This is a genomic window from Rhodococcus sp. C-2 (assembly GCF_027854095.1).
GTDB classification, from domain to species: domain Bacteria; phylum Actinomycetota; class Actinomycetes; order Mycobacteriales; family Mycobacteriaceae; genus Rhodococcus_F; species Rhodococcus_F qingshengii.
Map to the genome: position 1 here is coordinate 170,670 of NZ_JAQGFI010000004.1, position 228,960 is coordinate 399,629.

Here is a 228,960-nt window from a genome sequence, read left to right on the forward strand (position 1 = left end):
CCTGCATCAGTTGCCGGTTGGTGTACTTGCCGCCCTTGCCGATGCCGACAGCGCTACCTTCAGCGTCCGCGTCTTCGGCCGTTGCGGTGATTTCGGTGTCGAGATCGAGTTCGTCGAGCGCGACAAGAGCCAAGAGCATCTTGATGGTGCTGGCCGGGCGGTAGCGACCGTGCGGATCTTTGGCGGCGAGGACCTCGCCGGTTTCGGCGTCCGCGAGTACCCATCCTGATGCCGCGATGTCGGCCGGGAGCGGGGGAGCGCCGTCAGGGAGCACAACACCGCACTCGCCGAGCTTGTCTCCACCGACGGGGCTTTCCGGAATCGGGACAGCAGTCGGGGCCGTGGATCCGGGCGCGGGTGCTTCGGAGAGATCGATCGCCGGTGCCGGGCTACTCGTGAACGGGCAGCTGTCGGTGTTGGGTGTTGTGAACGGCGCTTCGGTGGTGGTGGTGGTGGGCGGCGGCGGGGCCGGTTGGGCGCCGGCCACTCCCGAGGTCCCTACGACACCGGTAAACGCAATGCTCCCTGAGAGCACTGTTCCGGCTACTGCCACTGCACACTTTCGACGCCACATCATCGATATACGAGGGTATGCGAACCTGAGGGAACGTCCGAATCGCCACGCAAGCAGAGGGATCGAAAACAGGCGATTCGGTTTGTACATCGGTCATAGTGGACGGATGAACTTCGCAGGCACGCGTGGACGCCAGACGCTCGCGGCAATGACGCTCGTTGGAGCATTGACCGCTGTCGTCGGATGTTCCGGCGATTCGGAACCGTCGGCCGAGAGCCAAATCTCTGCGGTCGTCGGTCAGAGTTTCGAATTCATGGCCGAAAGGGACTGGGAGGCAGTGGACAGCACTCAATGCAGTTCGATGCGCAGCGAGAGTCCGCGAGTCGAAGAGTCGCCGTTCGACGACGCACTTGCCAGTCTGAGGCTGGACGGAGTGGAGAACATCGTCGTGAACGGGGATTCGGCGACAGCCAACACTCGCCATTACAGCACCGAGGATCCGTCCGAGATGATGCGCGAAGACATCACGTTGATCAAGGAGAACGGTGCCTGGGTTGTGTGCTGACGTCTTTATGTGGTGACAATCGGAGATCGCCGCCGATGAGTTCCACCACCACGCAGAGTCTGTAACAGTGGGGTAGTCGGCTACTCGAATGGCGCACACGCACTGACGACAGGGGATCGGTATGGGCAAGATCGTGGTGACAGAATTCGTGTCCTTGGACATGGTGATGGAAGCTCCCGGTGGCGAACCGGGTTATGCGCACACTGGATGGGTCTTTCCGTACCAGGAGGGCGATCAGATGAAGTTCAAACTCGACGAAACCCTCGCCGCGGACGTCCTTCTGCTCGGGCGGCGGACCTACGAGAGCTTCGCCGGTGCCTGGCCCGAGCGCGAGGACGACCAAGGCTTTGCGGACAAGATGAACGAGATGCCCAAGTACGTCGTCACGAGTTCGACCGAACCGCTCGAATGGAACAACTCGACGGCGCTCGACGGTCCCATCGAGGAATCTGTCCCGAAGCTCAAGGAGCAGATCGACGGCGAGATCCTGGTCGCGGGAAGTCGGACGCTCGTCCACGCGTTGTTGCTGGCCGGTCTGGTCGACGAGCTTCGTCTGATGGTCTTCCCGGTCATTCTCGGGTCCGGCGGGAGAGTGTTCCCCGAATCGGCCGACAAGATCGTCCTCGAGTTGAAGGACGATCGTCGGTACGAATCCGGAGTTCAAGTACTGACGTACCACCCCACGGTCACGTAGACCTCTCGAAAACATCTGTGGCCGAGACTCTTCGAGAGTCTCGGCCACAGATGTCTTGCCGGCTAACTGTTCTCGGGGAATCCGAGGTTGATTCCGCCGTGGCTGGGGTCGAGCCAGCGACTGGTGACGGCTTTACCTCGCGTGAAGAAATGAACACCTTCTGTCCCGTGAGCGTGGGTGTCACCGAAGAGGCTGTTCTTCCAGCCGCCGAAGCTGTAGTAGGCCATGGGAACCGGGATGGGGACGTTGATGCCGATCATTCCGACCTCCACCTCGTTCTGGAAGCGTCGGGCAGCGCCGCCGTCGTTGGTGAAGATGGCGGTGCCGTTTCCGTACGGGTTGTTGTTGATCAGTTCGAGGGCTTGGTCGTAGGTATCGACACGCACGACGGACAGGACAGGTCCGAAGATTTCGTCGGTGTAGATCGACATGTCGGTGGTGACGTGGTCGATGAGGGTGGGCCCGAGCCAGAAGCCGTCCGGTCCACCATCGGCCTGAACTGTGCGTCCGTCGACCACGATCGTGGCACCGTCCTTCTCGCCGGCATCGACATAGGACGCGACTTTGTCGCGATGGGCCTTGGTGACGAGCGGACCCATGTCGGAGTTCTTGGTGCCGTCACCGGTGACGAGGGGAGTGGTGCGTTCGACGATCTTGGCAACCAGTTCGTCGGCGATGTCGCCGACTGCGACCAGGGCGGAGATCGCCATGCATCGTTCGCCCGCGGAGCCGAATCCCGCGTTGACCATTGCGTCGGCGGCGAGGTCGAGGTCGGCGTCCGGCAGAACGATGGCGTGGTTCTTGGCGCCGCCGAGTGCTTGCACGCGTTTGCCGTTGGCGGTGCCGGTGGCATAGACGTACTGGGCGATGGGGGTGGATCCGACAAACGAAATCGCTTTGACTGCTTTGTTTTCCAGAAGTTCGTCGACGGCGAGCTTGTCACCTTGGAGGACGTTGAAGACACCAGGAGGCAGACCGGCTTCGGCCCAGAGTTCGGCGAGCCAGATCGCGGCGGTGGGGTCCTTCTCCGAGGGCTTGAGAATCACGGTGTTCCCGGCGGCAATGGCGACCGGGAAGAACCACATCGGGACCATCGCGGGAAAGTTGAAGGGGGAGATGATGCCGACGGGGCCGAGGGGTTGGCGGATGGAGTAGACGTCGACCTTGGTCGATGCATTCTCGGTGTATCCGCCCTTGAGGAGATGCGGTATTCCGCAAGCGAATTCGACAACTTCCTGCCCGCGGCTGATTTCGCCGAGGGCGTCGGAGAGAACCTTGCCGTGCTCGGCTGTGATGATCTCGGCGAGTTCACCTTTGCGAGCATTGAGGAGTTCGCGGAAGCTGAACAGTACCTGTGTGCGCCGGGCCAGTGAGGTGTCACGCCAGGCGGGGAAGGCCGCCGCAGCCGCGTCGATGACAGCGCGGGCGTCCTCGAGGTTCGCCAGGGCCAGTCGGCCGGTGATCTGTCCGGTGGCGGGGTTGGTGACGGTGGCGGTGTCCTCGGACGTTCCGGCGAACGGCTTGCCGTCCAACCAGTGCGCGATGACACGAGTATCAGTGCTGGTCATGGTATTTCCTAGTGGTCTGGTGACTCAGGAGTTCGGGGAGGTGTACTTGGCGACGTAGTCGTTCATCGTCTCGCGCTGGTACCGGGAAACCTCGTGCGCGTTTTCGTTCTCGGCGAAGACGCTCGACACCATCACGGTGTTGTCGCGATCGTAGAAGCCGAGTTTATCGAGACCGCCGAAGAATTCGTCCCAGTTGACGTCTCCGTCACCGATTTTGAGATGCTGATGCACTCGAACGGCATTGCCTGGCGGGTTGGTGATGTAGCGCAGTCCGTGGGAACGGTGATGATCCATGGTGTCCGCCACGTGAACGAGTCGGACCATGTCGCCGGCGGCCTCCATGATGGCGGGAAGGTCCCCACCCATGTGGAATTGGTGGCACGCCACGATCACCATGCCGAGGTTCTTGGAGTTCACACCACGGATCGTGCGGATCGCGGCTAGTCCGTCTTCGACAAAATCGTCCGGGTGGGGGTCGATCAGGACGTCGATTCCCTCGCGTTCGATGATCGGAACCAGTTCCTCCATCGAACGATAGAACGCACGCTCGGACTCTTCGGCCTTTTCGGGGCGGCCGGAGAATTCGGTATTCATGACGTTGACACCGAGATCGACCGTGATCTGGATGGCCCGCTTCCAGTAACGCACGGCTGCTTCGCGAGCGTCCTCGTCCGGGCCGGACCACCGAAGGACCGGGAGCACCGACGCGATGCCGACTCCCGCACTCGCGCAGGCCTTCCGGAACTCGGTGACGAGCGCGTCGTCGGCTTTCGGGTGATTGAAGAACGGGATCATGTCGACGTGCGGTGTGAGCTGCAGGTACTCGTACCCGAGATCGGCAACAACCTGAGGTAGCTCGAGTAGTGAGTAATCGTGATGGAAAGGTGTGGGGTCGAGTGCGACCTTCATCGCTAAGCTCCGGCCACAGAGTCGCGCGCAACCATGTCCACGACGACGCGCTGACCCGTCTCCAGAGACTTCACACCGGCGGCGCAGACAGCGGCCGCGGCGTACCCGTCCCAAGCACCTGGTCCGTCGATGTAGTTGCCGGTGCCGGCGCCCGTCTTCACTGCCTTGATCCACCGGGCGAACTCGGTGTCGTAGGCCTGCCCGAAGCGTTCGCGGAATCCTGGGGTGATCTGCCCACCCCAGTTGCCGGGCTTGGTCTTTCGGATCAGTCCCACGTCGAGTCCGATCATCGCGCTTCCGAGTTCGCCGACAACTTCGGTGCGCACCTCGTAGGCAACTCCGGTGGTGACAAACACCTCGGCGTCGACGTGTCTGCCGGACTCGGTCTCGAATATCGCGATCTGTGGGTCTTGAATGCCCTCGGGAGCAAGCGAATTCGCGGCCGGTCGGATGATCTGCACTGAGGTGATCTCTTCGTCGAGCAGGAATCGTGTCACGTCGACCTCGTGGACGAGTGAGTCCTTGACGATCATCGCGCTGTCGAAGCCGTTCGGAACCGCAGGATTGCGGTGAGCGCAGTGCACAACGAGAGGGCGACCGAGATCGCCGCTGTCGATCAAATCCTTGAGCTGGGTGTATTCGTGGTCGAACCGGCGCATGAAACCAACCTGGATCAGTCTTTTTCCCAGCGCTGCTTCGGCTTTGACGATCGTGAGCGAACTGTCCGCGTCGGTGGTCAGCGGCTTTTCGCAGAGAACAGGCTTGCCCGCTTCGAGGCAGGCAAGAACCTGCTTCTCATGGGTCGGGCCCGGGGTTGCGAGAACAACGGCGTCGACGTCCTCGGCTGCGATGGCATCGAACGGATCGACGACGACGCGCGCCCCTGGCGTCAGTGCTGCGATTTCCTCGGCGCGGGCGAGAGAGTAGTCGTTGACGACGGTGACGCGGGCACCGCCGATTTTGTTGGTGATGCGGTCGACGTGATCGGCCCCCATGATGCCGACGCCGAGCACTGCGATCCGGAGATCCTGGTTGTCAGACATGCGGTGGTACTCCTCGATTGTGTTGCTCAGTTGAAACGGACGGCGGGGACGCCACAGGTGGACAGGTATTTCTGAGTGCGCGCTGCGATGGGCAGCGGTGTGTCGGGATGGCAGGGATACATGTCCTGCTCGACGATCGCGAACACGTCGATGCCGAGCTTCTCGATGGCCTCCAGAAGCGGCGGCATGTCGGGGATTCCGCGCGGCGGTTCGATCATGGCACCGAGTTTGACGGCCTCACCGAACGGCAGGTCCTCCGCCTCAACCTTGGCGACTATCGCCGGATCCACCTGTTTGAGGTGTAGGTACCCGATGCGCTCCGGATGTTTGTTGATAATTGCGAGATTGTCGCCGCCGCAGTAGCTGATGTGGCCGGTGTCGAGACACAGATTCACGAAACGCTCGTCGGTCCCTTCGAGGAACTTGTAGACGTTGTCTTCGATGTCGACGTGACTGTCGGCATGAGGATGGTACTGCGCCATGACGCCGTACTCCTCGAGCATTGCCTTCCCGAGAGCGTTCATGCCGTCGGTTTTCTTACGCCACTGCTCGGGCGTCAGATTGCGGTCTTCGAGTACCGCTCCGGTGGAAGGGTCGCGCCACATCTCAGGGATGACCACCACGTGCTTGCCGCCGACGGCTGCGGTCAACTTGGCGACGTCCTTGATCTGATTCCAGACGGCATCCCAGGAATCGTCCTGGTGCAGGTGTTCGAAAACGGTACCGGCCGAAAGCTTCAGGCCGCGGGCGCCGAGTTCGTCCGTCAACTTGGCTGGATCGGTCGGAAGGTATCCGAACGGGCCGAGTTCGATCCATTCGTATCCCGACGCGGATACCTCGTCGAGGAATCGTGTGTAAGGGGTCTGCTGTGGATCGTCCGGAAACCACACGCCCCAGGAGTCGGGGGCTGATCCGACGCGAATCGCGCTCATGTCTAGATTCCTTTCGCGGGCAAGCTTTATGGGGTGTGGTTGTGCGGAATTTTCATTCGGATGGACGGAGGTACGGTCGCTGGATCTTCTTCCAGGACTCGTAAGTTGTCCGTGCCTTCTTGGTGGACTCCAGTTCGGAGGTGGCCGATACCGGTACATCCCACCAGGATTCGCTGTCCGGGGCGCCGATCAGCGGATCGGTTTCGACGTGGATGACGGTGCTGGTGTCGCTTGCTTTGGCAACCTTGATCGCGTCGGCGAACTCGGCAGCGGTGTTGGCGCGGATGACGTCGACACCGAGGCTGGCAGCGTTCGCGGCCAGATCGACCGGGAGAACCCCTCCGTCGAGACGTCCGTCATTCGAGCGGTAGCGGTACTGCGTGCCGAAGCGCTGGGAACCCAGCGACTCGGACAGTGAACCGATGGAGGCAAATCCGTGATTCTGCACCAGGACGACGATGACCTTGAGGCGTTCCTGTACGGCGGTGACCAATTCGGTGGCCATCATCAGATAGGAACCGTCTCCGACCATCACGAACACGTCGCGATCGGGGCACGCCATGCGGACGCCTAGACCGCCGGCAACTTCGTATCCCATGCACGAGTACCCGTATTCGACGTGATACCCCTTGGAATCACGGGTTCGCCACAGCTTGTGGAGGTCACCCGGCATGGACCCGGCAGCGCACACCACGACGTCACGTGGATCGGACAGTGTGTTGACCAGGCCGATCACCTGATTCTGATTCAGTGACCCGTCGGCAGCGGGTTCGGCTGGGTTGTAGACGGATTCGACGATCGCATCCCAATCGCGAGCGAGGTCACCGATCCTGGACGCATATTCGTCGTCCACCCGGTAGTCGTTCAGTGCAAGTGCCAGCGCGTCGAGTGCCTCACGTGCGTCGGCGACAACGCTGACTCCGCCCTGCTTCACGGAGTCCAGTGATGCGACGTTGATGTTGACGAAGCGAACGTCGGGATTGGTGAACGCGGTGCGGGACGCGCTCGTGAAATCGCTGTACCGCGTACCGATTCCGATGACGACGTCAGCCTCGGTGGCCAGTGCGTTTGCAGCCGTAGTGCCGGTGGACCCCACCGCCCCGACGGATTGTGGATGGTCGTAGACCAATGAACCCTTGCCGGCCTGGCTCTGCCCCACGGGGATTCCGGTCTGCGCGCAGAACGCTGCCAGAGAGTCGGTGGCCTGGCTGTAGATCACGCCGCCGCCGGCGACGATCAGTGGCTTGCGAGCCGAGCGGATGATCGCGGCGGCGCGTTCGATCACCGATCGTTCGGGGAGCGGGCGGGCCACGTGCCACACCCGTTCGGCGAAGAAGGACTCGGGCCAGTCGAAAGCCTCGGCCTGCACGTCCTGCGGGATGGCGATGGTGACCGCGCCGGTCTCGACGGGATCAGTGAGAACGCGCATCCCGGCGAGCAGAGCGCTCGGCAACTGCTCCGGGCGCCATACCCGATCGAAGTATCGTGAGACGGGTTTGAAAGCGTCGTTGACTGTGACGTCGCCGCTCGACGGGAGTTCGAGTTCCTGTAAGACGGGGGCACTGGCGCGGGTCGCGAAAGTGTCTGCGGGAAGGAGTAATACAGGTAGACGATTGATGGTGGCCAGTGCCGCGCCGGTGACCATATTGGTGGCACCGGGGCCGACGCTGGACGAGACCGCCCACGTCTGCAGGCGGTCCTTCATGCGGGCGTGCGCGACAGCCGAGTGCACCATCGCCTGTTCATTGCGGCCGAGCACGTAGGGGAGTGTCGGCTCACGGCCGGCGTCGAGATCCTGGATCTCGGCCTGCAAGAGTGCCTGCCCCAGTCCGGCGACGTTGCCGTGCCCGAAGATTCCGAAGCAGCCGGCGAACAGCTTGGTGCGCTGGCCGTCGCGTTCGGTGTACTGGTTGGCGAGGAAGCGGACGACAGCTTGAGAAACGGTCAGGTATACGGTCGGCTCGTCGCGAGGTGGACGATTGCCGGTTGCGTTGTTGGTGGGTGCCACAGCTTTCACTTCCGTCAGTTGTGGGACTGCAACGGCAGTCGAGGGTCGATGTCCTGGTGATCCCAGCTTCCACGTAGCCAGGTGTGTTGCGGATCGTCACAGATGTTCCACGCCCGGATCTCGCCCGAACCTGCCATGACATTGAGGTAGTACATGTGGTGGCCCGGCGCTGCGATGGACGGGCCGTGATAGCCGTGCGGCACGAGGACGACGTCGCCCGAGCGGACTTCCTCGAGCACCTCGATAGGTCTCTCGGCGGTTCCGTACACGCGGTGGTAGCCGAAACCTTCGGTCCCGGTGGGGCTTCTGTCGATCTCGAAGTAGTAGATCTCTTCCAGGGCCGATTCGACGTCGCTGTTCTCGTCGTGTTTGTGGCTGGGATACGACGACCAGTTCCCGCCGGGGGTGATGACCTCACACGCGATGATGGAGTCGGCCTCGAAGGTGTCTGCAGTGGCGAAGTTGTGAACCTGTCGGCTGCAGTTCCCGGCGCCGCGGAGCTCGACCGCAACTCCTGAAGCCGGACCGTAGCGATGGGGGAGCTTGGCGCCGGCGCGCGCTCCGCACAGGGCGAAGCGGCCTCCGCCCGTGCTGCTGACCGAGTAGTCGGCGTCGCGACCGACGTACGCGAAATCGCTCGGACCGTCGAAAACCGATGCGCGGCCGGTCAGGGGAATCTCCGTCCCCTCGGCAACAACCACGGCCGAACCCGCCAGTGGAACGACGATGATCTCGTTCTCGCCGGACTGCAGGTGGACGTCAGCGCCAGGGGCGAGTTCGAGTGTCCACAAGCTGGATTCGGTCCACCCGGCGGACTCCGGCGTGACCACTGTCGTGAAATCACCGTCGGCGGACGATCCGGCGGGGACGTAGTACTTGCTGAACATCTTGCTCCTGCCAGGTCGGTTCTAGTGGACGAGCTTGACTGCGGTGTCGACGGCCGCGGTGACGTCGCCGTCGGGTGGGTAGAGCAGCGCGCGTCCGACGATCAGTCCGCGCACGGACGGCAGCTGAAGTGCAGCGTCCCACTTTGCGTACGTTTCTTCCGGCGCGATCTGCGGATCTCCCCCCAGGAGGAGCGTCGGGAGGGTGGTCGCATCCATGACGCGTTCCATCTCGTCGACGACCGGCAGTTTCATCCACGTGTACGCCGAGGTGGAGCCGAGACCTTGGGAGATGTGGATGGATTTGATGACGGCGTCGGGGCTGAGATCGTTGACGACCTTGCCGTTCACGCGGCTGGAGAGGAACGGCTCGAGCATCGCGATCAGTCCGGCCGCGGCCAGTTCGTCCACGGCTTCGGCACATGCCGTCATGGTGGGCAGTGTGCCCGCGTCGTCGAGTGCGATGCGTAGCAGCATCTTTCCGCCGTTCATTCCAAACTTCGCGGTGCCCGCCGCGGTATATCCGGTCATGCGGTCGTCGAGTTCGAAGCTCGCGCCTGCCAGGCCGCCGCGGTTCATCGACGAGAAGACGACCTTGTCGTCGAGGGCGCCGAGGAGGAGCAGATCGTCGAGAATGTCCGCGGTGCCGAGAACGCCGTCGACTCCGGGATTGTCGAGCGCAGTTCGTAATCTGTCGAGCAGATCTGTACGACTGTTCATCGCTGTCGGCTTGCCACCGACAGACAGTGCCCCACGGGCCGGGTGATCGGCAGCGACGATCATCAGTCGACCATTGCCTCGAACAGTGGCGCGAGGAGTTCGCGCTGCCCAGGCCTTTTCGATGATCTGCGGATCGCTCGCACGCAGTTCCGTCACTTCGGCGTAGGTGGTGGCGAGGGGGCGGGCGGCGAGCTTGTCAGACATTGACTGCCTCCGTGGCTGTGGCTTCGGCGAGATCGTGGACTTCTTCGGCGGTCGGCATCGCAGTGGAGCATTCGAGCCGAGATGCGACTATCGCGCCGGCCGCGTTGGCGTACCGCAGTACCTTCTCCAGCGGCCACCCGGCCAACAGTCCGTGGCACAGTGATCCGCCGAAGCTGTCGCCTGCTCCCAGCCCGTTGACCACGTCGACGGCGTTGGGCGGCACGGTGATCGACTGCTTTCGCGTTTTGCCGAGTACGCCCTTCGGGCCCTGCTTCACGATGGCCAGTTCGACGCCGAGGTCGAGAAGCGCGTCGGCGGCCTTGTTCGGATTGGTCTCACCGACCGCGATCTCGCACTCTTCGCGGTTTCCGACGGCTACTGTCACGTGCGCCAGAGCGCGCTGCACCTGATTGGTTGCTTCTTGGGGCGTCGACCAGAACATCGGGCGGTAGTCCAGATCGAGGACCGTCAGCGGGCGTCGTTCGCGGGCTTCCCAGGCCGCGAAGTGTGCACTGCGACTCGGTTCTTCGGACAGCCCCGTCACAGTCGACCAGTAGAGGGACGCTGTTCGAACGGCGTCGAGGTCGATGTCTTCCGGGGTGATCCGAAGATCGGGCGCGTGCGGCTTGCGGTAGAAGTACAGCGGAAAGTCGTCAGGAGGGAAGATCTCGCAGAACGTCACCGGTGTCGGGTACTCGGAATTGGTGACGACAAACCTGTTGTCGACGCCCAGACGTGCCAACTCGCGTGTGACGAACTTCCCGAAAGGATCGCTGCCTACGCCGGAGATCAGTGCTGCTCGCCGGCCGAGGCGTGCAGCCGCCACCGAGACATTGGCTGCGCTGCCGCCGAGGAACTTGCCGAACGTCTCGACGTCCTCGAGTCCGACACCGGTCTGAAGTGGGTAGATGTCCACCCCCGATCGGCCGATGGCAAGCACGTCGAAGGGTGCGTCAGGGATGTGTGACCCGCTCTGGTGAGTGTTGATGCTTGTCAAAACTGACTCCCGAGAGTTCGTGGTGGGTTGCCCACGCAGGGCACCGATGTATGACTGAAACTGTGCGCCGCGACACAGCGATTGTCAATAGTTTGTCTGGACATTATGACTTGCGGTCAAGTGAATGTTAGTGTTCGCATACACTGCCGAGAGAAGTAGCGTCGATACGGCGCCTTCCCAAGACAGATCGGAGTTGGCCGTGGTCGCAGCACTCGCCGTCGAGTTGGACCGCTCGAGCCCGGTGCCGCTGTATTTTCAGCTGGCACAGGCAATCGAGGGCGCTATTCTCGGTGGCGAACTTGCCCCAGGTGATCGCTTCGAGAATGAACTGGCGTTGGCCAAACGGCTCAATCTCTCACGTCCGACCACTCGACGCGCGATCCAGGAGCTGGTGGACAAGGGACTACTTGTTCGTAAGCGGGGAGTCGGAACTCAGGTGGTGCAAAGTCCGGTGCACCGCCCGGTCGAGCTCACCAGCCTGTTCGACGACCTTGCGAGGGCCGGCCAGGCGCCGACGACCAAGCTGCTCGAGTTCACGGTGGGAGTTCCCGCCGAGGACGTTGCCGCGGAACTCAACCTCGAACCTGACGCCGAAGTGGCCACCATCAGGCGTCTGCGAAGCACCAACGGCGAACCGCTTGCCGTGATGACCAACTACATTCCGGTGGACATCGCACCCGATCCCGAGGAGTTGGAGACGCAGGGGCTGTACCAAACCTTGCGAACTCGCGGCGTTCACATCCGTGTGGCGCGGCAGCGAATCGGCGCTCGGGCGGCGACTCGCGAAGAAGCAGGATTGCTCGACGAGAAAGTGGGTGCTGCCCTCTTGACCATGAGCCGCACTGCATTTGACGATTCAGGTAGCGCCGTCGAGTACGGCAGCCACTGCTACCGAGCGTCGCGTTACTACTTCGACACCACCGTGGTCGACCGCTAGATCTCGATCCCGGTGACACGAGTACCCGCCTGACCGAGTCAGTGGGGGTGATTTGTGATCCCAGCATTTCTGCGATCCTTCGATCATTTGACCCGAACGGAGCCTCATGACAGGCATTTCAGTAGCAGTTGCCGGATTCGGATGGATGGGCCGCGTCCACACGCAGGCGTATCTGCGTCTGCGGCAGCACTATCCGCAGCTTCCCGTGATCCGCCTGGCCGCCGTCGCCGACGAGGTGCCTGGCAGAGGGGAGGAAGCAGCGGACCAGTTCGGTTTCGAAGCTTTCACCCAGGATTGGCGCGATATCGCAGCCGATCCGGCCATCGACGCGGTGAGCATCACGGCCCCGAACTTCTTGCACCGTGAAATCGGCGTCGCAATGGCAGAGGCCGGCAAACACATCTGGATCGAGAAGCCCGTCGGCTTGTCCACGGAAGACGCCAAAGCTGTTGCCGTAGCAGTCTCGAAGGCCGGTGTGCAGTCGACCGTCGGCTTCAACTACCGAAACGCGCCGGCTGTGGCCCTGGCAAAGAGCCTGATCGACTCAGGGGAGTTGGGCACGATCACGCACTCGCGTTTTCGTTTCCTCAGCGACTATGCGGCCCACCCTGAAGGTGCTTTGAGTTGGCGATACGAGCGTGAGCGCGGCGGCGCGGGCGTCCTGGGCGACTTGGCTTCGCACGGCATCGATCTGATTCGTCATCTTCTCGGTGACGTCGACGCTCTCGTTGCGGATACTGCGATCTTCATCCCGGAGCGTGCGCGTCCGTCCGCCGCTACCAGTGGACATGCGCGGGCCAGCGGTGGGGAGATGGGGGCTGTTGAGAACGAAGACTTCGTCAGCGCACTGCTGCGCCTCGGCTCGGGTGGCCGGTGCACCCTCGAAGCATGCCGCGTCGCCGTGGGAGAGCAGAACAATTACGGATTCGAGATTCACGGCACGAAGGGTGCCGTGTTCTGGGACTACCGCCGGATGGGTGAACTGGGCACCAGCCTCGGCTCGAAGTATCAGGACCAATCCGTCACGACGGTTCTGGTCGGCCCCGAGTCCGGTGAGTTCGGCCGCTTCCAGCCTGGCGCGGCCAACGCGATGGGCTACGACGACCTGAAAGTGATCGAGGCTCGCAATTTCATCGCCTCGATCGTGGACGGAGCGCCGCAGGGCGCGACCATCGCTGATGCAGTCGCGTCCGCACAGGCCCTGGACGCGATGGTCGCCTCGGTGACCTCCGGCAGCTGGATTTCTCTCGGCTGATCCACAGCTCCTCCGAAAGGCTCTGGTGCAGTGACATTTCCCCGCGGACTGGCGCTGCTCGTGGCAGCAGCGCTGTTCATGGAGATGCTGGACGCGACGATTCTCGCAACGGCACTGCCGTCGATCGCCCAATCTTTCGGAGTTGATGCCGTCGACGTCAATGTCGCCGTTTCTTCGTACCTCCTGGTGTTGGCCGTCCTGATCCCGGCGAGCGGATGGATGGCCGACAGGTTCGGAACGCGACGTGTCTTCATCTCTGCCATAGCTGTTTTCGCGGTGGCATCGGTGGGATGTGCACTGAGCACCTCCCTCCCGATGCTGGTGGGAATGCGTGCTTTACAAGGGGTAGGCGGCGCCATGATGGTGCCGGTAGGGCGGCTCGCAGTATTGCGGGTGACGTCGAAGGCGGAACTCGTACGGGCTATCGCCTACTTGACGTGGCCGGCGCTCACAGCGCCGGTTCTTGCGCCCGCTGTGGGTGGAGCCATCGTGTCGATCGCTTCGTGGCGCTGGATCTTTCTGATCAACGTTCCGATCGGGATCGTCGGGTTTCTGCTGGCATTGCGCATGGTGCCCGACATTCGGGAGGCGCAGAAACGGAGCCTCGACTGGCTGGGATTGGTGGTGATCGGAGCAAGCGTCGCAGTGCTTGTCGTGGCGCTCGACAGCGTGCACAGTGCCGGAACCGACTGGCTACGAGTGGGCCTCGGGATCGTTGCGGCTCTGATCTTGTTGAGCTTGGCCGTCATTCACCTCGTCCGGTCGGATCATCCGCTCATCGCGCTCGGCGTCCTCCGACTTCGATCGTTTCGGCTCGTCGCGTCGAGCGGCTCGCTGTACCGGCTCGTGATCATGGGCGTGCCGTTTGTGCTGCCGTTGTTGTTCCAAGTGGGATTCGAAATGTCGGCGTTCAAGGCCGGTCTGCTGGTGATGGCTCTGTTCGCGGGGAATATCGCGATCAAACCGCTCACCACTCCGCTCATGCGCAGGTTCGGGATCAGACTAGTTCTGGTGGGAAACGGAGTTCTGTCGGTGGTGTGCTTCGGTGCGCTGGTACTGATCTCGTCGACGACACCGGACGTCGTAATCGCTGTCGCACTGTTTGTCAGTGGCGCGTTGCGATCCATCGGGTTCACCGCGTACAACAGCTTGGCGTTCGCCGACGTCGACTCGGGTGAGCTGACCGATGCCAATACTCTGCATGCAACGCTGCAAGAGTTGGCGTCCGGTCTGGGTATTGCACTGTCCGCTTTGGTGATCACGCTCTGTACACCGTTGGCGGAGTCGGAGGATCTGAGCGGCGGAGTGCCGTTTTCTCTGACGCTGGGTGTTCTCGGGGCCATGCTGGTGCCGACGGTGATCGAGAGTTGGCGGCTCCCACGCGATACGGGTGCTGTGGTGTTGGTGCGCTGATGAAGCGTCTTCCGCCACCTTCATCATAACGCGGGACCCGGGGCTTGCGGCAAGGCCCCGGTGATGGTGCACACTCGTCTGCTGCGAGCAAGCAAAAGCCTTGCCCGAAGGAGGGGATCGCATGAGTGACGTCATCATTGTCGGTGCTGGACCAACTGGATTGATGCTGGCAGGTGAGCTCCGGCTGCAGGGCGTCGATGTCGTCGTCGTGGACAAGGACGAGGAGCCGACTCAGTTCGTCCGTGCCCTCGGCATCCATGTGCGCAGCATCGAAATCATGGAGCAGCGCGGGTTGCTGGACAAGTTCCTCGCGCACGGCCGCAAGTATTCGCTCGGTGGATTCTTCGCGGGGATCAGCAAACCGGCACCGGCGCACCTCGATACTGCGCACGGGTACGTACTGGGCATTCCTCAGCCCGAGATCGACAGGATTCTTGCCGAACATGCCACCGAAGTCGGTGCGGACATTCAGCGAGGGAAGCGCGTCGTCGCGATCCGTCAAGATACCGATAGCGTCACAGCGGAATTATCCGACGGCACAACACTTCACGCGCGTTATCTCGTGGGCTGCGACGGCGGCCGCAGCACTGTTCGGAAGCTGATCGACGTCGGGTTTCCCGGCGAGCCGTCGAGCGCCGACACGTTGATCGGCGAAATGGACGTGACCATGCCGGCTGATGAACTGGCCGCCGTTGTCGCCGAAATCCGGGAAACGCACAAACGATTCGGAGTCGGTCCCGCCGGTAACGGCGCTTTTCGTGTCGTGGTCCCTGCGGCCGAAGTTGCCGACGGTCGCGCAACACCGACCACCCTCGACGACATCAAACAACAGCTACTGGCCATTGCGGGTACCGACTTCGGTGTGCACTCGCCGCGGTGGCTCTCGCGCTTCGGCGACGCCACCCGTCTAGCGGAGCACTACCGGCGCGACCGGGTGTTCCTCGCCGGCGATGCCGCACACATCCACCCACCGATGGGCGGTCAAGGTCTCAATCTCGGTGTGCAAGATGCCTTCAACCTCGGCTGGAAGCTCGCCGCCGAGATCAACGGCTGGGCACCGGACGTCCTGCTCGACACGTACGAATCGGAACGGCGTCCGGTGGCTGCCGACGTTCTCGACAACACGCGCGCGCAGGCGGAGCTGATCTCCACCGCTGCCGGTCCACAAGCCGTGCGGCGCTTGATCTCCGAGCTGATGGAATTCGAAGACGTCAAGCGCTATCTGACCGAGAAGATCACTGCGATCTCGATTCGCTACGATTTCGGCGAAGGCGACGACCTACTCGGTCGGCGGCTGCGGAACATCGCGTTGACCCGCGGCAACCTGTACGACCTGATGCGATCCGGCCGCGGACTTCTTCTCGACCAGGGTAGCCAACTGGCGGTAGATGGTTGGAGCGATCGAGTCGACCACGTAGTCGACACCAGCACCGAATTGGACTCACCGGCTGTCCTGCTTCGACCGGACGGTCACGTGGCATGGGTGGGGGATTCGCAGGCGGAGTTGGATACTCAGCTGTCCACGTGGTTCGGCCGGCCGGCGACGGGCCCCGTGTGACTCTTCGGATTCGGCAACCGAGCACCGTGGCGACTCGGACGCACTACCGTTGACGACTATGAGGCGAAGGTCAGCACAGGTTGCGGCTGCGGCAGCGGGCTCTGTGGGAGCGCTGATGCTGACAAGCTGCACGACCAATGTCGATGTGCCGAAAACCTTTGCCGCCACGATAACGGTGACCGGTCAGGCAGAGCAGGCCGAGACGGTCTCTGGAGAGTGCGTGATCGACATGATTCGTGTTGCTCCGAACGACCAGATTCAGATTTTCGGGGGCAGCGGCGCTGCATCCACAAGGTCGGCACTCGAGGTCGAGGCAATCGATCAACTTCCCGACGGAATGAGCACCTGCTCCTACACCGCACATTTTGATGCCGTCCCCGCAAACCAGAGAAACTCTGAGGTGAGCTTGGGCCACTTCTCTCCGGAGTCCTTCAGCTCAGATGAGTTGGAGAACGGTGTCACCTATCAACTTCGCCGGCCCTGACTGAACCAGTTCTTCCTCGTGTTGTATCCGGTCCGACTTTCACTGAGCTCGCTTGGTGGTCCCGTCGCCTCCGCGCTGTCGAGCCTTACCGGGGTTGATGTGGAGCCGAACACCCTCGTAGGCGACTGTGTACGGCACATCGTCGTCGTTGTCCGGGTCGCCGGAGTCCGCAGGATCCGGAAGTTCCGCGATCTGTTCGATGACAGTCTGTGCTCGCGCCGCACCGGGATCGAACATCTCCTGAAACGGCCCGACGAACGATCCGCCGAGTCCGCGGCGCTTCGCCCGAACGGCGGCCCACCCGAACACGGCCAACGGGCCGATCATGGCGAACAGCACTAACAAGTCCCACCCCATGCCACGAGCATACCGACTGACCGGCATTGGGCGGTCCAAGTCTCGTCAGCGCTGTCGTCCCTCAGGCCATTCGTCTCTCGGACTGTGCCTTCAGCAACTCGGCCAGATGGTCAGGCGAGATCCGCTCGCGAACCGCCTCCATCACTAGTTCGGCCTGCGTCTGAGGCGCGAGGCCGTCGATCGGTTGGTCTCGGTCCAGATTGGTCGGGAAGGCGTAGCCCTCAGCGGAAGCGGCGACGGCACAGCGAACGGACTCGTCGGAACCTGCTTCGCTGAGGGCGAGCAGTGCCGGATAGATCGCGTTGACGAGCGCGTCCCGGTCAATGGTTCCGAGGGCGCGACCGAAGGCTGACGACACCTGAAGAAGATTTGCCATGCGCAGGACGTCGGCGGATTTGTTGTGGCCGGCGGCGTGGAACAGTGCAGGGTTGAAGAAGACGGCATCTCCCTTCTCCAAAGGTAATTGGACGTAATTGGCCTCGAAGAACTCCTTGAACTCGGGACGCTCGAACGCGAGGTATCCGGATTCGAATTGTTGGGAGTACGGCAGATATTTCGTCGGGCCCGTCTCGACCGGCATGTCCACATGGGCGACTGCACCTTGCAAGGTGAGGGCGGGGGTCAAGCGATGAACGTGCGCCCGGAACTTCGCAGCTACGTCGCTCGACATGAAGCCGAGGTGGTAGTCGCGATGTGGATTCTGTGCGGCGCCACCGGGATTGACGACGTTGACGTCCGACGTCACCTGATACATGGGGCCGAGCCAGGCTTCCGAAGCCAAAGCGACAATGCTGTTTGCGTAGTAGTCGACGTAAGCCTTGGGATCTTCGAGCGCCAACTTCAGTTGTGCTCCCCAGATCCGGTCATTGGCTCCGGGTTTGGCGAAGTGATCCCCGGACGTCGCGCCGGATTCGTGTTGGCGCGCAATGAGTTCGCGGAAGACCGCACTGGCGCGATCCAATACCTCCGCGTCGAACGCGCCTTGGAAGACCGTGATGCCTGGACCGGTGAGTAACGCGCGGGCGATCTCGTCCTGAATCTCGGCCCGGATTTCAGGATTCGACAATTTGTCGACCAGAGCATCCGAGCGGTAGAGAAGAACGCCGTCGGCCACCGAATGGGCGTACGGGTAATCGACGGGGTCTGTCTCGTGTGCGACCAGAGCGGCGAAGTCTTCGATGTTGCAATCTTCTCGGTGCAATCTACCCGCGAACGGCACGGTGTGGTCGGTCAGTGCTGGAGTCATTCGGGGGCCTTCCTGCGGAGTTCACGATGTGCTGTGACTCAAAGACTGCCAAGGAAAAGCCATCGAAACTACCCCTGAAATCCATCAAAAAGACCTCAGGAAGCGCTCCCCGTGGACTCGACCGGTGACGGAAGATCTGCGCGCTACGACGGGATCACGTTCCTGGGTGAGAGTTAGAGAGTGAAGGCGTTCCGGAAAGCAGTGAGTGCGGTGTCACTGTCTCCGGATGCCCAGCCCTCCAATCCGATCGTGCCGGTGTAACCCTGCTCGGCGAGAACGCGTGCGATGGCTGGGTAGTTGATCTCGCCGGTTCCGGGTTCGCATCGGCCGGGTACGTCGGCCACCTGAATCTCGCCGATGTTGTCACCACAACGCCGCACGAGTTCGATGAGGTTTCCTTCGCCGATCTGTGCGTGGTAGAGGTCGAGCATCATCTTGAGGTTGGGGTGTGAGACGGATTCCACCAGTGCCAGAGTGTCTTTGGCTCTGGCCATCGGTACGCCAGGGTGATCGACGATCGTATTGAGATTCTCGAGGCAGAAGACGACTCCGGCGTCTTCACCCAGTCGCGCGATCTTCTCGAGAGCGCGTTGGGCCGTCAGCCACATCGCTCCCGTAGTTCGATACTGCGGGCGCGCGGCCTGTCCGTCGATCAGCTCGCCGGTATGGAAGTTCAGCCGAGGAACGCCGAGTTTCGCTGCCGGCGTGAGGCATAGCGCCGCTGTACGTACGAGTTCGGCGCTGCCCGCTTCGTCGAACAAATCGCCGTGAAGATAGCCGGTCATCGAGGAGAACCGAGCCCCGGTGGCGACCAGAGCATCGAGGTCCTTGTCTTGCCAACTCCAGATCTCGGCTGCGAACCCCGCCTCCGAGATCCGCCGAATGCGTTCGACGACAGGGAGTTCGGTGAACGTCATCTCGGCAGAGACTGCCAAATCGAAGGGGCTCACTGCGGCACCGACAGCAGCGATACGGGCAGTCCGGTTTCCACGGATTCTTTTGCAGCCAGTGCGATTTCCAGGGCGTTGCGAGCATCGAGACCGTCGACCGACGGCGCGCTGCCGGAGCGGATGCAGTCTGCGAAGTGCGCTAGCTGGGCAACATAGGCGTCGTGAAACAGTTCGATGTTCACCCGAGGTGTGTCGGCCCGAACGCCCGGTGAGCTGTAATGACGCATCGCGGTCCGCGTGACCTCGCCTGCACTCACCATTCCACCGGAACCGAAAACCTCGCCGCGAACGTCGTAACCGTAGGTGGCCTGGAAGTTGGCCTCGGCCGACGCGAAGGCGCCGTTGTCGAACCGCAACTGAACCATCGACGTATCGAGGTACCCCTGCTCCTTGTACTGCGGATGGACGAGAGCATCGGCCTGCGCGAACACCTCGACGACGCGTGCCCCCGGGTTGAGCCAGAGCAGGGCGTCGAAGTCGTGAATCAGTGTCTCGTTGAAGATCGTCCACGGCTTGACTCGAGAGGCGACGTCGGCGGTGATTCCCGGATCGCGAGTCAGAGAGCGAAGTAGCTGCGGTGTCCCGATCCCACCGGAGGTGATCACGTCGTGTGCCGCGGCGAAGTCGGCGGCGAAGCGCCGGTTGAAACCGACCTGCAGCGCAACATTGTTCGCGGCGCATGCGCCGATTGCGCGATCGGCGTCCTCGAGTGTCAAAGCCATCGGCTTTTCGCAGAAGACATGCTTGCCGGCCTCCGCTGCTGCTACCACGAGATCGGTGTGAGTTGATGCGGGCGTACTGATGAGCACCGCTTCGACGGTCGGATCGGTAATCAGCTCAAGGGCGTCGGTGTACGCGCGGGCGTCGGGACTGACACGTTCGATCAACGACGCCGCAGCGCCGGGCGCAGGATCGGCGACGGCGACGAGACGGGTGCCGGGGATACGCAGCGCGACGGACTCGCCGTGGAAACGGCCGATCCATCCAGCGCCGATCAGACCGACTGCAACAGAGGCAGACATGGGGGCTCCGTTCGGAGTGAGGATGAGGAACTAGATCGTTCTAGTCGTGTCAGTAAAGCGCTGGTTGCCTCGTGCGTCAACGTTTCGGCGTGTATTCGCTGGAACGATCTAGTCTGTGGAGGTGAACAGTCGACGCCCCACCTTGCAAGACGTAGCAGACCTGGCCGGTGTGTCACGCGCACTGGTGTCCATCGTCATTCGTGATGTCCCGGGTGCCAGCGATGCGACGCGGGTACGGGTCAAGGCGGCCGCGGACGAACTCGGCTATCGACCCGACAACGCGGCGCGACTGCTGCGCCAGCATCGCAGCCGCCTGATCGGTGTCAGTTATGTTGCCGCGCAAACCTTTCACGCGGAGCTGCTCGACGAGATCTACGACGCAGCCGAACGCTTGCGCTACGACGTCGTTCTCAGCGCCGTCTCGGACCGCAGGCCTGGCTCGCGCGCCGTGCGCACCCTGCTCGACGACCGATGCGAGGCGATCTTGCTGTTGGGTTCGCAGGCGCCGGAATCGGAGATCGTCGACCTGGCGGCCAAGGTTCCCGTCGTCGTGCTCGCCCGGAAGATGCCCTCAGCACAGGTGGACGTTGTCCGCACGGACGACGAGGCGGGCGCCGTGATGGCCGTGAATCATCTCGTCGGACTCGGGCACCGCTCGATTGTCCATGTCGACGGCGGACGCGGTCCGGGCGCCCAGGAGAGGCGTCAGGGCTACCGGAAGGCCATGCGGGCGGCCGGACTGGAATCGCGGATACTTCCCGGCGGCCTCACGGAGGAGTTCGGCGCGGACGCCGCGCGGTCGATGGTCGAACAAGGGATTCCCGGTGCGGTCTTCGCTTTCAATGATCGTTGCGCGCTAGGAGTCCTGGACGTCTTCTTGCGTGCGGGAGTCTCGGTGCCCGGCGACGTCTCCGTGATCGGATTCGACAACAGTGCATTGGCAGGTTTGGCGCACATCGATCTGACCAGTGTCGGGCAGGACACGGCGTTTCTGGGTGGCGCCGCGGTGGAGCGAATCTCCGAACGTCTCGACGCCGGAAGTGGACTCTTGGGCAAGGACATAGTCGCGCAACCACAACTAGTGGTTCGAGGTTCAACTGGACCTGCAGCGCGTTGACCTGGCCTTTCCACTCCCTTCAGTTTGTCTGTTCTTTGATAAGCAGTCCTAATGTCAGAACAAACTATTGACATTCGACTGTGACGGGTATTACATCTTTCACATACAACCGAGCACCATCCGTTCGCGGGCCGTTGGTTGATGTCGAGAGGGAGTTCACATGTCGTTTCTCACGGGGCGCAAGAGCGTTGCCGTACTGGCCGGAGCCTCAGTCGTGGTCTTGGGTCTGGCCGGCTGTTCCAGCACCGGCGGTAAGCCGGATTCATCCGGATCCGGAATGGGCGCGGGTACGGCGGACACGCCCCGCGCCACCATTGCGATGATCACCCACGAAGTTCCCGGTGACACGTTCTGGGATCTGGTGCGCAAGGGAGCCGAAACCGCAGCGGCGAAGGACAACATCGAACTTCGGTACTCCGCCGATCCCGAGGCACCGAATCAGGCCAACTTGGTTCAGAGCGCGATCGACAGCAAGGTCGACGGGATTGCCGTTACCCTCGCGAAGCCCGACGCCATGGTTGCCGCGGTCCAAAGTGCCACCGCCGCGGGCATTCCGGTGGTCGCCCTCAACTCGGGCCTCGAAACCTGGAAGGACATGGGCGTCAAGGAGTACTTCGGTCAGGACGAGTCGATTGCCGGTGAAGCTGCGGGCGAGCGACTCAACACCGAAGGAGCCACCAAGGTGCTGTGCGTCATTCAAGAGCAGGGCAACGTGAGCCTCGAATCACGTTGTGCCGGTGTGAAGAAGTCGTTCAAGGGAACGACGGAGATTCTCAACGTCAACGGCAAGGACATGCCGTCGGTGGAGTCGACCATCACCGCGAAACTTCAACAGGACCCGGCAATCGATCGAGTTCTCGCGCTCGGTGCGCCGTTCGCATTGACGTCCGTGACGTCGGTCGGCAATGCGGGCAGCAAGGCGAAGGTCGTCACCTTCGACACCAACGCGGCGCTCGTCGACGCCATCAAATCCGGTGACGTGCAGTGGGCAGTGGACCAGCAACCCTTCCTGCAGGGCTACCTCGCCATCGATTCGCTGTGGCTTTACCTCAACAACGGCAACGTGATCGGTGGTGGCTTGCCCACCCTGACCGGACCCGCGTTCATCGACAACACCAACATCGACTCGGTCGCCGAGTACGCCAAGAACGGAACTCGCTGATCCGGGCGCACGGAGGGCTGAGAGTCCGCCCTCCGTGCGCCTGTCCAGCACGGAAGGGAAATCATGTCCACTCAGGCAGATCTCGACCTTGCCGCCCATAAAGTCGTGACCGATGAACGGGTGAAGGAGCAAAAGCGCATTCAGCGTCTGCTGCTCCGCCCGGAGATGGGTTCACTTGTCGGCGCCATCGCCATCTTCATCTTCTTCTGTATCGTCGCGGCACCGTTCCGTACGCCGGAAGCGCTTGCGACAGTGCTCTACTCCAGCTCCACGATCGGCATCATGGCTTGCGCGGTCGCCCTGCTCATGATCGGCGGCGAGTTCGACCTCTCCGCCGGCGTCGCAGTCACCACGTCCTCGCTCGCCGCGTCGATGATCGCCTACAACCTGCACCTCAACCTGTGGGTGGGCGCGATTCTGGCGCTGGTCGTCTCGCTCGCCGTCGGATTCTTCAACGGCTACCTCGTCATGAAGACGAAGATTCCCAGCTTTCTCATCACCTTGAGTTCTTTCCTGATGTTGACCGGTATCAACCTGGCCGTCACCAAGCTCGTGAGTGGTCAGGTGGCCACACCCAGCGTCTCCGACATGGCTGGATTCGATTCCGCCAAAAAGGTATTCGCGTCGTCGTTCTCGGTCTTCGGGGTGTCCGTCAAGATCACGGTCGTGTGGTGGCTGCTGTTCACCGCGATTGCAACATTTGTTTTGTTCAAGACCAAGATCGGCAACTGGATCTTCGCGGTCGGCGGCAATCAGGACAGTGCCCGCGCGATCGGTGTGCCCGTGACCGCAGTCAAGATCGGCTTGTTCATGACCGTCGGCTTTGCTGCCTGGTTCGTGGGCATGCATCTGCTGTTCTCGTTCAACACCGTTCAGTCCGGTCAGGGTGTCGGTAACGAGTTCCTGTACATCATCGCCGCAGTCATCGGCGGTTGCCTGCTCACCGGTGGTTACGGAACCGCGATCGGCGCTGCGATCGGTGCATTCATCTTCGGTATGACCAACCAGGGCATCGTCTACGCAGGCTGGAACCCGGACTGGTTCAAGTTCTTCCTCGGCGCCATGCTGCTCTTCGCGGTCATCGCCAACAACGCATTCCGCAACTACGCTGCGAAAAGGTGACACATGAGTACCACAGCTGAAGTTCCCGCTCTCTCGAACTCGGGCGGCAACGTGCCACTGATCGAGCTCAAGGACGTCGGTAAGCAATACGGAAACATCATCGCGCTCAAGGGAATCAACCTGCGCGTCGGTGCGGGTGAAGTAACAGGCGTGCTCGGTGACAACGGCGCAGGCAAGTCCACGCTGATCAAGATCATCGCCGGTCTGCACCAACAGAGCGAAGGTGAACTACTCGTCGACGGCGAACCGACAACGTTCCACTCGCCGAAAGAAGCGCTCGGCAAAGGCATCGCGACGGTCTATCAGGACCTCGCCGTCGTTGCGTTGATGCCGGTGTGGCGCAACTTCTTCCTCGGGCAGGAACTGCGCAAGGGCGGTCTGATCAAGTCGCTCGACGCCAACGCCATGCGCGCGACGACTCTTTCGGAACTGTCGAAGATGGGCATCGAACTACCTGACGTCGACGCACCGATCGGTAGTCTCTCGGGCGGTCAGCGTCAGTGTGTTGCCATCGCCCGCGCCATCTTCTTCGGCGCGCGCGTGCTGATTCTCGACGAGCCGACAGCAGCGCTCGGCGTCAAGCAGTCGGGAATGGTGTTGCGCTACATCACCGCTGCCAAGGAACAGGGATTCGGCGTCATCTTCATCACGCACAATCCGCACCACGCGTACATGGTCGGCGATCACTTCGTGCTCCTCAACCGAGGCAGGCAGAAGCTCGACGCCAAGTACGACGACATCTCACTCGAAGAACTGACCAAGGAGATGGCGGGCGGTGACGAGCTCGAGACGCTGACCCACGAGCTTCGCCGCTAGATCAAAACCTCGCGACTACAGCCTCGGTTCGAATCGAACCGAGGCTGTAGTCGTTTTCGTCAGAGGATGGTCGTCGGCCGAACCCCGAGGCCGGAATGCATGTACGCCTCGTCGATCATCGTCATGTTGGCTACCGCGTCGCCCGGCCCGATCGGCAGCGCCGAGACCCCGGACAGATGATCGGCGAACGCTTCGAGTTGATAGGTGTACGACGACTTCGTGCCCAGATGCTCGACGCTCGTGCGCCCACCGGCCGTGACGGAGACACGGTCGTCGATGTCCGGCTGCAGGAAGTTGTGTACCAGGACGTCTCCTTCAGTGCCGAATACTCGGAAGGTGAAGTGATACCGCTCGTCCAACATCGTGGTCACCACGGATGCCGTGGCGCCGCTGGGGTATTCGAGTTCGATGTCGAACCACGAATCAACCCTCGGAGCATATTCCTCGTGGCGGGTCTCGGTCACCACTGGCGCACCACCACAGACGTCACTCAGCGTCCGGGAAGCATGTAACCCGTAGCAGCCCAGGTCCATCAGTGACCCGCCTGCCAAGGCGAGCTCCCACCGCGGGTCATTCTCGGATGGTTTGGGCATCCGCAGTACGGTTTCCACCCGAGTGACCGCGCCGACGGCGCCGCTTCGAACCAGATCCAGCAGGCGCCGGTTCACCGGATGAAAGAGGTAGTGGAACCCCTCGAGCAGCGTCACGCCGCTCACGCGTGCTGCCTCGGCTACAGCACGCGCTTCCACCGCGTTGCTCGAAAACGGTTTCTCCGTCAGCACGTGCTTGCCGGCCTGAACGGCGGCGAGATTCCACGGTCCGTGCAGGCTGTTGGGCAGCGCGTTGTAGACGACATCCACCTCCGGATCCGAGATCAGCTCGGCGTACGAACCGACCACCCGTTCGATCTCATGCTGGGCCGCATAGGCTCTGGCCCGCTCGGGGTCGCGTGCGGCAACGGCCACCAGGCGGTGCCCGGTGGCCGTTGCAGGTTTGATCATCGCGTTCTCGGCGATGCGTGAGGCTCCCAGAATGCCTATCCGCAGCGGGGTAGGAGGTGTCACAGAACCGACCGCAGATACTCGACGCTCGCTCGCACATCGCGCACCGGTCCCTCGTCCGACGGCGCTTCGGCCAGAATGGTGTCCTGCTCGAGCACGTACCACCCGCCGAAACCGTGGCGCTGCAATATGGCTGTGACACCGGCGATGTCGACGTCGCCGCCACCGAGTGGACGGTACATTCCCGCCTTCACGCCGTCGGTGTAGGTGAGCTCACCTCTGCGAACGCGTGATGCGAGGGCATCGTCGACGTCCTTGAGATGCACGTGGGTGATGCGCTCGGGAGCTTGACGCGCCAGGTCGACCGGATCGGTGCCGCCGATCAACAGGTGGCCGGTGTCCAGGCACAGGGGGATGGCCGAGCCGTCGAGCACTCGCAGGACCTCGTCGCGCTGCTCGATCATCGTTCCGACGTGAGGGTGGACAACTGCCCTGATTCCGCGCTCGGCCGCGGCGTCGGTGAGGCGATCGAGATTGTGCAGCAGGGTTTTCCAACTCTGCTCGTCCAGTTCCGGGCGTGAATCGTAGCCGTCGGAACCCGTCGCGGCGGCCAGGACCAAAACCTCGGCACCCGAGGCGACGAAACCATCGAGGATGGGGGAGATGCCGGGAACCGGATCATGATCGCGATCATGCAGCAGTACCGGTGCGAACCCGCCGACTGCGCTCAGATCGTGATCCGCGAGCACCTTGGCCATTTCGGCGGGTGCAGTCGGCAGAAAGCCCTCCGGTCCGATTTCCGTTGCCGCCAGACCGACTTCGCGCATTTCCCGGAGGACTTGCGCAGGGTCGAGCTGGTAGCCCCAGCCCGGGACTTCGCACACGCCCCAGGAGATCGGTGCGCCGGCGATGCGAGGAGTGCTCATGTGTGTGCCTCATTCTTGTCGTGAAGGAACAGATCTTTGACTTCGGTGATCGTGACGGGCCGACCCTCGCGCAGAGAGTGCGTTGCAGCTTCGGAGATCCAGGCCGACTCGACCGCATCTGCGGGCGTGCACGGTGATTCCCGACGCCCGGCGACAACGCCGAGGAATGCTTCGAGTTCCGCACGGTAGGCGGACGTGAAGCGGTCCATGAAGAACGTGTACGGCTCCTTCGAGGGGAACGATGTTTCGGGGTCGAGGGAGCGGAGTGGCAAGCGGTCGTCCAGCCCGGCAACGACGGAGTCCGCCGAGCCGAGTACCTCGAGTCGGCAGTCGTAGCCGCGGCCGTTGTAGCGGGTATTCGACACGACCGCGATGGTTCCGCCTTCGAAAGTGAGAACCGTTGCGGCGGTGTCGACGTCACCGGCATCGGCGATCCCGCGATCACCCTGATTCGAGCCGGTGGCAAAAACAGTGGTGACTTCGCGGCCGCTGATCCACCGTACGATGTCGAAGTCGTGGATCGAGCAGTCGCGGAAGATGCCGCCTGAGTGTTCGATGTACGAGATCGGCGGGGGAGCGGGGTCGAGGGTGGTCGATCGGAGAGTGTGGATCCAACCGAGTTCTCCAGATCGAACCGCGTCGTACGCCGCCACAAATGACGGGTCGAATCGGCGCTGAAATCCGATCTGGACTGGTACCGACGTCTGCTCGGCAGTCGCGAGTACACGAACGGAGGATTCGATGGAGTCGGCTACCGGCTTTTCGCAGAACGTCGGGATGTCTAGGCGGACAGCGGCTTCGATCAATTCGGCATGTGAACTCGACGGCGCGGCGATCAGAACGCCGTCGATGCCTGACGCTAGAAGCGCGTCGGGATCGGCAGCGGACTCCACGTCGAGTTCGCTTGCCACGTCCGAGGTTCGACGTGCGTCGACATCGGTGACAACCAGTGCGTCGACGCCGTTTAGCGTCAGTAGATTTCGGGCGTGGTAGCTGCCGATTCGTCCGAGGCCGACGACTCCGATGCGAGCGCCCATCAGTCCAGCCCTCCGAAGACGTTCTGGTCCCAGTCGATGATCGAACCCGTCACGACTCCGCTGCGATCGGAGAGCAGGAAGACGACGAAGTCGGCGATTTCGTCGACCTGTCCGAGCTTGCCCATGGGGAGGGTGCTGCCCGAACGTTCCTGCCAGTCGTCACCAGCGTCGTGAAAAGCTCTCTGCGTGAGGTCTTCACCCTCGGTCTGTGTCCACCCGATGTCGAGACCGTTGATCCGGATACGATCCCAGCGATGCGCATGGGCGGCGTTGCGGGTCAGCCCCGCCAGCCCGGCCTTCGCTGCCACGTACGGCGCGAGATACGGCTGCCCGCCGAGTTCGGACGTGGAGATGATGTTGACGATGGACCCGGGGACCGCACGCTCGCGCATGTCTTTGACTGCTGCCTGCATCGTGAAGAACGGACCGCGAAGGTTCACCGCGATGTGCTGGTCGAAGAGTTCTTCGGTGGTGTCGAGCAGCGTTCCGCGTGAAGTGAGCCCGGCGGAATTGACCAGAGCATCCACGCGGCCGAAGTGAGAGATCGTCTCGGCCACGCTGTCGAGCGCGGAATCCGTTTGTGCCACATCGGCTTCGATGAAGTGAGTTCCCGGAAGTTCTGTCTCGAGAGCCTTTCCGACGTCCGGGCGTCGGCCGGTGAAAGCCACCTGAGCGCCCTCACGGACTGCGGCGCGTACGATTCCGGCGCCGACGCCTTGCGAGCCGCCACTGACCAGTAAGACGGTGTCGGCCAGGAGTGCGGGCCTGGTTACGCCCGGCGTAGAAGTCATGGGTTTAGTCTGGCTGTGACGAAGACCTCGAGCAACAGCAAAAAACCATCAAATATCCATCATCGTGAGGTAGTTGTGGCGCATCGATTCAAAGTACGGGAGATCGCTCAGCAGTCGGGCCTGAGTGAGGCCACCGTCGACCGGGTGCTCAACGACCGTCCTGGAGTTCGCGACGGCACACGATCGGAGGTTCGCCAGGCGATCACGGACCTGGAACGTCAACGCTCGCAACTGAAACTGGTCGGTCGCACGTTCATCGTCGACGTCGTGTTGCAAACTCCTGCAAGGTTTTCCGACGCCGTCCGTGACGCGCTCGAGGCCGAACTGCCCACCCTTGCACCCGCTGTTGTTCGTTCCAGGTTTCACTTTCGTGAAACCGGTTCGGTAGAAGCGATGACGTCGACGCTCGACAAGATTCGCCGGCGCGGCTCCCACGGAGTCATCGTCAAGGCTCCCGACACTCCGGAAGTCGTGTCGGCGATCGACCGGTTGGTGGCGGCAAGGATTCCGGTCGTCACGTTGGTGACCGACGTTGCCGGCAGCAGGCGAGCCGCCTACATCGGCATCGACAACCGAGCCGCCGGGGCCACCGCCGCGTACTTGATAGATCAGTGGCTGGGGGATCGGGAAGGCAACGTGCTGGTCAGCATGAGCAGCGGGTTCTTCCGCGGGGAGGAAGAACGGGAGATGGGATTTCGCTCCGCCATGCGAGTCTCAGCTCCGCATCGACGGTTGATCGACATTCCGAACAGTGACGGTCTGGATCAGACGAGTAGGAAACTGGTGCGAGCGGCACTCGAATCCGATCCGCAGATCCGTGCCGTGTATTCGATCGGTGGTGGCAACCTGGCCACGGTCGACGCGTTCGACGAACTGAACCGGGAGTGCAGTGTCTTCATCGCCCACGATCTCGACGGTGACAATCGAAAGTTGCTGGGGGAGAAGCGAATATCGGCGGTGCTCCACCACGATCTGCGTGCGGATGTTCGCACTGCCTGTCAGGTGGTCATGAAGGAACACGGCGCCATGGGCGCTCACTTCGGCTTTACGACGTCACCGGTTCAAGTCGTGACACCGCTCAACATGCCCCCGACATAGCTGTGCGCGGTCAAGGAGTCCGGAGACTCCCTAACCGCGCACAGGGCCGAAGGCCTGACTATCGAGCGAAGAGCAGTGCTCGCTTGACTTCCTGAATAGCCTTTGTCACCTGGATGCCGCGGGGGCACGCGTCGGTGCAGTTGAACGTGGTGCGGCAACGCCACACGCCGTCCTTGTCGTTCAGGATGTCGAGACGCTCGGAAGCGGCCTCGTCACGGCTGTCGAAGATGAACCGGTGTGCGTTCACGATGGCAGCGGGACCGAAGTAGCTGCCGTCGCTCCAGTACACGGGGCACGACGTGGTGCAGCATGCGCAGAGGATGCACTTGGTGGTGTCGTCGAAACGAGCACGGTCGTGCTGGCTCTGGATGCGCTCACGAGTGGGCTCGTTGCCACTGGTGATGAGGAACGGCTTCACGGCGCGGAATGCGTCGAAGAAGGGCTCCATGTCGACAACCAGGTCCTTCTCGACGGGCAGGCCCTTGATGGGCTCGACCGTGATGGTGACCGGCTTGCCGTCCTTGGGCAGCATGTCCTTCATCAGCAGCTTGCAGGCCAGACGGTTCACACCGTTGATCCGCATGGCGTCCGATCCACAGACACCGTGTGCGCAGCTGCGACGGAACGTGAGGGTGCCGTCGAGGTAACCCTTTACGTACAGCAGCAGGTTGAGCAGACGGTCGGTGGGCAGTGCCGGGACCTGGAAACTGTCCCAGTGCTGGCCCTCGCCCGATTCGGGATTCATCCGCGCGATCTTGAGAGTGACCATGACGGCCCCCTCGGGAACAGCGGGGAGTTTGGGTGCATCTACAGCAGGCGCAGACATCAGTACTTACGCTCCATCGGCTCGTAGCGGGTCTGGATCACCGGCTTGTAGTCCAGACGGATGTCGGAGAGCAGGCCGTCACCCTCCTTGTACGCCATCGTGTGCTTCATGTACTCGGCGTCGTTGCGATCCGGGAAGTCCTCGCGAGCGTGGCCGCCGCGCGATTCCTTGCGGTTGAGGGCGCCGACGACGGTGACCTCTGCCATTTCGAGGAGGAAGCCCAGCTCGATGGCCTCGAGCAGGTCGCTGTTGTAGCGCTTGCCCTTGTCCTGGACCGTGATGTGGTTGTAGCGCTCCTTGAGAGCACGCACATCCTTGAGAGCCTGGGTGAGGCGCTCTTCGGTGCGGAAGACGGAGGCGTTGTTGTCCATCGACTGCTGCAGCTCGGTGCGGATGTCCGCAACGCGCTCGTGGCCGTGATCGGACAGGATGACGCCGACCCAGTCTTCGACCATCGCGGCCGGGGTTTCCGGCATGTCGACGAACTCGGTGGAGTTCGCGTACTCGGCGGCAGCGATGCCGGCGCGACGGCCGAACACGTTGATGTCGAGGAGCGAGTTGGTACCGAGACGGTTTGCACCGTGTACGGAGACACAGGCGCATTCGCCGGCCGCGTACAGACCCTTGACGATCTCGTCGTTGTTGCGCAGCACCTCACCGTTGATCTTGGTGGGGATACCGCCCATGACGTAGTGGCACGTCGGGTAGACGGGCACGGGCTCCTTGACGGGGTCCACGCCGAGGTAGGTGCGCGAGAACTCCATGATGTCGGGGAGCTTCTCGTCGAGAACTTCCTCGGGGATGTGCGTCACGTCGATGTAGACGTAGTCCTTGTTCGGGCCGGCGCCGCGGCCTTCGAGAACCTCGAGGACCATCGAACGCGCCACGATGTCACGCGGAGCGAGGTCCTTGATGGTGGGTGCGTAACGCTCCATGAAGCGTTCACCGTCGGCATTACGGAGAATGCCACCTTCACCGCGGACGGCTTCCGAGATCAGGATGCCGAGACCGGCGAGTCCTGTCGGGTGGAACTGGTGGAACTCCATGTCCTCGAGGGGCAGGCCCTTGCGGAAGATGATGCCCATGCCGTCACCGGTGAGGGTGTGCGCGTTGGACGTCGTCTTGTACATGCGTCCCGAGCCGCCGGTCGCGAAGACGATCGACTTGGCGTGGAAGATGTGCAGCTCGCCGGTCGAGAGCTCGTAGCAGATGACACCGGTGGCAACCGGGCCGTCCTCGGTCTCGGTGATGGCGATGTCGAGCGCGTAGAACTCGTTGAAGAACTCGACGTCGTGCTTGACGCAGTTCTGGTAGAGCGTCTGCAGGATCATGTGACCGGTGCGGTCGGCGGCGTAACACGCACGGCGGACGGGTGCCTTGCCGTGGTCGCGTGTGTGGCCACCGAATCGACGCTGGTCGATCTTGCCTTCGGGCGTGCGGTTGAACGGCAGACCCATCTTCTCGAGGTCGAGCACCGCGTCGATGGCCTCCTTGGCCATGATCTCGACGGCGTCCTGGTCGGCGAGGTAGTCGCCGCCCTTGACGGTGTCGAAGGTGTGCCACTCCCAGTTGTCTTCCTCCACGTTCGCCAGTGCGGCACACATGCCGCCCTGGGCCGCGCCGGTGTGGCTGCGGGTGGGGTAGAGCTTGGTCAGTACGGCCGTGCGGGCACGGGGGCCAGCTTCGATTGCCGCACGCATGCCTGCGCCACCGGCGCCGACGATGACCACGTCATAACGATGTTCCTGCATGAAGTCTGTGCTCCCCTAGCTCGCCGAGATATTGGGGTCGAAGGTGAAGATGACGTACGTGCCCAGGCCCATGATCAGGATCATCGAGAGAACGAGGATCGTGGTCAGCCAGAAGCGCGTGGAGTCCTTGCGGGAGTAGTCCGCGATGACCGTGCGCAGACCGTTACCGCCGTGCAGCTGTGCCAGCCACAACATCGTCAGATCCCAGAACTGCCAGAACGGGCTGGACCAGCGACCTGCGACGAACGCGAAGTTCAAACGGTGAACGCCACCGTCGAGCATCAGCATGATGAACATGTGGCCCAGGACCAGAACGATCAGGGCGACGCCGGAGAAGCGCATGAAGAGCCATGCGTACAACTCGAAGTTGTTCCGAGCCTTCGCGCGCGGGGACCGCGGGTTGTCCAGGCTTGCGGGACGGTCGTATGAGGTGCCCAGGCTCTTGGCTTCGGGTCCGTGAGTAGTCGCCATGTCAGTGCTCCGCAAACATGTTGATGAGGATGCGTCCGGCGCCTGGGATCATCACCAGGAACCAGATCGTCAGAATGGTCCAGAGCATGACGCGCTGGTACTTCGGGCCCTTCGACCAGAAGTCCACCAACATCACGCGCACGCCGTTGAGGGCGTGGTAGAGGACTACGCCGACGAGGCCGATCTCCATGAGGCCGACGAGGGGGTTCTTGTACGTGTCGATGACGGCGTCGTACGTATCGGGATTGACCCGAACGAGTGCCGTATCGAGAACGTGTACGAATAGGAAGAAGAAAGTAGCGACGCCTGTGATCCGGTGTAGAACCCAGGACCACATTCCGGGGTCGCCCCGGTAAAGCGACCTCGTGCGCTCCTTCTGAGGAGCGGCTTCAGTCGTAGTACTCATCGAGTGCTGTGCCTCCAACGTCATTGGTGGACGCGTCGAGCCTGCAGAGAGCTTCGATGTACCTCAGCCCGGGCTCGACGGGATCCTGAACCGACTTGACTCAGACTCTAAACCTATGTGAAACCGGGAACTAATCAGATGCGGGATTCGTACGCGTACCAAACTCTTTGTAAGGTTTGCCTTTCCAATCTCGCCGAGACGGTTTCGGCGTGGTTTCTGCATCCATTCAGTCGGCGTGATTGGATAACGAACCATGGGTGACATCGACTGGAAGTTGTTGCGGCACAACGCGCAAGTGGTCATGCGGCAGGCTTATGCACCGTACTCGGGCTATGCAGTGGGTGCAGCTGCCCTGGTAGACGATGGTCGGATCGTCTCAGGATGCAATGTGGAAAATGTCTCATACGGTTTGAGCCTGTGTGCCGAATGTGGACTCGTCGGTAACTTGGCCGCCACCGGGGGCGGGCGGCTGATTGCCTTCACGTGCTGCGACGCGAAGGGCTCGATTCTGATGCCATGCGGCAGGTGCAGACAGCTTCTTCTCGAGCACGGCGGGGGTGAGATGCTTGTCGACACGAGCAGTGGGTTCAAGCCGCTGAGCGAGCTGTTGCCTGATGCTTTCGGGCCGGAACAAGCAGAGGGGCTCCGCCATGTTTGACGCAGTTTCCATCATCGGCGCCAAGCGTGACGGCCGCGAGCTGTCGGGAACCGAGATCGACTGGATAGTTCAGGCGTTCACTGAGGGGGTCGTCGGCGACGAGCAGATGTCGGCGCTCGCGATGGCGATCTACTTCCGCGGAATGTCGCGAGCAGAGACCGGTCGATGGACCGAGGCGATGATCGAATCCGGCGGGAGGATGGACTTTTCGGACTTGCCGCTGCCCACCGTCGACAAGCATTCGACCGGTGGAGTGGGGGACAAGATCACCCTTCCGCTTGCACCCCTCGTCGCTGCCTGTGGTCTTGCAGTCCCGCAGTTGTCGGGCCGCGGACTCGGCCACACCGGTGGAACTCTCGACAAGCTCGAGGCCATTCCAGGTTGGCGAGCCGAGCTCACGGCGACGGAGATGGTCGACATTCTCTCGGATCCGAAAATCGGCGCGGTGATCTGCGCTGCCGGAGCGAATCTGGCCCCCGCGGACAAGAAGCTCTACGCGCTGCGCGACGTGACCGGAACGGTGGAATCCATTCCGCTGATCGCAAGTTCGATCATGAGCAAGAAGATTGCCGAGGGAACCGGCGCCCTGGTGCTCGACGTCAAGGTCGGTTCCGGAGCGTTCATGAAGGACCTCGGCGACGCGCGAGAGTTGGCACGCACGATGGTCGAGCTTGGCAACGACGCCGGCGTGCGTACAAGCGCTCTCATCACCGGGATGGACACCCCGCTCGGATTGACGGCGGGCAACGCCCTCGAGGTACGTGAATCCGTCGAGGTGCTGGCAGGCGGCGGGCCGTCGGACGTCGTCGAGCTGACCCTGGTCCTGGCTCGGGAGATGCTGTCAGCGGCCGGGATCGACGGTATCGACCCCGCCGACAAACTGGCCGACGGCACGGCAATGGACCGGTGGCGCGCGATGATCGCCGCACAAGGTGGGGACCCACACGCGACGCTGCCGGTGGCCCGGCACAGCGACGTCGTCACCGCGGACCGAGACGGCGTACTGACCCGACTCGACGCCATGGCGGTGGGCATCGCGGCCTGGAAACTGGGAGCCGGACGCGAACGGCAGGGCGAAGCCGTTCAGGCCGGTGCCGGCATCGAGATGCATGCAAAGCCTGGCGACGTGGTCCGTGCCGGGCAGAAGCTGATGACATTGCACACCGACACTCCCGAGAGATTTGATGCAGCGCGACGAAGCCTCGGCGGTGGATGGTCGATCGGGACCGATTCCGACACCGTTTCGCGACCGTTGCTCATCGAGCGAATTGTGGGTGATTCGCGTTAGCGTTGGCGAATGAACGCACCGGAGTTGACCACGATCCGCAGCGCACCCAAAGTTCTTCTCCACGATCATCTCGACGGAGGACTCCGACCCGAGACCGTTCTCGAACTGGCCGAGCAATGTGGCTACGACGAGCTGCCGGCGAATACGGCATCCGAACTGGCGCAATGGTTCCGAACTGCCGCTGACAGTGGATCGCTCGAGCTCTACCTCGAAACGTTCGCGCACACAGTCGCCGTGATGCAGACCCCCGAAGGGCTCGCACGGGTGGCACGTGAGTGTGCCGAGGATCTGGCCGACGACAACGTCGTCTATGCCGAGATCCGTTTTGCGCCCGAGCAGCACCTGGAACAAGGCCTGAGTTTGGACGAGGTCGTCGAGCACGTTCTCGAAGGTTTCCGGGCCGGCGAATCCGCTGCCAGGGTCGCGGGACGGGAGATCCGCATCGGCTGTCTTCTCACGGCGATGAGGCATGCCGCGCGGTCGCGGGAGATCGCCGAACTCGCTGTGCGATTCCGGGACCGCGGGGTTGTCGGTTTCGACATCGCCGGCGCCGAGGCCGGAAACCCACCGAGCCGGCACCTCGACGCGTTCGAGTACATGCGTGACGCGAACGCCCACTTCACGATTCACGCGGGTGAGGCTTTCGGGTTGCCGTCGATCCACGAAGCCATCGCCTTCTGCGGAGCGGATCGGTTGGGCCACGGCGTGCGGATCGTGGACGACATCGACGTAGGCGTGCCAGGTGGGGCAGAACTGGGTCGGCTCGCGAACTACGTCCGTGACATGCGCATTCCCCTGGAACTGTGCCCGAGTTCGAACGTGCAGACCGGAGCCGTAGCCGCCCTGGCGGACCATCCGTTCGGACTGTTGGCGGACTTGCGCTTCCGAGTGACCGTCAACACCGACAACAGGCTGATGAGCGACACCACCATGAGCCGGGAAATGGCCGCGTTGGTCGAGACCTTCGGTTACGGATGGACCGATCTCGAACGCTTCACCATCAACGCGATGAAGTCGGCCTTCATCCCGTTCGACGAGCGCCTCGCGTTGATCGACGACGTCATCAAGCCGGGCTACGCCGTGCTCATCGGCTAGATGACGTGCGCCCGACTACTCAGATCGAAGCCGGGCCTCGAACTCGCGCTCGAGTTCGCGCCAGGCCTCGGATTCCTTGGTGAACGGCGCACTCGGAGCCATCCGCGACGGATCGGGGTTGAGGAGGTACGAGACGTACCAACCCAGCTCGTTCGACGCGGACAGAGCCTCCTCGGTGGAGTCGTCGTCGGCGAAATCCGCTGCATCGGTGAACAATTCGACTGCGAGTTCCAGCTGCTCGGCATCTACGACGTCCGGGCCCTGGGCGAGGTCATCGGCGATACCGGGCAGAACGTAGACGTTCTCGTCCGTGACCTCGATTTCGAGTGAACCGTCGACGGCCGCATTCTGAATTTCGCCGTACGTACTGACCTGCGAGAGATCGTGTTCGTGGTTGTCGGCGAGGTAGCGAGCGAGTGCGCGCTCGCTACGGAAGACGGTGATCAGTCCGTCCTTGCCGAGGAAGATCGCCTGATCTCCCATGTAGCAGCGCAGAGTGTAGAACGTCTCGGCCGAGGTGATGATGCGGATCGGGTCGACACCGACCTCACCCCAGAAGGTCTCGACTTCGTCTTCGTCCTCTTCGAGGTCGTCTTCGTCGAATTCCTCGTCCTCGCCCTCCTCGGCGACATCGTCGGCGTCGACGGTGTTCTCGGCGGCAGCGAGCAGTTCAGCTTCGGCGACCGCCACAGCAGCTGCATCGACCTTCGGGGAGGTGACCACCTTGTCGATGGCGTCGAGAACGGCGTCCCAGTCCTTGACGATCGCAGCGCCGACCTGGTCCCACAGCTCCAGGCCTTCGCGGCCTTCGAAGGTGCCGGCGCCGGTGGCAAGCGCGCCGAGTACCGGATGGCCGCTGAAGAAGCGGATGACCGCGTCGAGTTCGCACACCTCACCGATGTTGCGAGCCATGTTCAGTGTGTCTTCGAGTTCCGAGACCACCAGTGCCTCAGGGTCACCTGCGGCCAGTTCCGGCACGCCGACGAAGTCGAACGTGAAGTTCTCTTCCGGTTCCAACTCGGCTGCCGACAGTCCGGAGACGACGGCCCACGCCGGATGCTCGACCAGGTCGTTGTCGGAGTCCGTTCGGATGAAGGCCGCGAGTTCCGCGACGGAGGAGAACCCGTAGAGGTCTTCCTCATGGCCGAGAAACGCTTCCCACTCGTCGTCGCCCTCGCGCCAGCGAGGTGCCCACAAAGTGACGAGGTCTCCGTCGGTGAGTCCGATTTCGATAGGGACGATGTCTCCAGCCATGGGCGGAAGCCTATCCACCGCAGCGCGAAAGGCATAGCGGGGGTTCGTCACGTTTGTTTCAGGGCTACTCGGAGCTCACTGACCAGTCGCTCGCGTTCGTCGTTGGACTGTTGAACTGCCTGGTGAATCGTGGCCACCGTCAATGCGGCCACCGTCTGAGAATTCATCGCGGTGATTGCGTCGGTGATCCGTAGGTCGACCAGAGCGCCCAGCCCGTCGACAGTCGCCGTGACTATCCCACCCTCGCTCGAGACGACTACCCGAAGAGCGCCGACCCCGTCGACGGCGTCCTGCAAGAGTCCCGTCCGGTGTTTCGCCAGCTCCATGATTCGATCAATCTCGCTCATATCGAACGCATCCAGCTCGACGGAAGGTTCTGGCCCTCGGCGGCGTCGACATCGGCCAGTTCGTCTCGGGTCGGTAGACCGAGCCGATCGAGGATCGCTGCCGGGACTCCGGTCTCCTCGAGCTCCACACGATGGCGGGCGCCGGCTTCGATTGCTGCATGTGAGCACAGCGTGAGTATCTGCTGCGCCAACCGCTGCCCGCCGTACCGCAGTTCGTCCTGGCTGATCCGCAGGTCCACGGGCACGGCGTGCTCCGTGGCGCGGACCGCGATGGTTCCGGCGCGGTTGACGGCTACGGCTGTGATGATCGGCGGTGATTCGCGCTTGTTCTCGGGCATGATTCCCTGTCATTCCGTCGGACGGTAGAAGCCGTGAAAGCCCATGCCGCTGTTCGTGGTTCGGATGGCGCTGATCTCGACAGGATCGCCGGCTTCGACCATCTGACCGTTGCCGATCACCATGGCGACGTGTCCGTCCCAGACCGCGAGGTCGCCCGGCATCAGATTGTTCTGATCGACCTGGTTCCCGATTCCCTGTTCCTGAGCCAACCTCGGAATATCGACTCCGGCCTGGCCGTACGCCCATTGCGTCAGACCACTGCAGTCCAGACCGACTCCGGGTGTCGTGCCTCCCCAGGCGTACGGGACACCCTGTTGAGTGAGCGCGTTGCGTACGGCAGCAGCGGCCTCGGCGTTCGGTGCGGTGGCAATCGAGCCGTCGGGAAGTTCGACCTCAACGCCACCTGAACTGCTGGCGCCGGTTGCTCCGGAGCGCGGTGTCGCGAGGAGTGAATCGACAGAATCGCCGGAACCACCCGCCGAACCGGAGACTCCAGGTGCGGGATCGGGTATCGGGACGGACGGGACGAGTGCGGACATCTTGTCGGTCGACCCGGCCAGCTCACCGCGTACCCGCTCGATAACCGATACCGCGCGTCCGAGGTGCTCCAACGCGGCCGACAACAACATCAATTGGCCCGTCGGTGTCATCAGCGTCGGCCCGGCCTTGATCGCGAGTGTCAGAAACGACTGGAGAATCTCACCGAGTTCGGTCATTCCCGCGTACACGGACGTTGTCGCTTCGTCCACGACGCCGGCGATGTCGGTCCCACGATCGGCGAGGTTTCGCGTCGACGTCTGCGTCTGCTCGGTTTTGGTCACCGCAGCAGTGAGCGCCGTGGACGAACTCTGAGAGGACGCCAGTTCGCTCAGTGCCGCGCTTCCCAGTTGGTAGGCGATCTCGAGGGCGTCCGTGGCGATTCGGATGCCGACGTCGGGTCCACTTGCGCTGGGGACACCAGTCCCGACAGTGTCGACCAGGTCGATGATCGGTCGTGCGAGTGCGTCGACGTCGATCATGAGCGTGCGGCTTCGGTGAGAGCCCTTCGTACCGATTCCTCGGAGTCGAGATAGACGGCATGAGCGTCGAGGGCGGCCGACCGGACACTGGAAATTACAGTGGACAGTCGATCGATGTCGTCGATGTGCGCTTGTTGTGCCCGGCCCGCGACGCCGACGAAGTCGCCGCCGATCAGCCCGAGCACAGCGGACAGAGCCATGTGATCGCCACCCGCCGCGTCCTGTCGAGCTTGCGCGACGTTGTCGGCAACAGTGCCCAACCGCGTGGCGAACTCCGCGATGCTTTCAGTGTCCAGATCCAGATTTGTCAACTTGTCTTCCCCCCGTTGCGCTTACTCCTTCTTGGACGCCGCGCGGGGTGCTCCGGTTCCCGAGGAACTATTCTGATGGTCATGCAAACGCACGTAGTCGACCATCCGCTCGCGGCGGCCCTCTTGACGACAATGCGTGACGCACGCAGTGAGAACGCGACTTTTCGTTCCGCACTTCGCAGGCTCACGCACATGCTGGTCTACGAGGCCATGCGTGACGCGGAGGTCGAGGAGTTCCCGGTCGACACCCCGGTGGCAGCGACGACGGGCATCCGGCTCGCGAAGCCGCCGTTGTTGGTACCCGTGCTGCGGGCCGGTCTGGGCATGGTCGAACAGGCGAGTGCGCTGATTCCGTCGGCCGGCGTCGGCTTTGTCGGAATGGCACGTGACGAAGAGACTCATCAGCCGGTTCCGTACCTCGAATCCCTGCCGGCGGATCTGTCCGGGATCCCGGTGTTCGTGCTCGATCCGATGCTCGCCACCGGTGGTTCGATGGTGCACACCATCGACTTGCTGGTTGCGCGTGGCGCGACGGATGTCACGGCAGTGTGCGTCGTGGCCGCTCCGGCCGGCGTCGACGCGCTGGCAGCGTCCGGCCACCCGGTTCGTCTGGTCATCGCGAGCATCGACGACGGACTCGACGAGAACGCTTTCATCGTCCCCGGTCTCGGTGACGCCGGCGATCGGCAGTTCGGACCCCGCTAGAGCGAAAAGGCGAAGGTTCGGAGTTCGGCCAGCCGGGCCTTCGCCTGCTCTACTGCGTTCGCGAGGTCGGCGCGGTTCGCCACCGGGACGACAACTTCGAGATAGCACTTGAGCTTGGGCTCGGTTCCGGACGGTCGAACAACCACGCGGATCGACGGCCCGTCGAATATCACTGCGTCGGTGCGCATACCACCGCGAACCAGGGACAAGTCCTCGGTCGTGACCGGCTCACCCGCGAGTTGGCCAGGCGGATCGGCGCGTAGCCGTTTCATCATTTCCGCGATGTCACTCGAGTCCTCGACGCGGCGGGATACTTGGTCCCCACGATGCAGTCCGAATTCGACGGCATAGTCGCCCAGAACGTCCAGCAGGGTTCTGTTGCTGACCGCGAGGGTGGCAGCCAAGTCGGCCACCAGAACGGCAGCTGAAATTCCGTCCTTGTCCCGCACCACATCCGGATCGACGCAGTGCCCGATCGCTTCCTCGTAGGCGTAGACGAGTCCGTCGCCGGCACGCGTGAGCCACTTGAAACCGGTGAGTGTCTGCGCAAACCTGGCTCCGCGGGCTCTCGCCAACTTCGAGAGCAGGGTCGAGGAGACGATCGTCGTCGCCACCAACGAATCTTCGGGCGCCGTGCTCAGTACGTGGTCGGCCAGGAGCACCCCGGTTTCGTCGCCGCGCAACATGCGCCACTGATCACCGTCGCGAACTCCGACGGCGCAGCGGTCGGCATCCGGGTCGAGTGCGATCGCCAGATCCGCGTCGACACTTCGGGCAAGGGCGAGCAGGCGGTCTGCGGCGCCGGGCTCTTCGGGATTGGGGAACTCGACGGTCGGAAACGTGGGGTCGGGATCGAACTGCTCCGCCACGACGTGCAGGTCCTCGAATCCTGCTGCTCGCAGAGCCGCGGTCGCAGTCTCACCCCCGACGCCGTGCATTGCCGTGAGCGCAATCCGGATCGAGCGGGCGTCGCCGTGCGGGAGGGTCGCGATGCGGGCGATGTACTCCTCGACCAGAGAATCGTCGGCCGGAATCACCGATGCTCGCGCGACGTCGGCGGCACTACCGATGCGAGCGATCTCGCTCTCGATTTCACGATCGGCGGGGGAGACGAGTTGCGCTCCGCCCGAGAGATACACCTTGTAACCGTTGTCGGCGGCAGGATTGTGGGAGGCGGTGATCTGGATACCTGCCGCTGCCCCGAGCCTGCGCACCGCGAACGCCACCAGCGGTGTCGGCAGTGGGCGGGGGAGCAGGGTCACCTCGAACCCGGCCGCTGCCATGACCTCGGCGGCGGCGAGAGCAAATGCCTCTGAACCGAGCCGGGCGTCGCGGCCGACCACAACGCGGGACCCGCCCTGGCAGCGAGCTGTCAGCCAGGCCGCCAGACCGGCGGTGGTCCGGATGACGACCGCGAGGTTCATGCCGTTGGGTCCACCGCGCACCGGCCCGCGAAGCCCAGCAGTGCCGAACGTCAGTGGTGCGGAAAAGCGTTCGGTCAGTTCATGTTCGGAAAGGGCGGCTAATTCTGCGCGGGTAACCGGGTCCGGATCGGCGTCGATCCACTCGGTGACGTTCAGTGGTGTCACAGCTGCTCGACCAGTTGACGCAGCAGCACTCCCATCCGGGCCGCCGAGGCTTTGCCTGCCGCCAGCACTTCCTGATGGTCGAGCGGGGCGCCCGTGATTCCGGCGGCCAGATTGGTGACCATGGAGATGCCGAGAACGCGGGCGCCGAGCGCGCGAGCCGCGATGGTCTCGTGAACTGTCGACATGCCGACCAGATCGGCGCCGAGTGTACGAAGCATTCGAATCTCGGCTGGAGTCTCGTAGTGCGGACCGGGAAGCCCGGCGTAAACACCCTCGGCAAGGTCCGGGTCGATCGAGCGAGCCAGCGCACGCAGTTCCGGCGAGTAGGCGTCGACCAGGTCGACGAACTCTGCGCCGACGAGGGGAGAGCGGGCCGTCAGGTTCAGGTGGTCACTGATCAGCACCGGTTGACCGACTGTGTAGTTTTCAGCAATACCGCCGGCCGCATTGGTGAGGATGACCGTTTGGGCACCGGCAGCAATGGCTGTCCGGACCGGGTGGACGACGGTACCGAGATCGTGGCCCTCGTATGCGTGCGCGCGCCCGAGCAGCAGCAGGACTTCGGTGTTTCCGACGCGCACCGAACGAATGGTGCCCGCATGGCCGAGAGCGGACGGTGGGGCGAAGCCAGGAAGATCCGCCATCGAGACTTCGGCTGTCACGTCCGCACCGGCGTCGCCGAACACGTCTGCGGCATCGGTCCACCCCGACCCGAGCACGATGGCGACTGACGGTGACGAAGAGCCAGTCATGGCGGACAGAGCAGCGGCGGCGGCCTCGGCGATCGTTCCCATGTGAGCAACCCTACTGAGGAGTCGGGTCGGTTCGCCGGGTGAGTTGGCGGGCGTTACTCTCCCATCCATGCCTTATCTCGAACGCGACGGCGACGTATTCATCCTGTACCTCGGCAACGAGGGCGAAACGGACAACGAGAACCGCTTCGGCCCTGAGTGGATCGACGCTGTTCACAGCAAGTTGGACGAGGTCGAAGCGCACGAGGGGCCCGCAGCCCTGGTGACGACGGCGACGGGCAAGTTCTACACGAACGGCCTGGACACGACGTGGATCTTCGGCAATCTCGACGGTCTCCCCGGCTACCTGGACAAGGTCCACACCATCTACAGCCGTTTGCTGACCTTCCCGATGGCCACGGTCGCGGCCGTGCAGGGGCACGCGTTCGGCGCCGGCGCCATGCTCGCGTCCTCGCACGATTTCCAGATCATGCGCGCGGACCGCGGCTTCTACTGCCTGCCCGAGGTGGGACTGAACATGCCGTTCACTGTCGGGATGTCTGCACTGCTGAACAGTCGTCTGCCCAAGCAGACGGCAGTCGATGCCATGACGACGGGGCGTCGCTTCGGCGGCGCCGACGCACTCGCTGCCGGCATCGTGCAGGAAACGGTCGACGGCGACGGAGTGCTCGCCGCTGCTGTGGCCAAGGCGTCGGCACTGACGTCGACTCACGGCAAGAACTTGGCGGGAATCAAGGCAGGCATCCACCGCGATGCTCTTGCAGACCTCGCTCAGGTGACTGACAAGAGCAACTTCTCCTTCGGGTGAGACAATGATCGCGTGAACCAGAATGTCGACAGCGCAGTCAGGTCCGTAGAGGCCGATCTGATTGCGCTGTCGCATTCGATTCACAGCGACCCGGAACTCGCCTTCGAGGAGTTCCGCAGCGCTGCCAAAGTGTCGGACCTGCTGGCGCAGCACGGTTTCGCGGTCACTCACGGGATCGTCGATCTGCCGACGGCTTTCGATGCCACCTACGGCAGCGGAGAGTTGGTCATCGCGATCTGCGCCGAGTACGACGCGCTGCCCGAGATCGGTCATGCCTGTGGGCACAACATCATTGCCGCCGCAGCGGTCGGGGCCGGCATCGCGTTGGCTACCGTGGCCGACGAACTGGGGATCACCGTCCGAGTGATCGGTACTCCGGCGGAGGAAACCGGTGGCGGCAAGGTCCTGATGCTCGAGCGTGGTGCCTTCGACGGCGTCGGCGCGGCCATGATGGTTCATCCAGGGCCGATCGACATCATCGGTGCGACCTCGCTGGCCTTGGCGGACATCGCCGTGAGTTATCACGGTCGCGAGGCGCATGCGTCTGCTGCGCCGGAGTTCGGTCGTAACGCCGCCGACGCAGCGACTCTCGCTCAGGTGGCGGTCGGACTGTTGCGTCAGCACCTGCAGCCAGGTCAGCAGATTCACGGAATCGTCAGTGACGGCGGCACGGCTCCCAACATCGTTCCGGCTCGGTCCGAATTGCTCTACTACCTGCGTGCCGAAACGGCCGCGTCGTTGGCCAATCTGTCCGAGCGTGCCGACGCGTGCTTCGCCTCGGGTGCACTCGGCACCGGGTGCACCCACGAAATCCGCACGGTATCGCCTACTTACACCGAGTTGACCCCCGATCCGTGGCTGGCGGCGGCGTACCGTGAACAGATCGTCGATCTCGGGCGGGTGCCACTGGCAGCGGAATGGGAGCGCTCCCGTCCACTGGGTAGTACGGATATGGGTAATGTGACCAATGTGATTCCGGGAATTCACCCGGTCATAGGCTTGGATTCATCGGGGGCAGTGACACATCAGCCGGAGTTCGCGGCTGCGTGTATCACCACCTCCGCAGATCGAGCGGTAGTCGACGGTGCAATTGCGTTGGCCCGCACTGCTGTCCGGGTAGCGTCCGATCCAGAACAACGCGCCCGTCTGTTGGAAGGGGTAGATCGCCGGTGAACGCGGCAATCGACACGTGGATTCACGCGCACACCGACGACCTCGTCGCGTGGCGTCGACACATCCATGCCAACCCGGAGTTGGCTCGCCGCGAATACGCGACCACCGAATTCGTCGCCACCCGCCTCACTGCCGCTGGATTGTCGCCGAAGATCCTTCCCGGTGGCACCGGTCTCACGTGCGATATCGGACCGGAGGGTCCACGAATCGCACTGCGCGCCGACATGGACGCTTTGCCGATGCAGGAGGCGACCGGAGCGACGTACTCGTCCACGGTCCCCGGTGTGTCCCATGCGTGCGGCCACGACGCCCACACCACCATCTTGCTCGGCGCCGGACTGGCTCTGGCCGCGCTGCCCGAACTTCCCGTCGGGGTTCGGCTGATATTCCAGCCCGCCGAGGAAGTCATGCCTGGCGGAGCACTCGACGTCATCGCCGCGGGCGCGCTCGACGGTGTGTCCAGAATCTTTGCTCTGCACTGCGATCCGCGACTCGAGGCAGGCCAGGTGGGAATGCGCCTGGGTGCGATCACCTCTGCTGCCGACACGATCGAGGTCGTCCTCGACTCTCCGGGTGGGCACACGTCGCGGCCGCATTTGACCACGGATCTGATCTACGCGCTCGGCACCGTCGTGACCGGGCTGCCGGGAATGCTCAGCCGTCGTATCGATCCGCGTACCGGAACCGTCATGGTGTGGGGCGCGGTCAGCGCAGGTCAGGCGCCCAACGCGATTCCGCAGACCGGCATGATGACGGGCACGGTACGTACCGGCGATCACGACACCTGGGAGTTGCTCGAACCGCTCGTGGAAGAAATCGTCCACGGACTGCTCGCACCCACCGGAGTTCGCTACCAACTCAACTATCGTCGCGGAGTGCCTCCGGTCGTCAACGACGAGGTGTCCACTCGGATGTTCGAGGACGCCATCGCGACCGTCGGACAAGATGCTTTGGCGGACACCCCGCAATCCGGTGGTGGCGAAGACTTTTCGTGGTACCTCGAAACCGTGCCGGGTGCCATGGCGCGGCTCGGCGTGTGGTCGGGTGAGGGCGATCAGCTCGACATCCACCAACCCACTTTCGATCTCGACGAGCGAGCACTCGGCGTCGGTGTGAAGGTTCTGACGAGCCTGGTTCTGGGATAGTTCCGGTTCCCGTCGGGGGTACCGTTTTTCGTGTCGTTCGAGTGAAGGTACGGGCATGTCCATAGGTGTGGGAGTGCGAATCGGCACATTGGTGTCGACGGCTGTCGTTGCGTCGAACGATCCGGGTTCGGCCGATCCGGTGGTATTGGTTCGGGACACGATCCTCAATCAACGCAAGGACGGAACGACGGTGCTCGGTGGCACCGAGCAACTGGGTGCCGGCCGTGAGTTCGCCGAGAGCTGGTCGGGCTTTGTCGGTCGCGTCGGGGACCCGAGTGGCGTCGCGGGAACTGCCGATACTCGTTACCGCGCCGAGGATTTGGTGGCGACCTCGATTCGCTGTCTGTTGCAGGAATGCGAGCCGCTGCCCGATCGTGGTGGTCGAAGCGGGGGAGCGCCCGACATCGTCGCGACCTACCCGTCACGCTGGGACTCGTCGACAGCGGCCCTCATGCAGGATTCGCTGGTCTACGCGGGCCTCGAACGGGTCACACTCGTCTCGGATGCCGAGGCCGTGTCGGCGTGGTTCGAGTCGGAAATCGCGGCACTCGCCGGCACGCTCATCGGCATCTATCACGTGGACGACACCGGGGCAGCGGTCACCCTCGTGCGTTCTGGTGTCGCGGCCGGCCGTGCATTCGGCTTTGCCGGCGACGGGAGTTCGCCGAGTTCACGCCTCGCGACGGCTCTGGGTGCGTTCGGTTGGATGCCGGAGAACCTGGACGCCGTAGTCGTCACCGGTGACGGCGAACCGGCGACAGACAAAGCGGCCATGATGTCCATAGCGGCCGGGATTGCCGAAAAGCTCGGTGTCAGATGTGAACTCGGTCCCGGACCTGAGCAGTCGGCTGCGCTGGGAGCCGCAATTCTGGCTGCCGGATTCACCTCGACGTCGCACACTATCGTGCCGATCGGATTGCCGCCTTCACACGACGTGACCGAGGTATTCGACACCCTGGGACGCGAGAAGGTGGCGGCAGAAACCGCTGCCGGGGTGGCGACCGCCGAGCCGGAAACTGCAGTTGTCGCAGGCGAATCGGAGTCGCGCGGTTCCAAGCGTGTGCTCATCGGCGTGACGGTTGTGGTGGTGCTCGCAGCACTGGCAGTGCTCGCGTATTTCCTGCTGCTTTGAGCAGGACAGCTATCTAATCGGTAACACCGTTACCCGGACCGACATTGCGGCTGTTTCTCGTCCGCAACTCTCGTACGTACTCGGCCGGCGCTCCGGCAATCTCGGCAGCGTCGGCCATCACACCGATGTAGCGGGCCGACGGCAGCCCGCCTTCGTACGCATCCATGACGTAGAGCCACGCAAGTACCGCGTCGCCGGCGGTGTCGACCCGCACGCGGATCTTGCGGTGCAGACCCAGTTCGGCACCTTCCCAGCGGTCCAGACTCACTTCGTCCTCTTCCGGGACGTCGTAGAGCACCACGAAAACACTGGAATCGGGATCTTCGACCACGGTGGCGAGAGCACCCTCCCAGCCGAGGTCCTCGCCGCTGAAGGTCAGGCGCCAGCCTCGCAGCCACCCTGTCCCGGACATGGGGGAGTGTGGGCAGCGCAACAACATCTGCTCGGGATGCATGTTGGAACCGTAGGCGGCATAAATCGACACGGGCGCAAGCCTAAACCGTGGTCCGAGGGTGTGGCGAAGCGGACCACCGGACGCAAGTAATCTGGTACAAGCACTGCGCGACACGTGGTGCTCGAATAGCGTGACACTGGTCGACGGGAGACCCCTGCCGGCCACGCGAGGACTTGGAGGACACATGACCCGGATCGTGATCATCGGTGGCGGACCCGCCGGCTACGAGGCGGCACTGGTAGCCGCGCAGCACGGGGCCACGGTCACCCTGGTCGATTCGGACGGCGTCGGCGGTGCGTGTGTGCTGTTCGACTGTGTCCCGTCGAAGACGTTCATCGCGTCCACCGGAATCCGCACCGACATGCGTCGTGCATCCGACCTCGGCATCACTCTGGATCCGGAGCAGGCTTCGGTGTCACTGCCGAAGATCCACTCCCGAGTCAAGAGTCTCGCATTGTCCCAGTCCTCGGACATTCGCGCACGGTTGCAGACGGTAGGCGTCGAGGTTCTCTCCGGCACCGCCGAACTGACCGATCCACTCCTCGGCATGGCAGCACACCAGGTTCGCGCGACGCTCGGAAGCGGCGAGCAGAAGACCATCGACGCAGACGTCGTGTTGATCGCCACCGGCGCCAGCCCCCGCATCATCCCGGGAGCCGAGCCCGACGGTGAGCGAATCATGACGTGGCGCCAGCTCTACGACTTGGACGAGCTTCCCGAGCACCTGGTCGTGGTCGGTTCCGGTGTCACCGGTGCCGAGTTCGTCTCCGCGTACACCGAGATGGGCGTCAAGGTCACGCTCGTGTCCAGTCGCGACCGTGTTCTGCCCGGCGAGGATGCCGATGCGGCGCTCGTGCTCGAGGACGCCCTCGCCGAGCGCGGTGTCACCCTCGTCAAGCACGCCCGCGCGGACGCCGTCGAGCGCACCGAGAAGGGCATCGTCGTCAAGCTCTCCGACGGCCGCACGGTCGAAGGAAGCCACGCTCTGATGACCGTCGGTTCCGTCCCCAACACCAACGGTCTCGGCCTGGAGCGGGTCGGCATCGAGTTGGACAAGGGTGGATACCTGCGTGTCGACCGGGTCTCGCGCACCACGGTTTCCGGTATCTACGCTGCCGGTGACTGCACCGGACTGCTCCCGCTCGCGTCGGTGGCTGCGATGCAGGGACGTATCGCGATGTACCACGCACTGGGTGAAGGCGTCAGCCCGATCAAGTTGAAGACCGTCGCGTCGGCCGTCTTCACACGCCCCGAAATTGCAACGGTGGGTGTTTCGCAGGCAGCGATCGACAACGGAGAGGTGCCTGCGCGCACCGTCATGTTGCCGCTCAACACCAACCCGCGCGCCAAGATGTCCGGTTTGCGTCGCGGATTCGTGAAGATTTTCTGCCGCCCGGCTACCGGCGTGGTCATCGGCGGTGTTGTGGTCGCACCCACTGCTTCGGAACTGATCCTGCCGATCGCGATCGCCGTACAGAACAACCTGACGGTCAACGACCTGGCGCAGACGTTCTCGGTGTACCCGTCGCTGACCGGATCGATCACCGAGGCTGCTCGTCAGCTCATGCGTCACGACGACCTGGACTGACAACCGACCAGAGTCTTCTTACAATGTGGGAACTCTGTTTCATATACTGAAGTATTGGTGGGATAGTCGAGATACCGACCGAATCAAGGGTCGGTATCTCGGCGCTCTCCCGCCCCGTTGACCCAGGACGGCTCAGGGTGTTTTTCCTCTGACCTTCATTCTGCGTGCCTGGGAGCTTCATATGACACACGCCGCGCTGTCCGCTCGCATGGACGGACTCCGTAGTTCTGCAATTCGCGATCTGCTCACCCTGACTGCCCGGCCCGACGTCATCAGCTTGGCCGGCGGACTGCCCGATCCCGATTTCATTCCGCGGGAGCGAATCTCGAAGGCAGCCCACGACGCACTCGGTGACCCCTCGTCCGTTCAGTACGGCGAGACGTCAGGCCTGCGGCGCCTCCGTGAGGTGATCGCCGAGCGCGAATCATCCAAGATCGGGCGGACACTCGACGTGTCCGAAGTCGTGATCACCCACGGTTCTCAGCAAGGTTTGAGCTTGCTCGCGCAGGTCCTCCTCGACGCCGGTGACGTCGTGGTCGTGGAGGAACCGGCATATACCGGTGCGCTGCAGGTCTTTCGAACGGCGCAGGCCCGTCTCGTTCCCGTCCAACTCGACGAGGACGGAATGGACACCGACGCGCTCGAGACGAAACTCGACGCCGGTCTTCGGCCCAAAGTTGTTCACACCGTGAGCAATTTCCACAACCCGCGCGGCGCGGTGCTTTCGGCGCAGCGGCGAGCGCACTTGGCGGCACTGGCGGACCGATACGGGTTCTGGGTGCTCGAGGACGACCCGTACGGCGAACTGTACTTCGGCGAGAAACCGCCCGCACCGCTGGCGGCGTTGTCGGACAGGGTGATTCGGCTGTCCAGTGCTTCCAAAGTGTTGGCACCGGCGCTGCGCGTCGGCTGGCTGCACGGCGACCGAAAGGTCTGCGAGGCGGTCGAACTGATCAAGCAAGGCGCTGACCTGTGCGGGTCTTCGCTCACCCAGCAGATCGCCGCAGACCTCTTCTCCGACGTCGAATGGTTCGACGCGCATCTCGACGTGCTTCGAGCGGGGTACGGCGCGAGGGCGAAGACGTTGGTCACGGCCGCCGAGACGGAATTGAGTGGGCGTGCACGCTTTTCCGAGGTCCGCGGCGGGATGTTCTGTTGGATGGATTTCCTCGACGACGTCGACACCACCGAACTCCTGGGTGCCGCGCTCGCGCATGGCGTGGCATTTGTCCCAGGTTCGGCCTTCGCGGTCGAAGCGGACCTTGGTCGAAGCGCTCGACTGTGTTTCGCGACGTATCCCGAAGCGGTGCTGGTCGACGCCGTCGGCAGGCTCCGGGACAGTGTCACCGCAGGTACAGCCTGACTTTGTCGATAGTGTTGCGGAGCAGATCGATCTCCGTACCGGACGGTGGGGTGGTGACGGTGACGTGGTCGGCGACGGCCAGATCCCATCCCGTCGCCTCTCGCACCTGATCGACCGAGATGCCTTCGTGGACACTGGTCAGCTCCAACTCGCCGCCGGGGCCCTGGTGTGTCAGGACACCGAGGTTGGTGAACACCTTTGTCACTCCTGCACCTGCCGGCATGATGCCCTTTCCGCTGGCGTGGGCGCGGGCGGGGCTGGGTGAGGTGCAGAAGTCGAGCGCGGCCGGAAAGGAACTGAGGTCGTGGCGACGCATCACTACGAAGATCTCGGCCGCGTTCGCGATGATCTCGACGGCCCCGCCTGCTCCGGGCAGTCTGACCGTCGGGTTCTTCCAGTCACCGATGAAACTTGTGTTCAGGCTTCCCGTTCGATCGATTTGAGCGGCCCCGAGAAAACCGACGTCGACGTTGCCACCTTGCAGGACATAACCGAAGAGTGCGGCCATACTGAGCACGGATTCGGCGCCGGAGACCACGACGGAGTCGGCAATACCTTCGGCCATCGCCGACGGATGCGCGCCGCACACTCCGGATTCGTAGATCAGTTCTACGTCCGGATTCGACGTGTGGCGCGCGAGATCGACTGCGAGCGTGGGGAGCCCGACTCCGGCGAAGACCCGGCGCTTACCCGCCAACTCGCGTGCCGCGACGGCGACGATCGTTTCGGTGGAGGTGGTGTTACCGCTGACAATCGTGGTGGTCACAGTCTGCTCCCGTAGTCGACAGGTGTGGAGAGTTTTGATTCGACCTCGAGATCCGACCAGTAGTCGGCTCCGAGCTTGGCGAGATATTCGTCGTGATCGCCGAGTGTGTACACCCATTCGTCGAGCCAATTTCTCAGCAACGAAGGGTCTTTGGAAATCTCGGTCCAGCGTCGGTAGAAGCCGCAATCGCGGTCGTAGTATCCCTGTGCGTACGACGGGTGCGCGCCGCGCGGGCAGACGACAACCGCGTCGACGGCGTGCGAGGGAATCAGAGTTCGGCTCGGATCTGACCTGATGACCTCGTCGTCGACAAGCTCTTCCACAACGACGATCGCCTTCTTCGCGGCGTAAACGGCTTCTTGCTGCACCCCGGCGATGCCCCAGATCTGTGCGTTCCCGGACGTGTCCGCTCGCTGTGCGCCGATGATCGTCACATCCGGATTCAACGGCGGCACAACGTAGACGCTCCCGCCTCCGTACGGATCCTCGACGAGTCTCAGTTGTGGGTTGAGTGCGGGTAGATCACTACCGGCGTACGACCGCAGCGGGAAGAAGGGAAGTCTGGCCGCTCCCGCCTGATACCGGCACACCATGCCGTAATGGCTGTATTCCTCGACTTCGAGGGGGAGCGGGTCCTGGTTCTCGATGCGTCTGCGTAACTCGTACAGAGAACCTGCGGAGCCACTGGCGAAGAACGAGGCAACCAGCTTTCGGACGCAGCCGGCGGCGACGAGTTGATCGGAAACGATGTCCGGCGTCATCCGGCAGAGGGTGAGGTCCTTTCTGCCCTGCCGGATGATCTCGTGTGCCGCGGCAAAAGGAATGAGATGCGAAAATCCCTCCAGCGCAACGGTCATCCCGTCTTCGACGTATCGGCCGACGGCCTCTTTCATCGAGAGGGTCTTGTCCACGTCTGTACCTCTTCTTGTTCTTTCGCGCACTCGGTCGGTTTCGGAACTTGACATGTTCGGCCGGTGTGGCGCAACAATGTCGGGTGGAAATTCATCAGATCAACGCATTTCTCGCGGTGGCTGAGGAGCTACATTTCGGCCGTGCGGCGCAGCGGCTTCGGATTGCGCAACCGCCGCTGAGTCGAACGATCAGGCAATTCGAGAAACAGCTCGGTTCGCCGTTGTTCGATCGGAGCACTCGAACTGTGCGGCTCACTGCTGCCGGTGAAGCGCTGCTGCTTCCGGCGCGCGAGATTCTGGACGCGTGCCGGATGGCCGAGATCGCGGTGTCTGCGGCAGGCAAGGGAACGACAGGTCGCGTTCGCCTGGGTTTCGCGGGGACTTCTTCGCATCTGCTCGTCGGGCGGTGGGCGAAATTGGTGAGAAAGACCAATCCCGGTATCGAATTCGTGCTCGACAGTTCTGCTTTCGCGAACGAGGCGTTGTTGATGCTGCTCGATCGACGACTCGACATCGGGATGGTGCGGTGGACCGTACCGCCGCTCGGGATCACGTCGAGATTGATCGCCGAGGAGAACTTTCTGGTGGCCATGTCCAAAGACCACCCGTTGGCGTCGAGGGACTCGGTTCGGTTGATCGAATTGGAGTCCGAGAATTGGGTGACGCTTCCGGCGGAGCCAGGTTCGATTCTGCGGGAGTCTCTGCTCACTGCCTCGAAGAACGCAGGGTTCCTGGCTCGCATCGTGCAGACGGCACCGGATTCGATGTCGTTGATCGCGCTGGTGTCCGCGGAAATCGGATGCTCGTTGACCATTTCCTCGGTGGCCCAGAGCATCGTGAATCCTGATGTTGTCTTTGTTCCGGTCATGGACCCACCTCCTCCTCTTCAACTGCGTATCGCCTGGCGAGAGGGAGACGACAGACCTGCTCTTCTCGAAGTGTTGAAATTGTCCGAGCAGGCGCTGCCGTCCCTGGCCTAGACGGTTGCCCGACCGGTAGGAATCTCACCCGCTTCGGACTTCGGCGAGTTCGCAATATCGACAAGAGTGTTTTCGAGTTCGAGTTCGTCGTAGTCCGCTTGTTCGGCCGTCGAGAGTTCGCCCGCGTTGTAGCCGGTACGTCGGAGCAGGAGCAGGGTGCAGATCAGCGAGACAAGGGCGTACAGCCCGGATACGATCGCGACCCCGACGATATTGCCTGACGTGTTGAGCATCCACTGCGCCAGTACGGGAGTTCCGCCGCCGACGACAAGGGAACACAATTGGTACGCCGTCGACAGACCGGTGTAACGGATGTTGGCGGGGAAGGCCCGAGCGAGAACGCCGGCGATGGCGCCGTAGAACATCGAGTGCGGGATCGTGGCCAGACACATCGCGACGACTGCGATGGTGAAGTTCCCGGTTCGGATCGCGAAGAACATGGCGGGCATGAGGACGAACTCCGGTATCACCATCAGGCACATGGCTTTTCGCATGTCGATCTTGGAGACCAGGACGGCACCGAAAGGTTGGACGATGAACTGCACGACGAGCGCGATCGCGATGGCGGCCAGGAAGGTTCCTCGATCGTATCCGAGTTCTTTTGTAGCCCAGGACAATGCGAAGGTGTTCTTGAAATAGGTGACCTGGGCGAGGGGGAGTGCGCCGGCGCCGAGGAGAACCAGTACCCAGTGCTTGCGCAAGACTTCGGCGAGCGGGAGCTTGACGACCTTCTTGCGTGCGAGAACGGCCTTCATCTCGTCCGACTCTTCGAGTTTGAGGCGAATGATCATCCCGAGAATGACCAGCACCGCCGAGATGATGAACGGGATGCGCCATCCGTACAGGAGGAACGACGGCGTCGGCATCGAGGACAGAAGGAAGAACGCGATGGTGGCCAACAGATTTCCGGCGGGTGAGCCCTGTTGGGCGAACGCGGAGTAGAGGATGCTCTTGCCCTTCGGGGCATTCTCGCTGGCAATGAGCACTGCGCCGCCCCACTCGCCACCGACCGCGACTCCTTGGATGACGCGAAGGGTGACCAGACCGATCGGCGCCCAGATCCCGACCTGTGCGTAGGTGGGGAGGAGTCCGATGCCTACCGTGGCGACACCCATCATCATCAAGGTGATGACGAGAGTGTTCTTGCGTCCGATCCGGTCGCCGAGGTGACCGAAGATGATCCCGCCGATCGGCCTGGCGAGGAAGCCTGCCCAGAGTGTGATGAAGGCGAGGAGAGTGCCGACTCCGTTCGGGAGAGTGTCGGAGAAGAAGATGTCGCCGAATACCAGGGCAGCGGCAGTGCCGTAGATGTAGAAGTCGTACCACTCGATAGTGGTTCCGATGAACGAAGCGATACCGGCTCTTCGCGCCTTGGCGTTGATCTCCTCGGAACTGCGAGTGGGTGAACTCATGCGTGGCGACCTTTCTCTGCAACATTCGCGGCGCCGAAACGTGGCGTGCCTGAATGAGATTCGCAGAGTGGTGTAGGTCACGTCCAATACCAACTTGGTCGCCTATTGATACCTCAGGAGTATCAATAGACGACCATGATCAGCTCTTCCGGTATGGAAGGATCGGGTGATTACTCGGACCAGTTGTACGTCCGCTCGACGGCCTTGTTCCACTCCGCGTACAGCCGTGACCTTTCGGACTCGTCCATCGCCGGTTCCCAGGTTTGGCCGACGGCCCAGTTGTTGCGGATGTCTTCGGTGTCGGCCCAATAACCGATGGCGAGGCCCGCTGCGTATGCAGCACCGAGAGCTGTCGTTTCGTTGACCACCGGGCGGATGACGGGAACTCCGAGGATGTCCGACTGGAACTGCATCAGGGTTTCGTTGACCACCATGCCGCCGTCGACCTTCAGTGCGGACAGTTCGACTCCCGAATCCGCTCGCATGGCGTCGATGACCTCGCGGGTCTGGTATGCCGTCGCCTCGAGCGCTGCGCGGGCCAGGTGTCCCTTGTTGACGAAGCGCGTCAGACCGACGATGACACCCCGGGCATCCGGTCGCCACCGAGGTGCGAACAGCCCGGAGAACGCGGGCACGAAGTAGGCGCCGCCGTTGTCATCGACACTTGCGGCGAGCGGCTCGATGTCCTTGGCGTTCTGAATGATTCCGAGATTGTCCCGAAGCCACTGGACCAAGGAACCCGTCACGGCGACGGAACCTTCGAGTGCGTACACGGCAGGGGCTTCGCCGAGTTTGTAGCAGACGGTCGTCAGTAGTCCGTGCTTGCTGTGCACCGGCTTCGTGCCAGTATTGAGAAGCATGAAATTGCCGGTGCCGTAGGTGTTCTTGGCTTCACCCTCGGAGAGGCAGGCCTGGCCGAATGTGGCTGCCTGCTGGTCACCGAGGATTCCGGCGACCGGCACACCGGCGAGATTGCCGCGTGGACGTCCTGTGCCGTAGACCTCTGAGGAACTACGGATTTCCGGGAGCATCGACATCGGGATTCCGAAGTCTGCACAGATCGATTCGTCCCACTGGAGGGTCTCGAGATCCATCAGCATCGTGCGTGACGCATTGGTGACATCTGTCACGTGGACGCCCTCGGTCAGGTTCCACACGATCCACGTGTCGACAGTGCCGAAGCACAATTCGCCGGCCTCCGCTTTTGCTTTCGCACCGTCGACGTTGTCGAGAATCCAGCGGATCTTCGGCCCGGCGAAGTAGGTCGAGAGTGGTAGTCCGGTCTTGTCTCGATACTTGTCCGGACCCTCGTCGCCGCCCAGTTCGACACACAGTTGATCCGTGCGCGTGTCCTGCCACACGATCGCGTTGTAGATCGGCTTACCCGTCGAACGTTCCCAAACGACGGTTGTCTCACGCTGATTCGTGATTCCGACGGCAGCGATGTCGGCCCGCGTGAGATCGACCTTCGCGAGAGCGCCGGCCACCACCTCCCGAGTGTTGATCCACAGCGCCACCGGATCGTGCTCGACCCAACCTGCTCGCGGGAAAATCTGCTCGTGTTCTTTCTGCGCAACGCTCACCACGGCGCCGTCGTGATCGAAGATCATGCAGCGGCTCGACGTCGTGCCTTGGTCGATGGCGGCGATGTATTGATTCACTGTGCTCCTAGGTTCGGGCGTGTTCGCAGTAATCCGTGCGCTGTCGCAGTATGTGGATCAAGCTACTAGCCTGTAAACGGATTCGTCGTCGACTTACAGGAGACCGGGTTGAGTAAGCAGCAAGGTGCGCAGTTTCTCGGCCCGCAGCAGCGCGAAGCTGCTTGGGAACAACTTCAGACCGAGCAATTCGACGTCGTCGTGGTGGGCGGTGGTGTCGTCGGTGTCGGAGCGGCCCTCGATGCGGCCACCCGCGGGCTGAAGGTTGCGTTGGTCGAGGCCCGTGACTACGCATCCGGTACGTCCAGTCGCTCGTCGAAGATGTTCCACGGCGGTCTCCGCTATCTCGAGCAACTAGAATTCGGCCTCGTTCGTGAGGCGTTGCGTGAGCGCGAACTCTCGCTGACCACGCTCGCTCCGCACCTGGTCAAGCCGCTGAAGTTTCTGTTCCCCTTGGCTCACCGAGTGTGGGAACGCCCGTACATGGCCGCGGGAATCTTCCTCTACGACCGGATGGGCGGCGCCAAATCGGTCCCCTCCCAGAAGCACTTGACCCGGGCGGGCGCACTGCGCATGTCGCCGAGCCTCAAGCGCAGTTCACTGACCGGTGGCATCCAGTACTACGACACCGTCGTCGACGACGCTCGGCACACCATGACCGTTGCACGGACCGCCGCCCACTACGGCGCGGTTGTCCGAACGTCGACGCAGGTCGTGGGATTTCTGCGTGAAGCGGACCGGGTCTCGGGAGTTCGTGTTCGCGACTGCGAAGACGGCCGTACCGCGGAGGTCAAGGGTCACGTCGTCATCAATGCAACCGGTGTCTGGACGGACGAAATCCAGGCCCTCTCACGTCAGCGCGGACGGTTCCGGGTGCGAGCGTCGAAGGGCGTACACATCGTCGTCCCGCGCGATCGCATCGTCAGTGAAGCCGCCATCATCCTGCGTACCGAGAAATCGGTGCTGTTCGTCATTCCGTGGGGCAGTCACTGGATCATCGGCACCACGGACACCGACTGGAACTTGGATCTCGCTCACCCAGCGGCAACCAAAGCAGATATCGACTACATCCTCGGCCACGTGAACTCCGTCCTGGTCACGCCGCTGACGCACGCCGACATCGACGGTGTCTACGCAGGCCTGCGTCCGCTGCTTGCCGGTGAGAGCGACGAGACGTCGAAGCTCTCGCGCGAGCACGCCGTTGCCCGTGTGGCTCCAGGCCTGGTCGCCATCGCCGGTGGAAAGTACACGACGTATCGGGTCATGGCGGAAGACGCCGTCGATGTCGCAGCAGAAGACATTCCGGCGCGAGTGGCGTCGTCGATCACGGAGAAGGTGCCGCTCGTCGGCGCCGACGGATACTTCGCGTTGATCAATCAGACTGTGCAACTGGGCGAGCAGTACGGCTTGCATCCGTATCGCGTCAAGCACTTGCTCGACCGCTATGGTTCACTCATCACGGAGGTCCTCGAACTCGGCCGACAGACGCCGGAGTTGTTGCAGCCCATCACAGATGCCCCCGATTACCTTCAGGTCGAGGCTGTGTACGCCGCCGCGGCCGAGGGTGCATTGCACCTCGACGACATCCTGGCTCGCCGCATGCGCATCGCAATCGAGTACCCGCATCGTGGTGTCAACTGTGCGCAACAGGTTGCCGGATTGGTTGCCCCGATTCTCGGTTGGGATGCCGCCACCGTCGAGCGCGAGGTCGACACGTACCGAGCGCGCGTCGAAGCGGAGATCGAGTCGCAGACCCAGCCGGACGACGAGTCGGCCGACGCCTTGCGCGCCGCAGCGCCGGAGTCTCGGGCCGAGATCCTCGAACCCGTCGTCGTGGTGCCGGATCGGGTCTGAGTCGCCCGTCGTTTGTTCTCGGTCTGTCGCGGGTAGGCGGATGTCGAATCACCACCCGTGTCAGCACAGACCGGTCGAGCGTCGCCCAGGAGGATCCCAATGTTCGGTAGTCGGTCGAGATCTGCTGAGGAACACATAGCCACTGCTTACCTGGTCACTCACCTGTGCGGAGCGATGGTAGGGCTGCAACTCTCGCGGTCACTCTCGGACTCGTACGGCGCGTGGGCTGACGGTGAGCTGGACTCGTTGCCGGGTGAGCTCGAGTACGAGATCGAGCAGCTGCTGCAACTGATCGAGGACACCCAGGGCATATCTCTGCCGCGGTACTCCAAGATCGACGCGACGGTCAATCGGATCAGGCGCCTCGTCCATGTCGACGCCATCTGGCGCAACCGTCTCGTGAAGCTGGCAACTCTCGAGATCATGCGGACCGCTCTGTGCGGCAAGAGTGCGATGTGGGAGGTCCTGAGAGACATTCCGGCCGGGGAGACGGAGGAGCAGTACCGCGAGCTCAACGACCTGGTGTCCAAGCAGATCACCACCGTGACGGCTCTGCATCACCGCGCGGCCACGGAAGCTTTTCAGGGGACGGACGGGCGGGAATCGGCGAGCGGCGGCGACCCCATCCGCTCGAGTAAGTAAGGTTTGTACCGTTCGGTGAAGAATTCGATGAACGGTAGACCCCGAGGTGTATGGAGATGGCTGAGCGCGACCAAGCACTGACAGAACCCACGGCAGTGTTCGCGGCGTTGGCGGAGATCCTCTACTCCGCCGCAGACAGCGCCGAGGTGTACTCCGCGATCTGTTCGGCGGCTGTCGAGTTGATTCCCGGTTGCGATCACGCAAGCCTGATGCTGCGACGGGGAAACACCAACGTCACGGTAGCGGCAAGCGACGAGATCGCCGAGTATGCAGACGATCTCGAACGTGCGACTGGCGAGGGGCCGTGCATCGACGCCCTCGACACGGAGGCGCCGCAGCTCGAGTCAGATCTTCGCACTCCGAATCAGTGGCCCGAGTTCGCTCGGAAAGTAGTGGCAGAGACACCCATTCGTGGCTCGATGGGGTTCCGACTGATGGTCGATCGTCAGAAGTTCGGTGCCCTCAACCTCTTCTCCGACACTCCGGGAGCATTCACGGAAACTGTTGCCGACCACGCGATCATGTTGGCATCGTTTGCATCCGTGGCCGTCACCGCGCTGAACCGAGGAGAGGATGCCGACTCGCTGCGGCGAGGTCTGGCGAGCAGTCGCGAAATCGGTCAGGCCGTCGGTCTGCTGATGGCATTGCATCGGGTGTCCGACGACGAGGCCTTCGACATTCTGGTGCGAACCTCGCAGAACATGAACGTCAAGATCGCCGAGTTGGCGCGCAAGGTCATCGTCCAGCATCGTTCGACTCTGGACTGAGGGCTTCGTTCGCCCCGGGAGAGCCGAGGAGTTGAGATCGCTTGCGATCCACCGTCTCTCGAAGTGCCGTCACCACCGCTGCGACTTCCGGGCGGCGCAAGGATTCAGAACGAGCCACCAACCAGTACGAAAGTCTGACTTCGATGTGAGCGGGCAGCACGCGAATCAGATCGTCGTGTTGCTCAGCCATGAAGCAGGGGAGCAGGCCGATGCCGGCACCCGCGCGCGTTGCCTCGATGTGGACGAACACGTTGGTGGACGTGACGGCCTCGCGCATGGAAACCGTGAGCTTGCGGGCCAGATCGAGTTCGTCGACCTGCAGCATCGAGTCGATGAAATACACGAGCGAGTGTTCGGCCAGATCTTCGGCACTTTCGGGAACTGCATTCTGACGTAGATACTCTCGGGAGGCGTACAAACCCAGCGCGTAGTCGGCCAGATGGACGGCCTCGGCGCGGTGAACTTGAGGTTTGCCGACAACAACCTCGATGTCGAGCCCCGAGCGTATCTGCGACGCCTTTCTGGTCGCGACGACTATCTCCACGCTCACGCGAGGATGGCGTCTGCGAACCGCTGCGCCGGCGGGGGCCGCGATGTATGCGCTGAAGCCGTCGGTGGCCGAGACCCGCACGACGCCGTCGAGTTGCTGCTGACCGGTGGAGTCGAGTGCCAGTTCGTTCACCGCGGCCTCGATGCGCTCGGCCGCGCTGAGGGCTTGTCTGCCCAGGTCGGTCAACTCCCAGCCGCCGGACGAGCGGACCAGTACACGGCCGCCGAGGCTCTTCTCGAGCGAGGCGATGCGGCGCGAAATGGTGGTGTGGTTGAGGCCCAGGTCGTCGGCGGCGGTGTTGAAGCGGCCGGTGCGACCGACCGCGAGAAGCACCAGTAGGTCGTCCGGGCTCAGTCCGAGTGTCATATCTGCATTTTTGCACCTGTATGGTGCGAGATTTGTCATTGTCGTGCCAAGAATCTGCACCGATACTCATCGAGTCACAAAAAATGTGCGAGCGGTCACATTCCTGATCGTGAAGAGCAGGCGAATCGCGAACTGAAGACGAGGGAGTCCACGATGAGCGTCGACAACATGCCGAAACCCGAGAGCCAAGCCCCACCATCGGGGCTGAAGAAGGTGGTCGGCGCCTCGATGGCGGGCACCGTGGTCGAGTGGTACGAGTTCTTTCTGTACGGCACGGCGGCCACGCTGGTCTTCAGCAAAGTCTTCTTTCCTGGCGGCGGCAACGAGCTGGATGCGATCATCGCGGCTTTCATCACCTACGCCGTCGGATTCGCCGCCCGGCCACTCGGCGGAATCGTCTTCGGATATTTCGGAGACAAGTTCGGCCGGAAGCAGTTGTTGCAGTTCAGTTTGCTGCTGGTCGGTGCCGCGACCTTCCTGATGGGCTGCCTACCGACCTACGGTCAGATCGGCTACTGGGCGCCGGCACTGCTGGTCACGCTGCGCTTCATCCAAGGATTTGCTGTCGGCGGCGAATGGGGTGGGGCGGTACTCCTTGTCGCCGAGCACAGCCCGAATCGATCTCGCGGGTTCTGGTCGTCCTGGCCTCAGGCCGGCGTGCCGATGGGCAACCTGGTGGCCACTGTCGTGCTGTTGATCCTGACGTCGACGCTCTCGGACGAATCCTTCATGAGTTGGGGCTGGCGCGTTGCCTTCTGGCTCTCCGCGGTGATCGTTCTGGTCGGGTACTACGTTCGGACCAAGGTCACCGACGCTCCCATTTTCATTGCGGCGCAGAAGGAAGCAGAACTGGTCAAGGCAACCTCGTACAGCGTTTTCGAGGTGGTCAAGCGTTACCCGCGCGGAGTGTTGACCGCGATGGGCCTGCGTTTCGCCGAAAACGTCATGTACTACCTCGTGGTGACCTTCTCGATCACCTACCTCAAGGTCGTCGTTCATGCGGACACGGCGCACATCCTCTGGTGGATGCTGATGGCACATGCCGTGCACTTCGCAGTGATTCCGTTGGTGGGCAAACTGTCCGACACGATCGGTCGACGCCCGGTGTACATGATCGGCGCCGTCACCGCCGGAACATGGGGATTCTTCGCCTTTCCGATGATGAACAGCGGGCACAATGCAGTCATCTTGTCGGCAATCATCATCGGGCTTGTGTTCCACGCGTTCATGTACGCCGGCCAACCCGCGATCATGGCCGAGATGTTCCCGACCCGGATGCGCTATTCCGGTGTCTCCCTGGGATATCAGGTCACGTCGATCGTGGCAGGTTCACTGGCTCCGATCATCGCGACCGGACTGCTGAGCAAGTTCGACTCCTCGGTCCCCATCGCGATCTATCTCCTGCTGGCATCCCTGGTCACCATCGTCGCAGTCGTTTTCGCGCGGGAGACCAAGGGAATCTCGCTCGAGTCCGTCGATGCCGCCGACGCACGAGTGCTCGCCGACGAGCGGGCCGGTGTTTCCGCATGACGCTCTCCGGCAAAACGGCACTGGTCACCGGTGGTGCCAGCGGTATCGGCGAGGCGTGTGCTCGACTCCTTGCCGCCCGCGGCGCCCACGTCACCGTCGCTGATCTCGACGACGTCGCTGCGAAGGCGCTGGCCGACGAGATCGACGGCACTGCGTGGGCCGTCGATCTCCTCGACACCGACCAACTCGTGGATCTGGCACTCGAGACGGACGTACTTGTCAACAACGCCGGCATTCAACGGGTCAGTCCCATCGAGGATTTCGACGTCGAGGACTTCCGGAAGATTCAACGCCTCATGGTCGAAGCGCCGTTCCTCCTGGTCAGAGCGGCCCTGCCGTACATGTACCGCAAAGGATTCGGGCGCATCGTCAACATTTCCTCGGTCCACGGGCTCCGCGCTTCGGCATTCAAGAGTGCGTACGTCACGGCAAAGCACGGACTCGAAGGGCTGTCGAAAGTTGTTGCGCTCGAAGGTGCCCCACACGGTGTCACCAGTAACTGTGTCAATCCGGGCTACGTCCTGACACCACTCGTGCGATCCCAGATCTCCGACCAGGCAAAGGTTCACGGAATCAGTGAATCCGAGGTTGTCGAGAAGGTGATGCTCACCGAGAGCGCGATCAAACGGATGGTCGAGCCCGCAGAAGTGGCATCGCTGGTGGGGTGGCTGGCATCGCCCGAGGCGTCGATGGTGACGGGGGCTTCGTACACCATCGACGGCGGGTGGAGCGCCAGCTAGATCACTGGGGCTGCTGTGTTGTTCAAGCTGCCGGGTTCAGGCTTCGGGAATCTCGATTCCGAACTTCTCGCGGGTGATGACCTCGGGTTCGGGACCGCCGCGAACTCCGGTGTCGAGTGCGTCGATTGCGGAGAGTTCTTCGGCGGTGAGTTCGAAGTCGAACACGTCGAAGTTCTCCGCGATCCGAGAGGGAGTCACCGACTTGGGGATCACCTGGCGGCCCTGCTGGAGGTGCCAGCGCAGCATCACCTGTGCAGGCGACTTGCCGTGAGCGGTCGCAATGGCGCCGATGGTGGCGTCCTCGAGGGTCGAGCCGTGGGAGCCGTCGCGGTAGAACGTGATTCCGCCGATCGGTGACCATGCCTGAGACAGAATCCCGTGATCGGCGTCGGCCTCGAGCAAAGTCGACTGCCTGAAGTACGGATGAACCTCGATCTGGTTGACCGCCGGCACCACGGACGTTGCGTCCAGGAGTCGGGTGAGGTGATCCGGCATGAAGTTACTGACTCCGATAGCGCGGACCTTGCCGTCGGCCAGAAGCGTTTCCAATGCCCTGTACGCGTCGATCGTGCGCTCGAACTCGCTCGGCAACGCCTGATGGAGGATCAGGAGGTCGAGTTGTTCGACGCCGAGTTTGCCTGCGCTCTTGTCGAAGGCATGCAGAGTCTCGTCGTATCCGTAGTCGGTGATCCAGACCTTCGACTCGACGAAGATGTCCGCGCGATCGAGTCCGGATCGCCGGATCGCCTCACCGACGCCCTTCTCGTTGCCGTAGGCCGCGGCAGTGTCGATATGGCGATAACCCGTCGACAGCGCGGACTCGACGGCGGCGAGTGTTTCGTCCGGCGGCGTCTGGTACACGCCGAAGCCAAGCGCGGGGATGTCGACGCCGTTGTTCAGTTTCAGACTCGGGATGCTCATGTCGTCCACGGTAGCGGCGGCCGGGGGTTCGGCGGGAGTGACTGCTCAGCCGGGTAACGGCAGTACCTCCCTCGACCGGCAGTACTTCAGCTCGGTTGGCAGGTGCCGCCGATGGGTAAAGCCTGCGCTCGTTCGCCTACCCAGCGGCCGATGTCGCTGAGCATCGCAGTACCGTCGGCGAAAGTGCCCGAGTCCGGCTTGGCTGCGATGGCGACAGCGAGTTGTCCGGTGCCGCTGCTGATGATCCCGAATTGGCGGACCAGATAGCCGCCGTCGTCGTCCGGCCCCCACCCACCTTTGAATCGAGCGGCTGGGATCACTCCCAGGCCCCACTGTTGGTCGGGGCTGATGCTGCCCATGAGCCCGAAGACTTCGGTGGCGTCGCTCCGGCATGGCAGGGTGGCGGCGAATTGCGCTTGGACGGCAAGTGGCCATTGTGTTTGACCGAACGAGCTGAATTCTGGTCGTAGCGTGCGTGATTCCACGGTGGTGGACATATCGCCGGAGGCCACGAGGACTGACTCGACCTTCGCTGCGGCAGTGGTCGGATCGCCGAGGCCTCGCCACAGTTCTTCGGCTGATTCGTTGTCGGAGGTGGTGATCGCCTGCTTGACCGTTGTGAGTTCTGTGTTGTCGGGTTCGTGGAGGGCTGCGATGGACAGTGGGACTTTGATGGTGGACCAGGCGACTCCGTTCTGCCACTCGCCGGCAACGAGTGACTGACCTCCGCCGACGGGCACGAGTGCGATACCCACGGCGCCGCCGAGGGTGTTGCCCAGGGCCTCGAATCCGGCGAGCGGGCCGACACCGTTGCCCGGGGCGGCAGGAGTCTCTGTCGGCTCCGGTGGAACGACGACGATCTCGGTGATCGTCTCGACCTTCTCCGACGACTCGTCTCGCGTCGGAATCGTGCAGCCCGCGAGGGCTGCTGCAGAAGCAGTGGCGAGTGCAACCGCCAGGAGCCGTCGGCGCGTCCCGCTACGAGCCTCGACGCACTGCTGAATAGACATAGACCACCGCGTTGTTTCCGCCGGTACACGTGACGACTTTGTTGCCGGCGCAGTTCATCGAGTACCGAGTTCCCGTGACCGGACTGACCGCGCTGATGGAGACCGGGCCGCCGCGTCGACCCTGGCTCACGTACTGGTAGCGCACTTCTTCGGCGAACTCACAGGACGTCACGCTGGTGCCGACGGCGGACGTCGTGAATTCGTTGTTCGAGAACACCGATCCACAACGCGCTGCGCTGGCAGGGACCGACTCGTTGGGCGCGGGTGTGACGACGCCGTTCTGCGGCGCGGCCGCAGGTGAGGTGATCACCACGGTTTCCGTGCGTGCGGTGTTCTCGTCGGAATTGTCGTTCAAGACGAGAGGGAGAACCCATACGTAGACCACGACGGCGACGAGTGCGACTGTGACAACTCCCAGTAGGACCCACAGCCATGCATACGATTTCGGCGGGCGGGGAGGCATCGGCGAATATCCAGTGCCTTGAGCGTATGGGGGCCGGGGCGGGGTGTAAGCAGGCTGATGTCCCGAGTACGGAGCCTGACCGGGTGTGATGCCCGGCGGCGGAGGAGGGGGCGGAGGGAGAGGTGTCGTGTGGTTGGGGTCGTTGTTCCAGGGATACGGCGACTGTGGTGTTGTCATTGCGGGCTGCTCCTCTGCCTACTTGATAGAAGTGGGCCGAGTTAGTCGTCGATCACCGCACATCGAAATTACCGATTGTTAGGTTTCTGCGAATTGCCCGTCTTAGTTATATACGACCGGTCTGACTTCTTTTGCACTTGTGGCTCGTCAATGAGTGAGCACTATCTTCAAGCCGACTATGAGGGTGGCGACGGCAGCGAGGCCGAAGGCTGCCAGATGTGTGTTCGTACTGACTTTCTCGCCGTGCAGTCGGCTGATCACGTAACTGGTGGAACCGATCCGCAGGATCAAGACGATTTCCGCGATCAACTGCGCCGTCCGTGGCTCCAGGAAGTTGAACCACGCCGTCGCGAGAATGACGACAGGAACAACCGCAGAGGTGAGGATCGGGACGGAATCGCGAAGCGAGTCGATTCTCTCCGCGGTCGTCAGTCGGCGATCGTTGCGAATGCTCTCGCCGACTCCCTCGGCAAATGTGTGGGCGATGTATGTCGACAATGCCGTGCCGACCACAATCGCGGCGCCGAGCGATTCCTGAGATTTCGTCACCGGTATGAGTGCGGCGAGGACAAGAATGTTGCCGTAGATGTACGCGGTGGTCCTCGCCGCCACACGTTCTTGTCCCAGCGGCGCACCGTGAGACGTGATCGGACGGTTCAGCAGGGTTCGCAGGTCCCACTCCATGTTCAGAGCATGGCAGATCAGACCCTGGGGCTGTAGTGCATCGGGTTATCTCGCTGCTCGAGCGGGGGCAGGTTGCGCGCCGGTGTGTGGACCAGTGGTGCATCGGCGGGGATTCGGCCGTCAGCTCGATCCCATCCCGCGCGAGCACGTGGCTGATACCGGTATCGCCACGGCACCAGACGGAAGACGGCGTTGACGGTGCGGCCGACAGCGTTGTGAATTTTCTGATCGCGACTGGTCCACGAGTAGCCGAGTAGGTCTCGAACCGGTTGGTCGTACATTCCGACCGTCAGCCACACGAATCCGCGGGCGAGGGGGATTCGGGCGAGCCGCCACAACGGATCGGGTAGCCACGTCATGTACGGGGGCTTGCCGAGTCCCGACAGGTCGAGGACGTCGCGGGTCGCCTTGTTGTCTTCGAGTACGTTGCGGCACATGTGGTCCCAGTACTCCTGAAATGCTTCCCAGGTCTCGGGAACAGGGCGCATGCTCATCCCGTACAGGCGGTACCACTGAATGTGCTCGGTGAAGAGCTGACGTTTCTGGGCCTCGGTCAAGCCACCGGAGAAGTTCTCGGCAGTGACGATGGTGCCCATGAAGAACGTTGCGTGCGCCCAGTAGAAAGTGTCGGGATCAAGTGCGTGATACCGACGCCCCAACTTGTCGACGCCCTTGATTCGTGTGTGATAGCCGCGGACTTCTTCGGCTGTCTGCTGCGCGCGATCGCCGTCGAAGACCACGCCTGCAATGGGATACAGCGAGCGGTACAGCCGTTCCCACCGCTCGTCGAAGAATTGCGAATGCTCCTCGACTCCGGCGCCGAGGCCGGGGTGCATGTTCTGCATCGAACCGGCCCAGACGCCTTGCAGCATCCCGCGCCAGTCGCCGAAATACTTCCACGTCAGGGAATCCGGACCGAGGGGAACCGGGGTGCTGCTGTCGTCAAGTTGACTACGCATGTTGTCAGATTAGGATCGACAACAGTGGTAGTCAAGGATCGAATGCCGGGTGCATTGAAGATCAAGTGTCGGCGAAGTGGGGAAGTTGTGAGCATCGAAGAACGCAGGGCCACTCGAAAGGCGACGTTGTTCGACGTCGGAGTGACACTGCTCGGTGCGGTCGACGGTCCGGCCGTCAACGTGCGTGCGGTCTGCAAGGCTGCCGGTCTGACCGAGCGGTACTTCTACGAAAGCTTCACCGATCGCGATCAGTACGTTGTCGCGGTCCACACGTTTGTCGCCGAGCGCGCGCAGTCGGCGCTTGCGTCGGCAGTGGAGTCGGAGACGACATCCGAGGCCGTCGCCACCGCTGCGGTCGACGCTTTCGTCAAGCTCATGGTCGACGATCCGGCGATGGGGAGAGTGCTCCTGATCGCCCCGCTGTCGGAACCCGTCCTGAGCGGCCGCGGTATCGAATCGATGCCGGCGTTCGTCGACCTGGTGTACGACCAGTTGTCCGAGATCGCTGATCCCGTGGACAAGCAACTGGTGGCAGTCGGACTGGTCGGGGCGTTGTTCACACTGTTCATCGGTTATCTGGACGGCACGATCGTCGTGGACCGTGATCGATTTGTCCGCCACTGCGTCAGGCTGCTGATCAACGCTAACCAGGCGTGAAGGGCTGGCAGGCCGGGCAGAAGAAGATATTTCGCTCGGTGAGCTGATCCGGTCCGAGGGTGTCTTCTCTGATGCGAGTCCCGCAACGGCGGCATGGTTTTCCGCGTCTGCCGTACACCCATGTCTGCCTACCGGGGCGGGTGTCGCCGGTGGTGACCCGGATGCGACGTGACTTGTTGACGTTGATGGTGCGAAAAGACAGATCCACTATCGCGTCGAGATTCCCCGCGAGATGTGTCGGCGTTTTCGGGTGAATACCTCGTAGGAAGCAGATCTCGTTTCGGTACACGTTGCCCAGTCCGGCCATCACCCGCTGATCCAGGAGCGCGATTCCGATCGGTACGGAGTCGGCGGCCCGTAGATTTCGGGCGGCCACGGAACTGTCCCAATCGGTCCCGAGCAGATCCGGTCCGAGATGTCCGACGGCCTCCTGTTCCTGCCCGAGTTCGAGGATCTCGGTGATTCCCAGTGAAAAGCCAACTGCTACAGAGTCTTCGGTGGCCAAGATGATGCGCGCTTGATGGGCGGGTCGGCGCCAGCGCTCGCCGGGGCGATAAATCTGCCACTGACCTTCCATCTTCAGATGCGTGTGAATGGACGCTTCGCCCACTCGGATCAGGAGATGTTTTCCGCGGCTGGCGACGGAATCCACGCGGTGGCCCGAGAGATCAACCGTGGCGTAACGAGGAACGCGGACGTCGCAGGTGGTGAGTACCTTCTCGGCCAGGGCAGCGCGCAGTTCATTGGCGGCCCGCCACACGGTATCGCCCTCAGGCATGGTCGCCGCACCCACACTTCAGGATCTCAACTTCCACGATCTCAATCATCATGACCCCAATCCTCATGACCGCAACCGGAATCCGCGAGGGGTGGCCGCGAAGCCGGCTTCGACCAGGACCGGAGCAAAATCGTTGCCGTGGATGGTCTCTCCGTCGACCTTCTCCACTACCAACTTGTCGATGGCGCGAGAAGTCACCTTCTGAGCAAGTGACAGTGCTGCCAGGCGCAACGTTCCGCCGTCGTCGGTGAATGTCAGGATCGTGCGACCGCCGCGCTCGACGAACAGAACCAACTCACCCTCCACCAGAACTACCAGTGCGCCGGCTTTTCGTCCGGGTCGGTGTCCTGGTGACTCTTCGCCCCCCGACGCCGGCCACGGCAGCGCCGCGCCGTACGGGTTTGCCGGGTCGCACGCCGCGAGAGTGACTGCAGCCGAGGAGGTGTGGCGCCCCTCGATGGAATCACCGAACGTCCGCAAGCGGTCCACCACGGGAGGCGTCGAGAATTGAGCGCCGCCCAGGGTGTCCACGAAGTATCCGCGTCGAGCGCGCCCGTTGTCCTCGAACGTGCTCAGTACCTTGTAGATCAACGCGAAACCGCCCGGCACGTTCTCGCTCATCACCGAACCGCGGGTGACGACGCCGTATCGTTCGAGCAGCAGATCAGCCGTGGCGTGCGCCCGGATAGTGGGGTCAGGTTCGATACCTGGCAGCTGGAACCACCGACCGGAGGCGGTTGCCGGTCCCGTGCGCGCGGGCGTGGAAGCGCGGGCCATTCCGCGGTACGGACGGGCCCGCGGAACACGGCGAGGCGATCGGTGACTGGTTGTTGTTCTGGTGGTGTCGGAGAGAAGTGCGCGCAGCGGTGCAACGGTGTCGTTACCGATGTGTCCGAGCCACACCAACTCCCACAGTGCCGTCGTCACCGCACTGTCGACCGTGTCCGCAGCCGACTCCGTAGTTCGCAACGCGTCGACCAACTGGCGGAAGAAGTAGGCACCGCCGCCGGACAGCAGGTCGAGGATGCGCTTCTGCAATTCCGAGACGTCGGTGTCGGCGGGTGAATTGAGCGTGATCGGTGCCAGGTCGGCGGGGTGCAGCACTACCCACCCGTCCTTGCCCGAGATAGCTCCCGATCCGGACCACAGGACTTCACCCGTCGACGTGAGTTCGTCCAACATCGCGGGAGAGTAGTCGGCAACTCGGCTCGGCAGGATCAACGATTCGAGAGCGGACGCCGGAATCGGGACGCCGGCAAGTTGATCGACCACCGTTGCAACACCGTCGATTCCTCGCAGCGTGCCGCCCACGTGCTGCCAACTGGGAAGGAATCGCCCGAGGGTCGCGGTGCTGACCGGCTCGACCTCCTGCCGTGCCGCGGCGAGCGAGCGTCGCCGCAAGCGACGCAGGACCTCGGCGTCGCACCATTCGCTCCCGGTTGCAGACGGGCGGAATTCACCTTCCAGGACCCGCTTTTCGAGCGCGAGCCGACCGAGAACGTCACGCGCGACTGATACTCCGAGACCGAAGCGTGCAGCCGCGTCGGCGAGAGTGAAGGGACCGTGGGTGCGGGCGTACCGGCTCAGGAGGTCGTCGAGTGGTTGATCGACCGGCTCGATGAACGCGGCCGGAACGCCGATGGGTAGGGGAACGCCGAGTCCATCGCGAAGCCGCGCTGCATCTTCGACGACGGTCCACCAGCTCTCGCCCGCATACGAGACGTGGAGGGCGCGTTTGTCCGTAACCAACTTCTCGAGCCATGAGACCGGGTCCTCGAGACAGCGTTCGGTGACTTCTTCGGTGGTCAGCGGGCCGAGCATGCGGAGGAGATCGGCAACACCCTCGAGGTCCTTGGCCTTTCGGTCAGGGACGAGCCGTTGCAGTTCACGTTCGGCCTGCTCGATCACTCCGGCGTCGAGGAGCTCGCGCAGTTCGACGCGGCCGAGGAGTTCGGCCAACAGCGTGGAGTCCAAGGACAAAGCGGCGGCGCGTCGCTCGGCGAGGGGGCTGTCGCCCTCGTACATGAACGCACCCACGTAGTTGAACAGGAGCGCACTGGCGAACGGAGACGGAGAGGCCGTCTCCACCTCGACGATTCGAATCTGCCTTTTCTCGATCTTGCCGAACAATTCCTTCAGTGCAGGCAGGTCGTAAACGTCCTGCAAGCACTCGCGTACGGTCTCGAGCAGGATCGGGAAGGTCGGGAACTTGCGGGCGACGTCCAGCAGTTGCGCCGACCGCTGACGCTGCTGCCACAGCGGTGCACGTTTTCCGGGATTGCGGCGGGGGAGAAGCAGTGCGCGGGCGGCACATTCGCGGAATCGGGAAGCGAAGAGCGCGGAGCCGCCCACCTCTTGGGTGACCAGATCTTCGATGTCCTCGACGTCGAAGGTGAACAGTTCGGCGCCGGGAGGTTCGTTCTCGGTGTCGGGGAGACGGATGATGATGCCGTCGTCGGAGGCCGTCGGACTGGAATCGACGCCGTATCGTTCCTGCAGGCGCGCCCCGATGGCGAGGGCCCACGGTGCGTGAACCCGTTGGCCGTACGGGGAATGCAGCACCAGACGCCAGTCACCGAGTTCGTCGCGGAAGCGTTCGACCACCAGGGTTCGATCCGACGGCACCTGCCCGGTGGCATTTTTCTGCTCACCGACGAGTTGGATCAGATTGGTTGTGGCGTTGTGATCGAGCCCGCCCACGCGACAACGCTCGACGACGTCGGCTTCGTTACCCAGCGCGGTCTCTCGAACGAATTGTCCCAACGCCTGTCCGAGTTCGGCGGGGCGACCGAGTCCGTCGCCGTGCCAGAAGGGCAAACGACCCGGCATGCCGTAGGCGGGGCTGACCAGAACCCGATCGAAGGTGATCTCCTCGATCCGCCAACTGGTGGCGCCGAGCGCAAAGACGTCGCCGACCCGGGATTCGTAGACCATTTCCTCGTCGAGTTCGCCGACGCGGGACGCTTTCTCGCCAACCATGTAGACGGTGAAGAGGCCGCGGTCGGGGATTGCGCCGCCGGAAGTGACGGCCAAACGCTGCGAACCCGGGCGGCCCGTGAGCGTGTTGGACTCACGATCCCAGACAAGGCGAGGACGTAATTCGGCGAACTCGTCCGAGGGGTACCGCCCCGCCAGCAAGTCCAGAGTCGATTCGTACGCCGAACGGGGAAGCGTTGCAAAGGAACCGCTTCGGCGCACGGTCTCGAACCAGTCGTCGACGTCGATCGGTTCGAGAGCGGTGGCCGCAACAGTTTGCTGAGCGAGGATGTCGAGGGGATTGGCCGGAACGGCCATCGCTTCGATCTTGCCTTCGACCATGCGCTCGACCGTCACCGCGCAATGAATCAGGTCGGTGCGATGCTTGGGGAAGACGACGCCTCGCGATATCTCACCGACCTGGTGGCCGGCGCGGCCGACACGTTGCAGGCCGCTGGCAACCGAAGGCGGTGCCTCCACCTGGATGACCAAGTCGACGGCGCCCATGTCGATTCCGAGTTCGAGGCTGCTGGTGGCGACGACGCATCGCAATCGACCCGATTTGAGGTCGTCTTCGATGAGGGCTCGCTGGTCTTTGCTGACCGATCCGTGGTGGGCGCGAGCAAGGAGGGGTTCTGCGCCGTAGTTGACCTCGGTGGGAGCCCCGATCTGCGCGGGCGGGCGAGATGTTTTCTCGACGGCCAGACCGATGCGTTCTGCATGAATCTCGTTGAGCCTGGCTGTCAATCGTTCGGCGAGGCGGCGAGAGTTGGCGAACACGATGGACGATCGGTGGTCGAGAACGAGGTCGACGATCTGTTCCTCGACGTGGGGCCAGATCGAACCGGCTTGCGGGGTGGGAGATTCGGAACCGTCGTCCGGCGTCGCGATCCCCAATTCGGTCATGTCCTCGACGGGAACACGGACCGTGAGGTCGAAGGTCTTGGCGGCAGGCGGAGCCACGATTCGGATCGGTGCCGAACCGGCGAGGAACCGCCCGATCTCCTCGTGCGGACGGACAGTGGCCGACAATCCGATGCGTTGCGCCGGACGCTCGAGCAAGCCGTCCAGGCGTTCCAGTGAGAGCGCGAGGTGAGAGCCGCGCTTGGTGCCCGCCACCGCGTGAACCTCGTCGACGATCACGGTGTCGACACCGACCAGTGTTTCCCGGGCAGCGGAGGTGAGCATCAGGAACAACGACTCAGGCGTGGTGATCAGGATGTCCGGGGGTCGTTTGATCAACGAGCGCCGATCGGCCTGGGACGTATCACCGGAACGGACACCGACGGTGATCTCGGGCGGAGTGAGGCCTAGACGCTTCGCCGTCTGCGTGATGCCGACCAGCGGCGCGCGAAGGTTCCGCTCGACGTCCACACCCAGCGCTTTGAGCGGCGAAATGTAGAGGACTTTGGTGGCGCGTTCGCCTTCGTCCTTGGCGGCGAGTTGATCGAGGGCCCACAGGAACGCCGACAATGTCTTGCCGGAGCCGGTGGGCGCGACGACAAGTGTGTGAGAGCCACTCGCGATGGATTCCCAGGCGCCGAGCTGCGCAGCAGTCGGAGCGCTGAAAGCGCCGCCGAACCACTCGCGTGTGGTGGGCGAGAACCTACCGAGGACGTTGGTCACGACCACCATATTGCCCCTTCCCACCGACAGCGTGTTCGTGCCTGCAGCCGAAGCGCAGAGCATACTATTTGCCCTGTTATAGCGATTCTCTTGTTATCGAGAAGGCGAGTGCCTGATGGAAGCAGTCAAGATTGTCCTCGAGCTGGCGGTAGTGCTCGGGGCGATTGTCATGGGTACCAGATCGAGCGGTGTCGCTCTCGGTCTGTGGGGCGGCGCAGGTGTTGCCGTCCTCGTGTTCGTCTTCGGAGAGGACGTCGGCAGTCCGCCGGTCGACGCTCTCCTCATCGTCCTGTCCGTCGTCCTCGCGTCGTCGATGATGCAGGCGGCCGGTGGTATCGACTGGATGGTCACCATCGCGGCCAAGTTGATCGAATCTCGCCCGAAACAGATCACGCTGATCGCGCCGTTGGTGTCATTCCTGTTCTCGGTCGGTGCCGGCACGTCCAACATCCTCTACCCACTGCTCCCCGTCATCTACGACGTCTCGTACAAGAACGGTGTGCGGCCGTCACGACCGCTGTCGCTGTCAGTTGTCTCGACCGGTGTGGCGCTGGCGTGTAGTCCGGTGTCCGCGGCAATGGCGGCAATGGTCACGCTGACCGACGTGCCGCCTTACGATTTCGAACTCATCGACATCATCAAGATCACCTTCCCGGCTGCTGTTGTCGGCATCGTCCTTTCCTCCATCGCGGTCAACCGACTCGGCAAAGATCTCGACGACGACCCGGAGATACAGGCGAAGATGAAGTCGGGCGAATTGGCCGGACCTGGTGCAGCCTCCAAGACCGAACTCGTCTCGACGAAGACCGGACGAAACGCGGCACTGATCTTCCTCGCCGGCGTCCTGGCTATCGTGATCTTCGGCCTGTTCAAGGGGATTCGTCCCGAAGCTGCCGACGGTACTCCGATGGGGATGACACCGATCATCGAAATGCTGATGTTCGTCGTGGGTACGTTGATCCTGCTGGTGTGCCGCCCGAATGTCGCCGACGTGCCGTCGTCGACGGTGTTCCGTGCCGGTATGGTCTCGGCCATCGCGCTGTTCGGTCTGGCATGGCTGACGGACACGTTCATCAGCGCCCATTCCGAGCTGATCACGAGCACCGTCGGCGACTGGGTCAACGCCGCGCCGTGGATCTTCGCGCTCGGTGTCTTCCTGGTCTGTGTACTGACGACCAGTCAGTCGACCGCTACGAGGACCATCGTGCCGATCGGTCTCGCTGCCGGGATTGCACCCGGTCTGGTGAGCGGAATGTGGGCCGGAGCGTTTGCCGGCGTCTATCTGTTGCCGACAAACGGTTCGCAGATCGCGGCTGCGAACTTCGACCTCTCGGGCAGCACGAAGCTCGGTTCCAAGCTCGTCGACCACTCGTTCTTCCTGCCGACCATCATCTTGGCCGTCACGACGATTGCGGCCGGCGCGTTGTTCGGAGTGGTGCTCGGTTGAGTATTGCGGCTGAGTCAGCCCTGAGTGACAGCGCTGAGTCAGCTGTTGCGGTAGTGGTCCCAGCTCGCCTTGCACGCGTGAGCGAGCTGGTCCACCCGTTCGGCGTCGGGTGTAGGCCAGTCGACGCCGGGTTCCATGATGTAGGCGGCCAGTTCGTCTCCCAGTAGGAATTCTCGTTTGAATTCGGCCTGAACCGCGCTCAACGTGATCCCGGCTTCGGCGGCGCGGGCGCTCAATTCGGCGAATCTCGCTCCGGCTCGGATGATTTCGAAACTGCCGAGGTACGGCTGATTGAGAGCGACCGCATCCGGATCGTCGACCTGAAATCCCTTGCGATGTGAGACCGCAAGTGTGCGAATGAGCTCCGGATCCATCGTCACGGGATTGTCGCCGCGTCGATTACCGTCGTGATCGCCACGATTGGAGAGTGCGACGACGTCGGGGAGTCGATCTGCTTCCGGCCGTTCGACATTGACGGCGCCGTCCCGCCGGGTGGTGTGGTTCATCGTGTCGTGGAACGACAACGTCGTGAACGATCGACCGAGTTCGAAGCTCTTCTCCACCATGGCTTCGATCAGTGTGTCGCGAGTTCTTTCGTAGACACCCAAACCGTGTTCGGCTGTCTCGGTGAAGGTCTCGGCGAGGTTCTTCCAGCCCGCGTCGTCGGTCGGCTCGAGCAGCAGGGGGTAGAACGAGAAGGTGACAGGGCGAACTGCGTCGACGCCGGTGAGGTCTGCTTTGTTGCCTGCACCGGCCTTGTGGACGCGGGCGAATGCTTCGCGCAGTGACGCTTCCAGGTTTTCGGGCTTCGCACGGTTGGGATCGCGAATCATGCGAGGGTGCGGATTCTCCACGTATACGATGCGCGAATCGATTTCGGCCCAACGGCGCACGATGGGACTGGTGGACATGTCGGTGAAGTCGAATTGCAGCCGCTGTGTAAACTCGGGTGCGAGAAAACGTGAGAGTTCTGCTGGAATCGCGGAACCCGAGTGTGGGCAACTGACAAGAAGGTCGGCTTCGGCGATGGCGTCGTCGAGACTGCGGGAGTCGCGATCGGCATAGAACGTCAGGTCCTCCGGCGTGAACACGGTTCCGGCCGGGATGAGTACTGGTTCTCCACTGGTCATGAGCCCCAGCGTAATCGAGTATAACCGTGCGTACTCAGTATCCGCTGAGTCGTTCCACGAGAGCTGTTTTGATCTCCGGGCGACCAGCCGCGACAAGAGTGAAGGTGGCTTCACGCATGAGCCGCTCGGGGGTGTTGCTGCCGACCAGAGCGCGGCTTCCGGTCGCAGTCACGAGTGCGGCCGACGCGCGTATCGCAAGTTCCGACGCTCGGGCGCGGGCGGCCGACATGTCGCCGCCATCGCGCAGTGCTGCATCGAGATCGGCGCGCGCCCGGGTGGCTTGTTCCTCGAACGCGTCGGTGTCGACTCCCAGATCCGCAAGTTCGGTGACAGCGCGGCGGGTGATGCCCATGGCCATCGCGCCGTTGAGCCACAAGCCGGGGAGCTGGGTGCTCTGGAATTGTTCGTCGCTGACGACAGCACAGACGTCGGTATCGGGAATTTCGAAAGCGTCGAACACGATTCGGACGGTGTTGCTTCCGCGCGCCGCGATCAGTGGAAGTTCCTCGATCGTCAGACCCGGGGCCTCGCCCACCGGTACGACGGAATGAACGATGGAATTGTCGAACTCGTCGCGCGCCGACACCAAGAGAACATCGACGATGCCCCAACCGGTGACGAAGGGTGCGATCCCGTCGAGGACGTAGCCGTCGTTCACCCGCTTCGCCCACAGGAGCGGTGGGCGGGGGATGGCGCCGGCATAGGCAACCCCACCGCGAATCGTGCCGGAAACCAGACCGTCCCAGTATTGTTCGCGCAGAGGTGCATTGGGACTCGCCGCCAGGGCTCCGACGACGCCGTGATGCTGCATCCAGGTGAACGTCGTCGCGAGGCAACCGCCGCACAAGGTTTCGAGGACCTCGACCAGTTCTTCGCTGCTGGGGCCACGCTCACCGAGGGCAGCGATGCCGTAGAAGCCGTCGGCGGCGAGCGCGTCGAAATGGCTGCTGGGGATTTCTCCGTCGGCGTCGACGCTGTCGGCGACGGGAAACAGAACGGTATCGGCGATTTCGCGCGCAAGTTCCGGCCACATGGTCACGCTGTCAGGGTAAGCCGTGAGCCGGGGGTTGTGGTGTGGAACTACAGCCGCGCATCTAGAACGAGGGCGGCGAACTCACGATGAGGAACCTCGCGACCGCATCGGTGCGATTGAACCACCGGTGCGGGATGGTCGAGGTGTAGAGGAGGGTGTCGCCTACGTGAAGAACGTGATGCTCGTCCAGTCCCACCTCGACCTCGACAGATCCTTCGAGAACATGAATGAACTCTTCGCCGGCGTGCTCGGTGTGCTCACCTGCCTCGGAATGAGGTGCTGCCGTGATCTCGTTGGGTTCCATGGTCCGTGAGCCGGTGGAGCAGAATCGAATCACCGAATCGTGTGCCAGTTCGAAGGTTCGCCCCTCGCCGGCGCGGACGAGGCTGGACGGAGTTCGCTCACCCTGTGCCAAGAGTGCGTGCGCCGTGGTGCCGAGCGATTGCGCGAGGCGATGAAGGTTCATGACACTGGGTACTGCGTGGCCGTTTTCGGTCTGGCTCAGGAAGGGCTGGGACAAGCCCGACTTCACGGCAACCTCGCGCAACGTCAGTCCGGCTTCTTTTCGCGCCGTCCGCACGGCGGCCCCGATTGCGGTCGCTATCGCCTTCTGGTCGTCGTCCATGTGCCGAAGATAGCAGTGCTCTGGTGAAAGTTTTGATTACACAGACGAAACAAATTCGACCACGGTAAGAAATTATCGACGTGCTGAATAGTCCCGTACACGAAACACTTCCAGCTTCGGACGGAGATCGGCGCATGGCCATCCATCCTGTCGACCAGCGGCTCCCATTTGCCCGCCAGTCTGCTTTTGCTCTTCAGCACGTCCTCATCATGTACACCGGCTGCATCACGGTTCCGCTGGTTTTCGGTGCCGCCGTAGGGCTGGACCGCAGCACAGTCGCGATGCTGATCAGCGCGGACCTGCTCGTTGCAGGCATCATCACGATCATTCAGAGCCTGGGCGTCGGGAAGGTCGCCGGTGTCCGGCTGCCGATCGTCTGCGGGGCGACCTTCGCCGGGCTGACGCCGATGATTCTGATCGCCAAGGAGTACGGCCTGCAGGCGGTGTACGGGTCCATGCTGGTCGGTGGCGTAGTCGGCATTGCCTTGGCCGTGCCGTTCGCCAAGATCGTCCGATACTTCCCACCCCTGGTTACCGGCGTCGTCCTCACAGTCATCGGCATCTCGTTGATCGGTGTCGCAGGAGGACTGATCGTCGGAAACGACCCCACCTCCCCGTCGTTCGCCGACCCGAAGAATCTGGCGCTGGCTGCCGCAGTCGTTGTGGTCGCGGTGGCCTTCATCTGCCTCGGCCGCGGGATGTGGGCGCAGCTCGGTGTACTGATGGCGCTGGTGATCGGCACCGTGATCGCCATCCCGATGGGCCTGATCGATCTGAGTGGCGTCGGCGGCTCGGCCTGGGTGGGCTTCCCGATGCCGTTCCACTTCGGCGCTCCGGAGTTTCCCGTCACCGCCGTGGTGGCGATGAGTATCGTCATGGCAGTCGTCTTCGCAGAATCGACGGCGAGCATGCTGGCGGTCAGCGAGATCACCGGAAAGCCTTTGAAGAAAGCAGATCTCGCACGAGGGCTGGTGGCCGACGGGATGTCGGGAGTTCTGGGCGGAATCTTCAATGCCTTTGTCGACACCGTTTTCTCGCAGAATGTCGGCGCCGTTGCCACGACCCGGGTGTACAGCCGGTACGTGACCGCTACCAGCGGTGCCATTCTGATCGTCCTCGGCCTCATCCCGCGAATGGGTGAAGTGGTTGCAGCCCTGCCTGATCCGGTGGTCGGCGGCGTCGGAATCATCTTGTTCTCCACTGTCGCCGTGGTCGGAATCAACACGCTGCGCAAGGTCGATCTCAGCGACCCGATCAACACCACGATCGCCGCTGTATCGGTGGGGATCGGTATTCTTCCGGAATTTGCGGAAGGGATGTTCGAGCGATTCCCCTCCTCGGCTCAGATCCTCCTCGGTAGCGGCATCACCTTGGCTGCGGCCTCGGCCTTTTCGCTCAATCTGCTGTTCAATCACACCCGACTCGGTGAACTCGCGAGGCGATCGCGAGAGAGCCTCCATGCCACTGCAAAATCTGAACCCGCCACCAGCTCTGCAGGAGACGCCAGTGTCACAGTCCCAGTCTGATCCCTTCGAAGTGCCCGTCGTCGACATCTCGCCTTACGTGCTCGGTGGTGCCGACCAGGACAAGGCGCGAGTGGCTGCCGAAGTCGACCATGCTTGTCGGACTGTAGGTTTCATGCAGATTCGGGGCCACGGTGTTCCGGCCGCTGTTTCTTCCGGCCTCGCCGAAGCGATGGACGACTTCTTCGGGCTGCCGATGGAGACGAAGTCGGGCTACCGAATCGAGGGCGCGAATCGTGGGTACAGCCCGCCCAAGAGTGAGTCGCTGAGCCTGAGCCTCGGCGTCGAATCCGCGACCAGAATGAACGACTTTTTCGAGGCCTTCAACGTCGGAACCGAAGCCCGATCATTCACCGAACTCGAACTGTCGGAGGACGATTACGGAATCAACCTGTGGCCCGCAGTGTCTGGTTTCACGGCGCGGGTGGAGAATTACTACGCCCATGGCGAGCGGGTGGCACGCACACTGACCACCATTTTCGAAGACGCGCTCGGGCTGACCCCAGGATTCTTCGAGTCGATCACCGACCACTCCATCGACGTACTGCGGATGAACAACTACGCGTTACCCGAAGGGACGGTGACGTTGGACGGTGAGTTGAAGGGGATGGGCGAACATACCGATTTCGGGCTGGTCACCGTGCTGTGGGCGGATCAGGTCGAAGGTTTGCAAGTACTCGGGAGCGACCGACGCTGGCACGATGTCTGGCCGCACGACGGCGCGCTACTGGTCAACCTCGGGGATCTCACCGCGCGACTGACCAACGACAGGTGGATGTCCACGCTGCACCGAGTTGCGCCTCCGGTGGTGAACGGCACCATCAAGCGCCGGCGATCGGCGGCCTTCTTCCATGACGGAAACGTCGACGCGGTGATTGCGACCTTGCCGAGTTTTCAGGACGACTCCGGCTTGGAGTACGAACCCATTACCGTTCGCGATCACATCAAGGCCAAATTGGCCGGGTCGAGGCAGGGGAAGTCCAACGCCGCCGCAGGTCGTGAGGCGGCTCGGGTACTTTCGGCTGCAGAGCTCGAGGTCAAGCAGTGAGTGCACGGAACATCGTCCTGATCCACGGAGCATGGGCCGGCGGTTGGGTCTGGGATCGTGTGTGTGGCCCACTGAAATCGGCCGGCTTCTGTCCTGTTGTGGTGGAGCTTCCCGGCTCGGGAAGTTGGAACTCAGACGACGTGATCGATCTCGTTGTCGTTGCCGAACATGTTGTGGCAGTTGTCGAGTCCTTGGACGGGCAGTGCGCCCTCGTCGGTCACTCCGGCGGTGGCATCGTGGCCTCACAGGTGGCTGAGTTGCTGCCTTCGCGGGTAACGGGTCTTGTGTACGTCGCAGGGATGATGCTTCCATCGCAGACGGACTTCGGGATGCTCTGCATCGAACTCGGTCTGGAAAGTCCGGTCGGGATCTCACGTTGGTTGGTCCCCGCCGACGACGGGGATGCGACGGTGATACCGCCCGAAGCCGGTGCCGCTGTGTTCTTCCACGAAGCGCCGGTGGCTGATGCGATCTTCGCCGCGCGCATGCTCGTTCCACAACTGGAGTCAGCCCGCCTGATGGCACCGGTCTGGACGGAAGAGCGATTCGGAACCGTGCCGAGGTTGTATGTCGAATGCACGCTGGATCGAACCGTGCCGATCGAGGCTCAACGCGCCATGCAGAGACTTGTCCCCGGTGCCCAGGTGGTCAGCCTGGGCACCGACCATGCACCGCAGTTGTCGGCGCTCCCGGAGTTGATCGACGCGATCACCGATTTCGCCCGGCAGGTGTTCAGCCGAACTCGACCCCTTGAGCCAGCGGAAGCTGGTCCGAGTAATTGACGGTATTGGTGGCTCGGCGCATGTATGCCTTCCACGAATCCGAACCCGATTCGCGTCCGCCGCCAGTCTCCTTCTCCCCGCCGAATGCGCCGCCGATCTCCGCACCGGACGTTCCGATGTTCACGTTCGCGATGCCGCAATCGGAGCCGTCGGCGGCGAGGAAGCGCTCTGCTTCTCGCTGGTCGAGTGTGAAGATCGAGGACGAAAGTCCTTGAGGTACGCCGTTGTGCAGCGCAATGGCGTCGTCGAAGTCGGTGTAGGTCAAGACGTAGAGGATGGGTGCAAAAGTCTCCGCCCGCACCACCTCGGTCTGTGCGGGCATACGAACGAGGGCAGGTGTCACGTAGAACCCGGAATCGCCGACGCGGTCCCCGCCACACACCACAGTTCCGCCGTCCGCGCGTGCGGCCGAGAGCGATTTCTGCATCGTCTCGAACGCGGCTTCGTTGATCAGCGGCCCGACCAGAACACCGGAATCGAAGGGACTACCGACCTGGAGTTGCGCGTACGCGGACGCAACGCGGTCGACGACGTTGTCGGCGATCGACTCGTGAACGATGAGCCGGCGCAGTGAGGTGCAGCGCTGCCCGGCAGTTCCAGCGGCGGAGAAGACAATTCCGCGCACGGCAAGCTCGAGATCCGCCGACGGCGTGACGACTGCGGCGTTGTTTCCACCCAGTTCCAGGAGACTTCGTCCGAAGCGCTCGGCGACCCGCGGAGCCACGGCGCGGCCCATCCTCACGGAACCGGTGGCGCTGACCAAGGCCACGAGTGGGTTGTCCACGAGAGCCTCACCGACGTCACGTCCGCCGACGACCAACTGGTGAACGTCGATCGGTGCTTGACAATCCGCGAGCGCGCGTCGCAGGAGCGCGTCACATGCCAGCGCGGTCAACGGAGTGGTTTCCGAAGGCTTCCAGACGACGGCGTCGCCGCACACGAGAGCAATGGCGGTATTCCACGACCACACCGCGACGGGAAAGTTGAACGCGGAGATGACTCCGACAACGCCGAGAGGGTGCCACGTTTCCGTCAACCGGTGTCCGGGACGCTCGGACGGCATGGTGCGTCCGTAGAGCTGCCGGGAGAGACCGACGGCGAACTCGCAGATGTCGATCATCTCCTGTACCTCGCCGAGAGCCTCCGAGGTGACCTTCCCGGCCTCCAACGTCACGATTTCCGCGAGGTCATCCTTGTGCTCGGTCAGTAGGCTGCCCAGCCGGCGCACGACCGCGCCGCGCGCCGGAGCGGGGACGGTGCGCCAGGTGAGGAACGCGCGATGCGCCGCGTCGACGGCGTCGTCGACTTCTCTACCGGAGTGCTGCCGAACGGTACGCAGTTGCGTACCGGTGATGGGGGTTCGTGCGCTCAGGTCGCCGGCGGGCCACTCGACACCGCACGCGGCAAGGGCGCTTTCGGCGCGATCGGCGAGGCTCGAAGAATCAGGCAGGTTCACTGGGGAGTCCTCTGTTGTTGTGGGCGGGAGGCAGCACGGCACGTGACGCCTCTTGTTGTGCGCGGTACAGCTCGAACGGATCTTCGATGGTGCGGTCGATGGCGCCCTCCAATCGATCCTGCCCGTATTCGGCGCCGGGCGCATCGGAAACGAATCCGGTCACGGAATCGAGATTGGATGCGAAGATCCCGGCCGCGGAGGCAGGTAGGAAGTCCTCGTAGACGATCGGGTCGCGGACGACAACAGTTCCTTCGTTTCGGTACGTGAAGTACGCCAACCCCGCGGCATCGAGTTCGCTTTCGGAGTGCGGAAATTCGCTGTCCCAATCGGCGTCCTCGGGCGTGGCGATCAGTCGGTCGTAGATCGCTCGCCCGCTGCGGGTCAACGCGATTCCGCGTGCCTCCACCTCGCCGAATCTGACGCGGACGGGCTCAGTGGTGACCGATCCGTCGTGCTGACGGAAGAGTCTGTCTTCGGCCAATGCACGAAACGACGTCTGCCGCAGAAGTAGTGGTGGTCCGCTCCATCTCGGCGGGCCTTGGATGCGGTCGATCATGGTGATACCGCGCTCGGTCATGCGGCGGTACAACTCGTCGATGTCGAGCACTCGCGGGGTGAGGTGATTGACGTGGGTCGAGCCCTGCCCCGCAATGTCTGCAGCGACCGGCGAGATTGCGGCGAGTTCGCGGTACCAGCCCGCGTCGATGGGATCGGTGCCGAGCCGAAACGCCGAGGTCGCTGCATCGACGAACTGTGTCGCCTCGGGCTCCGTCAGCCCGCCCTCGCGACTCGATTGCCGTGCCCACTGCAGAAGTTCGGGAGAGAACAGGGTCCGGCGACGCAGGAACCTGGTGATCCGACGCTCGAGGTCGGTGTCGAAGAACCTGGAATCGGAACTGGTCAGCACCGAGGTGAAAACGCGGAACGGGTTCTGGGCGAGTTCGGCGGGATCGGTGGGGCGAAATGCCGTCGAGACAACGGGAATGGGGGAGTCGGTGAGCCGGAGGTCGTAATAGCCGACCGGAAACATACCGAATCCGCCGAAGACGGTGGCTACGTCACGTAGTTCGTCGAGAGTCCCCAGTCTGATGGCGCCGTGACGCTCGGCGCTGACTCTCGCCAGGCTGCCCAGGCGCTCCGCAGAATCCGGATGTTCGGCGGCAAAATCACGGTTCACCTGCATCGTTACATCTACCAAGGTGTTGTAAGCGGGGACCTCGTCGCCATACATCTTGGCGAGGGCCGCTGCGAACCGTGCACGTAGCTCCCAGGTTTCAACCATACGGATGTCCGATTGCGTTAGCCTGCGCAGGTGCGAGAAACAGAAACCAGTGACGTTGCCGGTGTTCCGGTCGACGAAACCGATCGACTCTTGATGCGTGAATTGGTCTTGGACGGCCGTGCCACTCTCGCGAGTCTTGCTGAGAAGGCTGGACTCTCGATCTCCGCAGTCCAGTCGCGAGTGCGTCGTTTGGAATCTCGCAAGGTGATCCGTGGGTACTCCGCGAAGATCGATCCGGAGGCACTCGGTCACAATCTGTCCGCATTTGTCGCCATCACTCCTCTCGATCCCTCGCAGCCCGACGATGCGCCTGCCCGCTTGCGTCATCTGCCGGCGGTCGTCTCGTGTCACTCGGTAGCCGGGAGCGAAAGCTACGTCCTCCTGGTCCGGGTGGCGTCACCTCGGGCGTTGGAGCGATTGCTGCAGGAGATCCGTACGGCAGCCAACGTCAACACACGAAGCACCATCATCCTACAAACTTTTTACGACGAATGACGCTTGTTCAATAACTTTTACGGTCCTCTATCGACACTCCCGGAAAATTGACATAGCCTTCGCGTATGAGTACTGCGATGCGAGACTTCGGTGACAGTGCGCTCTTTCCGGTCTACGACGTGTTGAAGGCCAGCATCCTCGTCGACGGATTCGATCTGATTCTCGACGTCGAAGGGTCGCGGGGTTCCTATCTCCGTGACCTGCGAGACGGAACCGAGTATCTGGACATGTTCGGTTTCTTCGGCTCTTCGGCCCTGGGTATGAATTACCCTGCGATCGCAGGCGACGAGGAGTTTCAACAGGAGTTGGCTGTCGTGGCCTCCAACAAGCCGAGTAACTCCGACATCTACACCGAACCCATGGCGCGCTTTGTTGCGGCTTTCGCTCGGGTACTGGGGGATTCGGCACTCCCACACTTGTTCTTCGTCGACGGCGGAGCCCTGGCGGTGGAAAATGCACTCAAGGTTGCCTTCGACTGGAAGAGTCGGTGGAACGAAAGCCGCGGGTTGTCAGCAGATCTGGGGACAAAGGTCCTGCACCTGACCGAGGCTTTTCACGGCCGCAGTGGTTACACGATGTCGCTCACCAACACCGAACCGGGCAAGGTCGCGCGATTCCCCAAGTTCGACTGGCCACGTATCGACTCGCCGTACCTGGCAGACGGCCGCGATGTCGAAGCTGCGGAGAGGCAAGCTCTCGATCAAGCGCGCCGAGCTTTCGCCGACAACCCCGACGACATTGCCTGTTTCATCGCCGAGCCGATCCAGGGCGAGGGCGGCGACCATCACCTCAGGCCGGAATTTCTGCAGGCGATGCAGGAGTTGTGCCACGAAAACGACGCCCTCTTCATTCTCGACGAAGTACAGACCGGTTGCGGAATCACCGGAACTGCCTGGGCCTACCAACAATTGGGTCTGAGTCCGGATGTGGTGGCGTTCGGCAAGAAAACGCAGGTGTGCGGAATCATGGCCGGCGGGCGCGTGGATGAAGTGCATGACAACGTGTTTCACGTCAGTTCTCGGATCAATTCGACGTGGGGTGGCAACCTCACCGACATGGTTCGTGCCCGGCGGATACTCGAAGTCGTCGAGCAGGACCGACTGATCGACCGCGTGCGATTCACGGGTGCGCATCTCCTTGCCCGGTTGACCGAAGTCTGCGGGCGGTACGCGGCGGCAACCGAGCCGCGCGGTCGTGGTCTGATGTGCGCGATTACGTTGGCGGACAGTGACCTTCGTGATCGCGTTGTCCAGCGACTGCGAGAAGACGAGCATGTGATGATACTGCCAACCGGGAAGAGAGGAATCAGATTCCGTCCCGCGCTGACGGTGACCACCGGTGAGTTGGACGACGCGGTCGACGCAGTCGAGCGAGTGCTCGAGCGCGAAGTCTAGGCTCTGGCCTGGAGTTCGCTCCACACTCGATCCGGTGTCATCGGTGTGGAGTACATACGCACTCCACACGCGTTGGCTATCGCGTTTGCCAACGCCGGTGCTACCGGATTGAAGGGGGCCTCACTCATCGATTTCGCGCCGAAAGGCCCGAGTTTGTCGTACGTGTCGGCAAACAGTACTTCGGTGATCGGCAAATCTCCGATCTGTGGAACGTGGTAATTGCGTAGCTGAGGATTGATCACTCGGCCTTCTTCGATGACGATTTCCTCCGACAGTGCAGCGCCGAGGGCCTGTCCCACACCGCCTTCCACCTGCCCTCGCAGTTGTGCCGGGTTCATGACGGTGCCGGCATCGGCGGCCTGAACCGACTGCAGGATCTTCACCCGGCCGGTATCCGTGTCGACGGCAACGCGAAAGCCGTGAACGTTGAACGAGACCGAGCGCGGTGTTCCGTCGTGGCGACCGTCAGCGGCGAGCGGGCCACCTTCGAGTAGCGTCGCGAAATCGAGGCAACCGTGGGACGTTTCGACCCCGCCCGGCGAAAGATCGTCGATCTGCGCGCCGCGGCCACTCAATCGCACCGCACGGGTCAGTATTCGCTCGCGAAGGCGCTCGCAGGCGATCAGGAGCGCCTTGCCGGCGACCACCGTTCCCGTCGACCCGAATGCTCCGGTGTCGTATCCGCCGGCATCGGTGTCGGATTGAACAATCGTGATGCGATCGACTGTCGTCCGCAATTCGGTGGCCGCGATCTGTTGGTGAATCGTAGTGGTTCCGTTGCCGAACTCAGCGGTGCCGATGTTCACGACGTACCGACCGTCGGCCTCGAGTGCGACGGTGGTGTCGGAGAAGTGACCACGCGGCGGGATCGTCGCGATCATGGCAATTGCCATGCCCCGACCGATCTGCCAACGCGTCCCTGCCGGTGCAGCCTCTCCGCGTCCGCTCGACAGTGCACTGTCGACGAGGTCGATGCACTGGTCCAGTCCGTAGCTGCCGAATTCGAGATCACCGTCTTCGACGTGCCAGTCGACAAAATCGTCTCCGGGAACGACGACGTTGCGCCGCCGAAACTCGAAGGGGTCCATGCCGAGACGATCCGCGAGCTGATCCATGGCCGACTCGACGGCGAAGATGATCTGGCCGAGCCCGTAACCACGAAAGGCCCCGGAGGGAACGTTGTTCGTGTAGACCGCTTCGGCGTCGACGCGTTTGGTCGCAGCGCGATAGACCGCCATGGATTCGGCGCAACCATGGAACATGACTCCGATCGAATGGTTCCCGTACGCCCCCGCGTCGGAAAGGACGTCGATAGCGAGCGCAGTGAGAGTTCCGTCGGCGTCGGCGCCCGCACGCACCGATACTCGCATCGGATGCCGTGACGGTGCGATGGTGAACTGATCGCTGCGGCTGAACTCGTAGGCTACGGGCTTGCCGGTCTTCAAGACGGCCAGTGCGACCAGATCCTCGGTGAGTAGTTCCTGCTTCCCGCCGAAACCCCCGCCTACCCGTTTTGCGAACACCCGGATTCGGCTGCGATCGAGATCGAAGATGTGGGCCAATTCGTCCCGAACCAGAAACGGCACCTGTGTGCTGCTTCTGATGACGAGACGGCCCTCCTCGTCGAGCCACCCCACTGCGCCGTGAGTTTCCAAGGCCACGTGCTGGACTCGCGCAGTTTTCCACGTACCTTCGACGACTGCAGTCGCATCCGCGAGCGCACGGTCCAGATCGCCGACGCCATCGTGAAGCGCGGCAACCACGTTGCGAGGGGCCTCGGCGATCCGCGAGCTCTCGTCCTTGTCGCCGTGCAGGAGTGGAGCGCCGGGGGAACGCGCCAGATCTGGTTCGAATACCGCGTCGCGTACCTCGTAGTCGACTTCGATCAGCGAGAGTGCACGTTCCGCCTGCGTCGGGGATTCGGCGATGACCGCGGCTACGCGCTGGCCGCGGAAACGGAGGGTGCTGTCGAACACGCGCGTGTCGTCCGGATCGTCGTTGCGGTCCTCGTGCCGGGCGGTCGAGAACAGCACGTCCGGACTGTCATGAAAAGTGAGGACCGCAGCGACGCCCGGCGCCGCTTCGGCTGCTGCCGTGTCTATCCGCGTTATGTGTGCGTGTGCGTGCGGACTGCCGAGTACTGCGACGTGAAGCAGGTCGACCGGCATCTCACCCGGGGAGAAGTCCATGGTGTACTGCTCGGTTCCCGTGACGATGCGCGCGGACGCCGGTGCTGCGATCGAACGCCCCTGAGCCCCGCCTATTTTGGCAGTCTCCGTATTGGATGTACCGGCGAGAGCGTCACGAATGGACCGATAACCGGTGCAGCGGCACAGGTTACCTTTCATCGAGCACGCGAGATCGGATTTTTGCTCGACCGACAACGCTGATGCGGTGACTACCATTCCCGCTGTACAGAAACCACATTGGAATCCGCCCGCGTCCACGAATGCCTGTTGAATGGGGTGAAGTTTCTCCGGTGTTCCGAGACCGGAGGCGGTGACGACGTCGCGGCCGTCGATGCGATGGGCGGGAAATATGCACGAATGGGTGGGGTGTCCGTCGACCAGCACCGAGCAGGCGCCGCAGTCCCCGGCATCGCACCCCTTCTTGACGGAGTTCGCTCCGTGCTCGCGGAGGAAAGTTCGCAGGCACTGTCCTGGGCGGGGCTGGTCGTCGCGCGGAACTCCGTCCACCGAGTACTTCATTCCAGTTCACCTCGGATTTCTTCGGCAAGAAGCTCGGTCATCGCCTTCCGCCACGGCGCAGTTCCATGGACATCGGTGAAGTAGGCGTCTTCCGGAATCCTGCTGCTCAACGCATCCGCAAGTGCTGTGGCGTCGGGGAGTTCGTCGAATTTGAGAGCGTACGGACGGCGGGTCGCGGCGGTGATCGCCAGCGTGAAACCGTCGGCGCCGCAGCGTCCGGCCACGGCTACGGCCGATCGCCCAAGTGACGTCTGAGCCAGCTTTCGCATCGCGGTACGTGCAGTCAATGCATGCACGGGAATCCGGATACTGCGGATGATCTCGCCGGACCTGAGTACGTTTCGAGAATCGTCGATAACGAAATCGACTACGGGGAACGAGTATTCGGTACCGTCCGGACGCCAGATCGTCAGTTCGGCATCGAGAGCGGTACACAGAGTCGTCATCGCTCCGGCCGGGAAGGAGAGCGCGATGTTGCCGCCGACTGTCGCGTATCGCAACACCTTCCACGATGCGAGTAGTGCGTCAGCGCAGTGTTGGAACAGCGCTGCGGCGCGCCAGGATGCGGGAAGTTCGGCGCGGCACAGTTCCTCGATGGTGCAGGTGGCCGCGATCTCGAGACCGAGATCGCCGACCGCCACAGCTTCCCAGTCGAAGCCCGCAAGGTCGACAAGGGTGGTCAGGTGCGGCTGCGGTTCCGAGTACAGCCAGGTGCCGCCACCGATGAACCCGATGCCGGGTGACGCACAGGGGAGTTCGGCGCGGGTCCGCGGCACCAGAACTTCGTCGACGCTGTGCAGGTCCATCGCGACCTCAAGCCTTTCCGAGTAGATCGCGGTGTGCGCGTGCGACATCCGAGGCCACGACGTCCTCGTCGACGGTGGTGACTCGTCCGTCGGCAACTACGATTCGTCCGTTGACGAGCAGTAACTTCAGCGGGGGAGTCGAGCCGAGTACGAGCGCCGCCACCGGATCGGTGATGCCGGCATGCGCGACGGTGTCGAGTTTCCACACCGCCAGGTCGGCAAGTTTTCCGACCTCGATCGATCCGATTTCGCCCTCGCGGCCCAGAACTCGTGCGCCGCCGATCGTTCCCAATTCCAAGGCTTTTCGCACCGTCATCGTCTGCGGTCCGCCCTTCGCGCGAGCAAACAGAAGTGCATGACGAGACTCCTCGATCAGGCTGCAAGCTTCATTGCTCGCCGCGCCGTCCACGCCGAGCCCCACGGTGACCCCGCCGTTCACCAAATCGGCGGCACGGGCGATACCGGCTCCCAGGCGCGCGTTGGAGGTCGGGCAGTGCGCCGCCGCAGTTCCGGTTCGCGCCATCGTCTCGATACCGGCGTCGTCGAGATGGACTGCGTGGGCGTACCAGACGTCCGGGCCCACCCAGCCGACTCGTTCCATGTATTCGACCGGCGTGCAACCGAAATGCTCGCGGCAGAATCTCTCCTCGTCCAGTGTCTCGGCCAGATGCGTGTGCATACGCACGCCGTTTTCGCGGGCCAGCGTCGCGGACTCGCGGAGCAATGCCTCCGTCACCGAGAAGGGTGAGCAGGGAGCTACCGCGATCTGCAGCATCGATCCGGGATTCGGGTCGTGCCAACGGTCGATTACCGACTGCGTGCCGGTCAGGATGTCATCGAGTTTTTCCACGACGTGATCCGGTGGCAGGCCGCCGGAACTCTGGCCGAGATCCATCGACCCACGACACGGGTGGAATCGAAGGCCGACCTGCGCAGCCGCGGTGATCTCGGCCTCGAAAACGTCGCCGGCGTCGCGGGGAACGACGTAGTGGTGGTCGGTGGTGGTCGTACATCCGGTTTTCGCCAACCACGTGAGGCCGCCGGTGGCCGCCACGTGGACGGCGTCGGCGTCGATACCTGCCCAGACGGGGTACAGGGTGGTCAGCCACTCGAAAAGCGTCGAGTCCGCGGCCAGGCCTCGGGTGATCCATTGGTAGAGATGATGATGTGTGTTGACCAGACCCGGCGTGATCAGGCAACCACTCCCGTCGATCACCTGCGCACCCGGGTATTCGGGTGGCGTTCCGGCGCCGACGTCGACGATCTTGTTGCCCGAGATCACCACATAGCCGTCGGAGTACTCGGAGCGGTCGCCGTCCATCGTGACCACATGAGCGCCCGCCACGACGAGTGTTGCCCCGAGAGCTGATTCGGTCACGACAACCAACCGGCGTAGGTGGTCCACGACGGCCCCGCGTCTGGTGCGTCGGATCGGCTGACCGCAGCTTGGATCAGGCCGTACGGACGATCCGCAGCGTGGAACACCTCGTTGTCGTTCTCCACTCCGAAGCGGCCGAGTGCATATTCGAAATGATGCTTGTTGGGTGCGGACAGTCGAACCTCCGCGATGATCGGGAATTCCTCGAGGATTGCCTTGCCGATGTGGAAGAGCGTCTGCTGCAGGGCAAGTGAATGTACCTGTGCGAACTGCTTGACGATCTGTGCCTTGATGCCCGCGTAGACCGATTCCCAGTCGATGTCGGTGGTGACGAATCGCCACTGGGCGACCAACGTCGTCGCCATGACGCGGTCGTCGGTCGGCTCGAGAACGGTGTACGGATCTTCGAGAAAACCCGAGAACTCACTACCAGTCGATTTGAGGATCACCAGGTCCTTCAGGCCGCCGATCACCCATGTCCCGGTATCGGAGATGGTGATCGACGCCGTCCGAACTTCCTGACCCTTCCGAATCCAGGTGTAGTCGTGCTCGCTGCCGTCGACAATCGCACGCTCCCAGGCGTATTCCTCGATCTCGATCCGCGCGCCACTGACCGGTTCGATGTCGTCGACGAAATGACGGGCGAGTTCGAGTCCGTACGTCTCGATCGAGATCAGACCCTTTTCCTTGGCGTAGGAGTAGGCCGTTTGTTTCTGCGTGTCGGTCGGCAGAACCTTCGATTGATCACCGGTGAGGTATGCGTCGGCGAAATCCCCACGCAGGCAGGTGGAGACGTTGATGTCGTGAATTTCGTGACGGGGGGTGTCTCGATAGATTCGGACTACTCGATTTTCCGCTTTGCCGTACTGGTGACCCGATAGTTCGATCGATCCGCTCAACCGTTCGGTGTTCGTACTGCCGGTTGTGATGTTGCCGGTCGTGATGTTTTCGGTAGTCACGTGTTCAGCTCCCGCGATAGGTGGAATAAGCAAAGGGCGACAGCAACAGTGGGACGTGATAGCCCCGTGCCGTGTCGTCCACCCGGAAGGTCACTGTCACTTCCGGGTAGAAGTTTTCTTGTCCGTTGGTCTCGAAATACGTTCCGGTGTCGAAAGTCAGGGTGTAGTGACCGGCGGTCAGGCCACCGGGAGCAAGTTCGGGGATGCGGCCGTCGGAGTCGGTCTCCGCAGTGGTGACGGAGGCGCCGTCTCGATCACGAAGTTCGACGCGAATCCCCGCCGCGGGGTTGCCCGTCGTCGCGTCGAGAACGTGCGTGCTGAGGGTCTTGCTCATGCTGTGCCTCCGGCGAGTGCATCGATCAGACGGGCGAGTCTGATCCGATTGATGGCGGCCAATTCGGTTCGAAGCACGGAACGCTCGGTCGCCGGGTCGTTTCGGAGACGACCTCGAAGGATGTCGAGGAGCTCCGTTCCAGATTTCCCCGACGCGCAGACCAGGTAAACATGGCCGAATGTCTCTTCGTACTCGGCGTTCTTCCGTCGAAGTTCCGCGAGTACGTCTTCTGTCGCCGACGAGACTCCCGACTGTTCACGGGTAGAGGCCGCGCTCTCGCTTCGCTCACCGATTCGTGGGTGGCCGGAGAGAGCGTCGTCGATCTCGGACTCGGGAAGCTCGGCCAGCACCGCATCTGCTTTGTCGAACAGAGCTTCCAGATCGGCGAACGGGCGAGACGAGGCGATTTCCTGTGCCCACACGGCGGAATGGCAACACTCGAGCAGCGCCGCGACTGCCTGGTGGTCACCGAGCGCATCGAAGGCTCCGAGACCACTGGAATTCGTTGTAGGCATGTCCACAGGATTACTTGAGCATGTTACGGATCTGTAGCGCAGCAATTACGGGAGATGATGTGTCTCGATCTTATTTCTCCGGCTGCTCTTCCCCGATCACGGTTTCTCGGCGACCGATACATTCTCAGGTATGACCGATACTCCGAAGCTGTCTTCCGTCGTACCGTCCCTGGCGAACCTCCGAGACATCGGTGGCTCCGAATCGAGCTTCGGTGGCACCGTCCGCACCGGGAGCGTGTTTCGTTCCACCGATCTGGCATCGCTCAGTGCGGACGGCGCACAGACCCTCGCCGATCTGGGCATCGTCACGATCTACGATCTGCGCACCGAATCCGAACGCGAGACGGCACCGGATCTGACGCCGGACGGTATCCGAGAAATCGGCCTGGACGTATTGGCGGACAAGCAGTATCGCGCCATTCCGGCTCAGATGCAGCAGATGATCGCCGACCCGGCGTTTGCTGCCGAAGCATTGGGCAGCGGCCAGGCGCTCGAGTACTTTCAGGGAAGTTACCGCGATTTCGTGACCTTGCCGAGTGCGGTCGCGTCGTACCGGCAACTGTTCGTCGACTTGGCCCAGCCGCCCAGCTCGCCGGCACTCATTCACTGCACCACGGGCAAGGATCGGACGGGTTGGGCCGCCGCCGCGTTACTTCTGTTCCTGGGCGCTTCCGAGGACGCGGTCTTCGCGGACTACCTCGAAACCAACAAGATTTTGTTGCCGATGTTCGCGCCGCTCCTCGAGCGATTCGAGGCCAAGGGGATCGACCCGACCCTGCTCGAGGGTGTCCTCGGTGTCAGGCGCGAGTACCTGGAGGCGTCGATGGCAGAGCTCGCGCAGGTACACGGATCCATCGAGGCGTACTTCACCGACGGCTTGAAGATCGACGCGTCGACCCAGGACCAATTGCGGAGCAACCTGCTCAGCTGATCAGGACCTGCTCGGCTCGTCTCGGCGGGAAGTTCGTCGCCTCGTCACGAGGCTGACGATACCGATCCCGATGGCGATGCCGAGCAGGTCGGCGCTGCCGTCCCAGATCGAACCGGAACGCGAAATGGGCAGCGCTGCTTGAAGAACCTCGGACGTCGCGGCAAAGATCAACAACCACACAGCCGTGAGCCACACCGGGATCCGCGCGTGCAACGAGGTGATCGCCAATACCGCGAACATCAGCGTGTGAGTGATCTTGTCGGTGTTCTCCGGGCTCGAGGGCACGGTGGAACCCGGGGAGAAGAGCATGATCAGGGCAATGACCACGGCGATCGCCAACGGCCAGTATCGGTTGTTCTTCAATTCGTCTGCCCCTCGACGACGACGAGTCCGAGTGCACCTTCGGCGAATCTGGTGACGGCGTCGGCGGCCGTCGTGAGCGCCTCGGTGTGCCCGTCGCGGGCCCAGCCGGTGAGCAGGGCGGTGGAGTCGAGAGGCGTCAGAACGACCTCGGCGAGAAGCTCACCGGTGTTGGGTTGGCACACTGCCCAGGAGTAGACGCTGTTTTCGTGCCACTGAGCGCTTCGCTGACTCACGTAATCGGGGTCGGTGATACCACCATCGGCAAGGGCGGGGCGGTCGTCCACACGCTCGTCTGCGCGTAGTGCGCGTAGATACCAGCCGCCTGCGTTGATCTCGATCGGCTCCATCAGTCGGAGTCCCGCTCGCGGCGGCGCTTGGCTTTGCGTTCCCGGTCGGTACCGAACAGCAGTGCACCGGCCAGGGGAATCGCGAGGAACCACAACCAGGTGCCGGTGACGAAGAACAGGATCACCGCGAGAATCGGGACGACGGCCATGACGCGACCGGACCAGTCGGGGTTGAAGCCTCGCTCCGCCGGTGCGTCGGGAGGCGTCACCATCGACAGGGGAGCGGTGCCGGGGGCTTGGTAGTTGCCCGGAAGATCGGCGAACACCGGAACGAGTTCACTGCGAGTTGTTGCGGCACTGACGATTCCGCTTCTCTCGTCGAACTCGGTGACGGTGAGGCGGCCTGCGGCGAAGTGCTCGCTCAGGAGATCGAGTGCCTGCTCGCGTTCTGCAGTGCCGATGCGAATGTCGGGGACGTCAGCCATCGTTACAGCCTACTCAAACGACTGTGCGCCTTTCCGGTAGTGGGGACTACCGGAAAGGCGCACGGGGCCGGAGGCCCTACTTCAGTTCTGCGAGAACCGTTCCCTGCGTGATTGCTGCACCCGGCTCGACGGACAGTCCGGTGACGACACCGGCCTTGTGCGCGTTGACGGGGTTTTCCATCTTCATGGCTTCGAGAACGGCGATCAGATCGCCTTCTGCGACTTCCTGGCCTTCGGTCACTGCAACCTTGACGACGGTGCCCTGCATCGGAGCCGTGACAGCGTCACCCGATGCTGCACCTCCGCCGGCGCCGCCGCGCTTGCGCGCCTTCGGCTTCTTGCGGATCGCACCGGAGGCAGCGCCGCCGCCGTTGCCGAGCGAGAACTGGCCCGGGAGGGAAACCTCGACGCGACGTCCACCGACCTCGACGACGACGTTCTGACGCGGCAGAGCCTCGTCCTCGTCGTCTACGGGAGCACCGGCGCCTGCGTACGGCTCGATGGGGTTGACCCAGTCGGTTTCGATCCACTTGGTGTAGATGTCGAACTTCTCGCCGTCACCGATGAACGCCGGGTTCTCGACGATGTGGCGGTGGAACGGGAGAACGGTCGCGAGGCCGTCGATCTCGAACTCGGCCAGAGCGCGCGATGCCCGCTGGAGGGCTTCTTCGCGGGTGGCGCCGGTGACGATGAGCTTGGCGAGCATGGAGTCGAATTGTCCGCCGATGACGTCGCCGGCAACGACACCGGAATCGACGCGAACGCCGGGGCCCGTGGGCTCACGGTAGACGGAGACCGGGCCGGGGGCAGGCATGAAGCCGCGGCCGGCGTCTTCGCCGTTGATGCGGAACTCGAAGGAGTGTCCACGCGGGGTGGGATCTTCCTTGATGGAGAGTTCTTCGCCGTTGGCGATGAGGAACTGCTGACGCACGAGGTCGATGCCCGCGGTCTCTTCCGTGACGGGGTGCTCGACCTGCAGGCGGGTGTTGACCTCGAGGAAGGAGATGGTGTCGCCCTGAACCAGGTACTCGACCGTTCCGGCGCCGTAGTAGCCGGCTTCCTTGCAGATGGCCTTGGCGGATGCGTGGATGCGTGCGCGCTGGTCGTCCGTCAGGAAGGGAGCGGGAGCCTCTTCGACGAGTTTCTGGAAGCGACGCTGCAGCGAGCAGTCGCGGGTACCGGCGACGACGACGTTGCCGTGCTGGTCGGCGATGACCTGAGCCTCGACGTGGCGGGCCTTGTCCAGGTACTGCTCGACGAAGCACTCGCCGCGACCGAAGGCTGCGATGGCCTCACGGGTGGCCGACTCGAACAGCTCGGGGATTTCCTCGATGGTCTGGGCGACCTTCATGCCGCGTCCACCGCCACCGAAGGCAGCCTTGATCGCAACCGGGACGCCGTATTCCTTGGCGAATGCGACGACCTCGTCGGCGCCCTTGACGGGATCCTTGGTGCCTGCTGCCATCGGCGCCTTCGCGCGTTCTGCGATATGGCGTGCCGTGACCTTGTCGCCGAGGTCGCGGATGGACTGCGGTGACGGACCGATCCAGATGAGGTTCGCGTCGATGACGGCCTGGGCGAAGTCGGCGTTCTCGGAGAGGAAACCGTAGCCGGGGTGGATGGCGTCGGCGCCGGACTTCTTGGCTGCGTCGAGGATCTTGTCGAACACGAGGTAGGACTCGGCGGACGTCTGTCCACCGAGGGCAAATGCCTCGTCTGCGAGCTTCACGAACTGCGCGTCTGCATCGGGCTCGGCGTAAACGGCAACGCTGCCGTAGCCGGCATCCTTGGCCGCCCGGATGACCCGTACCGCGATTTCACCGCGGTTCGCGACAAGCACCTTCGTAATGTGCGCGCTGGCATGACTGGGCACTGAGCCTCCTGTGGTTCGCATAGTCTGTCTCCGCGGTGTATTCCTCTGGGATTTCACCATCGGGGGATTGGCATCACTTCGGAGTGTATGCATCGCTTCGGCGCTGGTTGTAACCGGATCGCTAAAGCCCACTCCGGCTTAGGAAACGGTTTCGAAAACTACCGATGAGTAGCTGTCGGAGGTGGCGGCGTCCGGTTCGGTGACGATTTCTTCGATGGTCCGGCGCAGTGCGGCCACGTAGGCGTGAACCGCGGCGTTCGCCGTCTCGTTGCCTGGGTACCTGACCGCGAGGTTGAGTCCCTGGGGTGTGCGGTTGATCCAGATGTAGACGTCGTGCGTATATGCCTTGCTTCGAAGTGCTCTGGCGTTCCATTCGGGCCATTGTGCGGCTTCGGGCACGAAGCGAACGTCCATGTAGGACACGACGAATCGCGGTCGGATCGGGGTTTCGAGGTGCTCACCGATCCGATCGAACGGGACAGCTGCGGCAGGCTTGACCGAAGCGATGGATTCGGCGGCGCGTGTCGCGAGGTCGCCGAACGAACAGTCCGATCCAACGGCGAACTCGACCGGGCACAGTCCGACGAACCAGCCGAGCGCGCCCGCCCACTCCTGAGCGCTGCGGGTGTGAACCGGCGTCACGACCTCGAATCGATCGGATCCCGCGACTTCGCGACCTACAGCGGCAAGTCCGCCGAGAAGTCCGGCGAAGTACCCCACGCCGGTGGCTGCACACGTCGAACTGAAGGCCTTGGACTGGTCGGCGTCGAGCAGCCAGGTCGACAGGCCGTTCTGAGAATCGGTTCCACGGTCTCCGATCGGTAGCGGGAACTGGGGTAGACCGTCCGTGCCGAGAGCCTTTCGCCAGATCTCGACCGCAGCCTTCTCGGCTTCCATGTCGGCCATCTGCTCGCGTTCGACGGCACCGAAATCGACGTAGCTGCCCACCGGAAACAGATTTGCAGCACTACCGGTCGAGGCCTCGCGGTAGAGAGCTGCGATCTCGTGAGCGACCAGCACGATCGAGAACCCGTCGATGATCGAGTGGTCCGCCGCGAAGAACACGGTGAACGGACCGTCGCCACCGCGGGGCGTCAACGTCGCGAAGACGTACGACGGCCAACTGTGCGGGGACGCGTAATCGTCGAACAGGCGGTGAAGGTGGTCGAAGTTGTCCTGGCTGGACGCGTCGTAGCCGTGGCTGACGACCCCGATGTCGATTCCGCCGAGCGGGACCGTGTGCCGGGTGATCTCGCCGCTCGAGGGTTCGAGGACGGTATGCGAGCGCAGAACTTCGTGACGGTCGATCCACCGGCCGAGAGCGACTCGGAACGCATCGACGTCGAGCGGGCCGGAAATCTCGAAAGCTGTTCCCAGCCAAGACTTGTCGCCTGCGCCTGCAGCGGAACGGTTGAGATGTGCCTCGTGAATGTAGGAGACGGGCCGCGGATCCGGAACCCAGGGCCCGGTTGCGCACGGCAACCATTCGACGAGTGCGCCGGCCGGAATCGCATAGTCGGCCAGTTCGGTGAACTCCATGTTTTCAGCCCCGCAAGTGCCGCTTGATGCGCGCGAGCATGGCCGACATTCCGCGCAGACGGAGCGGGCTCACGGCTTCTGCGAGACCGAGCGCCGAATAGAAGTCGTCGGGTACACCGAGGATCTCGTCGGCGCTGTGGCCGTCGAGCCCCTGCGCGAGGATCGATGCGAAACCACGCGTCGTGGGAGCCTCGGGGGGAGCGCTGAAGTACAGACGGACGTTGTCGCGATCCGAATCGTCGACCGAGAGGAAGAGCGGCGACTGACATTCGGGGACCGGCTCCATCGCGCTCTGCTCGAGCTCCGCCGGCAACGGCGGCAGCTCTCGGCTGAACTCGAGAAGAAGGGTGAGCTTGTCCGAGGCGCCGACGGCCGCGAAGTCGTCGACGATCTCGGCCAGAGCCGAAGGAAGAGCGCTCATGACGCCGATACGGAGGACGGAACGGCGCCGGGCTCTTCGCCCTGGACGATCGGGACGCGCACGGCATTGCCCCACTCGGTCCATGAACCGTCGTAGTTACGAACGTTCGGGTAGCCGAGAAGATGAGTCAACACGAACCAGGTGTGACTGGAACGCTCACCGATGCGGCAGTACGCGACGATGTTGTCGTCGGCCGACAGGTCGCCGTAGATCTCGCCGAGTTCGGTACGGGTGCGGAAGCGGCTGTCCGGTGCCGCTGCCTTCGCCCACGGGATGCTGAGCGCGCTGGGAATGTGTCCACCACGCAACGCACCCTCTTCGGGGTAGTCGGGCATGTGGGTGCGCTCGCCGGTGTACTCCTGCGGAGATCGCACGTCGATGAGCGGCCCGTCGCCCAAGTGCGCGAGAACGTCGTCCTTGAATGCGCGGATGGGAGCGTCGTTGCGCTCGACGACCGGGTAATCCGTTGACGTGATGTCGGGAACGTCGAAAGCGGTGTCGCGGTTCTCGGCGATCCACGCATCGCGGCCACCGTCGAGAAGACGGACGTCCTCGTGGCCGAAAAGAGTGAAGACCCACAGTGCGTAGGCCGCCCACCAGTTGCTCTTGTCGCCGTAGATGACCACGGTGTCGTCGCGGCCGATGCCCTTGCGGTTCATCAACTCTGCGAACTTCGCACCGTCGATGTAGTCGCGGGTGACCGGATCGTTGAGGTCGAGATGCCAGTCGATCTTCACGGCTCCGGGGATGTGGCCGACGTCGTACAACAACACGTCTTCGTCGGATTCGACAACCTTGAGGCCCGGCGCACCGAGATTCGCCGAGAGCCATTCCGTCGAGACCAACCGGTCGGGATGCGCGAACTCGGCAAACGCGGTTGAGGGATCGGGGGCAACGGGCACGGGCGTACTCCTGAAGACGAATCGTTCGGTTCGAACACGGACTTGATCGATTCTATGCGCTGTGCGCAAGGTGAGACGCCCGGAAGCAGGTTCTGCCTGCTCGTGCCCGTTGCCGACCCTAAATCCTCGGTGTTCCTGCTCCGACGCTCGAATCTCTCAATTGTTCGGTGACACTTCCGATCGGCGTCACGCCCCGGGCGCAGACTTCTCTCAGAATCCGGTCGAGTTCGGTGAGGAAATTCACCATGGTGTCGTTTGCCGTCTCGGTATCGGGAAAGCGTGAACGCAGCGAGAGACCACGGTTCGTTCGCGAAATCCAGAACTGGGCATCGTCGGCGACCGTCACATTGCTGATGTGATGGGCGTTGAGGAGATCATGATCGTCTGTGCCGGGTAGTTTGCGGTAATCGATGTACGACACCATGAAGACGTCGGTGCGCGTGCGTCGAATCTTGTCGCCCAAAGCATCTCGAACCTGGGCCATGGTGACGCCCTCGAGCGTCAACGCAACTCGGAACGACGCGTGCGTATGTGCAAGGGATGCACCGAAATCCGCATCGGGAGTGATCTGGACCGTGATCGGCGCGCTGGTGGTGAGCCAGCCGATCGCGTCGGCCCACCGCGGATCTTTGCGAATGTGAAGCGGAAATTGCAGCGGAAGCGTCGACTGCCCGGTGTACGAGTGGACGGAAAGTCCCATCGCAGTGAGGATTCCGGTGAACACGCTACCGCCGGCGGATAGGCAGATCTCGTCGAACGTCGCCGTCAACTCCTCGTCGAGCAGCACGCGCACATCGGCGCCCTGCGGCGCGGGCTTTCCGCCCTCGACGCCGAGATCCAAGGGGAAACTCGGTGATGTGCCACCGCAGATCTCGTAGAACCTTGCCCACTCGCGGATTCGAGGGTCGTTGTCGACTGGAAGCAGAGCGTCTGCCTCCAGTTCGCAGTACCGCACGAAACTTCCCGGGTCACCCAGTCGGCTCATCACTGCGTCGACGGCCTCGTGGTCGGTCAGATCGGGTAGGGCGATCAGTCCCTCGTAGATCTGTCGCAGTTCCCCGAGAGCGATGACCAACGAGTAGCCGTCGACGAGTGTGTGATCGAACGCGCTCAGGACCGTGTAGTGCTCTTCGCGTTCGACCGTGGCAAACGTGTATGCAGGGAAGGTCAGTGGATCGCATACCGTCGTGAATCGCTTCTTGAGATGCGCTCGGAGGTCTTCGGTCGAATCGAATTTCAGAGGTTCCGAAGTCTCGATGTGTGTGCCGTCGGGATCGAGTCCCATTCGGGTGGTGGTGAACTCGCCCACCTCGAATCCTGTGTGCAGAGTGTCATGGCGACTGATGAACAGGCGCAGCGCGAGATCGAGTGCAGGCCGATTCAGTTCTCCGGGAAGGTCGAATGCGGCTGCCATCCACACACTCCGGCCCATGCCGTGTGTTCGCGCAGTCTCGAGGTGAAAATGCTGGTTGTACGACGGTGGTACTTCCGACTCGGTGACGGCGCCGTCCGCGGGCTGGAGCGACCATTCGGTGACGATTCCGGGCTCGAGTCCGTATCGATCGATCGAGGTGACATGCATCAGGCCGCTCCCTCTGGTGCCGCGAACGAGTAGTCGCCTTGAGCTGCAACAGTTTTGATGATCTTGGAGACGTGCTCGGCGAAGCGGGTGGCCGATTCGTGGGCAATGGGGGTGTCGGGGTGAGACACGGCGATCCAGGTTCCGGTGTGCATCCGGTTGATCCACATCGACGCGATCTGAGTCTCTTTGCCGCCGACGATTCCCGTTGCCTTCGTCTCGGCATAACTGTACGGATCCGGCATGCGGCGGCCGTCGATGTACGAGACGATCGGCGGCGGGGTGAGCGTCTTCGACAGTCCGCCGGGTGCGGAATCCGACTCGGCCAAGCTCGACAGAACCAGATCGATGACCTGCTGCACAGAGACATCGAGGAGTGCCTTGCCGTCGTGGTACCCCTGCTGCCCGAGCTTTGCCAACTCGGTGAAGCGTCGCTTGTCGTCGACGTCGATGCCGACCGGGATCAGGTTGATGTACCAGCCCTGCGCAAACGAGTCGGCCTCGGTTCGTGTGCTGACCGGCGAGAGGGCGATGTACTTGTCGCGTCCGGCGAGTTCGAATTCCGCAATCGCGAGCGCGGTGAACATTCCGCCGATGAAGTTGGCGCCGTTGGCTTTACAAACCGCACCGAACTTCTCGCACTCGATGTCGTCAGCCAGGTCGAAGCGTGAACCGATAGCCGGTTTGGGCGCGTCTTCGGCCCCGAGAGGGAGCGGAAATCCGGGGAACGAGCCGCCGCTACGCATGAGGTAACCGAGCCACTGGTGCACTTCGGGTGACTGCATCGTCAGCTCGGTCGTCCGTGCGCGCTCGACGCGACCGAACTGCGCGTAACTTCCCGCGGGGCCCAGTTCGGGATGTGACCCGGTCGTTTCCGCTGCGTAGAGCTGACGCAATTCCGCGTACATCAACACCATCGAGTTCATGTCCGAATGGGCGTGGTCGACTGCATGGAACAGGGTGAAGCTCGGATCGGCTTCGAGGTCGGCATGGTGGTGCTCGACGGCACCGAACACGAAGGCCGGCCACTGCAGCGCGCTGGTTTCGGTGGCGAACTTGGTCGCGACGAGCGCGCGGATCGCCTCGGATTCGGAGACGTCGTCGCCCACGCGGTACTCGAGTTCGATGCTTTCGACCGGCACCACGTGTCGACGGACCTCGAACGAGGTGTCCGCAGCGTCGGTGGTTGCTTCGTCGAACGAGAACCAGCTGTGCAGCGTGTCGTGGCGACGGATGTAGCGCTGAAGTGCTCGCGTCATGGCGTCGCGGTCCAGTGTTCCTGCGAAATCGAAGGCGATACCGATCCACGGAGACTGCGGATCGCCCTTCTCTGCGGTGACGCGGGCGCGTCGCAGGTGGCGATCCTGCATCGTGGTCGGGGGTAGTTCTCGGTCGATCTCGGCTTCGGCGGCTCGTTGAGCGGAAGCATGCGTGACGCCCCATTCGATTACCCGCCCAGGAAGCGGGTGCCAATGGGTGATCAAGTTCAGATCCATCGAGTAGAACTCCTGCGTGTGTCGTCGAGAAGCCTGCTCTGAAAATGGGCAGACGACGAACTATCCCATCTGGGGGACTGAATTGTCCGAAATACTACAATCTAAACAAGAACAGGTTCTAGAAGCGTTGTATTCGATTAGGATCATTCGGTGCTTCCGGACCCTTTAGGTGACGCTGTCGGCGCCGACCACAAGGGCGGGCGGCGAGCTGGTTCTCTGACGCCCTGGCTCGGGTTGGCGACGAGTCTGGCGGCGGCATTCATGCAATTGCTCGACGCGACAATCGTCAACGTCGCGCTTCCGAGTATCGCCGTCGATCTTCAAGCAGGCGTATCGGCGCAGTTGCTCATGGTCAGCGTGTACATCCTGGCTTTCGCGTGTTCGTTGATCACTGCAGCGCGGCTGGGGGACCTGTTCGGCCGTAGGGTTGTTTTTCTGACCGCCCTGTCCGTATTCGTCGTTGCCTCGTTGCTGTGCGGGCTCGCGCAGAGCGCGACGATGTTGATCGTCTTCCGGGGTCTGCAAGGATTGGCGGCCGGTTCGATGTCAGCCCAGACGTTTGCCATCATCTCGGGTCTGTTTCCGAAGGCCAGGCATCCGCGAGTCTTCGGGATCTACGGTGCGACCATCGGGCTCGCAACAGTCAGTGGGCCTCTGATCGGTGGGCTGCTGATCGAGTGGAATCTGTTCGACTGGGGCTGGCGCCTGATCTTCTTCGTCAACATCCCGATCGGCATCGCCGCCTTGATTCTCGGATATTTCCATCTCGTCGATGCTCGCGCTGAGCATGTGCGCTCACTGGACCTCATCGGCGCCGCACTGTCATCACTGGCGCTGTTCCTGCTGATCCTTCCCCTGGCCGAGGGAAGGGCGCGCGGATGGCCCACAGGTCTTGTCGTAATGCTCGCGATGTCGGCGCCGGTGGCAGTGGCGTTTGTGCTCTACGAATCGCGTTTGGCGAAACGAGGCGGCGATCCGGTCCTTCGTCTCGAGCTTTTCCGCGACCGAGCCTTCACAATCGGCGCGGTTCTTGCGTTCGTTTTCTTCGGAACCCTGACTTCCTTGATCTTCACCATCAGTCTCACCCTTCAGTTCGGCTTCGGGTTCTCCGCATTGCGAGCGGGCGTCATGACGCTGCCGTGGGCCGTCGGAATGGGCGTGGCGGCGGTTCTCTCATCGGCGGTGTACCGGATGCTCGGAAACCGTGTTCTGATCCTGGGGATGGTCGTCTTTGCCGGCTCGCTGATCGCGCTGTCGATCATCCTCGAACGCGAAGGAACCGATCCACGCTGGCTCGCGCTCGCCGGTCCGCTGCTTCTCGGTGGCGCAGGTCTCGGACTGTTCGTGGCACCACTGCAAACCGCGATCCTTGCGACGGTCGAACCCGCGCACGCGGGTTCGGTGTCGGGACTGCTTCCTACCGTTCAGCAGGTTGGCAGCTCCATCGGACTGGCCTTGATCGGAGTGGTGTTCTTCTCGCTCGTCGCGGGGCAAGCTCCGCAAGCAGTGCAGGGGGAGCGGCCCGAGTACGTTGCGAACCTTGAAGCTGCCGGCGTTGGTCCCGGCCTGATCGACATCGCCGAAAAGGCCTTTGTCGATTGCGCAACAAGCCAATTGGCATCCGGAACACCGATGGAGGTGGCGCCGGAATGTCGCCGGGACGGCTCCGCCGGTGCCGGGGGTCAATCCGTTCAGGTGGCAGTTGATGCCGCGTACGCATCGACTCGCGCGGCGGCCGGCGAAGCATTTCTCCAAGCGCAGCGCCGTGTGCTCGCGATCATCGCAGCAATTGCGCTCGGTATCGGATTGGCGTCGACTGCTCTGCCGCGGGTCAATTCGCCGGTCTGAAAATTGCCCTTGACTCGAACGGGTGTTCGAGTACCCTGTGTGCAGGGGATCGGGGGATTCAATGAGTGTCTTGTTGTCGGATGTGGTGTCTGGTTCTGCGGTGGGGTTGCGCGGACGGTTGTGGCGGTTGTCTGCTTCTGAGTTGCGTGCTGCTGCTGTCGAGGCGAGTGCGGAGATTCTGCGCCTGGAAGCTGTGCGGGTGGCGGTGGTGGACGAGTTGTCGTTGCGCCCGGATGATCAGGTGATTGCCAGCCGCGGAGTGGGTGCGTGGTTGGCGGCCAACACGATGCTGCAGGTTCGGGACGGGAAAAAGATCGCCGCTCTCGGTGCAGCTTTGCGGCCGTTTCCGGCGGTGGCGGCTCGGTTCGATGGCGGGGATTGCTCGTTCGAGCACGCGGTGTTGATCGTGGCGTTCTGTGAATCACCGCCGAAGGGGATGCCGGAGGAGGCGCTCCCTCGCTGTATCGATTTGTTGTTGGCTGCTGCGTCGGGTGTGGAGGCGACGACGACGAAGGTGCGGAACGTGATCGCGACGTTGGAGCGGTTGTTCGAATCGGATGAGATTCCGCCCGCTGAAGATGTCGATCTCAATGAGTTGCGGATCGCGTCGACGCTCAATGGTCGGGTGGTGGTGCGTGGGGATTTCGATGCCCTCACCGGGGAAATGTTGCTGTCGGCGTTGTCGAATCTGACGATGCCGACCCCGGCACCGGACGGGACTCCCGATGCTCGGTCGGCGGCGAAGCGGACTGCGGATGGGTTCACCGAACTGATCCGGCGTTATCTCGATTGCGCCAAGACCGGTACCGATGGTGGTCAGCGTCCGCATGTGAACGTGCACATCAATGCTCGTGATTTGGCTGAGCATCGGGATTGTGCCGCACAGTCTTCGGATTCGGGTGATGACGGCTCACTGGAGCTGTCCGATCTTGATGTCGGGCACATGCCCTGGCTGGGACCGCTGTCGGTGTCGCAGACCAGGCTTCTCGGGTGTGATTGTTTCCTCTCCACCGTCCTGCTCGACGATCACGGCGCGCCGCTCGATGCGAAACCAGGGAAGAGGTTGGTCACCGCCGAACAGCGAGTGGCGTTGATTGCCCGAGACAGAGGCTGTGCGTTCCCGGGTTGCACATGTGTACCGGCGTGGACCGATGCGCACCATATCCGGCACTGGGCGAACGGCGGCCCGACGGTGATGAACAACCTGGTCCTGCTGTGCCGTTCGCACCACCGGTTGATGCACCGGAAATCAGGGTTCGTCGGGAAATGGGATATCCGTATCGGTGTCGACAACAAACCGTGGTTCATTCCGCCGCCCTCGATCGACCCGCAGCAGCAACCGAGGCCGGCGAACGCCACCTTCAAAACCTGAAGGGTCAAACCTTTTCGGTGACAACAAAAACGACCAGCTTCGCATCGGCATGGACCCGATGCGGGGCTGGTCAGTGGTGCTTGGAGAAAACGTGCTTGGAGAAAACGCGTCAGAAGATGCTCTGCGTGCGCCAGAGATCCGAGACGGAAACCCCGACACGCTCGAGAAGTGTTCGTACCAAAGGTAATCCGATACCGATGACACTCGAGGGATCACCCTCGATCCTCTCCACGAACCAGCCGCCGAGACTGTCGAGCGTGAATGCTCCGGCGACTTGGAGCGGCTCGCCCGTTGCCAGGTATGCCTCGAGATCCTCGGTGGACGGTTGCGCGAAATGAACCACTGTTGCGCTGTGATCCGAGGCCATGCGGACGATGCGGCCGTCGGCGACGCGTAGGACACAGTGCCCGGTCAAGAGAGTGGCGCTGCGTCCGGCCATTGCGGCCCATCGCTTACGGGCGATATCGACGCTGCCCGGCTTGCCTTGAAGTTGCCCGTCGATCAGGAGCATCGAATCGCACCCGACAACGACTACGTCGGTGAGATTGTCGGCGGCAAGACCGGGAACGATCTCGGCGGCCTTGGCCTCCGCCAGTACCGTCACGACTTTTTCGGGGGCGGCGTCGGGTCCGAGGTTGTCGGCGATCTTGTCCTCGTCGACGCCGGAGACACGCACAAGCGGCGAAACCCCGGCCGCCCGCAGAACTGCGAGGCGAGCCGGGGACGCTGAAGCTAGAACCAGTTGAGTCACGTCAGCAGAGTGATCGTCAGCTGCGACGGATCGCGGGGTTCAGGTACGCGTACGGCGAGAACGGCGCACGCGTGCGGTGGAACTGAGTCGGATCGCCCCAGGTCTCCGCGGGAACGTTCGACTCGGGAGCTTGACCGCTGCCGGCAGCCGCAGCAAGCACGCTGACCAGTGCCGCGATCTCGACGTCCGTGGGCGAACCCTTGACGATCTTGATGACCGACGCGTCGGAGGTCGACGTCTCGGTCAGCTCCGTGAGCGAAGCATCCGTCGCGGTTCCCTCGACGACCGCACCGTTGGTCGGTGCGGTCTCCGCCAGTGCGACATCTTCGCTGAGAATGTCCTCGGTGGTTGCGGTCATAGGGGAATGTTCCCATGCTTCTTGGGCGGAAGGGAAACGGCCTTGCGCTCTAGCAGTCGCAATGCGGAAACGATTTGTCCGCGGGTGTGCGACGGAGGAATGACAGCGTCGACGTATCCGCGCTCAGCGGCGACGTACGGGTTGACGAGTGTGTCCTCGTACTCGTTCTGCAGCTTGAGGCGCAGTGCATCGACGTCTTCGCCGTTCTTCGCGGCTTCGAGAAGCTGCTTGCGGTAGACGAATCCGACTGCTCCGGATGCACCCATGACGGCGATCTGAGCGGTCGGCCATGCCAGGTTCACATCGGCGCCCATGTGCTTGGAGCCCATGACGTCGTACGCTCCGCCGTAAGCCTTGCGGGTGATGACCGTGATCTTGCCGACCGTTGCCTCGCCGTACGCGTAGAGGAGCTTCGCGCCGCGACGGATGATGCCGTTGTATTCCTGCTCGGTTCCGGGGAGGAAACCGGGAACGTCGACGAGGGTGATGATCGGGACGTTGAACGCGTCGCAGGTACGCACGAAGCGAGCGGCCTTCTCCGAGGCGTCGATGTCGAGGCAGCCCGCGAACTGGGTGGGCTGGTTGGCGACGATGCCGACCGAGCGTCCGTCGACGCGACCGAAACCGACGATGATGTTCATCGCGCGCTCGGCCTGGACCTCGAGGAACTCGTCGTCGTCGAGGATGCGACGAATGACCTCGTGCATGTCGTACGGCTGGTTGGCCGAGTCCGGGATGAGGGTGTCGAGTTCGATGTCCTCGGCGGTCAGGCTGTCTTCGATCGAACCGACGATGGGGTCGGTGATCTCGCCGCGGGGAGCTGCTGCCTGGTTGTTGGACGGCAGGTAGCTGAGCAGGTCCTTGACGTAGTCGAGTGCGTCCTGCTCGCCGGAAGCGACGTAGTGGGCGACGCCGGACTTGACCATGTGGGTGCGAGCGCCGCCGAGGTCTTCCATCGTGACGTCTTCACCGGTGACCGTCTTGATGACGTCGGGGCCGGTGACGAACATCTGGGAGGTCTCGTCGACCATCACGACGAAGTCGGTCAGTGCGGGGGAGTACACGTGGCCGCCGGCGGCGGGTCCCATGATCAGTGAGATCTGGGGGATGACACCCGAGGCCTGGACGTTGCGGTGGAAGATCTCGCCGTAGAGGCCGAGCGAGACGACGCCTTCCTGAATGCGCGCGCCTGCACCTTCGTTGATGCCGACGAGGGGCCGTCCGGTGCGGATCGCGAGGTCCATGACCTTGACGATCTTCTCACCGTAGATTTCGCCGAGCGATCCGCCGAAAACGGTGGCGTCCTGTGAGAAGACACAGACGTCGCGGCCGTCGATGGTGCCGTAACCGGTGACGACGCCGTCGCCGACCGGGCGGTTGTCAGCGAGACCGAAGTTCACGCTTCGGTGCCGTGCCAGTGCGTCGAGTTCGACGAAGGAGCCCTCGTCGAGGAGGGCGGTGATGCGCTCGCGGGCGGTCAGCTTGCCTTTGGCGTGCACCTTGTCGATGGCGGCTTCGCCGCTCGGTGCCTGCGCCTGGGCTTGGCGATTCCGCAGGTCCGCGAGCTTTCCCGCGGTCGTGTGGATATCGGGTGCGGCCGCCGCCTCCGGCGCGTTCGGCTCTTGGACAGTGGTCATGGACGTGAGCTTAACGAGAGTGCGTGGGGGGCTTCGAAGGCAGGTCCGATTGTCGCTGTCTTGCAGGCTCAAGCTACTGACCAGTACATTCTCGCTGTCGTCATAGGCTGGGGCTATGTGGACCGACTTGAACCGACCGCCCCTCGACGGCAATGCCCTACGACGCGCACTGGTGCGCAGTGACAACGACGACGCGCGCGTTTTCTGGAACCGCCTCGACGTTGTCGAGGAGACCGGTTCGACGAACGCGGATCTCCTTGCGCGAGCGGCAGATCCGGATGCCGACCGTCACGTTCTGATCGCCGAATATCAGGCGAGTGCCCGTGGCCGTCATTCGCGCACGTGGGTGAGTCCGCCGCAAGCGCAGATCTCGATGTCGGTTCTGCTGTCGATGCCCGGAATGAATCTCGCGGACATGGGTTGGCTCCCGCTACTGTCGGGAATCGCGGTCGTCGACGCGCTGCGCAACGTGGCCGAAGTACCCGCAGAACTCAAGTGGCCGAACGACGTTCTCATCGGTGACAAGAAGGTCGCCGGCATTCTGGCCGAGGTGGCGAGGACGGCGCCCGATCCCGCGGTGGTGGTGGGGATCGGGCTGAACGTGAGCCTCGGCGTCGAGGAGCTGCCCGTCCCGACCGCTACGTCACTGCTGATCGAAGAAGCATCGACTGTCGACCGCGACACTCTCGTTCGCGCAATCGCCCGTGAATTGGCGACGCAATTCCGTGCTTGGGAATCGTCGAAATGGGATACATCTGTGTTGGCTGCCGAATACCGGCAGCGCTGCGGGACGCTGGGCAAACGAGTCCGCGCGGTTTTGCCGGGCGACAAGGAGGTGTTCGGTATCGCGACCGACGTCGACACTTCCGGACGCGTCGTCATCGAAATCGAGGGAACAGATGGGGAGACCTTTGCGGTCGCAGCAGGTGATATCACGCACCTTCGCGCCGCCCCGGTCACCGAATCGTGAACGTTGCCGGATTTTCTGGCACCAAAGTGCTAATTTTTGGCCCGGACCGGTTTTCGAACCAACCGTCCGTCCTTCATTTCACTCAACTGCGGGATTTACCGAGCTGCCTAGGGGCGTCATGACCACACCGATCGTTGTTCCGACCGAAGCCGAGACGGCCGAGAGCGCTCGCCGCGTACTCACCGGCGTGACGGTGCTGCTCGGTGTCCTCACATTGGGCCTGGGTATCGCGGTACTCGCGTGGCCGGATGCCACCCTGTTCGTGGTCGCGGTTGTCATTGCGATCCAGCTGTTCGGATTCGGAATCGTTCAGATCATCCGTTCGTTCGCGGACGTGACGGCTTCGGGTGGAACTCGCACGCTCGTCGCGATCTCCGGCGCGTTGGCAGTGCTCCTCGGATTCTTGGTTCTCCGTAGCCCTTTGCAGACGGTGGTTCTGATCGCGTTGGTGATCGGTGCCTGGTGGGTATTCCGTGGCGTTCTCGATCTGGTCGACGCGGCGTCCGGGCACACCGTCGATCGCGGTCTGTCGATCGTGCTCGGAGTCATCAGCATCGTCGCGGGTGCAATCGTCCTTCTGCAGCCCGAACTCTCGCTCGACGTCTTCCGCATCGTGGTCGGCGTGTGGATGGTGCTGTACGGCATCATCATCGTCGTGACCCCGTTGGTGCTGCGAAAGATCGCGCAGCCCTGAGCGTTGCCCTGAAGACGGGTGTCCCTGAAAGTCGGTGTGCCTGAAAGTCGGTGCGGGGTGGCAGACTTCCCGTCATGGGATATCCCGAAGACGCCCTCGCTCAGGACGAGGAACTGATACTGCATCGCCATCCTCATTGGAAGATGTTGGTGCTTCCGGCGCTGACGTTCGTACTTGCGACGGCCGTCGCCGGGTTCTTGTTGGGCCTCGCACAGACGAGATTGGACGGCACGGCTCGCACCGTGTCGTCCATTGCCGTCGGAATCATCTGGCTCGGTGTCGTGGCCTGGCGATCGGTTGCGCCCTTCACGGTTTGGAAGTTCACGCATTTCATCGTCACCGATCGGCGAGTGCTCATCCGCCACGGAGTGCTCACGCACACGGGTATCGACATTCCCATGGGGCGGATCAGCAATGTTCAGTTCCGTCACGGCCTGATCGATCGAATGCTCAAGACCGGAACTCTGGTCATCGCATCTGCCAGTGACGATCCGCTCGAGTTCGACGACATTCCTGACGTCGAGCACGTTCACGCCCTGCTGTATCACCAGGTTTTCGATTCCATGCAGCAGCCACCATCGCAGGCACCGCAGTGGCCGTCAGGTGAAAACGACGACCCGAATGATCGAAATGGCTGGTAATCAACGTGCAAAGGCGTGTTGTCCGTAGTCTGTTCGTGTGACTGCCGTATTGCTAGCCGAAGACGACGAGGCCATTGCTGCACCCCTTTCCCGCGCCTTGGGGCGTGAAGGGTATTCGGTGACGGTCGAACCGACCGGACCCGCTGCGTTGCAGCAGGCGCTCGAAGGTGATTTCGACCTGTTGATTCTCGATCTCGGCCTTCCGGGCATGGACGGCCTCGAGGTCTGCCGACAGATTCGTGCGCATCGCACCTCGCTCGCCGTGCTGATGTTGACCGCCAGGACCGACGAAGTCGACTTCGTGGTCGGGTTGGACGCGGGCGCCGACGACTACGTCAGCAAGCCGTTTCGTCTCGCCGAGTTGATGGCACGTGTGCGAGCACTCCTGCGTCGCCACGGTGGCCGCGAGGACACGATTGTCGAGGTCGGTGGCATCAGGCTCGAGCCCGCGGCACGACGCGTACTCGTCAACGGCTCCGAAATCGCCTTGGCCAACAAGGAATACGAGCTTCTGCGGGTCCTCCTCGAGCACGCCGGGGAAGTGGTCTCGCGCGATACGATCCTTCGTGAGGTGTGGGGCGACGTCGAGCTTCGTGGATCGAAGACGCTCGACATGCACATGTCGTGGCTGCGCCGCAAGATCGGCGACGAGGGCCCCGCCGTGGAACGCAGGATTGCCACCGTCCGCGGTGTCGGTTTCCGAATCAACACCGACTAACTTCTCGAGAATCAGGAACTGCCGGCATGCGGCGTCGCATATTGCAGTCGATTCTCGCTGTCGTGATCATGACGGCGTTGCTGCTGGGGGTTCCGCTGATCTACACGGCGTGGCTCTGGGTGGAGGACGTGACGCGAAGTGATCTCCGGGTGCGCCTCGACCGGATGGCCGCTGAGGTCATCGCGCAAGAGGGGACGAACGGACTCGTCGAAGGTGCGTTGAACACAGATTCGCTCAAGGTTCTCACCCCGAACGACGGGCGCCTCGTCGTCGTGTATCCGACCGTCGTCGACGGCGCTGCACGCGTCGACGTCGGTGAGGCGACGGTCAAGAACGCACTCGTCGAATCGCTCGCGATGGGAACGTCCGGCTCGTTGCGCCTCGAGGTGCCGTCGGAGAACCTGCGCACCCAGCAGAAACAGGCGGTGATGGCTGTCGGCGTGCTCGTGCTTCTGTCCATCACGGCAGGCACCGTGGTTGCTGTGGTCACTGCGCGTCGGCTTGCCGATCCGCTGCAGGATGTGGCCGACCGGGCGGCGCGCCTCGCCGAAGGCGACTTCCGGCCGGATCCTCGTCGGCACGACATCCCCGAACTCGACCGCGTGTCCGACGTCCTCGATGCGGCAACCGTGGAGATTTCGGTGCGGCTGCAACGAGAGCGCGCGCTGGTTGCGGACGTCTCGCATCAACTGCGCAGTCGACTGACTGCAGTGCGGCTGCGCCTGGACGAGTTGTCCGTTCACGAAGATCCTGACGTCGTGAACGAGGCCGAGGAAGCCATGGCGCAAGTGGACAGGCTCACCGACGGAATCGACGACCTGATTCGCTCGTCGCGCACCAGTGGGTCATCGGCGAGTCTGGTGTCGGTAGTCGGCGAGCTGGAACAGGTGACTCGCGACTGGCAGGCTCAGTTCGACGGAGAGGGACGCAGGCTGCGCCTACGCGGCGATCGCACGGTGATGGCTGCGACCACAGGTTCGCGTCTGCGTGAAGCTGTTTCCGTTCTGGTCGACAATTCGTTCGAACACGGTGAAGGCACGTGCACGGTGTCGGTGCGATTGATCGACGGTACGGGTCGCAGTTCGTCTCGCCGTGACTCGATGGTGTGCGTCGAGGTCACCGACGAAGGCTCCGGTGTGGAGAACGATCTGGCGCCGCACATCTTCGACAGAGGATTTTCGGGGGCGGGGTCCACCGGCGTCGGGTTGGCGCTCGCACGTGCACTGATCGAAGCCGACGGGGGCCGCCTGGAACTGCAGAGGCGTAAGCCTGCCTTGTTCGCCGTCTTCCTGCCGGTGGCCAACACGGCGCCGACCGCGGACGTCGTTCCGCACCGCGAACCGCGCTGACCGAAAGGTCGGCGCAGACGGAAAACTCAGGAGTGCCCGAGCTCCTCTTCGGCATCAGGAATTACCGGGTCAGGCGCCGTGGTTTCGGATAACGCTGTGGTTTCGGACAATCCTGTGGTGTCGGACAGCTCGAGCGGTTCCGGATTCTCGTCGGGAAACACGAACTTGCGGAAGGCCCAGAATCGGAACGCCATCTGCAGCAGGTTGCCGATGACATATGCACTGATGAAGTCGGCGATGTTCTCCGTCGCCAGGCTGACTTCGGGTACGCGCAGGTTGAAGACGTAACTGGAGATGTACAGCGGGATGAAGCTGATGACGACACCGATGGCGCTGATGATGAAGAACAGCGCAGCTTCGTGCGCTGGTTCACGGCCACCACGGTTCTTGAACGACCACTCGCGGTTGAGAATGTACGACGCGATCACCGCGACGACGCCGGCGATGATCTTGGCCGTGATCGGCTTGGATTCGAGGATCGACAGCTTGAGTGTGTAGAAGATGCCCGAGTCGATGAGGAAGGTCGTTCCGCCGACGATCGCGAATTTGATCAGCTCGCTGTGACGCAGAGCGATGTCACGAAACGGTTGAGGTACGCGGGCAATGACCCCGTCGACAAATGGCACAACAGATGAGTTTACGAAACGAAACCGCGTTACCACCAATTTGCCGCGGATTCATCAGCAGAATCACAGATTGGGAACGCTGAATGAACGGGCGAACGCGGCACATGACAACATAGAGAGCCGTGACCGGCAACAACGATCCCGCGCAGATCCCCGCCCGCCCGACCACCCCTCGACCGGCAAAAGCATCCATGCCCGTCGTCACCATGATCGGTGGCGGACAGTTGGCCAGGATGACTCACCAGGCTGCGGTGGCCCTGGGCCAGACGCTCCGAGTGCTCTCCGGGACTTCGGACGAGCCGGCAGCTCAGGTCAGCCCCGACGTCGTGCTCGGCAGCCACACCGACCTCGACGCTCTTCGACGCGCAGCGGTCGGTTCCAACGCGTTGACGTTCGACCACGAGCACGTGCCGACCGAGCACCTCGAGGTTCTTGTTGCCGAAGGCGTGAACGTTCAGCCGCCGCCGCAGGCTCTGATCTTCGCTCAGGACAAACTTCTGATGCGTCGCAAACTTGCCGAACTGGGCGCGCCCGTACCTGCGTACGCCGAAGTGACGTGGGCAGAAGACGTCGTGCGTTTCGGTGCCCAACACGGTTGGCCGCTTGTCATCAAGGCAACTCGCGGAGGCTACGACGGCCGCGGAGTCTGGATCACCGACGATCAGGACGAAGCAGAAGCCATTGTCACCGAGCAGCTGGACAAGGGTGTTCCGCTGATCGTCGAGGAAATGGTCTCGATGCGTCGGGAACTGTCCGCCATGGTCGCGCGGTCGCCGTTCGGCCAGGGCGCTACGTGGCCGGTCGTAGAGACCGTTCAGCGCAACGGCCAGTGCGCCGTCGTGATCGCACCTGCTCCCGCCCTTTCGAGTGCCGTTGCCGAGGAAGCCGAACAATTGGCGTTGCGCATCGCATCCGAGCTCGGTGTTGTCGGCTCGATGGCCGTCGAACTCTTCGAGACGACTGACGGCACTCTCGTGGTCAACGAGCTGGCCATGCGCCCGCACAACTCCGGTCACTGGACGATGGACGGCGCACGCACCTCTCAGTTCGAACAGCATCTGCGTGCAGTTCTCGACTACCCGCTCGGCGACACCTCGCCGATCGCGCCGGTAACGGTGATGGCAAACGTTCTCGGTGCGCCGGAAGCTCCCGAGATGACGATGGACGAGCGCGTCCATCACCTGTTCGCGCGGATGCCTGACGCGAAGATCCACCTGTACGGCAAGGGTGAGCGCAAGGATCGCAAGATCGGACACGTCAACATCGTGGGCGGCGCCGGATCCATCGACGATCCGAATTACGTTGCCGCAGTTCGGGAACGCGCCGAGCGTGCAGCACATTGGCTTTCGTACGCAGTTTGGACCGACGGATGGGATGTACACGGTGAGTGAGAGCGCGCAGGTCGGCCTGATCATGGGCAGCGATTCGGATTGGCCGACCATGGAAGCTGCAGCCGAAGCTTTGGCCGAGTTCGGTATCCGCTTCGAGGTCGGTGTCGTCTCGGCGCACCGCACGCCTCAGCGGATGCTCGACTACGCCAAGGAAGCTTCCGGCCGCGGAATCAAGGTCATCATCGCCGGTGCCGGTGGCGCCGCGCATCTTCCGGGCATGGTTGCCTCGGCCACGCCGTTGCCCGTCATCGGTGTTCCGGTGCCGCTCAAGTACCTCGACGGTATGGATTCGCTGCTTTCGATCGTCCAGATGCCGGCCGGCGTCCCGGTGGCGACGGTCTCGATCGGTGGCGCTCGCAACGCCGGTCTGCTGGCTGCTCGGATTCTCGGTGCTTCGGATCCCGCACTGCAGCAGCGGATGGTGGCGTTCCAGGAGAGCCTCGAGTCGATGGTGCTCGACAAGGACAAGGCGCTCCGCGAAAAACTGCTGGGCTGATCTTCTCGTGTGTGCACGACGCTGGCTGCCGCTGATCCGAGCGAGTCGGGGCAGCGCGCAGTCCGCGTTCGTCACCCGCGTCGCCCTGCTGTACGCCAGGATTCTCGGCGCGGACATCCGCTTCGACGACGAGTTCGGAATCTTTGTCGCCTCCGGACTGCGCTGCGGGTTCGCCAGAGGCGGAACAACTCTCGGTGGTGTATATCTCACGCGGCGGAACACGACTCGATCCGTCCTTCGTCACGAGGCCGTTCATGCAGACCAATGGGCCAGGTACGGAATCATATTCGGGTTGTTGTACCTGCGTGAGGAACTGCGTCATCGCGGGCCGCGCAACCGCTTCGAAATCGAGGCCGGTCTCGAAGACGGCGGTTACCGCACCTGAGTGAAAGCTCGTCAGTAAAAGCTACTCTTGGCGGCATGGCTCGTTTTCCGACTAGTGAACGCTTCGTCCGCTGGAGCGCGGAACATGCTCGCGGTGTGGACATCTGCATTGCGACGGTTGCCGCACTGTTCAGCGTTGTCGTGGCGGTCGAGGCGAGTCCGCTGGCGGTGTTCATCTCGCTGGGTATGACCGTTCCGTTGGCGTGGCGACGCTCGCGCCCCGAACTCTCCGGCATGGTGATCGCAGGGTTCGCAGTTCTACACGTGATCTTCATCGGCAACACACTGCTCGCATCGGCCGTTGTCGTCCCCATCTCCCTGTACGCGCTGGCCGCCTATGGTGCTCGGTGGAGTTCACTCACCGGGCTGGTGCTCGCGTTGCTCGGCTCGATTGCCGGGACTGTTCGATACTTCGGCTACGACGGAATCCCGGTGTCCTCGCAGGTCATGCAGTCCGTGGCCGTCATGATCTTCATGCTCGCGGTCTGGGCGTTCGGTGATTTGCGTCGAGTTCGTACCAAACAATTGGAAGGTCTGACCGAGCGCGCACGGTTGCTCGAACTCGAGCGTGCGCAGGAAGCGGAAATCGCGACGATCAGCGAACGCTCGAGGATTGCGCGCGAGATGCACGACATCGTCGCGCATTCGTTGACCGTTGTCATCGCTCAGGCCGACGGTGGACGCTACAGCGCGGCCAAGGATCCTCAGGCTGCAATTCAGGCACTCGAAACAATTGCCTCCACCGGCCGCCAAGCGTTGACCGACATGCGATCGCTGCTGTCCGTCCTGCGTGAGGACACGCCCCGTGATTTCTCGGTGATCCCGGGCGCCGGCGACATCGACAGTCTCTTCCACGAGTTACGCAGCAGCGGACTCGACATCGCCGTCAGCGTGACCGGGGAACCACGCGAACTCTCTGCGGGTGCGGGGTTGACGGCGTATCGCATCGTGCAGGAATCGCTGACGAACGTTCTCAAACATGCGGGGCCTGGAGCACAGGCGAGCGTCGAGATGACATGGGCTGAAACCGAACTCGTTCTCGGTATCACCGACGACGGACGAGGCGGCAGCGCCGCGCTGGTCGAATCGTCACCAGGCGGACAGGGACTGATCGGAATGGCCGAGCGAGCCAAGCTGCACGGAGGCAAAGTGACCGCCGGACCGAAATCAGGCGGCGGATACAGCGTCCGGGCCGTCTTGCCGTACGAACGAACGTCTGGGTAGGTCTTGAAACGTCCGAAGGTCTTAAGGTGAGTGGCATGGACGAACACGTGGCTCCGATCGCAGTGGCACTGATCGACGATCAGCAGCTGGTCCGCGCAGGTTTTCGAATGGTCATCGACTCACAGCCGGATCTGTCGGTGGTTGTCGAGGCTTCGGACGGTCAGCAGGCGCTGACCGAGTTGGCCGCCCGTCATGTCGACGTCGTTCTGATGGATGTCCAGATGCCGAAGATGGACGGCATCGAGGCGACTCGTCGGCTCCTGGCCGACCCCGATGCGCCGAAGGTCGTGGTGCTCACCACCTTCGACAACGACGAGTACGTGATGTCGGCTATCCGGGCGGGCGCCAGTGGTTTCCTGCTCAAGGACGTGCCACCGGAGCAGTTGCTCGACGCCATCCGCACCGTGCACCGCGGGGACGCGGTGATCGAAGCCCGGGCCACTCGGCGACTGCTTCAGCACGTCGGGCCACTTCTGGAAGGCTCGGCGCCCGAAGCGCAGTTGCCCGAAGAGTTGACGCCGCGCGAGGTCGAGGTGCTCGAAGCCATGGCGTACGGGCTGTCGAATTCGGAGATCGCTGCGAAATTCCACGTCTCCGAGACGACAGTGAAAACCCATGTCGGACGGGTTCTTTCAAAGACTCATTCTCGTGATCGTGTACAGGCAGTCGTCTTCGCCTTCCAGATCGGACTTGTCCGGCGCGCAGATCTCCTCGGCACCGAGGGCTGACACGCCGCCCTGTCCAGTCCTACCCCGGGATGACACCGGGCTCTCCAAGATCGCCCCGCACTCCGACGCGGAGACCACTTGCGCTGCAATAACGTCGATTCCGTCATAGCGAGAAGCTTTACGGAGGGCAAAAAATGCATGCGCACACCACGACGGAACCAGCCGCAGTGCCGGCGATCACTGCCCGCGGTGTCACCAAGGTGTACGGCACCGGTGAGACCACGGTTCACGCGCTCGGCGGAGTCGACGTGGACTTCGGTCGCGAGCGGTTCACCGCGATCATGGGCCCGTCCGGCTCCGGAAAGTCGACGCTCATGCACTGCCTGGCCGGACTCGACACGGTCTCGGGTGGGCAGGTTTTCCTGGGCGACACCGAAGTCACGAAACTCGGCGACACGGAGCTCACCGAACTGCGACGCGAGCGGATCGGATTCGTCTTCCAAGCGTTCAACCTGCTACCGGTGCTCACTGCTCGGGAGAACATGCTGCTGCCGATGAAGCTGGCAGGTAGTGAACCCTCGTCCGAGTGGATGGACGAGGTGATCGGAAAGCTGGGCCTGTCGCAGCGCCTCGACCACCTGCCGCACGAGTTGTCCGGCGGTCAGCAGCAACGTGTAGCTGTCGCCCGTGCATTACTGCCCCAGCCCGACGTGATCTTTGCCGACGAGCCTACCGGCAACCTGGATTCCCGTTCCGGGACAGAGGTTCTGGGACTCTTGCGCACCAGTGTCCGGGAGACCGGTCAGACGGTCGTGATGGTGACACACGATCCGGTGGCGGCGTCGTACGCGGATCGAGTCGTGTTGATCGCGGACGGGCGTATTGCCGGAGAGATCGACCATCCCACCGTCGACTCGGTGATCGGTGCCATGCGAGCTCTCGGTGCCGACGACCTGGCCGATGTTCCTGCAGTTTCGGGTGCACTGCGATGAGAGGTCTGGCCTTTGCGCAGGCGCGGGCACATGCCGGGCGCTATGTGGCGTCGATACTCGCGGTGGTGATCGCCGTCGGATACATCGTCGCGACTTTGACCTTGAGCTCGACGGTCGACGCGAGTGTGAGCAAATCACTTGCGACGCAATACGAAACCACAGATGTCGTCGCGTCCGGTCCAGGCGTGACAGAAGCACTGCTGAGCGCGGTGCCGGGCGTCTCGGCGGTGGCCGACGACGTGTCGACCTATGTTCGTGTCGACTCCGAGGCAAAGGGCGCGTCCTACGGGGATGCGCTCTCGATTGCCGACAATCCCGAATTGCGTTGGGAGAAGGTGTCGGAGGGATCGATTCCGGCCGGTCTGGGGCAGGTGTTGGTGAGCGCGGACTCCGGGATACCGATCGGTGCCCGAATCACAGTCACGGCACGGGATTCGACGGTCGGTGCCGCCGCACCCACCGCGGAGGTAGTCGGACTGGTCGACCTCTCCGGTTCGGCGCAACGACTGGGCGGGATCAAGATATTCACCACCGCCGAGCAGGTGAGCGCGTGGGCCGGTGACAGTGCCGAACGTGAGTTCCGTGTCGCCGGTGACGGTTCACGCTCTCAGCAACAACTCGTGGATTCGATCGCGAGCGCGTTGCCCGCGGACTCCACCGTGCTGACCGGCGAAGAAGCCACAGACAACGCCGCAGCCGAATACATGGGCGGCACCAAGATCCTCAGCACGGTGTTGCTCGCCTTCGGCGCCATCGCCGTTGTTGTTGCCGCGCTGGTGATCGCCAATACATTTGCCGTGCTGCTCGCGGCGCGCACTCAGGAACTTGCGTTGCTGCGATGCGTCGGCGCCACGGCCAAACAGGTTCGCCGGAGCATTCGCAGTGAAGCCGCGGCGGTCGGCGTGATCGCCTCGGTGATCGGCGTCGGACTCGGTGTCGGACTTGCCTGGGCAATCGGTCGCGTAGCAACGGCCGCAGATGTGCCGGTTCCTCTTTCGTCACTGAGCGTCACCCCGGTGACCGTGCTCGTCGGTCTTGCCGTCGGCATCGTGATGACGATGCTCGCTGCATCTGCGCCCGGGCGGGCGGCAACGAGGCTCTCCCCGCTGGCAGCACTGCAGCCGATGGAGTCCAAGCCTGAGAGCGTTCAGGTATCGGTGGTGCGCCGGGTTCTCGGCGTCGTGACCCTGCTCGCGGGCATCGCGATGACCGTCCTGGGAGTGACGAATCAGCAGGTGCCGGCCGCAACCGCCGGTGGACTGTTCTCGTTCCTGGGGATCGCGGCGCTGTCCGGTCGAATCGTGCCTGCACTGATCAATGCGGCCGGCGGAGTGTTGGCGAGACTGATCGGTCCGGTGGGAAGCCTGGCAGCAGGCAACGCCGGTAGGAACCCACGCCGCACCTCGGCGACAGCCACCGCATTGTTGATCGGTGTGGCCTTGACGAGCACGCTCGTCGTGGGAATCGCGACGGTCAAGGAAGCCGCACCCGCGGCGATGGACAGTCAATTCCCCGTCGACGTCATGGTGAGCAGTTCAGGTTCGGCACCGCTTCCCGCAGGGTTGGGCACAGACATCGCCGCGGTCAACGGTGTCGGCGCGGTGAGCGGTCTGGACAAGGCCGAACTGACGATCGACGGGCGCGGTTCGTTGGCCGGATTCGGCGTCGACGCTGCTCGGGTGAAAGATGTTCTGCGTACCGAGATCTCGGTACCCGCGGCCGGTCAGTTGGTGCTCTCGCCCGCTGACCTGACCGAATACAAGCTCTCGGCGGGCGATACGGCGACGGTGCGTGGGGATCGCGGCGTCGTGAACGTCAGCGTGGTCGAGGGCGTGAAAGGTCAACCAGCACTACTGGATCGAGGCGATCTCGGTGCAGCGGCCACCGCGCCGACCACCGATTCGTACTGGGTAAGGCTGGGGACGGATACTGACGAACAGGCTTTGGCCGCCACCGACCGCATCACGGAACTGGCACGCCAGGAAGCGCCGGGCAGCGATGTTCAGGGCATGACCGAGATGCGTTCAGCTCTCGATTCGATCCTCGACACCATGCTCATGGTGGTTGCCGGATTGCTGTCGGTAGCGGTGTTGATCGCTTTGATCGGCGTCGGAAACACCATGGCACTGTCCGTTCTCGAACGGCGCCGCGAATCCGGACTGCTTCGCGCACTCGGACTGACCAAGAAGGGAATTCGAGCCATGTTGATCTGGGAAGCACTGCTGGTGGCAGGAGTCGCATCGGTGATCGGAGTGCTGTTCGGGATGGTGTTCGGTGTAGCCGGTACCGCATCGGTTTTCGGGATCGAGGACGTCGCCCTCAGCGCAGTGCCGTGGGTGCAGTTGGTAGCCATCGTGTTGATCGGCGGAATCTGCGGTGTGATCGCGTCACTGCTCCCCGCTAGGCGGGCGGGGCTGGTGTCACCGGTGACAGCTCTCGCGAGCTAGCGTTCAGAACTGTTTCGTGACCTTCTCGGTGCCCACTCGGCGCGCGGTAGCTTCCGCGTCCGGGTGGGCCACCTGCACGAGTGAGGCACCCGCGGCGAGAACTGCCAGAAGCCCGTCGATCAATTCGTCTGCCGTGTCCCACGTGCGACTGGAGAGGACACGATCCGTCGACACCAATTCGACGTTCTTCGCCGATGCCCGTGCCGCGTCGATCGTGTCCGCTACGGACCGGCCTTCCAGCGCCGAACCGGCCCCGGCGCTACGGAACTGGTCGCCGTGCACACGGATGGAGGTTGCGTAGTCGGCGACGCCGAGCGGAAGATCGCTCAAACCTTTGCCGAACGCGTCGAGGGAGAGTGCGGCTACTTCCGGTACGTCCGCAACATCGTCCAGTCGGTCGGCAGTGACAAAAGCCAGTTCGGCGTCGGCGTCGGCGTCGGGGGAGAGGACCACCTCACCGCCTGCCCACCACACACCCAGCAAGACGGCGACGCTCTGCCAGTGCGCGGGAAGCAGCACGGCAACTTTGCCGCCGGGCTCGAGAGCGAACTCGTCGCGAACCATGTTCGCTGTCTTTGCCGCCCAGTTGGCCAGAGTGCTCGCAGACAATTCGATGCGCTCGCCGGTGGCGTCGTCGTAGTAGGTCACGCGAGGGCCGGCCGGGTCGGCAGCCAGGATCGGTCCGAGGAGGGCGTCGGTCAGGTTGTCTACAGGCGAAGGCACGTAATCAGCTTACGCAGCGGTTCAGTTCACACAATTTTTCAGTTGACACAGCGCGGGCCGTTGGAGGCCGCGTCGATCGGCGGGCCGGGAGGGGCGGGAGTGGGGCTGGTCTCGGTGGTGCTCGACGATTCAGTCGTGCTTGTCGCTCCTTCGGGCGGGGATACCGCGTCCGCGGACTGCGGGCCGCTGTAGTCCTCGGCAATGACAACCCGAACCTTGCCCGAGGACAATGACGAATCCGCCTTGACCGTCAGACCGCCGAGTGCCTCGGCCACCGCGAGTGGTGCGTCGTCGTCCGCGGACTTTGCGAACACCGTAGATTCGGTGACGTCGGAGCCGGTGTTGTTGCCGACCTGACCCTGCTTGTATCCGAGGGCACTCAACGCTTCGGAAACCCCGCTGGCCAACCCTGCGATGTCACTGGCGTTTGCGACGTCGACCGTGATCGAGGACGCATTCACCGTGGTCGGTGCTTCGGAGGTCTCCTCCGAGTCCTCGCTGTCGGCGCCGACCAATCCGGCGATGTACTTCTTGACGGCCTTGGGATCGACCTTGACGATGGACTCGCCGTAATCGGTCATGCCGTTGATGTCGAGAACGGGAATGGTCTCGAATTGCACCTTGCCGCCGGCCAGATTCTGCAACTGCTTGGCGAACTCGATGATGTCCCAATCGTCGTCGATCACGACGGAACGCTGGACAGCCGAGGTCAGCTGGCTGAGCTTGCCGGGGTCACTGAGGGTTTTTGCGCTGAGTACCTTGCTGACGAGAGAAGCCATGAACACCTGCTGGCGAACGATCCGGTCCAGGTCGCCGCGAGGAAGGTCGTGTCGTTGTCGCACGAAGCTCAGCGCGTCGGCGCCGTCGAGTGTCTGTTTCCCGGCCGCGAAATTGGCTCCGGACATCGGTTCGTCTACCGGCGCGTTGAGGCACACGTCGACTCCGCCCACTGCGTTGGTCAGCAGGACGAATCCGAGTAGTCCGACTTCGGCGTAGTGATCGACGGTGATGCCGGTCAGATTCGCCACCGCTCCGATGAGCGCGGTCCGGCCGGCTTCCGTCGACTTCTTGTCTGCGTCGCTGTCGGACGACCCGTTGTTGACCAACTTCAGCCGTTCGGTTTCCTTGGTGGCACCGAACGCGGCGTTGATCTTCGACATACCGATACCCGGGACGTTGACGTACGCGTCGCGGGGAATCGAGATCGCGGTCGCGGAACTCCCGTCGTTGGGGACGCGGATCAAGATGATGGTGTCGGTATTGGACGCAACTTCCTCACCTGCGCGCAACGAGTCGAGCTCGCTTTGTGAGAGCGGGTTGCCGTGCGCGTCCGTTCGACTGTCCGTTCCCACCATCAGAATGTCGATGGCGCCGTCCTTGCCGCCACCGAGGCCGAGTCCGCTGGCAGTGGCAAGGCTGTTTCTCAACGAGTCCACACCCCGCCACGCGAACCCGGTGACCAGCAGTACGAGCACGGACAGCACCGCGACCGCTATGCGAGCCGGGCTCGTCTTGGTCCGAATCGGCGCAGGTCGTGGACGCGCGCGGCGCTGCGGTTGCTGGTGGGACACCCCTTCAGGTTACTGGTCCGATGCTCGGCCGCGGGTACCTCGACGCGGCGTGCCAGACTCAACCGTGTGACGAATATCCTGCTCACCGGCGCCCGAGGGCAGCTCGGAACACGTATCGATGCTCTCGCAACGTCGGCGGGTCACACTGTGACGGCCGTCGGTTCCCGCGAGCTCGACATCACCGACAGCCGCGCGGTCGACGACTTCGTCTCGCCTGATTCGGTGCTGATCAACTGCGCTGCGTACACGGCCGTCGATGCTGCCGAGACCGACCAGGAGGCGGCGAGGGCGGTCAACGAGATCGGACCGCGGAATCTCGCGCAAGCCTGTGCGCGGGCGGGTTCGCGGTTGATCCACGTTTCGACGGACTACGTCTTTCCGGGCGATGCAAGCTCGCCATACGACGTCGATGCACCGACCGGTCCCGCGACGGTCTACGGCCGAACCAAACTGGACGGCGAGATCGCTGTTCGAGAGTCGGGGGCTGACGCGGCCGTTGTCCGCACCGCGTGGGTGTATTCCGGTGTCGGCACGGATTTTGTCGCCACGATGAGAAGGCTCGAAGCCGAACGCGAATTCGTGAACGTCGTGGACGACCAGATCGGGTCACCCACGTACAGCGTCGATCTGGCCGGCGGCATCGTCGAACTCGTGCTGCTGGACTTCACGGGTGCGTCGACATTCCACGTGACGAACGGCGGGCAAGCAAGTTGGTACGAGTTGGCGCGAGCTGTTTTCGAGGAGATCGGAGCAGACCCTGCTCGGGTGCGCCCGTGCAGTAGTGCGGAGTTCGTACGCCCTGCCCCGCGCCCGGCATATTCGGTCTTGTCCGAGCGCGCGTGGGTTACCGCGGGAATGACGCCGCTGCGTCCGTGGCGAGAGGCTCTGCACGCCGCTCTGGCGTGAGCATTGTTCGGGACAGTGGCCGCGGACGGCTAGGCTGACCGGCGTGAGTCCCAAGCTGGCCGTGGTAACGGTGACCTACTCGCCAGGCGAGCATCTCGAGAATTTCTTGAGCACGCTCGCTGTGGCGACGACAGAAAAACCCCAGGTCATCATGGCCGACAATGGGTCGACCGATGGTGCCCCCGAGGCCGCCGATGCCAAGTACGAGCATGTCCGTCTGCTTCGAACCGGCGGAAACATCGGGTACGGGGGAGCGATAAATCGGGCTGTAGCGGAGATCGATTCGTCGATCGAATTCGTCGTGATTTCCAACCCGGACGTCCAATGGGCACCCGGTTCACTCGACGAATTGGTGGCTGCGGCAAATCGGTGGCCAAGGGCCGGTGCACTGGGGCCGAAGGTCCTCGAACCGGACGGCAGTGTCTATCCGTCGGCGCGAACGGTGCCCGACATCACCTCGGGCGTCGGGCACGCGTTGCTCGGTACCGTATGGCCGAAGAACCCGTGGACTGCTCGTTACCGTCAGGAGAACGAGGCCGTCACCGAGCGTGCAGTGGGGTGGCTTTCCGGGTCGTGCCTGCTGGTGCGACGCGACGCCTTCGACACCATCTCAGGTTTCGACTCTCGTTACTTCATGTACATGGAGGACGTGGACTTCGGTGACCGCCTCGGAAAAGCCGGGTGGCTCAACGTATTCGTCCCCTCGGCCGTCGTCACCCATGCCAAAGGCCATGCGGCAGGACGTCATCCGGAACTGATGTTGCCTGCCCATCATCGCAGTGCGTACCAGTTCCAGGCTGATCGCCATCCGCACTGGTGGCAGGCTCCGCTACGACTTGCCTTGCGCGGTGGCCTCGCGGTGCGATCCAAGATCGCCGTAGCTTCTGCAGTTCGCGAGCGCGCTCGCACCGACAACTCGACCGACAACCCATCAGTTTCGAACCACGGGGGAAAATGATGTCCGATCCGAATCCGACCGACGCCGTAATCCTGGTAGGCGGCAAGGGCACTCGGCTGCGTCCGCTGACGCTGTCGGCACCCAAGCCGATGCTTCCGACCGCCGGCCTGCCGTTCCTGACGCACCTGCTCGCCCGCATCGAGGCAGCCGGAATCAAGCACGTCGTGCTCGGAACGTCCTTCAAGGCAGAGGTATTCGAGGACTACTTCGGCGACGGCTCCAAGATGGGCCTCGAGATCGACTACGTCTTCGAGACCGAACCGCTGGGCACCGGTGGCGGAATCCGCAACGTTCTGCCGAAGTTGCGCGGTGACAACGTCATGGTGTTCAACGGCGACGTGCTCGGTGGCACCGATCTGAACGGCATTCTCGATACCCACGAGAAGACGGACGCCGACGTGACCCTGCATCTGGTTCGTGTGGGAGACCCGCGAGCATTCGGTTGTGTTCCGACCGACGAGGACGGACGAGTCTCGGCATTCCTGGAGAAGACCCAGGATCCGCCGACGGATCAGATCAACGCCGGCTGCTACGTCTTCAAGCGCGAGATCATCGAACAGATCCCCGAAGGACGACCGGTATCGGTCGAGCGCGAGGTGTTCCCGAATCTCCTGGCCGAGGGCAAGCGGGTGTTCGGCCACGTCGACTCGTCGTACTGGCGTGACATGGGAACCCCCGAGGACTTCGTTCGCGGTTCCGCCGACCTGGTGCGAGGTATCGCACCTTCGCCGGCTCTCGAAGGTCCGCGCGGCGAGTCGCTGGTTCACCCCGGAGCCGGAATCGCGCCGGGCGCTGTCCTGATCGGCGGCACGGTTGTCGGTCGAGGCGCAGAAGTTGGTGCAGGCGCTCGCCTCGACGGTGCAATTCTCTTCGACGGCGCCGTTGTGGAAGCCGGCGCGGTGGTCGAACGATCGATCCTCGGATTCGGCGTCCGTATCGGACCCCGAGCGCTGGTCCGCGACGCTGTCATCGGAGACGGCGCGGACATCGGTGCGCGGTGTGAATTGTTGCGCGGCGCACGCGTGTGGCCGGGGGTGACGCTGCCGGACGGTGGCGTGCGCTTCAGCACAGATGTGTGATCGTTAGCTGACCTACTGGAATACTGGCGGGTATGACTTCTCTTCCGAGCCGTTACGTTGCCCTCGGTGACTCGTTCACCGAGGGCGTCGGCGACGCCGACGAACGATTCCCCAATGGTCTGCGCGGGTGGGCAGACCGAGTGGCCGAGCAGCTGGCGGTGAACAATCCCGACTTCCGCTACGCCAACCTGGCGATTCGTGGTCGCCTACTCGGACCGATCATCGACGAGCAGTTGGAACCCGCTCTGGCGTTGAAGCCCGATCTGGTGACCATCTACGCCGGCGGAAACGACATGATGCGTCCGAAGCTCGACATCGATGCGATGGTCGCCCGCTACGATTCGGCAATCGGTCAGCTCACTGCATCCGGCGCTCGGGTTCTGATGTTCACCGCGTACGACACCGGATGGTCCGCCTTCTTCGGCAAGCTCCGCGGACGTCTGGCGATCTACAACGAGCTTGTTCGCGAGGTGGCCGACCGCCACGACGCGACCCTCGTCGACTTCTGGCGATTCTCCGAATATCAGGACCTTCGGATGTGGGACTGGGATCGCCTCCACATGTCGCCCTCCGGGCACGAGAACATGGCGACGCGTGTGCTCGACGTGCTTGGTGTCGAACACGGATTGACCCCGCCCGATCTCGGGCCTGCGCCGGTTCTCACGAAAGCCGAAACTCGTCGCGAGGATCGTCAATGGGCGCGAGAGTTCTTGGTGCCGTGGGTAGCTCGGCGCGTGAAGGGAACATCGTCGGGCGACGGCGTGAGCGCCAAGCAGCCCCAGCTTTCTCCGATTCAGTCCTGATTCTTGCGCTGACGGGCGAGCGCGACCAGGTGGTCGATGGTCTCGCGTTCCGCTGTAGGTGGGAGCGCGTCCACCGGCCACCATCTGAGGTCGGTGGACTCTGCGCTGCGGACGATGTGTGAATTGTCCGGCGCCACAACAAGAAACCGTAGATCGAGATGGCGAGTCGGTACTCCGAGTGAGCACGTGATCGGATGCGTGTGGGCGGAGAGTAGGTCCGCGTCTATCCGAACGTCGTGAATTCCGGACTCCTCGCGAGCTTCCCGCAATGCCGCATCTACCACCGTCTCGTCGTCGGGCTCACAGTGGCCGCCGAGCTGAATCCACCTGCCCACCTTGGGATGCAGGGTCAGCAAGACGTGGCAGCCACTCTCGTCGAGAACGAGAGACGACGCGGTGATGTGTCCCGGTGCGTGGCGACGAAGGCAGCCGTCCGGAGCCGAATCGAGGAACGCGAGCATCGTGTGCCGCAATGATTCGTCCGCTTCGGAGGACGTCTCCCAGCCCTCCAGGACGCCCTTGGCGGAGGCGTGCAGCGATTCGGCTGACATGGGACCTACAGCTCCACCAACGCGTCCCCGGGGGCGGAGACAGAGCGCGGAGTCAGTGGTTCGAGGGGGTGCCCGATTGCGATGGCACCGAGTGGCTGCCAATCCGCCGGGAGATCGAGTTGTTTGCGTACGAGATCGGCGGCGAAGATCGTCGATCCGATCCAGCAGCTTCCCACGCCGCGGGTGGCCAACGAGACCAGCAGTCCCTGCACTGCCGCGCCGGCGGCGACCGTGAACATCGTCGACTCCGCCGCGGTTCGTCCGGCATCCGGATAACTGTGTGCGCCATCGGGCACGCAGAAGGGAATGACGACCTCGGGGGCGTCGAACAGGATGTTTCCGCGGGCAACCCGGGCCTCGACGGATTCGTCACTGCGACCGTCGGCGCGAAGATCGGCGGCCCACTTCTCGCGCATCTGCTCGAGAAGAGCCGTGCGGACCGACTCCGTGCGTAGCCACACGAATCGAACCGGTCTCGTGTGGTGCGGTGCGGGAGCGGTGAGTGCCTCGGCGATCGAGCTGCGAATGATCTCCGCGTCGACGGGATCACTTGCGAACTGTCGGACCGATCGACGCAACAGCAGCGCCTGGCCACGGCCCATCGCCGTAGCTTCCTCGGTGCCCAGCCAGAACAGATCGTCCGGGCCGCGGCGAATCAGATCCTGGCCACTCGAACCGTCGTCCTCGAACCGAAGCCCACGAACGACGGCGACGGGAACGCCGCCCAGCTTTCCCTTGACCAAGTCGCCCGCAGCGGCGATTTCGTCCGCGATCGCGATCTCGGTGACGATCAGATCGTTGCCCTGACTGTCCTGTGCTCCGAGGTAGCCGTGCAGGACCGGAATGCCGGAGGAACCGATTGCGGCGTCGGTCTGCCCGTTGCGCCACGCACGACCCATCGTGTCGGTGACGACGACGGCGACGGACTTGCCCGTGCTCTCGAGAATTCGGGCGCGCAGACCCGCAGCGCTCGCATCCGGATCCACGGGGAGCAGCGCCAATTCGGCACCGTCGACGTTGGAGCCGTCGATGCCCGATGCGGCCTGCACGATTCCGAGTTTGTTCTCGGTGATCAGAGTGCGGCCCTTGCGTGCCACGACGCGGACGGCTTCCTGATCCACCAGGAGGCGTCGTGCCGCGTCGCGCTCTTCCGGATCGGTCGGTGAGGAAACGATGCGACCCTCGACTTTGGAGAACACCTTGCTCGTGACGACAACGACGTCGCCGCTCTCGAGCCACGGCGTCGCGTCGACGACAGCGGTGGCCAAGTCGTCTCCGGGCCGGAACTCGGGAAGCCCGAGCACGGGAATGACTTCGATTGCGGCGCCGGGGGAGTGATCACCGGGAGAGTGATTTCTGTCGCGGCTTGCTTCGGTTCCGGGCTCGGTCACAGTTCGACTCCGGCGATCTCGAAAGCCGTGCGAACCATTTTCGCGGTCTCTTCGGGGGACGTCATCAAAAGTGGGATGCTTCGCACGTCCACCCCGTCGATGTCGGCCGTGTCACCTTCGTCGACGAGCCAGCCGTCGAGAATGCCGTTGATCGAACGAGCTCCGTAGTGGCGACCGATCGCCTCCGAAGTCGTCTCGACCCCGATCACCTCGAGGCACTCGTCAGCCATGCCGCGCAACGGTTTTCCGCCGATGACGGGGGAGAGGCCGACAACCTTGGCCGCGGTTGTTCGCAGGGCACCGCGAATGCCGGGCACCGCGAGGATTGCGCCGACGCTCACGACGGGATTGGACGGTGCGATCAGCACGATGTCGGCACCGTCGATCGCCTCGACCACCCCTGGCGCGGGCTTGGCCTGCTCGGCGCCGACGTGAGCGAAGCTGTGCGTTTCCACCTGTGCCCGATGGCGTACCCACCACTCCTGGAAATGAATCGCCTTCTGCTCACCGTCTTCCGGATCGGTGATCACGACGTGTGTTTCGCTGCGGTCGTCGCTCACGGGAAGCAGTGCGACACCGGGGTTCCAGCGATTGCACAACGCTTCGGTGATCGCGGACAACGGATATCCCGTGCGGAGCATCTGGCTGCGAATCAAATGCGTTGCGATATCGCGATCTCCGAGGCCGAACCAGTCCGGCTTCGCGCCGTACGCGGCGAGTTCTTCTTTCGCATTCCAGGTTTCGCCGGCGTGCCCCCACCCGCGTTCGGTGTCGATGCCGCCGCCGAGTGTGTACATACAAGTGTCCAGATCGGGGCAGATGCGCAGACCGTGCATCCACACGTCGTCCCCGACGTTGACGACGGCCGTGATGCGATGTGGGCCTTCGTATTTCTCGAGGGATTCACCACCGGCGATTCCGAGCGCGTTTTGAACACCTTGAAGGAAACGGGCCCCGCCGACGCCGCCAACCAATACAGTCACGTTCACGACAACAGAGCCTAGGCGGTCGGCGCGTCGTCGTGTCTGGCGGGCAGAAGGTCCCGTCAATTGAGGGCCGGAATACTAATGGATTCATCTCGTTTAGCTTGACCGCGACACGCTGGACGTGTGTAATCTCAAATGTGTCATTCCAACCGCTACTTGTGAGTTCACTTGCAGCGGGGCCGGTTTCGAACACAGTTTCGAACGGTCGACGGGGTGGGGTTGAAGATGGAGTGAAAATTCTGCGCTATTACAGGTGAGGAGGCGGAACGATGCCCAATGAAAATGTCGAGATCAGTTCTCTCGCAATGACAGTAAGCGACGAACCGCAGACCGATTCCCGAGCAGGCGCAGCAGAAGGTGCCTGCAGCAGTGAGTTCGACGGTATGAGTACTCGGCCAGTGCTGAGTCTCGTCACCGGCTTCGAAGAATTGTTCGACACCATCGAGGATCAGTGGCAGGAGCGTGCTCTCTGCGCGCAGACCGATCCCGAAGCGTTCTTTCCTGAAAAGGGAGGATCGACGAGGGAAGCAAAACGGATCTGCCTCGGTTGTGAAGTTCGTGACGAGTGCCTCGAGTACGCGCTCGCGAACGACGAACGGTTCGGAATCTGGGGAGGGTTGTCCGAGCGCGAGCGTCGGCGACTCAAGCGGGGGATCATCTGATCTGCTGCTGAATCGGTTCTGTCAGCGTCGGGGCTGACGGGCGGTCTTCGAAAGTCTGACCTGCAACGGGGAATTGCAGGTCAAGCAACGACTGTTTTGTTCTTCGTGTGGATTTACTTCTTCGTGTGACATCAGTTTTTTCGTCTGACAGTGCGTCAGTCCTCGTCGGGCAGCGTGGGGTCGATGACCTGTGGGTCGACGCCCAGATACGTGCCGACTTGATGGACCAACACGTCGTGCACCAGATCCGTGAGTTCTTCCGGATCCTTCGCTCGCTGCTCCAATGGGCGGCGAAACAGCACAATTCTTGCGCGAGTCGTATTTCCGTGACGGTCGATTCCGGCCGGAATCAGTCGTGACAGTGGAACCGGGCCGTCTGCGATGACCTCCGGCGGCCATGTGACGGACTCCGGATCGTGCGCGTGAATCTTCGGAACTTCGTCCACTGCGATGTCGAGTTTCGTCAGCCGGTCGTGCCATGCGAGGTCGACGGGAGAGAAGGCGTCGAGCACCAGGAGATCGAACTTCTCCGCGCGGGTACGCCTGGCGGGCACCTCCGGGGGAAGTAGCGGTCCGCGCAGGCCACGGCCGTGTCGCTCGATGGAACGAGTGGTGACCGAGCGTCGGCGGCGGGCTTGTGGCATGGCGCCAGATTACGACAGGAGAAACTGCTCGGTGTGTCCGAGTAGGTTCCGGACGTGGGGAGGGCTAGGCTCCGTACCTGTGAGATCTCTGCGTCGCTGCTGCCGCCCCGGGTGCAAGAACCCCGCCGTCGCGACGCTTACGTATGTCTACTCGGACTCCACTGCGGTTGTCGGGCCGCTGGCAACCGTCGCCGAGCCCCATTCATGGGATTTGTGTGACACTCACGGCTCTCGAATCACCGCCCCCAAGGGGTGGGAACTCGTCCGCCACGAAGGCGGATTCGCGTCGAGTACTCCCGACGAAGACGATCTGACCGCTTTGGCTGAAGCTGTACGTGAGGCTGGTCTCGGAGATCGCAGCAAGTCCAACGTCGATGCAGATGAGGACATACGTCCCGCAGCTCCGAGTACTGCCCGTACAGGGCGTCGTGGACACCTACGCGTTCTGCCCGACCCGTCCAACTGACGCGAGATTCGTCGCCGTAGACGCTAGGCTCGACCGAGTACTTCCACACCCGAGTACTGCGAATCTCCGGACGCCATGCGCCCGGATGTTCCCGTCTGTGAGGGTGCATGCACAAGGAGAGTTTTCAGTGGGGCGAACAGCCGAGTCGGTTGCTGCAATCATCAAGGCGTACGACGTACGCGGTGTGGTCGGTGAGCAGATCGACGAAGATTTTGTCCGCGACGTCGGTGCGTCGTTCGCCCGCCTGGTCCGCGACGAGGCCGGCGCCGCCACGACGGTTGTGATCGGCTACGACATGCGCGCATCGTCGCCCACACTGTCTTCGGCTTTCGGTGACGGCGTGCTTGCTCAAGGGCTCGACGTCGTCTACATCGGATTGGCGTCGACCGACGAGCTCTACTTTGCATCCGGTTTGCTGAACTGCCCGGGCGCGATGTTCACGGCGAGCCACAATCCCGCCAAGTACAACGGCATCAAGATGTGTCGGGCCGGCGCCAAGCCGGTCGGTCAGGACACCGGCCTCGCAGTCATCTCCGCCGAGGTCGTCTCGGGTGTTCCCGCGTACGACGGACCGGCAGGCACCGCCAGCACCAAGGACGTCCTCGAGGAATACGCGAGCTACCTCCGCGGATTGGTCGACCTGGCTGCGTTGCGCCCGCTGAAGGTCGCAGTCGATGCAGGCAACGGTATGGGTGGCCATACCGCGCCGGCCGTATTCGGGCCGATGCCCCTCGACGTCCTGCCGCTGTACTTCGAGCTCGACGGCACGTTCCCCAACCACGAAGCCAATCCGCTCGATCCGGCCAACCTCGTCGACCTGCAGGCCTACGTGCGCGAAACCGGAGCGGACATCGGCTTGGCGTTCGACGGTGACGCGGACCGTTGCTTCGTCGTAGACGAGAAGGGCGACCCGGTCTCGCCGTCCGCGGTGACGGCACTTGTCGCCAAGCGCGAACTCGCGAAGGAACCGGGCGCGTCGATCATCCACAACCTGATCACGTCACGGGCAGTGCCCGAACTGGTCGAAGAACTCGGCGGCGTCGCTATTCGTACCCGAGTCGGCCACTCGTTCATCAAGCAGGAGATGGCCGAGACCGGTGCGGTGTTCGGCGGCGAGCACTCCGCTCACTACTACTTCCGCGACTTCTGGGGCGCCGACTCCGGCATGCTCGCGGCGCTGCACGTACTCGCCGCACTGGGCGAGCAGGATCGTCCGCTCTCCGAGTTGATGGCGGAGTACACCCGCTACGCGGCCTCGGGCGAGATCAACTCCACCGTGGCTGACGCGGCAGATCGTACGGCCGCTGTACTGGCGGCATTTGCCGACCGCACCGAGTCGGTGGATCGCCTCGACGGTGTCACGGTCAGTCTCGAGGGAAATGCCTGGTTCAACTTGCGCGCGTCCAACACCGAACCACTGCTGCGACTCAACGTCGAAGCACCCACGTCCGCCGATGTCGACGCATTGGTGAACGAAATTCTGGCGATCGTCCGGGCTTGAATCCGAGTCTGATCGGTTTGTCGGTGAGCCGAAGCCCTGGGATAGTTGGGGGACTATCTCAGGAACGACGGCCTCGGGAACGAGGGCTTTGCCACCACGGACCGCGTGGAGCTGGAATGCTGGATGGTGCGGGAACTGCTAACGGAGAAGGGGGTGCGGTGAGATGACAGCGCCGATGCCGCTTCTCGACCTCGACGACAGCGAGGGTTTGTCAGCTGCCGATTCGGAAGGGCTACTGCGGTCTGTAGCCATGGGCGGCGCACAGATTCGGGCCACCGCGTCGGCCGTCGGTGAGGGTGTGATCTCCCGATTGGCCGGTCTGCGTCCGCGCAGCGTCGTACTGATCGCCGGCGCGGGTGGCGCCCGGCACGGAGCCAGGATCGCGCTTGCTCTCGTCGGAGATTCGGTCGGTTGCCCGCTCCTCGTTCTCGACCGGACGCCGTCGTGGGCCGGGCCGTTGGATGTGATCGTCGTCGCCGGTGACGATGCCGGTGATCCACGCCTCGTCGAATCCGTTGACAGTGCCGTACGCCGCGGCGCCGAGGTTGTTGTCGCCGTTCCCGACGAGGGGCCCATGCGAGCCGTGGCGGCCGGGCGCACCATGCCCTTGCCGCCGCGGCTCTACGCTTCGCCCCGGCACACGATGACGCGGTTCCTCGCCGTCTTCCTCGCGGTTGCCGCCGAGATCGAGGGCAAGGGATCGATCGAGGACCGTTCGGCGGTGCTCGGTCGAATCGCCGACGCAGTTGATGCGGAGGCGCTGCGGGACGGACCGGCCAACGAGGTATTCCACAACCCGGCCAAGTCGTTGGCCACCAGGATGAGCGGCCGGCGAGTCGTTCTGTGTGGAAGTGGTTCCGTGACAACAGCACTCGCAGAGTTCTCGAGCGTTGCGCTGATGAGCTCCGGCCTGAACGCCGCTGCCGCCGAGATGTCCGAGGTAATTCGTTCGGCGCGAGCACTGTTCGCGCCGGACGCAGCTTCACGTGATTCGGTGTTCCACGACCCCTTCTTTCACGATCCGCAACTCGACGGCGCGCTGCCGACCCCGCCGGCGCGGGCGTTCGTCTTCGCGACCGAATCCACGCGCGGGGAGGCGAGGCGCCGGATGGACGCACTGGCTGACGCCGACCTGGTGGTTGCGGCAGACGAAGACCAGACCAACGTGGTCATATCGGAGATGGAGCAGGTATTCGTGTTGGCGTCTCGAGTAGACATGGCCGCGGCGTACGTGCAGTTGACGGGCGGTGCGAAGTAAGTGCGTGAACTCGAAGGTGCACTTCGTTCTTACGCGTGGGGCTCGCGAACGGCAATTGCCGAACTACGCGGTCTTTCGACTCCGTCGAATCATCCCGAAGCGGAATTGTGGTTGGGCGCGCACCCGGGTGACCCGGCGCGCGTGATCACCGAATCCGGAAGCGAGTCGTTGCTCGAGGTCCTGCACCGCGAACCCGAACGCGAACTCGGCCGTGAGAACCTCGAGGCATTCGGTGAGCGACTCCCATTCCTGCTCAAGCTGCTTGCGGCGGAAGAACCGCTGTCGCTTCAAGCGCACCCCAGCGCCGTTCAAGCCGACGAGGGTTTTCGTCGTGAGAACGCACTCGGCGTTCCCATGGAATCGCCGATTCGCAACTACAAGGACGGCAGCCACAAGCCCGAACTCGTTGTCGCGCTGAGCAGATTCGAAGCGCTTGCCGGATTCCGCGAGCCGACGCGGACTGTCAAACTGCTGCGCGCTCTGGCCGTCGACGAGTTGGAGCCGTACATCGGTCTGCTCGAAGGCCAACCCGATTCCGACGGACTGCGGGCGTTGTTCACGACATGGATCACGCTGCCGTCCACGGTGCTCGGGACCTTGCTCCCTGCCGTACTTGCCGGGTGCATCACCTACGTCGCGCACCACGACGCCGAATTCGTGACCGAGATCCGCACCGCGCTGGAATTGAGCGAGGCGTACCCCGGCGACGCCGGTGTTCTGGCGGCACTGCTGCTCAACCGCGTCACCCTCGAGCCCGGCCAAGGACTGTTTCTCGCTGCCGGCAATCTCCACGCGTATCTCCATGGACTCGCGGTCGAGATCATGGCCAACTCCGACAACGTGCTGCGTGGTGGGCTGACACCGAAGCACGTCGACGTGCCCGAATTGCTGAGGGTTCTGGACTTCGTCGGGGCCGATATCGAAGTGCTCGATCCGGCCCCGTCATCAGGATCAGGTCAGTCAGGATCAGGTAGATACGAGTACGTCACGCCGGCGCCCGAATTTCGTTTGACGCGTCTGGAGTTCGACGCGAATTCCACGGACATCGCCGTCGACGCTTCAGGCCCGCGGATTCTGATCTGCACCGACGGCGCGGTCACTGCGACGTGCGGCACTGACACTCTCGACCTCGATCGAGGCCGAGCGGCGTGGATCGCTGCCGACGAGCCCGCGATACACCTGAGCACACGGACCCCGACTGCGCAGGTTTTCAGTGCCGTAGTCGGAAACTAGGAGACATTGTGTCGGCTCATGGTGGCAAGAAGGCAATTCTGGCGGCCCTCGGAGCCAATGCCGGAATTGCCGTAGCCAAGTTCGCCGGATTCTTGATCACCGGATCGTCGTCGATGCTCGCCGAATCGGTGCACTCGGTGGCCGACACGTCCAATCAGGGTTTGCTGCTCCTGGGGCAGAAGAAGGCAGAACGTGACGCGGATCAACTGCACCCGTTCGGCTACGGGCGCAACCGATACTTCTATTCGTTCGTCGTTGCACTGGTGCTCTTCACCCTCGGTTCGCTGTTCGCGATTTACGAGGGTATTCACAAGATTCAACATCCGGAAGAACTCAATTCGGCTTTCGTGGCAATCGCGATTCTTGTCATAGCGATTTGTCTGGAGGGCTACAGCTTCCGGACCGCAGCGAAGGAATCACGACCGCTCAAGGGAAATGCGTCGTGGTGGAACTTCATCCGAACCTCTCGTAGCCCGGAACTCCCGGTTGTGCTGCTCGAGGACACCGGCGCATTGATCGGTCTCGTCCTTGCACTCGGCGGCGTCGGCCTCACGATGGTGACCGGAAATCCGGTCTTCGACGGCATCGGAACTCTGTGCATCGGTGTCCTGCTTGGCATCATCGCGATCATTCTGATCATCGAAATGCAGTCGCTGCTGATCGGTGAGGGCGCAACGGCGGTGGAGACCGAACTGATCCTCAACGCCCTGGTCGACGGAACTCGTATCGAACGCGTCATTCATTGCAAGACGCAGTACCTCGGTCCCGAGGAGATCCTTGTTGCTGCCAAGGTTGCGGTGCCGATCGGATCGACGATCTCGGACGTGGCGACGGCGATCGACGAGGCCGAGTCTCGCGTGCGCGCTGCAGTGCCTGCGGCGCGGGTGATCTACCTCGAGCCGGACCTGGATCGTCTCAGCGCAGGAGATCGCCCTGAAACAGATCTACAGGCCCCCGACAAACCCTGAACAAAGCTGCGCCTGCGGGCTTAGGCTGATGCCATCTCTCTACTTGCCCATGGTGGGACCTGCTGGTCCCCAGCAAGGAGGCGGCAATGGCTGTCAAGGACGAGCAGGCCGGATCTGGACGGTCGAAGCTGTTTCGAACCAAATCGATCGAGCAGTCCATCAAGGACACCGACGAGCCGGAAACCAAACTCCGGAAAGAACTGAACTCGTGGGATCTCACGGTGTTCGGTGTCGCAGTCGTCATCGGTGCGGGCATCTTCACACTCACGGCTCGGACGGCGGGAAATGTCGCCGGGCCGTCGGTCTCGCTCGCGTTCGTCATTGCCGCCATCGCCTGCGGACTGGCAGCGCTGTGTTACGCCGAATTCGCGTCGACGGTCCCGGTTGCCGGTAGCGCGTACACGTTCTCGTACGCGACGTTCGGCGAATTCGTCGCCTGGATCATCGGCTGGGATCTCATCCTCGAATTCGCCTTGGCGTCTTCGGTGGTCGCCAAAGGCTGGTCGCTGTACCTCGGCGAAGTGATGGGCTCACGCAGCCCGATCGTCGAGTTGGGGCCGATATCCTTCGACTGGGGTGCGGTGCTGGTGATCGCTGTCATCACGGTCCTGCTCGCGACCGGCACAAAACTCTCGTCGAGGGTGTCACTGGTGATCACGGCGATCAAGGTCGCGGTGGTGTTGCTGGTGATCATCGTCGGTCTGTTCTACATCGACACCGACAACTACTCGCCGTACATTCCGCCGTCGGAGCCGGGCTCGACGGGAGAGGGCATCCACCAGTCGTTGTTCTCGTACGTGACCGGGGCCGGTGGCAGCACGTTCGGGTGGTACGGATTGCTCGCGGCAGCCAGTCTGGTGTTCTTCGCGTTCATCGGCTTCGACGTCGTCGCCACGACGGCGGAGGAGGCGAAGGAGCCGCAGAAGGCGCTGCCACGCGGCATCCTGGGTTCTCTCCTGATCGTCACGGTTCTGTACGTGGCGGTGACACTGGTGCTGACCGGGATGGTGAAATACACCGAACTCGAGGGCGATACCTCCAACCTGGCAACGGCATTCGCTTTCCACGACATCACGTGGGCGAAAAACGTCATCTCGTTCGGCGCTTTGGCCGGTCTCACGACAGTGGTGATGGTGCTGATGCTCGGGCAGACCAGGGTGCTCTTCGCGATGGCACGCGACGGTCTGATGCCACGACGCCTGGCACCGACCGGCAAGCACGGAACCCCTGTGCGGATCACGATCTTGGTCGGCGTCGTGGTCGCGGTGCTCGCCGGCGTTTTTCCGATCGGCACCCTCGAGGAAATGGTCAACATCGGCACACTGTTCGCTTTTGTTCTCGTCTCGATCGGGGTTCTCGTGCTCCGTCGGACGCGTCCCGACCTACCTCGCGGATTCAGGGTGCCGCTGGTCCCGCTGGTCCCGATTCTGGCCGTCCTCGCGTGTCTGTGGCTGATGTTCAACCTGTCGGTGGAGACCTGGATGAGGTTCGTGGTCTGGATGGCCCTCGGCGTTGTCATCTATTTTGCCTACAGCAGGCAGCATTCGATGATCGGGAAGCGTGAACGCGGCGAAATCGAGTAGATGTACAAAGTTTATGATTTGTCTATCACTTGTACAAAATCAGTAGTACTGTCTACCTCATAGTGAACTGACTCACAGTTTTCGGGTCGGTCCGAATCGAGGAGGTAGACCGTGTCGACGCACGTGGACTCGCAATCCGGCCAGACGCTCCCGCCCGAGCAGTGGCGTGACAAGAAGAGATATCTCTGGCTGCTCGGCCTCGTGCCGCCGACGGCGGTCTTCATCGCCGTCGGATTGGTCGCGTTGTTCAACAGTCTCGGATGGAATGCGGTCTCGCCGGTGTGGTGGTGGATCGGGCCGCTGCTCGTCTACATCCTGCTCCCGATCCTCGACGTCTTCTTCGGCCCGGACGGCGAGAATCCGCCGGACGAAGTGATGGAGCGCCTCGAGAACGACAAGTACTACCGGTATTGCACCTACATCTACATACCGTTCCAGTTGGTCAGCCTGGTCCTGGCCTGCTACATCTGGTCGGCGACCGATCTGTCCTGGCTCGGAATCGACGGGGGACTTGGGCTGATCTCCAAGATCGGTCTGGCGATCAGTATCGGTTGTGTCGCAGGAATCGGGATCAACACCGCACACGAGCTCGGTCACAAGAAGGACGATCTCGAACGCTGGTTGTCGAAGATCACTCTGGCGCAGTCGTTTTACGGCCACTTCTACATCGAGCACAATCGTGGACACCACGTGCGCGTCGCCACGCCCGAGGATCCGGCGTCGTCTCGCTTCGGTGAGAGCTTCTGGACCTTCCTGCCGCGCAGTGTGTGGGGATCTCTGCGCTCGTCGTGGTCCCTGGAAAAGGCCAGACTCGATCGACTGGGTAAGAAGCCGTGGACAATTCGCAACGACGTCCTGCATTCGTGGTTGATGTCCGTCGTACTGTTCGGTGTCCTCGTCGCCGTCTTCGGCCTCTCGGTACTGCCGTTCCTGGTGCTGCAGGCCGTGTTCGGATTCTGTCTGCTCGAAACCGTCAACTACCTCGAACATTACGGACTGAAGCGTCGTCGTCTGGACAGCGGGCGGTACGAGCGTGCAGCACCGGAGCACAGTTGGAACAGTGATCACATCTGCACCAACATCTTCCTGTATCACCTCCAGCGTCACAGCGATCATCACGCGAACCCGACGCGTCGTTATCAGACGCTTCGAAGCATGGACGGTGCGCCCAACCTGCCCAGTGGGTACGCGAGCATGATCATCCTCGCCTACGTTCCACCGCTGTGGCGAAAAGTGATGGATCCCAAAGTCCTTGCGCACTACGGCGGCGACATCACCCGCGTCAACGTTCAGCCGTCCAAGCGTGATCGCATCCTTGCTCGGTACGGAGCGGCGTGATGAGCAGCTATCGATGCCCGGTGTGTGAATACGTCTACGACGAATCGAAGGGTGCACCACGAGAAGGTTTTCCGGCGGGCACGCCGTGGGATGCCGTGCCGGACGACTGGTGCTGTCCGGATTGCGGCGTGAGGGAAAAGCTGGACTTCGAGCCGATGCCGGCAACGGCGGGGAGTGAATCATGAACGACTACAAGCTGTATCAGTGCGCGCAATGCGGCTTCGAGTACGACGAGGCAGTCGGCTGGCCGGAGGACGGTATCGAACCGGGCACTCGCTGGGACGACATTCCCGAAGACTGGAGTTGCCCGGACTGCGGGGCGGCGAAGAGCGACTTCTTCATGGTTGAGGTCGAACGACGGTGAGATGCGTCGGCGTCGAACGGACCTAGGTGCGGCGGTAGTGTCGTCACCATGACTTCGACGCCCACTCGTCTGCCGCAGAAAGAAGCGTCGCGCCTGCTGCTGCGTACGTCGGTGCTCGATTCGATGCGTGAGTTGTTGACCGAGCGCGACTGGTCCGAGGTGACGCTGACGGTTCTGGCCAAGCATGCCGGTGTGAGTCGTCAGACGCTCTACAACGAGTTCGGCTCGAGGCAAGGGCTTGCCGAGGCGTACGCGCTTCGCCTTGCTGACGGCTTCGTCGACGCGGTGGACGAGGCCATGGTGGCGAACGACGGACGTGCAGTCGAGGCATTGACGGCGGGTTTCGGATCGTTTTTCGCCTCCAGTGCAACCGACCCGTTGGTGATCTCTCTGCTCACCGGTGAGGCCAAGCCGGACCTGCTTCGACTGATCACCACCGACAGTGCGGTCATCATCGAGCGCGCGTCGTCGCGGCTTGCGGAGAGTTTCCAGCGAGGGTGGATACAGGCGTCACCCGCCGACGCCGGAATTCTGGCCAGGGCGATTGCGCGTCTCGGGCTGAGCTACATTTCGATGCCGCCGGAGTCCGAGGCTTCGGTGGCGGAGGATCTGGGCATACTGCTCGGGCCGTTCATCGACGTGGCGCGCGAGGGCCGCGCAGTAGAGGGCCGCGCAGTAGAGGGGCGGGCGGGAGAGGGCGTCTAACCGATAGCCTGGTACACCGATAGGCTTGTGCAGAGTATGCACGTCAACCAGGAGAGGCAGATGACGACCTCAGTTTCAACAACGCCCGTGGCCGAGAGCCGTAACGGCATCGACTTCAAAGTTGCAGATCTTTCGCTCGCGGAGTTCGGTCGCAAGGAAATCCGTCTGGCAGAGCACGAGATGCCCGGCCTCATGGCGCTTCGTCGCGAATACGCAGAGGTGTTGCCGCTCAAGGGCGCTCGCGTTTCCGGCTCGCTGCACATGACCATTCAGACCGCGGTGCTGATCGAGACGCTGACCGCGCTCGGCGCCGAGGTCCGCTGGGCTTCATGCAACATCTTCTCCACGCAGGATCACGCTGCCGCCGCCATCGTCGTCGGTCCGCACGGCACCCCGGAAGAGCCCAAGGGCGTTCCGGTTTTCGCCTGGAAGGGTGAAACCCTCGAAGAGTACTGGTGGGCAGCCGAGCAGATGCTGACCTGGCCGGGTGAGCCTGCCAACATGATTCTCGACGATGGCGGCGACGCCACCATGCTGGTGCTCAAGGGCGCACAGTTCGAGAAGGCCGGCGTCGTCCCGCCGACGGACGACGACCAGGATTCCGACGAGTACAAGGTCTTCCTTGCACTTCTGCGTCAGTCCCTCGAGTCCGACAAGGGCAAGTGGACGGCAATCGCCGAGTCCGTCCAGGGCGTCACCGAGGAGACCACCACGGGCGTTCTGCGCCTGTACCAGGTTGCCGCTGCCGGTGAACTCACGTTCCCCGCTATCAACGTCAACGACTCGGTCACCAAGAGCAAGTTCGACAACAAGTACGGCACGCGCCACTCGCTGCTCGACGGCATCAACCGCGGCACCGACGTTCTGATCGGCGGCAAGGCTGCGCTGGTCTGCGGTTACGGAGACGTCGGCAAGGGTTGTGCCGAGGCACTTCGCGGCCAGGGCGCTCGCGTCGCGGTCACCGAGGTCGACCCCATCAACGCCCTGCAGGCGCTCATGGACGGCTTCGAGGTCAAGACAGTCGAGCAGGCCATCGGCTGGGCCGACATCGTGATCACGTCCACCGGTAACAAGGACATCATCACGTTCGAGCACATGAAGGCCATGAAGCATCAGGCCATCCTGGGCAACATCGGTCACTTCGACAACGAGATCGACATGGCCGGCCTCGAGAAGTCCGGCGACGTCACGCGGATCAACATCAAGCCGCAGGTCGACGAGTTCACGTTCGCCGACGGCCACTCGATCATCGTGCTGTCCGAAGGCCGCCTGCTCAACCTCGGCAACGCGACGGGCCACCCGTCGTTCGTGATGAGCAACAGCTTCTCCAACCAGGTCATCGCGCAGATCGAACTGTGGACGAAGCCGGACGAGTACGACAACGAGGTCTACCGCCTCCCGAAGCACCTCGACGAGAAGGTCGCCAAGATCCACGTCGAGGCACTCGGTGGCACGCTGACCAAGCTCACGAAGGATCAGGCAGAGTACATCGGCGTCGACGTCGAAGGCCCGTACAAGCCCGAGCACTACCGCTACTGACCCGGTGATTCGTCACTGAGGATGTAGTGTCCGCCGTCCCCCGGTCTGCGCAAGCAGGCCGGGGGATAGGCTTGTCCGCCGTGGGAACACTGGTGGCATTGGAAGGCCTCGACGGCGCTGGAAAGCGAACGTTGATCGGCAAAGTGGAGAGCGAACTCCGCCGCGGCGGCACGTCGATCGCGACTCTGGATTTTCCGCGGTACGGGAAGTCGATCCACGCGGATCTTGCTGCCGAGGCACTCAAAGGATCGCACGGAGACCTGGCTGAATCCGTGAACGCGATGGCAGTCCTGTTCGCCCTGGACCGCGCGGGTGCGGCGGATCGGATCTCGGACCTGTTGTCCGCCAACGACATTGTTCTCCTCGACCGCTACGTGGCGTCCAACGCCGCCTACAACGCGGCGCGCGCGCATCAGAGCGTGGACGGCGAGATGGTCGCCTGGGTCCGTGAATTGGAGTTGGGTCGACTCGGTCTTCCCGCTCCCGATCTGCAGTTGTACCTCGACGTGCCGGTAGCTCTGGCCGAGCAGCGTGCCCGCTCGCGTGAGGCCGAGGACGCGTCGCGTCAGCTCGACGCCTACGAGCGCGACGGCGGCCTGCAGGCCAGAACCGGTGAGCTCTACAAGCAGTTGGCAGCGACGGACTGGGTCTCGCCCTGGTGGATCGTGGGGCCGGAGACGGACCCGGGCGAACTGGCGCGCAGGCTCGCGGATTTCGCGTGATCGGTCACCCTTGCGGCCGGGATTCGAACTTTCCGGCACAGTAGAGGGAAGGACGCGGCACGCCGCACGGCCTCGTAACGGTCTGATTCATCGCTCCGAGATGCAACGATAGGGATATGAAACCAAGGATTCTGGTTGTCGACGACGACACGGCACTCGCCGAGATGCTCACGATCGTGCTGCGTGGTGAGGGTTTCGATCCCTACGTGGTAGGCGACGGAACCCTGGCGCTCGCGGCAGTGCGTGAGACCCGGCCCGACCTCGTCCTGCTCGATCTCATGCTTCCCGGAATGAACGGGATCGACGTATGCCGAGTTCTGCGTGCGGATTCCGGCGTGCCCATCGTGATGTTGACGGCCAAGACCGACACCGTCGACGTCGTACTCGGCCTCGAATCCGGCGCGGACGACTACATCATGAAGCCGTTCAAGCCGAAGGAGCTGGTGGCGCGGGTGCGTGCTCGCCTGCGCCGTACGGAAGAGGAGCCGGCCGAACTGCTGAGCATCGCCGACATCGTGATCGACGTTCCGGCACACAAGGTCAGCCGCGGCAGCGAGCAGATCTCGCTCACACCACTCGAATTCGACCTGCTGGTCGCATTGGCGCGCAAGCCGCGCCAGGTGTTCACCCGTGAAGTCCTCCTCGAGCAGGTGTGGGGATACCGCCACGCCGCCGACACCCGCCTGGTGAACGTGCACGTTCAGCGTTTGCGCGCCAAGGTCGAAACTGATCCCGAGAATCCCGAAGTGGTTCTGACGGTCAGGGGGGTCGGCTACAAGGCCGGACCGCCGTGAGCGGAGTTTCCAGGTGGCGTCGTCGTCTCAACCGACGGCTGACGCCATTTCTGCGGTGGTGTCACTCGATGAGCAACACCCTCGCGCACACGTGGCGACGCTCGCTCCAATTGCGAGTGGTCGTCTCGACTTTGACGTTGTCCTTGATCGTCATCGTCATTCTCGGTGTCGTGCTGACCAGCCAGATCACCGATCGGTTGTTGGAAACGAAGATCACCGCGGCGACCGAGGAAATGGACCGAGCCCGCGGCATCGTCGAAGACCAACTCGCGGGCGTCGACGATTCGACGGCGCTCAACGTTCAATTGGAAAGCGCTGCATCCGGACTGACGAGCCGTCGAAACCAGACCTCGGGCCAGGCCTCCGGTTCGGCCGGCACCTTCGACCCGGTGCTCATCGTGCCAGGGGACGGGCCGCGCCAGCCGACTAGTTCGGGACCGGTCGATCAGATCCCCGACAACCTTCGCGAGTTCGTCAAACGCGGCCAGATCAGTTACCAATTCGCGACGGTGTCCAACCCGAACGGTTACTCCGGACCCGCGCTGATCATCGGTAGTCCCACCGCGTCGTCGATATCGGGACTCGAGCTGTATCTGATCTTCCCGCTCGCCAGCGAAGACCGAAGTCTGTCTCTTGTTCGAAGCACCCTGCTGATCGGTGGAGCCGTGTTGCTGGTGCTCTTGGCGGCGATTTCGCTGTTGGTTGCCAGACAGGTCGTGCTTCCCATCCGATCGGCCTCGCGAATCGCGGTGCGTTTCGCAGACGGCCGACTCAAGGAACGAATGCCGGTCCGCGGCGAGGACGACATGGCGCGCCTGGCCATGTCCTTCAACGAGATGGCCGAGAGTCTGTCCAAACAGATCACCCAGCTGGAGGAGTTCGGCAGCCTCCAGAAACGCTTCACCTCCGATGTCAGCCATGAACTGCGCACACCACTGACCACGGTCCGGATGGCAGCCGACTTGATCTACGACGGCAGCGAGAACCTCGACCCCATGCTGCGTCGGTCGTCGGAACTGCTTGTCGCCGAACTGGACAGGTTCGAAGGGCTTCTGGCGGACCTCCTCGAGATCTCCCGCCACGACGCCGGTGTCGCGGAACTTGCGTCCGAACAACTCGACGTCCGTATGTGTGCGCGAGCGGCCGTTTCCACGGTTCGCCATCTCGCCCGCGAATCCGGCACCGAACTGATCGTGGACATGCCCGACGAGCCGGTCATGGCAGATGTCGATCCGCGCCGCGTCGAACGCATTCTGCGAAATCTCCTTGCCAACGCCATCGACCACGGTGAGGGGAAGCCGATTCTGCTTCGCCTTCGCGCCGACGACAATGCCCTCGCCTTCATCGTCCGCGACAGTGGCGTCGGGTTGCGTCCGGGCGAGGAGAAGTTGGTCTTCAACCGGTTCTGGCGATCGGACCCGTCCCGTGTGCGCCGCAGTGGTGGCACCGGACTCGGCCTCGCAATCAGTGTCGAGGACGCGAATCTGCACGACGGCAAGCTCGAGGCCTGGGGCGAACCGGGAGTCGGAGCCTGCTTCCGGCTGACGCTCTCGCGCACCCGTGGCAAGAAAGTCGTGTCGAGTCCGCTGCCACTCAAGCCGACGACCACCAAATTCGTCCGCGCGCCGAGCGAAGCCGACATCGTCGCCGATACCGTCGGCGAGGTCACATCGTCCTTGCCGACTCCGCGCGAAACTGACTCACGGAACGAGTCCAACGGTGGGGATCGATCATGATCGGAACCCGCCGTCGTCTGGGACTTCTCGCAACAACCCTGAGCGTTCTGTTGCTGACCGGTGCATGCGCGAGTTTGCCGGAGTCCTCGTCGCCACAGGCAATCGGAACTCTGGCGACAGCCGTGCCCGGAACCTCCGTCGAATCACCGGCATCGGGGCGAGAGCCGGACCTGCTGGTACGTGACTTCGTAAAGGCGAGTACCGATCCGTCCAACCGGCACGCCGCAGCCCGTCAGTACCTGACCAAGGACGCTTCGGCGCGTTGGGACGACGCGGCAAGTGCTGTCATCGTCGACAAGGTCGATGTGCTCTCGGTTTCTCGAACCAGCACCGAAGCCGTCTACACGATTCGTGTGAACAAGGTCGGTCGCCTCGACCCGGGAGGACTGTACGTTCCCGAAGAGGGCAGCTTCGAAGCGAGGATGACCCTGGCGTTGACCGACGGCGAATGGCGGATCAGTGATCTGCCTCCCGGCGTGATCATGGAGCGTCCGCAGTTCCTCGGCGCTTACCAGCGGAAGTCGTTGTTCTTCCTCGACCCCACCAGCCAGACGGTCGTCCCCGATCTTCGCTGGATCTCCGGCGGGCAGGACCAGGTGGCGGCTCAGCTGATCGGTCTGATGATCGACGGACCGAAGGCAGCGCTGGCGCCGGCTGTGCGAAACGAACTGGGCAATGGCGTGTCGGTGATCGGTCCGATCACCAAGGCCGACGGTAGGCCGGGGCAGGTCGGAGTCGGTCTCGGTGGTGTGCGCATCAACTTCCGCCTTGACAACCCGATGGATGCTGCTACTCGCGGTTTGTTTGCAGCACAGGTCATTTGGACGCTCGCCAACGCCGATGTGGCAGGGCCGTACGTTCTGGAGATCGACGGCGAACCGCTGGACGCGGCTCATGCCGACGGCTGGACCACCGCCGACGTCGCATCCACCAACCCACTGGCCACCACGAGTGCAACCGTCGGACTGCACGCACTGCGCAACGGTTCACTGGTGAGTGTCACCGAGCAAGAGGCGACTCCGGTGCCCGGTTTCGCGGGCAATGCGGGCAACCTCACGGCGGCTGCTCTCTCACGGGACGGCAAGTTGGTGGCAGCCGTCGCGGACACCGCTCGGCCGGATCCCGGCACAAGATTCGACTTGTCGCTCGGGACATACGGCGAAGGGTCCGTTCCGGTACTCGAAGGCAGCGCCATCACCAGGCCTTCGTGGGAGTTGGACAACAACGCGGTCTGGACGGCTGTGAACGGCAATACCGTCGTTCGGGTCGTCCGTGAACCAGGCACTGGCCGGGTGTCGGTCACCAACGTCGATGTCGGGGCCCTGACGTCGGTCGGTTCGACGATCTCGGAACTGCGTCTGTCGCGGGACGGCGTACGAGCGGCGATGATCATCGACGGCAAGGTCTACCTGGCTGTGGTCGTGCGCACCGCCAGCGGGGTCTATGCCCTGACGAGTCCACGCGCAGTGGCCTCCGGCTTGGGCAGTACCGCGCTCTCACTCGACTGGAGCAACAGCGACACCATCGTGATCGCGCGCAGTGGAGCCGACATACCGGTCGTCCAGGTCGCGATCGACGGCTCACGAATGGACGCGCTGCCGAGTGGAAACCTGACCGCTCCCGTTACCTCCGTGGATGCGTCGCCGACCACCGAGTACGTCGCCGACGCGCGTGCGGTGTTCCAACTGAACAACAACGACCCCGCCGGGGATCGCCGCTGGCGTGAGGTGACCGTGCTGACCGGACAGAAGGCGATTCCGGTTCTGCCTGGCTGACGCCTCTGCGCTCTGGTGAATGTCTGCGCTCTGATGCATGTCGGTGCTCAGGTTCATGATTTGGCCATGGGGGACAAGAAATTCGGTGCCGGTCTGCTCGACCTGCTGTTGCCACGCGAGTGTGGTGGGTGTGGCCGCTCGGGGACTCTGTGGTGCGGTGAGTGCGCGGAATTGCTGCGCGATCATCCGCTTCAACTGAGTCCGCGCGTGGATCCGGGCGTGCCCGTCTGGGCACTCGGCCGCTACGACGGCCCCAGGCGGCGCAGTGTGATCGAGATGAAGGAACGGGGTCGTCGGGACCTCGCGATGCCTCTGGGGATCGCTGTGGCCGACGCGTTGGCCACTCTGGAACGGTGGGGCGAGCTCGGCAGCGGGGGTCGTCCGCCGATCGTGCTGGTGCCGGCTCCCACGCGCGCCCGAGCGGCGCGATCTCGCGGGGGTGATCCGGTTCGCCGGATAGCCGAAAGTATGCGCGGAAAGCGGGAAATTGGTTCTGTCGCGGGTCGTCCGGTACGTGTCTGTCCGATTCTCCGGATGACGCGAGGTGTACGTGACTCGGTGGGACTGTCCGCGGCCGACCGGGTGACCAACGTGAACGGTCATGTGTCTCTCGACACCACTGCGATCTCTTCGATCGCCGGGGACAGTGACATCGTCCTGCTCGACGACGTCCTCACCACGGGAGCGACTGCGGCAGAGTCGGTTCGGGCCCTCTCGCTCAGTGGGATTCGGACAACTCTCGTGCTTGTCCTTGCAGGGGCTTAGATGAATTTCGTTGGAACAGTGGCACTCGCGCGCGTTACGTACTAGCGTCGGCGGCACACCCGAAAATACTGGTAGGAGGTGGTACTTCGATACTGGTGCCGGGCGGATCCCCTCTCGGTACTTGCAGAATTTGCCGCCGCCCACCGTGGGGCGGGGCCGTAATTGGGAGGTACGAGTGACGACCCCTTCGCAAGCCTCGTTTTTCATCGAGGACGCCACCATCGAGCGTTCCGAGAATGCCGCAGCTCCGAGATCCGACGTCGTAGTCAAGGGACGAAATGTCGAGATCCCCGATCACTTCCGAATCTACGTTTCGGAAAAGCTGGCGCGACTCGAACACTTCGACCCCTCCATATTCCACTTCGACGTGGAACTGCAACATGAACGCAACCGACGACAGGCCAAGAGTTGCCAGCGCGTCGAGATCACCGCTCGAGGTAAAGGCCCGGTGGCCCGAGCTGAAGCGTCCGCAGACAGCTTCTACGCCGCCTTCGAATCGGTGATCGACAAGCTCGAGAGTCGCCTCCGTCGAACCAAGGACCGCAAGAAGGTCCATTACGGCGACAAGCGACCGGTGTCCGTCGCGGAGGCAACCGCCTCCCTCGTCGACGCAGACTCACTCGGAGTCACACCGGACATTTCGCTGAACGGTCAAGAGCCGGACGAGTACGACGGCCCGGGACGCGTGGTCCGCACGAAGGATCACCCGGCCGAGCCGATGACCATCGACGACGCTCTCTACGAGATGGAACTGGTCGGACACGACTTCTTTCTCTTCCATGACAAGGAGTCGGACAAGCCGTCCGTCGTCTACCGTCGTCACGCTTTCGACTACGGATTGATCCGCCTGACATGACCCAATCGGTGGTGGGTTTGCTCGCTCGCCGCCGGTAACGCCTACCATGGAATCCGGCCGGAGTTTTCGGACCCCGGCCGGATTTTCAGTGTGTGACCCCCTGTCGCCGAAGATTGAGGACGAAGAAGACTGTGCCGTCGCTGTCGCTATCGAAGCTGCTCCGTGTTGGTGAAGGTCGCATGGTCAAGCGGCTCAAGCACATCGCCGAGCATGTGGAATCTCTGTCGCCCGATGTCGAAGGCCTGACAGACGAGCAACTCAAAGCCAAGACCACCGAGTTCCGTGAGCGCTATGCCGCCGGGGAAACTCTCGACGAGTTGCTGCCCGAGGCTTTCTCCGTGGCCCGTGAGACGTCGTGGCGCGTGATCAATCAGAAGCACTTCCACGTGCAGATCATGGGTGGCGCGGCCCTGCACTTCGGCAACGTCGCCGAGATGAAGACCGGTGAGGGCAAGACTCTGACGTCGGTTCTTCCGGCTTATCTCAACGCGATCGCGGGTGACGGCGTCCACGTGGTCACCACCAACGACTACCTTGCCAAGCGCGACTCCGAGTGGATGGGCCGCGTTCACCGCGCCCTCGGCCTCGAGACCAGTGTGATTCTCTCGGGCATGACGCCGGCCGAGCGCCGCGTCGCCTACGCAGCCGACATCACGTACGGCACCAACAACGAGTTCGGGTTCGACTACCTGCGCGACAACATGACGCATTCGTTGGACGACCTGGTCCAGCGTGGCCATGCGTTTGCCATCGTGGACGAGGTCGACTCGATCCTCATCGACGAAGCTCGAACCCCCCTCATCATCTCGGGCCCGGCCGACGGCTCCAGCAAGTGGTACAGCGAGTTCGCGCGCATCGCGCCGCTGCTGAAGAAGGACGTTCACTACGAGGTCGACATCCGCAAGCGCACCATCGGTGTGCACGAGGCGGGCGTCGAACTGGTCGAGGACCAGCTCGGTATCGACAACCTGTACGAAGCCGCGAATTCGCCGCTGGTGAGCTACTTGAACAACGCGATCAAGGCCAAAGAGCTCTACACCAAGGACAAGGACTACATCGTCCGCGACGGTGAGGTCATCATCGTCGACGAGTTCACCGGCCGCGTGCTGGTCGGCCGCCGCTACAACGAGGGCATGCACCAGGCGATCGAGGCCAAGGAGAAGGTGGAGATCAAGGCGGAGAACCAGACCCTTGCCACCATCACCCTGCAGAACTACTTCCGTCTGTACGACAAGTTGTCGGGCATGACGGGTACCGCCGAGACGGAAGCTGCCGAGCTTCACCAGACTTACACGCTCGGTGTGATCCCGATCCCGACCAACCGTCCGATGGTCCGAGTCGACAACGGCGACCTCATCTACAAGACCGAGGAAGCCAAGTTCGACGCGGTGGTTGACGACGTCGTCGAGCGCCACGAGAACGGCCAGCCCGTCCTGATCGGTACCACCAGCGTCGAGCGCTCGGAGTACCTGTCCAAGCAGTTCACCAAGCGCGGCGTTGCCCACAACGTCCTCAACGCCAAGTTCCACGAGAAGGAAGCGACCATCATCGCCGAGGCCGGTCGCTCCGGCGCGGTCACCGTCGCGACCAACATGGCCGGCCGCGGTACCGACGTCGTGCTCGGTGGTAACCCGGACATCATCGCGGACATCGCGCTGCGCAAGAAGGGCCTCGACCCGGTCACGACGCCGGACGAGTACGAAGCAGCCTGGGACGCAGTCCTGGACGAGGTCAAGGCTGAGGTCAAGGCAGACGCCGAGAAGGTCCGTGATGCCGGCGGCCTGTACGTCCTGGGCACCGAGCGTCACGAATCGCGCCGAATCGACAATCAGTTGCGTGGTCGTTCCGGACGTCAGGGTGATCCCGGCGAATCGCGGTTCTACCTTTCGCTCGGTGACGAGCTCATGCGCCGCTTCAACGGTTCGGCACTCGAGTCGATCATGACGCGCCTGAACCTGCCCGACGACGTCCCGATCGAAGCCAAAATGGTCTCGAAGGCCATCAAGAGCGCTCAGACCCAGGTGGAGCAGCAGAACTTCGAAATTCGCAAGAATGTCCTCAAGTACGACGAGGTCATGAACCAGCAGCGAACGGTCATCTACAAGGAGCGCCGCCAGATCCTCGAGGGTGAGGACATGGAAGGCCAGGTCGAGCAGATGATCACTGACGTGGTCACCGCCTACGTCGACGGTGCCACCGCCGAGGGATACGTCGAGGACTGGGATCTCGAGCAGCTGTGGACGGCGCTGAAGACGCTGTACCCGGTCGGCATCGATCACAAGACGTTGGCCGGGGAGGACGGCGCAGGCATCAACAGTGACCTGAGCCGTGACGACCTGCGAACCGCTTTGCTCGAAGACGCCCACGCGGCGTACAAGAAGCGCGAAGCCGAGATCGATGCGATCGCCGGCGAAAACGGTATGCGTGAACTCGAGCGTCGTGTCTTCCTCTCGGTCCTGGACCGTAAGTGGCGTGAGCATCTCTACGAGATGGATTACCTCAAGGAGGGAATCGGTCTGCGTGCGATGGCCCAGCGCGATCCGCTGGTCGAGTACCAGCGCGAGGGTTACGACATGTTCATCGGCATGCTCGACGGATTGAAGGAAGAGTCCGTCGGATTCCTCTTCAACCTGCAGGTCGAAGCAGCTCCGGCTCAGCCCGCAAGTGGAATTTCCGTCACCGCGGGCTCTGCCGCCGCGGCGTCCGCCACGGCGCCCAAGCCGCTCCCCACGCAGGAAGCTGCGGCCAGGACTGCCGGAACTGCTGCCCCGACGGCGTTGCGCGCCAAGGGACTTGACGACGAAGGTCCGTCGCGTCTGACGTACACCGGCCCGGACGAGGACGGCAAGGCAAAGGCAACACGTGACTCGGCTGCCGACACCGGCGACGGTGCCGCCTCTCGTCGCGAACGTCGTGAAGCAGCACGGACGCAGTCGAAGAGCAATCGAGCTCCGAAGTCCAAGCGCAAGCGCTGAGGTATTAGCGCAGTCAGTACTCGGCAGGCTGGACGGTCACACCACGTGTAGTGCGGTGACCGTCCAGCCTGTTTCGTCTGTGTGGTCGATCCGGCCTGCGACGGCAAAAGTCTGCGTGCCTCGTGTGTACGTCGCACAGACTTCGGCGGTACTCTCCGACACTGCTTGAACGTGGGTGCGGTGAACGGCCGCGCCGCCCAGCTTCCGGGCCGAGGAATCCGAAGTGTAAAGTCGCGCAACAACTTCCAGGACGGACGGCGTCAACACGCCCTTGAGCTGCCGCGGATTTCGTCGTCGGTCGACGGTTTCGAGAACCAGACGTAGTGATCGGTTCCAGAAGATGTCGGCACCTACCAGCCGCGGTTCCGGAGCGTGAGTGAACCCGGTACTGGGCGACGTTCCGTTGTGTGGCGTCTTTCGCGGGCGACGCAGCATCCGGTCTGTTCGGCACTGCGTTCGGTCTGGCCGGCACTGTGGCCGCGACAGCACGACGGTATGCGGGTGAGGCTCGAATTGCGGCGCCGGCTCGAGAACGATCTTGCAGTCCTGCTCCATGACATCCCCCCGGATGATCCTGCGTCCGAGACAGCTGTCTCGGACTTCGCTCCCCCGAGCGATGGTGAGAAGCATGACACGAATCGCTCGAGATGTCGCCGTGATCACCATCGCGACTTAGGGTGATGGCGTGCGGGGACTTCTGTTGGATGTCGGTGGCGTGCTGTTCGGTCCGGGATCGGATCTCGACGGCTTGAGCGCGGTCGTGCGCGCGGTGAAGGCCCGCGGAATCGTGACGGGAATCGTCAGCAACGATCCCGGCGGCGCCAGTGCTCAGTGGTTGCGGGATCTCGGCGACGGGGTCTTGGTCGACGACGTGATCTTGTCCGGTGATGTCGAGATGGCAAAGCCCGACGCCGAGATCTATCTGTTGGCAGCGAGTCGTTTGGGCGTCGAGCCGGAGGATTTCGTTTTCGTGGATGATCTCGAAATCAACGTCCGGGCGGCTGTGGCCGTCGGGATGGTCGGGGTCCATCACGTCGGCTCGGAATCGACCATCGAGGAGTTGTCGATTCTGTTCGATCTCGGCGAAGGAGGGGACACGAAGCCATGGTGAACAGACTGACGACTCAGGATGCCGCTTTCTACTTCCTCGAAGCCGGGACGACGCCGATGCATGTCGGCTCGTTGGGGATCTTCAGGCAACTGCGAAACGGGATCGATCACGAGGAGTTGCTTCGACTTGTCGAAGAGCGGCTCGGATCGGTTCCGCGGTACCGACAGAGAGTTCGCGAGGTGGCGTTCGGTCTGGCCCGCCCCGTCTGGGTGGACGACTCGGATTTCGACATCACCTATCACGTACGCCGATCGGCTCTGCCCAAACCAGGTTCCGACGAACAGCTGATGGATCTGATCGCGCGGCTGACGTCGAGACCACTCGACAGCACGAGGCCGTTGTGGGAGATGTACCTGGTCGAGGGGCTGACCAGAAACAGATTTGCCATCTTCACGAAGTCTCATTCGTCGTTGGTGGACGGCGAGGCGGCTCCAGAGATCAGTCAGGTGATCTTCGATCCGGAGAAGAATCGAGCGCCAGGCCCCGAAGAATTGTGGATGCCCGCCAGGCCGCCGAGCGACACCAGCTTGTTGGTCAGTGCACTGGCAGATCTCGTGACGAGCCCGGGGGAGGGGATCGCGCGGGCGCGTGCAGCGTTCAACGACGTGACCACGTCCGTCACCGAGGCAGTGAGTGCACTCGGGAAGCTTGCAGAAGTGGTTCGAACGGCGACCCAGGTGGCCCCGTCGAGCCCGCTCAATGCCACCATCTCGCGCAATCGGCGCCTTGCGGTGGCCAAGACGTCTCTGGAGGACTATCGACGCATTCGTGCGCGGTACGGGTGCGAGATCAACGACGTGATCCTGACCGTCATCGCGGGTGCGATGCGGAACTGGTTGCTCTCGCGCGGTGAACCGGTGACCGAGGCGACCATCGTGCGAGCGATGGTGCCCATGTCGGTCTACACCGACGGCCCGGAGAGTCCTGACGTCGACGATCCGCAAGCGCCCGGACATGTTTCCTCGTTCCTCATCGACCTGCCTGTCGGTGAACCCAACGCGGTGGTTCGGCTCTCGCACGTGGCCCATGCGACGGAGGCATTCGCGCGTCAGGGTCGGCGGGTCACCGCGCAGACGATGGTGCGAATGTCCGGGTTTGCGCCGGCGACGCTGCATGCGATGAGCTCGCGTGCGGCCAGCAGTCTGTCGCAGCGAATGTTCAACTTGATGATCACCAATGCGCCAGGGCCGCAATTTCCGCTCTACCTCGGTGGGGCTCGGATGCTCGAGATGTATCCCGTGTCGCCACTACTCAAGAATCAGACACTCAGCATCGCCCTGACGTCGTACGACGGGAATGTCTACTACGGTTTGAATGCCGACCGTGACGCGATGTCGGACGTCGACGTCGTTCGTTCGCTGATCTTCGAGTCACTCGAGGAATTGACGGATGCGAGTCGGTGACGAACGAGCATGAAGGTGGTCTCATGAGGGTGTACGTACCGGCGACGGTCGAGATTTTGCAGCAGTTGGTCGCAGATCAGGAGTTCGACCCTATGAGCCGGACGGCTTTTGCGGTCACCCCGACTCTGCGTGAGTCGTACGCGGCGGGGGACGACGACGAGTTGGCCGAGGTCGCCATGGGTGAGGCTGCGCGTGCGTCGCTGCGGCTGATCGCCGGAACCGAGGGTGACGTCACCTTCCGGCGTGCTGTCGTTGCCGCCGACGTCGACGATGCCGATGTGAAGTTACGGCCCGATCTCGACGATTCGGTAGTCCGATTGGCGGGTCCTGTCACGATGGCTCAGGTTGCATCTGTGCATGTCGACCTCGAACAGGCAGAATCGGACATCGAGCGCGCTGCTGGCATAGTCGACGCGGCGGATCTCGGTGACGCCGATGCCGAGTTCACGCTCGGTGACGCGGAGGACCACGAGTTGGCGTGGTACGCCGCGCAGGAGTTGCCGTTCTTGCTCGACCTGCTGTGAATGTGCTTACCGTGAAGTAACCTACGGTACCGTAACCTGATAACCTACGGTACCGTAGGCAGTGGGTTCGGAAGGTGAGAGGTGGAGGTCTGATGGGTCTGAAGGACTGGATCGAGGCACCGGCAGCGTCGGTAGTTCCGGCAGCGCGGTCGAAGCTCAATCTGCTTCGCGGTGCGGCGGCTCGGCTGACCACACCATTGCTTCCCGACGACTATCTGCACCTCGCGAATCCGTTGTGGTCCGCGCGCGAGCTGCGCGGCCAGATCGTCGAAGTCCGGCCCGAGACCACGGACTCGGCGACCATCGTCATCAAGCCGGGTTGGGGATTCGACTTCAACTACCAGCCGGGGCAGTACATCGGCATCGGTCTGCATATCGACGGCCGTTGGCATTGGCGGTCGTACTCACTTACCTCGCCTCCCAACTGGGAGAACAAGCGCATTTCCATCGCGGTCAAGGCCATGCCCGAGGGCTTTCTCTCGAGCCACCTCGTCAGCGGGGCCGTGCCGTCGGGAACCATCGTTCGACTGGCCACGCCTTCGGGCAACTTCGCGTTGCCGGATCCGCCGCCGGAGAAGATCCTGTTCATCACCGCCGGCAGTGGCATCACTCCGGTCATGGGCATGTTGCGGACGATGAACCGGCGCGGTCAATTGCCCGACGTCATGCACATCCACTCGGCTCCGACGGAATCCGACGTGATGTTCGCCGACGAACTCACAGCACTGCACGCCGAGCACGAGGACTTCGTGAGCCACGTTCAACTCACGCGACGTGACGGAAAGTTCAAACTCAGTTCTCTCGACACGGTCTGCCCCGACTGGCGCGAGCGCCACACCTGGGCGTGCGGACCCCTCCCGTTGCTCGACGAGCTCGAAGACGTCTGGAAGGCGGAAGGCATCGAGGATCGACTCCACATGGAGCGGTTCGCCGTATCGCGCATCGATGCTTCGGCCGACGGTGGCACGGTCACGTTCGAGAAGTCGGGTAAGACGATCACCGTCGACGGTGCGACGACGCTTCTGGAGGCGGGCGAGCAGTCCGGTGCCTTGATGCCGTTCGGTTGCCGCATGGGCATCTGCCAGACGTGTGTCGTACCTCTCGTTGCCGGCCACGCGATCGATCTACGCTCGGGGAAACAGCACGCGGAGGGCGAGCGCATCCAGACGTGCATCTCCGCCGCCGCCGGCGACTGTACGCTGGACGCATAGCTTCTAGGCACACGGAGGACCACGGTGGCCATCACCGATATCAAAGAGTTTTCGCACCTCACCGAGGCCGATGTCGAAGCTCTCGGACGTGAACTCGATCAGATTCGACTCGACATCGAAGACTCTCGTGGGATCCGGGACGCCCGCTACATTCGTCGCGTCATTCGCGTCCAGCGGGCGTTGGAGCTCGGCGGGCGTATCGCACTGTTCGGCAGTCGGTACCGACCGGCATGGTTGGTCGGCACGACCCTGCTGAGCCTGTCGAAGATCATCGAGAACATGGAGCTCGGGCATAACGTCATGCACGGGCAATGGGACTGGATGAACGATCCCGAGATTCACTCCGTCTCGTGGGAGTGGGATCAAACCGGTCCTTCCGAGCATTGGAAGCGCGCCCACAACTACCAGCACCACACGTACACCAACGTCGTCGGTATGGACGAGGATCTCGGTTTCGGGATTCTGCGTATGACTCGTGACGAGCCGTGGAAGCCGATCAACCTCTTCCAGCCGATCGCCAACGTGATCTTGGCGGCCACGTTCGAGTGGGGCATCGCGCTGCACGACCTCACGGCGGCAGCCGAGTTGGAGGGCGCGGAAAAGGGGCAGCTGAACTCGCAGGCGAACAAAGACTTCGCGCGCAAGATCTTTCGTCAGGTGGGCAAGGACTTCATCTTGTTCCCGGCGCTGACGGGGCCGGCGTGGAAGTCGACCATGTCGGCCAATGCGACCGCGAACCTCGTGCGCAACCTGTGGGCGTACGTCGTCATCTTCTGTGGCCACTTCCCGGACGGTGCCGAGAAGTTCACGGTTGCCGAATTCGAGCAGGAGACTCGTCACGAGTGGTACCTGCGCCAGATGCTCGGTAGTGCGAACTTCAATTCCGGCAAGCTCATGGGACTCATGAGCGGCAATCTGAGCTACCAGATCGAGCACCACGTGTTTCCTGATCTACCGAGCAACCGCTATCCCGAAATCGCTGTGAAGATGCGTGCATTGTGCGAGAAGTTCGATCTCCCGTACACCACCGGTTCGCTCTTCAAGCAGTATCTTCTGGCTCTGCGCACCATCCACAAGTTGGCTTTGCCGGACAAGTGGCTGACCGCAACCTCGGACAATGCTCCGGAAACGTCTTCGGAACTGCGGTTCCGCGACTCGGGATTCCGGGACGCAGCCATGGCGATGGTCGAGGACCTTCGTACCGATCCGATCACCGGTAAGCGTCTCGGTTTGTTGACCGCACTCAAGTCGCAGGCCCGTTCCCGCATGCCGAAGCGCCGGAAGTGATATAGGTTACATCGGGAAAAACCTAACCTACGGTGCCGTAAGTTACGCTACAGTAGGTGCAGTTGATCTGAACGATTCGAATCGATGATCGTTCTGCACTTACTACTTTGCGCCTAACTCACTGCTAGGAGGCTTTCCATGGCGATTGCAGATGTCAAGGAATACGCACATCTCACGGACGCCGACATCGAAGCGCTCGGCCGCGAACTCGACGCGATTCGTCGCGACATCGAGGAGTCGCGCGGCGAGAAGGATGCGCGATACGTGCGCAACGTCATTCGTCTGCAGCGTTCGCTCGAAATCGGCGGCCGCGCAGTGCTTTTCGCCAGCCGTCGTCGTCCGGCGTGGCTCGCCGGAGTTGGCCTGCTGACGCTCTCGAAGATCATCGAGAACATGGAACTCGGGCACAACGTGATGCACGGGCAGTGGGACTGGATGAACGACCCGGAGATCCACTCCACCTCGTGGGAGTGGGACGTCACCGGCCCGTCTGCGCACTGGAAGCAGACCCACAACTACCTGCATCACAAGTACACCAACGTCCTCGGAATGGACGACGACGTCGGATACGGACTCCTCCGCGTCACCCGCGATCAGCGCTGGAAGCCCTTCAACGCCGGCAACCTGGTCTACAACACGCTGCTCGCGCTGTTCTTCGAGTACGGCATCGCCGCTCAGCACCTCGAGCTCGGCAAGGTGGCCAAGGGCCGCGCCGACAAGGAAGAGACGCAGCGCAAGCTCCGTGAGGTCGGCGAGAAGATCGGCAAGCAGGTCCTGCGCGACTACGTCATCTACCCGGCCATCACCGGCCCGGCGTGGAAGAGCACATTGTCGGCCAACTTCACCGCCAACACTCTGCGGAACGTGTGGACCAACGCGGTCATCTTCTGCGGCCACTTCCCGGACGGTGCCGAGAAGTTCACCAAGGAAGACATCGACAAGGAAACGCAGGCTCAGTGGTACCTGCGTCAGATGCTCGGCAGCGCCAACATCGAGGGCAGCGCGCTCATGGACTTCATGACGGGCAACCTGAGCTACCAGATCGAGCACCACCTGTTCCCCGATCTGCCCAGCAACCGCTACAAGGACATCGCGGTCACGGTGCGTCAGCTCGCGGACAAGTACGACTTGCCGTACACGACGGGCCCGCTTGCCGTGCAGTACGCCAAGTCCTGGCGAACCATCGCCAAGCTGTCGCTGCCCAACAAGTACCTCAAGGACACCGTCGACAATGCGCCCGAGACGGCGTCGGAGCGGATGTTCGACGGCGAACTGACCTCGACTGTCGATCCCGTGACCGGGCGTCGCAGTGGCCTCAAGAGCGCCATCGCACGTAAGCGCAAGAGCGGAAAGCTGCGCAGCCTCCTAGGCCTGCGCTGATCGTCGACTGCGCTGACCGTAGACAGCAAGCGGCCCGACACCATTCGATGGTGTCGGGCCGCTTTGCTGTTCTCGCCCGGAACGTCGCTCGGGGGCGCTCAGTACTGATCGTTGGACTTGATCGCTTCCAGCAGTTGTCGCACAGCGACGACGCGTCGAGCTGATTTGCCCTCCAGCAGGTCGAGCTTGCATTCGGGATCTGCCGGCGGTCCGAGGTGCGTGCATCCGCGCGGGCAATCCTCGATCGCCGCAGCGAGATCCGAGAACGCCGCCACCACGTTCTCGGGCGAGATGTGCGCCAGACCGAACGAACGGATGCCCGGGGTGTCGATCACCCAGCCGCCACCGGCGAGCGGGAGTGCCACCGATTGCGTCGACGTGTGCCGGCCCTTGCCGACGCCGGATACGATGCCGACCGCTCGATTGGCATCGGGGACAAGGCGATTGACCAGTGTCGACTTTCCGACGCCGGAATGTCCGATCAGGGCGGTCAACTTGTGCTCGAGGATCTGCGTCAGTTCGTCCAGGGGATCGTCGCGACCGGCGACGACCACTTGGATGTCGAGGTCGGCGAACGTGCTCGCGAATTCCTCCGGCGGTTCGAGGTCGCTCTTGGTCAGGCAGACGATCGGCGTCAGGCCACCCACGTAGGCGGCGACCAGTGCGCGCTCGACGAAGCCGGTGCGCGGTGGGGGATCGGCGAGTGCCACGACGATGAGAAGCTGCTCCGCGTTCGCGACGACGATACGTTCGAAGGGATCGGTGTCGTCGGCGGTCCGTCGCAGAACCGTCGAACGCTCGGAGACCCGGACGATGCGCGCCAGGGTGTCGGTTTTGCCCGACAGATCGCCGACTATGTCCACCTGATCGCCGACGACGATGGGGGTTCGGCCAAGTTCGCGGGCGCGCATCGTGACGATCAGCCGGTCGGGATCGCCGCCGAGGACGCAACCCCAACGGCCACGATCCTTCGACACCACCATCCCCGATTCGGCCGCGAGATGTTCGGGCCGAGTCTTCGTACGGGGGCGGGATCCGCGCCCGGGGCGTACACGGACGTCGGACTCGTCGTACTGCCGCGGACTCAGAAGCTTGCCTTCGGTGTCGCCGGCGAACTCTCGAGCATGTCGATCCACATGTTCTCGAAGCCGGGCAGTGTCTTGGCGGTGGTTCCGACATCGTCGACGTCGACGCCGTCGACGACCAGGCCGATGATGGCGCCGGCTGTTGCCATGCGGTGGTCGGCATACGAGAGCCATTGTCCGCCATGGAGTTCCGCGGGAACGATCGTCAGGCCGTCATCGGTTTCGGTGACGGAGCCGCCGAGTTTGTTGATCTCGTCGGCGAGGGCGGCGAGACGGTCTGTCTCGTGCCCGCGCAGGTGCGCGATTCCTCGTAGATGCGAGGTGCCCTCGGCGAGGGCCGCCAGGGCCGCCACGGTGGGGGTCAGCTCTCCCACGTCGTGGAGGTCGATGTCGATGCCGCGCAGTTTCTCCGGGCCGCGGACGGTCAGGACACCATCGGCGAGAGTGACGTCGGCCCCCATCGAGGCGAGGATCCCGCGGATCGCGTCGCCGGGTTGCGTCGTCGACGACGGCCACATCGGGACGCTGACGGTTCCGCCGGTCACTGCGGCAGCGGCCAGGAACGGTGTGGCGTTGGAGAGATCGGGTTCGATCGCCCAGTCCACGGCGCGCACCGGCCCCGGTGCCACACGCCAGGTGTCCGCGTCACCGCCCGTGGCTGGCGTCGTCACGGAAACTCCGGCCTCGCGGAGCATCTCGACGGTCATGTCGATGTGTGGCATGGACGGGACGGGCTTGCCGTCGTGGTGAACGGTGACACCCTCTTCGAACGCAGCAGCCGAGAGCAGGAGACCGGAGACGAACTGCGACGAACCGGATGCGTCGATGGTGACCGTCCCGCCGCGTAGGGATCCGGTTCCGGTGACGGTGAACGGGAGTGCGTCACCCTCGATCCGAGCGCCGAGACTGCGCAGTGCTTCCAAGATGGTGCCGAGCGGTCGTGTGCGTGCTTGCTCGTCGCCGTCGAAGTGGACCATGCCGTCGGCCATCGCGGCGAGTGGCGGCAGGAAGCGCATGACGGTGCCGGCCAGGCCGCAGTCGACCTCGCCGCCGCGCAGGGGTCCAGGGGTGATGCGAAGCGTGGTCGCATCACCGGCTTCCTCGACGCCGATGCCGAGGTCACGCAGAGCTGCGATCATCAGGTCGGCGTCACGGCTGCGGAGTGCACCGGTGATCGTGGACGGGCCATCCGCAAGTGCGGCCAGAATCAGAGCTCGATTGGTGATGGACTTGGATCCGGGCAGCGTCACCACTGCATCGACGGGTGCTTGGGCCCTCGGGGCGCTCCACAGACTCAGACTCACATGGTCCATCTTCTCTCATCGGTGGGGGAATGGTCGAAACCGTGCCACCCTGGGTGTCATGTGCGGAAGGTATGCGACCACAGCGGACCCGGCCACCCTGGCGGTGGAACTCGACGCGCTCGACGAGACCGACCACTCGGCGCCCGTCGAAGCCGATTACAACGTGGCCCCCACGACCGAGGTGTTGACCGTCGTCGAACGCCACGATCGGGAGAACCCCGACAGCGATCCGAGCAAGAGGATTCGGCGGATGCGGTGGGGATTGGTGCCGTCGTGGACCAAGGAACTGGGCAAAGGCCCGGTCCTGTTCAACGCCCGCGCCGACTCGCTGGCGGAGAAGCCGGCGTTTCGGACCGCCTTCAAGTTCAAGCGTTGCCTGGTCCCCATGGACGGGTGGTACGAGTGGCAGACCGAGGCCACCGGCGGGAAGAAGGCAGCGAAGATTCCTTACTACATGCACCCCGACGACGGATCACGGCTGTTCATGGCGGGCGTGTGGTCTGCCTGGCGGGACCCGAGTGTCGAGAACGCGAGCCCCGTTCTGAGCTGCTCGATCGTCACGGTCGACTCTCTCGGTCACCTCGAGCAGGTTCACGACCGCATGCCCCTCGCCCTGCCTCGTGACCGCTGGGAGGCGTGGCTCGATCCCGACAACACCGTCGATTCGGCTCTGCTCGAACCGGTACCGGACCTCTTCGAGCGGATCGACGTCGATCGAGTCCGGCCGCTGGTCAACAGTGTCAAGAACAACGGGCACGAGTTGATCGAGCCGGACGTCGACCGTGCCGGCGAGCAGATCAGCCTGCTCTAGCAGTCAGCCGAGAGCCCAGGTGACGGTCACTTCGAACGAGACCTGCTGGGTTCCCGGGGCGAGAACCATGTCGGACATCGAGGCGTCGGGAGCGCGCATGGTCTGACCGCCACTCGTGTCGTGTGCCTCGGTGATGGTCACGACGTTTTCGAGCGACGTCCCGGACAGATCCGCGTACTGCTCGGCACGGTTCTTCGCGTCCTCGAAGGCACGGGTGCGAGCGTCGGCCAGAAGCTGAGAGTCGTCGTCGATGGCGAAGGCGACGTTACCGAGCCGTGCCGCGTTTCCGCCCGCCGCGATGCCGGCGTCCAGGACAGAAGAGGCCTTGTCGAGATCGCGGACGACGATTCGTACCGAGTTGGTCGCCCGGTAGCCGGTCACGTTGCCGCCGACGAACGGTCCGCCGCTGGCGTCGTACTGCGGCTGGACGGACAGATCGCTTGTCTGCACGTCCTCGGGGGCAACCCCGGCGGCGACTATCGCGTCGATCATCTGACGGGCCTTGTCATTCGCCTCCGAGACCGCTCCCGATACATCCGGGGCAACCACCTCGATGCCGATGTCGGCATTGAGGATGTCCGGCGCCCCGCGGACCTGCCCTGATCCGACTACCGTGACTTCCTTGGCGGCATTGTCCGAACTCCCGCAGGCCGTCAGCGAGACGGTGAGAGCTGCCGTCGCAGCGGTCAGTGCAAGAGTTTTCAGGTGTGGTCGCATGGTGAGACCGTAGCGACCGGATACTCAGCCCGCCGTGATTTGCGCCGTGACCGCGCCACTGAGCTGCGCGAGGTCCGTCGGAGCCAGCTCGATTTCGAGGCCGCGTCGGCCGGCGCTGCAGAGAACGCGGTCCCAGTCGAGCGCCGACGCATCGATCACGGTCGGCAGTTTCTTGCGCTGGCCGAGCGGTGAGATACCGCCGAAGACGTAGCCGCTCGAGCGCTCGGCTTCGGCGCGATCGGCCATGACGGCTTTGCTCGCACCGAGGGCAGCGGCTGCAGCCTTGAGGGAGAGCTTGTCCGGGACCGGCAGAACCGCGACGGCGAGCTTGCCGGTGTCGAGTTTGACGACCAAGGTCTTGAAGATCTGGGCAGCCACGACACCTGTCGACTCTGCCAGTGCAGTGACCGCCTCGTCGCCGAAAGATTCGGCGCGAGGATCGTGGTCGTAGCTGTGGACGCGGTGCGGTGTCTTCGACTTGTCGAGAAGTACGGTCGCAGGGGTCGCTGTTCCGGCCATGAGGAACACCCTATGTGGATCGCCGACAGGTGCATCCGACCAGGCCGGGAACAGAGTCGCTGACTCCCGTGTTGGTACCAGTTGATGAAACTTGTCCCGAGAAGCGAAGGAGCGACCGTGCTGGCTGTGTGTGAGCCACCACCGGCCCGTGGGTCGGATCTTCAGTTGGCGGTAACCTTGATCCCTACGGCTAGTGAAGGGATCAGAGTGCTGGAACACGACCGGCCCAAGGACGAACCGTCAGGGGTAGCTGAACCTATCGACGGCGCAGTGTCCGAAACGCCCGAAACTGCGGATGAGTTGATTGCCCGGTTCGAGCGCGACGCGCTCCCGCTGCTCGACCAGTTGTACGGCGCTGCCCTGCGCATGACGCGGAATCCGGCTGATGCCGAGGATCTCGTGCAGGAGACGTACGTCAAGGCGTACACCGCTTTCCGTTCGTTCCGTGCCGGTACCAACCTGAAAGCCTGGCTGTACCGGATTCTCACGAACACCTACATCAACTCGTACCGCAAGAAGCAGCGCCAACCCGCGCAGTATCCGACGGACGAGATCACCGACTGGCAGTTGGCCGCCACCGCCGAGCACACTTCGACGGGGCTGCGATCGGCCGAGGTGGAGGCGCTCGACGCGTTGCCTGACGACGACATCAAGGCGGCGCTGCAGTCGCTTCCCGAGGAATTCCGTATGGCCGTGTACTACGCCGATGTCGAAGGATTCCCGTACAAGGAGATCGCGGAGATCATGGGCACACCCATCGGAACGGTGATGTCGCGACTGCACCGTGGTCGCAAGCAATTGCGTGGTCTTTTGGCCGATGTCGCAAAAGACCGGGGATTCAATCGGGACGGCGCGGTCGACACAGCCACAGTCGCAGCCACCGAGACGGAAGGTGTCACACGATGAGTGAGCAGGACGAATTCGAAAGGCTCGACTGCTCGGCAGTCATCGCCGACGTCTGGTTGATGCTCGACGGTGAATGCGACGATTCAAGTCGTGCTCGCCTGCAGCGTCATATCGACGATTGTGGATCGTGCCTCGAGGCCTACGGGATCGAAGAGAAGGTCAAGAGCCTGATCAACCGTAAGTGCGGCGGAGACCATGCGCCGGAAAGCCTGCGTCAGAGGCTCACCGTCGAGTTGCGTCGGACCATCGTCATAACGACTACCGAAACCGACAGCTAGCCCGTCAGCGAAGATCTGAGCGGCAGCAGTCGGAAGGCAGTAACGCCGAGGGGCGGGGAAGCAATGCTTCCCCGCCCCTCGGACGTTTTGTTGCGCTACATGTCAGGCGTTTGGACGCTTGCCATGGTTAGCGGCGTTGCCCTTACGGCTGCGCTTCTTACGACCACGCTTACCCATGATTGGTCTCCCTTCTGTTTCTTTCGCGTCATTGTTTCACGCCGATGCCGGTGTGGTTCCATTGGCAGGTCGATCGAGTGATCCGTCGACGTATTTTCGTGGTCAGAGTGCAGTTCCGACAGAAGTGAGGTTCACGATGGCAGAAGACGTGCGCGCCGAGATGGTTTCGACGGTCTACCAGGTCGTCGTGAGCGAGGGAGACGTCGTTGCGGACGGCGACACCCTGGTCATCCTCGAATCCATGAAGATGGAGATTCCCGTCCTGGCCGAGGTTCCGGGAACGGTGACGACGGTGGGCGTCAAGGTCGGCGACGTGATTCAGCAAGGCGATCTGATCGCCGTGATCTCCTAAGCCGGACGATGTCCACTCTCAGCGACCTCCTCGCCGAACACACCGACCTTCCCGGTGCGGCGGTCGACCATCTCCAGCGCGTCGTGGGGGAGTGGCAACTGCTCGCCGACCTCTCCTTTGCCGACGTTCTCTTGTGGGTGGGCACCGAATCGGAGAAGAACCGATCCGAGGGGACGGTCATCTGCGTCGCGCATTGCCGGCCGACAACGGCATCGACGGCTTTTCCGGAGGATGCGGTCGGAACGGTCGTTTCCGAGTCCGAGCACCCGCAGGTTCTTCGCGCTCTCGTGGAGGGCCGCGTCGTGCGCGGGGAAGACGAGACGTGGCGTGAAGGAATGCCGCCGCGTCGGGAAGCCGTTCCGGTGCGTCTGGACGGGCGAGTCATCGCTGTTCTGAGCCGCGACACCAACCTGTCGCACCAGCGAGCGCAGAGTCCGCTCGAACTCGCGTATCTCGATTGCGCCGAAGACCTGTGTCAGATGATCAGCGACGGAACCTTCCCGATCCGAGAATCGCGCTCCGACACGAACTCGAGCCCACGTGCGGGCGACGGCTTCATCCGTCTCGATACCGAAGGCACAGTCGTCTATGCCAGCCCGAACGCGCTCTCGGCCTATCACCGGATGGGTCTGAGTTCGGATCTGGTGGGTCAAGACCTCGCAGCGCTGACCCGTTCGTTGGTCACCGACCCGTTCGAGTCTCAGGAAGCTGCGGGATACATCCGAGATACGTTGGCGGACAAGCCCGGTCGCCGTATGGAGATCGAGGCGCGCGGGGCGACCGTTCTGCTGCGGGCCCTGGTTCTCAAGCCTGGCGGCCGGCATGTCGGTGCTGCGGTCGTCGTCCGCGACGTCACCGAGGTCAAGCGTCGTGATCGCGCTCTGCTGAGCAAGGACGCAACCATCCGCGAGATTCACCATCGAGTGAAGAACAATCTGCAAACCGTCGCGGCGCTTCTGCGTCTACAGGCCAGGCGAACCGGCAACGACGAAGCGCGACAAGCGTTGACAGAGTCGGTGAGACGCGTGACGTCCATCGCCCTCGTTCACGACACCTTGTCGATGTCGGTGGACGAAGAGGTGGATCTCGACGAGGTGATCGACCGGTTGGTTCCCATGCTCTCCGATGTCGCGGGAGTAGGTGTGCCGGTGACGATTCGGCGTGAGGGCAGTTTCGGAGTGTTCTCCGCCGAGCGCGCCACCCCGCTGGTCATGGTGCTGACGGAGTTGGTGCAGAACGCGATCGAGCACGCTTTCGATCCGGGCGTGACCGGCACGGTCACACTCAGTGCCGAGCGTTCTGCACGCTGGTTGGACGTGATCATCCACGACAACGGGCGCGGCCTGCCGGAGAACTTCGACCTCGAGAAATCCGATCGCCTCGGACTCCAGATCGTGCGGACTCTGCTGGGAGCCGAGCTCGGTGGCTCGCTCGGACTGCACCCGGGAAGCGGAGGCGGTACCGACGCGGTTCTGCGTGTGCCGCTCGGTAGACGTTCTGCGCGTTACTGATTCGAGCCGCGTTAGCGATTCGAGCAGACAAAAAGCCCGGCACCATGTGGTGCCGGGCTGTCGTCTTCGACTGTGCAGAGGGGCTGTTCTCCGCCGCGAGTCGAACGTCTCGGTTCTACCTAGACGGAAGTGCGTGCACGGGTACGTGCGTTACGACGCTTGAGTGCGCGACGCTCGTCTTCGCTCATTCCGCCCCAGACGCCTGCATCCTGGCCGGACTCGAGAGCCCACGACAGGCACTCGGCGGTGACGGGGCAGCGGTTGCAGACAACCTTGGCATCAGCGATCTGAGCGAGGGCCGGTCCACTGTTTCCCACAGGGAAGAACAGTTCGGGATCCTCGTCGCGACAGATTGCGTTGTGGCGCCAGTCCATCTTTTTTCGCTCCTTAATTGGGTGTGTATTCACACCATTTGGTACCAATGAGTTTGTGTGTGCGTCATCAATGTTTCCGCACTGTTACTTGTGAATGCTTTCACGAACTCGCGGTATGTCAATAGGTTTGAACGGGTTCGTGGGCCAACTCACTAATTTGTGACACACCTGACGGCCACCTGGGCGTCACCGGCATTTTACCCGATTTCGACCTTTTGGCACCAGAGTTTTTGCAGGTCAAACGTGTTGCCTGACTCACGTCGCAATCGGTGCGAACACTTCCAGTGCATCCGGGACCGAGGTGAATTCGACCTTTTCACGAAGTCCGATGTAGTCGCCGTCCATCTGGAGTCCGATCGGTCGCGACGATTCGATGGTGATTGTCGGGACGTCGTCGGTGCGTAAGAGGACCTTCGATTTCGGCTCCGCGCCGCGTGCGAGTAGTTGCCGCACAACCCGCAGGGACGGCAGAACTTTGGTGCTCGTCATGGCGAAGATGCCGAGTCCACTGTCGAAGGTCGTTCCCGGATTGGTGTGGACGGGACGCTCTTCCAGATATGTCCACGGGCTCGAGTTCGAGACGAATGCGTAGTGGACTCCGGAGACGGGATCCTGATCGGGAAGGTGGACGGTCAGCGCTGGTTCGGCTCGCTTGGCACGGAAGAACGCCGCGATCGCGGTTCGGACATACCGGGCGGGTGTGGCGGCGTCACCGTTCTTACGGCTGGCGTCGACGGCCTCGCACACATCGGCGTCGAGGCCCATTCCGGCGTTGAACGTGAACCAACGGTTGTCGCAGTGTGCGAGCCCGATTCGGCGCCTGGTCCGTTCGGAGAGGAGGTCGACGAGTTGGTTCGTGGCGTCGATCGGGTCGGCGGCAATACCGAGTGAGCGCGCGAAAACGTTTGCCGAGCCTCCCGGGACGACAGCGATCGTCGGGATCGGACCGACCGGAACCGATTTCATCGACGCGGGATGCGGTGACCCGAGCAGTCCGTTGACCACTTCGTTGACCGTTCCGTCGCCGCCGTGGACGATCACCGAGCCGAAGCCGTCTTCGTGGGCTTCGCGCGCCAGTTCGGCGGCATGACCCCGATGTGTGGTGTGCGCCACAGTAAGTCGCACCCGACTCTCGAGGGCGTGTGCCAACAGGTCACGACCGGCAGCGGTGGTGGAGGTGGCATTGGGGTTGACGATCAGCAGTGCGCGCACGGGGCATGAGCCTATCCGGTGTCGTGTTCTAGGCTGGCCTCGTGCCGAATACCGCCAGTCCGAACGCCCTGCCCAAGACAGTCACATGGGCAGGTGCCCTCGTGACGCTGCAAGGGCTGGTTGCCGCCGGGTTCGCGATCGTCGCAGTGATTCGCGGTGCAACCGGCCACGATCAGAGCGTCACCAACGGATACGGATTTGCCGCGTGGGTCGCGATCCTCGGCGGCGCGGTGTTGGCTGCCGGTATCGCTTTGCTGACGGGCCGCCGGTGGGGCCGGGCAATCGCCGTCGTCGCTCAGCTGCTGCTCCTGCCGGTCGCCTGGTCGCTCCTGACCGATTCGCATCAGGTGCCGCTCGGCATCGTTCTGGGTGTCGTCGTTCTCGGCGCTCTGGGCTGCCTGTTCTCGGCTCCGACGTCTCGATGGATGGCAGCGGAGTACGGAGCGTACGCAGACGAGGTGTCGCCGGAAGAAGGACGCCCGGACGAGACCGACGAGCCGCGGGACAAGTAGGACGGAACGCCTACCCTGCTTCGGTCCTACTCAGCTTCGGCGGCGAGAGCTCCGAGGTGGGTGCCGGTCAGGCGATACGTGGTCCACTCCGTCTTCGCGTCGGCACCGAGTGACTCGTAGAACTTGATCGAGGGGGTGTTCCAGTTGAGCACCGACCAGGACAGCCGGGTGTAGTCGTTGTCGGTGCACTCCTTGGCGAGCGCGGCTAGAAGAGCCTTCCCGTGGCCTGATCCGCGCTGACTGGGCTTGACGTACAGGTCTTCGAGGTAGATGCCGTGAGCGCCGTCCCACGTCGAGAAATTGCGAAACCACAACGCCATGCCGACGACGTCGTCGGCCGAATTCACAGCGACGTGCGCGAAGGCCGTCGCGGCCGGCCCGAACAACGCCTCGCCGATCTGTTCCGCCTTCACGGTGCACTCGTCGAGGGCCTTCTGGTAGTCGGCCAACTCGTAGATCATGTCGGTGATCGGCTGGACGTCTGCGGGCGTGGCGCGTCGGATCATAGGGAGAATCTTAGGCCTCAAGCCTCGACGAGCGGCGGCACGTTGTGATGGACGAGGTGGGTGGCGCCGTGCTCGTAACCGAGAACCGAGTAAGCGCCGGGGGACAAGGCGAAACGCTTTCCTTCCGTCACCGGGAGCTCGAGCCAGCGGGCGATGAGTGCGCGTGAGAAGTGGCCGTGCCCGATCAGGATCACGTCGCGTTCGGGTAGTTGCGAACGCACCATCGACAGCACCATGTCGGTCCGGGCGTGGATCTGATCGGCCTGCTCGCCGCCGGGGCACGGGTGCGTCCAGACGGTCCAATCGGGCACCGTTGCGCGGATCTCGGGCGTCGTGAGGCCTTCGTAATCGCCGTAGTCCCATTCGGACAGTGCATCCCAGGTTCGCTCTTCCGGCAGGCCGGCGAGATCACCCGTCAACTGTGCGCGCAGCCGCGGACTCGTCAGAATCATGGGGTTCCGGAGGTCGAGGGTTCGCAAGCGATTTCCGGTCGCGGTTGCCTGCATCTCGCCGAGCGGAGTCAGCGGAACCTCGGTCCGGCCCGTGTGTTTCCCGGTGCGTGCCCACTCGGTTTCACCGTGGCGCATGAGTACGACGCGAGCACCGAGGGGGATCGACGAGGGGGCGGACTGGGAGGTCATGTCGACCATCATTGCAGGCTGCCTCGCGTGTGTAGCTCGCCTCCTGGCGCGAAGTGCGCAAGGATCTACGTGTGACGACGGTTCTCGCAGTGGCGAATCAAAAGGGCGGCGTGGCTAAAACCACTACCGTCGCTTCTCTCGGTGCGGCTTTGTCCGCGCTCGGACAACGAGTCTTGGTGGTGGATCTCGACCCGCAGGGCTGCCTGACGTTCTCGCTCGGACACAACCCGGATCGCCTCGAGCGTTCGGTCAACGAGGTCCTGGCGGGTGATCTCGACGCGGTCGACGCCGTGCTGAAGACGGACGACGGTATGGATCTCCTGCCGGCCACGATCGATCTCGCGGGCGCCGAAGCGCTGCTCCTGATGCGACCCGGTCGAGAGTTCGCGCTCAAGCGGGCGCTGTCTCCGCTCCTGGGCTCTTACGACGTCATCATCATCGACTGCCCACCGTCGTTGGGTGTGCTCACACTCAACGGATTGACTGCGGCGCAGTCGGTTCTGGTTCCACTGCAATGCGAAACCCTCGCACACCGCGGCGTCGGACAGCTGCTGCGTACGGTTCGTGAAGTCCAAGCCATCACCAACCCGGATCTTGTTCTGCTCGGCGCACTTCCGACTCTGTACGACGCTCGAACCACGCACAGTCGCGACGTGCTCGCCGACGTCAGCGACCGCTACTCCCTGGCCGTTCTGGCGCCTCCGATCCCACGCACCGTCAAGTTCGCCGAGGCGTCCGCGTCGGGCGCGACGGTCCTCGCCGGACGAAAGAACAAGGGTGCGGATGCCTATCGTGAACTCGCGGACAATCTCGTAAAGCATTGGGCTGGAAACGAAGTCGTGACTTTCGCGCCGGAGCTGGCGATCTGAGGAAGGTGAGCTTCTAGCGCAGCGCGAACAAGGTATCGCCGCGCTGTTCCAGAATCGTCTCGCCCGCACTGGCGAGCACGATCGGTGTCGCCGTCTCACCGCGGTCGACTGCGATCATGCGCTGCACCGCTCCGTCCGACGGACTGACGGCTGCAATGCCGCCCGGAACGGGGATGAGCATCTGACCGGCAACCATGCTTCCGGGTCCGGACGTTCCGTTGACGATCCACGTCGGAGCCAGATCGCTCAGGCGCAGGTTGACGGTCTGCGAGCCGGTCCACCACGTGATCGAAGCCTTGTCGGCGTGGGTGCGGGCGCCTTCGGTCACCGTTCCCTCGATCGGATAGTCGACGATCGGATTGCCGGATCCGTCGAAAATGGTGATGCGAGAAACGGTTCCGTTGGCGGCAGGGAGGTAGACGGCCGTCTTTTCGCCGGCCACGGCAAGCAGGCGGGCGCCCTCGGAGTCGAGGAGAATCGCGGATCCGTACTCTTCGGGTTCCTGGGCGTCCTTGGGTGCGGGATTCATCACCGTCAACCTGTTGGAGGCTTCACCGGGGCAGCGCTCGAGTACCGAGACTCGGTTGGCGCTCGACGCAGCGTCGAGCAGCGTGCATCCGGTGCGGGGTTGCTTGTTGGGGTTGACCTTCGCGTCGACCCGGCCGTACTCGAGGGTTCGGACGAGGTCCGAGCGCCACAGCTCCATTCGCTCACTGCCGCGCGAAATCAGGTAGGTGCCGTCCGCTGAAAGGCTGACCGCAGAATCGGCGTCGCTGTTGCGCTGGTCCTTTCGGGCGCCGGTGTCGGCGACCAGCGACGTGACCTGAGAGCAACCGCGATCGTCCTGATAGACGCTGACGACGCGATCCCACGAACCGATCGCGCCGCACAGCGGAATGTTGCGCGCGTATCGCCATACTTCTTCGCCCGTTGCCGGATCGCGGCCGATCACCTCGGAGCCGTCGGCGGTGACGACGGCATTTCCGACGGTGATCGGTGCCGTCGAGTCGGCACTGGGAGATTCCCACGTCTGCTTCAGGATGTCGGGTAACAACACCGACGTCGACAGAGGTGGGAGTGGAGATTCGGCGGTGACCGAGGTGGTTCCGCGCGCATCACTGCGCAACCACACAACGGTCACCGCCACGATTACGGCCAGCGCGATTGCCAGCGCACCGATGACATCTGAGCGAGTACGCCTTTCGGGAGCCAGCACATCGGCAGCTTACTCTGCGGCGCCTGCTGTCGCGGAAGCCGCGGGGCGACGACGCCGACGGCGACGCGGCTTGGCCGCTCCGTCTTCGTCCGAGTTCTCGGCAGCGGTTGCCGCGGGTGCCGAAGGGGGAGCTGTGGTGGCGCCGGCGGTGGTGGACGTCGCGGCGTCGGTCGAAGCGCCGGCGCGGGTGCGGCGACGGGTCCGGTTGCGGCGGGGAGCGGCCTTCTCTTCGTTGCCGTCCGAGTCGGTCGACTTCGGCGCGTCTGCTTTGTCCGTTGCTGCTTTGTCCGTTGCTGCCTTCTCCGGGGCGGCCTTGGCCTTGCGAACAGTGCCCTTGGCATCGGCCGGAATGGACAACTCTTCGTAGAGGTGCGGCGAGCTGGAGTAGGTCTCGACCGGGTCGGGGATTCCGAGGCTCAGTGCCTTGTCGATGAGCTGCCAGCGAGGGATGTCGTCCCAGTCGACCAGCGTGACGGCGATGCCGGTGCGTCCGGCGCGGCCGGTACGACCGATGCGGTGGACGTAGGTCTTCTCGTCCTCGGGGCACTGGTAGTTGATGACGTGGGTGACGTCGTCGATGTCGATACCGCGGGCAGCGACGTCGGTGGCGACCAGAACGTCGACCTTGCCGTTACGGAAGCCCTTCAGCGCCTTTTCACGGGCGATCTGGCCGAGGTCACCGTGGACGGCACCGACGGAGAAGCCGCGTTCCGCGAGATCGTCGGCCACCTTCTGGGCTGTGCGCTTGGTGCGGGTGAAGATCATCGTCGCGCCGCGGCCTTCGGCCTGCAGGACGCGGGCGACCATCTCGGCCTTGTCGAGCGCGTGTGCACGGTAGATGTGCTGGCTGGTGCGATCGTGCACCGCGGAGGATTCGGCCTCTTCGGCGCGGATGTGCGTCGGCTGCGTCAGGAAGGTGCGAGCCAGGGTGATGATCGGGCCGGGCATCGTCGCGGAGAAGAGCATCGTCTGACGCTTGTCGGGGACCATGCCCATGAGGCGTTCGATGTCGGGGAGGAATCCCAGGTCGAGCATTTCGTCGGCCTCGTCGAGGACGAGAACGCCCACCTTGCCCAGGATCAGGTGCGACTGGTTGGCGAGGTCGAGCAGGCGACCCGGGGTGCCGACGACAACGTCGACGCCCTTCTGGAGTGCCGAGATCTGCGCCTCGTACGGACGGCCGCCGTAGATGGGCAGAACCTGGAGACCGCGGTCGCCGACCCGGAGGTACTTGCTGGCGTTCTCGAGGTCGCGGGCGACCTGGATGCACAGCTCGCGGGTGGGAACGATGATCAGAGCGCGGGGCGTGCCGTCGAGAACAGCTGTGCCGTTCTCGGCGGTGACGATGCGATGCAGGAGCGGGACGCCGAAACCGAAGGTCTTGCCCATTCCGGTGCGGGCCTGACCGATGAGGTCGTCACCGGCGAGAGCCAACGGAAGGGTGAGTTCCTGGATGGCGAAGGTGCGCTCGATGCCGATCTCGTTCAGTGCGCGGACGATTTCGTCGCGGACACCGAGTTCGGCGAAGCTCGGGGGTACATGGGTGTCGTCGAGCTGGACGGAAACGGTGTTCTCGGTTGCTTCGTCTTCGTGGTCGACAGTGATCTTGCTCAGGGGACTAGCCTTTCCTCGTGGCGGTACGCACGCACAAGGTAAGGGGCCAGGCCGTAAGTCGGCCGATGTCGATGCCCTCTTTTTCTTCGGTCATGCCTACGCCTCAGCACTGAATTCCACTCGGACGAATTCGAACCGTCCGGAGATCTCGGCGAAGCGGGCGACAACCGTCGATGCAGGTGCGCGCACATTATCGGTGGGGTTCGTGTGAATACAGCCGTCCCGGCTAACCAAATGGCCCGGGGGAACTGGCGAACTCCCAAGACCATTGTAGCTGCACGTTGTCCGTCCCTCGCGATGACATGTCGAAGATCACCGAATCGGACATGCGGTCCTTGCCGGTCGCGTCGGCCGTCGAAGCACTACAGTTCGTAGTCATGGGCGCACACGATCTTGATGCTTCGACGGACGCTGGAACCGGAGGCCGAGTCGCTTCCGATCACCCTGGCGTGATCGATTTGTTTGCCGTTCTCGCGTATGGCGAGATTTCGGCGTTCTACCGCTTGGCGGAGGACGCACAAATGGCACCGGACCTGCGAGGCAAGGTGGCGTTCGCCAGCATGGCCGCCGCCGAGATGGACCACTTCGAGACTCTGGAAACGGCGTTGACGGAACGTGGCCACGAGATCTTCGCCGTCATGGACCCGTTCGTTCGAGCTCTCGACAACTACCACGCGTCGACGACACCGTCGACGTGGCTGGAATCGCTCGTGAAGGCGTACGTCGGCGACGGAATCGCTGCCGACTTCTATCGCGAGATCGGGCACTCCCTCCCGGCGGATGTCGCGGAAATCGTCGAGGACGTGCTGTCCCAGACGGGCCACTCGGAGTTCGTGGTGCTCGAGGTGAAGGCAGCAGTGGAGGCCAGTACTCGCGCAAAGGACCGGTTGATGCTGTGGGGACGCCGTCTTCTGGGCGAAGCAATCACGCAGGCACAGTTCGTGCTGGCGCAGCGTGAAGATCTCACCGATCTGGTGATCTCCGCCTCCGGCGACCTCAACGGAGTTGTCGCGTTGTTCGACGGCATGCAGGCAAAGCATGCCGAGCGGATGGCGATTCTCGGACTCGTCTAGGTGCCTGTTCGCTCTGGGCACAGCGTGCAGAGGAGCGTGGGCGGTCGTTGCTGCATTAGCCTTGCGTCGACAACGGATGTAATTCACGAACAGTTCGGAGGTTGACCGTGGAGGTCAAGATCGGTGTAATCGACAGCCCGCGTGAGCTCATCGTCAACAGCGAACAGACCCCTGACGAGGTCGAGACACTGGTCGCGGCTGTCCTCGGTGGCCGCGAGCCGGTTCTGGCTCTCGTCGACGACAAGGGCCGCAAGTTCCTGGTGCAGGCTTCTCGTGTGGCGTACGTGGAGATCGGTCCGTCCGATATCCGCAAGGTCGGATTCGCGCCTACCGTCTGACGCGTAGCTGTAACAGCAGAATGGGCGGGCAGTCGTGAGACTGCCCGCCCATTCTCGTTCGGGTTCCGGTTACTTCGTTTCGGCTTGCAGCGGCACGTGTGAGAGACCGCCCCACGCGAGGGTCACGGTGATTTCCACGGCTTCTTCCTTCGGGATCGGCCGCGCGGCCTCGAGCCAGTACCGCGCAGTGAACTGGCTGGCACCGACAAGACCGACCGCAAGGATGCGCGCGCGGTACGGATCGAGTCCGGAATCCTGACTCACCAGGTCGAACACGGCGTCGACGCAGGCTTCGGTGGCTTGTTCGACGCGTGTCTGGACCTGAGGTTCGCCCATGATGTCGGACTCGAACACCAGGCGGAAGCCCTGGGAGTCGTTGTCGACGAAGTCGAAGAACGCCTGGACCGCGGCGCGGACACGCTGTTTGTTGTCCGTCGTCGATCGCAGGGCCTGGCGTACACCCGAGATGAGGCTGTCGACGTAACTCTGCAGGACAGCGACGTACAGTTCGAGTTTGCCTGGGAAATGTTGGTACAGAACTGGCTTGCTGACACCGGCACATTCGGCGATCTCGTCCATGCCGGCCGAGTGGTACCCGTTCGCAACGAATACCTCACTTGCAGCTGCGAGGAGCTGGAGGCGGCGCGCATCGCGGGGGAGGCGGGTGCTGCGACGTGTTCCGGCAGGCTTGCCAGCCGTTGTACCGCGATCGGAGTCAGTCCGATCCGCGAGTTCTGTCATGTCGCTTCCAATCTGAGCAAAAGTAATTCGGTCGGCGCGCGGATCCGCGAGTCGCGTGTGCGTACCCGCCAGTATCCTCCGTCACACCGGTCGTAGCCGAATGAACGATACCGTGTGTCGCCCGGGCGAGTCGCGCGTGCCTCGGTGAGCGAGACCAGCGGTCTTTCTCGTTACAGGACGGGCTGCCATGACACGCCAGGACCAGCAAGTTTCGGTCAGCCCGGGCGAGCGACTTGCCGTGTGTGAGATTCTGGACGACGTGACTGACCCAGGGGGACCGCGCATGCGTGGACGAACTACGCAGAACCCTGAACGTGAGGAACGTCGAATGCGTAGCGGAACTGGAGCGCCTCGCGACGAACGTCGGCCGGAGGTGCCGGATGATCGTGCCTACGGCGAACGCGACTATCGCGGCATTTCCTCCCATCAGCCTTTGCGCGCCCAATGGGATCCGACCAAACGAGAAGTGGGCCGAACCCCGCGTAATCCGCGACCGGACCGGGCAGCGCGAAAGCAGAGCAAGCTCGGGCGCTTCGTCTCGACCTACGGTTGGCGGGCCTACGCGATTCCGGTTCTCGTGGTGCTCACCATTCTTGTGATCGTCGATGCGGTACGGCCGGACGCCACAGACTCCGCGAGCAAGACGTCGGCCACCGCCGACCTCGCGCACAGCACCGACGGAACCGATGTCATCGGTGCCCCACCGGCCGGAGACGGAACTTTTGCTTCGTCGATACCGTCCGGTGCCCTTCCCGACGGTGGTCCGTTCACCGTCGCGGGGGGTGGAACGTGGCACGTCGTACCAGGTACGACGGGCAAGGTCGGACAGGGAACCGAACGCGAGTTCACGTACACGGTCGAGATCGAGGACGGCGTCGACACGACCGGCTTCGGCGGAGACGAATCGTACGGACGCATGGTCGACCAGACACTGGCCAATCCGAAGAGTTGGACCAACGATCCCAAGGTCGCGTTCCGGCGCGTCGACGCCGGCGAGCCGGACTTCCGGATCTCCTTGACCTCACAGATGACGATCCGCGAAGGCTGTGGATACGAAATCGAACTCGAAGGATCCTGCTACAACCCGAGCATGGACCGAGTCCTGCTCAACGAACCGCGATGGGTGCGAGGCGCCATTTCGTTCCAGGGCGACATCGGCTCGTATCGGCAGTATCAGATCAATCACGAGGTCGGCCATGCCATCGGATACGCCGCTCATCAGCCGTGCGAGACCGAAGGCGGACTCGCACCGATCATGATGCAGCAGACCTTCGGAACCGCGAACAACGACATCGCTAGGCTTGATCCCGAGGGCGTCGTTCCGATGAACGGACTCACGTGCCGCTTCAATCCGTGGCCGTACCCCCGAGCGTGACCGGATCGAGAATCCCTGATCTCGTCTTGAACTAGGAGTGTTTCGCGGTGTCTGCAACACCCGTCGTATTGCCACCACTGGTGGAGCCGGCAGCCGAGTTGAGCCGGGAGGAAGTTGCCCGATACAGCCGGCACCTGATCATCCCGAACGTAGGCATGACCGGTCAGAAGCGGCTCAAGAATGCACGAGTCCTGTTCATCGGCGCCGGTGGATTGGGTTCACCGGCACTGCTCTATCTCGCGGCCGCAGGAGTGGGCACCATCGGGATCGTCGAGTTCGACGAGGTCGACATGTCGAACCTGCAGCGTCAGGTGATTCACGGACGCTCCGACGTCGGACGCCCGAAGGCGCTCAGCGCGAAGGAGTCGATTCTCGAAATCAACGAGCACGTCGACGTCCGGTTGCACGAGTTCCGCCTCGACAACTCCAACGCGGTCGAACTGTTCTCCGAGTACGACCTGATCCTGGACGGTACGGACAACTTCGCGACGCGGTACCTCGTCAACGATGCTGCCGTCATCGCGGGAAAGCCGTACGTGTGGGGCTCGATCTACCGCTTCGAAGGGCAGGTCTCGGTCTTCTGGGAAGACGCCCCGGACGGCGCGGGACTGAACTATCGCGATCTTTACCCGGAGGCGCCGCCGCCAGGCATGGTCCCCTCGTGCGCCGAGGGTGGTGTGCTCGGAGTCCTGCCCGCGACCGTCGGTTCGATCATGGCGACCGAGGCGGTCAAGCTCATCACGGGGATCGGCGAACCGCTTCTCGGACGCCTGATGATCTACGACGCACTTGCGATGACGTTCCGGACGATCCGCCTTCAGCGTGATCCGACCCGCGTGCCGGTCACCGCCTTGATCGACTACGACGCGTTCTGCGGTGTCGTGTCCGAAGAGGCGAGTGCCGCTGCTGTCGGTTCGACGATCACGGCGCCCGAACTGGAGGCCATGATCGGCGAGGGACGGTCGATCGAGCTGGTCGACGTACGAGAACCGGTTGAATGGGACATCATGCATCTGCCGGGGGCCGTGCTGATCCCGAAGGACCGCATCCTGTCCGGTGAAGCTCTGGCGACGTTGCCGCAGAACAAGCAGATAGTGCTGTACTGCAAAACCGGCATTCGTTCCGCCGAGGCACTCGCATTTCTCAAGAACGCCGGTTTCTCCGACGCGGTCCACGTTCAAGGCGGCGCGATCGCCTGGGCGAACCAGGTGGATGCGAGTCTGCCGGTCTACTAGGCGCGCCTCGCGGGAGGCGGCGCCGCGCACCGGTAGCGTTGGGGTGTGAGCACAGGCCAACCTCCCCAGCACGTGTGCTCCACCTTCGGCCTCCGTGAAGTCGATCCCATCCCACTCGGTGCGGATTGGGACGGCGGGTGGCTGTGTGGAGACGTTGTCCTTTCAGCAGTCGCGGATCATGCCCGCGCAGCGTGGTCGGCGAAGGTGCGAGAGAACCTCGAAGTCGACGGCGTTCGGCTGGCTCGACCGGTGCGTTCGACCGACGGTCGTTACGTCGTCTCGGGCTGGCGTGCCGACACCTTCATCGTCGGATCGCCGGAACCACGTCACGACGAAGTGGTCTCGATGTCCTGCCGACTGCATGCGGCGACGGCCTCGCTCGAGCGCCCGCGCTTCCTTGCGCAACCGCCCGTGCCGCCGTGGGCCGAGGTCGACGTATTCGTCGCCGCTGATCGCGCGGCATGGGAAACGGTTCCGCTGAGGATCGCGAAGGGCGTCGAGCAACTCGAGACGCCCACTCCTGACGGTCGCAAAAGTCTGGAACTGATCGCCGGGCTCGCTACTTTGCGTAAGCCGGTGCAGAGCCCGGACCAGCTCGTGCACGGCGATCTGTTCGGGACAGTGCTGTTCTCGGGCAGTATGGCGCCCGGAATCACCGACATCACGCCGTATTGGCGGCCGGCTGCGTGGGCCGCCGCCGTCGCTGTGGTCGACGCGATCTCGTGGGGCGGTGCCGACGAGGCACTGGTCGGCCGGTGGGAAGATCTCCCCGAGTGGCCGCAGATGCTTCTACGTGCGGTGATGTTCCGCTTGGCAGTTCATGTTCTGCATCCTCGCTCGACGGCGGACGCGTTCCCGGGGTTGGCCCGTACCTCCGACATCGTGCGCTTGCTGCTCTAGATCGGGGCGCCGGTACCGAAGTCCGAGACCAGGCCCTCGAACAACTCGCGTGCGGCGTTCGAGGCGGCCACGGTGTTCCCGTCGACGACAGCGTTGACGAGGTTCGCGTGCTGCGAGTGGAATCCCTCGCCGGTCGCGTCGATGTGTTGTTGGATCGTGGTCTCGATGACCGGGAGCAGGGAGTCGTAGAACTCCAGGTAGACCTCGTTGTGGCTGGCCGCGACGATTGCTCGGTGCAGGGCGACGTCCGCGGTGGTGGCGGCGTCGACGTCCTGACCCTCCCATGACGCGGTGCGAAGCTCGAGTAGCCGCGTCAGTTCGGCGATGTCGTCTTCGGTTCGCCGTGCGGCGGCCAGGGTGGCCGCGGTGATGTCGAGTGCGCGCCGTAGTTCGAGTACATCCCGCTGGTGGGCGCCGGCAAAGTAGTTGCCCAGAGTGCCACCGAGGTCGGAGACGGCAACGACGTAGGTGCCAGATCCTTGACGACGTTCCAGCATTCCGGCGTGAACGAGCGCCTGGACCGCCTCGCGCACGGTATTGCGACCGGTGCCGGTCAACTCCGACAGTTCCGGTTCGGTGGGGATTTTGGAACCGATCGGCCAGGTTCCGCTCCGGATCTCGTTGCGGAGTTGTTCGGTGACCTGCGAGATGAGACTTGCGCGTCGAACGGGTTGCACGTGGTTGTTTCCTCGGGTCCGGGTAAGTGGTGTGAATGTGACGTTAGATTACCGCGCTTGTGCGAGTTCGTCCGGTCATCCTATGATTTCCCGGTGACTGCTCAACTGGAGAGAACCGAAACCCGCTCGTTGGTACAAGGCCGTGTGCTCGTCTTCGCTGCGATTGCGATGTCTGCGCTAGTACTTCGACTTGCGGTGACCTCGTTCTCGCCCTTGGCGGCCGAGATTCGCGACGAGATCGGCTTCTCCGCCTCGATCGTCGGTGTCTTCGGCATGGTTCCGACCGCAATGTTCGCCATCTTCGGTCTCGTCACTCCCGCCATCGCGAAACGTATCGGGCTCGAGCGGACGGCCCTCGTTGCGATGCTCATGGCCGGCGTCGGAATGCTGTTGCGCGCCATGATGTCTCAGACATGGTCGTTGCTGGCCCTCTCGGCTCTGGCACTGGCAGGCATGGGAATCGGCAATGTCGTGATCCCGCCGTTGGTCAAGCGGTACTTCTCGGATCGCCTCGCCACCATGAGTTCGGTCTACATCGTGGCCGTGCAGATCGGCACCATCGTTCCGGCGTTCGTCGCAGTCCCGGTTGCCGACGCCTTCGGGTGGCGGTTCTCGATCGGCTGGTGGTCCGCCTTCGGCTTCGCCGCAGCAGTGCCGTGGTTGATCACCCTCGCTCGCTCGCGCAAGGCTCGCGCGAACGAAGCCGGGTCCGTCGAGAATGCATCGGATTCGGTTGCGGCAGTGGCAGAACAGCCACGCGGTCAGGTCTGGCGTTCTCCCGTGGCCTGGGGGATGGCCGGCATGTTCGGCATGACCTCACTGATCACGTATTCGATGTTCACGTGGATTCCCTCGATCCTTCGTGACGCCGGAGCCAGTGACGCCTTCGGCGGAACGATGGTCGGAATGTTCTCGGTGATCGGGCTCGTCGCAGCTTTCGGTGCACCGACGCTGTGCGCCCGCATGGCCAATCCCTTCCCTGTCGTGATCGCGTGTGCCGTCTGCTACCTGGTCGGCATGGGCGGGCTGTACTTTGCCCCGATGGCGGCGCCGGTCGTGTGGGTTGTCGTCCTGGGCCTCGGTCCGAGCACGTTCCCGATGTCGCTCACACTGATCAACCTGCGTACTCGTTCGCACATCGGTTCCTCGGCACTGTCCGGCTTCACCCAGGGCATCGGCTACTCCGTTGCCTGCCTCGGTCCGCTCCTGTTCGGCGTTTTCCACGACGTGTCCGGTGGATACGCTGCGCCGTTCGGCCTGCTCGTCGTCGCTGTGATCGTGGTGCTCCTGGGCGCCTACCAGGCATGCAAGCCTCGGATGCTCGAGGATTCCTGGCACGCACCTGCGAAAAACTAGCTCACACCCGGTCTTGTTACCGGGTGAGGATCAATTGACTTCGCGGTCATCGCACGCAGCACCGGCGCAATAACCGTTTTCTACCTTTGGGTCTCCAACATATTCAGGAGGCCCTGGTGAGTCATTACATCGAGCATTGGGATGCAGAGGACGTCGACGCCTGGGAATCCGGCGGCAAGGACATCGCGAAGCGGAACCTGATCTGGTCAGTGGTAGCCGAACACGTCGGCTTCTCGATCTGGTCGATCTGGTCCGTGATGGTGTTGTTCATGCCGACGGATATCTACGGCATCGACGCGGCCGGAAAGTTCTTCCTCGTCGCAGTGCCCACACTTGTCGGGTCGGTCCTCCGTATTCCCTACACGGTTGCCACCGCACGGTTCGGCGGTCGTAACTGGACCGTCATGAGTGCGCTGTTCCTCTTCGTGCCAACACTTCTCACGCTCTACCTGATGATGAACCCGGGTGCGTCGTACACCACGTTCATGTTGGTAGCGGCCACTGCAGGTATCGGCGGCGGCAACTTCGCGTCGTCGATGACCAACATCAATGCCTTCTACCCGCAACGCCTCAAGGGGTGGGCGCTCGGTCTCAATGCCGGCGGCGGCAACATCGGTGTGCCGATGATTCAGCTGATCGGTCTGCTGGTGATCGCCACCGTTGGTAACCGCGCTCCGTGGATCGTCTGCGCCGTCTATCTCGTGTTCATTGCGGCCGCCGCCGTCGGTGCCGCGCTGTTCATGGACAACCTGGGCAACCAGAAGTCGGACCTGCGCTCGATGGCCAAGGCACTCAAGTTCTCCGAGTCGTGGGTGATCAGCTTCCTGTACATCGGTACGTTCGGTTCCTTCATCGGATTCAGCTTCGCCTTCGGTCAGGTTCTGCAGATCAACTTCCTCGCCGGCGGTGCCACTCCGGCCGCGGCGGCGCTGCATGCAGCACAGATCGCCTTCATCGGACCACTCCTCGGTTCGATCGCCCGGCCGCTCGGTGGCAAACTGGCCGACCGCATCGGCGGCGGCAAGATCACCATGTGGACGTTTGTCGCCATGGCATTCGCGGCATCGATACTCGTGACGGCCGGAACGATGGACGACAACACCGCCGGCGTCGCCAGCGCCGGGATCATGGTGACATTCGTTCTCGGATTCATCGCTCTGTTCCTGCTCTCCGGCATCGGAAACGGATCCGTTTACAAGATGATCCCGGCGATCTTCGAGGCGAAGGCTCAGAGCTTCGACCACATGGATCGAAGCGAGAAGGCGACGTGGTCGCGCAGTATCTCCGGCGCTCTCATCGGATTTGCCGGTGCGGTAGGCGGTTTGGGCGGCGTCGGCATCAACCTGGTGCTGCGCGCGTCGTACAGCAGCCCCGCGAAGTCGGCGACCATGGCCTTCTGGGTGTTCCTGGCCTTCTACATCGCCTGCATCGCAGTCACCTGGTTCGTCTTCCTGCGCAAGCCGTCGACGCTGACCACAGACGTCGACGAGGCGAAGGTCGCAGTCACGGCGTGAGCGGTCCGCAGAATCTCAGAACTATCTCGTACCTCAGGAAGTAGGCGTCATGAGCAAGTCGGTTGTTGTCATCGGACACGGAATGGTCGGACACCGATTCGTCGAGGCACTGCGTTCGCGCGACGAAGCGAACAACTGGTCGGTGACCGTACTCTGCGACGAGCAGTACGCAGCGTACGACCGAGTCGGGCTGTCCTCGTACGTCGGAGCGTGGGACCCCAAGGAATTGGCTCTGGCCGGCAACGATTACGACGGTGACGGCCTGGTCGATCTCCGAGTGGGGGACGGCGCGCTCTCGATCGACAAAGATGCACGCACGGTCACGACGACAACCGGCGAGACGATCTCCTACGACGCTCTGGTGATGGCGACCGGTTCGTATCCGTTCGTGCCTCCCGTGCCGGGGCACGACGGCGACGGATGTTTTGTCTACCGCACCCTCGACGACCTCGACGGTATCCGGGCCGCCGCCGAGAAGGCTGGCCCTGGCGCTGTCGGCGTCGTGGTGGGCGGCGGTCTTCTCGGACTCGAGGCCGCAAATGCTCTCTCGCTCATGGGGATGACGGCACACGTCGTCGAGCACAATGCGCGATTGATGCCGATGCAGGTCGACGAGGGTGGCGGCGCACTGCTCGCTCGCCTCGTCACCGAACTCGGGCTCACTGTCCACACCGGTGTCGGGACGGCGGGAATTTCGCAGGCCGACAACGGAATCGTGGTCGAACTCTCCGACGGCTCCACCATCGACGCCGCGCTGCTCGTCTTCTCCGCCGGAGTACGTCCGCGTGATCAGCTGGCCCGCGACGCCGGGATCGCAGTGGGGGAGCGCGGTGGCATCCTGACCGACCTCGGCTGCGTGACTTCGGACGAGAACGTCTACGCAGTCGGCGAATGTGCTGCGGTGGAAGGCCGTTGCTACGGTCTGGTCGCTCCCGGTTACACGACGGCCGAGATCGTGGCCGATCGTCTGCTCGGCGGCGCCGCGGATTTCCCGGGCGCGGACATGTCCACCAAGCTCAAGCTCATGGGCGTCGACGTCGCCAGTTTCGGTGACGCGATGGCGACCTCACCGGGCGCCCTCGAAGTCGTCCTCAGCGACGCGTCCAAGGGGACGTACGCAAAGCTCGTGGTCTCCGACGACGCGAAGATCCTGCTCGGCGGCATTCTTGTCGGTGACGCATCGGCCTACGCGTCGCTGCGCCCGCTGGTCGGTCGCGAACTACCCGGTGACCCGGCGACATTGATCTCGCCTGCGGGGGAGAAGCCGGGTGCAGGCTCGCTGCCCGACGACGCCGAGGTGTGCTCGTGCAACGCCGTGACGAAGGGAGCCATCTGCGGTGCAATCGCAGCCGGCGCATGCGACATCGCTTCGGTGAAGGCGTGCACCAGCGCCGGAACCACTTGTGGCGGTTGCCTTCCCACCGTGAAGCAGCTGCTGGCCGATTCCGGCGTCGTGATGTCGAAGGCACTGTGCGAACATTTCGCGCAGTCGCGGGCCGAGTTGTTCCAGATCGTCCAGTCGACGCAGACCAGAACCTTCTCGGCGCTGATCGCCAAGTACGGCAAGGGCGCCGGTTGCGACATCTGCAAGCCCGTAGTCGCTTCGATTCTGGCCTCGACGGACTCCGATCACATCCTGCACCGCCAGCAGGCGTCGTTGCAGGACACCAACGATCACTTCCTCGCAAACATCCAGAAGAACGGTACGTACTCCGTGGTACCTCGGATGCCGGGCGGCGAGGTCACGGGTGAGCAACTCATCGTCATCGGAGAAGTGGCGCGAGACTTCGGCTTGTACACGAAGGTGACCGGCGGTCAGCGCATCGACTTGTTCGGTGCCCGCGTCGAACAGTTGCCCGCGATCTGGAAGCGCCTCGTCGACGCCGGGATGGAATCGGGTCAGGCGTACGGCAAGTCCCTCCGGACGGTCAAGAGTTGCGTCGGTTCGAGTTGGTGCCGCTACGGTGTCCAGGATTCGGTGGGTATGGCCGTCGACCTCGAGAATCGCTACCGCGGTCTGCGTTCGCCGCACAAGATCAAGTTCGGCGTCTCGGGTTGCGCCCGTGAATGTGCCGAAGCGCGAGGCAAGGACGTCGGCGTCATCGCGACGGAGAACGGTTGGAATCTGTATGTGGGCGGTAACGGCGGACAGTCGCCCAAACACGCTCAGTTGCTTGCCGGAGGCCTCGACGACGCGACCTTGGTCAAGTACATCGACCGCTACCTCATGTTCTACATCCGTACTGCCGATCGCCTCCAGCGCACGGCGCCGTGGGTCGAATCACTCGAAGGCGGACTCGATCACCTCAAGGCCGTGATTTGTGAAGACAGCCTGGGTATCGGCGAAGAACTCGAGGCACTGATGGCCAAGCACGTCGAGGGTTACCAGGACGAATGGGCCGGTGTGCTGGGTGATCCGGAGAAATTGTCGAGGTTCGTCTCGTTCGTCAACGCACCGGAAGAAGCCGACCCGACGGTTGTGTTCGACGAGACCGGAGTGCGCAAGGTTCCGGTCCTGATGGGCATGCCGAGCATCCCCACGCGCCGGTAATAGTCGCGTAACCCGTGGGAAACACGGGATCCGTAGAAACGTAGACAAGAACCCGCGCGACGTTGTCGCCGGATCGACAGGAGGACTTCGATGAGTGTCATCGATGCGCAGATCGCCAAGCTGGATTCGGATCGACTCGAATGGACGTCGGCCTGCCCGCTGAGCCATCTGATCCCTGGGCGCGGAGTTGCCGTGCTTCTTCGCGGCGGCGAGCAGGTGGCACTGTTCCTACTCGAGGACGGCACACTCCGGGCTGTCAGCAACTTCGATCCGTACGGCCGCGCCGCGGTGATGTCTCGCGGACTCGTCGGCGACCGGGACGGTGAACCGATCGTGGTCTCGCCACTGCTCAAGCAGGCGTTCTCGCTGGTCGACGGCCGGGCGCTGGACGACTCGTCGGTTGCGCTGCCGGTGTACGGCGTTCGCGTGTGGGCTGGAGTCGTTCAGGTACACAGCCTGCAGATGCAGGGCGTTCGCTCGACTGTCTCCGATGCAGTCTCGTGAGTGACGACATGCCGTTGGCTGGATTCACGGTAGGTATCACTGCTTCGCGCCGCGCCGAGGAGTTCGCGACCTTGCTGACTCGTCGGGGAGCGGATGTCGTTCACGCTCCGGCGATTCGAATCATTCCGTTGGCCGACGACCGTGAGCTCGAAAGGGTGACACAGCAGATCATCTCGGATCCTCCCGAGGTGGTTGTCGCCACCACCGGGATCGGATTCCGGGGTTGGCTGGAAGCAGCCGACGGGTGGGGCGAAGCCGAAAATCTCGGATCCGCGTTGGGCTCGGCTCGTCTGCTCGCGCGAGGACCGAAGGCCAAGGGAGCAATCCGCGCGGCCGACCTTCGTGAGGAATGGTCACCGGCATCCGAGTCTTCCGCCGAGGTGCTCGAACATCTTCTGGCAGAAGGTGTCTCGGGAAAGCGGATCGCTGTACAACTGCATGGTGCGACCACCGAGTGGGAGCCGATTCCCGACTTCTGTCAGGTGTTGCGCGAGGCCGGCGCCGAGGTCATCGCGGTGCCCGTCTATCGATGGGAACCGCCGGAGGATCCGACGCTGCTCGACCGGATGATCGACGCCATAGCGTCAGCCGGAATCGACGCCGTCAGCTTCACCAGTGCACCGGCCGTAGCCTCGATGTTGATGCGCGCCGACAAGACCGGGGATCTCGCCGACATTCTCGACGCGATGCGGGGTCCGGTGGCGGCCATGTGCGTCGGCCCGGTCACCTCGGCGCCGCTCGAAGCCTTGAATGTACCGACCACAGCCCCGGCGCGGGCACGTCTGGGCGCGCTCGCGAGACACATCGTCGACGAACTCCCGCAGCGAGCCAACAAGATTCAAGCCGGCGAACACGAAATCAGCATTCGCGGCGGTTGCGTAGTCGTGGACGGTGAAGTGAAGCAATTGCCGCCGGCTGCGATGTCGTTGATCCGCACTCTCGGTGCCAGCCCCGGTCGAGTCGTCTCCCGCGACGAACTGCTGGCTTCTCTTCCCGGCGGCGGCGGCGACACCCATGCCGTCGAGACCGCCGTCGCCCGATTGCGCGCGTGCCTCGGCGCGCCCAAAGCCGTTCAGACGGTGGTCAAGCGGGGCTATCGACTTGCCCTCGACCCCGGCGACTACGTACAGAATCCAGGTGACTATGCAACGCGATGACGATGTCCTCGTCCTGGTAGCTCATGGCACGCGTAGTGCACGTGGCGTGGAAATGGTTGCCGCACTGGCCGACGCCGTCGGCACGCGCGTCGGACGCACGCGCGTTGCCTTTGTCGATGTGCTCGGTCCGTCACCTTCGGAAGTCCTCCGGGACACTCCGGGGCGAGCGATTCTCGTACCGGCGTTCCTGGCGTCCGGCTACCACGTTCACACCGATGTTCGACGCGAAGTGGCGATCAGTGAGCACTCGGCTGTGAGTGTGACGCCCGCACTCGGACCCGATCCGGCGCTTGCACGCGTGTTGCTTCGGCGCTTGACCGAAGCGGGGTGGAATCCGGGTGACGCGACAGTGCTTGCTGCCGCCGGGTCGTCCGATGCGTGGGCGCTGCGAGACGTCGAGCGTGCTGCGCTGATGCTTGCCGAAGCGGCGGGGACTCGTGTCGACATCGGGTACATCGCGACCGGGGAGCCGAAGGTAGCCGATGTTGTTGCAGCAGCACGCGTTCGCGGCGCGAAGCGAGTTTTTGTCGCCTCGTACCTCCTCGCGCACGGGCTGTTCCACGAAAGGTTGCACGCTGCAGGAGCCGATGGTGTGACCGAACCGCTCGGCGTCGATCCGGGAGTGGTGGACCTTGTCGTGAATCGGTATGAGAGTGCGCGAAGGGAACTAGTATCGCTGCATGACGTCTCACTCCGTAACGCCGACGTATGCCGACCTGGTCGCAGCAGTTCGTGAATCCGACGTCAAGGCACAGGCTCTCATCGGTGCACTGACCGAAGAGCAGGCGCGGGAGCCCTCCGGGCTCCCCGGGTGGAGTCGGGGACACGTCGTGACGCACATGTCGCGCAACGCCGACGCGCTGGGCAGATTTGTTGCCGGCGTGCAGGGCGGCGAATCGGGGGAGATGTATCCAGGGGGGCCGGATGCGCGCAATGCTGCAATCGAAGAGGGCGCAGATCGCCCGGCTGAATTGTTGGCCCTCGACTACCGCTTCTCGGGAACGAGGCTGGTCGACGCGTTGTGCGAGATCCCGACAGATCGACTGGACACACCGGTGCCGTGGCGCAAACCTGTGACGGCATTCGATCTACCGATCCTGCGCTGGAACGAGATCGAGATTCACCTGATGGACCTCGACATCGGTTACACCTGCCACGACTGGCCTGCCGAGTTCGTGGAATTCACTCTCGCCAGTCAGTTGGGCGCACTCGAGACGGCGTTCCCGGGTGTACGAGTGCCGTCGCTGTCCGACGCGGAGACCTTGGCCTGGTTGGTTGGGAGGCCGACGAGGGTGGGGCTGCCGACTCTCCCTGCCTGGCCGTTCTGAGATGCAGCCGTTCTGAGATGCAGCCGTTCTGAGATGCAGCCGTTCTGAGAGTTAGAACAGGGTGGGGGCGCTCACGTCGTTGCGTGCTTGGGCCAACCGCGCACTCCACCTTTTCACCAACCACATCTCGACGATCTCGGGTTGGGTGCCGGCGGCATAGGCCCAGCTGTCGAGAAGTTCGCAGTACCGGCGGTAGCGACGCGTCGTGAAGCCGGTGACGGAAGGATCCTCGAGCCAGCCCTCGTGGATGAGCGTCGAGACTCCGTACTGGTCGATCATCTGAGCGCGTCGGCCTTCGTCCTGTACGCCCACTGCCCACATGAAAGCGGCCATCAGCGATACCCCGACACCGGGGGTGAGTGGCCACCCGGACCAGGTGTCGCGCCGGACGACGGGCATCGACTTGTTTTTCGAGCAGTGATCGAGAATGGCTGTGATCTGGGTCAGCGGATCCTCGTCCTCGCGGTGATGGGGATTGAAGACGTTGGGGAACCGCCGTGTGAAACGTCGGCTCTCGTGCGAGCCCTGCCAGGCCGCGCAGAGAAACAGTAGTCCGAGGCCGTCGTGCTGGGCGACAACGAGATCGCTCGACGGGCGAAGGTCGTTGCGTTGAACGATGGCTCGGCCTTCGGTGATCACTTTGCCGTCGAGATCACGCCCGCGCAGGCTGATGGTGTGGCCGGCGTCCTTCAGGTGGGCGTTCCACCAATCCAGGTCGACGGTGGCTTCGTCGTCGAGGACGTGCAGTGGAAAGGTGCGGGAGCGGCACCACTCGACCAATGCGTCCGGCGGTTCGAATCCTTCGTCGACACGATTCATGGCGCGATGATCCCACGAGTCGCCGACAGTAATTCGTGCGACGCGCAGTCCACCGGGATGGAACCGGACACTCGCGGTACGCTCCGCTCATGAAATTCGCGTCCTCGCAGGTGCGGTCGGCGCTGTGGACGGTAGCCATCGCTTTGGCGGCCACGAGTCTGAGCGGATGTATCGGTGCCGTCGATCGGATGGATTTCGACAATCAGATGCGCGAACGTGGCGGTGGGATGACGTCGGAGTTGGTGCGAGGCGGGTTCGACAGCCTCGCACATAGATACGGCGTCGACGCGGTATCGGTGACCAGCATCGACATCAGCCCGATCGAGACGCTCGGAGTCACCGTTCGAGACCCCGGGAAGCCGACCCAGCTCGACAGATTCTCTTTCGACGGAGTCATTCTCGGCGAGCCGAGCCCCGTGCAAGTCAGTGTCACCGACGATCTCGATGCACGATCGTTCACGCTGGATCAAGTGCCGGCATTGACGAACCTCGAGAAGTTGGTCGACGACGCGCTGGAGAACAGCGGTGTCGACGACGGCGAAGTCACCGGGATCTCGGTCAGTCGCACCGAGGCGATTCGCGCATCCGTGATGGTGGAATCTCCACGCTCGCGGGCGCTGGTGGTCTTCGAGCCTGACGGAACTCCCTTCCTGGTGCACCCGCTGTGAGCCGCCGTATCGCTCCGTTGGTGATCTCGGTAGTGGTGATCGTGGTCGTGGGAATCTTTGCTGCACTACTGTCTTCGGTGATCTGGCCAGGACAGGTCGCTCATTTGGCGCCGATTTTCTGTGAAGCTCCCACATCGAGCGCGATGGTCGTCTCGGATACCTTTTCCGACGGCGACGGTACGTCCACCAATTTCACGCTGTACTGCGTCGGACCGCGCGGTCAGACCGTTGATGCCGGCTGGTTGCTGCCGTTCTTAGTGCTGTGGGGCGTGTATTCGCTGGTGCTTGCGACAGTGGTCGGCGTGGTCGGGGTCAACCGGCGTAGGCGCCCAAACGACTGACCCGATCAGCGTGGGAGGACAACCACTTCGGCGACGGCACCGTCTTCCGCGTGTGGCGGAACGAGTGCAAACGCGGAGCGCCCGATCAACCCCGCCAGGTGTGCGGTACGTACAGACGGTTCGGCGCGCCAGCGACCGTCGGCGGATTGTGTGACCGGCAGTAGGCGTACCGCATCGGAAGTCACCGCAGCGGCGTTCTCGATGATGCCGAGCAGTGGCGGTGGTGTGTCGCTTCCCGTCAAGGCGGCCACGACGGTGGGCAGCATCGTCAACAGGGTGGTCACTGCGGCGTACGGGTTGCCGGGGAGGCCGAGAACCACCCGACCACTGGGCAGGACAGCCGTTATCTGAGATCCGCCCGGGCGCGAGGCGACTCGCCCGACAATCGTGCGAGCGCCGAGTCGATCGAGCGCACTGCGCATTTCGTCGGCAGCGCCGCCGCCCGTCGCACCAATGACAACAAGCAGGTCCTGTTCAGTCGCATCCGCCAGTACACGCTCGAAACTGTCGGCCGTGTCCCTCAGGTGCGAATTCGCCACGCACCGTAAGCCGTTGCTTTCCAATAGGTAGGGGAGAATCCCACCGACGGAGTCGCGGGTCTGACCTTCACGCAGTGGACCGGTCCGCCGGATCTCGTCGCCGGTGACTGTCACGCGTGCCCGTACCGGACCACGGACGAGGGCGTCGAACACTTCACCGCTGGCAGCTGCGGAGACCACCGCCGGAGTCACCGCGGTACCAGTCGGGGCGATCGTGAATCCGGTGGTCCAATCTTCCCCTCGTGGTCGAGCGTCGTTGCGGTGCGGCGCATCCGGCAGTCTCCGTACCATCCGAGATGGCTCGTCGACGGACAGATACTCGTCACGAATCACCGAGGTGGCGCCGAGGGGCAGGTGTGCTCCCGTGGCAATGCGAATCGCTTCGCCTTCACCGAGTTCGAGTTGCCCGTCGGCGCCCGCGATACGGATCTCGGTGCGGATTCGCCAGGGACCCTCGCCGGAGACGGCGTACCCGTCCATCGCCGAGACATCGGATCGAGGAAGATCACCCAGGGCGACGAGAGGCTGCGCGAGCGTTGCTCCGAGACTGTCGGCGAGGGCGGCCCGGTGTGGTGACAATGCTGTCAGTGAGTTCCTGACGGCGGCGCGGGCTTGCTCGATCGTCAGGCGCGGATGGTTTCGCGCGCGGTCGATGTCCGCCGGTGTGTCGCAGTCAGTGGTACCAGCGACACGCAGCGTCGAGAACGGTTCGGTGACAATCGCTTTCATAGGTTGATTCTCCAACCCCGAACTCTCCCGCAATGTGGACAGGCGTTGCCGGAGCTCGCGAAATGTCCACGCGGAGAGCAGGAATTGGGTTCGGTTGTTCTCGTCCACGGCACACGTCACCGGACTGTCCGTCGACGTGGCAGCTATCAAAGCGTCGACTGATACGGCCTCGATGTGCGGCAGATCGGACGCCAGGACCACCACCACGGCGTCGTCGGGTAACCGGGTCGCAGACAATCCGGCCCAGATCGCCTCGACAGGGCCGGCTCCGGCCGGAGTTTCCTGAGTTTGAGTGATGCCAGGATCAAGTTCAGGGCGATGTGGACCGACCACGACGACGGCGTCCAGATGCGCCGTCGCTGAAAGCGCGATGTCGAGGAGCCTGCGGCCGTGAACGAGCAGGCCGGGTTTGTCGACACCACCCATTCGGGTCCCGCGACCACCCGCCAGAATGAGGGCGGCTGTCGGCGGCGTGACGGTCATACCTCCATGCTGCCCCATCGCCCGCGTCACGACGACCGGTGACACGTGAATCAGAAGTGATACCGAGCTTTCTTCAGGTCGATCCGACCGTCCTTGATCGGCACGCCTTCGAGTTCGAGCTTGGCGATCTGACGATGAGCCAGGTGCGCCGACGGTTTGCCGGAGGCGCCGAGAACCCGATGCCACGGCAGGTCGGCAGAGTCCGTTCGCATGATCCAACCGACCGTGCGAGCACTGGAAAGTCCTGCAGCATCAGCGATATCGCCGTACGTCGCCACGAAACCGGCCGGAATCGACGCGATGAGGCGCCGTACCTCTTCGATCTGCTCTTCGGTGGTGGCTGCCATGTCGGTTCCTTCAGAGCATGCTGCGAACGAGGGCGGCGACTTCGTCGGCCCGCACGTGCGGGACCATGTGGTCACAGTCGAATTCGACACCGGTCAGATTTTCACCGAGGTGCTCGGTGAGTGCTGCCCGGAGCTCGGCGGTGACGTACGGCGGTTGGACCTTCATCGCCTGAACCAGCACGGTGGGCATCGACGACGGAGGCAGCACGATCGGGCGAGCGAGTTCGCCCCACCCGGTCACGATCGCGGGCGTGGACAGGCGCCAGTTGACGCGTCCGTTGCCCAGTTCGATCAGGTGTTCAGCCATCTCGACGTCGAGGTCCTGGGTGGGAACCTCACCCCACGAGCCGTGAATCTTCTCGGAGTATGCCTCTGCCGCATCGGTGTAATCCGGTGAGCCGATTGTGAGTTCGGCCACTTCCTGCATGAAAGTCGGATCCAACCCGATCGCCGGGTCGAGCAGGACGAGCCCACGAACGCGTTCCGGTGCGGTGGCCGCGAGGTGCAGCGCCAGCATTCCGCCGAAAGAATGCGCGACGATCACCACCGGTCCGGTGGCATGTTCGTCGAGCGTCTCCAGCAGGCTCGCCACGTGGGATTCGATGTTCCACGGAGGAGCCCAGGTCGAGCGTCCGTGACCACGCAGATCGGGCGAGATCCAGCGCGCTTGGGGCAGTTGGTTCTCGGCCATCGACTGCCAACGTCGGCCGTGACCGGTCAGACCGTGCAGCGAAAGGATCTCCGGTGCCCCGACGGGTCCGTAGAGATACGTATGGAGTGCAGACACGAGGTCAATCATGCCGGAAGCAGGCGATGTGTGAGTTGTCGGTGCGCTCTGGTGGAATGCCTGGGTGAGTGAGACGGCAACACGCAGCAAGGTCACCATCCCGCGGGCGCGGTTGGTGCACCGAACTGCGCCGTCTCCGATACCCCGAACATGGGACGGAGGGACGGCCCGGCTGTTCGCGCCGCCGTCCGAGGATCCTTTCCAACTCGCGTTCGGCCCTGTTTCATTCGGCTCGGGGGCCGCCTGGAGTCCCTGGCAGGTACTCGGCAGCCCCGGAACGGGCAAGACGTCCCTTCTCGTGGATCTGGCAGTGCAGAAGATCTCCGGTGGCGAAGATCCTGAATCGGTCCTGGTGCTCACCCAGTCGCGCCGGGCAGCGACGCAGGTCCGCGAGCAGATCACGGCCGGGTTGCTCGGGTACGAACAAGAACGCGGACCGCAGGCAACTCGTGAGCCGTTGGTCCGCACCGTTCACTCGTACGCCTTTGCCGTACTCCGGCTTCAAGCCGCAGCGCACGGCAACGCGCCGCCACGCCTGATCACCGGCGCCGAGCAGGACTCGGTGCTCCGAGAGATGTTGCGCGGCGACATCGAAGACGGTGCGCTCCGGTGGCCGGAGCGCCTGCGACCCGCATTGGGTTTGAACGGCTTTGCCGTCGAACTTCGAGATCTGATGCTGCGAGCGAACGAGCGCGGACTCGGTCCCGAAGATCTGGTCAAGCTCGGCAAGAAGCGTGGCCGTCCGGAGTGGGTGGCGGCCGGGCGGTTCGCCGAGGCCTACGAGCAAGGCGTGCTGCTACGCGGCAGTGTCGGTGTCGAGGCTCCGGAGGCGACGGCGCCGGCACTCGACGCGGCCGAGTTGATCGGTGCGGCATTGACCGCGTTCGCCACCGATCCCGAATTGCTTCGCTCCGAGCGCGCTCGGATCCGGCACCTACTCGTCGACGACGCACAACATCTGGATCCGCAGGCGGCGCAGCTGGTTCGGCTGATCGGAACCGCAACTGCGGGCACGGTCATCGCCGGTGATCCCGATCAGTCGGTCTTCGGGTTCCGCGGTGCGGATTCGGCGTTCCTACTCGGACTCGCCGAGCGCGGAGACGAGCGCCAGATCGTCCTGCCCACCACGTTTCGCAACAACGCCGACGTCGCGTCGATCGCGGCCAAGATCGCTGCGCGGCTGCCCGGCAACCTTGCTCATCGCATCGCGGTTCCATCCGATCTCACCGATGAGGAGCCGGGGCGGGCGTCGGTGCGGGTTCTCGGTACGACGGCCAAAGAAGCGGCAGTCGTCGCAGATACCTTGCGCCGGGCGCATCTGCTGGACGGGATTGCTTGGTCCGACATGGCCGTCATCGTTCGGTCGGTCCCGCGCACTCTCGCCCCTCTCCGGCGAGCGCTGCTCGCGGCCGGGGTACCCGTCACGACCGCTGCCACCGAATTGCCGCTGGCCAGGCAACACGGAGTGTCCGGCCTGCTGCTGGTCCTTCGGGCGCTCGGCGGCGATCAGTTCACCGGCGACGACGCGCTTGCCCTGATGGCCGGTCCCATCGGCGGCGCCGAGCCGGTCACCCTGCGCCGGTTGCGTCGTGGCCTGCGCCGGGTCGAGTTGGCATCGGGAAGTGATCGGGACTCCTCGGAGTTGTTGCGGCTCATTCTGATCGACGAGGATCGTGCGCAGTCCAAGCGCCTCATGGGCAAGTTGACAGACGTCGAAGCTGCGGCACTCAATCGCGTGCTGTCGGTCCTTCGCAAGGCCCGAGTGCCTCTCGAGCGAGGTCTCGGGGTCGAAGAAGTTCTGTGGGCGGCATGGCAGGCGACGGGGCTGGAACGACGCTGGGCGGCTGCGTCGGCGCGCGGCGGACCTATCGGCTCACAGGCCGATCGTGACCTCGACGCAGTCGTCGCACTTTTCGACGCGGCCGCCAACTACGTCGACCGGTTGCCGCGTTCGCAACTCGCCGGTTTCGTCGACTACTTGACCAGCCAGGAGATACCGACCGACTCGCGGAGCCGATCGGTCATCACTCCCGACGCCGTCACCGTGGTCAGCGCTCACGCCGCGGCGGGTCGCGAATGGGCGGTCGTGGCGGTGGCGGGTGTGCAGGAGGGGCTCTGGCCGAGTTTGCGGGCACGCGGATCGCTACTGCGTACCGAAGCGCTGATCGACCTGGTCAACGGAGTCTCCGACGGCAGTGACTCGGCTGCCGAACGACTCTCGCGAACCGCACCGCTTCTGGCCGAAGAACGCAGGTTGTTCCTGGTTGCCTGTAGCCGTGCTCGTCGCCGTCTGCTGATCACCGCAGTCGAATCGGCTTCGGGGGACACCGACTTGGTGCCTTCGCGGTTCGTGGACGAATTGATCCGTGGTGACGCCTACTCGGACGATCCGTCCTCCGGTCTCGACGTCGTTGCACCCGAGACCGGGGATACCCGGGTTCTGTCGCTGCCTGCGCTGGTCGCACAGCTTCGCAGCGTCGTGTGTGATCCCGACATCGCGCATTTCGACCCCGAGAAGCATTCCCGGGCCGCTCGCCAGTTGGCACGTCTGGCCGCTGCCGGGGTACGCGGCGCGCACCCGGATCAGTGGTACGGCACAGCCGAGCCGAGTACCGCTGCTCCCATGTGGCAGCCCGAGGACGGACCGGTTTCACTATCGCCGTCCACCATCGAGCTTCTCGAAACATGCCCTCTCCGATGGGTGTTCGAGCGTCATGGCGGCAGCGACGGAGACAACACTCATGCGATCGCCGGTACGCTGGTCCATACCTTGGTGCAGGCATTGGCCGGCCGGATTCCACCGGATCAGGTCGAGAAGGCACTCGAAAATGCCTGGGAATCCATCGATCTGGGATCGCAGTGGTACTCGCGCCGCGAACTCAATCGAACTCGGGAGATGCTGGCGACGTTCACCGCCTGGATGAACGCAACTCGCGGCGAACTGACCGAAGTCGGCGTCGAGGTCGCGGTCGAGGGGGTCCTCGAACCGCGCGAAGAAGGAGCGCCTGCGGTCAAGCTTCGTGGCCGGATCGACCGGCTCGAGCGCGACACCGAAGGCCGTCCGGTGGTTGTCGACGTCAAGACTGCGCGAAACCCTGTCAGCAACGAGGCCGCGCAATCTCACGCGCAGTTGGCGGCGTACCAGGTCGCAGCGGCCGAAGGTGCGATTGCCGGCGAACCGGCCACACAACCCGGCGGTGCACGCCTGGTATTCGTGGCCAAGTCCAACAAGAAAGACGGTGCGGCGCAGCGAGTTCAGCCGCCGCTGACGGCCGAAGCCGTCGAGATGTGGCGAGACGTCATCCACAACGCAGCGGCAGCGACCCAAGGGCCGCAGTATCTGGCCAGGGTCAACGACGGATGTAGACATTGCCCGGTGCGCTCGAGTTGCCCGGCACACGACGAGGGACGACAGGTGAGTAACTAAGTGGCTGCCGCGACGCAGAAGGCACGCCGACCGAAGATCGATCCTGTCGACCTGGCGGTCGCGCTCGGTCAACACCCGCCGACGCCGGAACAGGCGGCAGTCATCGCCGCACCGCTCGGTCCGACATTGGTCGTCGCCGGTGCCGGTGCCGGTAAGACCGAGACGATGGCTGCTCGCGTCGTGTGGCTGGTGGCCAACGGCTTCGTCGATCCCGAGGCCGTTCTCGGATTGACCTTCACGCGCAAAGCGGCACAACAGCTCACGTCGCGAATCCGCAAGCGCTTGGCGCGACTGGCGGGTTCGGACGTTTTGCGGGCACTCGACCCGACCGGCGGAGTGCGTTCCCGGATTCTGGCCGGGGAACCCGAAGTCAGTACCTACCATGCTTACGCGGGACGGTTGCTGTCCGAGCACGGACTGCTGTTGCCGATCGAACCCTCGGCGACGCTGTTGTCCGAGACCGAACTGTGGCAGGTTGCGCACCGCGTCGTGAGCGGCTGGGACAGTGATCTGGACACCGACAAGAATCCGGGGTCCATCACCGAAACCGTTCTGGCCCTTGCCGGTCAGTTGGCGGAGCACCTGGTCGACCCCGAGCAGTTGCTCGAGGCTCACACCGAGTTGGACAAGCTGATTCACACTCTGCCCGCCGGTCCGAAACAGCGGGGTGGGCCGAGCAAAGAGCTGTTGAATTACCTTGATGTGCAACACAAACGCATCGAGCTACTGCCCCTCGTTGCCCGGCTGGGTGAGACGCTGCGGCGTGAAGGCGCATTGGATTTCGGCAGCCAGATGTCGCTGTCGGCCCGTGTCGCCTCCGAACATCCCGAGGTCGGGCAAACCGAGCGTGAGCGCTTTCGGGTAGTTCTTCTCGACGAGTACCAGGACACCGGTCACGCTCAGCGAGTGTTGTTGTCCTCGTTGTTCGGTGGGGGAGCCGACGGCCGGTTGGCGCTGACAGCCGTCGGCGATCCGATGCAGTCGATCTACGGTTGGCGAGGCGCGTCGGCGGCCAACCTGCCACGGTTTGCAACCGACTTCCCGCTTGCCAACGGAAAGCCGGCTCCGACACTCGAACTGCTCACCAGTTGGCGTAACCCGCCGGAGGCTCTCGAATTGGCAAACCTGTCGTCGGCACCGTTGCGCCGACGCGGTGTGGCCGTCAGCACACTTCGTGCGCGGCCGGGAGCCGTCGCCGGAGACGTTCGACTGGCGCTGCTGGGAGACGTCGAACAGGAACGTCAGTGGGTTGCGGAGAAGATCGCCGAAGAGTACGAGGCGGCACGTGCCGAAGACCGCCCGACGCCCACGGCAGCGGTGTTGATCCGCCGCAACGCCGATGCTGCCCCGCTGGCCGAGGCTTTGCGGTCCAAAGGTCTGCCCGTCGAAGTGGTCGGACTCGGTGGGCTCCTGCACACACCCGAGGTGGCGGACGTGATCGCCATGCTCCGAGTGGTCGCCGATCCGCTGGCGGGTAGCGCCGCCGTTCGGCTGCTCACCGGAGCGAGATGGCAGATCGGCGCGAAGGACCTCGCCGCACTCTCGCAACGCTCTCGCGAACTTGCCATCTCCGCCGGATACGGAACAGCGGGTGCGGTCACCGACGCCGAGGCGCTCACCTCGGCAGTTCAGGACGCGCTGCCGGGGGAGAACGCCGAGCAAGCAGGATTGGTCGATTCGATCTCCGATCCAGGCCCGGCAGAACGCTATTCAGCTCTCGGGTACACACGCATCAACGCGATAGCGGCAGAATTGGCGTCGTTGCGCGAACGTATCGGCCAGCCGCTCACCGAACTGGTGGCGGAGGTCGAGCGGGTGCTCGGTATCGGAATCGAGGCAGGCGCGCGAACTCGAGTCGGTGTCGTCGGGACCGCGGGCCGCGAGCATCTCGACGCATTTGCCGACGTCGTCGCCAATTACGCGACGCGTCCAACAGCCAATCTGCCCGGGATGCTCGCATTCTTCGCGGCCGCCGAACAGATCGAAAAGGGCCTCACTCCGGGCGAAGTGGAGGTGGCGCCGGATCGCGTGCAGATCTTGACCGTGCACTCGGCGAAGGGGCTCGAATGGGAAGTAGTGGCGATCCCGCATGTCAGCGACGGGGTGTTCCCCTCGACCACCGCGTCCGGATCGTGGCTCGGGGCGCTCGCCGAACTGCCACCGTCGTTGCGTGGGGACCGGGCCGTCGACGCGGATTCGGCCGACGGAGTTCCGGTGCTCGACCTCGAGGAGCTCTACAACCGCAAGGACCTCGAGAACGCGATCACGGCGCACAAGAAGGCCTTGTCCAACCGTCGACTGGACGAGGACCGGCGACTGTTCTACGTCGCGCTGACCAGAACCGAACGGGCGCTGTTCATCTCGGCGCATCACTGGGCGGAATCCGGTTCGGAACCGAAGGGGCCTTCGGAGTTCCTGGACGAGCTGCATCAGATGGTCGCGGCCGAAAACGATGCCGATGAGGAAGACTCGCGCGGTGCGATCGGCGTCGTGGAGGAGTGGGCGCCTGCACCGGAACCTGACACCGAGAACCCGTTGGCCGCCACGCCCCGTACGGCGCAGTGGCCGCCGGATCCGCTGGGTGCGCGGCGCGGCGCGGTCGAGGCCGGAGCCGCAAGCGTCCTGTCCGCACTTGCTTCGCTGCCGCAAGACAGCCAAGAGGCGGAAGAACCGGAGGACGATCCGGAGAACTGGGCCTCGGACGTCGACGTGCTCTTGGCCGAGCGCGAAGCCCGGGCAAACGCGCGTGCCGAAGTGATTCTCCCGGCGCAGCTTTCGGTGACTCAGCTCGTCGACCTCAAGGCAGATCCGGATGAACTCGCGGCACGGCTGCGTAGACCACTGCCGTACCCACCGAACCCGCTCGCTCGGCGCGGCACGGCTTTTCACGCCTGGATCGAGCGAAGGTTCGGTGCGACCCGACTGTTGGATCTCGACGAACTACCCGGCGCCGCGGATACCGGCGCGGGTCCCGAGACCGATCTGGTGAAACTTCAGGATGCGTTCCTGCGGTCCCCGTGGGCCAATCGCAGCCCGATCGAAGTGGAAGTTCCTTTCGAAACATCCATTGCCGGAACGGTTCTCCGCGGTCGGATCGACGCTGTGTTCGCCGATCCCGACGGCGGATGGACGGTGATCGACTGGAAGACCGGTGCCGAACCGTCGGCCGCCAACGAGGACGCTGTTGTGATGCAGTTGGCCGCGTATCGGGTGGCCTGGGCCGAATTGATGTCCGCCAGAGCCCGTTCGGCGGGGCGCAACGAACAGTTTCCGGCCGACAAGGTGCGGGCGGCGTTTCACTACGTTCGATCGGGTCGCACCATCGCACCCGAGAACCTGCCGGACGGTGAGGCTCTCGCTCGCCTCATCCGAACGGCAGGCGCGCAAGATTAGCTTGCGTTTCGACGAGCCTTGAGTGCTTCGGTCACCAGCGGAACCTGCAGGGGAAGACGTGCGATCGAACCGATCTTCTGCGGTGTGGACGTCTTCGGGCTTCGGCACCAGTCGATCGCCATCTGGATGTTGGCGGGGAACACGGCAACAAAGAGCGCGGCGGCAAGGCCCGCGCCGAGCTTGCGGGTCTTCGGCACGGCCAAGGCAGCGCCGATCGCCAGTTCCGCGACGCCGGACACCTGGGTGTAGGTGCGGGCCTGTCCGGGAAGTTGGCGGGGAACGGTGCTGTCGAAGAAGGAAGGCGCCACGAAATGCATGGTGCCGGCGCCGAGAAGGAGGGCCGACAAACGAAGAGCGGCCGCTTGGCTGGGAGTGGACGTCGAACCGGTGAAAGGCATTTGCCCAGCCTGCCTCACGGTGGACCTTCTTGCCACTACCGGCGCCACGACCCGCGCGCTATTCGGCGCCCGAGTTCCGAAGTCGATCTTCGAGGGTTACGCTGCCTGCCGATGTCCGTGTAGGTATTTCGTAAGTTCGAGTGAGAGAGTCGATGTATGGCCGGTAAGCTCCGGGCGCGTTTGACCAGGTCGGAAGCATTGACCGATCAGCCTGACTTCGCCCTTGTCGGGGTGCTGCGCATTCCCCAGCTACAGACAAGTCCGGCGCGGGCCATCTACAAGCGAGTTCTCATCGCGTTGGGTGCTCTCGGCGCCGCCGTGTTGATCGTGTACATCGATCGCGCGGGATACCGGGACGCACAGGACAACGAGCTGTCGCTGCTCGACTGCATTTACTATGCGACGGTTTCGCTCTCGACCACCGGCTACGGCGATATCACTCCGTTCACGCCGTCGGCGCGCCTGGTCAACGTCCTGTTGATCACGCCACTTCGGATCTTCTTCTTGATCGTGTTGGTCGGAACCACACTTTCAGCTCTGACCGAGAGTTCGCGTCAGGCGTTCAAAATTCAGCGTTGGAGGCAGCACGTGCGTAATCACACCGTCGTCGTCGGATACGGGACCAAGGGGCGGACGGCAATCGAAGCAATGCTCGGTGACGGTGTACCGGCGTCGGAGATCGTGGTCGTGGACACCGATCAGACCGTCCTCGATTCGGCGGCGAGCAAAGGCCTGGTGACGGTATTCGGTTCGGCGACGAAATCGGACGTACTTCGGTTGGCAGGTGCGCAGAATGCGTCGTCGATCATCGTGGCAACCAACCGTGACGACACCGCAGTGCTCGTGACGCTGACAGCCCGCGAAATCGCGCCGAAAGCCAAGATCGCCGCAGCCATCCGTGAAGCCGACAACGCGCATCTTCTGCGTCAGTCCGGCGCAGACTCCGTCGTCGTGTCCTCGGAGACGGCGGGTCGACTCCTCGGCATCGCGACCACGACGCCGACCGTCGTGGAGATGATCGAAGACCTGCTGACTCCGGAGGCCGGATTCGCGATTGCCGAGCGTGCCGTCGAGCGCGACGAGGTCGGCGGCTCTCCGCGTCATCTCTCCGACATCGTGCTCGGGGTCGTTCGCGACGGCCGTCTGGTTCGCGTCGGTTCGCCCGAGGTGGACGCCGTCGAGGAGAACGATCGACTGCTCTACATTCGCCGCGTCACGAACTGAGTGTTACCGAGCTTCGTGCGCGCAGTAATGTCGTGAGCGTGAACGACTTCCAGCTGACCGAAACACCTCTGCTCTCACGCTCGAGCGTCGGCCGCGCCGAGGAATTGCGGTCGGACGCCGCTGCACTGACGACGGGTTGGGCGGACGCACTGCTCCTCCGTGTGAATTCACGGGGTCAGGTCAAGGTGTCGCCGGAAGGTCAATTGGTCTTCGCCGAGGCAACCGAGTTGGGGCCCGAACCGGTGCGCGGCGCGGTCTTCCTGGGAATTCGGGAGAATCGCCACGTCTGGGCGGTGCGGGTGTCGCTGCTGGCGGGCACTTTGTCTGAATTGCGGATGCTCGGCGGAACACTCGACGACGCGGACGCCGGTTTGTTGACCGGTGCCGTCGCGATTCTCAACTGGCACGACAGTGCCGGATTCAGCGCTATCGACGGCGCACCGAGTGAACCCACGATGTCCGGCTGGTCACGCATTTCCACGTCCACCGGCCACGAGGAGTTTCCCCGAACGGATCCGGCGGTCATCTGCCTGGTGCACGACGGCGGCGATCGAGTTCTACTCGCGCGTCAGCCGACCTGGCCGCAGCGCCGTTTCTCGATTCTCGCGGGATTCGTCGAGGCCGGGGAGTCACTCGAAACGTGTGTTGTCCGCGAGATCAAGGAAGAAGTCGGTATCGACGTGCACAGCGTTCGATACCTCGGGAGCCAGCCCTGGCCGTTCCCTCGCTCGGTGATGTTGGGCTTCGCCGCAATCGGCGACCCCGCCGCTCCGCTGCTGTTCGCGGACGGCGAGATCGCCGAGGGCACCTGGTTCACGAAAGACGAGGTGCGCGCCGCTCTCGAACTCGGCGACTGGGGTTCGGAAGCGGACGCGCCACTGCTGCTGCCCGGGTCGATCTCCATCGCTCGCGGAATGCTCGAGAGCTGGGTCAAGTAGCAGCCGGAGAAGGTCTACAGACCCAGAGCCTGCTTGACCTGGTTGAGCGACGGGTTGGTCGCAACGCTGCCGTCGCCGTACTTCACGGTCGGAACGACGTGATTGCCACCGTTGACGCTGCCGACGAAATCGGCTGCTGCCGGATCGTTCTCGATGTCGATCTCGGTGTACTCGATCCCCGACGCGTTGAGCTGCGTCTTGAGGCGACGGCAGTAGCCGCACCACGTGGTCGAGTAGATGGTCAGGGCAGGCGCATTTTCGGTAGAAGTCACGGCGGATATAACACCACGACCGAGAGCGTTGTTCCGTATCGGCCCGTGTTCTCTTGCCCACATACCGTCGGGCGCGGCGAATGGAGTGTCGGAACGTCCTGCCATGATGGTCCCCATGCCTGCGGACACCGGACTGGATCCAGAACAATCGGCCGCCGTGCTCGCGCCACGCGGCCCGGTATGTGTCCTCGCGGGCGCTGGAACAGGCAAAACCCGCACCATCACACGCCGGATCGCTCATCTGGTTGCCGACGGTCACGTGTCGGCCGGTCAGGTGCTTGCCGTGACGTTCACCGCTCGTGCGGCCGGGGAAATGCGTGGACGTCTCCGTGAGCTGGGCGTCGGCGGGAGTGGGCCGCAGGTGCAGGCTCGAACTTTTCACGCTGCTGCTCTCCGTCAACTGAAGTACTTCTGGCCGCAGGTTGTCGGCGACACGCCGTGGCGTCTGCTGGACCGAAAGTTCGCGGTTGTCAGCAGTGCCGCAGCCCGGGTGGGATTGTCCACCAGCACGGAAAGCGTCCGCGACCTCGCCAGTGAAATCGAGTGGTCGAAGGCGTCGCTGATCGCGCCGGAGGATTACCCACGCGCGATCGCCAAGATTCGCCGTGAGGCACCGGTCGATGCCACCAAGGTGGCCCAGGTGTATGCCGCATACGAAGAGCTGAAAGCACGCGGCCAGGACGGCATGCTGCTTGATTTCGACGATCTCCTACTGCACACGGCGGCAGCTCTCGAAGAGCATTCGACAGTCGCCGACGAGTTCCGCGAGCGGTATCGCTGCTTCGTCGTGGACGAGTATCAGGACGTCACCCCACTTCAGCAGCGTGTGCTCGACGCCTGGCTGGGCGACCGAGACGATCTGACCGTGGTGGGCGATGCGAATCAGACCATCTACTCCTTCACCGGAGCCACCCCCAACTATCTGTTGGACTTCTCCCGGAAATTCCCCGAAGCGACCGTCGTTCGGCTCGAACGGGATTACCGCTCCACCCCTGAGGTCGTGTCGTTGGCGAACCGCGTGATCGGTGCCGCGCGCGGGCGGATCGCCGGGACGCGTCTGCAGCTGATCGGGCAGCGCGCGCCGGGGCCTGAGCCGGAGTTCATGGAGTTCGACGACGAGCCGGCCGAGGCGCTCGGCGTTGCGCGGGCGATCAAACGGCTGATCGCGGCAGGCACCCCTGCTGCCGAGATCGCTGTTCTGTACCGGATCAATGCTCAGTCGGAGGCGCACGAGCAGGCCCTGACGAAGCTGGGCATCCCGTTCCAGGTGCGCGGTGGAGAGGGCTTCTTCACTCGCACCGAGGTACGTCAGGCGGTGGCAGCGCTGCGTCAGGCAGCTGGACGCGACGACCTCCCCGAAGGTGCAGACAACGGCGAAGCGCTGGTCTCACTCGTCCGCGCTGTGCTCGCGCCGCTCGGCCTGACCAACGAAGAGCCTTCGGGTACTCAGGCACGCGAGCGCTGGGCGTCGCTCTCGGCTCTCGTGGCGCTCACCGAAGAACAACTTGTCCACGAACCTGAACTGACGCTCACCGGGCTTCTACAGGAGCTCACGGCCCGAGCCGAGGCGCGGCACCCACCGACCGTGCAAGGTGTGACGCTGGCCTCCATCCACGCGGCCAAGGGGCTCGAATGGGATGCGGTGTTCCTGGTCGGCCTCAACGACGGCACCCTGCCTATCCAACACGTTCTCGGCGACGCCAATTCGGGCGCCGACGACGTCGCGGTGGAGGAGGAGCGTCGGCTTCTCTACGTGGGGGTTACTCGCGCTCGCGAGCATCTGCAGCTGTCGTGGGCATTGGCCCGCAATGAGGGTGGACGCAAGTCCCGTCGCCGGTCGAGATTTCTCAACGGACTAATCCCGGAGGACTCGCCGGCCTCGCGCGTCGCCGCGCCGTCGTCGGGAAACAAGAAGCGTCCGCGCTGCCGCGTATGCGGCAAACCGTTGATCGGGACGTCGGCGACCATGCTCGGGCGCTGCGAAAAATGCCCGTCCAATGTCGACCTGGAATTGCTCGAGCACCTCAAGGCCTGGCGTCTGGACAAGTCCAGAGAACTCAAAGTTCCGGCCTATGTCGTCTTCAGTGACAACACACTGATGGCTATTGCCGAACAACGACCACAAGATAATCGTGGACTGGTTTCGATCCCTGGAATCGGGCCGAAGAAACTCGACAACTTCGGGGAAGACGTACTAGCTGTCATTCGCGGTGAACTGCGAGCGGCAACACTCGATATCTGACAACACATCCGAATCGACAACGGTGAGTTACATAACCGCAGGTCAAAAATAGGTTGTGCAGATTCGGCAGATTCTCTACTCTGGTTTTCAGTGTTACGGGGCAACCTGTGCGCAGAAACTATCCGGACCGACACGAAATGGAGGTGGCAAAAAAATGACGAACTTGATCTCTTACGAAGCGTGCGCAAGCGCAAAGTTCGCTGTTGCCGCCCCCATGCTGCCGCGTGCAGCGGGATGGGCGCAGCATGCGCTCCGCCTGCGCCCTCAAGCAGCAGCAAAGAAAGCAGCTGTCGAGTCCGTGTTCTTAAGCCATCGAGGTATTTCTCGGTAGGACACATCCGTTCACTTACGGCCACGGACCCGCAGCACTTGCGGACCGTGGCCTTTGTGTTGGATAGCCCTCTTCATCTGGTTTCCGACTCGGCTCAGGTTCGCACCCATCGAACCCATATCGTGCGACACAGTTTCGCATCCGAGCACTAGGAGACCGAGTTGTCTGCCCAGACAATCCGCGTGGAATCCGAAAACTCCACCACTGCAGTAACTTCCACCGACGTCACTTCGGCTGCAGTCACGTTCATCGAGGTCGCGTCCACCCGCCGCGACCTGCCGTGCCGGGCATCCAACCCCGATCTCTGGTTCGCCGAAGCTCCGGCCGAACTCGAGCAGGCGAAGGCACTGTGCGCGCAGTGCCCCATCCGTTCCCGTTGTCTCAGTGCGGCTCTCGACCGCGCCGAGCCGTGGGGGGTGTGGGGCGGCGAGATCCTCGATCAGGGGGCCGTCATAGCGCGCAAGAGACCGAGAGGGCGCCCACGCAAGCAACTTGTGTGCGCGTGAGAGCCCTATTCGGCGGAGCCGGTGTCTTATTCGGCGGAGCCGGTGTCATCCAGAACCGGCTCCGCGAACCCTGGCAACCAACGAGTCAGGATTTCCATGTACGGGGCATATGCGTCCAACTGGGCGCATATGCCGACCGAACCGAGAAGAACACGGAAGATCATCAAATACTCGGCCGGAAGGTTGAGTGCACGGGCCGTTCGGAACTGCGCACTGTTGAAGTCAGTGGCGGTTCCGGCGGCCTTTTGCAGCCATGCCCGAGTGAAGTGAAATGACTCGGTCTGGATCGGGTCGGTGAAGGGTCGCAGGTAATCCGCGATCTCCTTGTCGGTCACCGTGCGTCCGGGGATCACGAAACCGTTGGCGCGCAACAACTCCGTCAACTCGTCGAATTGTTCCTCGACAGCCAAGCGCACCATCGTGCCGAGAACCCGTGGCAGTCCGTTCGGGAACGGCGCAGCAGCACCGAAGTCGATGACGCCGAGTCGGCCGTCCTCGAGAAGCATGAAATTGCCGGGGTGCGGGTCACAGTGGAGCAATCCGACACGGGCCGGAGACGCGAAGTGGAATTCGGCGAGTAGTGCACCGGCCGCATTGCGCTGCTCCGGCGTTCCACTCTCGATGATTCTGGTCAACGGGGTTGCCGTCATCCATTCGGTCACGACCACTTTCGGCGCGCTCGCCACGACGTGCGGGATCACGAATTGGGGATCTCCGTCGAACTCTTTGGCAAAAGCTCGCTGATTGTTCGCCTCGATCCGATAGTCGAGTTCTTCCTCCGTGCGCGCGGTGAACTCCTCGATCACGGGCCGTACGTCGACACCGGGCATGACCGAACCGAAGAGACCGGCAAATCTGCCCAGGGTCTTGAGATCGGCGCGTAGAGCTTCGTCGGCGCCGGGGTACTGAACTTTCACGGCTACGTCGCGGCCGTCCGCCCAGACGGCTCGGTGAACCTGCCCGATGCTTGCCGACGCGGTCGGTTCGTCGTCGAACGACTGGAATCGGTCGCGCCACTTGGTTCCGAGTTGCTGGTCGAGCATCTTGTGGACTTGCTTGGTCGGCAGCGGCGGGGCGGCGGCCTGGAGCTTGTTCAGCGACTCGCGGTACGGCTCGGCGAATTCCTCCGGAATTGCCGCCTCCATGACGCTGAGCGCTTGGCCCAGCTTCATCGCGCCGCCCTTGAGTTCGCCCAGCACCGCGAACAGTTGCTCGGCCGCCTTCGCGCTCAACTGCGCGTCGATCTCGCCTTTGTCGCCGCCGGCGAGCTTGCGTCCGAAGCCCATGGCGGCGCGACCGGCCATCCCCAGGGGGATGCTCGCGAGTTTGGCAGTACGGGCAGAACTCTTGCGTGGGATCTCGGACACCACACCATCATGTCTGACTGGGGCGTCCTTTGCCCGAAACAGGTGCCAGGTATTGGCAACTGCAGGATATTTGCCGAGGCCAGCGCCTGGTTGTGATCCGATACGGACGGAGCGCGATCTCGAGCGTCGACGACAGACTGGCCGCATGCGTCGCCGCTGTCTCGGATAATGCGGAGTCGATCTCGGCCAGAGCCAGCGCGACACTTGCATGGATCATCGCCGATTCCGCGTGGCCGGCGCTGCCGAGTAGCTGCGCGGACAGATGAAGCCAATGAGGGTCGAGTTCGGATCGGAGGATGTCGGCGCACCGCAGGCAACTCGACTGACCAGGCAGGACAAGAGGACCGACCACACCGTTGCCGTCGCGGATGCGGACGGAAAGGTGGGGGAGTCCGCAGCGAACGAGATCGCTGACCAGACGAGGATCAGTCACGACGTCGTCGCTCAGGACCACCAGTTGTTCGTTCCACGTGCGCACGACGTCGGTGTTGCGATACCCGCGCGAGCGACGCGTGCTGACCCCGCCGGTGACCAGTGCGCGCTCGATGGCGTCAGAGAGCGGACCGACACCGTGAATCCGGACCGTCGCGGTGCTTCTGCGGGCAGTGTGGGCGAAACCGGAATCGGCGAGTTGCTCGAGCAACTCCTCCGTCACGGACGTGGGAATCCCGAGCCTCGACGCTTCCCAGAGGATGTTTGCGCGGGATCTCGAGCCGTCCATTTTGCGCAGGATCGACTTCACCGCGCGATCGTCGACCCCGACAGGCAGAGTCAGCAGGACGGCACGTCCGGGGGTCCATCCCAGCTGCAGTCGACCATCCGGGCGCGACAGAACAGCGATCCGCGGGTCCCATCGAGGTCCCGCGGATCGCTGTGAAGTGCTGTCTTGTCTGGTGTCGTCGTGTGTGTGACCGGTCATCATTCGATGCTGGCACGACGGGCCCTCGGCGAGTCCCCGTCAGCGGCAGTTATCCACAGGCGGTCATCGCGGCTGATCTGCGAAAATCGGTCGAGAAGGGATTACTTCTCTTCGTCGTCCTCGCGGGTCTTGTCCATCGCTTCCTCGGCCGCACGCTCTTTTGCCACGACGGCTTCGAGCTGGGCTATCGGGTCGTCGAAATTACCGGCTTCGCCGGCGCCGAGGACACGGGCGACAAATCCGTCCGGTGCGTCGAGATCGCTCGAATCGGGCATCAGGTCGGGATGCGACCAGACGCCGTCGCGAACGTCCATACCGGCTTCCGCAGTGAGCTTCTGCCACAAACCGGCCGCTTCACGGACCTTGCGAGGACGAAGTTCGAGTCCGACCAGCGTCGCAAAGGTCTGTTCGGCGGGGCCGCCGGTAGCGCGGCGACGCCGCAACGTCTCACTCATCGCGGCAACACCAGGCAGTCGCTCGCCGAGTGCGGCGGTGACGACCGTCTCCACCCAACCCTCGACCAGCGCAAGCAGAGTCTCGAGACGTTCGAGAGCGGCTTTCTGCTCCGGTGTGTTCTGCGGCTCGAACGTGCCCTGCTGCATCAGCGCTTCGAGCTTGCTCGGATCGGTGAGAGCGGATGGATCGAGGTCCTTGGCGAATTCTTCCATCGCCGAGAAGTCCATGGTGATTCCGCGGGCGTATTCCTCCACTGTCGCGAGAACACGCTGGCGCAGCCACGGAACGTGACTGTAAAGGCGCTGATGAGCGGCTTCCCGCGCGGCGAGGAAGACCAGAACTTCCTGATGCGGCTGTTCGAGACCCTCACTGAAAGCCTGAACCGCAGCCGGGAGAAGGGCCGCGGTGCCTTCGGGGCCGAGGGGCAGGCCGATGTCAGTGGAGGAGAGCACCTCGGTGGACAGTTGGCCGAGTGCCTGGCCCAATTGCGAGCCGAACGCGAGTCCGCCCATCTGGCCGAGCATGCCCAGCATCGGGCCAGCCATCTGCTGTGCTTCGGCCGGAAGACCCTGGACCCACATGCCCGCTACCTTCTCGGCCACCGGATCACAGAGTCGCTTCCAGGTGTCGATCGTGTTGTCGAGCCAGTCGTTCGGAGTCCACGCAAGAGTGCGGCTCGCTCCGGCAGGGAGCGTTGTCGCAGCGTCCAGCCACATCTCGGCCAGGTGCGCGGCGTCGGCGATCGCCTTGACGTTGCCCTCGGTGATCGGTGTGACCGATCCGATCTGTTGGCGTGCCAGCTTCTTGGCGATGTCGTAGTTGACCGGGCCGGACGTACCGCCCTGGCCCATCGACGAGCCCATTCCGCTCAGCATCTGCCCGAACTGGGTGAGCATCTGGCCGAGCTGAGCCGGATCGAATCCCTCACCGCCCGCGCCGAACCCGAACGGCATGTCACCACCCCCGAACGGATTGCCACCCGCCGCGTTCTTGTCGCGATCGGGATCGTCGTCGGAGTTGGAGAAGCCGAACGGCATATTGCTCATACCTCAACGGTACAAGGCTCGAGCGGTCGGAGTCGCCCTCCGAGTCACGCTGACGGCGAACACGCACGGCGCTCAGGCGGTGCGATCGGTGCTCCGGAGCCTTCGCGCTTTACTCTGGATCAGGTGAATCGACGGATAGTGACGCTCTTGGCCGCACTCGCACCCATCGTCGTGTTGGGAGTCGTCGGAACAATGGTCACTGTTCCTTATGTCGCACTCGGTCCGGGCCCCACCTTCAACACGCTCGGCGACGTCGACGGTAAGCCCGTCGTGGACATCCAGGGGACCGAGGTCGATCCCACCGACGGCAACCTCAACATGACAACGGTGTCGGTTCGCGACGGCCTCAACATCTTCGAAGCGTTCGGACTGTGGGCGAGTGGCAGCAACGGACTCGTCCCTCGCTCGGAGATCTATCCGCCCGAGAAGTCGAAGGAAGAGATTCAGCAGGCCAACACCGCCGACTTCCAGCAGTCCGAGGACAGTGCCGAGTTGGCGGCACTGCACTTTCTCGGCAAGCCGGTGGCACTGACTGTTTCGAAGGTGACTCCGGACGGTCCCGCTGCGGGTGCCCTGCAAGAAGGCGACGTCCTGGTCAAGATCGGCGACACTCCGGTAACCACCATCACCGGCGTTCAGGACACGGTCGGTGCGATCGCGCCCGGCACCGCGATCGACGTCACCGTCCTTCGTGAGGGTGTGGAGACCGTTGTGCCGGTCACCGTCGGGGCGCGGCCCAACAAGCCCGAATCGGGTTACCTCGGCGTCACACCCAGCGAGGTCCCGGACGTTCCCTTCACCGTGCAGTTCAATCTCGCCGACATCGGCGGTCCTTCTGCCGGACTGATGTTCACACTGGCCTTGGTCGACAAGCTGACTCCGGGGGAGCTCAACGGCGGAAAGTTCGTAGCCGGAACGGGCACCATCGACTCCGACGGCGAGGTCGGTCCGATCGGCGGCATCAGGTACAAGTTGATCGCCGCGTCCGAAGCCGGTGCTGAGACCTTCCTCGTGCCGGCCCAGAACTGTGACGAGGCGAAACAGAATGCGCCGGACGGGCTTCGACTCGTCAAGGTCGACAACCTGCCCGGCGCAGTGGACTCACTCGAAAGCCTCAACACGGGTGGCGACGCACCCCGCTGCTGAAAGCTGCCTGGCCGCCGACGACTCTGTCAGTCTTCTTCGACCTCGTCGAGCGTCGCGTACAGGGCGTGCACGAGGTGAGGTGCAAGACCGTCGTAGGTGAGCAGTTCCAAGTCACCGTACGGATCCGCATCCTCGTCGGGACGCATCTGTAGGAGCGACAGCGAGGGACCGTCACGGAGCACGCCGACGAACAGTCGAGCCTCGCGTCGATCGGGATGCGCGTCGGCCGTCAGTCGAGCGACCTCGTCCGCCGCGTGCTGATCGGTCAACACCGGCGCCGTGGCGTGGTCGAGATCCGATTCCGCCTCGGGCGGCAGGACGACGATCTCCTGCACCAGGATGCAACCCTGCACGGACTCGGGCCAATGCGTCGTTGCCAGGAACTCGTCGAGTGCCCGTGAACCGCCGATGATGTCCTCGGGAAGCGATTCCTGTTCGATCGGTGTGTATTCGGCGCCCTCGGCGAGTTGGTCGAGCAGTCCGGGTTCGGCCGCGGCGAGCATCTCGGTGGGTACCAACGCGTATAGCTTCGGCGGCTGATCCCAGCCTTCGGCGTCGATGTGGTCGACAACTTCATGAACGCACCGGGCGAGGGCACTCGGTGATCTGCTCATATTCTCTTCACTCACGCCTTCATCCTCCCACCTTCTGTCCGGCTCCCCGCTCTCCGTGTTGTCAACCCGTGACCGTTGTTACGTAGAGTGGTCGGAAACGGCCAAGTCCACTCGGGCGTGGCCGCAGTGATCGATGCAATCGGTTGCGACGCCACGGCGTCGCCAAATCTTGGAGCGTGGCACGTGGGCATGCGGCCCCCCGCAGGTTTACCCTCTCTGTCCAGACGCAGTCGAATCTTGTTGGTGGTGGCTGTCGTAGTGGCGGCCTTGCTGCTCGTGGGGCCGCGACTGATCGGCATGTACACGGACTGGTTGTGGTTCGGCGAAGTCGGCTTCCGCGGTGTCTTCACCAAGGTTCTGTTGACGCGATTCGTGCTCTTCCTGGTCGTCGGAATTGTCGTCGGCGCCATCGTGTGGCTCGCGATGCTTCTCGCGTACCGCGCACGCCCGGTGTTCGTCCCGGTCTCCGGGCCCAATGATCCGATCGCGCGCTACCGCACCACCGTCATGTCGCGTCTTCGTCTGTTCGGCGTGATCATTCCGGTAGCGATCGGCATCCTGTCCGGTCTCATCGCGCAGGCCAACTGGGTCACTATCCAGTTGTTCCTCAACGGCCAGGCATTCGGTATCACCGATCCGCAGTTCAACATGGACGTCAGCTTCTACACGTTCGATCTGCCGTTCTACCGTTTCGTTCTCAACTGGTTGTTCGTCTCGATCCTGCTGGCTTTCGTGGCAAATCTGATCACCCACTACGTTTTCGGTGGAATCAAATTGGCCGGACGAGCGGGGACGTTCACTACCGCCGCTCGTGTGCAGTTGGCTGTTCTGGCCGGCACTTTCGTGCTGTTGAAGGCCGTCGCCTACTGGCTCGATCGTTACTCGTTGCTTTCGAGCGGCCGTAAAGAGCCGACGTTCACCGGCCCGGGGTACACGGACATCATGGCTGTGCTCCCGGCAAAGCTGATATTGATGTCCATCGCGATCATCTGTGCTTTGGCTTTCTTCGCTGCGATCTTCACCCGCGACCTTCGTATCCCGGCTATGGCCGTTGCTCTGTTGGTTCTCTCGTCCGTGCTCGTTGGCGCAGTCTGGCCGATGATCGTCGAGCAGTTCTCCGTCAAGCCCAACGCGGCGGACAAGGAGAGTACGTACATCGAGCGGAACATCGCGGCTACCAGGCAGGCCTACGGAATCACGGACGACAAGGTCACATATCAGCCTTACTCGGGTGACGGCGACGCAATTCCGCGCGAAGTGCCGGCAGACGTCACCACTATTGCCAATGCTCGTCTCCTCGATCCGAACATTCTGTCGCCCACTTTCACCCAGCAGCAACAGCGTCAGAACTTCTACGGGTTCCCGCCCTCGCTCGACATCGATCGCTACGACATCGACGGTGAGATGCGCGACTACATCGTGGCGGCGCGTGAGATCTCACCGAACAACCTGCAGGGAAACCAGACGGACTGGATCAACAAGCACACGGTCTACACCCACGGCGACGGCTTGGTGGCCGCTCCGGCGAACAAGATCACTGCGCCGGTCCTGGACCCGACGAAGGACAACGCGAACAACAACAATGCGGGCTACCCGATCTACACGGTCAGCGACATCGCCTCGCAGGACGCGGGAACACAGGTCATCAAGGTCGATCAACCGCGCATCTACTACGGCGAGGTCATCGGTCAAGGCGCTGACGATTACGCAATCGTCGGTGGTGCCGGTGGTTCGGAAGCTCGCGAATACGACACGGAGCAGACCAAGTACACCTACACCGGTTCCGGCGGCGTCTCCATCGGAAACTGGGTCAATCGCTTGGCTTTCGCGGCGAAGTACACGGAGAGGAACATTCTCTTCTCGGGTGCCGTCGGTTCGGATTCCAAGATCATCTACAACCGTGATCCTCGCGATCGCGTCGGTCAGGTTGCTCCGTGGTTGACCACTGACGGAGATGCGTACCCGGCCGCAGTCGACGGCAAGATCGTCTGGATCGTCGATGCGTACACCACGCTGGAGAACTACCCGTACGCACAGCGCAGTTCGCTGGACGGACTGGTCGCGGACAGTGTGGATGCAACGACCGGTCGTTTGTTGCCGAAGAAGGAAGTCTCGTACATCCGCAACTCGGTCAAGGCAACCGTCGATGCCTACGACGGCACCGTGACGCTCTATCAGGTCGACGACAACGACCCGGTACTCAATGCGTGGAAGGGTGTGTTCCCGGACACGGTCAAGCCGCAGAGTGACATCTCGGACGATCTGCGGGCACACTTCCGCTATCCCGAAGACCTGTTCAAGGTTCAGCGGGAAATGTTGGCGAAGTACCACGTCGACAATCCGACCGAATTCTTCACCAACAACGCTTTCTGGTCGGTGCCCAACGAGCCGACGGTGGAGAATTCGAAGGAAAATGAACCGCCGTACTACGTGATGGTGGGGGACCAGGAAACCGGCGCGCCGTCGTTCCGGCTCACAAGTCCGATGGTGGGATTCCAGCGAGACTTCCTGTCGGCTTACATCACCGTGAATTCGGATCCGAAGGACTACGGCAAGATCACTGTTCTGCAGTTGCCCGTCAACAAACAGACGCAGGGTCCGTCACAGTCGCAGAACTCGATGATCTCGGATGCTCGCGTGGGCTCGGAGAAGGCACTGCTGGAGAGAACCAACACGATCCGATACGGCAACCAGTTGGCCTTGCCGATCGCAGAGGGTGGAATTCTCTACGTCGAACCCATGTATACCGAGCGAAGTAACACGACGACTTCGTTCCCGCAGCTTTCCCGAGTTCTGGTGAGTTACCAGGAGTCTGCGAAGGCGGGCAGCAGGGTTCGTGTCGGTTACGCATCCACGTTGGCCGAGGCGCTCGATCAGGTCTTCGACAATGGTGGAGCCGCGGGTGCTGCCACCGCACCGGGTGGAACTGCCACGACGGAACCGCCGGCGGGAACCGGGACCACCCCCGCGCCGACGGCGCCGACGACGCCTACAGGTCCGGCATCATCGGAAGACGTGTCGAAGGCTCTGGCAGAGGTCAACGCTGCCATGGATGCACTGAAGTCTGCGCAACAGACTGGTGACTTCAGTGGTTACGGAGCCGCGCTGGATCGCCTGCAGAAGGCGGTTGACGCTTACCAGGCGCTGCCGCCCAGTTAGTCGACCTCGTTCGTGAGTCACAAGAAGGCCCGCCATACGATCGGATGGCGGGCCTTCTTGTGTTCTCAGGTGAAGCTGTACGAGCTGAATCAGCGCAGTGCTGCAACGATCGGTGCGTTGGCATCGGAGAGCTGCTGGAACTGTGCGGCGAAGCCGTACTGGCCGGCGAGGTCACGAGCGGTGTCGTAAGCCTGCTGTGCGGCGGGCTTGAGCTCGGCCGGGATCTCGATGGCGGGAGCAACTGCGGGTGCCTCGGCGACGGGAGCCGGTGCTGCGGCGGGAGCTTCTTCGACTGCAGGCTCGCTCGCGACGGTCAGACGCTGGCCGCAGACGGGCCATGCGCCGGGGCCCTGGCTCTGCAGGGTGTTCTCGGCGACGCGGATCTGCTCTTCCTTGGAAGCGTTGGCGGGCGAGCCGGTGCCACCGTTGGCGGTCCAGGTGCTCTGCGAGAACTGCAGGCCGCCGTAGTAGCCGTTTCCGGTGTTGATGTTCCAGTCGCCACCGCTCTCGCACTGTGCGACGCCGTCCCAGTTGTGGGTGGCTGCGGAAGCGGTGCCGGTGCTCATGGTGAGGGGCACTGCGACAAGTGCGCCGGCTACTGCCAATGTGCCGAATGCACGCTTGCTGATGCTGGTGTACGTCATGTCGGGGTAAATCCTCTCCGCGCTTGCTGACATCGGCGGGCCTGCGGGTCGGCGATGATGCTGACTTTCCCGGGCGCTTGTCTCTCCGTGTCTCTGCCCCTCGAAGGTTTCGGGGGTTCCGATCCCGCGGGGCAGAGTGGAGCAGCGGCGGGTCGGCGTTCGCCCGGTTGATTCGGGCCGGGACCGACCGTACGGGAGCGTCGAACGAGGGTCGATTCGCAATTTTCCGGACTGTCTGGTCTGCTCTCGACCCAAAATTTTAGCGTTTGTGCTGGTAGAGCCTTTCCGATGCCGTTTCGACGTGCGTTCGTTACATGTTTGTTATGTGTTGATGCTCACGGGCATTTTGTGAACCCAGTCACCCGATTCTTCGACTTTCAGGCGTGTATTTCGCTCCAGCGCAGGCGATTTGCGTTCCGTTCACCTGCTCGTGTAACTTTGTCCATGCATCGCGGGGTGGAGCAGCTCGGTAGCTCGCTGGGCTCATAACCCAGAGGTCGCAGGTTCAAATCCTGTCCCCGCTACTAGAAAAGGACCGCCGCACTGGAATCCAGTGCGGCGGTCCTTTTTTGTGCGCAGCCGTCGTAGGGTGGCGACGTGCGACTCTCGAAGATTCTCTTGGCGATGGCGGTGACTACTTCGCTGGTGACCACCGCTCTGGCGTTCTCGGCAGGAAGCGCTGCCGCCGGTGGGCGGATCACCGATGCGAAGCGCGTGGTCTTCATCGTTCCGGGGCAGCAGCTCTACAACTCGGGAGAAACGCACCAGGCGACCTACCGCGCCCTCGACAAGGCACTGAGCGCTGCGGGCTACGAGACACACTTCGTCGACGCACCCGGCAAGATGATTGCGGCCGACGCCGAGCTGATTGCGGATTCGATTCGCTCCTACGCTACCGGCGCTGACTCCGTCGGGGTGATCGCGCACAGTGCGGGTGGACTGAGCTCCCGGTACTACGCGAAGTTCCTCGGTGGCTCCGAAGTAGTGGATTCATTCGTCGCCATCGGTGCGCCACAGTACGGTAGCCCCGGTGGCTGCGTACAAGGCCCTGCCGACGGTTACGACACCTGCATGTTCTCCGAAGTTCTCACCAAGCTCAATGCCGGTGAGGACACTCCTGGATCTGCCTACTATTCGGTGGTGCAGAGTTCGGGCGAGTGGGCGGACGGTCGGTTGGACGGGGGCCAGTGCCGGGTGTACGTCGATGGCGTTCCCGGGGCCGGAACCGGAGGAGACCATCTCACCGAGCTCGAGCATCCAGAGGTCATCTCGGGAGCGATCAGCGCTTTGGAGCGAGACTGTGTCGGTACGTTCGTGGACGAGAACGACGGCGACATCACCTGGCCTGACACGCTGTTTCCGTCATTTCGGTAAAGCTTCAGGTCCGGGTTGTTCGGACGAGTAGCCCGGCTACGTGTGCGCTCGCGGCAGTCCTCGCCCCCAAGGCGTCACCCGATTCGATGGCCGCGACTATACGAGCGTGCTCGGTGACAGCGATCCGCCGATTGAGCTCGAGGCTCCACATGTCCGAACGGTAGAGATGTGACTGTCCATCCAGACGATGCAGGGCTTCGCTGAGTGGGTGATTGCATGCAGTCTCACGAATCAAGGTGTGAAACTCGAGGTCGAGCTTCGAATCCCGACGCTGATCCGGCGGGCTCTCGAGAAGTTCGCGTTGCACCTGCACCATCTTGTTCAGCTGTGACACGGTTTCGTGCGTGGCATTGGCCGTGGCGTTGAACGCCGCGAGACCGTCGAGTACCTCACGCACCTCGAAGACCGCGCGCAGAGACTCCGCGTCCAGCGAATCGACTTTTGCACCCGCATTCCGTGTGTGGACGGCGATGCCCTCGTAGATCAACTGCTGCACGGCCTCGCGGACCGGCGTTCGACTGACATTGAGCTTGCTCGCCAGCGCGGGAACACTCAGTGGTGTCCCCGGCGCCAGCTCTCCCGAAAAGATCAGTTCGCGAAGTGTCTCGTGCACAGACTCGGTGAGTAAAGCTCGTTCGGTGGTGGTCATCTTGTCCTCACTTCGATCCTGCACGATGTCGACGGTACCCGGGAGCGCTATCCAGCGGCGCGCACCCGGTCAGCGTTGCGACTGTCGACGTCGGGCGCCGTCGCGCCTTTCAGTCCGGCCACTTTGGCCGCGATGTTCTCAGCGATCGTGATCGGCGGGTATCCCACTTCGCCCGGTGTGAGAGTCCCTGGCAGTGCTTCGATGACGGCGTCGTAGTTCCCGTCGAAAAAGAATGCGGCAGAGCGACGTCGGATGATCTGACCATCGACGATAGGTGGGTCGACTCGGTGCACTGTCGAGCGCCATCGGTCGTTCGTCCAGCGTGCCATCGCGTCGCCGAGGTTGATCAAGAGTGCGCCGTCGGCAGGTTGGACGTCGTGCCATACGCCGTCGGCACTCAGAACTTGAAGGCCCGGAACTTGATCTGCCCACAGGATGGTCAAGATTCCGAAGTCGGTGTGAGCGCCCATTCCCGTCATGTCGCCGGAGATGCGGATCTCGCCCTCGGGCAGTGCGTAGTTGTTCATCTTCATCGCGTCGATCGAATGGTCGAGCATCGAATCGAAGTACCCGGGCTGCAATCCGAGAGCGTCGGTAAAGGCGCACATCAGGATTCGTGCCAAGCCCTGGGCATGACGGAAATACTCTTCGATTGCCGGTCGGAATCCGGGCGCGGCCACGGGCCAGGTGTTGGCGGCGTAGCTGGACTCGGGTAGGTCGACGCCCGGATAGTCGCTCACCTCTGTGCCCACGACTATTGCTTCGTAGAAATCGTTCATCTGGTTCGCAGCGGCGACGCCCAGGCTCATGCTGAGTGATTCCGATTTCGGTGGTGAGTAGCCGCGGTTCTCGGACGAGGGACGGCGATAGTTGTTCTTCACCGTCAGTGGGAGAGCAAAGAACTCGTCGAGAGCGTCGGCCAGTCTTTCGGTCGCCGATCGTGGAATGCTGTGTCCGACAATCTGTATGAATCCGACCTCCCGGCACGCGCGATCGAGTTGAGCTGCCACTTCCGCACAGGCAGTGCTGTTGGTGGCGTTTGCAACCGCTGCCTCGCCGCGGAGGTACGGGCTGATATCGATCGCAGGGATCTCGAAGACAGGAGTTTCGTGGGTCATTTAAAGTCCTTGCGGCCGGACGTGTGCCACTTACCGACGAGCACACGTGAGAGGAATCCAAAGGCAGAGAAGACGAGGACACCGAACACCGACGCGATCACGATCGCGGCGATCAGATCCTCGGACTGAAGGCGGCTTCGGTAGACGTCGAGCAGCGTTCCGATCCCGGGTTGTCCTTTGGCGAAGAACATGTCGCCGATGATGGCACCGACGACAACAAGGCCGGAGGCGGTGCGGATGCCGGTGAGAATAGCCGGCATTGCCGCTCGCAGTTCGAGTTTCACCAATCGATCCCAACGGGACGCGCGGCCGAGGGTGAACAGTTCGTGCAGTCCGCGATCGACCGATTGCAATCCGAAGTGTGTGTTGGTGATGATCGGGAAGGCTGCGATGAGAACGCACACCAGGGTGCGCGCGGTCATGCCGTAGCCGAACCAGAGCCCGATGAGGGGGACGATGGCGAGGATGGGAATGACCTGCAGCACAACGGCATAGGGATAGACGATCCGCTCGATCCACTTGGCCTGGCTCATCAGCACGCCGGTTCCGACGCCGACTGCCACCGCGACCACGAAGCCGACCAGTGCTACCTGTGCCGTCACTGCGAGGGCTTCGAGCATGGGAGAGAGGTGTTTCCAGTCGAGTAGCGACTTTGTCAGTACTTGACTCGGCGGCGGAAGGAGAAATCGACGTTCCGGGGAGAGAACGAGGTAGCTGACGATCGACCACGCTGCGACCGCGCCGGCAAGTGAGAGCAGCGGATAGAGCAGGAAGGTGCCGAGCGCTCTCATTCGCGAGGGCCGTCCGGGCTGTGACTGTGCTCGCGCGGCGGTCGCAGAATCAGTGCGAACGGCGGAATTGCGTGCGGTGGTGCCCTGTTGCACTGCAAGGACTTCGGTCATCGTGAGCTCCCATGGAGACTGGCCGAGATCTCGGCGACGTGTTCGGTGTATCGGGCGTCGTAGCGCAGTTCCGGGCTACGCGGGTACGGGAAATCGATGTCCACGACCGAATGGATTCGTCCGGGCCGGGCGGTCATGACGACCACCTTGTTTGCGAGGTACACGGCCTCGGATACCGAGTGCGTGATGAACATCGAGGTGAACCCCTTGTCGGTGTAGAGCCTTTGCAGCTCTACCTGCATCTCCAGTCGTGTCATCTCGTCGAGAGCACCGAAAGGTTCGTCGAGCAGCATCACAGCAGGTGCGAGGGTGAGCGCTCGCGCCAACGAGACACGCATCTTCATTCCGCCCGACAACGCGTTGGGCAGTTGTTTCGCAAAGTCCGCCAGGCCCACTGCGCGAATTGCCTCGTCGGCGCGCAACTTTCGGGCTGCTTTGTCGCCGCCACCGAGTTCGGCGGACAATTCGACGTTGGCCTGCACGGTTCGCCAGGGGAGGAGAGTCGGCTCCTGGAAGATGAAGCCAACTGATTCGGTGTCGAGGGCAACCGCGCCGCTGGTCGGTCGCTCGAGGCCGGCCGCCATGCGCAACAAAGTCGACTTGCCGCAGCCGGAGGGTCCGACCACGGCGACGAAGTCTCCTCGCTCCACGTTCAGATCGATGCCGTCCAGCGCGACAGTGCCGGTATCGAACTTCTTGACGACATCGGAAAAGACCATCTGCATCGGTGCGGTGAGCTTGCGAGCGTCGGCATCCTGCATCGTGTTCGCGAGTTCCATCTGAGCCTCCGGTTCAATAATGCATGCAAAAGTTCTTCAAGATGTATTAACCATCTTGAATTGCATGTATGTTGCCTAGATTGCTGAATGTAAATGTGAGGTGACATTGCAGGTGAAGCGAGAATCCTGGCGCGCGTTACCTGATGGAAACAACTAGTCGATTGCATGTAATCCATGTGCTGCAGAGTGTGCACATCGGATCATCCTTCCTGGTTCGCCCACATCCCAATTGTTTTAACGAAGGAGACGCTGTGTATTCAAATCGCAAGGTGCATTCCAATCGCAGAAGTGTGGGAGCGGCCGGCGCGGCACTGGCCATGTGTGCAGCCATCGGATTGACTGCGTGCAGCTCCAGTGAGGCTGAGACGGCCAAGGCTGAATCTCTCGAACCAGCTGCCGAGGCTCAGAACCTAGCGGGTCTCTGTCCGGAAAACGTTGTGGTTCAACTCCAATGGCAGCCACAGTCGGATATGGGAGCGCTCTTCGAGATGCTTGGTCCCGGCTATTCGGTCGACACCGACGACAAGTCCGTCAGCGGGACTCTTGTCGCCGGAGGGAAGGACACCGGAGTCGACTTGACCTTGCGGGCCGGGGGACCGGCAATCGGGTTCCAATCCGTCAGCTCCCAGATGTACGTCGACGATTCGATCACTCTCGGCTTGGTGCACGGCGATCAGGTGATCGCGGCAGCGGCAAGTCAGCCCGTTGTGGCCGTCACGCCATTGCTCAAGTACAGCCCGGCAATCCTCATGTGGGACAAAGAGTCTCATCCGGAATGGGCGAGTGTTGCCGATATCGGCAAGTCCGACGCGAGTGTCGTCGTTTCCAAGGAGCAACTGTTTCCGCAGTGGCTCGTGGCGAAAGGCCTACTGAAGCAGTCTCAGCTCGACACGAGCTACGACGGAGCTCCCTCGCGATTTGTCGGTGACCCGACCATCGCTCAGCAAGGATTCGCGAATTCGGAACCGTACACGTACGAGAAGGAGACGCCGGCGTGGGACAAGCCGGTTTCCTATGACCTGCTGAAAGATTCGGGTTTCGACATCTACGCGTCCAATGTTTCCGTTCGTGCCGACAAGGTCGAGACACTCTCCCCGTGTTTGAGCAAGCTGGTTCCGATCATTCAGCAGGCCACCGCGGACTACATCACAGCGCCGGATACGGCGAATGCTGCCATTGTCGACGTCGTCTCGCAGGACGTGTCGTTCTCTCCCTACACCGAGGGTGAAGCAGCGTTCAGTGCCCAACTCTTGAAAGAGAAGGGCCTGATCGCGAACGAGGCGGACGGATCCGTCGGCACGTTCGACATGACGCGAGTCGCTCACACCGTCGAAGAACTGAAGCCCATCCTGAACGCCGGGGGTGCGGCGATACCGCAGTCATTGACTGCAGAAGAGATCTACACCGACAAGTTCACCGATCGGTCCATCGGAATCCGCTGAAGGAGCTGACAGCAAATGACGTACGACATGACAGAACTCAACCGCGAGACCCGCATGGGTGGCCTGGGCACGGAGACCACCGACCGCGAGGTCCGAAGAATCGATCTCTCGGATTTCGAGAACCGGCGCAGCGAGATCGCCGAGGAGTTGTGGTCGGCAGCGACCGACATCGGATTCTTCCAAATCGTCAATCACGGGATCGATCTGGACCAGGTCCGCGAGGCTTTCGCGGCGGCCGAGCGATTCTTTGCACTGCCCACTGAGGTCAAAGCGCAGTATCCGCTCAAGAAGGGTTTCAACTCTGGCTGGGAGAGCATGACGCAGGTGCGTCCGTCCATCGGAACACCTGATCAGAAAGAGTCCTATCAGGTGACCCGCCCGCATATGGGTGATCTGTGGCCCACTGCAGACGAATTGGGCGGATTCCGCGAAACGATCCTGGACTTCGAAGCCAAGTGCTGGGGCATTGCGATGGACCTGTTGTCGTGCTTCGCCGAGAAGCTGGGATTCGAACGAGACTTCTTCACCAGGGCACATGACCCGTCGGTGGACACGTACCAGAGCACACTGCGACTACTCCACTACTTCCCCCTTGCCGCCGACGCAGATGTCGAAGGGATGTGGCGTGCCGGAGCACACACCGATTTCGATTGCCTGACATTGCTTTTCCAGCGTGACGGTCAGGGCGGTTTGCAACTGTGCCCGGGCAAGGAGATGGACACCCAGGAATGGACGTCAGTGGTGCCGGCTGAGGAAGCGATCACCTGCAACATCGGCGACATGCTGATGAGATGGAGTGATGACGTCCTGCCGTCGAATTTTCATCGGGTCAAGAGTCCCGGAGTCACCGACTATCGGGGAGCCCGCTACAGCCTCGCGTTCTTCGCTCAGGCGAACCGCGACGTGACCATCGAGGGGCCGGCGGGCAAGTACCCGCCGATCACTGCCGAGGACTACATCGACCAGCGAGTGCGCGCGAACTTCGCGCGTTGATCCGTATCCGTTCCGTCACACACTTTCAGGAGAACTGGCGATGACTACCGCGCCCAAGAACATGACCGACGCGATCATCCGGGACGTGACGTTGTACAGCGGCGGGCAATGGCTGACCGGCCACGACGTCGTTGTCTCGAATGGGGTGGTCGAATCGATCGAGAAGTCGACCGGCACCGCCACACCTGGAAGTGTGGACGGATCGGGGGCGTATCTGATCCCTGGCTTCGTCAACACCCATACGCACCTTCAGCAGTCACTGATGCGTGGGATCGCCGAAGGGACACCGCTTCTCGAATGGCTACTCGCGGTCGCAGAAGAGTCGGTTCAGATCACGCCGGAGCGCGCATACACGGCCACTGTCGCAGCCTCGCTGGAGGCATTGCGCAGCGGTACGACCACCCTGGTCGAACACATGTGGCCGCATCCGTCCAGCGAGGTTCACGATGCCGTGATCCGGGCGTTGCACGACACCGGGATTCGTGCGGTGCTGGGACGCGGAACCGCAGACCGGGCGGACAAGACGAGGAAGTGGGGCTTCGATCCGCGGCTCATGCAACCACTCGGAGACGTTCTCGCACATACGGATCAGATGATGCGGGACGTCGCCGGTTCCCGCATTGACGTGGCAGTCGCGGTACCGAACCCACGTTCGCTGACCCCGGATGGGATGTCGGACGTGCGTGAGTTCGCGCAGGCTCGCGACCTGACGGTCTCGATTCACCTGCTCGAGACGCAGACCGACAACACGATGTGTACCGAACACGCGGGCATGAACGCGGTCGACTACCTGGATTCCCATGGGTTCTTGTGGGACCGGGTGCTGGCGGTCCACTGCGTCGAACTCGACGACCGTGGTCAGAAGGTGCTGGCGGAGCGCGGCGTCGGAGTGTCGTACAACCCCGTCAGCAACATGCGGCTCGGTAGCGGAATCGCGCCCGTCCCGAGTTTCCTCGACGCGGGGATCGCGGTGGGGTTGGGTGTGGACGGCGCAGCCAGCAACGATACTCAGGACATGCTCGAGACGCTGCGCACCGGCGCCTATGTGCAGCGAGCCGCGCGCGGCCGTGCCGACCTGCTCGGCTTCGAAGCCATGATCGACATCGCATCCGGCGGTGCAAACGCAGCACTCGGTCTGCCGGCCAGGTCCGGCGGGATCTCCGTGGGCGATCCCGCCGACCTCACCATGATTCGGTTCGAACGCGACTTCGGTTGCCTCCCGGTGCGAGATCCGGGTGCGTCCATTCTCACGACGGGCAGTCGTCAGATAGTGGACACGGTGTTGGTTGCGGGCGAGGTCGTGCTCCGCGACGGGCACTCGACTCGCGTCGACGAGGCGGAATTGATCCGCACGCTCAGCGCTTGGTGACTGTGCTCAGTCTTCGCTGATCTCCGTCTCGATCAGGACGCGGCGCAACAGCTTTCCGGTGGCGTTGCGGGGAAGTTCGTCGATGAAGACGATCTCGCGGGGAACCTTGTAGCGCGCGAGATTCGACCGGACGTGATCCTTCAGCTCGTCGGAGTTCTGGTCGGCGCCGTGGGCGACGACTACAAAAGCTCGCAGGCGGTGCCCGAAGTCGGCGTCCTCGACTCCGATGACTGCCGCTTCCAAGACGTCCTCTCGATCGGCGAGCAGGTTCTCGACTTCGAGCGGGTAGACGTTCTCGCCACCGGAGACGATCATGTCGTCGTCGCGGCCGTCGACGAAGAGGAGGCCGTTGGCGTCGAAGTGTCCGACGTCGCCGGTCGAGAGAAGTCCGTCGATACGTTCCTTGTCGCGCCCGTCGGTGTATCCCTCGAAGCTCAGCCCGCTGGCGACGAAGATCCTGCCGATCGTGTGTGGGGTGGTGATCTTCTTGTTGTTCTCGTCGAACAGTTCGACGTGACAGGTCACCGGAGCGCGGCCCGCGGTTCCCGGCGCAATGGTCAGATCCTCGGGAGTCGCGACCGTGGCCACTGCGACCTCGGTGGATCCGTACAGGTTGTAGAGGACGTACCCGAACGAGGCCGTGACTCGCTTGCACAGGTCGGGCGAGAGTGACGAACCTGCCGAGAAGATGATCTTCAGGTTCGACGTGTCGTACTTGGACAGCACGTCGGGACCGAGGTCGATGATGCGAGTGAGCATCGTCGGGACCACGACCAGACTGTCGCACTTGTACTGGGCGACAAGCTTGATCGTGTTCTCCGGATCGAACTTTCGATGCATGACGACGGTCTGGCCGAGCGCCAACGCGAGAGCGAACTGCGAGACACCGGTTCCGTGGAAGGCGGGGGCCGCCATCATCATGGTCTGTCCGCGGCGCAACGGCACGCGGTCGAGGAACTGTGCCGACGCGAGAGGGGAGGTGTGGCCACGCGGCGCACCCTTGGGAGTTCCCGTTGTGCCGCTGGTGAGGAGGACGAAGCCACCGTTCTTCTCGGGTGCCGGCACCGACGACGTGGTGCGTCCGGCGATGGCCTCGTCGAGAGTAGCTGCCGTGGAACCGTCAGCGGCTGTGCCCTCTGGCCAGGAACGATAGACGACGACGTCGTCCGGCAAGGCATCGGCGATGTCCGCGAACTCGTCGTCGTAGACGAAGGCGACAACCTTCTCACGCGCTGCGACGTCCACGAGTTGGGGCCGAGCGAAGCCCGTGTTCATGAGAACGAGCTTCGTTCCGTTCTTTGCTGCCGCCAGCATGGTCAGGACCAAGCCTCGATGGTTACGGCACATCGCACCCATGACGGAGTCGGAGGTGATGCCGTCGGCCTGCCACGCCCGGACCAACGCGTTGCTCTGACGCTCGAGCTCGGCATAGGTGATGGGTCCGCGCTCGTCGATGATCGCCACCGCATCGTAGCCGTTCTCGGCGTGTGCATGGACCGGCCCGGCAAAGGGTCCGTACTTGTCCACGGCTGCAATGGATTTGAGTCCGCGATCGAGGCGAGGGAACGGGACGAGTCCGGCTCGGAACATAACCCCCGCCGCGCCGATGGTGTCAGTGACCTTGGTGACCAATCCGGGCATACGTGAACCTCTTCCCAGCGTCGTTGTAGGACTGATTACACACTAATGCGCAATCAGGTTTCGGTGGTGAAGTTTCACGATGGCGACCGAGCACTCCGCCCCGCCACCTCGAAAGGTGGCGGGGCGGAGTGTTTCGGGATCTGGTCCGTGCGACCGTCACTTCAGTTCGGCGGACGACTTTCCGAGTAGACGGCGTGCGACGATCAGCTGCTGGATCTGCTGGGTGCCCTCGAAGATGTCGAGAATCTTCGAGTCGCGGCCCCACTTCTCGAGCAACGGGCGCTGCGAGTAGCCGTAAGTGCCGGCCAACTCGACTGCCTTGAGCGTCACGTCGGTGCCGGTGCGGCCGGCCTTCGCCTTGGACATGGACGCTTCGAGCGAGTTCGGCTTCTTGTTGTCGGCCATCCACGCCGCGCGCAGAGACAGCAGGTACGCGGCCTCCCAGTCGGCTTCCAAACGGATGAACTCGGCTGCAGCTGCATGCTGGTTGTAGACCGGTGTGTCGTAGGAGATCTCGACACCGGCTTCGGTCAGGATGCCGCGCAGTTCTTCGAGAGCTGCGCGTCCGACGCCGACGGCCATGGCTGCAACGAGGGGCCGGGTGTTGTCGAACGTCTGCATGACGCCGGCAAAGCCCTGCTCCACGTTGACCTCCGGGCTGCCGAGGATGTTGTCCGCGGGAATGCGGCAATCCTGGAGCAGGAGTACTGCGGTGTCGGAGGCCTTGATGCCCAGCTTGTGCTCGAGGCGAGCAACGCTCAGGCCCGGTGCGTCACGCGGAACGACGAACGACTTGATGGCCGCTCGGCCCTTCGACTTGTCGACCGATGCCCACACGACGATGTGCGTCGAACGCTCACCGGCGGTGACGAAGATCTTCTCGCCGTTGAGAACCCACTCGTCGCCGTCGAGAACGGCGGTGGTGGTCACTGCGGCGGAGTCGGAACCGAAGCTCGGTTCGGTGATGGCCATCGAGGCCCACACCTTGCCGAAACGTTCGAGCTGTTCGTCGGTGGACACTGCGGCGATCGCGGCGTTGCCGAGCCCTTGGTAGGGGATCGAGAGCATGAGTCCGACGTCGCCCCAAGATGTTTCGAGCGAGTTGAGGAGCGCAGACATGTTGCCGCCGTTGGCGTTGCCGCCCTTGGCGCTGGCGTCGGACCGTCCGCCGCTGGCGCCGCCGATGTCTCCACCGGAATCGGAGAGGCCTTCCACCATGGCGGCCATGGTGTCGAGCTCGACGGGGTACTCGTGCTCAGCGAGATCGTACTTACGTGAAATGGGTCGGAAGATCTGCGCCGCGACCTGATGTGCCTGGTTCGCTGATGCTTTGAGCTTCTTGGGAAGTTCGAGGTTGATCATCGTGGTTCTCCTGGAAGTTCAGCGGCGTCAGATGAGGACGATGCCCTCGGCAACGCCGATGGCACGGAGGTCGCGGTACCAGCGCTCGACCGGGTGTTCCTTGGTGAACCCGTGTCCACCGAGGAGTTGCACACCGTCGAGGCCGATCTGCATGCCCTTCTCGGAAGCCAGCTTCCGGGCCAGAGCGGATTCGCGAGCGAAGGACAAGCCCTGCTCGGCGCGTGAAGCGCCCCGAAGCGTGACCAGGCGCAGTCCGTCGAGTTCGATGCCGATGTTGGCGACCATGAAGGCAACCGCCTGGCGGTGGCTGATCGGCTCGCCGAACGCTTCGCGCTCGTTGACGTACGGAATCACGTAGTCGAGAACTGCCTGGCTGGTGCCGACGGCCATGGACGCCCAACCGAGGCGAGCCAGGCGAATCGCGTCGGCGTATTCGGCCTTGCGCTGCTCGGCGTCACCGTCGCCGAGCAGTGCGGACTCCGGCACAGCGACATCGGTGAGGATCAGGCGACCCAGGCCTGCGGCGCGCAGTCCCATGCTGGGATCTGCTTCGACGACGAGTCCCTTGGTGTCGGATTCGACGATGAAGAAGGACGGCTTGCCGTCGAGTTCTGCGGCGATGACGAAGAGCTCGGACGTAGCCGCGGCGGGCACCAAGCTCTTGACGCCGTTGAGCTTGTAGCCGCTGGGGGAGCGAACTGCCTTGGTCTGCAGGGCGAACGGATCGAACAGTGCGCGTGGTTCGTTGACCACCACTGCTGCGCCGGGGACCTGCTCGCCGGTGAAGGCCGGAAGGTAGGTCTTCTGCTGCGCGTCGGTGCCCCACTGCGTCAGTGCGACTGCAACACCGCTGGGTGCGAGGATCGGAAGTGCAAGCCCCATGTCTCCGTGCGCAAGTGCCTCGGCAACAAGAGAATTGGTGACTGCGCCGCGATCGGCAGCTGCTCCGTCGAGTTCTTCGGGAACATTGATCAGCGTGATGCCGAGCTCGGCTGCGCGCTTGGAGAGATCGGCGGGTGCCTGCGCTGCGCCGTCGGCGTCGTGCGCTGCGGGACGCAGGATCTCGGCCGCGAACTCGCGCACGGTCTCGACGATCATCTTCTGGTCGTCGTCGGGGGTCAGATCGAAGTAGTCGGCGTTCTTGCTCGGGTTGTCGGGCAGGCGCTTGGGTGCGCCGTTGCCCGAGACCTTCTGGAATCCTCGAGTGGCGGCACCCAGGGTTTTGAAGCCCGTCTTGGTGCCCTCGTAGGTCACGCGATCGATGGTCTGACGCAGATTGAACTTCTCGGCCAGTTCCGAACCGGTGATCTTGGTAAGCACACGCATGGCTGCGCCCATGGCGTCGCGTTTGATCGGGTTCAGGCCGACGGCGGACGTGTCGCGGGGCGCACCCTTGGCGCCGCCGCGCTGCGCGCCCGATTCGCTGCGCTGAGCGCTCCTGTCGGGGGCAACACTGTCTTGCTTGGTCATGATCACCAGCTGTTTCTCGGTGTTGGGGCGTTGGACGATCCTTATCTTACTCATCAGTAAGGTCTGTTGTCGAGAAACCGCGAAATGATGCGCGTCATAGGCTCGAGGGGTGAACCGGACAGAGGTGCCAGATCGGATACAGCGGTACGTGCGCTACACGCCGTTGGTGGTGGTCCCGTGCCTGTTGATCGCCAGCACGTATCCGGGGGAGTATCGAGTTCCCCTCACCTACTGGATTCTGTCGATGCTGTCGGCGCTCGCCTTCGCCGTCGGCCGTCGATGGCCGGTCTTCGCGTCCCTGGTCATCTCGGCGCTCGCCGTTCCGATGTTCGTTGCCGACGCCTGGGGGCTGTCCGAGCTTGTTCCGTATCTCGGGGCGGTCGCCGTCGTCGACGTCACGATGCGGGCCGAGCGTAGAGAAATGGTTGCCGTATCGGCAGCAGGATGGTGCGGTTCGGTGCTCGCGGGGATCTGGTTCGAATCTCACGAAGCGTTCTGGTCTGTCACGACGGCTGTGAAAGTGCTTGCGTACGTGGGGTTGCCACTGCTGCTCGGGCTGTATCTACGCTCGCAGCGTGAATTGGCCGCGAACAATCTTGCGCAGACCCGCGCTGCGGAGCGCAGTGCGCTCGCCCGCGAACTGCACGACCTGGTTGCGCACCACATGGCATCGATCGTCCTGAGAATCGGCGTGGCTCAACATGTCTTGGCGCCCCAGGACGAGGCCGTGCGTGAGGTCCTCGCGGATGTGCGTGGGACTGCGTCCGATGCGCTGGCCGATATCCGTCGCCTCCTGGTCGCACTTCGTGATCCTTCGCTCGGTGAGGTCGCTCTGGTCGAGCCGGATGCCGTCGAGGCGGAAATCGAGGCGGCGATAGATCGTGTGCGTGCGGCGGGTTTCGAGGTGCAGGCAGTCTTCGATGCCCAGGAGAATGTCGAGTCAGGCGCAGCCGATCTCGACGCGATCGGGAGGCTGACGTTGTTGCGGGTGATTCAGGAATCACTGACCAACGTCATGAAGCACGGCGACAAGAAGGGGCTGGTATCGGTCTCGGTCGGTCGCGAAGACAACCGGGTGCATGTCAGGGTTGTCAACCACGTCGAGGGATCGCCTCGGAGTGCAGGTCATGGCCTGGTGGGAATGCAGGAGCGTGCGGAGTTGGTCGGCGGCGAGATGACCGCCGGCACCAACAGTGACGGGAAATGGGAAGTGCACGTGAGTATTCCACTCGTTGTCTCGGGCGATGTCTCGTGATCAGCGTGCTGATCGTCGACGACCAGCGACTTGTGCGCGCCGGTTTGCGGATGCTGTGCGCGGCAGCCGAGGACATGACCGTGGCCGGTGAGGCGTCGAACGGCGTCGAGGCGGTAGCGCTCGCTGCAGAATTGGATCCCGACGTGATTCTGATGGATTTGAGAATGCCCGGGCTGGACGGGATCGGCGCCACCCAGCAGATCGTCAAGGCCGGTCGTCGAGCGCGCATTCTCGTGCTGACCACCTTCGACGACGACGATCATCTGTATCCCGCACTCGCCGCGGGGGCTTCGGGATTCTTCGTCAAGGACACCGAACCCGCCGAGTTGCTCGGTGCCATTCGGCGGATCGCCGAGGGCGAGATGGTGTTCACTCCGGAACTTCTCCGCCGGGTTGTGGATCGAGCGGTGATCGGTGGTATCGCAGACACTGCTGTGACGGACAAGGTTCCGTTGACCGATCGCGAATCGCAGGTCCTCGCACTGGTGGCAGAAGGGAAGAGCAATCAGGAGATCGCGGACACGCTGCATCTCGGTGTGACCACGGTGAAGACGCACGTGGCGAACCTGATGTCGAAGACCGGTTGCGACAATCGGGTTCGCCTCGCCGTGTACCACTTGCAGAACTTTCAGTGACCGGAGTGCGAACCAGACGAAGGCATCGGCATGTCCATCGGCATGTCCATCTGCATCGGAGCCGCCTTCTGCCCCGGTTCGAGGACGAGGAATTGGCCCATCATCCCTTGGTCCTCGTGCATCAGCAGGTGGCAGTGGAACATGTACGGGAACGTGGGATCGGTGTACTCGGACCACTGCAGCGCGACGCGAATCCTACTGCCCGGTGGTGTGTAAACAGTGTCCTTGAGTCCGCGCAAGTGCGGCGGAGGAGTGCGACCGTCGACGTCGAGGATCTGGAACTGTACGTCGTGGACATGGAAATTGTGTGGCCAGTTGTCCTTGTTGGTGATCGTCCACACCTCGGTCGCGCCGACCTCGGCCTCGAAGTCGATGCGGTTCATGTCCATTCGTTGCCCGTTGATCATGTACCACTGCAGATCGAAGGTTCGGGAAACGCTTGCCTTCGACGGATCCAGACGCGGCAG

218 protein-coding genes and 1 tRNA gene (2 of these 219 running past the window's edge) are annotated in these 228,960 nt (G+C 63.1%); 115 read left to right on the top strand and 104 right to left on the bottom strand.

The features are described from left to right. Positions 1-577, bottom strand: the 5' end (the start) of a protein-coding gene (locus PCS43_RS09915; protein ID WP_209908108.1) for a D-alanyl-D-alanine carboxypeptidase family protein. 740 nt of this gene lie to the left of the window's left edge; 577 of the gene's 1,317 nt are visible here — the first part of the coding sequence; its start codon is at positions 575-577; the stop codon falls past the left edge of the window. A gap of 103 nt (positions 578-680) precedes the next feature. Here PCS43_RS09915 and PCS43_RS09920 point away from each other — a divergent pair, with 103 nt between their 5' ends. Further along, a complete protein-coding gene (locus PCS43_RS09920) occupies positions 681-1,079 on the top strand; it encodes an Rv0361 family membrane protein (RefSeq protein WP_021343646.1) in 399 nt (132 codons plus the stop codon). Positions 1,080-1,200: 121 nt separating this feature from the next. Next, positions 1,201-1,773, top strand: a complete 573-nt coding sequence (locus tag PCS43_RS09925) for a dihydrofolate reductase family protein (RefSeq protein ID WP_003940686.1) — start codon at positions 1,201-1,203, stop codon at positions 1,771-1,773. A gap of 62 nt (positions 1,774-1,835) precedes the next feature. Here PCS43_RS09925 and PCS43_RS09930 read toward each other — a convergent pair whose 3' ends face one another. The 8 genes from PCS43_RS09930 to iolC are packed head-to-tail and all read right to left on the bottom strand — an operon-like array spanning position 1,836 to position 11,038. Then, on the bottom strand, positions 1,836-3,341 hold the full coding sequence (locus tag PCS43_RS09930; RefSeq protein WP_003941032.1) for a CoA-acylating methylmalonate-semialdehyde dehydrogenase: 1,506 nt from the start codon (positions 3,339-3,341) through the stop codon (positions 1,836-1,838). Between the two features lie 24 nt (positions 3,342-3,365). Next, positions 3,366-4,250 (bottom strand): sugar phosphate isomerase/epimerase family protein, encoded by an 885-nt coding sequence (locus PCS43_RS09935; protein ID WP_070162752.1) that lies wholly within the window; start codon positions 4,248-4,250, stop codon positions 3,366-3,368. A 2-nt stretch (positions 4,251-4,252) separates the two neighbouring features. Next, positions 4,253-5,293 (bottom strand): Gfo/Idh/MocA family protein, encoded by a 1,041-nt coding sequence (locus tag PCS43_RS09940; RefSeq protein ID WP_007727372.1) that lies wholly within the window; start codon positions 5,291-5,293, stop codon positions 4,253-4,255. Positions 5,294-5,319: 26 nt separating this feature from the next. Next, entirely contained in the window at positions 5,320-6,225 is a 906-nt protein-coding gene (locus PCS43_RS09945) for a sugar phosphate isomerase/epimerase family protein (RefSeq protein WP_007727370.1), read from the bottom strand. A gap of 52 nt (positions 6,226-6,277) precedes the next feature. Beyond that, positions 6,278-8,233 carry a 3D-(3,5/4)-trihydroxycyclohexane-1,2-dione acylhydrolase (decyclizing) gene (gene iolD, locus PCS43_RS09950; RefSeq protein ID WP_007727369.1) on the bottom strand — a complete coding sequence of 652 codons (1,956 nt, stop codon included), beginning with the start codon at positions 8,231-8,233 and terminating at the stop codon, positions 6,278-6,280. Between the two features lie 14 nt (positions 8,234-8,247). Next, positions 8,248-9,120 (bottom strand): 5-deoxy-glucuronate isomerase, encoded by an 873-nt coding sequence (gene iolB / locus PCS43_RS09955; RefSeq protein ID WP_007727367.1) that lies wholly within the window; start codon positions 9,118-9,120, stop codon positions 8,248-8,250. A 21-nt stretch (positions 9,121-9,141) separates the two neighbouring features. Next, entirely contained in the window at positions 9,142-10,041 is a 900-nt protein-coding gene (locus PCS43_RS09960) for a Cgl0159 family (beta/alpha)8-fold protein (protein WP_021332504.1), read from the bottom strand. Next, positions 10,034-11,038 (bottom strand): 5-dehydro-2-deoxygluconokinase, encoded by a 1,005-nt coding sequence (gene iolC, locus PCS43_RS09965; RefSeq protein ID WP_193604587.1) that lies wholly within the window; start codon positions 11,036-11,038, stop codon positions 10,034-10,036. The genes PCS43_RS09960 and iolC overlap by 8 nt, the downstream gene beginning before the upstream one ends. A 199-nt stretch (positions 11,039-11,237) precedes the next feature. Between iolC and PCS43_RS09970 the strand changes: the two genes are divergently transcribed. From PCS43_RS09970 to PCS43_RS09990, 5 genes are all read left to right on the top strand, one after another. Then, the gene (locus PCS43_RS09970; RefSeq protein WP_003941006.1) at positions 11,238-11,975 is read left to right on the top strand and encodes a GntR family transcriptional regulator; all 738 of its coding nucleotides are present in this window, start codon (positions 11,238-11,240) and stop codon (positions 11,973-11,975) included. Between the two features lie 106 nt (positions 11,976-12,081). Continuing rightward, a complete protein-coding gene (locus PCS43_RS09975; protein WP_021332507.1) occupies positions 12,082-13,230 on the top strand; it encodes a Gfo/Idh/MocA family protein in 1,149 nt (382 codons plus the stop codon). A gap of 30 nt (positions 13,231-13,260) precedes the next feature. After that, positions 13,261-14,643: an MFS transporter gene (locus PCS43_RS09980; RefSeq protein ID WP_080726630.1), complete on the top strand. Its 1,383-nt coding sequence runs from the start codon at positions 13,261-13,263 to the stop codon at positions 14,641-14,643. Positions 14,644-14,764: 121 nt separating this feature from the next. Continuing rightward, positions 14,765-16,201, top strand: coding sequence for a rifampin monooxygenase Iri (iri, locus tag PCS43_RS09985; protein WP_042449655.1), 1,437 nt, complete (start codon positions 14,765-14,767; stop codon positions 16,199-16,201). A gap of 58 nt (positions 16,202-16,259) precedes the next feature. After that, positions 16,260-16,685 carry a hypothetical protein gene (locus PCS43_RS09990; RefSeq protein ID WP_230793217.1) on the top strand — a complete coding sequence of 142 codons (426 nt, stop codon included), beginning with the start codon at positions 16,260-16,262 and terminating at the stop codon, positions 16,683-16,685. A gap of 39 nt (positions 16,686-16,724) precedes the next feature. On the opposite strand, the gene PCS43_RS09995 is transcribed toward PCS43_RS09990, so the two are convergent. The 4 genes from PCS43_RS09995 to PCS43_RS10010 form a co-directional block, all read right to left on the bottom strand. Beyond that, a complete protein-coding gene (locus tag PCS43_RS09995) occupies positions 16,725-17,042 on the bottom strand; it encodes a hypothetical protein (protein WP_235808399.1) in 318 nt (105 codons plus the stop codon). A 61-nt stretch (positions 17,043-17,103) separates the two neighbouring features. Further along, entirely contained in the window at positions 17,104-18,288 is a 1,185-nt protein-coding gene (locus tag PCS43_RS10000) for a phytanoyl-CoA dioxygenase family protein (protein ID WP_042449653.1), read from the bottom strand. Between the two features lie 173 nt (positions 18,289-18,461). Beyond that, the gene (locus tag PCS43_RS10005) at positions 18,462-19,238 is read right to left on the bottom strand and encodes a TIM barrel protein (RefSeq protein WP_080726629.1); all 777 of its coding nucleotides are present in this window, start codon (positions 19,236-19,238) and stop codon (positions 18,462-18,464) included. Next, on the bottom strand, positions 19,235-20,260 hold the full coding sequence (locus PCS43_RS10010; RefSeq protein ID WP_042449651.1) for a Gfo/Idh/MocA family oxidoreductase: 1,026 nt from the start codon (positions 20,258-20,260) through the stop codon (positions 19,235-19,237). Before PCS43_RS10010 ends, PCS43_RS10005 begins: the two co-directional genes overlap by 4 nt. A gap of 115 nt (positions 20,261-20,375) precedes the next feature. Between PCS43_RS10010 and PCS43_RS10015 the strand changes: the two genes are divergently transcribed. The 4 genes from PCS43_RS10015 (at position 20,376) to PCS43_RS10030 (ending at position 24,477) form a co-directional block, all read left to right on the top strand. Next, entirely contained in the window at positions 20,376-21,377 is a 1,002-nt protein-coding gene (locus PCS43_RS10015; protein ID WP_042449649.1) for a LacI family DNA-binding transcriptional regulator, read from the top strand. Between the two features lie 160 nt (positions 21,378-21,537). Continuing rightward, complete coding sequence (locus PCS43_RS10020) at positions 21,538-22,539, top strand: substrate-binding domain-containing protein (RefSeq protein ID WP_042449647.1); 1,002 nt, start codon at positions 21,538-21,540, stop codon at positions 22,537-22,539. Positions 22,540-22,602: 63 nt separating this feature from the next. After that, on the top strand, positions 22,603-23,661 hold the full coding sequence (locus PCS43_RS10025) for an ABC transporter permease (RefSeq protein ID WP_003940759.1): 1,059 nt from the start codon (positions 22,603-22,605) through the stop codon (positions 23,659-23,661). A 3-nt stretch (positions 23,662-23,664) separates the two neighbouring features. Next, positions 23,665-24,477, top strand: a complete 813-nt coding sequence (locus tag PCS43_RS10030; protein ID WP_007727336.1) for an ATP-binding cassette domain-containing protein — start codon at positions 23,665-23,667, stop codon at positions 24,475-24,477. Between the two features lie 59 nt (positions 24,478-24,536). Here PCS43_RS10030 and PCS43_RS10035 read toward each other — a convergent pair whose 3' ends face one another. Genes PCS43_RS10035 through PCS43_RS10050 form a run of 4 tightly spaced genes read right to left on the bottom strand, consistent with a single transcriptional unit; the run spans position 24,537 to position 28,232 of the window. Next, positions 24,537-25,541, bottom strand: coding sequence for a Gfo/Idh/MocA family protein (locus PCS43_RS10035; RefSeq protein WP_080726628.1), 1,005 nt, complete (start codon positions 25,539-25,541; stop codon positions 24,537-24,539). Then, positions 25,538-26,404: a TIM barrel protein gene (locus PCS43_RS10040; RefSeq protein WP_042449645.1), complete on the bottom strand. Its 867-nt coding sequence runs from the start codon at positions 26,402-26,404 to the stop codon at positions 25,538-25,540. Before PCS43_RS10040 ends, PCS43_RS10035 begins: the two co-directional genes overlap by 4 nt. After that, positions 26,401-27,441, bottom strand: coding sequence for a Gfo/Idh/MocA family protein (locus tag PCS43_RS10045; RefSeq protein WP_042449644.1), 1,041 nt, complete (start codon positions 27,439-27,441; stop codon positions 26,401-26,403). Before PCS43_RS10045 ends, PCS43_RS10040 begins: the two co-directional genes overlap by 4 nt. Further along, positions 27,441-28,232 carry an SDR family oxidoreductase gene (locus tag PCS43_RS10050; RefSeq protein ID WP_042449642.1) on the bottom strand — a complete coding sequence of 264 codons (792 nt, stop codon included), beginning with the start codon at positions 28,230-28,232 and terminating at the stop codon, positions 27,441-27,443. The genes PCS43_RS10045 and PCS43_RS10050 overlap by 1 nt, the downstream gene beginning before the upstream one ends. 75 nt (positions 28,233-28,307) lie before the next feature. Between PCS43_RS10050 and PCS43_RS10055 the strand changes: the two genes are divergently transcribed. Beyond that, entirely contained in the window at positions 28,308-29,330 is a 1,023-nt protein-coding gene (locus tag PCS43_RS10055) for a LacI family DNA-binding transcriptional regulator (RefSeq protein WP_007727328.1), read from the top strand. 58 nt (positions 29,331-29,388) lie between these two features. Here the strand turns inward: PCS43_RS10055 and PCS43_RS10060 are convergent, their stop codons facing one another. Genes PCS43_RS10060 through sdhC form a run of 4 tightly spaced genes read right to left on the bottom strand, consistent with a single transcriptional unit; the run spans position 29,389 to position 32,784 of the window. Next, positions 29,389-30,156, bottom strand: coding sequence for a succinate dehydrogenase iron-sulfur subunit (locus tag PCS43_RS10060; protein WP_003940925.1), 768 nt, complete (start codon positions 30,154-30,156; stop codon positions 29,389-29,391). Further along, entirely contained in the window at positions 30,156-31,907 is a 1,752-nt protein-coding gene (gene sdhA, locus PCS43_RS10065; RefSeq protein WP_003941011.1) for a succinate dehydrogenase flavoprotein subunit, read from the bottom strand. The genes PCS43_RS10060 and sdhA overlap by 1 nt, the downstream gene beginning before the upstream one ends. A 15-nt stretch (positions 31,908-31,922) precedes the next feature. Beyond that, positions 31,923-32,378, bottom strand: a complete 456-nt coding sequence (locus tag PCS43_RS10070; protein ID WP_003940699.1) for a succinate dehydrogenase hydrophobic membrane anchor subunit — start codon at positions 32,376-32,378, stop codon at positions 31,923-31,925. Position 32,379: 1 nt separating this feature from the next. Then, positions 32,380-32,784 carry a succinate dehydrogenase, cytochrome b556 subunit gene (gene sdhC / locus PCS43_RS10075; RefSeq protein WP_020969155.1) on the bottom strand — a complete coding sequence of 135 codons (405 nt, stop codon included), beginning with the start codon at positions 32,782-32,784 and terminating at the stop codon, positions 32,380-32,382. A 253-nt stretch (positions 32,785-33,037) separates the two neighbouring features. Between sdhC and PCS43_RS10080 the strand changes: the two genes are divergently transcribed. Genes PCS43_RS10080 through PCS43_RS10090 form a run of 3 tightly spaced genes read left to right on the top strand, consistent with a single transcriptional unit; the run spans position 33,038 to position 35,825 of the window. Then, positions 33,038-33,442, top strand: coding sequence for a cytidine deaminase (locus PCS43_RS10080; RefSeq protein WP_042449639.1), 405 nt, complete (start codon positions 33,038-33,040; stop codon positions 33,440-33,442). Continuing rightward, entirely contained in the window at positions 33,435-34,730 is a 1,296-nt protein-coding gene (locus PCS43_RS10085; RefSeq protein ID WP_042449637.1) for a thymidine phosphorylase, read from the top strand. Before PCS43_RS10080 ends, PCS43_RS10085 begins: the two co-directional genes overlap by 8 nt. Positions 34,731-34,739: 9 nt before the next feature. Beyond that, a complete protein-coding gene (locus PCS43_RS10090) occupies positions 34,740-35,825 on the top strand; it encodes an adenosine deaminase (RefSeq protein ID WP_007727325.1) in 1,086 nt (361 codons plus the stop codon). Between the two features lie 15 nt (positions 35,826-35,840). Here PCS43_RS10090 and PCS43_RS10095 read toward each other — a convergent pair whose 3' ends face one another. Genes PCS43_RS10095 through PCS43_RS10115 form a run of 5 tightly spaced genes read right to left on the bottom strand, consistent with a single transcriptional unit; the run spans position 35,841 to position 39,095 of the window. Next, on the bottom strand, positions 35,841-37,079 hold the full coding sequence (locus tag PCS43_RS10095) for a hypothetical protein (protein WP_003940713.1): 1,239 nt from the start codon (positions 37,077-37,079) through the stop codon (positions 35,841-35,843). 47 nt (positions 37,080-37,126) lie between these two features. Beyond that, positions 37,127-37,426, bottom strand: a complete 300-nt coding sequence (locus tag PCS43_RS10100; protein WP_007727324.1) for a YbaB/EbfC family nucleoid-associated protein — start codon at positions 37,424-37,426, stop codon at positions 37,127-37,129. After that, positions 37,423-37,764 (bottom strand): hypothetical protein, encoded by a 342-nt coding sequence (locus PCS43_RS10105; protein WP_162114158.1) that lies wholly within the window; start codon positions 37,762-37,764, stop codon positions 37,423-37,425. The genes PCS43_RS10100 and PCS43_RS10105 overlap by 4 nt, the downstream gene beginning before the upstream one ends. A gap of 9 nt (positions 37,765-37,773) precedes the next feature. Then, positions 37,774-38,784 (bottom strand): C40 family peptidase, encoded by a 1,011-nt coding sequence (locus PCS43_RS10110; RefSeq protein WP_209908112.1) that lies wholly within the window; start codon positions 38,782-38,784, stop codon positions 37,774-37,776. Beyond that, a complete protein-coding gene (locus tag PCS43_RS10115) occupies positions 38,781-39,095 on the bottom strand; it encodes a type VII secretion target (protein ID WP_042449627.1) in 315 nt (104 codons plus the stop codon). The genes PCS43_RS10110 and PCS43_RS10115 overlap by 4 nt, the downstream gene beginning before the upstream one ends. 81 nt (positions 39,096-39,176) lie before the next feature. On the opposite strand from PCS43_RS10115, the gene upp reads away from it, so the two are divergent. Next, positions 39,177-39,800, top strand: coding sequence for a uracil phosphoribosyltransferase (gene upp / locus PCS43_RS10120; protein ID WP_007727319.1), 624 nt, complete (start codon positions 39,177-39,179; stop codon positions 39,798-39,800). Here upp and PCS43_RS10125 read toward each other — a convergent pair. Continuing rightward, positions 39,797-41,389, bottom strand: coding sequence for a phospho-sugar mutase (locus PCS43_RS10125; RefSeq protein WP_042449625.1), 1,593 nt, complete (start codon positions 41,387-41,389; stop codon positions 39,797-39,799). The two genes, upp and PCS43_RS10125, sit on opposite strands and share 4 nt — an antisense overlap. Beyond that, positions 41,386-42,183: a purine-nucleoside phosphorylase gene (locus PCS43_RS10130; RefSeq protein WP_030535061.1), complete on the bottom strand. Its 798-nt coding sequence runs from the start codon at positions 42,181-42,183 to the stop codon at positions 41,386-41,388. The genes PCS43_RS10125 and PCS43_RS10130 overlap by 4 nt, the downstream gene beginning before the upstream one ends. A 67-nt stretch (positions 42,184-42,250) precedes the next feature. On the opposite strand from PCS43_RS10130, the gene PCS43_RS10135 reads away from it, so the two are divergent. From PCS43_RS10135 to PCS43_RS10150, 4 genes are read left to right on the top strand one after another with little or no spacing between them, the layout of a single operon-like run. Continuing rightward, entirely contained in the window at positions 42,251-42,949 is a 699-nt protein-coding gene (locus PCS43_RS10135; RefSeq protein WP_003940710.1) for an enoyl-CoA hydratase-related protein, read from the top strand. 12 nt (positions 42,950-42,961) lie between these two features. Then, complete coding sequence (locus PCS43_RS10140; protein WP_003940688.1) at positions 42,962-44,122, top strand: M20 family metallopeptidase; 1,161 nt, start codon at positions 42,962-42,964, stop codon at positions 44,120-44,122. Further along, on the top strand, positions 44,119-45,267 hold the full coding sequence (locus PCS43_RS10145) for a M20 family metallopeptidase (protein ID WP_030535060.1): 1,149 nt from the start codon (positions 44,119-44,121) through the stop codon (positions 45,265-45,267). The genes PCS43_RS10140 and PCS43_RS10145 overlap by 4 nt, the downstream gene beginning before the upstream one ends. A gap of 55 nt (positions 45,268-45,322) precedes the next feature. Beyond that, entirely contained in the window at positions 45,323-46,399 is a 1,077-nt protein-coding gene (locus PCS43_RS10150; protein WP_030535059.1) for a hypothetical protein, read from the top strand. Between the two features lie 13 nt (positions 46,400-46,412). Here PCS43_RS10150 and PCS43_RS10155 read toward each other — a convergent pair whose 3' ends face one another. Continuing rightward, the gene (locus tag PCS43_RS10155; RefSeq protein ID WP_003940753.1) at positions 46,413-46,883 is read right to left on the bottom strand and encodes a gamma-glutamylcyclotransferase; all 471 of its coding nucleotides are present in this window, start codon (positions 46,881-46,883) and stop codon (positions 46,413-46,415) included. Positions 46,884-47,037: 154 nt separating this feature from the next. On the opposite strand from PCS43_RS10155, the gene PCS43_RS10160 reads away from it, so the two are divergent. Beyond that, complete coding sequence (locus PCS43_RS10160; protein WP_003940987.1) at positions 47,038-48,441, top strand: NAD(P)H-quinone dehydrogenase; 1,404 nt, start codon at positions 47,038-47,040, stop codon at positions 48,439-48,441. A gap of 181 nt (positions 48,442-48,622) precedes the next feature. Further along, a complete protein-coding gene (locus PCS43_RS10165) occupies positions 48,623-49,804 on the top strand; it encodes an aminotransferase-like domain-containing protein (RefSeq protein ID WP_065352211.1) in 1,182 nt (393 codons plus the stop codon). On the opposite strand, the gene PCS43_RS10170 is transcribed toward PCS43_RS10165, so the two are convergent. Together PCS43_RS10170 and PCS43_RS10175 are read right to left on the bottom strand one after the other, a co-directional pair. Continuing rightward, positions 49,785-50,570 (bottom strand): 3-oxoadipate--succinyl-CoA transferase subunit B, encoded by a 786-nt coding sequence (locus tag PCS43_RS10170; RefSeq protein ID WP_003940707.1) that lies wholly within the window; start codon positions 50,568-50,570, stop codon positions 49,785-49,787. The genes PCS43_RS10165 and PCS43_RS10170 overlap by 20 nt on opposite strands. Then, complete coding sequence (locus PCS43_RS10175; protein WP_007727305.1) at positions 50,567-51,481, bottom strand: CoA transferase subunit A; 915 nt, start codon at positions 51,479-51,481, stop codon at positions 50,567-50,569. The genes PCS43_RS10170 and PCS43_RS10175 overlap by 4 nt, the downstream gene beginning before the upstream one ends. Before the next feature lie 83 nt (positions 51,482-51,564). On the opposite strand from PCS43_RS10175, the gene PCS43_RS10180 reads away from it, so the two are divergent. Further along, positions 51,565-52,461 carry a LysR substrate-binding domain-containing protein gene (locus tag PCS43_RS10180; RefSeq protein WP_030535055.1) on the top strand — a complete coding sequence of 299 codons (897 nt, stop codon included), beginning with the start codon at positions 51,565-51,567 and terminating at the stop codon, positions 52,459-52,461. Here PCS43_RS10180 and PCS43_RS10185 read toward each other — a convergent pair. Then, positions 52,458-53,873 (bottom strand): MFS transporter, encoded by a 1,416-nt coding sequence (locus PCS43_RS10185; protein WP_042449618.1) that lies wholly within the window; start codon positions 53,871-53,873, stop codon positions 52,458-52,460. The two genes, PCS43_RS10180 and PCS43_RS10185, sit on opposite strands and share 4 nt — an antisense overlap. 170 nt (positions 53,874-54,043) lie before the next feature. Beyond that, entirely contained in the window at positions 54,044-55,534 is a 1,491-nt protein-coding gene (gene glpK / locus PCS43_RS10190; protein WP_042449616.1) for a glycerol kinase GlpK, read from the bottom strand. A 108-nt stretch (positions 55,535-55,642) separates the two neighbouring features. On the opposite strand from glpK, the gene PCS43_RS10195 reads away from it, so the two are divergent. The 3 genes from PCS43_RS10195 to PCS43_RS10205 all read left to right on the top strand — a co-directional run bounded on the left by PCS43_RS10195 (position 55,643) and on the right by PCS43_RS10205 (position 58,794). After that, positions 55,643-57,385, top strand: a complete 1,743-nt coding sequence (locus tag PCS43_RS10195) for a glycerol-3-phosphate dehydrogenase/oxidase (protein WP_003940825.1) — start codon at positions 55,643-55,645, stop codon at positions 57,383-57,385. A gap of 99 nt (positions 57,386-57,484) precedes the next feature. Further along, positions 57,485-58,027 (top strand): hypothetical protein, encoded by a 543-nt coding sequence (locus PCS43_RS10200; RefSeq protein WP_003940921.1) that lies wholly within the window; start codon positions 57,485-57,487, stop codon positions 58,025-58,027. A 50-nt stretch (positions 58,028-58,077) separates the two neighbouring features. Then, positions 58,078-58,794 carry a GAF and ANTAR domain-containing protein gene (locus PCS43_RS10205; protein WP_030535052.1) on the top strand — a complete coding sequence of 239 codons (717 nt, stop codon included), beginning with the start codon at positions 58,078-58,080 and terminating at the stop codon, positions 58,792-58,794. On the opposite strand, the gene PCS43_RS10210 is transcribed toward PCS43_RS10205, so the two are convergent. Continuing rightward, positions 58,763-59,710, bottom strand: a complete 948-nt coding sequence (locus tag PCS43_RS10210; RefSeq protein ID WP_050654883.1) for a LysR family transcriptional regulator — start codon at positions 59,708-59,710, stop codon at positions 58,763-58,765. The genes PCS43_RS10205 and PCS43_RS10210 overlap by 32 nt on opposite strands. Before the next feature lie 153 nt (positions 59,711-59,863). On the opposite strand from PCS43_RS10210, the gene PCS43_RS10215 reads away from it, so the two are divergent. Then, complete coding sequence (locus PCS43_RS10215) at positions 59,864-61,240, top strand: MFS transporter (protein ID WP_003940819.1); 1,377 nt, start codon at positions 59,864-59,866, stop codon at positions 61,238-61,240. Then, entirely contained in the window at positions 61,237-61,980 is a 744-nt protein-coding gene (locus PCS43_RS10220) for a 3-hydroxybutyrate dehydrogenase (protein WP_030535050.1), read from the top strand. Before PCS43_RS10215 ends, PCS43_RS10220 begins: the two co-directional genes overlap by 4 nt. 36 nt (positions 61,981-62,016) lie before the next feature. On the opposite strand, the gene PCS43_RS10225 is transcribed toward PCS43_RS10220, so the two are convergent. From PCS43_RS10225 to PCS43_RS10245, 5 genes are all read right to left on the bottom strand, one after another. Then, complete coding sequence (locus PCS43_RS10225; protein WP_058226546.1) at positions 62,017-62,901, bottom strand: aldo/keto reductase; 885 nt, start codon at positions 62,899-62,901, stop codon at positions 62,017-62,019. Between the two features lie 86 nt (positions 62,902-62,987). After that, positions 62,988-63,911: a hypothetical protein gene (locus PCS43_RS10230; protein WP_209908114.1), complete on the bottom strand. Its 924-nt coding sequence runs from the start codon at positions 63,909-63,911 to the stop codon at positions 62,988-62,990. Continuing rightward, a complete protein-coding gene (locus PCS43_RS10235; RefSeq protein ID WP_209908122.1) occupies positions 63,880-64,374 on the bottom strand; it encodes a serine/threonine protein kinase in 495 nt (164 codons plus the stop codon). Before PCS43_RS10235 ends, PCS43_RS10230 begins: the two co-directional genes overlap by 32 nt. A gap of 324 nt (positions 64,375-64,698) precedes the next feature. Then, complete coding sequence (locus tag PCS43_RS10240; protein WP_003940745.1) at positions 64,699-65,235, bottom strand: hypothetical protein; 537 nt, start codon at positions 65,233-65,235, stop codon at positions 64,699-64,701. A 17-nt stretch (positions 65,236-65,252) separates the two neighbouring features. Continuing rightward, on the bottom strand, positions 65,253-66,194 hold the full coding sequence (locus PCS43_RS10245; protein WP_042449607.1) for an oxygenase MpaB family protein: 942 nt from the start codon (positions 66,192-66,194) through the stop codon (positions 65,253-65,255). A gap of 87 nt (positions 66,195-66,281) precedes the next feature. Between PCS43_RS10245 and PCS43_RS10250 the strand changes: the two genes are divergently transcribed. Beyond that, the gene (locus PCS43_RS10250) at positions 66,282-66,851 is read left to right on the top strand and encodes a TetR/AcrR family transcriptional regulator (RefSeq protein WP_007727263.1); all 570 of its coding nucleotides are present in this window, start codon (positions 66,282-66,284) and stop codon (positions 66,849-66,851) included. Here the strand turns inward: PCS43_RS10250 and PCS43_RS10255 are convergent. Together PCS43_RS10255 and PCS43_RS10260 are read right to left on the bottom strand one after the other, a co-directional pair. After that, the gene (locus tag PCS43_RS10255; RefSeq protein WP_030535047.1) at positions 66,838-67,629 is read right to left on the bottom strand and encodes a DNA-formamidopyrimidine glycosylase family protein; all 792 of its coding nucleotides are present in this window, start codon (positions 67,627-67,629) and stop codon (positions 66,838-66,840) included. The genes PCS43_RS10250 and PCS43_RS10255 overlap by 14 nt on opposite strands. 63 nt (positions 67,630-67,692) lie before the next feature. Continuing rightward, positions 67,693-72,240 carry an ATP-dependent helicase gene (locus PCS43_RS10260; RefSeq protein ID WP_209908124.1) on the bottom strand — a complete coding sequence of 1,516 codons (4,548 nt, stop codon included), beginning with the start codon at positions 72,238-72,240 and terminating at the stop codon, positions 67,693-67,695. Positions 72,241-72,346: 106 nt separating this feature from the next. Between PCS43_RS10260 and PCS43_RS10265 the strand changes: the two genes are divergently transcribed. Further along, on the top strand, positions 72,347-73,678 hold the full coding sequence (locus PCS43_RS10265; protein WP_003940851.1) for an anaerobic C4-dicarboxylate transporter family protein: 1,332 nt from the start codon (positions 72,347-72,349) through the stop codon (positions 73,676-73,678). A gap of 38 nt (positions 73,679-73,716) precedes the next feature. On the opposite strand, the gene PCS43_RS10270 is transcribed toward PCS43_RS10265, so the two are convergent. The 3 genes from PCS43_RS10270 to PCS43_RS10280 are packed head-to-tail and all read right to left on the bottom strand — an operon-like array spanning position 73,717 to position 76,466. Continuing rightward, positions 73,717-74,808: an N-formylglutamate amidohydrolase gene (locus PCS43_RS10270; RefSeq protein ID WP_003940896.1), complete on the bottom strand. Its 1,092-nt coding sequence runs from the start codon at positions 74,806-74,808 to the stop codon at positions 73,717-73,719. A gap of 34 nt (positions 74,809-74,842) precedes the next feature. After that, positions 74,843-75,847 (bottom strand): acyl-CoA dehydrogenase family protein, encoded by a 1,005-nt coding sequence (locus PCS43_RS10275; protein ID WP_209908126.1) that lies wholly within the window; start codon positions 75,845-75,847, stop codon positions 74,843-74,845. A gap of 55 nt (positions 75,848-75,902) precedes the next feature. Beyond that, positions 75,903-76,466 (bottom strand): helix-turn-helix domain-containing protein, encoded by a 564-nt coding sequence (locus tag PCS43_RS10280; RefSeq protein WP_007727247.1) that lies wholly within the window; start codon positions 76,464-76,466, stop codon positions 75,903-75,905. Positions 76,467-76,600: 134 nt separating this feature from the next. On the opposite strand from PCS43_RS10280, the gene PCS43_RS10285 reads away from it, so the two are divergent. From PCS43_RS10285 to PCS43_RS10295, 3 genes are read left to right on the top strand one after another with little or no spacing between them, the layout of a single operon-like run. Next, positions 76,601-77,992, top strand: a complete 1,392-nt coding sequence (locus PCS43_RS10285) for a uracil-xanthine permease family protein (RefSeq protein WP_209908129.1) — start codon at positions 76,601-76,603, stop codon at positions 77,990-77,992. Further along, complete coding sequence (locus tag PCS43_RS10290; RefSeq protein ID WP_065352214.1) at positions 77,973-79,037, top strand: isopenicillin N synthase family dioxygenase; 1,065 nt, start codon at positions 77,973-77,975, stop codon at positions 79,035-79,037. Before PCS43_RS10285 ends, PCS43_RS10290 begins: the two co-directional genes overlap by 20 nt. Then, positions 79,034-79,819 (top strand): alpha/beta fold hydrolase, encoded by a 786-nt coding sequence (locus tag PCS43_RS10295; protein ID WP_209908131.1) that lies wholly within the window; start codon positions 79,034-79,036, stop codon positions 79,817-79,819. The genes PCS43_RS10290 and PCS43_RS10295 overlap by 4 nt, the downstream gene beginning before the upstream one ends. On the opposite strand, the gene amaB is transcribed toward PCS43_RS10295, so the two are convergent. Beyond that, positions 79,770-81,275, bottom strand: a complete 1,506-nt coding sequence (gene amaB / locus PCS43_RS10300) for an L-piperidine-6-carboxylate dehydrogenase (protein ID WP_042922141.1) — start codon at positions 81,273-81,275, stop codon at positions 79,770-79,772. The genes PCS43_RS10295 and amaB overlap by 50 nt on opposite strands. Then, on the bottom strand, positions 81,262-82,557 hold the full coding sequence (gene hglS, locus PCS43_RS10305) for a 2-oxoadipate dioxygenase/decarboxylase (RefSeq protein WP_030535040.1): 1,296 nt from the start codon (positions 82,555-82,557) through the stop codon (positions 81,262-81,264). The genes amaB and hglS overlap by 14 nt, the downstream gene beginning before the upstream one ends. Before the next feature lie 30 nt (positions 82,558-82,587). On the opposite strand from hglS, the gene PCS43_RS10310 reads away from it, so the two are divergent. Both PCS43_RS10310 and lat read left to right on the top strand, forming a co-directional pair. Then, positions 82,588-83,052: an Lrp/AsnC family transcriptional regulator gene (locus tag PCS43_RS10310; RefSeq protein ID WP_003940830.1), complete on the top strand. Its 465-nt coding sequence runs from the start codon at positions 82,588-82,590 to the stop codon at positions 83,050-83,052. A gap of 65 nt (positions 83,053-83,117) precedes the next feature. Beyond that, positions 83,118-84,446: an L-lysine 6-transaminase gene (gene lat / locus PCS43_RS10315; RefSeq protein WP_209908133.1), complete on the top strand. Its 1,329-nt coding sequence runs from the start codon at positions 83,118-83,120 to the stop codon at positions 84,444-84,446. On the opposite strand, the gene PCS43_RS10320 is transcribed toward lat, so the two are convergent. The 6 genes from PCS43_RS10320 to uraD form a co-directional block, all read right to left on the bottom strand. After that, positions 84,443-87,154 (bottom strand): molybdopterin-dependent oxidoreductase, encoded by a 2,712-nt coding sequence (locus PCS43_RS10320; protein WP_209908135.1) that lies wholly within the window; start codon positions 87,152-87,154, stop codon positions 84,443-84,445. The two genes, lat and PCS43_RS10320, sit on opposite strands and share 4 nt — an antisense overlap. Further along, positions 87,151-87,960 carry an FAD binding domain-containing protein gene (locus PCS43_RS10325; RefSeq protein WP_050654918.1) on the bottom strand — a complete coding sequence of 270 codons (810 nt, stop codon included), beginning with the start codon at positions 87,958-87,960 and terminating at the stop codon, positions 87,151-87,153. The genes PCS43_RS10320 and PCS43_RS10325 overlap by 4 nt, the downstream gene beginning before the upstream one ends. Positions 87,961-87,967: 7 nt before the next feature. Further along, positions 87,968-89,281, bottom strand: a complete 1,314-nt coding sequence (locus tag PCS43_RS10330) for an 8-oxoguanine deaminase (protein WP_230359898.1) — start codon at positions 89,279-89,281, stop codon at positions 87,968-87,970. Positions 89,282-89,334: 53 nt separating this feature from the next. Further along, the gene (gene pucL, locus PCS43_RS10335) at positions 89,335-90,237 is read right to left on the bottom strand and encodes a factor-independent urate hydroxylase (protein WP_209911555.1); all 903 of its coding nucleotides are present in this window, start codon (positions 90,235-90,237) and stop codon (positions 89,335-89,337) included. A gap of 64 nt (positions 90,238-90,301) precedes the next feature. Continuing rightward, positions 90,302-90,631 (bottom strand): hydroxyisourate hydrolase, encoded by a 330-nt coding sequence (gene uraH / locus PCS43_RS10340; protein WP_007727227.1) that lies wholly within the window; start codon positions 90,629-90,631, stop codon positions 90,302-90,304. Next, on the bottom strand, positions 90,628-91,146 hold the full coding sequence (gene uraD / locus PCS43_RS10345) for a 2-oxo-4-hydroxy-4-carboxy-5-ureidoimidazoline decarboxylase (RefSeq protein ID WP_030535033.1): 519 nt from the start codon (positions 91,144-91,146) through the stop codon (positions 90,628-90,630). The genes uraH and uraD overlap by 4 nt, the downstream gene beginning before the upstream one ends. Before the next feature lie 130 nt (positions 91,147-91,276). Here uraD and PCS43_RS10350 point away from each other — a divergent pair, with 130 nt between their 5' ends. After that, positions 91,277-92,077 carry a tyrosine-protein phosphatase gene (locus PCS43_RS10350; protein WP_042449593.1) on the top strand — a complete coding sequence of 267 codons (801 nt, stop codon included), beginning with the start codon at positions 91,277-91,279 and terminating at the stop codon, positions 92,075-92,077. Here the strand turns inward: PCS43_RS10350 and PCS43_RS10355 are convergent, their stop codons facing one another. The 9 genes from PCS43_RS10355 to PCS43_RS10395 form a co-directional block, all read right to left on the bottom strand. Continuing rightward, positions 92,078-92,440 carry a VanZ family protein gene (locus PCS43_RS10355; protein ID WP_042922147.1) on the bottom strand — a complete coding sequence of 121 codons (363 nt, stop codon included), beginning with the start codon at positions 92,438-92,440 and terminating at the stop codon, positions 92,078-92,080. Beyond that, a complete protein-coding gene (locus tag PCS43_RS10360) occupies positions 92,437-92,787 on the bottom strand; it encodes a hypothetical protein (protein WP_003940792.1) in 351 nt (116 codons plus the stop codon). The genes PCS43_RS10355 and PCS43_RS10360 overlap by 4 nt, the downstream gene beginning before the upstream one ends. Further along, entirely contained in the window at positions 92,787-93,212 is a 426-nt protein-coding gene (locus PCS43_RS10365) for a DUF1707 SHOCT-like domain-containing protein (RefSeq protein ID WP_003940708.1), read from the bottom strand. The genes PCS43_RS10360 and PCS43_RS10365 overlap by 1 nt, the downstream gene beginning before the upstream one ends. A gap of 76 nt (positions 93,213-93,288) precedes the next feature. After that, on the bottom strand, positions 93,289-95,085 hold the full coding sequence (locus tag PCS43_RS10370) for an acetyl/propionyl/methylcrotonyl-CoA carboxylase subunit alpha (protein ID WP_030535031.1): 1,797 nt from the start codon (positions 95,083-95,085) through the stop codon (positions 93,289-93,291). A gap of 138 nt (positions 95,086-95,223) precedes the next feature. After that, positions 95,224-96,624 carry a condensation domain-containing protein gene (locus PCS43_RS10375; protein WP_003940858.1) on the bottom strand — a complete coding sequence of 467 codons (1,401 nt, stop codon included), beginning with the start codon at positions 96,622-96,624 and terminating at the stop codon, positions 95,224-95,226. 4 nt (positions 96,625-96,628) lie between these two features. Beyond that, positions 96,629-97,045, bottom strand: a complete 417-nt coding sequence (locus PCS43_RS10380; RefSeq protein WP_003940804.1) for a SufE family protein — start codon at positions 97,043-97,045, stop codon at positions 96,629-96,631. Further along, positions 97,042-97,947, bottom strand: a complete 906-nt coding sequence (locus PCS43_RS10385) for a sulfurtransferase (protein WP_003940962.1) — start codon at positions 97,945-97,947, stop codon at positions 97,042-97,044. The genes PCS43_RS10380 and PCS43_RS10385 overlap by 4 nt, the downstream gene beginning before the upstream one ends. 118 nt (positions 97,948-98,065) lie before the next feature. Continuing rightward, entirely contained in the window at positions 98,066-99,529 is a 1,464-nt protein-coding gene (locus PCS43_RS10390) for a condensation domain-containing protein (RefSeq protein WP_075832831.1), read from the bottom strand. Then, on the bottom strand, positions 99,529-101,022 hold the full coding sequence (locus tag PCS43_RS10395) for a condensation domain-containing protein (protein WP_030535027.1): 1,494 nt from the start codon (positions 101,020-101,022) through the stop codon (positions 99,529-99,531). The genes PCS43_RS10390 and PCS43_RS10395 overlap by 1 nt, the downstream gene beginning before the upstream one ends. A gap of 150 nt (positions 101,023-101,172) precedes the next feature. Here PCS43_RS10395 and PCS43_RS10400 point away from each other — a divergent pair, with 150 nt between their 5' ends. Next, entirely contained in the window at positions 101,173-102,870 is a 1,698-nt protein-coding gene (locus PCS43_RS10400; RefSeq protein WP_003940674.1) for an MFS transporter, read from the top strand. Between the two features lie 61 nt (positions 102,871-102,931). Further along, positions 102,932-104,242 carry an HNH endonuclease signature motif containing protein gene (locus PCS43_RS10405; protein ID WP_209908142.1) on the top strand — a complete coding sequence of 437 codons (1,311 nt, stop codon included), beginning with the start codon at positions 102,932-102,934 and terminating at the stop codon, positions 104,240-104,242. 109 nt (positions 104,243-104,351) lie between these two features. On the opposite strand, the gene PCS43_RS10410 is transcribed toward PCS43_RS10405, so the two are convergent. Genes PCS43_RS10410 through PCS43_RS10420 form a run of 3 tightly spaced genes read right to left on the bottom strand, consistent with a single transcriptional unit; the run spans position 104,352 to position 106,988 of the window. Further along, complete coding sequence (locus PCS43_RS10410) at positions 104,352-104,993, bottom strand: Maf family protein (protein WP_007731146.1); 642 nt, start codon at positions 104,991-104,993, stop codon at positions 104,352-104,354. Between the two features lie 16 nt (positions 104,994-105,009). Next, positions 105,010-105,351 carry an acyl-CoA carboxylase subunit epsilon gene (locus PCS43_RS10415; protein ID WP_007731147.1) on the bottom strand — a complete coding sequence of 114 codons (342 nt, stop codon included), beginning with the start codon at positions 105,349-105,351 and terminating at the stop codon, positions 105,010-105,012. Then, on the bottom strand, positions 105,348-106,988 hold the full coding sequence (locus PCS43_RS10420) for an acyl-CoA carboxylase subunit beta (protein ID WP_003940853.1): 1,641 nt from the start codon (positions 106,986-106,988) through the stop codon (positions 105,348-105,350). Before PCS43_RS10420 ends, PCS43_RS10415 begins: the two co-directional genes overlap by 4 nt. A gap of 115 nt (positions 106,989-107,103) precedes the next feature. Here PCS43_RS10420 and PCS43_RS10425 point away from each other — a divergent pair, with 115 nt between their 5' ends. The 5 genes from PCS43_RS10425 (at position 107,104) to PCS43_RS10445 (ending at position 111,360) form a co-directional block, all read left to right on the top strand. Continuing rightward, positions 107,104-107,958 carry a biotin--[acetyl-CoA-carboxylase] ligase gene (locus tag PCS43_RS10425; RefSeq protein ID WP_003940755.1) on the top strand — a complete coding sequence of 285 codons (855 nt, stop codon included), beginning with the start codon at positions 107,104-107,106 and terminating at the stop codon, positions 107,956-107,958. Positions 107,959-108,076: 118 nt separating this feature from the next. Next, positions 108,077-108,652, top strand: a complete 576-nt coding sequence (locus PCS43_RS10430) for an HdeD family acid-resistance protein (RefSeq protein WP_003941007.1) — start codon at positions 108,077-108,079, stop codon at positions 108,650-108,652. Positions 108,653-108,726: 74 nt separating this feature from the next. Beyond that, complete coding sequence (locus tag PCS43_RS10435) at positions 108,727-109,293, top strand: PH domain-containing protein (RefSeq protein ID WP_003941034.1); 567 nt, start codon at positions 108,727-108,729, stop codon at positions 109,291-109,293. A gap of 37 nt (positions 109,294-109,330) precedes the next feature. Continuing rightward, positions 109,331-110,011, top strand: coding sequence for a response regulator transcription factor (locus PCS43_RS10440; protein WP_003940916.1), 681 nt, complete (start codon positions 109,331-109,333; stop codon positions 110,009-110,011). A 26-nt stretch (positions 110,012-110,037) separates the two neighbouring features. Beyond that, on the top strand, positions 110,038-111,360 hold the full coding sequence (locus PCS43_RS10445) for a sensor histidine kinase (RefSeq protein ID WP_007731154.1): 1,323 nt from the start codon (positions 110,038-110,040) through the stop codon (positions 111,358-111,360). Between the two features lie 26 nt (positions 111,361-111,386). On the opposite strand, the gene PCS43_RS10450 is transcribed toward PCS43_RS10445, so the two are convergent. Next, positions 111,387-111,986 (bottom strand): GtrA family protein, encoded by a 600-nt coding sequence (locus tag PCS43_RS10450; RefSeq protein WP_209908144.1) that lies wholly within the window; start codon positions 111,984-111,986, stop codon positions 111,387-111,389. Between the two features lie 191 nt (positions 111,987-112,177). Between PCS43_RS10450 and PCS43_RS10455 the strand changes: the two genes are divergently transcribed. The 7 genes from PCS43_RS10455 to PCS43_RS10485 all read left to right on the top strand — a co-directional run bounded on the left by PCS43_RS10455 (position 112,178) and on the right by PCS43_RS10485 (position 119,588). Continuing rightward, positions 112,178-113,377 carry a 5-(carboxyamino)imidazole ribonucleotide synthase gene (locus PCS43_RS10455; RefSeq protein WP_245361607.1) on the top strand — a complete coding sequence of 400 codons (1,200 nt, stop codon included), beginning with the start codon at positions 112,178-112,180 and terminating at the stop codon, positions 113,375-113,377. Next, positions 113,361-113,873 carry a 5-(carboxyamino)imidazole ribonucleotide mutase gene (gene purE / locus PCS43_RS10460; protein WP_039973205.1) on the top strand — a complete coding sequence of 171 codons (513 nt, stop codon included), beginning with the start codon at positions 113,361-113,363 and terminating at the stop codon, positions 113,871-113,873. Before PCS43_RS10455 ends, purE begins: the two co-directional genes overlap by 17 nt. 7 nt (positions 113,874-113,880) lie before the next feature. Then, positions 113,881-114,258, top strand: a complete 378-nt coding sequence (locus tag PCS43_RS10465; RefSeq protein ID WP_209908146.1) for a hypothetical protein — start codon at positions 113,881-113,883, stop codon at positions 114,256-114,258. A gap of 35 nt (positions 114,259-114,293) precedes the next feature. Further along, positions 114,294-115,481, top strand: coding sequence for a sensor histidine kinase (locus PCS43_RS10470; RefSeq protein ID WP_030535022.1), 1,188 nt, complete (start codon positions 114,294-114,296; stop codon positions 115,479-115,481). Between the two features lie 35 nt (positions 115,482-115,516). Then, on the top strand, positions 115,517-116,209 hold the full coding sequence (locus PCS43_RS10475; RefSeq protein ID WP_003940960.1) for a response regulator: 693 nt from the start codon (positions 115,517-115,519) through the stop codon (positions 116,207-116,209). 134 nt (positions 116,210-116,343) lie between these two features. Beyond that, a complete protein-coding gene (locus PCS43_RS10480; RefSeq protein WP_007731166.1) occupies positions 116,344-117,141 on the top strand; it encodes an ABC transporter ATP-binding protein in 798 nt (265 codons plus the stop codon). Further along, on the top strand, positions 117,138-119,588 hold the full coding sequence (locus tag PCS43_RS10485) for an ABC transporter permease (RefSeq protein ID WP_192712546.1): 2,451 nt from the start codon (positions 117,138-117,140) through the stop codon (positions 119,586-119,588). Before PCS43_RS10480 ends, PCS43_RS10485 begins: the two co-directional genes overlap by 4 nt. A gap of 3 nt (positions 119,589-119,591) precedes the next feature. Here PCS43_RS10485 and PCS43_RS10490 read toward each other — a convergent pair whose 3' ends face one another. Together PCS43_RS10490 and PCS43_RS10495 are read right to left on the bottom strand one after the other, a co-directional pair. Beyond that, positions 119,592-120,311: a TIGR03089 family protein gene (locus PCS43_RS10490; RefSeq protein WP_209908147.1), complete on the bottom strand. Its 720-nt coding sequence runs from the start codon at positions 120,309-120,311 to the stop codon at positions 119,592-119,594. A 38-nt stretch (positions 120,312-120,349) separates the two neighbouring features. Continuing rightward, positions 120,350-121,882 (bottom strand): LCP family protein, encoded by a 1,533-nt coding sequence (locus PCS43_RS10495; protein WP_270923028.1) that lies wholly within the window; start codon positions 121,880-121,882, stop codon positions 120,350-120,352. 66 nt (positions 121,883-121,948) lie between these two features. On the opposite strand from PCS43_RS10495, the gene rfbD reads away from it, so the two are divergent. Genes rfbD through PCS43_RS10515 form a run of 4 tightly spaced genes read left to right on the top strand, consistent with a single transcriptional unit; the run spans position 121,949 to position 125,628 of the window. After that, positions 121,949-122,788, top strand: coding sequence for a dTDP-4-dehydrorhamnose reductase (gene rfbD, locus PCS43_RS10500; protein WP_209908149.1), 840 nt, complete (start codon positions 121,949-121,951; stop codon positions 122,786-122,788). Between the two features lie 43 nt (positions 122,789-122,831). Beyond that, the gene (locus tag PCS43_RS10505; protein WP_003940999.1) at positions 122,832-123,746 is read left to right on the top strand and encodes a glycosyltransferase family 2 protein; all 915 of its coding nucleotides are present in this window, start codon (positions 122,832-122,834) and stop codon (positions 123,744-123,746) included. Next, positions 123,743-124,825: a sugar phosphate nucleotidyltransferase gene (locus PCS43_RS10510; RefSeq protein ID WP_054187632.1), complete on the top strand. Its 1,083-nt coding sequence runs from the start codon at positions 123,743-123,745 to the stop codon at positions 124,823-124,825. Before PCS43_RS10505 ends, PCS43_RS10510 begins: the two co-directional genes overlap by 4 nt. A 32-nt stretch (positions 124,826-124,857) precedes the next feature. Further along, positions 124,858-125,628, top strand: a complete 771-nt coding sequence (locus PCS43_RS10515; RefSeq protein ID WP_003940765.1) for an SGNH/GDSL hydrolase family protein — start codon at positions 124,858-124,860, stop codon at positions 125,626-125,628. Here the strand turns inward: PCS43_RS10515 and PCS43_RS10520 are convergent. Genes PCS43_RS10520 through cofD form a run of 3 tightly spaced genes read right to left on the bottom strand, consistent with a single transcriptional unit; the run spans position 125,619 to position 128,559 of the window. Further along, the gene (locus tag PCS43_RS10520) at positions 125,619-126,179 is read right to left on the bottom strand and encodes an NUDIX hydrolase (RefSeq protein ID WP_003940680.1); all 561 of its coding nucleotides are present in this window, start codon (positions 126,177-126,179) and stop codon (positions 125,619-125,621) included. The genes PCS43_RS10515 and PCS43_RS10520 overlap by 10 nt on opposite strands. Before the next feature lie 5 nt (positions 126,180-126,184). After that, positions 126,185-127,570, bottom strand: a complete 1,386-nt coding sequence (locus PCS43_RS10525; protein ID WP_209908151.1) for a coenzyme F420-0:L-glutamate ligase — start codon at positions 127,568-127,570, stop codon at positions 126,185-126,187. Continuing rightward, positions 127,567-128,559, bottom strand: a complete 993-nt coding sequence (gene cofD, locus PCS43_RS10530) for a 2-phospho-L-lactate transferase (protein ID WP_003940958.1) — start codon at positions 128,557-128,559, stop codon at positions 127,567-127,569. The genes PCS43_RS10525 and cofD overlap by 4 nt, the downstream gene beginning before the upstream one ends. 380 nt (positions 128,560-128,939) lie before the next feature. On the opposite strand from cofD, the gene PCS43_RS10535 reads away from it, so the two are divergent. After that, complete coding sequence (locus PCS43_RS10535) at positions 128,940-129,218, top strand: WhiB family transcriptional regulator (RefSeq protein ID WP_020907098.1); 279 nt, start codon at positions 128,940-128,942, stop codon at positions 129,216-129,218. Positions 129,219-129,373: 155 nt separating this feature from the next. Here the strand turns inward: PCS43_RS10535 and PCS43_RS10540 are convergent, their stop codons facing one another. Next, on the bottom strand, positions 129,374-129,862 hold the full coding sequence (locus PCS43_RS10540; RefSeq protein WP_003940797.1) for a metallopeptidase family protein: 489 nt from the start codon (positions 129,860-129,862) through the stop codon (positions 129,374-129,376). Between the two features lie 79 nt (positions 129,863-129,941). Between PCS43_RS10540 and PCS43_RS10545 the strand changes: the two genes are divergently transcribed. From PCS43_RS10545 to secA, 18 genes are all read left to right on the top strand, one after another. Further along, positions 129,942-130,328, top strand: coding sequence for a DUF3499 domain-containing protein (locus tag PCS43_RS10545; RefSeq protein WP_007731177.1), 387 nt, complete (start codon positions 129,942-129,944; stop codon positions 130,326-130,328). Between the two features lie 127 nt (positions 130,329-130,455). Further along, positions 130,456-131,829, top strand: a complete 1,374-nt coding sequence (locus PCS43_RS10550; RefSeq protein WP_003941022.1) for a phosphomannomutase/phosphoglucomutase — start codon at positions 130,456-130,458, stop codon at positions 131,827-131,829. A 163-nt stretch (positions 131,830-131,992) separates the two neighbouring features. After that, positions 131,993-133,087 (top strand): hypothetical protein, encoded by a 1,095-nt coding sequence (locus PCS43_RS10555; protein WP_030535017.1) that lies wholly within the window; start codon positions 131,993-131,995, stop codon positions 133,085-133,087. Continuing rightward, complete coding sequence (manA, locus tag PCS43_RS10560; protein ID WP_047271699.1) at positions 133,088-134,320, top strand: mannose-6-phosphate isomerase, class I; 1,233 nt, start codon at positions 133,088-133,090, stop codon at positions 134,318-134,320. A gap of 8 nt (positions 134,321-134,328) precedes the next feature. After that, positions 134,329-135,288 (top strand): cation diffusion facilitator family transporter, encoded by a 960-nt coding sequence (locus tag PCS43_RS10565; RefSeq protein ID WP_042450115.1) that lies wholly within the window; start codon positions 134,329-134,331, stop codon positions 135,286-135,288. 86 nt (positions 135,289-135,374) lie between these two features. Beyond that, on the top strand, positions 135,375-136,871 hold the full coding sequence (locus tag PCS43_RS10570; RefSeq protein ID WP_209908153.1) for an amino acid permease: 1,497 nt from the start codon (positions 135,375-135,377) through the stop codon (positions 136,869-136,871). A gap of 111 nt (positions 136,872-136,982) precedes the next feature. Beyond that, positions 136,983-138,209 carry an alkane 1-monooxygenase gene (locus PCS43_RS10575; protein ID WP_209908155.1) on the top strand — a complete coding sequence of 409 codons (1,227 nt, stop codon included), beginning with the start codon at positions 136,983-136,985 and terminating at the stop codon, positions 138,207-138,209. Then, positions 138,209-138,394 carry a rubredoxin gene (locus PCS43_RS10580; RefSeq protein WP_003940827.1) on the top strand — a complete coding sequence of 62 codons (186 nt, stop codon included), beginning with the start codon at positions 138,209-138,211 and terminating at the stop codon, positions 138,392-138,394. Before PCS43_RS10575 ends, PCS43_RS10580 begins: the two co-directional genes overlap by 1 nt. After that, complete coding sequence (locus PCS43_RS10585) at positions 138,391-138,573, top strand: rubredoxin (protein WP_003940894.1); 183 nt, start codon at positions 138,391-138,393, stop codon at positions 138,571-138,573. The genes PCS43_RS10580 and PCS43_RS10585 overlap by 4 nt, the downstream gene beginning before the upstream one ends. Before the next feature lie 48 nt (positions 138,574-138,621). After that, positions 138,622-139,278: a TetR family transcriptional regulator gene (locus tag PCS43_RS10590; RefSeq protein ID WP_054802253.1), complete on the top strand. Its 657-nt coding sequence runs from the start codon at positions 138,622-138,624 to the stop codon at positions 139,276-139,278. A 60-nt stretch (positions 139,279-139,338) separates the two neighbouring features. Then, the gene (ahcY, locus tag PCS43_RS10595; RefSeq protein ID WP_003940766.1) at positions 139,339-140,817 is read left to right on the top strand and encodes an adenosylhomocysteinase; all 1,479 of its coding nucleotides are present in this window, start codon (positions 139,339-139,341) and stop codon (positions 140,815-140,817) included. Between the two features lie 80 nt (positions 140,818-140,897). Further along, complete coding sequence (locus PCS43_RS10600) at positions 140,898-141,539, top strand: dTMP kinase (protein ID WP_075832852.1); 642 nt, start codon at positions 140,898-140,900, stop codon at positions 141,537-141,539. Positions 141,540-141,655: 116 nt separating this feature from the next. Beyond that, the gene (mtrA, locus tag PCS43_RS10605) at positions 141,656-142,333 is read left to right on the top strand and encodes an MtrAB system response regulator MtrA (protein ID WP_003941013.1); all 678 of its coding nucleotides are present in this window, start codon (positions 141,656-141,658) and stop codon (positions 142,331-142,333) included. Next, entirely contained in the window at positions 142,330-144,069 is a 1,740-nt protein-coding gene (mtrB, locus tag PCS43_RS10610; protein WP_064688948.1) for an MtrAB system histidine kinase MtrB, read from the top strand. Before mtrA ends, mtrB begins: the two co-directional genes overlap by 4 nt. Next, complete coding sequence (gene lpqB / locus PCS43_RS10615; protein ID WP_270923029.1) at positions 144,066-145,844, top strand: MtrAB system accessory lipoprotein LpqB; 1,779 nt, start codon at positions 144,066-144,068, stop codon at positions 145,842-145,844. Before mtrB ends, lpqB begins: the two co-directional genes overlap by 4 nt. A 33-nt stretch (positions 145,845-145,877) precedes the next feature. After that, positions 145,878-146,609, top strand: coding sequence for a ComF family protein (locus PCS43_RS10620; protein WP_081558788.1), 732 nt, complete (start codon positions 145,878-145,880; stop codon positions 146,607-146,609). A 175-nt stretch (positions 146,610-146,784) separates the two neighbouring features. Continuing rightward, the gene (gene hpf / locus PCS43_RS10625; protein WP_003940893.1) at positions 146,785-147,465 is read left to right on the top strand and encodes a ribosome hibernation-promoting factor, HPF/YfiA family; all 681 of its coding nucleotides are present in this window, start codon (positions 146,785-146,787) and stop codon (positions 147,463-147,465) included. Positions 147,466-147,596: 131 nt separating this feature from the next. Next, on the top strand, positions 147,597-150,440 hold the full coding sequence (gene secA, locus PCS43_RS10630; protein WP_050654900.1) for a preprotein translocase subunit SecA: 2,844 nt from the start codon (positions 147,597-147,599) through the stop codon (positions 150,438-150,440). A gap of 36 nt (positions 150,441-150,476) precedes the next feature. Here secA and PCS43_RS10635 read toward each other — a convergent pair whose 3' ends face one another. Next, a complete protein-coding gene (locus tag PCS43_RS10635) occupies positions 150,477-150,995 on the bottom strand; it encodes an Rv3235 family protein (RefSeq protein ID WP_232508904.1) in 519 nt (172 codons plus the stop codon). A 130-nt stretch (positions 150,996-151,125) separates the two neighbouring features. On the opposite strand from PCS43_RS10635, the gene PCS43_RS10640 reads away from it, so the two are divergent. From PCS43_RS10640 to PCS43_RS10665, 6 genes are all read left to right on the top strand, one after another. Further along, a complete protein-coding gene (locus tag PCS43_RS10640) occupies positions 151,126-151,551 on the top strand; it encodes an HAD-IA family hydrolase (RefSeq protein WP_003940859.1) in 426 nt (141 codons plus the stop codon). Next, positions 151,545-152,954 carry a WS/DGAT/MGAT family O-acyltransferase gene (locus tag PCS43_RS10645; RefSeq protein WP_007731194.1) on the top strand — a complete coding sequence of 470 codons (1,410 nt, stop codon included), beginning with the start codon at positions 151,545-151,547 and terminating at the stop codon, positions 152,952-152,954. The genes PCS43_RS10640 and PCS43_RS10645 overlap by 7 nt, the downstream gene beginning before the upstream one ends. Before the next feature lie 23 nt (positions 152,955-152,977). Beyond that, complete coding sequence (locus tag PCS43_RS10650) at positions 152,978-153,478, top strand: DUF6912 family protein (protein ID WP_030535010.1); 501 nt, start codon at positions 152,978-152,980, stop codon at positions 153,476-153,478. Between the two features lie 92 nt (positions 153,479-153,570). Further along, positions 153,571-154,689 carry a ferredoxin reductase gene (locus PCS43_RS10655; RefSeq protein ID WP_003940928.1) on the top strand — a complete coding sequence of 373 codons (1,119 nt, stop codon included), beginning with the start codon at positions 153,571-153,573 and terminating at the stop codon, positions 154,687-154,689. A 24-nt stretch (positions 154,690-154,713) separates the two neighbouring features. Further along, positions 154,714-155,976, top strand: coding sequence for a fatty acid desaturase family protein (locus PCS43_RS10660; RefSeq protein WP_003940901.1), 1,263 nt, complete (start codon positions 154,714-154,716; stop codon positions 155,974-155,976). Between the two features lie 138 nt (positions 155,977-156,114). Continuing rightward, positions 156,115-157,356, top strand: a complete 1,242-nt coding sequence (locus tag PCS43_RS10665; RefSeq protein WP_003940700.1) for a fatty acid desaturase family protein — start codon at positions 156,115-156,117, stop codon at positions 157,354-157,356. Positions 157,357-157,454: 98 nt separating this feature from the next. Here the strand turns inward: PCS43_RS10665 and rsgA are convergent, their stop codons facing one another. Then, entirely contained in the window at positions 157,455-158,492 is a 1,038-nt protein-coding gene (rsgA, locus tag PCS43_RS10670; RefSeq protein ID WP_209908158.1) for a ribosome small subunit-dependent GTPase A, read from the bottom strand. Beyond that, a complete protein-coding gene (gene aroA / locus PCS43_RS10675) occupies positions 158,441-159,754 on the bottom strand; it encodes a 3-phosphoshikimate 1-carboxyvinyltransferase (RefSeq protein ID WP_209908159.1) in 1,314 nt (437 codons plus the stop codon). The genes rsgA and aroA overlap by 52 nt, the downstream gene beginning before the upstream one ends. A 49-nt stretch (positions 159,755-159,803) precedes the next feature. On the opposite strand from aroA, the gene PCS43_RS10680 reads away from it, so the two are divergent. Continuing rightward, positions 159,804-160,556, top strand: coding sequence for an SOS response-associated peptidase (locus tag PCS43_RS10680; protein ID WP_209908161.1), 753 nt, complete (start codon positions 159,804-159,806; stop codon positions 160,554-160,556). A 3-nt stretch (positions 160,557-160,559) separates the two neighbouring features. Here PCS43_RS10680 and PCS43_RS10685 read toward each other — a convergent pair whose 3' ends face one another. Together PCS43_RS10685 and ybaK are read right to left on the bottom strand one after the other, a co-directional pair. Further along, complete coding sequence (locus PCS43_RS10685) at positions 160,560-161,273, bottom strand: SIMPL domain-containing protein (protein WP_030535006.1); 714 nt, start codon at positions 161,271-161,273, stop codon at positions 160,560-160,562. Between the two features lie 24 nt (positions 161,274-161,297). After that, complete coding sequence (gene ybaK, locus PCS43_RS10690) at positions 161,298-161,792, bottom strand: Cys-tRNA(Pro) deacylase (RefSeq protein WP_058039127.1); 495 nt, start codon at positions 161,790-161,792, stop codon at positions 161,298-161,300. Between the two features lie 207 nt (positions 161,793-161,999). On the opposite strand from ybaK, the gene PCS43_RS10695 reads away from it, so the two are divergent. Together PCS43_RS10695 and rsrA are read left to right on the top strand one after the other, a co-directional pair. Continuing rightward, complete coding sequence (locus PCS43_RS10695; RefSeq protein ID WP_042922166.1) at positions 162,000-162,698, top strand: sigma-70 family RNA polymerase sigma factor; 699 nt, start codon at positions 162,000-162,002, stop codon at positions 162,696-162,698. Beyond that, positions 162,695-162,976 carry a mycothiol system anti-sigma-R factor gene (rsrA, locus tag PCS43_RS10700; protein ID WP_003940722.1) on the top strand — a complete coding sequence of 94 codons (282 nt, stop codon included), beginning with the start codon at positions 162,695-162,697 and terminating at the stop codon, positions 162,974-162,976. The genes PCS43_RS10695 and rsrA overlap by 4 nt, the downstream gene beginning before the upstream one ends. A gap of 102 nt (positions 162,977-163,078) precedes the next feature. Here the strand turns inward: rsrA and PCS43_RS33440 are convergent, their stop codons facing one another. Further along, positions 163,079-163,153, bottom strand: a complete 75-nt coding sequence (locus tag PCS43_RS33440) for a 50S ribosomal protein bL37 (RefSeq protein WP_022597109.1) — start codon at positions 163,151-163,153, stop codon at positions 163,079-163,081. A 136-nt stretch (positions 163,154-163,289) separates the two neighbouring features. On the opposite strand from PCS43_RS33440, the gene PCS43_RS10705 reads away from it, so the two are divergent. Beyond that, entirely contained in the window at positions 163,290-163,505 is a 216-nt protein-coding gene (locus tag PCS43_RS10705) for a biotin/lipoyl-binding carrier protein (protein WP_007731208.1), read from the top strand. Between the two features lie 8 nt (positions 163,506-163,513). Further along, a complete protein-coding gene (locus PCS43_RS10710; RefSeq protein WP_003940890.1) occupies positions 163,514-165,016 on the top strand; it encodes a sensor histidine kinase in 1,503 nt (500 codons plus the stop codon). Positions 165,017-165,135: 119 nt separating this feature from the next. On the opposite strand, the gene PCS43_RS10715 is transcribed toward PCS43_RS10710, so the two are convergent. Next, on the bottom strand, positions 165,136-165,390 hold the full coding sequence (locus PCS43_RS10715) for a WhiB family transcriptional regulator (RefSeq protein ID WP_003940950.1): 255 nt from the start codon (positions 165,388-165,390) through the stop codon (positions 165,136-165,138). Between the two features lie 255 nt (positions 165,391-165,645). After that, positions 165,646-166,602: a diacylglycerol/lipid kinase family protein gene (locus PCS43_RS10720; RefSeq protein ID WP_064074944.1), complete on the bottom strand. Its 957-nt coding sequence runs from the start codon at positions 166,600-166,602 to the stop codon at positions 165,646-165,648. A gap of 41 nt (positions 166,603-166,643) precedes the next feature. Between PCS43_RS10720 and PCS43_RS10725 the strand changes: the two genes are divergently transcribed. After that, positions 166,644-167,114 (top strand): hypothetical protein, encoded by a 471-nt coding sequence (locus PCS43_RS10725; protein ID WP_007731217.1) that lies wholly within the window; start codon positions 166,644-166,646, stop codon positions 167,112-167,114. A gap of 26 nt (positions 167,115-167,140) precedes the next feature. Here the strand turns inward: PCS43_RS10725 and PCS43_RS10730 are convergent, their stop codons facing one another. Both PCS43_RS10730 and PCS43_RS10735 read right to left on the bottom strand, forming a co-directional pair. Beyond that, on the bottom strand, positions 167,141-167,620 hold the full coding sequence (locus PCS43_RS10730; protein WP_003940724.1) for a GNAT family N-acetyltransferase: 480 nt from the start codon (positions 167,618-167,620) through the stop codon (positions 167,141-167,143). 17 nt (positions 167,621-167,637) lie between these two features. Then, a complete protein-coding gene (locus PCS43_RS10735) occupies positions 167,638-168,261 on the bottom strand; it encodes an acid phosphatase (protein ID WP_080552758.1) in 624 nt (207 codons plus the stop codon). Positions 168,262-168,332: 71 nt separating this feature from the next. Between PCS43_RS10735 and PCS43_RS10740 the strand changes: the two genes are divergently transcribed. Then, positions 168,333-169,130, top strand: coding sequence for a ParA family protein (locus PCS43_RS10740; protein ID WP_030535000.1), 798 nt, complete (start codon positions 168,333-168,335; stop codon positions 169,128-169,130). Positions 169,131-169,143: 13 nt separating this feature from the next. On the opposite strand, the gene PCS43_RS10745 is transcribed toward PCS43_RS10740, so the two are convergent. After that, entirely contained in the window at positions 169,144-170,346 is a 1,203-nt protein-coding gene (locus PCS43_RS10745; protein ID WP_030534999.1) for an Rv3212 family protein, read from the bottom strand. 9 nt (positions 170,347-170,355) lie between these two features. After that, a complete protein-coding gene (locus PCS43_RS10750; protein ID WP_030534998.1) occupies positions 170,356-171,960 on the bottom strand; it encodes a DEAD/DEAH box helicase in 1,605 nt (534 codons plus the stop codon). Positions 171,961-172,337: 377 nt separating this feature from the next. Here PCS43_RS10750 and PCS43_RS10755 point away from each other — a divergent pair, with 377 nt between their 5' ends. Together PCS43_RS10755 and PCS43_RS10760 are read left to right on the top strand one after the other, a co-directional pair. Further along, positions 172,338-173,033: a ferritin-like fold-containing protein gene (locus PCS43_RS10755; RefSeq protein ID WP_029255047.1), complete on the top strand. Its 696-nt coding sequence runs from the start codon at positions 172,338-172,340 to the stop codon at positions 173,031-173,033. A gap of 107 nt (positions 173,034-173,140) precedes the next feature. Continuing rightward, on the top strand, positions 173,141-173,371 hold the full coding sequence (locus PCS43_RS10760; RefSeq protein ID WP_003942312.1) for a DUF3107 domain-containing protein: 231 nt from the start codon (positions 173,141-173,143) through the stop codon (positions 173,369-173,371). A 69-nt stretch (positions 173,372-173,440) separates the two neighbouring features. Here the strand turns inward: PCS43_RS10760 and PCS43_RS10765 are convergent, their stop codons facing one another. Next, positions 173,441-174,112: a TetR/AcrR family transcriptional regulator gene (locus PCS43_RS10765; protein WP_003942309.1), complete on the bottom strand. Its 672-nt coding sequence runs from the start codon at positions 174,110-174,112 to the stop codon at positions 173,441-173,443. Positions 174,113-174,440: 328 nt separating this feature from the next. On the opposite strand from PCS43_RS10765, the gene PCS43_RS10770 reads away from it, so the two are divergent. Genes PCS43_RS10770 through PCS43_RS10780 form a run of 3 tightly spaced genes read left to right on the top strand, consistent with a single transcriptional unit; the run spans position 174,441 to position 177,622 of the window. Beyond that, complete coding sequence (locus PCS43_RS10770) at positions 174,441-175,487, top strand: DUF3152 domain-containing protein (protein ID WP_007731223.1); 1,047 nt, start codon at positions 174,441-174,443, stop codon at positions 175,485-175,487. 47 nt (positions 175,488-175,534) lie between these two features. Further along, the gene (gene moeZ, locus PCS43_RS10775; RefSeq protein WP_003942292.1) at positions 175,535-176,722 is read left to right on the top strand and encodes an adenylyltransferase/sulfurtransferase MoeZ; all 1,188 of its coding nucleotides are present in this window, start codon (positions 175,535-175,537) and stop codon (positions 176,720-176,722) included. A gap of 45 nt (positions 176,723-176,767) precedes the next feature. Next, positions 176,768-177,622 (top strand): TIGR02569 family protein, encoded by an 855-nt coding sequence (locus PCS43_RS10780; RefSeq protein WP_007731227.1) that lies wholly within the window; start codon positions 176,768-176,770, stop codon positions 177,620-177,622. On the opposite strand, the gene PCS43_RS10785 is transcribed toward PCS43_RS10780, so the two are convergent. Then, positions 177,619-178,299, bottom strand: coding sequence for a FadR/GntR family transcriptional regulator (locus PCS43_RS10785; protein ID WP_003942319.1), 681 nt, complete (start codon positions 178,297-178,299; stop codon positions 177,619-177,621). The two genes, PCS43_RS10780 and PCS43_RS10785, sit on opposite strands and share 4 nt — an antisense overlap. Positions 178,300-178,392: 93 nt before the next feature. Here PCS43_RS10785 and PCS43_RS10790 point away from each other — a divergent pair, with 93 nt between their 5' ends. The 7 genes from PCS43_RS10790 to PCS43_RS10820 all read left to right on the top strand — a co-directional run bounded on the left by PCS43_RS10790 (position 178,393) and on the right by PCS43_RS10820 (position 186,709). Further along, entirely contained in the window at positions 178,393-179,655 is a 1,263-nt protein-coding gene (locus PCS43_RS10790; protein WP_063316627.1) for an MFS transporter, read from the top strand. A 113-nt stretch (positions 179,656-179,768) separates the two neighbouring features. Next, on the top strand, positions 179,769-181,169 hold the full coding sequence (locus PCS43_RS10795; RefSeq protein WP_085989607.1) for an MFS transporter: 1,401 nt from the start codon (positions 179,769-179,771) through the stop codon (positions 181,167-181,169). 49 nt (positions 181,170-181,218) lie between these two features. Further along, positions 181,219-183,720 carry a nitrite reductase large subunit NirB gene (gene nirB / locus PCS43_RS10800; protein WP_073512810.1) on the top strand — a complete coding sequence of 834 codons (2,502 nt, stop codon included), beginning with the start codon at positions 181,219-181,221 and terminating at the stop codon, positions 183,718-183,720. Positions 183,721-183,810: 90 nt separating this feature from the next. Beyond that, positions 183,811-184,224 carry a nitrite reductase small subunit NirD gene (nirD, locus tag PCS43_RS10805; RefSeq protein WP_042922175.1) on the top strand — a complete coding sequence of 138 codons (414 nt, stop codon included), beginning with the start codon at positions 183,811-183,813 and terminating at the stop codon, positions 184,222-184,224. Further along, entirely contained in the window at positions 184,221-185,381 is a 1,161-nt protein-coding gene (locus PCS43_RS10810) for a uroporphyrinogen-III synthase (protein ID WP_073512809.1), read from the top strand. Before nirD ends, PCS43_RS10810 begins: the two co-directional genes overlap by 4 nt. Continuing rightward, positions 185,368-186,117 carry a sirohydrochlorin chelatase gene (locus PCS43_RS10815; protein WP_209911562.1) on the top strand — a complete coding sequence of 250 codons (750 nt, stop codon included), beginning with the start codon at positions 185,368-185,370 and terminating at the stop codon, positions 186,115-186,117. Before PCS43_RS10810 ends, PCS43_RS10815 begins: the two co-directional genes overlap by 14 nt. Beyond that, complete coding sequence (locus tag PCS43_RS10820; RefSeq protein ID WP_073512808.1) at positions 186,062-186,709, top strand: maleylpyruvate isomerase family mycothiol-dependent enzyme; 648 nt, start codon at positions 186,062-186,064, stop codon at positions 186,707-186,709. Before PCS43_RS10815 ends, PCS43_RS10820 begins: the two co-directional genes overlap by 56 nt. 51 nt (positions 186,710-186,760) lie before the next feature. Here PCS43_RS10820 and PCS43_RS10825 read toward each other — a convergent pair whose 3' ends face one another. Beyond that, positions 186,761-187,528, bottom strand: a complete 768-nt coding sequence (locus PCS43_RS10825) for an 8-oxoguanine DNA glycosylase OGG fold protein (protein WP_003942311.1) — start codon at positions 187,526-187,528, stop codon at positions 186,761-186,763. An 89-nt stretch (positions 187,529-187,617) separates the two neighbouring features. Here PCS43_RS10825 and PCS43_RS10830 point away from each other — a divergent pair, with 89 nt between their 5' ends. Further along, positions 187,618-188,196 (top strand): hypothetical protein, encoded by a 579-nt coding sequence (locus PCS43_RS10830; protein ID WP_042922177.1) that lies wholly within the window; start codon positions 187,618-187,620, stop codon positions 188,194-188,196. Next, positions 188,193-188,537, top strand: coding sequence for a hypothetical protein (locus PCS43_RS10835; protein ID WP_054826395.1), 345 nt, complete (start codon positions 188,193-188,195; stop codon positions 188,535-188,537). Before PCS43_RS10830 ends, PCS43_RS10835 begins: the two co-directional genes overlap by 4 nt. Positions 188,538-188,542: 5 nt before the next feature. On the opposite strand, the gene PCS43_RS10840 is transcribed toward PCS43_RS10835, so the two are convergent. The 3 genes from PCS43_RS10840 to PCS43_RS10850 are packed head-to-tail and all read right to left on the bottom strand — an operon-like array spanning position 188,543 to position 191,434. Continuing rightward, positions 188,543-190,288, bottom strand: coding sequence for an NTP transferase domain-containing protein (locus tag PCS43_RS10840; protein ID WP_209908163.1), 1,746 nt, complete (start codon positions 190,286-190,288; stop codon positions 188,543-188,545). A 50-nt stretch (positions 190,289-190,338) separates the two neighbouring features. Then, on the bottom strand, positions 190,339-190,635 hold the full coding sequence (locus PCS43_RS10845) for an MGMT family protein (protein ID WP_003942322.1): 297 nt from the start codon (positions 190,633-190,635) through the stop codon (positions 190,339-190,341). A gap of 10 nt (positions 190,636-190,645) precedes the next feature. After that, entirely contained in the window at positions 190,646-191,434 is a 789-nt protein-coding gene (locus tag PCS43_RS10850; protein WP_042922178.1) for an alpha/beta hydrolase, read from the bottom strand. A gap of 52 nt (positions 191,435-191,486) precedes the next feature. Here PCS43_RS10850 and PCS43_RS10855 point away from each other — a divergent pair, with 52 nt between their 5' ends. Next, positions 191,487-194,849: an ATP-dependent helicase gene (locus PCS43_RS10855; protein ID WP_209908165.1), complete on the top strand. Its 3,363-nt coding sequence runs from the start codon at positions 191,487-191,489 to the stop codon at positions 194,847-194,849. Continuing rightward, on the top strand, positions 194,850-198,242 hold the full coding sequence (locus PCS43_RS10860; RefSeq protein WP_065352233.1) for an ATP-dependent helicase: 3,393 nt from the start codon (positions 194,850-194,852) through the stop codon (positions 198,240-198,242). It abuts the gene before it with no gap. On the opposite strand, the gene PCS43_RS10865 is transcribed toward PCS43_RS10860, so the two are convergent. Continuing rightward, positions 198,239-198,640 (bottom strand): DoxX family protein, encoded by a 402-nt coding sequence (locus tag PCS43_RS10865; RefSeq protein ID WP_003942341.1) that lies wholly within the window; start codon positions 198,638-198,640, stop codon positions 198,239-198,241. The genes PCS43_RS10860 and PCS43_RS10865 overlap by 4 nt on opposite strands. Before the next feature lie 156 nt (positions 198,641-198,796). On the opposite strand from PCS43_RS10865, the gene PCS43_RS10870 reads away from it, so the two are divergent. Together PCS43_RS10870 and nudC are read left to right on the top strand one after the other, a co-directional pair. Further along, positions 198,797-199,864 (top strand): potassium channel family protein, encoded by a 1,068-nt coding sequence (locus PCS43_RS10870; protein WP_003942296.1) that lies wholly within the window; start codon positions 198,797-198,799, stop codon positions 199,862-199,864. 38 nt (positions 199,865-199,902) lie between these two features. Next, a complete protein-coding gene (gene nudC, locus PCS43_RS10875) occupies positions 199,903-200,802 on the top strand; it encodes an NAD(+) diphosphatase (protein WP_007731249.1) in 900 nt (299 codons plus the stop codon). 14 nt (positions 200,803-200,816) lie between these two features. Here the strand turns inward: nudC and PCS43_RS10880 are convergent, their stop codons facing one another. After that, positions 200,817-201,074, bottom strand: a complete 258-nt coding sequence (locus PCS43_RS10880) for a mycoredoxin (protein ID WP_003942350.1) — start codon at positions 201,072-201,074, stop codon at positions 200,817-200,819. Positions 201,075-201,177: 103 nt separating this feature from the next. Between PCS43_RS10880 and PCS43_RS10885 the strand changes: the two genes are divergently transcribed. Beyond that, positions 201,178-203,316: an ATP-dependent DNA helicase UvrD2 gene (locus tag PCS43_RS10885; RefSeq protein ID WP_073512806.1), complete on the top strand. Its 2,139-nt coding sequence runs from the start codon at positions 201,178-201,180 to the stop codon at positions 203,314-203,316. 513 nt (positions 203,317-203,829) lie between these two features. After that, positions 203,830-204,153, top strand: a complete 324-nt coding sequence (locus tag PCS43_RS10890) for a WhiB family transcriptional regulator (RefSeq protein WP_003942321.1) — start codon at positions 203,830-203,832, stop codon at positions 204,151-204,153. 26 nt (positions 204,154-204,179) lie between these two features. Here PCS43_RS10890 and PCS43_RS10895 read toward each other — a convergent pair whose 3' ends face one another. The 3 genes from PCS43_RS10895 to PCS43_RS10905 form a co-directional block, all read right to left on the bottom strand. Next, on the bottom strand, positions 204,180-205,523 hold the full coding sequence (locus PCS43_RS10895) for an ABC1 kinase family protein (protein WP_007731259.1): 1,344 nt from the start codon (positions 205,521-205,523) through the stop codon (positions 204,180-204,182). Between the two features lie 4 nt (positions 205,524-205,527). After that, positions 205,528-206,442: a hypothetical protein gene (locus PCS43_RS10900; RefSeq protein ID WP_054187618.1), complete on the bottom strand. Its 915-nt coding sequence runs from the start codon at positions 206,440-206,442 to the stop codon at positions 205,528-205,530. Between the two features lie 98 nt (positions 206,443-206,540). Further along, entirely contained in the window at positions 206,541-207,941 is a 1,401-nt protein-coding gene (locus PCS43_RS10905) for a zinc-dependent metalloprotease (protein WP_003942352.1), read from the bottom strand. Between the two features lie 123 nt (positions 207,942-208,064). Between PCS43_RS10905 and PCS43_RS10910 the strand changes: the two genes are divergently transcribed. Continuing rightward, positions 208,065-209,087: a YlbL family protein gene (locus PCS43_RS10910; protein ID WP_037130086.1), complete on the top strand. Its 1,023-nt coding sequence runs from the start codon at positions 208,065-208,067 to the stop codon at positions 209,085-209,087. 26 nt (positions 209,088-209,113) lie between these two features. On the opposite strand, the gene PCS43_RS10915 is transcribed toward PCS43_RS10910, so the two are convergent. After that, complete coding sequence (locus tag PCS43_RS10915; protein ID WP_003942343.1) at positions 209,114-209,716, bottom strand: PPA1309 family protein; 603 nt, start codon at positions 209,714-209,716, stop codon at positions 209,114-209,116. Positions 209,717-209,884: 168 nt separating this feature from the next. Here PCS43_RS10915 and PCS43_RS10920 point away from each other — a divergent pair, with 168 nt between their 5' ends. Further along, complete coding sequence (locus PCS43_RS10920) at positions 209,885-212,860, top strand: UPF0182 family protein (protein WP_030534991.1); 2,976 nt, start codon at positions 209,885-209,887, stop codon at positions 212,858-212,860. 89 nt (positions 212,861-212,949) lie between these two features. Here the strand turns inward: PCS43_RS10920 and PCS43_RS10925 are convergent, their stop codons facing one another. Beyond that, on the bottom strand, positions 212,950-213,504 hold the full coding sequence (locus PCS43_RS10925) for a transglycosylase family protein (RefSeq protein ID WP_003942299.1): 555 nt from the start codon (positions 213,502-213,504) through the stop codon (positions 212,950-212,952). 450 nt (positions 213,505-213,954) lie between these two features. Here PCS43_RS10925 and PCS43_RS10930 point away from each other — a divergent pair. Both PCS43_RS10930 and PCS43_RS10935 read left to right on the top strand, forming a co-directional pair. Next, positions 213,955-214,028 (top strand) — tRNA-Met (locus PCS43_RS10930). 73 nt (positions 214,029-214,101) lie between these two features. Continuing rightward, positions 214,102-214,878, top strand: a complete 777-nt coding sequence (locus PCS43_RS10935; RefSeq protein ID WP_047271665.1) for an esterase/lipase family protein — start codon at positions 214,102-214,104, stop codon at positions 214,876-214,878. Positions 214,879-214,882: 4 nt separating this feature from the next. Here the strand turns inward: PCS43_RS10935 and PCS43_RS10940 are convergent, their stop codons facing one another. Genes PCS43_RS10940 through PCS43_RS10955 form a run of 4 tightly spaced genes read right to left on the bottom strand, consistent with a single transcriptional unit; the run spans position 214,883 to position 218,326 of the window. Then, a complete protein-coding gene (locus PCS43_RS10940; protein ID WP_007731273.1) occupies positions 214,883-215,527 on the bottom strand; it encodes a GntR family transcriptional regulator in 645 nt (214 codons plus the stop codon). A gap of 47 nt (positions 215,528-215,574) precedes the next feature. Then, a complete protein-coding gene (locus PCS43_RS10945; RefSeq protein ID WP_073512804.1) occupies positions 215,575-216,645 on the bottom strand; it encodes an isopenicillin N synthase family dioxygenase in 1,071 nt (356 codons plus the stop codon). Then, positions 216,642-217,547: an ABC transporter permease gene (locus PCS43_RS10950; protein WP_007731277.1), complete on the bottom strand. Its 906-nt coding sequence runs from the start codon at positions 217,545-217,547 to the stop codon at positions 216,642-216,644. The genes PCS43_RS10945 and PCS43_RS10950 overlap by 4 nt, the downstream gene beginning before the upstream one ends. Continuing rightward, the gene (locus tag PCS43_RS10955; protein ID WP_003942349.1) at positions 217,544-218,326 is read right to left on the bottom strand and encodes an ABC transporter ATP-binding protein; all 783 of its coding nucleotides are present in this window, start codon (positions 218,324-218,326) and stop codon (positions 217,544-217,546) included. The genes PCS43_RS10950 and PCS43_RS10955 overlap by 4 nt, the downstream gene beginning before the upstream one ends. A gap of 251 nt (positions 218,327-218,577) precedes the next feature. On the opposite strand from PCS43_RS10955, the gene PCS43_RS10960 reads away from it, so the two are divergent. Genes PCS43_RS10960 through PCS43_RS10970 form a run of 3 tightly spaced genes read left to right on the top strand, consistent with a single transcriptional unit; the run spans position 218,578 to position 222,130 of the window. After that, positions 218,578-219,768: a hypothetical protein gene (locus PCS43_RS10960; protein WP_007731279.1), complete on the top strand. Its 1,191-nt coding sequence runs from the start codon at positions 218,578-218,580 to the stop codon at positions 219,766-219,768. Positions 219,769-219,783: 15 nt separating this feature from the next. After that, on the top strand, positions 219,784-220,761 hold the full coding sequence (locus PCS43_RS10965; RefSeq protein WP_003942293.1) for an isopenicillin N synthase family dioxygenase: 978 nt from the start codon (positions 219,784-219,786) through the stop codon (positions 220,759-220,761). A 40-nt stretch (positions 220,762-220,801) separates the two neighbouring features. Beyond that, positions 220,802-222,130 carry an amidohydrolase family protein gene (locus PCS43_RS10970; protein WP_125050620.1) on the top strand — a complete coding sequence of 443 codons (1,329 nt, stop codon included), beginning with the start codon at positions 220,802-220,804 and terminating at the stop codon, positions 222,128-222,130. A gap of 6 nt (positions 222,131-222,136) precedes the next feature. On the opposite strand, the gene PCS43_RS10975 is transcribed toward PCS43_RS10970, so the two are convergent. From PCS43_RS10975 to PCS43_RS10985, 3 genes are all read right to left on the bottom strand, one after another. Beyond that, on the bottom strand, positions 222,137-223,771 hold the full coding sequence (locus PCS43_RS10975; protein WP_209908167.1) for an acyl-CoA synthetase: 1,635 nt from the start codon (positions 223,769-223,771) through the stop codon (positions 222,137-222,139). Between the two features lie 156 nt (positions 223,772-223,927). Continuing rightward, positions 223,928-225,133, bottom strand: a complete 1,206-nt coding sequence (locus PCS43_RS10980) for an acyl-CoA dehydrogenase family protein (RefSeq protein WP_003942363.1) — start codon at positions 225,131-225,133, stop codon at positions 223,928-223,930. 27 nt (positions 225,134-225,160) lie between these two features. Continuing rightward, a complete protein-coding gene (locus PCS43_RS10985; RefSeq protein WP_073512822.1) occupies positions 225,161-226,609 on the bottom strand; it encodes an acyl-CoA dehydrogenase family protein in 1,449 nt (482 codons plus the stop codon). A gap of 103 nt (positions 226,610-226,712) precedes the next feature. Here PCS43_RS10985 and PCS43_RS10990 point away from each other — a divergent pair, with 103 nt between their 5' ends. Continuing rightward, positions 226,713-227,858, top strand: a complete 1,146-nt coding sequence (locus PCS43_RS10990) for a sensor histidine kinase (protein WP_256261657.1) — start codon at positions 226,713-226,715, stop codon at positions 227,856-227,858. Next, complete coding sequence (locus PCS43_RS10995; protein ID WP_030534984.1) at positions 227,855-228,493, top strand: response regulator; 639 nt, start codon at positions 227,855-227,857, stop codon at positions 228,491-228,493. The genes PCS43_RS10990 and PCS43_RS10995 overlap by 4 nt, the downstream gene beginning before the upstream one ends. On the opposite strand, the gene PCS43_RS11000 is transcribed toward PCS43_RS10995, so the two are convergent. After that, positions 228,487-228,960: the 3' end of a multicopper oxidase family protein gene (locus PCS43_RS11000; RefSeq protein ID WP_070160148.1), read on the bottom strand. The gene runs 1,065 nt beyond the window's last position; 474 of the gene's 1,539 nt are visible here — the last part of the coding sequence; its start codon lies beyond the right edge, outside the window — the gene reads right to left on this strand; it ends in the stop codon at positions 228,487-228,489. The two genes, PCS43_RS10995 and PCS43_RS11000, sit on opposite strands and share 7 nt — an antisense overlap.

What these genes read in the sequence shown, in the direction of transcription:
- PCS43_RS10235 (WP_209908122.1), bottom strand. Translation starts at nt 64,374, where the DNA reads ATGCCTCCCCGCCCGCCGAAATCGTATGCATGGCTGTGGGTCCTACTG.
- PCS43_RS10710 (WP_003940890.1), top strand. Translation starts at nt 163,514, where the DNA reads ATGTCCACTCTCAGCGACCTCCTCGCCGAACACACCGACCTTCCCGGT.
- PCS43_RS10330 (WP_230359898.1), bottom strand. Translation starts at nt 89,281, where the DNA reads ATGGACGGCGACCGCTCCGAGTACTCCGACGGCTATGTGGTGATCTCG.
- PCS43_RS10270 (WP_003940896.1), bottom strand. Translation starts at nt 74,808, where the DNA reads ATGACCAGTGGAGAACCAGTACTCATCCCGGCCGGAACCGTGTTCACG.
- aroA (WP_209908159.1), bottom strand. Translation starts at nt 159,754, where the DNA reads ATGGACCATGTGAGTCTGAGTCTGTGGAGCGCCCCGAGGGCCCAAGCA.
- ybaK (WP_058039127.1), bottom strand. Translation starts at nt 161,792, where the DNA reads ATGGCCGGAACAGCGACCCCTGCGACCGTACTTCTCGACAAGTCGAAG.
- PCS43_RS10040 (WP_042449645.1), bottom strand. Translation starts at nt 26,404, where the DNA reads ATGAGCACTCCTCGCATCGCCGGCGCACCGATCTCCTGGGGCGTGTGC.
- PCS43_RS10840 (WP_209908163.1), bottom strand. Translation starts at nt 190,288, where the DNA reads ATGACCGTCACGCCGCCGACAGCCGCCCTCATTCTGGCGGGTGGTCGC.
- PCS43_RS10395 (WP_030535027.1), bottom strand. Translation starts at nt 101,022, where the DNA reads ATGGATCTGAACTTGATCACCCATTGGCACCCGCTTCCTGGGCGGGTA.
- PCS43_RS10230 (WP_209908114.1), bottom strand. Translation starts at nt 63,911, where the DNA reads ATGTCTATTCAGCAGTGCGTCGAGGCTCGTAGCGGGACGCGCCGACGG.
- PCS43_RS10100 (WP_007727324.1), bottom strand. Translation starts at nt 37,426, where the DNA reads ATGAGCGAGATTGATCGAATCATGGAGCTGGCGAAACACCGGACGGGA.
- PCS43_RS10945 (WP_073512804.1), bottom strand. Translation starts at nt 216,645, where the DNA reads ATGACCCACGAAACTCCTGTCTTCGAGATCCCTGCGATCGATATCAGC.
- PCS43_RS10350 (WP_042449593.1), top strand. Translation starts at nt 91,277, where the DNA reads ATGACCGATACTCCGAAGCTGTCTTCCGTCGTACCGTCCCTGGCGAAC.
- PCS43_RS10215 (WP_003940819.1), top strand. Translation starts at nt 59,864, where the DNA reads ATGAGCGTCGACAACATGCCGAAACCCGAGAGCCAAGCCCCACCATCG.
- PCS43_RS10680 (WP_209908161.1), top strand. Translation starts at nt 159,804, where the DNA reads ATGTGCGGAAGGTATGCGACCACAGCGGACCCGGCCACCCTGGCGGTG.
- PCS43_RS10390 (WP_075832831.1), bottom strand. Translation starts at nt 99,529, where the DNA reads ATGCATGTCACCTCGATCGATCGATACGGACTCGAGCCCGGAATCGTC.
- PCS43_RS10730 (WP_003940724.1), bottom strand. Translation starts at nt 167,620, where the DNA reads ATGATCCGACGCGCCACGCCCGCAGACGTCCAGCCGATCACCGACATG.
- PCS43_RS09995 (WP_235808399.1), bottom strand. Translation starts at nt 17,042, where the DNA reads ATGGGGTGGGACTTGTTAGTGCTGTTCGCCATGATCGGCCCGTTGGCC.
- PCS43_RS10905 (WP_003942352.1), bottom strand. Translation starts at nt 207,941, where the DNA reads ATGAGCAATATGCCGTTCGGCTTCTCCAACTCCGACGACGATCCCGAT.
- PCS43_RS10325 (WP_050654918.1), bottom strand. Translation starts at nt 87,960, where the DNA reads ATGGACCTGCACAGCGTCGACGAAGTTCTGGTGCCGCGGACCCGCGCC.
- PCS43_RS10220 (WP_030535050.1), top strand. Translation starts at nt 61,237, where the DNA reads ATGACGCTCTCCGGCAAAACGGCACTGGTCACCGGTGGTGCCAGCGGT.
- hglS (WP_030535040.1), bottom strand. Translation starts at nt 82,557, where the DNA reads ATGGTTGAAACCTGGGAGCTACGTGCACGGTTCGCAGCGGCCCTCGCC.
- PCS43_RS10425 (WP_003940755.1), top strand. Translation starts at nt 107,104, where the DNA reads ATGTGGACCGACTTGAACCGACCGCCCCTCGACGGCAATGCCCTACGA.
- PCS43_RS10255 (WP_030535047.1), bottom strand. Translation starts at nt 67,629, where the DNA reads ATGCCTGAGGGCGATACCGTGTGGCGGGCCGCCAATGAACTGCGCGCT.
- PCS43_RS10150 (WP_030535059.1), top strand. Translation starts at nt 45,323, where the DNA reads ATGTCCATAGGTGTGGGAGTGCGAATCGGCACATTGGTGTCGACGGCT.
- PCS43_RS10365 (WP_003940708.1), bottom strand. Translation starts at nt 93,212, where the DNA reads ATGGCTGACGTCCCCGACATTCGCATCGGCACTGCAGAACGCGAGCAG.
- PCS43_RS10735 (WP_080552758.1), bottom strand. Translation starts at nt 168,261, where the DNA reads ATGACCTCCCAGTCCGCCCCCTCGTCGATCCCCCTCGGTGCTCGCGTC.
- PCS43_RS10965 (WP_003942293.1), top strand. Translation starts at nt 219,784, where the DNA reads ATGACGTACGACATGACAGAACTCAACCGCGAGACCCGCATGGGTGGC.
- PCS43_RS10655 (WP_003940928.1), top strand. Translation starts at nt 153,571, where the DNA reads ATGGGTCTGAAGGACTGGATCGAGGCACCGGCAGCGTCGGTAGTTCCG.
- rsrA (WP_003940722.1), top strand. Translation starts at nt 162,695, where the DNA reads ATGAGTGAGCAGGACGAATTCGAAAGGCTCGACTGCTCGGCAGTCATC.
- PCS43_RS10585 (WP_003940894.1), top strand. Translation starts at nt 138,391, where the DNA reads ATGAACGACTACAAGCTGTATCAGTGCGCGCAATGCGGCTTCGAGTAC.
- PCS43_RS09990 (WP_230793217.1), top strand. Translation starts at nt 16,260, where the DNA reads ATGAGGCGAAGGTCAGCACAGGTTGCGGCTGCGGCAGCGGGCTCTGTG.
- PCS43_RS10430 (WP_003941007.1), top strand. Translation starts at nt 108,077, where the DNA reads ATGACCACACCGATCGTTGTTCCGACCGAAGCCGAGACGGCCGAGAGC.
- PCS43_RS10665 (WP_003940700.1), top strand. Translation starts at nt 156,115, where the DNA reads ATGGCGATTGCAGATGTCAAGGAATACGCACATCTCACGGACGCCGAC.
- PCS43_RS10110 (WP_209908112.1), bottom strand. Translation starts at nt 38,784, where the DNA reads ATGATCGACGTCGACGCACTCGCACGACCGATCATCGACCTGGTCGAC.
- iolB (WP_007727367.1), bottom strand. Translation starts at nt 9,120, where the DNA reads ATGTTCAGCAAGTACTACGTCCCCGCCGGATCGTCCGCCGACGGTGAT.
- PCS43_RS10435 (WP_003941034.1), top strand. Translation starts at nt 108,727, where the DNA reads ATGGGATATCCCGAAGACGCCCTCGCTCAGGACGAGGAACTGATACTG.
- nirD (WP_042922175.1), top strand. Translation starts at nt 183,811, where the DNA reads ATGAGTGTCATCGATGCGCAGATCGCCAAGCTGGATTCGGATCGACTC.
- PCS43_RS10160 (WP_003940987.1), top strand. Translation starts at nt 47,038, where the DNA reads ATGACCCGGATCGTGATCATCGGTGGCGGACCCGCCGGCTACGAGGCG.
- PCS43_RS10820 (WP_073512808.1), top strand. Translation starts at nt 186,062, where the DNA reads ATGACGTCTCACTCCGTAACGCCGACGTATGCCGACCTGGTCGCAGCA.
- PCS43_RS10815 (WP_209911562.1), top strand. Translation starts at nt 185,368, where the DNA reads ATGCAACGCGATGACGATGTCCTCGTCCTGGTAGCTCATGGCACGCGT.
- PCS43_RS10925 (WP_003942299.1), bottom strand. Translation starts at nt 213,504, where the DNA reads ATGACGTACACCAGCATCAGCAAGCGTGCATTCGGCACATTGGCAGTA.
- PCS43_RS10020 (WP_042449647.1), top strand. Translation starts at nt 21,538, where the DNA reads ATGTCGTTTCTCACGGGGCGCAAGAGCGTTGCCGTACTGGCCGGAGCC.
- PCS43_RS09960 (WP_021332504.1), bottom strand. Translation starts at nt 10,041, where the DNA reads ATGTCTGACAAGCTCGCCGCCCGCCCCCTCGCCACCACCTACGCCGAA.
- PCS43_RS10535 (WP_020907098.1), top strand. Translation starts at nt 128,940, where the DNA reads ATGAGTACTCGGCCAGTGCTGAGTCTCGTCACCGGCTTCGAAGAATTG.
- PCS43_RS10620 (WP_081558788.1), top strand. Translation starts at nt 145,878, where the DNA reads ATGCATGTCGGTGCTCAGGTTCATGATTTGGCCATGGGGGACAAGAAA.
- PCS43_RS10830 (WP_042922177.1), top strand. Translation starts at nt 187,618, where the DNA reads ATGAAATTCGCGTCCTCGCAGGTGCGGTCGGCGCTGTGGACGGTAGCC.
- PCS43_RS10480 (WP_007731166.1), top strand. Translation starts at nt 116,344, where the DNA reads ATGCATGCGCACACCACGACGGAACCAGCCGCAGTGCCGGCGATCACT.
- PCS43_RS10080 (WP_042449639.1), top strand. Translation starts at nt 33,038, where the DNA reads ATGGGTGACATCGACTGGAAGTTGTTGCGGCACAACGCGCAAGTGGTC.
- PCS43_RS10970 (WP_125050620.1), top strand. Translation starts at nt 220,802, where the DNA reads ATGACTACCGCGCCCAAGAACATGACCGACGCGATCATCCGGGACGTG.
- PCS43_RS10705 (WP_007731208.1), top strand. Translation starts at nt 163,290, where the DNA reads ATGGCAGAAGACGTGCGCGCCGAGATGGTTTCGACGGTCTACCAGGTC.
- PCS43_RS09930 (WP_003941032.1), bottom strand. Translation starts at nt 3,341, where the DNA reads ATGACCAGCACTGATACTCGTGTCATCGCGCACTGGTTGGACGGCAAG.
- PCS43_RS10765 (WP_003942309.1), bottom strand. Translation starts at nt 174,112, where the DNA reads ATGACAGAACTCGCGGATCGGACTGACTCCGATCGCGGTACAACGGCT.
- PCS43_RS10870 (WP_003942296.1), top strand. Translation starts at nt 198,797, where the DNA reads ATGGCCGGTAAGCTCCGGGCGCGTTTGACCAGGTCGGAAGCATTGACC.
- PCS43_RS10420 (WP_003940853.1), bottom strand. Translation starts at nt 106,988, where the DNA reads ATGACCACTGTCCAAGAGCCGAACGCGCCGGAGGCGGCGGCCGCACCC.
- PCS43_RS10045 (WP_042449644.1), bottom strand. Translation starts at nt 27,441, where the DNA reads ATGGGCGCTCGCATCGGAGTCGTCGGCCTCGGACGAATCGGCAGCTAC.
- PCS43_RS09940 (WP_007727372.1), bottom strand. Translation starts at nt 5,293, where the DNA reads ATGTCTGACAACCAGGATCTCCGGATCGCAGTGCTCGGCGTCGGCATC.
- uraD (WP_030535033.1), bottom strand. Translation starts at nt 91,146, where the DNA reads ATGCCTACAACGAATTCCAGTGGTCTCGGAGCCTTCGATGCGCTCGGT.
- PCS43_RS10130 (WP_030535061.1), bottom strand. Translation starts at nt 42,183, where the DNA reads ATGGGAACGATCGCCGAGGCCGCCGCCGCTGCTCTGTCCGCCATGACT.
- PCS43_RS10285 (WP_209908129.1), top strand. Translation starts at nt 76,601, where the DNA reads ATGGCCATCCATCCTGTCGACCAGCGGCTCCCATTTGCCCGCCAGTCT.
- PCS43_RS10375 (WP_003940858.1), bottom strand. Translation starts at nt 96,624, where the DNA reads ATGGAGTTCACCGAACTGGCCGACTATGCGATTCCGGCCGGCGCACTC.
- PCS43_RS10085 (WP_042449637.1), top strand. Translation starts at nt 33,435, where the DNA reads ATGTTTGACGCAGTTTCCATCATCGGCGCCAAGCGTGACGGCCGCGAG.
- PCS43_RS10845 (WP_003942322.1), bottom strand. Translation starts at nt 190,635, where the DNA reads ATGGCAGCCACCACCGAAGAGCAGATCGAAGAGGTACGGCGCCTCATC.
- PCS43_RS10940 (WP_007731273.1), bottom strand. Translation starts at nt 215,527, where the DNA reads ATGACCACCACCGAACGAGCTTTACTCACCGAGTCTGTGCACGAGACA.
- PCS43_RS10685 (WP_030535006.1), bottom strand. Translation starts at nt 161,273, where the DNA reads ATGCGACCACACCTGAAAACTCTTGCACTGACCGCTGCGACGGCAGCT.
- PCS43_RS10825 (WP_003942311.1), bottom strand. Translation starts at nt 187,528, where the DNA reads ATGAATCGTGTCGACGAAGGATTCGAACCGCCGGACGCATTGGTCGAG.
- uraH (WP_007727227.1), bottom strand. Translation starts at nt 90,631, where the DNA reads ATGAGCAAGACCCTCAGCACGCACGTTCTCGACGCGACGACGGGCAAC.
- PCS43_RS09920 (WP_021343646.1), top strand. Translation starts at nt 681, where the DNA reads ATGAACTTCGCAGGCACGCGTGGACGCCAGACGCTCGCGGCAATGACG.
- sdhA (WP_003941011.1), bottom strand. Translation starts at nt 31,907, where the DNA reads ATGCAGGAACATCGTTATGACGTGGTCATCGTCGGCGCCGGTGGCGCA.
- PCS43_RS10245 (WP_042449607.1), bottom strand. Translation starts at nt 66,194, where the DNA reads ATGCGTAGTCAACTTGACGACAGCAGCACCCCGGTTCCCCTCGGTCCG.
- PCS43_RS10030 (WP_007727336.1), top strand. Translation starts at nt 23,665, where the DNA reads ATGAGTACCACAGCTGAAGTTCCCGCTCTCTCGAACTCGGGCGGCAAC.
- PCS43_RS10645 (WP_007731194.1), top strand. Translation starts at nt 151,545, where the DNA reads ATGGTGAACAGACTGACGACTCAGGATGCCGCTTTCTACTTCCTCGAA.
- sdhC (WP_020969155.1), bottom strand. Translation starts at nt 32,784, where the DNA reads ATGAGTACTACGACTGAAGCCGCTCCTCAGAAGGAGCGCACGAGGTCG.
- PCS43_RS10850 (WP_042922178.1), bottom strand. Translation starts at nt 191,434, where the DNA reads ATGATTGACCTCGTGTCTGCACTCCATACGTATCTCTACGGACCCGTC.
- PCS43_RS10280 (WP_007727247.1), bottom strand. Translation starts at nt 76,466, where the DNA reads ATGGACGACGACCAGAAGGCGATAGCGACCGCAATCGGGGCCGCCGTG.
- PCS43_RS10510 (WP_054187632.1), top strand. Translation starts at nt 123,743, where the DNA reads ATGATGTCCGATCCGAATCCGACCGACGCCGTAATCCTGGTAGGCGGC.
- PCS43_RS10320 (WP_209908135.1), bottom strand. Translation starts at nt 87,154, where the DNA reads ATGAAGTACTCGGTGGACGGAGTTCCGCGCGACGACCAGCCCCGCCCA.
- PCS43_RS10470 (WP_030535022.1), top strand. Translation starts at nt 114,294, where the DNA reads ATGGCTCGTTTTCCGACTAGTGAACGCTTCGTCCGCTGGAGCGCGGAA.
- PCS43_RS10755 (WP_029255047.1), top strand. Translation starts at nt 172,338, where the DNA reads ATGGGCGCACACGATCTTGATGCTTCGACGGACGCTGGAACCGGAGGC.
- PCS43_RS10135 (WP_003940710.1), top strand. Translation starts at nt 42,251, where the DNA reads ATGCCTTATCTCGAACGCGACGGCGACGTATTCATCCTGTACCTCGGC.
- PCS43_RS10025 (WP_003940759.1), top strand. Translation starts at nt 22,603, where the DNA reads ATGTCCACTCAGGCAGATCTCGACCTTGCCGCCCATAAAGTCGTGACC.
- PCS43_RS10770 (WP_007731223.1), top strand. Translation starts at nt 174,441, where the DNA reads ATGCGTAGCGGAACTGGAGCGCCTCGCGACGAACGTCGGCCGGAGGTG.
- PCS43_RS10105 (WP_162114158.1), bottom strand. Translation starts at nt 37,764, where the DNA reads ATGCCCGAGAACAAGCGCGAATCACCGCCGATCATCACAGCCGTAGCC.
- PCS43_RS10415 (WP_007731147.1), bottom strand. Translation starts at nt 105,351, where the DNA reads ATGACCGCAACCACCGAGGACATTCTCAGCGAAGATGTCGCACTGGCG.
- PCS43_RS10865 (WP_003942341.1), bottom strand. Translation starts at nt 198,640, where the DNA reads ATGCCTTTCACCGGTTCGACGTCCACTCCCAGCCAAGCGGCCGCTCTT.
- PCS43_RS10570 (WP_209908153.1), top strand. Translation starts at nt 135,375, where the DNA reads ATGGCTGTCAAGGACGAGCAGGCCGGATCTGGACGGTCGAAGCTGTTT.
- PCS43_RS10095 (WP_003940713.1), bottom strand. Translation starts at nt 37,079, where the DNA reads ATGGCTGGAGACATCGTCCCTATCGAAATCGGACTCACCGACGGAGAC.
- PCS43_RS09945 (WP_007727370.1), bottom strand. Translation starts at nt 6,225, where the DNA reads ATGAGCGCGATTCGCGTCGGATCAGCCCCCGACTCCTGGGGCGTGTGG.
- PCS43_RS10000 (WP_042449653.1), bottom strand. Translation starts at nt 18,288, where the DNA reads ATGACTCCAGCACTGACCGACCACACCGTGCCGTTCGCGGGTAGATTG.
- PCS43_RS10050 (WP_042449642.1), bottom strand. Translation starts at nt 28,232, where the DNA reads ATGACTTCTACGCCGGGCGTAACCAGGCCCGCACTCCTGGCCGACACC.
- upp (WP_007727319.1), top strand. Translation starts at nt 39,177, where the DNA reads ATGCAAACGCACGTAGTCGACCATCCGCTCGCGGCGGCCCTCTTGACG.
- PCS43_RS09975 (WP_021332507.1), top strand. Translation starts at nt 12,082, where the DNA reads ATGACAGGCATTTCAGTAGCAGTTGCCGGATTCGGATGGATGGGCCGC.
- PCS43_RS10475 (WP_003940960.1), top strand. Translation starts at nt 115,517, where the DNA reads ATGGACGAACACGTGGCTCCGATCGCAGTGGCACTGATCGACGATCAG.
- PCS43_RS10360 (WP_003940792.1), bottom strand. Translation starts at nt 92,787, where the DNA reads ATGGAGCCGATCGAGATCAACGCAGGCGGCTGGTATCTACGCGCACTA.
- PCS43_RS10185 (WP_042449618.1), bottom strand. Translation starts at nt 53,873, where the DNA reads ATGAGTTCACCCACTCGCAGTTCCGAGGAGATCAACGCCAAGGCGCGA.
- PCS43_RS10635 (WP_232508904.1), bottom strand. Translation starts at nt 150,995, where the DNA reads ATGGAGCAGGACTGCAAGATCGTTCTCGAGCCGGCGCCGCAATTCGAG.
- nirB (WP_073512810.1), top strand. Translation starts at nt 181,219, where the DNA reads ATGAGCAAGTCGGTTGTTGTCATCGGACACGGAATGGTCGGACACCGA.
- PCS43_RS10070 (WP_003940699.1), bottom strand. Translation starts at nt 32,378, where the DNA reads ATGGCGACTACTCACGGACCCGAAGCCAAGAGCCTGGGCACCTCATAC.
- PCS43_RS10205 (WP_030535052.1), top strand. Translation starts at nt 58,078, where the DNA reads ATGGAGATGGCTGAGCGCGACCAAGCACTGACAGAACCCACGGCAGTG.
- PCS43_RS10010 (WP_042449651.1), bottom strand. Translation starts at nt 20,260, where the DNA reads ATGTCTGCCTCTGTTGCAGTCGGTCTGATCGGCGCTGGATGGATCGGC.
- PCS43_RS10975 (WP_209908167.1), bottom strand. Translation starts at nt 223,771, where the DNA reads ATGCCCGGATTGGTCACCAAGGTCACTGACACCATCGGCGCGGCGGGG.
- PCS43_RS10210 (WP_050654883.1), bottom strand. Translation starts at nt 59,710, where the DNA reads ATGACACTCGGACTGAGCCCGGACGACCTACTGGTGCTTCTCGCGGTC.
- PCS43_RS10380 (WP_003940804.1), bottom strand. Translation starts at nt 97,045, where the DNA reads ATGAGCGCTCTTCCTTCGGCTCTGGCCGAGATCGTCGACGACTTCGCG.
- PCS43_RS10900 (WP_054187618.1), bottom strand. Translation starts at nt 206,442, where the DNA reads ATGATGACCGGTCACACACACGACGACACCAGACAAGACAGCACTTCA.
- lpqB (WP_270923029.1), top strand. Translation starts at nt 144,066, where the DNA reads ATGATCGGAACCCGCCGTCGTCTGGGACTTCTCGCAACAACCCTGAGC.
- PCS43_RS10515 (WP_003940765.1), top strand. Translation starts at nt 124,858, where the DNA reads ATGACTTCTCTTCCGAGCCGTTACGTTGCCCTCGGTGACTCGTTCACC.
- PCS43_RS10240 (WP_003940745.1), bottom strand. Translation starts at nt 65,235, where the DNA reads ATGGAGTGGGACCTGCGAACCCTGCTGAACCGTCCGATCACGTCTCAC.
- PCS43_RS10060 (WP_003940925.1), bottom strand. Translation starts at nt 30,156, where the DNA reads ATGTCTGCGCCTGCTGTAGATGCACCCAAACTCCCCGCTGTTCCCGAG.
- PCS43_RS10090 (WP_007727325.1), top strand. Translation starts at nt 34,740, where the DNA reads ATGAACGCACCGGAGTTGACCACGATCCGCAGCGCACCCAAAGTTCTT.
- PCS43_RS10485 (WP_192712546.1), top strand. Translation starts at nt 117,138, where the DNA reads ATGAGAGGTCTGGCCTTTGCGCAGGCGCGGGCACATGCCGGGCGCTAT.
- PCS43_RS10950 (WP_007731277.1), bottom strand. Translation starts at nt 217,547, where the DNA reads ATGACCGAAGTCCTTGCAGTGCAACAGGGCACCACCGCACGCAATTCC.
- PCS43_RS10715 (WP_003940950.1), bottom strand. Translation starts at nt 165,390, where the DNA reads ATGGACTGGCGCCACAACGCAATCTGTCGCGACGAGGATCCCGAACTG.
- mtrA (WP_003941013.1), top strand. Translation starts at nt 141,656, where the DNA reads ATGAAACCAAGGATTCTGGTTGTCGACGACGACACGGCACTCGCCGAG.
- PCS43_RS10265 (WP_003940851.1), top strand. Translation starts at nt 72,347, where the DNA reads ATGGAAGCAGTCAAGATTGTCCTCGAGCTGGCGGTAGTGCTCGGGGCG.
- PCS43_RS10445 (WP_007731154.1), top strand. Translation starts at nt 110,038, where the DNA reads ATGCGGCGTCGCATATTGCAGTCGATTCTCGCTGTCGTGATCATGACG.
- PCS43_RS10955 (WP_003942349.1), bottom strand. Translation starts at nt 218,326, where the DNA reads ATGGAACTCGCGAACACGATGCAGGATGCCGACGCTCGCAAGCTCACC.
- PCS43_RS10555 (WP_030535017.1), top strand. Translation starts at nt 131,993, where the DNA reads ATGACAGCGCCGATGCCGCTTCTCGACCTCGACGACAGCGAGGGTTTG.
- PCS43_RS10650 (WP_030535010.1), top strand. Translation starts at nt 152,978, where the DNA reads ATGAGGGTGTACGTACCGGCGACGGTCGAGATTTTGCAGCAGTTGGTC.
- iri (WP_042449655.1), top strand. Translation starts at nt 14,765, where the DNA reads ATGAGTGACGTCATCATTGTCGGTGCTGGACCAACTGGATTGATGCTG.
- PCS43_RS09935 (WP_070162752.1), bottom strand. Translation starts at nt 4,250, where the DNA reads ATGAAGGTCGCACTCGACCCCACACCTTTCCATCACGATTACTCACTA.
- PCS43_RS10225 (WP_058226546.1), bottom strand. Translation starts at nt 62,901, where the DNA reads ATGAGCATCCCGAGTCTGAAACTGAACAACGGCGTCGACATCCCCGCG.
- PCS43_RS10540 (WP_003940797.1), bottom strand. Translation starts at nt 129,862, where the DNA reads ATGCCACAAGCCCGCCGCCGACGCTCGGTCACCACTCGTTCCATCGAG.
- PCS43_RS10405 (WP_209908142.1), top strand. Translation starts at nt 102,932, where the DNA reads ATGAGTGTCTTGTTGTCGGATGTGGTGTCTGGTTCTGCGGTGGGGTTG.
- PCS43_RS10165 (WP_065352211.1), top strand. Translation starts at nt 48,623, where the DNA reads ATGACACACGCCGCGCTGTCCGCTCGCATGGACGGACTCCGTAGTTCT.
- PCS43_RS10455 (WP_245361607.1), top strand. Translation starts at nt 112,178, where the DNA reads ATGCCCGTCGTCACCATGATCGGTGGCGGACAGTTGGCCAGGATGACT.
- lat (WP_209908133.1), top strand. Translation starts at nt 83,118, where the DNA reads ATGAGTACTGCGATGCGAGACTTCGGTGACAGTGCGCTCTTTCCGGTC.
- PCS43_RS10590 (WP_054802253.1), top strand. Translation starts at nt 138,622, where the DNA reads ATGACTTCGACGCCCACTCGTCTGCCGCAGAAAGAAGCGTCGCGCCTG.
- PCS43_RS10580 (WP_003940827.1), top strand. Translation starts at nt 138,209, where the DNA reads ATGAGCAGCTATCGATGCCCGGTGTGTGAATACGTCTACGACGAATCG.
- PCS43_RS10980 (WP_003942363.1), bottom strand. Translation starts at nt 225,133, where the DNA reads ATGATCAACCTCGAACTTCCCAAGAAGCTCAAAGCATCAGCGAACCAG.
- PCS43_RS10260 (WP_209908124.1), bottom strand. Translation starts at nt 72,240, where the DNA reads ATGGTGGTCGTGACCAACGTCCTCGGTAGGTTCTCGCCCACCACACGC.
- PCS43_RS10520 (WP_003940680.1), bottom strand. Translation starts at nt 126,179, where the DNA reads ATGTCAGCCGAATCGCTGCACGCCTCCGCCAAGGGCGTCCTGGAGGGC.
- ahcY (WP_003940766.1), top strand. Translation starts at nt 139,339, where the DNA reads ATGACGACCTCAGTTTCAACAACGCCCGTGGCCGAGAGCCGTAACGGC.
- PCS43_RS10885 (WP_073512806.1), top strand. Translation starts at nt 201,178, where the DNA reads ATGATGGTCCCCATGCCTGCGGACACCGGACTGGATCCAGAACAATCG.
- PCS43_RS10200 (WP_003940921.1), top strand. Translation starts at nt 57,485, where the DNA reads ATGTTCGGTAGTCGGTCGAGATCTGCTGAGGAACACATAGCCACTGCT.
- purE (WP_039973205.1), top strand. Translation starts at nt 113,361, where the DNA reads ATGTACACGGTGAGTGAGAGCGCGCAGGTCGGCCTGATCATGGGCAGC.
- PCS43_RS09925 (WP_003940686.1), top strand. Translation starts at nt 1,201, where the DNA reads ATGGGCAAGATCGTGGTGACAGAATTCGTGTCCTTGGACATGGTGATG.